The sequence below is a fragment of the Gardnerella rara genome (assembly GCF_055452355.1).
Window position 1 is genome coordinate 1 of sequence record NZ_JBVBJP010000001.1, and the last position, 230,686, is coordinate 230,686.

A 230,686-nucleotide genomic window follows, 5' to 3' on the forward strand; every position below is an offset into this window, starting at 1 on the left:
TGTCTTCACCTTCTGGCGTATAAGTGATTTCCAGAGTATCAGTACCGTCTGCTGGAGTGATCGTGGCTGAGCCTTGATCGTCTCCGCTTGCTGGGACAGTGACGGTTGGAGCGGCTGGCTTCACGGTTATGGTTAGAGTTACGTTGCCGGTTTTTCCTGCCGAGTCGGTTACTGTGAGGGTTAGAGTATGCGTGCCAACTTCCTTCGGCTGCATCTTCGTAACAGTGAGATCCAACACTTGTTCCTGATCAGTGTCAGTGGTTTTTGAAACACTTGCACGACCACCAACGATATCGGTAGATTGAAGCAGATTGGCGCCCATTAGCGCGTCTATATAGTTGATTTTTTCAACCTTCACATCATCTTTAGCAACAATGTGAATCTTCAAATCTTGCCCAACTGTTACAGGCGATGAAGTAGCAGTAATTGTTGGGTCTTGAGCATCCTTAGGCGCAGTAGCTTGTTTTTTCTCACTTTTTTCTGAAGTTAGTTCAAATCCTTTAATTATTACTTTAGGAGTATTTTCATCAGGCTTCTTTACAGTCGTTGTTGCATACACGTCGCCTTCAGGGATTCCATCCTTAACAGTAATCTCCGCTTTACCATCCTTAATCGTTGTAGTAGAGCCGATTTCATTGTTATCTTTATCAAACAGTTTAACTGTTGTAGTAGTGCCTTCAGGAATGCCGCTACCAACAGATACTGTTACTTTCTGCCCTTTCTTTCCAGCAAGATCAGTCAGATTAGTGTCGATAACTGGCTTCTGTGGTTTAACCTTGATGGTTACAGTTGCTGTACTCGTGGAGTCATCGGAGTATGTTCCCTTAATACTATGGGTAAATACGCCAACTGTATTAGTGTTTGGAATAGGTTTGCCGTTCCACTCTAAGGTTGGCTGCTGTTTAAGCTTGTTGCCATTTTTATCAGTCACAAATTCGTTAATTTTTGTCAATGGCGGTAATGGTTCACCAACGGTAGTAGTAATGGTTTTACCGTAAAGAGGGTTTTCTTTAGCAAGTGTAGTAACTTTGACTTTAACTGTGCGTGTGGTAACGTTGCCAGAGCCATCCTCGGAAGTAATGGTTACTGTCTTGTTGTTCATGCCTTTAGTAACAGTGATGTCACCTGATGAAAGTGGATTGTCTTTGCTTCCAGCGCCTTGCTTGGTTATAGGAGTGTCCGTTAAACCAGAAATGCTAAACTTCTCAATATAACCCTTGTTATCGGTGGTAGTGAAGCTTAGTTTTTCGCCTTCCTTGAGTTTAATGGGCTTAGTTTTGTCGGTTATTTCAGTTTTGCCATTGTAATAAATTTTTGGCGCTATGCTGTCAGTTTTATTGCGCTTTAATTTACCATCTTTGTCTTCATCGTTGTTTGGGTCTCTACCAGAAATAACTGTGTATGCAGAATTTGTAGTTGCTCCCCAAGAACCACTATTTGCCCATGTCCATGCGTTTTGAATGTTTGCATACTTTTCGTTATAATTGTCTGCGTTTTTATTAATAGCTCCTGGACGAAGCTTTAATTCTGCATGCATATGATACGCAACATTGTCATACGGTTTAGCAACTGTTATACCCAAACCGTAATTTTTGTTATACTGCGGATTATAAAAAGCATACGTTGTTTGATCTCCAGCCATTCGACTAATAAGAGGGTCATTTCCGTTTTTATGGAAGATTTGATCTAAATCGTCATTAACTTTATTAGGATTAAGTCCTATACCTACCTGATAAAGAGCATAACCTTTTTTCCCAAAATGCGTGTCACTTTGTTTCATGTTAGGCACAGAGAATGATAGGGAATCATCTTTCTCAAAAGCTTCCGGATCTTGCGAAAGAATGTGACCTTCTTTTTTCGGTCTGTACGCATCGTATCTAAGATTAGTAACCGTATCAGATTTATATAGACCATTTGAATCCAAGTCTGCAATCGCATATGGTACCTGCCATAAGTACCATTGCTTGCTAGCTTTAGATATCATTGACTTAGCATTGTTGTTGAAGAAAACATCGAAAATAAGATAATCAGAGTTGTCACGTGTTTCCACATGCGCATACATAGCTGTTTTATCATTAACAGCTTTCCAATTATTATCAGATCCTTCCACGTCTGATTTTATTTCTGTCGCATTGCTGTTTACACCGCGTAATCTTCTAAATTCAAGAATATTTGGATGCTGCAACCAAGGTTTCTTTTCGCCTAGTGGAACATATTCACGATCTTGATACACAGGATCGGCGGCTTTCGTAAGCCTTTCAGCTGTTGTGTTGTACGTTGGTGTAGTAACTTTGTTTGCCGTAACAGCCATGGCAGGTTGGCTGCCTAAGCAGGTTGCTGCTGTCAACAAAGCAGCCATTGTTGCTAACGGAAGTGTGTGCACTTTGTGTGCAGAACGCTTTTTAGAAGATTTTGATGATGATGTATGTTTTGAAGGATTAGTGGTAGCCATAACAATCTCCTTAATTTTCCCTAATCTTTAACGAATTTTTAAACAAATAAATAGAACGAATTCTATGACAAATCTCTCCAAAGCTAGTAATAAAGCTCTCTATTTAAATGAGTCTATTTAAAATTCTATCATTTTTTGCTATTTTTTATAATATTTTTCAGTTTGACATTAGTTTAGACTGTAAAATTTCCTGCGGGGGGGGGGGTGAGCTAAATGAAAATTTCTTGCAAAATGTTATAACGATATAACTTTTAATAAAATTTCTTATTATTTTCGTAATCTGTAATACGTCTTATGGTGTGTCGCAGATTTGTGATTGGGTAATCACTAAACAAATGTTGTAGTTCATTACCTCACTATAATTTTGATACTAAATCGTTTAGTACTTTGTTGAATACAGCGAATATGAATGTGAGAATACAAGAGAATATTAAGCAGCAGGCGGAGCAGATTCTGGAAACGATTGGAGTTCCTAGGGCTACTGCTATTGACATGTTTTACAGTCAAATCATTCTTAATAAGGGTATTCCGTTTTCGCTTACTATTCCAAAGTCTCTTCCAGCACAAGATGATATGGATGAGAAAACGTTTAACGCGTTGATGGCTAAAGGCTATGATCAGGCGGTTCGTGGTGATAGTTATCCGATAGATGATGTTTTTTAGGAGCTTGAACGCTGATTAGCAGCCGTGGTGTGAACTTGGTTTTAGAAAATTAAAATATTTAGTGCTAAAACCAATGCTTTTGCTATGTGTCTTTCTGCGTTTTTATGCTGAGCATTACTCAATACGTATAATTATGTGATTAAAAAACTAAAATACATATAATTATGTGATTAATTAATTATGTGATTAAATGCGTCAGAACATACATAATAGTGTGATAATAGTGCGATATGTCTAAGGCATAATGCGACATATAGCCTAGGGGCATTTAGGCTATTTTTGAGTCCTCTGTCGCTATTATAATCAGCGAAAAGCAAAGTATAATTTTTAAATCTTCTCGCTTATAAAATTTAAAAAATGATGGTAAAAATTGCGTAACATATTTTTCAAGAAAGAGCAATTAATTATGAAAGAAATAAGAGAAAAGTTAACATCACGTTCAATCATCATAGCTTTAATTTTGATAACGTCAGAAGCAATGAAATACTGCTATCTTATTAACGTTTTTGAAAGATTATTATTGCACGCTCAGGTATATCAATCGATAATGTCATTAATCACGCTAATAGTATTTTTAGTATGCATCTGCTATGTTGAGCTAATTTATCATAAAAATAATAATCTTATTTTTAAACCCAGCAGTTACAGAAATAATACTTTTTTCAATAAGATTGTAAAATATAATTTAATAATTCATGTTGTAATGACAGCGGCTCTTTTCTTAATTCCAAATGAAGTGAAATATAACTACACAATATTAGTTATTGCAGTGCTTGTTATTGAATTTTTAAGACCAGATGTTCTGCGCGTTAAAGAAGAAAGAAAAGAAAATCCAGAGAATGTTAACATCGATGTAGACGCCGATATTCAGCAGCTTGCATCTGAAGATATTGAGGATGACATTGATGGTGATGCATATTATGAAATTTCTGGTAATGCATATTACTACAAAATTTTAGAAGAAGCTAAAAAAAGAAACATTGCAGTTTATAGAAAACTGCTAATTAGAAGAGGTCAAATGTGCAGCCCTGAGGAGTATATAGCATGCGCGGAAGATGAAGACTCTTTACCTGAAAGAATGAAAAGGGATCTTGAGAGAGAAAAAATTCATTACGCGAAAATTATTGATTGCGTGGGAAGAGATTATTTAAACTTCGATAAGCTTTTCGGCTCCGATTATGAAGCTTTGCAATTCCTTCACGACATGAACAAGAGTGAGAACCCTGTATGCACTCCTTCTGACGTTGAATATTTCTGGAAGAATTATGAAAAATATTATTATAATCATCCGTCAATAGCTGATAAATAACGCTCTCCGAAGCTTCGTCTTCGGAGCTTTGTACGCTAAATTATAAAAAGCGGCTATTGTTTTATTTTTTAAACGGCCGCTTTTTGCTTTCCCAATTTTTCAGTCAATTTTTCAGTCGTCGTTATTATCATAAAGTTTTGAGAACTTGCCGCTTTTAAGGTCGTAATCCTCTTCTATTTTGCCGTTAAGATAATCTATTCTTCGCTTATAAAACCATTCCACTGTGTCGCGGGGAATTTTATCTTTTAAATCTTCTATTTGAGTGTTGTAGAAATCATCAAACGAAGGGTAACGTGCGTGGTCAAGATAGTATACGTCGATGTAATAAACTAGTTCGGATTTATAGTATAAGTCGCTGCCTCTTTCAAAACGTCCATAAATACATGCATCTTCAATGTCGCAACGGTTAATTAATGTTATTGCATCATCTGTAAGATTCGAGTAAAACATTTTTCTCCCATCTTTAAAAAACTTTCCCTGCTATTTTTCTTTTATCGTATTGTTATCTATATTTGTTACAAACGGACTTTTTTTATATCCATTTGTTGCCACACAAGCAATATAGACTATTTTACCAAGTTGTAGAATACTCTACTTTATTTGGTCGGAGTGCCTAAATTGTGGCACCCCGAATTTTTATTTTATGTTCAAAATTTTATTCTGCTTATGTAATAGCACATTATAATACGATAATCAATAACATATAGTTTACAATTTTGTGATGCTGTATTGTTTGATTACGTAGTACCGCTGCTGTTTTTAAAGTCTCAGCTATGGCGATTTACCAGATTTTCTACTGGAAGAGATGCGTAATCTGCTTGATTTTGCTTTTGTATAGATTATGTTTCGCGATGACTACTATTAAAGTTAAACGGACTATTATGGATTCTAATTTTAATAGAATTGTATTCTTATTAGAATTGCATATTAAGAATAAGAGGAACTTATGAAATTAATTAGACCAGATAGTAAATATATTCAAGGTTATATAGAAGCAAATGAAGAAGATGAAATTCTTAGGCCGAATGCAGAAAGACGTTTTATACACCCTGAGACAATTATAGAGAGTTCTTATAACTATGAGCATGGTATAAATTTGCCTGAAAATTATGTTAGAGCTACTACATTTTGGTTGATAGATAATGAAAAATTTATTGGTGAGATTAATATTAGGCATGAATTAAATTCTTTTTTAATTAACTATGGTGGTCACATAGGGTACGAAGTTAGACAGTCTGAATGTATGAAGGGCTATGGAACAAAAATGCTTTCTATGGCACTTACATATTGTAAAGAGACTCTGAATCTACATAAAATTTTGATTACGTGTGATGATGACAATATTGGCTCGATACGAGTCATAGAAAATAATGGTGGAATTTTAGAAAACAAAGTTAAAAATAGCTTATCAAGAGGAAACGTTACAACAAGAAGGTATTGGATTAATATATAGAGGAAAGATGATGAGTGAGACGAAGGTAAGGCCAGTGCTTTTCAAGCATGCTTTTTGGGATAATGTGGTTACAGAAACTGTTGCTGGCGTTTGCACGCTTATTATTGCGTTGCTTGTGCAGCAGTTCGTAGGGCGCCGCGTACTAGGTTGGGAAACTGTGGTCATACTCGCGTTGAGTATTGTGGTGTTTTCGCTGCTAAGTGCAGCGCATCTGCAGTGGTATAGGCATCGAAGACCAGATGACGGGTATTTGCTTATTGGAATCATCGATTTTGTGCTCAGGCTGCTGGTGACCTCTGGTATTGCTCTATTGCTTGTTTCCAATACTACGCTGCTAAGCATTATTATTGGCGCAGCGATTACTAGTGTGTTGATGTTTGTTTTAGAAAAGCCTTGGCAGCCAGGTATGACGGATGCGCAATTACAGGAAGCTTCAAAGAAATCGGTTGAGCTTGGCGTTCAAATGCTTGAAGAAGAGCGCGTAAAGCGCGCCGAGGTGAGAAACACGATTGCATTACAGAATGCGAGCGAAGGTAAAACAGACACTCCTAGAGGCGTGTCTCTAACATTCTCCTCGTTAATCGTTGCGAATATGCTGATGGAAGCAGTATATGCTGTTGTTACATTTTTGCTTGCATTGATGCTGCAATGGTGGATGCTGGGTACTATCGCTGGCTGGCGAACGCTACTCGTCATATTCTTGGGCAATATGCTATTTTCTTGCGCGGCAGCTGCGGTTATGGTTCTGATGGGCGCATTGAAGGCTGATCAACAGAAATGCCTAACAAAAAGTTGGCCTTTCTTAGTTATTGTTGTACTGCTTAGACTGCTGATTTTCGGTGTTCTCGCTTGGCTGCTTACACCGAGCTTGGCATGGGTGAGTGTAGTCGTTGGTATTGTACTTACCAATATTGTTCTCGTTATCAAGTGGCACCCACGGAGAAGAACCGCAGTAGACGCATAAGATTTTATAAGACTGTTTTCTTCTTCTTTAAGCAAAAGGCTATACGTACGTGGAAAGTGTTTGCTTTTATGCTGATAGTTACGCAATACATAATAATGTGATTAAATACACTAAAATACGTATAATTATGTGATTAAACGCGCCAAAACATACATAATAGTGTGTTATTCGCTAAGGCATAATGCAAATTTTGCTTTCTTTTTAAACGAGAGTATAGTGTTATCAAATTTGTCAAATAAGCTATTGGATTTGTGTAGTTTGTAGTGAATTATTTAAGTTTGGTAGCGATTTGAAGGTAGTTATGTAAGTTTGCATGTAAGCTTGCGTGTAATAGTTATGTAGGTTTGCATGTAAGTTTGCATGTAGGTATGCGTTATTTTGAAAGAGTTTTAGAGGAGAGTTGGTTGTTGTGAAGTCAATTTTTAGCAAAGATAATATCTTTATTCGTATGAGATCTATTAGTCCAGCATTGCGATGGGCGCTGGTTGGATTCTGTTTTTCTATGCTCGGCAATCAGGCGTATGAAGGATCGGTTTTGCCTTCGATTATTATTGTGGGCTTGCCGGCTTGGGTGATTGGTTTTCGTAAGACTTTTATGACGGTTGCCGATTTTCTTTCGCCATGCTCTGGTTGGATTGTTGATAAGCTTGGCGGTTTTCGCGCTCTTGCAATGACCGAAGGCGTAGAAGGCGTGCTCAGTTTACTACCGCTTCTTATGCTTGGCTCTCCAGCATGGAAGTGGTCGCTTGTGGCTCTTTCTTGCGCGTTGTTGATTACTGGGCAAGTGATTGATATTGCTAGCGAAGTTTTCGAGGTTGATGCTGCGGGCGGTGATGACGGCATGATTGTAAACTACAGTGGCATTGTGAGCGTTTTGGCGAGTGTTACAGGAACCTTGCTCGGCTCTCCGCTTGGATCTTGGATTGCAAGCTGGTCAATTCCTGCGGTTTTGATTTTCTCGTCCGTCACTTCTTTTGCGGCTTGCGCTACGCGATTTATTATGAAACAAGACATTGCGCAAGCGTCTAACGAAGTAGAGGGAGCGTCGCAAGATGTAGAGAATGAATCGCAAGAATCGCAAGAAAATCAAGAAAATGACGTTGATTCCAAATCTGCAGCTAAGCAATTTGCGAATCCATTACTCAAGAGTAAAATCATGCTTCTTGCTGGATCTCTTTTGGTCGCTTTTATTCCTGCATGCTCTGTTTCTTATATCCTGCTCGGTTTTGGTAAGCAATATGGCTCTAACTCTTTAACAATACTGTATATTTTCACTGGTGTAGGAAGCGTACTCGCGTCCGTTTTGTATGCGCATTCGTCTCAAAAACTCGGTTTAAGAAAAGTTGCGATTTTAGGTATTGCTGTGAGCTTAGCTGCTTATTGCCTTATGTTTATTAATCTTTTGCCAATGATGTGCTTTGCGTTCTTACTTGAAGCGATTGGCGGAATGCTACTAGTAGAGCCGATTATTGTTGCGCGTCAGATTCTGTTTAAAGGAAGTACGCTCGCTAAGTTTTCTGGTTGGGCGCGCCTCGCATTTGCGATTGGTGCTACTGGCGGATCTTGGATTGGATTTGCATTCTCGTCTATGTTCCAATGGCAGCTTTTGCCTATACTAGCGCTGATTTTTACTGCTGGTTTGATTGTTGTTTTGCCGCAGTTACCAAACACTAGCTACGCTAGAAATTAGGCGCATAGGGGTGAATACTGTCTTTGTTGTAATTTGCGGATCAACATTGAATTCTGTTTGCGGCTGCGTTTTATGAGTATTTGGCTTTGTGCCTCCAGGTGTGCCTGGGGTAGGTGTAGGAGGTTGTGTTATCTTTGTCCAATGCGCAGTTAATGTAACGTCAGACGTTACAGTGTCTTTATCAAAGTTCCACTTGGTAGTTTCATCCTTAAACCAGCCAGCAAACGTGTAGCCAGTTTTTGTTGGATCAGAAGGCTTAGTTACCTTTGCACCATCATCAACCTTAACTGATGTTGTGCCGCTAAAGGTAGCGCCTTCGCCTGGGATGAAGGTTACTGTGTGCTGCGTGGCTTTTTTCCAATGGGCAATTAATTCAGTGGTTTCGTATGCACCTGGCCTATAGCCTTCCAAACTCGTTATAGTCTTCGATAGAAGTGTTGCTCTTTTTTCTAGACATAAGTAGGCCTGCGCCGCCAATCAAAAATAGGAAAGCACTAACAGAGCCAGTATAAAGCGCAAGATATGGCACTAGAACGCTTAAAATCATGCCTAAAATTCCCAGAATAAACACGCTCCATAAAACTATAAGGGTAATGGAAACGTTGTTAAAATGAGGGTTTGGAGCAATAAAGTCGTCTCCATACTCGTCCATTGTTTTATCAACATCCAGCCAGCTCGATTTGGTATTATCTCTTGGACCAGATTTTCTTAAATCAGATTTTCTTAAATCAGATTTTCTTAAATCAGATTTATCGCTCAACGCTATATTTTTTAACGGTTTTGCCGCTTGATTAATGCGTTTTTTAAAGATTTTTGCACTTTTTGACTTTTCTAAATCGTTAAAATCCTCTTTATGCTCGCTAACAAATTGAGACCATGAGTCGTCAAAGTTTTTATCAAGCGAGTTGTTAGCATTACTGTTTTCGCTATTCGGCAAAGGGTTATGGGAGTTGGTATTCTTAGAAGAAGTCATGAATTATACTGTAGCAAGTCTGCTTGATAGTTGGAATGCTGTTTTGCGAATCTTGCTAGAACGGGGTTAGCATGTTGTATTGGTTCTTTGTAAAGGGGTTTGGATTCATTGCACGCTTAAGGATTCATCCTACTGCTCAAGGAGTTAACAACATTCCTAAAACAGGCGGTGCGATTATTGCAGCAAATCATCTTGCTGTTATTGACGACGCACTTTTGCCTCTTACATGCCCGCGCATGATTCATTTTATGGGCAAAGCCGAGTATTTTGAAGGCAAGGGCTTAAAGGGTCGTTTTAAAAAGTGGTGGTTTACGTCTGTTGGTGTGTTCCCTGTGGATCGTTCTGGTGGGTCTAAATCGCTTGGTGCGTTGAATCACGCTAAAGAAATCCTAGAAAAAGGTCAGCTTTTTGGAATTCACATTGAAGGAACAAGAAGCCCAGACGGAAAGCTTTATAAGGGTCATTCTGGCGCTGCAAGATTGGCGCTAGAAACGGGATGTCCGATTATTCCAGTTGCAATTATTGGCACTCGCGAGCTTCAAAAACATGGTCAGATTATGCCTGCAAAGGGCAATACAAAGGCGATTTACGGAAAGCCAATCGAAGTTAGCAAGATGAATCCAGAAGACATTACTCACGACATTCTTCGAGATCTTACCAATAAAGTAACCATGGCAATTCAACAGATGAGCGGTCAAGAGTACGTTGACGAATATGCTCAAACTGTTAAAAAGCGCATGCAAGATGCGCGCGAAGAGCGCTAAATAATCGTTAGCGTTACGGTTGTTGGGTTTCCGTTTTCGTCTAGAACTCTAACTTGAGACCCTGGAGCTGCGGATTGGAACCTAACAGTATGCATAAGATCGCCCAAAGGCGCAGAAATATTAACTTTTAGCCCAAGCGATTCAAGTATTCTTCTAGCTTCGTTAGCGTTCTTATTGCGCACATCTGGCATTGTTATAGTCTTTGGCCCCTTAGAAACAACCACATCGAGTTTATCTCCCCAATGTAGTTGCTCTCCCTTTTGTACGCTAGCGCTAATAATCTTGCCTCTTTCAACTTTGTCGTTAAACTCTTCGCTGTAGTTTGGAACGAGTTTTGCTTCGCCAAAGGCTTTGTCGGCCTCTTCTTTTGTAAGATTAACAACGTCTGGCATAGAAACAGGCATAGGTCCCTTAGAAAGAATCACGGTAATGTTTTTATTGTGATTCATTTGCATTCCAGGGGTTGGTGAAATTTCAACAACGCAACCCTTAGGGATTTCCAAAGAGTAAATGTCATCGCTCGATTTATGCGTAATAGAAGTAAATCCAGCCTTCTTTAAAGCTTTTATAGGATTTTTCCCTGCGCTAGAAGTTGGATCCATAATGTCTTCTGGAATAGTGGACTTGCGTATGCCTTTGGAAACAACAACTTTCAAGCGGCCATTATTGCGCTTAGAAACTTTACCGCCACTAAAATCTGGATTAGTGAAAATAATGTTTCCTTCGGGTATGTTGTCGCTAAAGTCTTTAGAAACGGAATAAGGAATATTAGATACTTTAAGCGTGCGCTCGTAATCTACCCAAGGAATGTTTGTTATTTTGCACGCACTCTGCGATGCGCATTCTTGCGTGCTTGGTTTTGGCAAAGACCAGTAGCTTCCAGGGCCTAAATAGTACCAGTACGCTCCAAATGCAGCTGCTGCCAAAACAATTGCCGCGCAGCTGGAAGATGCAATTACAATGTTTTTGCGCGTGTTTTTGCGCGTTTCTTTGCCGTTGCCGTCTGCATTATTAGACTTATTTCGTTTAGCTTTTAAACGTTCACTAATAAACTGCGGAGCGCGCATTGTAACAGTGAGCATATTATTGTCGTTAAAGTCTTCAAGCGGATTGCTGTTTGTTGAAGTTGTTGAAGTTGAATAGTTTGAAGATTCCTCACCAAAATCGAAGCTCTTTGTTTCTAAGGCTTGAGTGGCATTAATATCGGTTGTTTTATCAATATCTGCAGTCTTATCTATATCTGCAGTTTTATTTAGCACTTCTTCGTTTTCTAAAGAGTTCAGGTTATTAGCAAAGCTAGGAGGAAGTGGTATTTGAGATTTTAGATTAGACTTTTTATCTTCAAATTTGCTGGCGATTATCGAGTCTTCAAGAGGTTGATTTCCATCGTTTGAATTTGCATCAAACTTATATTGCCATTCTTGCTCGCTTAATCCAGCGCAAATGCTTCTTAAAATGTTAAGCGCTTTATTAGCATCGGCTGGTCTTTTTTCCATTTCTCGAGCGGTAATAGCGCTAAGAAAATCAGCAACAGAAGAATTGATATCTTTGCAAACAGTTTTTATAGAAGGAGTATCTTCGTGAACATGCTTAAAAACAAGCGTTACGGGATTATCTGCGTTAAAAGGAACATGCCCAGCAAGCATTTCCCAAGCCATCATTCCTGCAGAATATAAATCTCCCTGCGGAGTTGCAAGATTCTTCTCAATCATTTCTGGTGCAAGGTATGCGGCCGTTCCAAGAAGAAGCCCTGTAGAAGAAAGAGTGGCTTGAGATACCGCTCGCGCAAGTCCAAAATCAGTGATTTGCACGTTTCCGCGGTCGTTAATCAAAATATTTTCTGGCTTAATATCTCTGTGAACAACGCCAGCAAGATGTGCGGATGCAAGACCGTCTAAAGTTTGAGCCAGCACGCGTAAAGTGTCTTTTACGCTAAAAGTGCCGTATTTGTTCATCTCGTATCTAAGATTTACGCCATGAACATATTCCATAACTAAGTAGTCAAGTCCTTCAAATTCGCCAGTATCGTAGACTTGAACAATATGTGGATTTGCGATTGCGGCGGCAGAAGTTGCTTCTCTGCGGAACCTTGCAATAAATTGTTCTCGGTGGATTCCCTGAGCAAGTTGCGTATGCATGATTTTAAGCGCAACAGGGCGATTAAGACGCTCATCTTGCGCTTGATAAACAGTGGCCATGCCACCTTCTGCTATCTTTTTAACTATGCGATAGCGATTTTCAATACACATTCCTGGTTGCGCTTGAACTTCACTCATGTAGTAAATCCCTTATACGCGTATTAAAACCCACTACTTAAAAGTGTACAGGTAATACAGTAAAGAATAGTCTTAATTTATACTTATTGCCATTCTTTAGGTATAAACATGCTAGAAATATTTCTAAGAATGACTTTGCTATTGGCGTTTAGCGTGCTGTTGCTTATTTTTTCTTGCGATTTAACCCAAAGATTATGAATGCGTTCTTTAGACTTACTTATAGCGCCGCTTTTGTTGTAAATATCAATGATTCTTTTAACATCATCTTCATTTCTGCTGCTAGAAGTGTATGCGTTTATAAGGAAGAGCTTATCTTCGGGAGTGCAAAGTTCTAATGCGTCTGCTAAAAGAACAGCACGTTTTCCTTCTTTAATATCTCCTCCAATCGGCTTTCCAGTGTGAGCAGAATCCGAAACAATATCTAAAAGATCGTCTGCAAGTTGGAATGCAATTCCCAAGGGGTCGCCAATCTGGTTTGCTAAGTCTATTGCATAATCTTTTTGCATTCCAGCAGCTAAAAATCCTAGAGAAAGAGGTGCAATAGTTGTGTAGCTTGCGGTTTTCCACCTAAAGACGTTTATAGAAGACTCGGCAAGTTTTTGTGGATTATCTAGGCTCATCATCTCGATTGAAAGATCTAGAATTTGGCCAATTCCAACGTTTTTTTGCATGTTTGCAAACTCGCATAAAACCTCATGTGGATTTTGAAGATTTTCGCACGCTTTTCTAGATATATCGAAGCTTTGAGACGCTAGAATATCTCCGAGCATTAATCCAAGCCCAGTTCCAATATGCTGGCTGTTTGTTGCTTTAGACAATGCGCAATAAGCGCTTGGTTTTCCTCGCCTTAAAGCGGATTCGTCGATTATATCGTCGTGAACAAGCGCTGCCGTTTGAAATACTTCTAAAGCACAAGCAAGGTTTAACATTGCGCTTTTTGAGTCATTGGAAAAGTGGCCATTGTTCTCTTTACTGCTCTCTTTGGCTGCGTCAAAAGCCTTTAAAGCTAATAATGCTCTAAGTCGTTTCCCGCCTTGGCTAGACAAAATAGCCTGAGATACAACGCTTTTAAGTGTTTCGCTGCAATTAGAAATAAGATTTTTACAAGCTAAAGAGTCAAATTGATTATAAATTAATTCGCTTATACGCGTATCAATGCATGACCTTTGAGAATCTAAACTCATATTTACGAGTTATCCACATGCCTTAGACATTATAAATCGAGTATTTTCTAGGATTTATAGCCTTTAACCACATTGCTTAATTTTTATTGCATTATTGCCTGCCTGCTGCAAAACTCTTATTTACAAATTTAAAAACACAAAAAAGGAGGAATTATGGAAACAATAAATGGTGAAATAATAGACAATGAGTTAGAAGATACGCATTTTTTTGAAAACAAAGAGCATGAATATTCAACTCTTAAAGAGATGACAAATCTATATGCTGCTAGCATGATTTGCTGCGATTCCGAAGACTATTTTGCTGTGAGTAATGTTGCTGGAAGAAGTATAGAGAAGGTGAATCTTAGTTATCTTCCAAAAGAGTGCGTAGCAGTTTTAGACATTCCTAAAGATTATGTTAACAATCATCATGGTTACAACGATGATTGGATTAAAAATCTTAGAGTGTTGGCAAAAGACTTTTTTGAAAAATACATTGATTATATAAATAGGGATTTAGATGTTAGAGGGAAATCAGAAGTATTTTCGGCTTTTGATATTTTTGTAAATCAATCAATAAGAAATTGGCATAATATGATTTCCAAAAAAGACGGAAACATTGTAGGCTACGACCTTATAATGCTTCCGATTGCAATGTTTGACAACATTAATGTTCGAGACACGCTGCTTGTATCTTTATTGGATTCTAAAGGCGAATATTACGATATTGATTCTTTGCTTTCTCTAGCCTTAGAGCCTAGAACAAAAGAGATGTCTAAAGCTTTAAGGCATTTTCTAGAAGAAAAGTTTAATGAAGAACACGAGCTTCCCGATATTTGCAAAGCTCTAGACGCGGTAAATCTGTTGAAGGCAGTGGCTTGTGTTGTAGATGGAATTCCAGAGTTAAAAGTGCAAGTTTACGCTTTAATGTGCTATATAAGCTGGTGGTTTAAGCTGGGAGACGTTGAAAAATATGTTGAAATGGCATTAGATATAGATCCAGATTGTTCTATGGCTAGAATTGTTTATAACGCTTATAGCAATCATGTAGAGCCAGCTTGGTGTAAAAACTTTAACGATTTTCAAGAAAAAACAAAGAAAAATCGTACATAAAGAAAGAATCGTCCTTAGAAGATGATTAACTTCTTAAAGAAAAGTTGCCCTTGCCATAACTATGCCTTTGTGGTATAGTAGAGTGCCTTTAGGGTATAGCAAAATTAAATGCCTAATTTGGCAGATTACTTTGTGCTAGCGGGGAATCTACAGGAGGAAAAGTTTGGCGAGCAAAGATAAAGCGATTGTCGATTCCAAGACGAGCAAAGAAGAACAGCAGGACTTTAAGATGGCAGAAGATGTTGATGCTCAAGATGTTGATGTAGACGTTGATGTTGATGCGCCAATGGATCCAGACGAAGACCACATGGATTTAGAAGATGAAGATTTTGATGAAATCCACGATGATCTTGATGTAGACGATGTAGACAACTTGGACGACGTTGACGACATTAATAATCTAGACGATATTTCCGAAGAAGATAGCGAAGATAGCGAAGAAAACAAGCCAGAAGCTCCGCAAGTTCCACAAGCTAAAGGTGCTTTTATTGTTCGAGATGACGACGATGACGATAATCTAACTCCTTCTGGGAATCCAAAGCGTCGCGTAATCGCTACAGGAGCTACTGCAGATCCTGTTAAGGATTATTTAAAGCAGATTGGTCGCGTGAGCCTGCTTAATGCCGAGCAAGAGGTTGATTTGTCGGAGAGAATTGAGGCTGGCTTGTATGCTCAGCATTTGCTCGACACTCAAATCGATCAAATGGAATTTAAGCGCAAGCGTGAGTTAAAGTGGGCTGCAGCAGACGGTAAGAAAGCTAAGGATCATCTTCTTGAAGCAAACCTTCGTCTTGTTGTTTCTCTTGCTAAAAGGTATACAGGCAGGGGCATGCTTTTCCTTGATTTAATTCAGGAAGGCAACCTTGGCTTAATTCGTGCTGTAGAAAAGTTCGATTGGAAGAAGGGCTTTAAGTTCTCAACTTATGCAACGTGGTGGATTCGCCAGGCCATTACTCGCGCTATGGCAGACCAGGCTCGTACAATTCGAGTTCCAGTGCATATGGTGGAAGTTATTAATAAGCTTTCTAGAGTTCAGCGTCAAATGCTCCAAGACTTGGGTCGCGAGCCTACGCCAGACGAGCTTGCGCGCGAGCTTGATATGCCTGTAGAAAAAGTGCAAGAAGTTCAAAAGTATGGTCGTGAGCCTATCTCTTTGCATACTCCTTTGGGTGAAGATGGCGATTCCGAGTTTGGTGATTTAATTGAAGATACCGATGCAATTGCACCTTCGGATGCAGTAGCTTTCTCGCTTCTTCAAGAGCAGTTTAAGCAGGTTTTGGAAACATTGGCTCCTAGAGAAGCTGGTGTTATTAAAATGCGTTACGGCTTGGAAGATGGCCAGCCTAAGACTTTGGACGATATTGGGCGCGTGTATGGAGTTACTCGCGAACGCATTCGCCAGATTGAGTCTAAGACTATGTCTAAGTTGCGTCATCCATCTAGATCGCAGACTTTGCGTGACTTCTTAGATCAGTGATTTGCTGCAGCTGCGCTTTAGTAGCTTTAAGCTTTAATTGTTGTTGAATAAGGGGTAAAAGTGGCTTCTCTTAAAGAGCAAGAGCAATATGATGCCGATAGTTTAACCGTGCTAGAAGGCTTGGACGCTGTTCGTAAGCGCCCAGGTATGTATATTGGCACTACCGACAGCCAGGGATTAATGCATTGCCTTTGGGAGATTATTGATAATGCGGTTGACGAGGCTTTAGCTGGTGCTTGCAATCATATTATTGTTACTCTTCACAACGATGGATCTATTGAAGTTGCAGATAATGGCCGAGGCATTCCAGTAGACGTGGAGCCAAAAACAAAGCTTACAGGCGTTGAAGTTGTTTTAACTAAGCTTCATGCTGGAGCAAAGTTTGGTAACGCTTCGTATAATGCTGCAGGCGGCTTGCATGGCGTTGGCTCTTCTGTTGTAAACGCGTTGAGCTTGCGATTAGATGTAGAAGTAGATAGAGACGGTAAAACGCATCACATGGCGTTCCATCAGGGACATCCTGGTGTGTATAGCGATGCAGATCCAGCAAATCCATCTCCTGCTTCTCCTTTTAAGCGTACGCGTAAAAACAAGCCTACCGAACTTGAGATTATTGGTACTGTTTCTCCAAAAACTACTGGTACTCGAGTTCGATATTGGGCGGATCCCGAGATTTTTAATTCAACGGCTCGCTTTAGTTACGAACAGCTGATTGACAGAGTTCGTCAAACCAGTTTTTTGGTTCCAGGCTTAAAAATTACTGTTATTGATGAGCATGTACCAGAAGGCGAATCTGCAAATATTGAAGAAATTGATTCTCCAGAAGGTATTATTGCGGAAGATAATAGTATTCTTGAGAATCAGTACGAAAATGATGACGAATCTAATACAGAAGAACTCGAGTCTGAGTCCACGTTGGTAAATAATGATGAGTCTGAGACCGATTTTGATGACGACGATGAGTCTGATGAGTCTGATGAGTCTGATGAATCTGATGAATCTGATGAATCTGATGAATCTGATGAATCTGATGAATCCACTGCGCAATCTGTTGCCAATAGCGAATCTGCTAGAGAATTGCAAAATAATCATCACCCTAGAGTTGTTGAATTCTTGCACAATGGTGGAGTAAAAGATTTTGTTGACTTTCTTTCAAAAGGTCAAGCCATCTCCGATATTTGGCGAATTTCTGGCCAAGATACTTATATTGAAGAGACGCAAGCTGTTGATTCTGCTGGCGATTTGCATGCTCAGCAAGTAACGCGTAAGTGTGCTGTAGACATTGCAATGCGCTGGGTAAACGGCTACGATTCAACGATTGTTAGCTTTGTGAACGTTGTTGAAACACCTGGCGGGGGTATGCATGTTGACGGCTTTTTGCAAGGCTTGACTAAGCAAATCCGCAAGGCTGTTGAAGACAATGCTAGAAAACTTAAAGTCAATCTTAAAGATTCAAACACTAAGATTGAGCGAGACGATATTCTAGCTGGAATGGTGGCTGTTGTAACAGTTCGCATAGCAGAGCCTCAATTCCAGGGTCAAACTAAAGACGTGCTTGGAACAGCTCAAGTTAAGCCAATCGTTACAAAAATGACGGATTCTCAATTTGGGGATATGATTAGCGGGTCCAAGCGAGGATTCAAAGAGCAGTCTGCTAGAGTTTTAGAGAAAATTGTTTCCGAGATGCATGCGCGCATTCAAGCGCGTAAAACTAAGGAAGTTACTCGCAGAAAGAACGCTCTTGAGTCTGCTTCTATGCCGCCGAAGCTTTCTGATTGCCAGCCTGGAAACGACGATGTTGCAGAGCTTTTCATCGTGGAGGGCGATTCTGCACTCGGAACTGCAAAAGCTGCAAGAAACTCTGCTTTCCAGGCGCTTTTGCCAATACGCGGTAAGATTTTGAACGTGCAAAAAGCAAGTCTTGCGCAAATGCTTTCCAACAAAGAGTGTGCTGCAATTATTCAGGTTGTTGGAGCAGGGTCGGGAGCAAGTTTTGATATTTCGCAAGCGCGTTATAACAAGATTGTTATGATGACAGATGCAGATGTTGACGGCGCGCATATTCGTATTTTGCTGCTAACTCTGTTCTACCGTTATATGCGCCCACTTATTGAGCACGGCCACGTTTATGCTGCAGTGCCTCCGCTTCACAGGATTGCGCTCGCTGGAAAGCACAAAGGCGAGTATATTTATACGTATTCCGACGACGAATTGGATGGAAAGCTTGATGATTTGCAAGCTAAGGGCATTGATTTTAACAGCGATATTCAGCGCTACAAGGGCTTGGGTGAGATGGATGCAGATCAGCTTGCAGACACCACTATGGACCCTAGAACGCGTATGTTAAGAAGGATTCGTATGGAAGATGCTCAGCAGGCGAGCGAGGTATTTGATTTGCTAATGGGCGATGACGTTCCGCCGCGAAAGCAGTTTATTGTTGATAACGCAGACGACTTTGATCGCTCCAAAATCGATACCTGATTTTTGCTTAAAAACAGTTTGTTGATAGGTGAAACTGGATTTATATTACTTACACATAAATTACTTACACATAAATCCTACTGTTTAGTGAATTGCAGCAGTAGGATTTATGCGTATCTTATGCTATTACGTTATTTTCTTGCAAACATGTTTTTTGAGTATTCGCTTATGTCGTCTGGGTTTATCATATTGTATTTTTCTTTTATTTTTGTAAAATATTCTCCGATTATGTTTTTATTGATTATTTTATTTGATGAATCATTAGTTTTTAGATTTCCGCGAGTAAGTATCCAAGGTTCTTCATGATGTGTGAATCTTTCAAGTTCTTTACCACTGTAGCAGCAAAGATTATCGATAACACTATCACATACTGCTCTTTCGGTGGCAGATAGTGTAGTTGTTAGTTCTGCTGTAAATAGTGTCACATCACTTTTTTGAACATGTTTGTAATCCGCTAATTTTTCTGATGATTTAATTCCTGATATTTCTGTTGTTAGCGAATCTATGGGAGTAAAAGTGTAGTCTTTATAACGCAAATAGACGTCTTTATACACAGGTCCATGAATCCATGCTTGACAATCGTCTGTAAATATAAACGACTTATAAAAAGCAAAATAAAAACCCTGAATGTAGTATAAGGATTTTTGCAAGGCTAAGGGAGTTATATCCTCACACTTTATAAGCAAGTATTGTATTACATTGTTTATTTTGTCACTCGACTTATTGCTATCAAAGTTATTGTTAGCAAAGTTATTTTGTAATTCGCGTATTAGTTTTTGTGTTGCTTTATAGCTTTTTTCGTAGCTAAGTGCGGATTTCAGATTGTTCTTATTGCTGATTAATAATTGCAAGTAATATTCCGGATCATTATAAATGCGTAGCAAAATGTCAGAATATTGTTTTGAAGGAATATCTCCATCTGCAAATCTAGAAAATGTTTGTTCTCCCCAGCCGAGTAGCAGTGAAAGTGGCCGTTTACCTATTGAGTATTTAGTAGGTATTTCGTTGATTTCATCAAGAGGAATAATATTGTTTTCTTTACGATACTCGTCATACAATGCTCGAAGATTCGCGTCGATAATTTCTGGTACATATACGTAAGAACCGCATTCTTTACAGTGTGCTTCTGTGCCAGTGTAGGAATATTGTTTCCCTTTAATAGATGCAGTCATTGGAATGGATTTTGTTGAGTACTCAACATCATTCCTGCACTCTTCGCAAAATGTTTTATTATCTTTCATTATGAGAGCCTTTTATTGAAAATTAGCAGATTTATTATTTTTTGAGTTGTTTATTAGATTATTTAAATAAATAATCTATCTGTTTATTCGCTTTATGGAATGAAATAACAACTGTTCTATTTTGCTGAGAAATAGTAATGATATTAAACTTCGTGTAAATGTTTACCATCTCACATTTACCTACGTGTGATAGTTTTACTCGTGGCGCGAATACGTAAAGCGTTTCATATTCATAGCCTCTTTTTTTGTTTTTTAACGAATGACAAAAATCTTCTACTTCAATGTTGAGAAGTATATTTTTCTGAATATCTGATCGTATGTTGTATTCTCGAATGAAGTTTATGTTTTCCTGACGATTTTCGTTTAACGAGATGGTAAAACGGTCATTTTTTATGCAGTCTTTTATCTTTGCAAGTATTGCTGAAATTTCTTCTTTTGTGTAATTCTGATTATAGTTTCTGTTCATATACCACCTCCACTCTTATGATACAAAAAATAATCGTTTTTATCAAGAAAAATGCATCTATTGATGCATAAATAGTTTTATATAGATTTTGGAATAAAATCTATTAGTGCAGTATTTTTGTTTGATTTGTTTTTATTATTTAAGAATATGTTCAAGAAAATGTAAATTGAAAACTATAATTTAATGCAAAGAATGATGTTGAATTAATTATATGGTTATTTACAGTATTGTTTATGCTGTTGAATATTGTATCATTTTTATTGTTGCTAGTTCTTTCTTTACAACTAACACATACTTGCAGTAGGAGGGTTGAATGACTGATTTAGATGTTATTTCTGATTTATCTACAACAGATTGTGCCCTTTGCAAGAAATATCATATTCCTAATGCTGATACGCTTGCTGCATTTGAGGAAGCTGAACAACTTAAATCTAATCCTAATGTGAAAACATATAGTTCATTTGATGAGTTTTTGAAAGATCTTGAAGATGAATGATATTAAGCAAACGAGCTTTGACAAAGATAAGCTTGATTTTGCAATATTTTGTATTGAAAATGTTGCTAAAAAGCTTAATCAAAACCCTCGTGATACGTATGATGCTTTGACTAAGAAAAGTAATATTCTTATGTCTTATATTGTTCCGTCATATGATGTTTTGCATACTCAAGGCAAAGAGTATATTACAAACGATATTATTTCTTTCATGCGCGAAAAAGGTGTGGCAAAGATTTAGGGGAGTGATGGATTTTGAGGGCGAATCCTATTTTGTTGCAAAAGAAGTATGCTAGGGTTGTAAGTCTTTTAGTTGAGCGTGCTGGCTTGAGTTATGAGCAGGCGCTTGACGTGTTTTACCATTCTGTTACTTACGATTTGATGCGTAATGGTATTTCGGATATGCATTGTATGAGTGACGGATATTTGGTTCAAGATCTGCTTGATGAGATGCACGAAGCCAGTGAGAAAAATAATTTGTAAATGTTATAGTGCTGGCGTTTTTTAATCCTACCTAAATCCTAATGCAAAAACTTATAACTCGTTTTATGAATTGATATGTGAATATGATTAACCTTCTTCTTGCAATTATCTATTTAGCATTTATTAGCTTGGGTTTGCCAGATGCTCTTCTTGGAGCCGCGTGGCCGACTATGAGCCACGATGTTGGTGCGCAAATTTCTTGGGCTGGCGGAATATCAATGGTTATTTCTGCAGGAACAATTGTTTCTGCGCTGTTATCTAATAGGCTTACGCATAAGTTTGGCCCAGGGAAAGTTACGTTTATTTCAGTTGCTTTAACAGCTTTAGCTTTACTGGGTTTTTCTTTTGCTCCGAATTATCTTGTGCTTATTTTTCTAGCTATACCATATGGTTTGGGCGCTGGAGGAGTGGACGCGGCTCTTAATAATTACGTTGCAGTTCACTATGAGAGTTGGCATATGAGCTGGCTTCACTGCATGTGGGGAATTGGAGCTTCGGCAGGCCCTTACGTTATGGGGTTTGCGCTTTCTAACGGTCAGCGCTGGCCTGCAGGATACCAGTATATTGCTGTTATACAAATTGTTTTAACTCTTGTGCTGTTTATAAGTTTGCCGCTGTGGCAAAATAATACAAAAAAAGAAGTGAATATTACTGATTCAAAGCAACAATCTTCTGGAATGCTATCTTATGCGGAAGTTTTGCGCATTCCTGGAGCTAAAAATATTCTTATAATGTTCTTCTGCTACTGCGCTATTGAACAAACTGCAGGATTATGGGCTAGCAGTTACATGGTTTTGCATGGGGGAGTTGGTCGCGTTGTTGCAGCGGGATGGGCAAGTTTATTTTACGTTGGTATTACAGCAGGACGATTTATAAGTGGTTTTTTAACAATGCGTTTTAACGATGCAACAATGATTCGTATTGGTCAGTGCGTGATGCTTGTGGGAATTCTGGTATTGTTATTGCCATTGCCGAATCATATAGCATTAGTTGCAGGTTTTGTGATTATTGGCTTAGGATGCGCTCCAGTTTATCCATGCATTATCCATTCTACGCCGCATTATTTTGGTGCTGATAAATCGCAAGCGATTGTTGGCATGCAAATGGCAAGCGCATATATTGGATCAATGGTAATGCCTGCAATCTTTGGGTTTATTGGTCAAAACGTGTCTATGTCTTTGCTGCCAGCATATTTGATTATTTTGCTATCTGTAATGACTTTTATGCACGTGCGTCTGCTTCGAACTTGCGAAAGTTGAGCGTGAAAGTATTTGTGTAAGATTGCGTAACTACACAGCGTAACTGTACAGCGTAATTAACCAATGTAACTACCCAATGTGCGCAATAGGGGAAACAAGCTCAGTTCCCGAAGCATCCCTTCGCATATCTGGCTTAGGTAGTTCCACATTTGCTCCACGTTGTGTAGTAGCGTAAAGCGGATAGTTTCCAACGTATGCATGCAAAAGCGTGTTCTGCCCCTTAAGGAATCGCTGCGATCGCACGCCTCCCGTGCCGCGGCCCTTTGTAGGGTACATTTCTAGCGGCGTAATCTTTGCAGCTCCGTTTTCTGTTCCAGCAAGTGCGTCGCTATCTCCAGCAAGAGTAAATACTACGCTTCCAGAAGCAGAAAATAGCCCATTTTCGCCCTCTTCGTAGTTCCATTCAACATTGTTTTTAGCAACAACTGCAAAAGCAGAAACGTTGCAACCTTCGTTAAGTCTAATTCCAGCCATTCCAGCGGAGTTTCGACCCTGCGCGCGCACTTGTTTTGCGTCGAATGTAAGTAGGGAAGAGTCGCTGCTTATAAACACAAGTCTGTCTTCGTCTTTTGCAGGAGCGGCACCAATAACCGAATCATCGTCTTTTAAGTCAATAATACTCCAGGAATCCATTGTTGTTGGCGATTCAAAATTCCATCGTTTTACAACGCCATTCTTTGTTCCAATTGCAAGAGAAGTCGAAGTTGTAGAAGTTGTAGAATCTTTAGAATCATCGCTCAACGCAATAGCAGCTACGACTTTTTCTCCTCTAATCGGGTCTGTGCTTTGAGTAGAAGTTAGCAATTCGTTTGCGTTAACGCCATTAGAAAGTGATTCTAAAATGTCTTCGTTCCCTTGATTTAAATGCGGCAAATCTGCAACATGAGCTATTACTAATCGCCCTGCGGATGTTATTAAAGCGTAGTTTGCGCGAGTTGTTGTTTCAAACATGCTTAAGCATGGAGTGTTAAAAACGCTTGAAGAATGTGCTTGCCATTTATTAAACGTTTCAACGCTTGTTCTTGCTATAAGCCCAGACGCACTCAACGCTACTGCGCACGGCTCGTCGCTTAATTGCAAAGCTGCCGCAGCAGCATCGCTGCTTCCAGCCTTTTTAGCGGCCAGTGCGGCTGCTGCAACGTCTGCTTGAGTGCTTGTAATCTTATTTGCTGCAATAACGGCATCCATAGCTAAATCAGCATCTGCAACTTTGGTGTTCTTAGTGCAAACTGGTGTAAAGCTGCCGTCTTCTTGCTCATCTAAAAGAATTGTTCTGCGCGGAGTATCCCACTGTTTTACAGCGTAGTCCATTTCTGCAATCACAACTTTATCTAGTTGGCTAGCGGAGCTTAGAATCTCGTTAAGTTCATCTATTTTTTGCAATAAATCGTTTTTTTCGCCTTCTAGCTCGATTCGACTCATTTTTGTAAGTCTTCTAAGCCTTAGGTCAAGAATGTACTGCGCCTGAATTTCGTCTAAATCAAATACTCTAATAAGCTTTGATTTTGCGGTTTCTGCATCTTCGGAAGACCTAATTACTTGAATCACTTCGTCAATGTCTAGCATTGCAAGAAGAAGGCCTTCTACAAGGTGCAATCGCTCTTTGGCTTTGTTTAGTCTAAATTCACTACGCCTTCTAATAACAGTTCTTCTGTGCAAAATCCACACGTCTAGAAGCTCTCGAAGACCCATTGTGTGCGGCCTGCCGTCTACCAATGCAACGTTGTTAATCGTAAAGCTTTCTTGCAGCGGAGTGTGTTTAAAAAGCTGCGCAAGAACAGCGTTTGGGTCGAATCCTGTTTTTATTTCTATTACGATTCGCGTTCCGTTATGTCTATCTGTTAAGTCGATTGCTCCAGATATTCCGTCTAGTTTGCGAGCTTTTATACCTTGAGATATGCGTTCGAGCACACGCTCTGGGCCAACCATAAACGGCAGCTCGGTAACAATAATCGCCTTTTTGCGTGCTGTAACGTTTTCAATATGTGTTTTCGATCTAGTTGTAAAAGCGCCTCTTCCAGTTTCGTACGCTTCGCGAATTCCGCTGCGGCCAATAATTATGCCGCCTCCTGGCCAATCTGGGCCTGGAACTATTTGCATTAAATCGTCTAGAGTGGCGTTTGGGTGGCGCATAACGTATTTTGCTGCAGCAACAACCTCTCCAAGATTGTGGGTGGCCATGTTTGTAGCCATTCCAACTGCGATTCCAGAAGCTCCGTTTACAAGCAAGTTTGGTATAGCAGAAGGCAAAACCGTTGGCTCTTTTAGCTTATTATCGTAGTTTGGCGCAAAATCAACAGTATCTTCGTTTATGTCTGCATTCATTCCAAGCGCTGCTGGGGCTAATCGCGCTTCTGTGTACCTGGATGCTGCAGGGCCGTCGTCTAGGGAACCAAAGTTTCCATGGCCGTCAACCAAGGGGAGTCTAAGCGAAAACGGCTGAGCTAAACGCACCATTGCTTCGTAAATCGCGGAATCTCCATGCGGATGAAGCTTTCCCATAACTTCGCCCACAACGCGCGCAGACTTCATGTACGCGTGATCTGGCGTAAGATTCATGTTTCCCATTTGGTACACGATTCTGCGCTGTACAGGCTTCATTCCGTCTCTTGCGTCTGGCAATGCGCGCGCGTAAATCACGGAGTACGCGTATTCCAGGAAAGATTTGCTCATCTCTTCGTTAAGCGGCGTTTCAACAATATTTTCCTTAACCTTTCTAGGGTCGAAGGTTGGTTTTGTTGATTTGCTGCGTGAAGGCATGGTTTTAAACTCCTTGAAGTGGTTTACAAGCCTTTATAATACCAATTTATATGCACAAATGTTTATTAAATGCTTATTTTCTTGCCATTTTAGTGGCGACTTTTCTTGTGATTTTTCTTGCTGCTTTAGTGCTAACTTGAATTTTGCTTTAGTGCTAATTTGAATCTCACTTTATATGTATTCTTTTTTAACTACAATGTTGCTTATGACTATTGAGGTTCCACAATTGGATGACTTGTTGAAGTTTGTTGACAATAGCAAAATTCGTGACGCATACAATAATCCTGATTTTGCTCTTCATTTATCTGCAATTCTTCCTGCTCTTAGTGCTTCTATAGGATCGCCAATTTGCACACAAATCCATAAAAACCCTGATTTTTTGCGAGATTCTCTTGGTTTTCCTAAAGCACAAAGTGCTGTTGTTGTTCTTGTAGACGGTCTTGGGTACTGGAATCTTGTTAGTAGAAAAGGTCATGCTCCATATTTGCGCTCTCTTCTTAACAACAGCGCAAACCAGCGGCCTATAACCACTTGTGTTCCAAGCACTACGGTTGCAGCAATGGCCACTTTTGGCACTGGAACTTGCCCTGGCCTTACTGCAATGACTGGGTACACTCAAAAAAATCCTAAAACTGGCGCTTTATCTCAATTAATTCAATTTAGAGATGCTCCAGATCCAAAAGATTTACAGCGTCAGCCTACAATCTTTGAGTCGCTTTCTAACTTGGGTGTTAGAGCAAACCATGTAAGTCTTTCAAAATTTGAAGATTCCCCTTTAACTCAAGCAGCTTTTAGAGGGGCTAAATTTATAAGCGGAACAACTGCTAGAGCGCGAATTATCAATGCTGCAAACAGCACTAAAACGCCTGGATTAACTTATTTATACCTTAGAGATATTGACAAAATAGGGCATAATTACGGCTGGAATTCTAATAATTGGGTTTCTACTTTTGAGCAGATTGATTCACAGCTAAATCTTTTAAGAAAAAATTGCCAAAAAGGTACTTTAATTGTTATTACGGCAGACCATGGAATGGTTGAGTCAAATCCAGATTTATCAATCGATATTGCAAAAGATAGTCGTCTTATTAAAGGAGTTAGGCTTGTTGGGGGAGAGCCACGTTCTGTTATGCTCTATGCGGAATCTGGCGAAAATCCAGAAGACATTGCATTAAGATGGGCTAATGTTTTGCAAGATAAAGCGCTTGTTAGAACTAAAGAGCAGGCTATTAAAGACGGCGTTTTTGGCAAAGTCAGCCCGCTTGCGTTAAGCGTTATTGGAGATGTTCTTGTTCAAGCAAAGTCGTCTGTAACAATCGTTGATTCTAGAATAGAAACAGAAAAAGCCATGAACTTGCCGAGTGTTCATGGCTCTATGAGCGCAATGGAAATGGACATTCCTTGCTTAATTGATATAGCTTAATATAGCTTAATTTATGCTAAATCACCCTTCTCCAAAAAGAATCTCATCCCAGCTAGGAACGGCTGCTCGGCTGCTCTTTTTGGCTTTAGAATGCTCATTTGTGCGCGCTTTAGTAGACTTTTGCGTTTGCGTAGACTTTGGTGTTTCTATTGAAACAGTTTTGTCTGCCTGAACGTGCTTATCTTCTTGCTGCGCTTTTTTGTTGTTCGATTCGTTGTTTGCCTTGTAGCTAGAGTCGTCACTAAAAAGCGTATTTGAATTGTTGCTAGTGTTGCTTAAATCAGAATTTGCTGAGTTTGCAATATTTGCTGCGATTTGTGCAGCATCTACATTTGCATCCGACTGATTCTCGCTATTTGCCACTAAATCGCTTAAATCATTGTTTTTAAGCTGATTATTAGGCTGATTTTGCAACTTGCTCTGATCTTGATTTTGCTCATAGTTTTGATCAAAGCTTTGCATATAATCCGCATTATTTTGGCTTAGAGCTTGATTTTTACTATTCTGTTCTTTTGCACTTTGTGCTTGCACTGCGGTATTTGCGGCATTTGCAACACTTGCAAGGTTTTCGCTATTCCTTGATTCCCATTGAGAAACAGCGCGCTCTATTCTTGCAGAACGAATTGAGTTTCCTGGAAGATCTTCGTTTGCAAATGGAAAGCTAATGCTTACAGTGTCTCTGTACGCTCCACCAAACTGCGATTTTTTGGAAGAATCATTATTCATAACTTCTTCACCGAAAAGCAGTCTAGCCGAAGGATTTGCGCAAGTAACGGAGTTGTCGTGCATATTCCAAGTCCACTCGGCTTTTATTGTGCGAGTAGCGGTGTTGAATTCTGCGGTTATAAGCCATGGCTCAAGACCGCGTCTTGTTGCACGCCACTTTACTGTTTCCATTCCAATATGAGCTTTTGCAAGAGTGCGTTCAATCAAATCTGAAAGAGTTCGCATATTGCTTTGCTTTGGGGCTGGAACAGTTAGGAATTGCTCAATAGCATACTGTTTTTCGGTTTCAACGCCGCTTGAGAATCGTCTAACTTGTGATTCGCTTACGTTGTAGCGCTTTGCAACATGTTCTGGCTCTAAGCCAGCTCGTATTAACGCTTGAATCTGAGATATAGGCAGCGTTGCTGTAGTTACAGCTGGTGAATCGTCAGATTTGCCAAGCGAGCTAACTGTATTTTGATTACTTCCATCAACATTTGTTAGTTTTTTCGACTCTGCGATTGCGTGCTCCAGCGTGTCGTCAACATGAATTTTTAACGGCGTGTCTTCAAAAATAAAAACTAAATCGCCATTATTATCCACATGATCGAAACTCGCCTCTTTTGGCGGATTTTCAAGCATTGTGCACCACTTTCTTCGCTTTTAACGATACTTATAACATACTCTAGTCCATAGTCTGCCTTCTTTGCCATTTTCTATGAATAAAAAAACAAGTATTTTATGCGGGGTATGTTTCATGTATGCTATGCGCGTAGGTAGATTTAGACTAATTGCTATAAATAGTGCTAATTGCTATAAGTAAAGTAGTTTTAAGCAATAAGTAGTGTTAAAACGAAAGGACCATAATGGCACAGGATTATGATTCTCCTCGTAGTAAAGACGAAGACGAGGAGTCGTTGGAAGCGTTAAGCAAAGGCTCGCAGAGTTCTGCAAACGATATAGACGATGATGAAAATGCTATTGCAGAAGATTACGAGTTGCCAGGCGCTGATCTTAGTAACGAAGATGCATCTGTTACGGTAATACCAATGCAGGGTGATGAGTTTATTTGCTCCGAGTGCTTCTTGGTAAAGCATAGAAGTCAGCTTGCTCAAATGTCTCAAGACGGTCAACCGATTTGCAAGGAGTGCGCAGCTTAATGGCTTACGACGAGACCTATACTGGCCCAGAGCAGGTAGAAGTTCTTATTAAATATTTGAACGATGGAACTGATAATACTGATAATAAGGCCAAAGTAGAGCATCTTTCTTACGCTCATGCTGGAGACGCTGGAGCAGATTTGCGCACTACAGAGGACTTTACTTTGCGTCCATTTGAGCGTGCGCTAGTGCCAACTGGCATTGCAATTGCTTTGCCTGCTGGATACGTTGCTCTGGTTCATCCACGTTCTGGTCTCGCTGTAAAACAGGGCGTTACTGTTCTTAATGCTCCAGGAACGGTTGATGCTGGGTATCGTGGTGAAATTAAGGTTCCACTAATCAACATGGATCCTAATAATACTGTGCAATTTAATCGCGGAGATCGTATAGCTCAACTTGTTATTCAACGCTACGTTGAAGCTAACTTTGTTGAGGCGGATCAGCTTCCAGGTTCCGATAGATCTACTAAAGGATTTGGCTCTACTGGAGTACAATAACTCATTAAATCCGACTAGCTAAAATTGGGTTAGTCGGATTTATTTTGTTTTTGTAAATGTTGTATGATTTAGCTGGTTTTACAAGGTAGTATAGGATTTATAAATCGGGAGGTGCATTCGATGGCAGAAGTTCAAGACGACATTAAAGGCGCTAACATGCTCGGATGCGAAATTAGCGAAGATATGCGAGACCCATTGCGCCCTATACTGCAAATGTGCAAATGGCATCATCCCGATGAAAGCATGGATATTCTGCATAAGGCGTATAAAAGAGCCGTAAAGCAGCATACTGGTCAAAGGCGTAAATCGGGAGAGCCGTACATTATTCACCCGCTTGCTGTAGCTCAGATTTTGGCAGATCTTGGAATGGGTTCAATTGTTGTTGCCGCAGGACTTTTGCACGATACGGTAGAAGACACTGATTACACGCTAGAAGAGTGTAGGGCAGATTTTGGAGACACGATTGCTGGCCTTGTAGATGGCGTTACAAAAATATCCAATATGGAGTACGGCGAAAGCGCTCAAGCAGAAACAATCCGAAAAATGGTTGTTGCAATGAGCCGAGATGTGCGAGTGTTGGTAGTAAAACTTGCAGATCGATTGCATAATGCGCGTACGTGGAGGTACGTTAAACCATCTAGTTCGCATAAAAAGGCTCGAGAAACTCTAGACGTTTATGCTCCTCTTGCAAATCGTTTAGGCATGAATGCCATTAAAACAGAGCTTGAAGAGCTAAGCTTTAAGGTTTTATACCCTAAGATTTATAACGAAATCGTAGTGTTAGTGGCTCGAAGAGCTGGCCAGCGAGAAGTATATTTACGTCAAATTCTAGAAGAAATCAACGAAGATTTAAGTGCGCAGCATGTTAAGGCTTCGGTTAAAGGGCGACCAAAAGATTATTTCTCAATCTACCAAAAGATGATTGTTCGTGGCCACGATTTTGAAAATATCTACGACCTTGTAGGCGTGCGAATAATCGTTGATTCTATTCGAGACTGCTACGCAGCTCTTGGTGCCGTGCATGCCAGGTGGAGCCCTGTTCCAGGCCGATTTAAGGACTACATTGCTACTCCTAAGCTAAATATGTATCAAAGCTTGCACACGACTGTTGTAGGCCCTGGTGGAAAGCCTGTTGAGATTCAAATTCGCACATGGGATATGCATAGGCGTGCTGAGTTTGGTATTGCTGCTCACTGGAAGTACAAGGCAAACGGCCAAGCTGGGCGCGCTTTAAGCAAGCCAGATAAGGGTGATGTTAAGCGCGAGCAAGAAGAGAACAAAGAACTTAGCGAATTAGACAATTTAAAGTGGATTCAGCAGCTTGCAGATTGGACTAGCGAAACGCCAGATTCCGACGAATTCTTGGGCTCCTTAAAGCAAGATCTTGGAGCTTCGGAAGTCTACGTGTTTACTCCAAAGGGGAGCATTGTTGCTCTTCCTCAAGATGCAACGCCAGTTGACTTTGCTTATTCTGTGCATACAGAAGTTGGACACAGAATGATGGGCGCTCGCGTAAATGGAAAGCTTGTTCCGCTAGATACAAAGCTTAACAACGGAGACACTGTAGAAGTTCTTACGTCTAAGTCCGATACTGCTGGCCCTTCTAGAGATTGGCTTAGTTTTGTAAAAAGCCCTAGAGCTAGAAATAAGATTAGGCAGTGGTTTAGCAAGGAACGTCGCTCGGAGGCCATTGAAGAGGGTAAAGACGAGCTTACGCGCGCTATGCGTAAACGTAACTTGCCTCTTTCTACTTTGCTCACTCCGCAAGCGTTAATAGGTGTTGCAGAAGAGCTTAATATTACTGCTAATGTAGAGGCTGTTTATGCTGCGATTGGCGAAGGTCAGGTTTCTACACAAAATGTTATTTCTCGTCTTGTTAAAGATGCGGGAAGCGAAGAAGTAGCAGAAGAAGCGCAAGAAGAGGCGCTTCCGCTTAGAAGAGCAGAGCGTAATCGCAAGTCTAACGGCGTTCTTGGCGTTTCGGTAAAGGGCGTTGGAGACGTTTGGGTTAAGCTTGCGCGCTGTTGCATGCCTGTTCCAGGAGACAATATTGTTGGCTTTATAACAAGAAATCAGGGTGTTTCTGTTCATAGAACAGATTGCCAAAATATGATTGATTTGCAAAAGTCGCAATCGGAACGTGTTATTCCTGTTCAATGGACAAGCGACAAAGGCTTGTTCCTTGTTAAAGTTCAAGTAGAAGCTTTGGATCGTCAGCATTTGCTTTCGGATGTTACTAGAGTTCTTTCGGATCATGGAGTAAACATTCTTTCGGGAACGATTGCTACTGGAGACGATCGCGTTGCTACAAGCCAATTTACATTTGAAATGGCAGACCCTCAGCATTTGAATACTCTTCTTGCTGCAATTCGTAAGATTGATGGCGTTTTTGACGTTTATAGAATTACGGGTGCAAAAGATAGTGCGGAACCGCGACTTAGAAAAATGGAACGCGACTAAACTGCGATTAGATTGCGGCTAAACCAATACTAAACCAATACTAAACAATAAAACTTCCAGTCAAAGAGTGTTTTGGCTGGAAGTTTTGTAGTTTGTAGTCTTATAAGCTTTTACTTAATAACCTCAATGGATATAATTCCAACTGGCTCTAGTGGAGCGTCTGCTCTATCTGTTGGAACGGATTCGAGCTTATCTACAACAGCTTTAGACTCATCATCTACCACTTCTCCAAAAATCGTGTGATGGCCATCAAGCCAAGGAGTTGGAACAGTGGTAATAAAGAACTGCGATCCATTCGTGCCGTGCAAGCGGCCGTCTCTACCGCGTTGCTTTCCAGCATTTGCCATTGCAAGCAAATATGGCTTATCGAACTTTAAAGATGGGTCAATCTCATCGTCAAATTCGTAACCTGGGCCGCCCATTCCGTTTCCAAGAGGGCATCCACCTTGAATCATAAAGTCTTTAATAATACGGTGGAACGTCAAGCCATCGTAGAATGGTTGATTAGACTTTTCCCCGCTAAAAGGATCGGTCCATTCTTTTGCACCGGTGGCCAAATCAACGAAATTTTTTACTGTAATAGGCGCTTTATCGTCAAAAAGATTAATCTTTATATCGCCTTCAGACGTATGCATGTTAATAAGTGTCATAATGCGATTTTCCCATACGTTAAAGACGGTTGGAAAAGTCAAGGCGAGCCGAAGTAAAGTGTGTTACTTGCGACTCGCCTTGTGCGCTATATAAAAGCATAGGATTTTATAGGCCAAAATCCATTTAATGTTTTTATAAAGCGTTTAACCAATATACTGAAACTTCTACTTATCTCTTTCAACCCTCGGCAATAGTCTTGCTGCGGGCTTCTTTTCAACAAGTTAATTAGGTTAATTGAATTAAACTTGTTGATCTTGCTGCAAAAATCTTGCAAAACAAGTTGTTTTAAAACCCAATTTTGTAAGATTTTGCAATGGAAAGTGATATTTGCATTTGGATTTAAGCTTGATATAAACTTACCCAAGTAGCCAAGCTCAAAATGAGTTTTGCCTGCAATGTTATCTCTATCCATACCATGTTGATTATGCATAGGTTGATTACGCATAGCAAAACCAGCATGATAACAAGCTTTTTTGTGTTCAATCGCACTATTTTTAACGCGATTATTATGCATCCCCAAATGCATTTTTTCTACAGATAAGCAAAGATTCTCTTTTATGCAAAGATTAGTAAAGTAAGCAACATTTTGTAATAAGATAATTTTTTTCGCTGTAAAATCGCTAGCAAAGCATGCGCCAAGATTAAACTGTTTATGCATTAATGCATATGTGTAATCTGCTGTCATGCTATGCTCCCTACGTTGTATTAACTAACAGGTTCTAAGGGTAAAGCGATGTACTTATCTCAGCCTTCTAAAAATAGAAAGCACCCCCGCAAATGTTGTGACATCTAATATTTTACATTAAAAGGTGATTTTTAAAAACGTGTAGCCATTTTGTGTGTGCTTTAGCGCTCATGATGGTTGATTTTGTTAGAAATTAAATCACCAATGCTTTGCACTAATTGCACAAGAATAATGCACAAAATTACTGCTGCGCTCATAACGTCGTATTGATAACGCTGATATCCGTAGCGAATTGCAATATCTCCAAGACCGCCTGCGCCAACGGCTCCAGCCATTGCAGAGAATCCAAAAAGCGTAATAAACGTTAATGCTGCTCCGCGAATTAGCGAAGGTAAGCTTTCAAAAAGTAGCACTTTAAATACAATTTGAGTGTTGCTTGCTCCAAAGCTTTGTGCAGCTTCTATAAGACTTCCGTCAACTTCTGCTAAAGATTGTTCAACAATTCGCGCTACAAACGGGGCAGCGGTTATAACCAGCGGAACAATAGCTCCTGGAACGCCTAAAGATGTTCCAACAATAAGCCTTGTAAGTGGGATTATGGCAACAAGCAAGATTATAAATGGAATAGAACGAACAACATTTACAATGCTGCTTAAAACAGTGTTAATCAATGCGTTGTGGCAAATTCCTTGCTTTGCGCTTGTTATAAGAAGAACTCCTAATGGAAGTCCAATTACGTAGGCAAATAGTGTAGATATTGAAGTCATAACAATTGTGTCTTTTGTGCCTTCAATAAGTAGTTCGCCGTACTCGTCTATAAATTGTGAAATATTTTCTAGCATCTTATTTCACCTCACTGTTTTCGCTGTTGCTGTTTTCGCTATTGCTGTTATCTTTGTTGTTTCTATGATTTTCAACGTGTTCGTTTGCAATAAGTGTTTTTAAAATATTGCTTTGCGGATTTTTAAAAAGCGTTGTGGTGTCGCCGATTTCTACTATGTTTCCGCCGTCAATCATGGCAACTCTATCGCAAATATTGCGTGCCACTGCAAGAGAGTGAGTAATAATAACCAATGTAACGTTAAGATCTCGGTTAATTCTTCTAAGCAAGTCAAGTATTTGCGCGGTAGTTGTTGAATCCAAGGCGCTTGTGGCCTCGTCGCAAAGCATAATCGAAGGATTGTTAGCAAGCGCGCGCGCAATGGCAACTCTCTGCTGCTGGCCGCCAGAAAGCTGAATAGGGTAGCGGTTTGCCAAATCTTTTAAGCCAACTAAGTCAAGCAAATACTTTGCTCGCTCTTCTCGTTCGTTTTTATTCGTGTGGTTTAGTTCCAAAGGAAAAGTCACATTTTGCAAAACTGTTCGCTGTTGGAAAAGACTAAAGTTTTGAAAAATCATGCCAATATTCGATCTAATATCAGATAAATCGTGATTTTTAGCGTCTGTAATATCTTTTCCGTCTATTACAACTCTTCCGCTTGTAGGTCTTTCTAGAAGATTTATGCAGCGAACTAGCGAAGATTTTCCAGCTCCCGAAGAACCTAAGATTCCAAAGACTTCTCCCGACTCAATAGTCAAATTAATGTCTTTAAGTGCTTCGTGCTTAATTTTGCCGCTTGAATAAGTTTTGTAAAGATGCTCAATCTGAATCATTTTTCCACCGATTTTAAAACGAATTTTTAAACAAATATGAGGCACGTGCCTCTAGCTTTTTAGAGGCACATGTCTCTTTATTTGTGATTAAACGCTGTAATTACTTTAGAATACTGGCAAAACAGCGCCATTATAGTTGTTCTTTATAAAGTCACGAACCTTGCTTGTTTTTAGCGCTTTTACAAGAGCCTTGATTTTAGCAAGCTTTTCGGAACCCTTCTTAACAGCAATAATGTTTTCGTATGTTTTAGCAGCAACGCCTCCAACCTTTTCGCTTGTAAGAGGATCTTTAGTTGGGTTAAATCCAGCTTGAATAGCGTAGTTTCCGTTTAGGGCAGCTAAATCAACGTCTTTAACGACTGTTGGAACCAAAGATGCATCTAATTCCTTAAACTTTAAATTCTTTGGATTAGAAATAATATCCTTCTTGGTTGAGTTAACATCCTTTGGATTCTTTAGCTTAAGAAGTCCTGCGTCTTGCAAAAGAAGAAGAGCGCGAGCTTCGTTGGTTGGGTCGCTAGGAATTGCAACTGTTGCGCCATCTTTTAAGTCCTTAATGCTCTTGGTTTTCCCTGGGTAAAGTCCAAATGGCTCAAAGTGGATTCCAGCAATGGAAATAATATGAGTTCCTCTTTCCTTATTAAAGTTATCTAAGTATGGCAAATGCTGATGGTAGTTTGCGTCAACTTCGCCTTCTTCTACAGCAGTATTTGGCTGAACGTAGTCGGTAAATTCCTTAACAACCAACTTATAACCCTGCTTTTGCAAAATTGGCTTAACAACTTTGTTTAAAATATCGCTGTGAGGAGTTGGGGAAGCAGCAACTTTAATCACTTTATTGTCTTGAGTTGCACCATTCGCCGAAGATCCGCATGCGCTTAGCGACAATCCTAAAATCGCAGTTAGCGCGGTAAGAGCTGCAATGGCCTTTGTGTTCTTTTTTGTGATTTTCATATTTTTCCCCTTGTCCTTTAATGTTTTTGTTAATCGCGCTGTTTTGTAGCAACGGAATATCAATATATGCGATTTTGTAGCAGCTTCGCTACCTATTTTCTATTTGTATAATTTATGACGAGTTACTAAGACTAATTAAATCAAGCAGATAGTCAAGAATTATTTTTTGCATTTAGAGCTTGATTTTTTGTTTTTTCTATTATTTTGGCGTGGCGTTTTGCAATCTTTCTGTTTTAGACGCATTAAAGTGATATGGCTTATGCAACATGGCCTATAATAAAACCATGACTTCTTTGCGTTTAGCTTTAGCTCAAATTGACACTTGCGTTGGAAACATAAGCAAAAATACGGATGAAATATTGCGATTTTGCAAAGACGCACGTAAGGGAAATGCGGATATTGTTGTGTTTCCAGAGATGACACTAACTGGGTACCCAATCGAAGATCTTGCTTTGCGTGCAACTTTTAGAAAAGCAGCTAATAATGCCGTTTATAGTCTTGCAAAAAGCTTGGAAGATAGCGGTTTGGGCGATTTATTTGTTGTTGTTGGAACAGTTGGAGTAGATAGCGAGTCTGGAAAGCCAAGGAATCGCCTGCTTGTTATTAACAATGGCAAAGTGGCGCTTGTTTACGACAAGCATTTCTTGCCAAATTATGGCGTTTTTGACGAATTTAGAATCTTTTCTTCTGGAAATGATTGCGGAATTCTAAACGTTAAAGGTGCAAAATTAGGATTTGCCATTTGCGAAGATATTTGGCAAGATGGCGGCCCAGTTGCGCGTCTTGCTAAAGAGGGGATTGATGTTTTAGTAACAATCAACGGTTCTCCATACGAAGAAGGTAAAACAGATATTCGCTTAAAACTTGCGCAAAAGCGAGCTAAAGAGGTTAATGCTCCGCTTGTTTACGTAAATCAGGTTGGTGCTCAAGACGATCTTGTTTTTGATGGCGGCAGTTTTGTAGTAAACGCAGACGGGTCTTTGATTGAGCGTTCTAAAATGTTTGACCAAGACTTAAGTTTTGTTGATTTTGATACGTCTTTAAAAACGCAAAAATGCTCAACGATTGCTCAAAAATTAGACCCAGACGAAGAAGTTTATTGCGCATGCGTTTTAGGATTAAGGGACTACATGCGCAAAAATGGCTTTAAGGGTGTTTGCTTAGGGCTTTCTGGCGGAATCGACTCTGCGCTAGTTGCAACTATGGCGGCGGATGCTTGCGGAGGGCAAAACGTTTGGGGCGTTTCAATGCCAAGCATGTATTCTTCGCTTGGTTCAAAAGACGATGCTTGCGATTTAGCTAATCGCCTTGGTGCGCATTACGATATTCAGCCTATTGAGCCGCTTTTTAAGTCGTTCCAGAATCAGCTTGATTTACAAGGCGTTGCTGCCGAAAATTTGCAGGCACGCGTTAGAGGCGTGATTGTTATGGCGTACTCCAATTCAAAAGGTTTGCTGGCGTTAGCTACTGGCAATAAGTCGGAGCTTGCATGCGGTTACTCTACTATTTATGGAGATGCGGTAGGTGGGTATGCGCCTATTAAAGATTTGTTTAAGACTCGCGTTTGGGCGCTTTCTAGATGGCGTAATCGCGCTGCTAAAAATGGAGTAGGTCTTGGAATGTTGCATATTGCCGGGAGTGAAGATTTTCCTAAAGACAATAATCCTAAAGAAAATGCTCCAAAAGATGGCATTCTTATACCTGTAAACTCTATTGTTAAGCCTCCTAGCGCAGAGCTTAGGCCTGGGCAAAAAGACTCGGATTCTTTGCCAGAATACGACTTGTTAGATAAAGTGCTAGCGGCTCATATTGAGCTTGCTCACGGGCGAGCGGATTTGCTTGCAGATGGTTTTGATGAGCGCACGGTTGATACTGTTATTGGGCTTGTAGACCGCGCGGAATGGAAGCGTAGGCAGTATCCGTTAGGGCCAAAAGTTAGTGCGATTGCGTTTGGTAGGGATAGGCGAATACCAGTAACAACGGCGTTTAGGGAGTAGACGGAAGGAATAGGCGAAGGCTGGGAGCGGATTAGTGGGCTCAATAAAAGTCGCAAGCAGCCGTTGACTTTCTACGCGTTATATATGTGCTAGTTTGAGGATTCAAACTAGCATTTTTTATTAAAAATAAGCTAAAAAACAGTAAAATGTGAGGTAACTCACGTTAAAAATGCCAAAAATCGACGTGTACTGTTTAAACATTGCTCTAACATAGTAGAGAAGGCGACGTGAAGAAGCGTCGTGGATACGAAAGGAGTCAAATATGGCATCAGTGGATGCATCCGTTCTCAGCGAAGAGGATCTTCGTGCAAAAGCGTGGGATGGATTTACAAGCGGCAATTGGGAAAAAGATATTGACGTTCGTGACTTTATCCTAAAGAATTACACCCCATACGAGGGCGACGAGACGTTCTTGGCAAACGCCACCGAAAAAACGAAGCATATGTGGAAGTACCTCGACGACAACTACTTGGCAGTCGAGCGTGAGCGCCGCGTATACGACGTTGAAACCCATATTCCAGCAGGCATTGATGCAATGCCAGCAGGCTACATTGAAAGCCCAGAAGTAGATAACGTAATCGTTGGTTTGCAAACCGACGAACCTTGCAAGCGCGCTATGATGCCAAACGGCGGTTGGCGAATGGTTGAGCAGGCCATTAAGGAAGCTGGCAAGGAAGTTGACCCAGAAATCAAGAAGATTTTCACCGTTTATCGCAAGACTCATAACGATGGCGTGTTTGGTGTTTACACCAAGAATATTAAGATTGCTCGCCACAACAAGATTTTGACTGGTTTGCCAGACGCTTATGGCCGTGGTCGTATTATCGGTGATTATCGTCGTGTGGCTCTTTACGGCGTTAACATGCTTATTGAGTTTAAGAAGCGCGATAAGGATTCTATTCCATACCGCAACGACTTTACCGAGACCGAGATTGAGCATTGGATTCGCTTCCGCGAAGAGCACGATGAGCAAATCAAGGCTTTGAAGCAGCTTATTAACTTGGGTAACGAGTACGGCTTGGATTTGAGCCGCCCAGCTCAAACTGCTAAGGAAGCTGTTCAGTGGACTTACATGGGCTATCTTGCTTCTGTTAAGAGCCAGGATGGCGCTGCAATGAGCTTCGGCCGTGTTTCCGCATTCTTCGATTGCTACTTTGAGCGCGATTTGAAGGCTGGATTAATCAACGAAACCGACGCTCAGGAAATTATTGATGCTTTGGTTATGAAGCTTCGTATTGTGCGCTTCTTGCGTACTAAGGATTACGACGCAATCTTCTCCGGAGATCCATACTGGGCAACTTGGTCCGATGCAGGCTTCAGCGATGATGGCCGTACCTTTGTTACTAAGACTTCGTTCCGTTTGCTCAACACTTTGACCCTTGAGCATCTTGGGCCAGGTCCAGAGCCAAACATCACTATTTTCTGGGATCCAAAGCTTCCAGAAGCCTACAAGCGTTTCTGCGCACGAATCTCTATCGACACTTCTGCAATTCAGTACGAGTCCGATAAAGATATTCGTGAGCACTGGGGCGATGACGCTGCTATTGCTTGCTGCGTTTCCCCAATGCGTGTTGGTAAGCAAATGCAGTTCTTTGCTGCACGCGTTAACTCCGCAAAGGCTTTGCTCTACGCGATTAACGGTGGCCGCGACGAAATGACTGGCATGCAGGTTATTGATAAGGGTGTTATTGACCCAATCAAGCCAGAAGCTGATGGAACTCTTGACTACGAGAAGGTTAAGGCCAACTACGAGAAGGCTTTGGAATGGCTTTCCGAAACCTACATTGAGGCTTTGAACATCATCCACTACATGCACGATAAGTATGCGTACGAGTCCATTGAGATGGCTTTGCACGATAGGGAAGTCTATCGTACACTCGGTTGCGGTATGTCTGGCTTGTCTATTGCTGCAGATTCCTTGGCTGCTCTAAAGTATGCAAAGGTTTACCCAATCTACAACAAGGATGCTAAGAATACAGAAGGCCACGAGTACGAGTACATCGAAGGCGCAGACGACGACTTAATCGTTGGTTACAAGACGGTTGGCGAGTTCCCAATCTACGGTAACGATGACGATCGTGCTGATGACTTGGCAAAGTGGGTTGTAAGCACTGTTATGGGTCAGGTAAAGCGTTTGCCTGTATATCGTAATGCTGTTCCAACTCAGTCCATCTTGACTATTACTTCTAACGTTGAGTACGGCAAGAACACTGGTTCCTTCCCATCTGGCCACAAGAAGGGCACTCCTTACGCTCCAGGTGCAAACCCAGAAAATGGTATGGATTCTCACGGCATGCTTCCATCCATGTTCTCCGTTGGCAAGATTGACTATGACGATGCTCTCGATGGTATTTCTTTGACCAACACCATTACTCCAGATGGTTTGGGTAGAGACGAAGACGAGCGCGTTAACAACCTTGTTGGTATTTTGGACGCTGGCAACGGCCACGGCTTGTACCACGCAAACATCAACGTTTTGCGCAAGGAACAGCTTGAAGACGCTGTTGAGCACCCAGAAAAGTACCCACATCTTACGGTTCGTGTTTCTGGCTACGCAGTGAACTTTGTAAAGCTCACTAAGGAGCAGCAGCTCGACGTTATTTCTCGTACATTCCACCAGGGTTCAGTTACTGACTGATTCTGATTGATTGCGAATGCCGCCGGGAGTGAGAATGGTTTTGCTCCTGGCGGCTTTTAAAATAAAATAGACTTAAAAGGTATACCAAAGACGGTTATAGGGGGCATATGATGGCTGAAAACACAGCATTTCGCACTACGACTCAGCACATGTTAAAGGAGTCAAAAGAGTATGCCCGACAAACTTTAATGGGTGGTCTTTCTGGTTTTGAATCTCCAATTGGATTAGACAGAAAAGATCGCTTAGTTGCTCTTAAAACTGGCGATATTGGATTTGTGCATTCGTGGGATATTAACACTTCTGTTGATGGCCCTGGCACTCGCATGACTGTGTTTATGAGCGGTTGCCCGCTTCGCTGTCAGTATTGCCAAAATCCTGATACTTGGAAAATGCGCGACGGCAAGCCAGTCTACTTAGATGCAATGATTAAAAAAGTAGACCGTTATCAAAGTCTTTTTAAGGCAACAGGCGGCGGAATCACATTTTCTGGCGGCGAATCCATGATGCAACCAGCTTTTGTATCTAGGGTTTTTCGTGCAGCAAAAGAGATGGGCGTGCATACTTGCTTAGATACTTCGGGCTTTTTGAATCGCAATTATACGGACGAAATGATTGACGACATTGATCTTTGCCTTCTTGACGTTAAATCCGGAACTGAAGAAACGTATAAAAAAGTAACTGGTGGCTTGCTTCAGCCAACTATTGACTTTGGTCAGCGATTGGCGAAAGCTGGTAAGAAGATTTGGGTGCGTTTTGTGCTCGTTCCAGGTTTGACCGACAGCGAAGAAAATGTTGAAAAAGTTGCTGAGATTTGCGATTCGTTTGGAGATGCTGTCGAGCATATCGACGTGCTTGGATTCCATCAACTAGGCCGTCCAAAGTGGCATGAGCTTAGGATTCCGTACCCTCTTGAGAATCAAAAAGGACCTTCTAGGGCGCTTAAAGAGCGAGTTGTAAACCAGTTTAAAGACCACGGTTTTGTTGTGTACTAGACTGAACCTCGATGCGTTTTAGGCAATTTTTGCGTATTGTATTGTTTTTTTTTTAAAGGATTTTGTATAATTATACAAATAACCTTTTTAGAGAAAGGATACGCAATGAAGCGCAGAATAGGTTGTTGGATTGCATTAGCTTTTACATTAGCGTTAGCTATTTTTGTGCGGTGTAACGATCAGTTTGGTTTTGCTACAGCGCTTACTATTTTCGTTATTTTGCCAATAATTTTGTTGCCAATAAATATTGTTGCATCGTTTGATGAGAAACTTCTTATTGAAGTGCCAATAATATCTATTGCGATAACTTTTGTTATAGAACTTGTTACTTTTTCAATATCCAAGTTCTCGGATTTAGGTTTACATGTTGGCTACGTTATTCCAACAGTTTTAGTTTCGGCAGTTGCATTTACTCTTACTAGATTCCTTAAAACTAGGCTTGTTAAGCGCATAACTCAATAAGAATCAAACAATAAAACAGATTGATTATTTGATTGATTATTTAATTGATTACTTATTTTTGATTAGTCGTAGTTGTGTGCGAAAGTTGAAGCCGTGTTACAAGATGCATAATCTTTTAACACGGCTTAAATATATCTTGCGCAATATTCTATAGAATGTTTTACAGATATTTTGCAAAAAATTGCAAAGTAAGATGCAAAAAGCGTAAGAATTTGGCTAAAGCGTACAATCGGGAGGCGTTCTTGAATAAGGAACCAAAGCTTTTAAAAGAGCCTAGAGAAGGAGTTCCAGAAGTCATTGATACGCTTGAAGCATATAAAGAATATTGTAATTTATTAGCAGCAGGGTCGGGGCCTTTGGCTGCAGACGCAGAGCGCGCATCTGGTTTTAGGTATGGTCACGAAGATTGGCTGATTCAGTTTAAGCGCAAAGGTGCAGGAATTGGATTGCTGGACCCAATAGCGCTAGGAAAACTTGGCGTTGATTGGCATGAATTTAATGAGGCAGTAGGGGATGCGCCTTGGATTATTCACGATTCTATGCAAGATTTGCCAGGATTTTTCGATATTGGTTTGCGTCCGCGTGCTTTATTTGATACAGAAATCGCAGCTAAATTGCTTGGTAGAAAGCGCTTTGGCTTAAGCTCTGTAACTGAATATTATTTGGGGTTGACTCTTGCAAAAGAACATTCTGCAGCGGATTGGTCTTATCGCCCACTTCCTAGAGATTGGCGAAATTACGCGGCTTTAGACGTTGAATTGCTAATCGAGCTAGAAGAAGTAATGAGCAGCGAGCTAAAAAAGCAAGGCAAGCTTTTATGGGCAAATCAAGAGTTTGCCCACTTATTAAGTAAAGGTGCGCAAAAGAAGGCTCCTCACCCAAATCCTTGGCTTAGAATATCTCATATAAGCGTTCTTATGCACGATAAAATCGGTTTAATGATTGCAAAAGAGCTTTGGCAAAAACGAGATGAGCTTGCTTGTCAATACGATATTGCGCCAACTTTATTGCTTTCGGATTCTGCGATTATTGAAGCAGGCAAGCGAAAACCAAGTAATTCTAGGGAGTTTCGCTCTATTCGCATTCTTAACGAACGAGTTAGAATTCACACGGGCGGCGAACAAGACAAGATGTTTGAACGTTATGCTCCGATTCAGCGCAAAATCAAGTCAAATGTGTGGAAAGTTGTTATAGAAGACGCTATTAGTCGTGCTAAAAGCGGGGAAGTTGCTATTGTTTCTAAGCTTGATGATTCAAGTAGTAAATATGGCAATTACAGCGATTCTGGCGATACTGGCGATTTTGGCGATGCACAAGAATCGCAAGCAGCTCCACGATCTATGAAGTATTGGCGTGAGCATCATCCCAAAAGATATGAGCTCTTACAAAATGTAAAACAGTCTTTAATTAAGATTGCAGAAGATACACATACGCCTACGGAAATCATTATTAAACCGCAAATTATTCGCAATCTTTGTTGGCAAGACAATATTGAGCATATTGACGTTAAGGAGTTTCTTGTAGAGCAGGGAGCAAGAACGTGGCAAAGCGATTTAATTGCTGAGTCCGTAACTCGCGCTATTATGTAACGGTTGTGCCATATGGCAGAAGCTAGAAAACGTAATTTCAGGAGCGCAAGCGTGAAAATCAGCGTCAGGAATCTTGAGCCAACTAAGGTTAAGCTCACCATTACCGCAGATCTCGAAGATTTTGAGCCATTTTTGGATGAGGCTCGTAAAGAGATTGCAAAGCAAATCAACGTGCCAGGTTTCCGTAAGGGACACGTACCAGGCAAGATTGTAGAACAGCGAGTTGGCTTCGGAGCTGTTGCCGGTGAAGCTGTAAATTCTGCTGTTCCAGAGCTTTATTCTAAGGCTTTGGAAGAAAAGAAGATTCGCCCAATGGATCAGCCAGAATTTGATGTTCAGGAAGTTCCAGAATCTGCTAAAGACGAAGTTAAGCTTAAGTTTGTCGCAACTGTTGAGCGTCGCCCAGAGTTTAAGCTTAACAAGTTCAAGGGTGTAGAAATCGAAGTAGAGAAGCCAGAAGTTAAAGACAGCGATGTTAAGGCTCGTCTTGAGGCTTTGCGCGCACGTTTTGGCACTCTTGTTGGTGTTGATCGCCCAGCTAAGAAGGGTGATTTTGCAAACATCGATTTGGAAGCTAAGATTAACGACGAAGTTGCCGATTCGCAAAATGGCGTAAGCTACGAGCTTGGCTCCAACACTATGCTTGATGGTTTGGATGAGGCTTTGGAAGGTCTTTCCGCTGGAGAAGAAACCACTTTTGAAGGCACTCTCGAAGCTGGAAAGAACCAGGGCAAGAAGGCTCAGGTTAAGGTAAAGGTTAACTCCGTTAAGGCTCAGGAATTGCCAAAGCTTGACGATGAGTTTGCTAAGGAAGCATCTGAGTTCGACACTCTAAAGGAGCTTAAGGAAGACGTTCGTAAGTCTTTGGAGCAGGCAAATGAAGGTCGTCAGGCAACTCTTGCTCGCGATGCTTTTATTGCTAAGATTCAAGAAGAAGTTGAAATTCCTGTGCCAAAGGGTGTTAAAGATAAGGCTGTTGCTGAGCACCTTAAGGGCATGACTCCAGACCCAGAAAAGGCCACTAAGAAGCAAAAGGAAGAGGCTGAAAAGGCTGCAGAAAAGGAGCTTCGTGACCAAATGGTTCTCGACGCTTTGGCAGAAAGCCTCGATGTTTCTGTTTCTCAAGCAGACGTTACCAACTTCTTGGTTTCCGTTGCTCAGCAGTACGGCATGGATCCAAGCCAGTTTATTAACGCTATTGTTCGCAATGGTCAGCTTGGTTCTGCTGTTCAAGAAGTTGCTCGCTCTAAGGGCTTGCTTGCTGGCATGCGTGCTGTAAAGTTCGTTGCTGGCGGAGAAGCTCTTGATTTGAGTGCTTTCTTGTCGGAAGATGAAGAGCCAGAAGATGAAAGCGTTAAGGCTGCTTCTGCTGCTGCAGCTGTTGCCGATGAGCTTTCTGCTGAAAAGTAGTTAGAGTCTTCTAAATTAGAATCTTCTAATAATCTTGTTATTTAAGACCTGGCGGAATTTTTTCTGCCGGGTCTTACTTATATAAGAATTGCGAGACGTTATGGATGATAGTAGTGCTAAAACTGAGCATGAAGCTTGTGGCAGATTTGGCAGATTTAGCAGATTTGTCAAATCTGGCAAATTATTTAGTTTTGCTATTCGACTAGCGCGTTTTGCTGCGTCTTCTGTTGTTCTTGGCGTTCTTGTTGGCTTAGGAGCAACAGTTCTTACGCTTATTTTTTACGCTGTACAATACCTTGCTTTTGGCTCAATTGAATCTGCTAAAAATACTGTATTTTTAGGGCTTCCTTGGTATCGATACGTGCTACCTGGCACAATTGCAATGACTATTGCTGCAATATCTTGGTATTTGTTGCGAAGAAGAAAGAATCCCCCTCGAATCGTTACTATTTCGCAAGCTGTTAGCGGAAGTAAAATGCCAATTTTTTCTACTATTGCACATGTTTTGTTACAAATCGGCATTGTTGGTTCTGGAATTTCAATCGGCAGGGAAGTAGCTCCTAGAGAATTAGCTGCAATGATTGCTCAGCGTTGCAGCAGTATTTTTAATGTGTCTGCTAAAACTCAGCGCATACTTGTTGCCTCTGCTGCAGGTGCTGGCTTGGCTGCAGTGTACCACGCGCCTTTAGCTGGTACCGTGCTTTCTTTAGGTTTGCTTAGTAAAACTCAAGGTTTTGGTTTTTATGCGTGGCTAAATCGCGAAAATGGCTCTGTAATAGTTAATGCACTTAAAAATATTGCGCGCTCGGAGCGTTTGCATTGCTTGCCTTTTGCTCTTGTTATGAATTATGTTGCTGCGTTTGTTGTTGAATTTTTATTGCATCATTCTAGATACTACAATATTTCGCAATTTTCTTGCGTGATTTCTTGGCAAATCTGTGTTTTAGCTGTTGTTGTTGGTGCAGTGTGTGGCTTAGTTGGTTACGTTTTTCGCTTGGGAATTATTTGGTGTAGAACTCATGCTTTGCGTGGCATACAAATGCTGTGTTTTATGCCTGTAGCTGGCTTAGTTATTGGTGTTTCAGCTTGTTGGTTTCCGCATATTTTGGGAAACGGTAGGTCGCTTTCTCAACTTGCTTTTTCTGTATCTACCTTTCCGTATCTGGCAGAAAATTCGCATATTGTGACTATTTTGTTACTTCTTGCGCTAATAAAAATGCTTATGACTGTGCTTGTTTTACGTTACGGTGCCTCTGGAGGAGTGTTGCAGCCTAGTATTTCAACTGGTGCTTGCTTTGGTGTGATTTTATACTCTATTTTTTCAACGTCTGGTTTTTTGCAAGTTTTTGATATTTCGCAAGTTTCCGCAATTTCTGTATCTATTATTGGCGCTGCTTCTTTACTTGCGTCTTCTAGAAAAGCTCCGATTATGGCGTGGCTTTTAGTTGCGGAATTAGTAAACGCACCGTTTGCGTTACTTTGTCTTATGCTATTGGCGGTGATTGTGTCTAATTGCGTGTCTAATTGCGTGTCTAATTTCGTTGAGCGTTTTACTTTGCATTCTTGTTCTGCGGTCACGCGCACACGATAGTCTAGATATATTCAAATATTTGTAAGGAGATAAGGTGACTGAGCTGTTTACGGCTTCTCCCGTTATGCAAGAAGGGGAGCCACAAAATCCAACGGATTCGATTTTTAATCAACTCTTAAAAGATCGTATTATTTGGCTTGGCTCTGAAGTCAAGGATGAAAATGCCAATATTATTTGCGCTCAGATGCTTATGCTAGCTGCGCAAGACCCTAAGAAAGATATTTGGCTTTATATTAATTCGCCAGGTGGTTCTATTACCGCTGGAATGGCCATTTACGACACTATGCAGCTTATTGAGCCAGATGTGGCTACGATTGCTGTTGGCATGGCCGCTTCTATGGGTCAGTTCTTGCTGAGTTCTGGTACCCCTGGTAAGCGTTTTATTACGTCTCACGCTCGCGTGCTAATGCATCAGCCTTCTGGCGGAGTTGGTGGCACTGCTACCGATGTTCGTATTAATGCCGAGCTTATTATGGACATGAAGAAAACTCTCGCTGAACTCACGGCTCAGCAGACTGGTCATACTGTTGAAGAGATTTACAGAGACAACGAGTACGATCATTGGTTTACCGCTCAGCAGGCTTTGGAGTATGGCTTTGTAGATAAGATTGTTACCACTCCAGCTTCTATGCGTGGGGAGGAGTGATTTTAATGGCAAGTGAAGAAGCAAAGTTTGTTGCTCGCGCTAAGCGTTTGGGTGGATTTGGTCAGACCAGTGGTGTGTTTACGAATCGTTACGTTTTGCCACAATTTGGTGAGCAAACGCCATACGGTATGAAAACTCAAGATCCATACACTAAGCTTTTTGAAGACCGCATTATTTTTATGGGTGTTCAGGTAGATGACACTTCTGCGGATGACATTATGGCTCAGCTTTTGGTTCTAGAAAGCATGGATCCAAACAGAGATGTAATGATGTACATTAACTCTCCTGGCGGCTCTATGACGGCTATGACGGCCATTTACGATACCATGCAATACATTAAGCCAGATGTTCAAACGGTGTGCTTGGGTCAAGCTGCTTCGGCTGCTGCGATTTTACTTGCTGCTGGTGCTGCTGGTAAGCGCATGATTTTGCCAAATGCTCGTGTGCTTATTCATCAGCCTGCAATGGGTCAGGATTTTGGCAAGGCCACAGAGATAGAGCTTCAAGCTAAAGAAATGTTGCGTTTGCGCGAATGGTTAGAGGCCACTCTTGCAAAGCACACTGGCCAAAGTGTTGAGCGAATTCGTAAAGATATTGAGGTAGACACTATTCTTACCGCTCCTCAAGCTAAAGAATACGGTATGGTAGATGAGGTTCTTGAACATAGGTCTTAAGGATTTTACTTTTTAGATTCTTATGTTTTAGATTCTTATGTTTTAGATTCAAACCCTGGCGCTGACGACACGCCAGGGTTTGTATTTTTGTAAAGATGGTTGTATATTAGTCAAGTTGCCAAAAACAACGGAAAGTTAAAGTTCCAAGTTTTTGGAGAACATGCGCCAGTAGCCCAACGGATTAGAGCATCTGACTACGGATCAGAAGGTTGCAGGTTCGAATCCTGTCTGGCGCACAGGTGGCGCGGTGATTTTCACCGCGTTTTTTTTTTTATGCAAATCCTGGGGTAAGCGGCTTTAGGCTGTGTCTCGCGGTTTTTGGGTGTGATTTTGTTGTATGAGGGAAGATGTCGACGTTCTAGGGTCGAGTGCACAGGATGTTAACGTGCTTCGCTTGCGTTAAAACCAACCTATTGATGTATGATACTAATATTGCAGTAAGGAGGGGATTTATGCTAACAATTTATCAGCTGATGGAATACTTAAAGAATACGCATCACATTGATATTGATCCAAAATCACAATTGCAATCTTTGCGTAATATTGGTTATTATCATGGATTTAAGGGATACAGATTTGTGCGTGAAGATGCTAATCGAATCATGTTCGCTTCTTTCGATGAGGTTGTTGCGTTAAATGATTTTGATATGAGATTAAAAACTATTTTATATCCTGCTGTTATGTTCATTGAAAATGCGTTAAAAAGCTACGTGATAGAAGCGTTATTGAATGATTGTAAGTCTGAAAATTTCGATGATATTTACAATAAGTCGTTAACAGCTTACAAATCATATAAATCAGGTTCTAGTGCATATAAAAATGCTTATATTAGAAGAATGAATCTTAAGGGCAGAATAAATTCAGCACTAATAAGAGATTATACTAAAAGAAGCGTTGTTGCGCATTTTTTTAATAACGATAAATCTATACCAGTATGGGCAATATTCGAGACTTTGACTTTAGGTGAATTTGGAATGTTGTATGAGTGTGCGAACATTAAGGTCAAAAAATATGTTTCAAATATTATGAGTTTGCCGACCAATTTAGATTCAGATGGCATGATTACAAAATCTCTTATTTATGCTATTAAGGATTTGAGGAATGCTATAGCTCATAACAATGTTATTTTTGATACTCGATTTAAAACTGGAAAAGTAGATAGTAGATTATCAGTACTTCTTGAAACTGAAATGAGCATTAATAATATTGATTTTAAATACATGGATGCTTATGTTGCTGCTATTACTTATTTTCTTAGTAAAATGGGCGCGTCTGAGAAAATGCGCGAGGGTTTTGTTGAACAGTATGATAGTGAAACAGAACGTTTGAGAAAAAAGCTACCTGTGAACATATGTAGTAAGATACTTGGAACTCAGCATAAGTCTAATATGAAATTACTTAAGGATTTTATAAAAAAGTAAAAAATCGTTGCATAATTTTGCTAGTATGATAGCATTGTAGTTGAATTGCGGTGGACGTCTTCGGACTAAACCTGGAAGAATCTGATGCGTCGGGTTCTTCTTTTTTTTTTACGGGGTTATTAGTGTTATTTCCCAAAATGTGGGGTAAGCGGGGGTAAGCGGAAAAAAAGTGTGTCTATTAGTCGGCGTGTCGTTAGGGTAAGCGGCAAAAATAGTATAAAACATTTGGGCTTTATGCGGTTTGTTTAACTTAAATTCATTCCTTAGTCATGTGAATATAGGATTTGAAGAGAATTTCTAGGCGCTCGTCATTATTAGTGCAAGGCTTTGTAGCGTCAAAAGCAACATCTACTATTTTGTCTAGCTCGTCATGCGCTTTGCGCAAATCTGTAGGCATGCACATTGGATCATACAAGTCTGCTAGAGATTGGCCTGGGTGATTCGCGGTTTTGCGTAAGTAGTGAAGGTTATCGTTAAAAGATTTAATGCGAAGTGGCTTTAAGCTTACTTCTCGCGGTTTTTGAGCGTGATTTTGCTGTTTGAGGAAACATGTCGACGGTGTAGGGTTGAGTGCACAGGATGTTAACGTACTTCGCTTGCGTTGAAAGCACACTGTGCTTTCAACTTTGAGCAAGCTCAGCGAATCGAAGTGCATTCGCGAATTATATTATTCCTCACGGCTATTAGTAGCCATTCGGCTGATCTGGCATGTAAAGTCCACTGGACTTTACATTTGAGCCAAATCACGCTTTGAAGGAGCTTGAAATGCGTTATGCAATTTCAAGCTCAGTCAAAGCGCTTTGCAAATCGATTCGCCACTTTGCACCCAGATGTTTATGCTCGGAAATGTTGATTTTAAGAATATTGCAGTTGGATTATCTTTTATTTACATGTTCGACTTAAATTTGAAACCTTTATAGCTGCTTTTGGAAAGATTGAAGGTTATATAATGAAGATTGCAACATACATATAACACATATTAAGTAGATAAAATAAGCGACGCGCTTCTATATTAATATTACACCAATTTGACCACTGCCTATGAGATATCAAGCGATAGCGCAGGATTATAGAAATTCTAACACACAAGGGGTGTTCAGCAAGGGATTAAAAGAAAACCGACTGAAAGCCTTTAAGCGGGAACATAAGAAAGCCTACTTAGTGCATATTGCATGAAGTAGGCTTTCCTTGTTTTTTGTAATTACAGTGGTATTTGCCAAGCCACCTTACTTAAGACATTTTGCCTAAAAATTATTAAAATGGGACTTGCTATATTTCAAACACTGAGCAATATATAGTAGCGGGAGTAAAGGTTCTATTGCAATGAATGATGAACTACTACATATTGTTAAGAAACACATCAGTGCAGTTAAGGTGAGAGGCGATACACAACAGAAAACAATCCCTTACGCTAAGAGAAATATAGACTTAACATTCCACGCTATTGATATTGTCGCAAGAATAGCTAAATTTAGTGTTATAAAAATATTATTCATCGAATCACGTCTCTGGCTAACAGAATTTGCCATTTCTACGCATGTTCGCCATTGAGCTAATATAATTTCACTTTTGTTGCTGTCATGATTCGTATCATCCATTGCGTTATTCACTCCTTTCTATGTGTAAATATATGCGTATTGAGGTGGTCATTTTTGTTATGCCAGCGATTTTCACGTGGATTGATAGAATAGTAGTATACCTGCATTTTTTAACAACAGGAACATCGCAAAAAGGCTGTAACGCGTTTTATACCGCTTTACATTGTGACCGAAATATAATTTTACTTATTGCCTTTAGCTCTATTATGCGTTTTACAAAGCATTTGGCAATTTGACTCGTCTGTCGCACCGCCTTTACTCCAAGCTGTTACATGGTCCGCGTCCATCTCGCTCAATTTATAGATACGTTTGGAATTGTTGTCGCTACCCAAAGCACAAAGCGGACAATTCGATATATCTTTTTCTTTAGCAACTTCCGTTTGACGAGCATACACTTGCTTTTTTATTTTCTCGTCAAATACTCGTATGTTAAGAAGAGTTTTGTTAGATTCACCGCCAAGTACATACTCGATAACACCACGTTTATTTTGAACTTGAGAATCTTCCATAAGTGCAGATACTCGTTCTGCAATCTGTGCTTTACTATAGGCATTTTTATGATACGTAGAGTACAGCCTGCCCCATTCTTGGCCGCACATTTCATTTCCTGTATAGTCAAATATTGAATCTATCCAATCTATTACAGTATCAAAGTGGTTTTTCAACTGTTTAATATCTGCATCGTTTCTATGTTGAGCCATATAATCGTCGATGTTTCCATCACTCACCCAGTCGAGAGCTGTTTCAAGAATTGCTTGACGTTTAGGATCGCCTTTCACATACGTTTGCCACATATTCATCTTAGAATTAGAAGTATTAGAAAATTCTTCCTTAGCAAGCGTTACAAAACTACCATGATAAGCTGCATTTCTTAGTTCCTGTTTTACAAGTGGAACTCCAGCAATGTTAATAGTTTCAAACCATGCTTCAATTTCTGAAGGCGTTCCTTCGCACACATAAATGGTAAGCCTTGTATTACTAATTAAATCTTGCTCATCTTTGGCAAGGCTGTTGAAATATTTTGGTTTGCCATCACGTTCAACAGCAAACTGCCACGATTGATTAACAAAACGTGCGAATGATGTAATACGCTGTTGCCCATCTAGCACTTCATACATGCCGTCATTATTCTTCACAAAGTAAATTAAACCAAGCGGATAACCTTTGAGCAGAGAATCAACAACAGCAACATCTTTCTTACCGTCACCGTAGATATAGTTTCTTTGGTATTCAGGTTGAATTATGAGTTTCCCGTCTAAACCGAATAGACCCTTTTCCTCATTTTTATCGTAGATAAAACCTTTGCAAATATCTCCAACTGTCCAATCAGTTACGAGTGTTGTTTTCATAATTGGTTACCTCTGTTTTTATTTTTCTTTATTAGCATTCTGACGTAGGTTTTCTTTCCGCCAACAGTGCAGTCATTTATAAGTCCATTTTGTAAATTTGTCGCTAGAGGAAAAATAATTTCTACAGGTGTCTTTTGTGGATGATTGTTATTCTCGCGTAAGTAGGATGCCCATTTATCTTTCCTTCTGCGTTCTTTATCATCCCTGGAATCGACGTTGTACAAGGATTCGAAAGTACGGTTGTACTCTCTCTCTCTCTCGTGAAGACTAGGTCTTTGCCGTCTTCACCTTTTCTAAACGCTACGATATCGAACTGATCTGGGTTATATTTGTCCATAAACGTAATAGGAACACCCATCACACCGTCATAATCTGATGGAATACATTCTGTAAACGGAACTTCAATCGCATCATAATTGTCGTAATGAGGGTACTCGAGTTTGCCATAGTCTTTTTCAAGCTTTTTTTGCAATTTTTTGTTGAATTTAAGATTATGCTCCATTGTGTCAAGTATCAAGTTCTCGTGACGCTTTCCGTGATCAATATTGGTAAACCAACATGCAGAAGCTAATCTACCCATAACAATTCCATTTACTATCTTGTAAGCAGATCCTTCCTTCTTGTTATGAGTAAGCCAGTTTTTATAGTCGTCTGTTACATTGAAGTACATGTCTTGATTTAATGATTTATATCCAAGCCATATAGCATTGTCCTGTAAATAAGGAAATACTTCTTTGTATGTTATTGCATTCATATTGCCTAAAATTACAAACTGTTTATCTGCTTCCAAAATCCATGCTAAAAATTCTCTAAAAAGTGAAAAAGGTGGATTTGTAATAATAATATCCGCCTCATCACGAAGCTTCTTTACTTCACTACTTCTAAAATCGCCATCACCTTTAAGATATCCGGTAAATTCAATGTCGTCAGTATCAACTGTTCCATTGCCATCTGTATCACGAGTTAGAGTAAAAAGTTTACCGTGCGTATCATGTTGCTGTGGATTATACAAAGGCGACTCGAGTTCAAATAATGTAGGCTGTTTATTTGCTGCTCCTTGTGCATAAGAAGTTGAAATAAGCTTTTTTATACCAAGCCTTGTGAAATTTGATGCAAAATATTTAGTGAAGTTTGACCATTCTGGATCATCACAGGGGAGAAGAATCGTTTTATCTTTGAATACCTCAGGATTATATTCAATATAGGCATTCATTTCTGCTTCTATATCACTATATTGGGTATAAAACTCATCATTTTTAGCGTTTCTAGCATCGCTTAAACTTGAATTATTCGCCATTACTTTTCATCCTCCGCTGTAAATTCCAAAATATCGTTGGGTGTGCAGTGTAAAGCTGTGCAGATGCCTTCCACTTTTTCTAGTGATATATATTGTCCCGTGCGCAGTTTTGTAATGATGTTTGCGGAAATATTGCTCATTCTCATTAAGTCCTGATTTGAAATATCTTCTTCAATCATGTGATGTAATAGTTTTTTATAGCTAACAGCCATAGTTCCTTCCTTATTTTAATAGTTAAATATTATCACGATTCTGTGAGTATATCAACGATATAAATAACTAATTGCACCAGAATATACCAGATTAAAAAGTCTCCTTTGCTATTCATTCAAGGAAAATGCCTAATGAATGCTTAGGAGATTTTTATTATCAAATTTTTTCTAAAACCGTCAGATTACACCCTCCGCCATGGCTAACAAGTAAAAGGTTAAAAAACTTTTAAGACAGGTTAAAAAGTCGGCCTTTTCTTTTGTCTGTGATTTAGAAGGGGTAAGCCTTCTAGAAAAGGAGGATTAAATATGGATCTAGAAAAACTGACAAAAGCACTAAAGAACAAGAATGCTAAGGACACTAGCAAGAAAATAAAAGCCGTGTTGGGTAAGCGGCAAAAAAGTGTGTCTAAAAACCCGAGTTTTCGTTGAAATACCAAGGGAAACTTGCTGTCGTTAAGCTAAAAAAGCTTAACATTTAGTATTACGTGACATTTTTATAAACATGTACTCGCGTATTCAGGCGTATACAACCGTTTTAGACGTACTATATTTCCATCGTTAACATCATATGTATAAAACTCTTTAACACTCATGATCACGAGAGTTTAGAGCATATTTAACGAGTGGATTGCAGGCGTACGTTTTATTATCACTTCAAACATTTATAAACTATATAGCACATTCCACTTACTGCAATAAAGCGATATTTCACTCAAGACACGCCGACTAATAGACACACTTTTTTGCCGCTTACCCGAAAATTGCGAGGGATCCCCTCGACTAACAATCTGACGTAGACGGCAGCTGCGAGGCCCTCGCGTTACGTTCATTATATCGTTATTTTTTAGAATATCCAATGTAACAGGGGATTCAATAAATACTATTCTTCAAAAACGTTTATCTAGAGAAGATATGAAACTAACTTGCGTTTGCATAATAGAAAACGGGAAAATTAACTATTACAAAAGAGCTGGTCATTCCCCCAAACCAACTCATTACGAGATTAAAGGGTAAGGGGAGCCCCAGCTCTCAATTCGATTCTATCATATGGGTTTTTACATTTTCCGCGTGGTGGATGGTAAATCCCTCAAGAGTTCGAATCCCACAGGGGGCACACTCGCTCACTTTTCACGCATGCGTGTTGATTCTCTAAATCGCGCAGCTTCATTACGCAGTTTTGTCGCGCAGCTCTCTCGCGTAGTTTTGTCACGCAGCTATCTACTTGGCTCTATTTATTACTTGATACCCGTGTTTAATTAGCACAGATTCGAGTTGAGAAAGATACGCGAGCGCTGCAGGAGAAAGATTTGTGCGCTCGTTCTTAATCCAGCCAACAAGCATGGTCTCTTCGCAATCCAGCGGAATAGTCACGATTTTCTCGTTATTCAAGTCGCCATTGTCGATTCCAGTGCAAATCGTAAAACCATTAAGACCAATAATAAAGTTTAAAATGGTTGCGCGGTCGGTAACGTTAATCTTTTTAGGCGGATGTTGAGGCCAAACCGCTTCCTCTGTAAAGAAGAAGCTCCCGTCTTCTCCCTGCTCGTACTGAATAAACGGATATGGTCGCAAATCCTCCAAGGTAAGCTTCTTGCGATTTGCAAGCGGATTATTTCTAGAAATAAAAACGTGCAATTTAGCGCGGAAAAGCGGGTGGAACTCAAGGTGCTTTTCTCTAAGCATTTTTCCAATAACATCTTTGTTGTAATCAGAAAGATAAAGCAAACCAAGGTCTGCTCGCATTGAAGTCACTTGATTAATAATGTTTTTAGTACGAGTCTCCCTTAAAGAAAACTCGTATTCATTAGAATCAATGCTGCGAATCATGTCTACAAAAGCCTCAACAGCAAACATGTAGTGCTGGGTGGCAACGCTGCAAAGCTGTTTTCTAGGTTTAGTGCTGTTGTAGCGCTCTTCAAGCAAATCTGCCTGATCCAAAACTTGGCGCGCGTATGTTAAAAACTCGGCTCCGTCAACCGTTAAGGCAATTCCTTGAGAAGACCTTGTAAAAATCTCGATTCCAAGTTCTCGCTCTAGCTCTTTAACAGAGGAGCTTAACGCTGGCTGCGAAACAAAGAGTTCATGCGAAGCTTCGTTCATAGAGCCACACTCTACGATTTTCACAATGTACTTTAACTGCAGCAGCGTCATTATTAAGAGCCTTCCGATTTTTGAGATTTATACTTGACTATTTTCAACTATTACAACTATAACAACTATAAACTAACGCCTATAATCTAACGATTAACGCCTCATATAGTCTAACGCCTATAATCTTGCGACTTCGGCTTAGTGCTTATAATCTAACGCCTAGCGATGCTAAATCTTCGCGAGCCTGTTGTGCGCTAGTAAAAACAAACCCATGCATTCCAACGTTATGTGCGCCATCAATATTTACTGGCTTATCGTCGAAGAAAACGGTTGTTTGCGGTTTTAACCCAAATCTGCTCATAGCAAGCTCAAAAATCTCGGGCTGTGGCTTATGCAATTTTTCAACGCCAGAAATAACCGTACCTTGTAAAAGCGTGTTCAATTCTGGGAATTTACGCAATGCTAGTGGGAAAGTCTCTTTAGACCAGTTTGTTAATCCCCAAACTCCGTACCCAGCTTTGCGCAAATCGTGCAACAAGTCAACTATTCCAGGCATCATGCGTGTAAGAACTTGATCGTAGTGGGCGCAATACCATTGAAAAGCGTTGCTAAGCTCTTTGCCAAATCGCCTCTCATATTCTGGCAAAAGGTCTTTTAGCAGCTCTCCGCCGTCCATGCGGTCTTCAAACTCATAGAATCCGGCCAAATCGTCTTTTCCAAAAGTGCCATTAGGGCAAATCGTGTCTACTAAATCTGGGAATTGTTTTTGCAAGCAATTCCTGCAATTCCACTCGAGCAAAACTTTGCAATAATCGAACATTACATCGTGAATTTCAACAGATTCTGTATTTGTGCTGATATTTGTGCTTGTCATTTTTCTTCTTTCGTTTTTCTTCTTTTAATCAAGATTAATTAAAGATCCAATAGTATATGGCAGAGCATCAATAATATTGCTTGCAACTATTGGATGCTCAACATCTTCGCAATTTTCGCAATTTTCGCAATTTTCGCAATTTTCGCGATTTTTACAATTACTACAATCTTCGTAAACACTTTTTGATGCCAACTTTGCAGCTAAGCCGTGTATTGTAGCCGCGCTAGCTGCGATTAATGCGTAGTTTGCATTTTGATTTAGTTCGCAATTATTCTGCGCAAGAAGTGCGCCTAAAAGTCCAGAAAGAACATCTCCAGACCCAGCGGTTGCAAGCCAAGAGGGTCCATATTTGCAAGTAAATATTGGCAAGTTTAAATCCTCTGGAGACGCAACAACAGTGGTGGACCCTTTAAGAAGAACAGTTGCTCCAGTAAGATCTGCCGCTTTTTGAGCGAATTCTACAGGATTTTTTGCTATAGTCTGCGCGCTAAAATCAAGGTTATAACGTTTTAATAGCTTGCTTAATTCTAAGGCGTGAGGTGTTAGTACCACTTTTGTGCAAACTTTTTTAGGCAGCAAGTCAAGCGCTCCAGCGTCTACGCATACGGGCGGTAGGTTTGTGTTTTCTTGATTTTCTGCACTTTGTGCGCTATATGGTTTAAGCAAGTCTAAAATATAGTCTCTTTGCGATTTTGTTGAATTATCATTGCAATGATCATAATCTGGGATTCCAGATCCAACAGTTATAGCATTGACTTTTCCTTGCAAGCAATCCGAAACAACAGCTTCTGGGACGGCTTGTAAAACAAGATTTTGCGCTCGCAAAGGCCCAACGTAGCGAACCATGCCAATATTGCTGTATGCTGCCGATTTTGTGCTTAAAACGGCTGCTCCTGGGTATTCGTTTGATCCTGTTACTAATCCAAGAACGCCTCTAGAGTACTTATTGCTTGATTCGTTTGGCTTTTTTAAGCATTGGCTAGCATCTTTTGCGTCTATGTTTAGAAGTGGAGTCATGCTTACGATTCTAGTAAATATGCGCGATTGCCGTTCTTGCAAATCGCCAGAAAAATCGCGATTATATCAAACAAAAAAATCGCGACACGCTGTTTTATAAAAAATCCCGATAATTTTTGTGATTTTATTGACCAAGCTTTTTATTTTTTCTATGCTTAAAACGTTATTGCTAACGATAATCTTTCCTAATTACAAGATTACAAGAAACTAGCGCGGGTAAAACGCTTAATAAATATGAAGATTATGAGAATTGCAATAATAATGAATTCATAGATTCCGGAAAGGAAAATAGTGAAAACTGCACGAATTTTTGCCACCGCAGCCACCGCCGCTTTGTTAACTGTTGGCTTGTGCGCATGTGGGTCTACATCTAAAACAGCGGATCAAAAGACTAGCGGAAATCAAGTAAACGTAGTTGCAACCACCACGCAAATCTGCGATTACGTAACTCAAATCGCATCCACGGCCGATGCAAAATCTGGATTAAGCCTTAATAAAACCGATTCTCAAGGCAAAAAGTCTGTAATCGGCGCGCCTTTAGACAAAGCAAAGTCAACAATTAACCTCACCTGCTTGCTTGCTCCAAACGCATCTGCTCACGAGCACGAGATGACTCCAGCGCAATCCAAGGCGCTTTCTAAGGCAGATTTAATGCTTGTTTCTGGAGTAGATCTTGAGCACTTCTTAGATCAGGCCGTAAAAGCAACTGGATTTAAGGGCACAATGGGCGTAACTTCGGGCATTCTTACTGCCGACGAAATCAAGGATTCAAAGTCGCAAGCTGCTAAAGAAAAGAATCTTCCTTACAAGATTGACCGCGGTATTGAAAAGGTTCACGCAGAAAAGTGGCCATTCCCACCAGAAGAAGGCGAGAAGGAGCCAGAATTCCAGTACGATCCACATATTTGGACCAGCACCAAGAACACAATGATTCAAGTCAAGAATATTGGTAACTTCCTTGGAAAGGCTCTTCCAGAAAGCAAGTCAATCTTCGACGAGCATGTTGAAAAGTTCGTTAAGTCGCTCACTGATTTGGATTCTTGGGCTACCGAGGCTTTGAACAGTGTGCCAAAGGAGCATCGAGTACTCTTTACTTCCCACGATGCATTTGGATACTTCTCTCGCGACTACGGTGTTAAGTTTATTGGCGCCGCGCTTTCCGACTTTAACAGCCAGCAGGATGCAACTGCCGACCATATTAAGGAAGCTGCGGAAGCTGTTAAAAAGTCTGGTGCTGTGGCAATCTTTGCCGAAAACTCCAATAATTCCAAGTCTATTAAGGCTGTGGCTGCTGCTGCAGGCGTAAAGGCGATTATTGGCGACGATGCGCTTTATGGCGATTCTCTTGGGCCTGTTGGCTCTGCTGGAGAAACCTATATTGGTTCCATTGTTCACAATGTTCAGACTCTTGTTAAGGCTTGGGATGGCAAGGTTCCAGACCTTCCAGAATCCGTAAAAACTGCGTTAAAAAAGTAGTTAATAGGTAGCTACACGCGTAGCGGAAAATCATAAATCACTACAAAAGTAGTTACAAGAAGGTTAATTTACAGTGAATAAGAGCGTTCTCGCAATGAAGGATTGCGACCTAGCATACGGATATAAAACTGTTGTTACTGGTCTTAACGGAAGTTTAGAAGCTGGGCAGGCCTTAGCTTTGATAGGGCCTAATGGTTCTGGAAAAACAACGTTTTTGCAGGCGATAATTGGTATTGTGCGCGTAAGTGGCGGCGAATTAACAATGCCAAAAACAGTTTCTATAGGCTATGTTCCTCAACAGGTTGATTTGGATTTAACTTTTCCAATTACCGCTAGGCAAGTGGTTGCAATGGGCTTAAGTAGGCAAACTGGATTCCTTGGTTTGCTTAAAAAAAGCCAGAAAGAAGCTGTTGAGAGCGCTCTTAATCATGTTGGTTTGCTTAATCGTGCAAATGTTAGGTTTGGTGACCTTTCTGGCGGGCAGCGCCAGCGCATTTTGCTTGCACGTGCTATTGTTGCTCGCCCTACGTTGATTCTTTTAGACGAGCCTTTTAATGGATTGGATGAGCCGAATCGTAAAGAGCTACTCAATATTATGAAGTCCGCTAAAAAAGAGGGGATTTCGTTTGTTGTGTCTACTCACGACTTGGTAATCGCGGACGCGATTTGCGAAAAAGCCTTGCTTTTGGCTGGTCGTCAAGTGGCTTTTGGGCCTCTTAGAAAAGTCATGACTAAAGAAAACATATCTTTGGCTTATGGCGGAAGTATGCCAGCTGCAAGCGCGGGTCTTACTTTGAATCAATTAGCAAACAAAGATGATTCGTTGAATGATTCGTTAAACGCATCTTTAGGAGACGAATCCAATGCTAGCTGAATTGGTTGAGTCTTTGCGTAAAATCCTCGAGCCTATACCAGGATTTGACTTTATTGCCTCTGCGCCCTACATTTTTAGGCCTTTCTGTTTGCTTGTTGTTCTTGCGATTGCTAGCGGAATAGTTGGTGTGTTTGTTAATTTAAGATGCGCCGAGTTTAATGCGGAAGCCTTGGTTCACGGGATTTTTCCTGGAATCGTAGTAGGAGCGTTATATGGAGGCATTGAGCAAATTATTCCAGGAGCTTCGATTTGCGCAATCTTTCTAGTCGCAGCTCTTGTGTGGGCATCTAGGTCTCAAAAAATCAACGAGTCAATAATTGCAACAGTTTTAACAACATTTTTTGCGCTTGGAATCGTAATATCTCTTAAAAAGGGAGATATGTCTGGCCAGCTAGAAGCACTTATGTTTGGTCGTTTACTAGATGTTACAGACGATAGAATGACTCAAGCAATGCTTATTTGTTTATTTGCAATCGCAGCGCTTGTTCTAACTTGGAAGAAGCAGATTGTTGTTGCGTTTGACCGCGCTAGCGCACCATTAATGGGTGTTAATACTTTATTTGTAGATATTGTTCTAAACGTTGGTATTGCAGCTGTTGTTGTGTCTGCATCTTCGGCTGTAGGCGTGCTTCTTGTTATTGGTTATCTTGTGATTCCTGGAGCCAGCGCAAGATTGGTTGCGCGTACTGTTGGGCGCATGGTGGCTGTTGGTATTGCTGTTGGTATTGCTGGCGTTTTATTGGGCATGTACGCTATGAACTTGGAGCTTGATCACCCAGTTTCTCCGCAAGCTGCAGTGGCACTAAGTATTTGCGCAATGTTTGTGGTTGTGCTTATATTGCGATGGGCTTTCCGTTTTGTTTCCTCAATAATTGCGTCGCATAAATCGATCTCAAAAAAGCAGGTAGCTTAAATGGTAAGTATTTGGCAGATTATTGCGCTTCCAATTATAGAGGCAATCGCTGTTGGAGCATTATGTGGTTTTGTTGGATCCTTGGCTTTGCTTAATCAGCGTATTTTCTTCACCGAGTCTATAACTCATGCTGCTTTTCCTGGGGCTGTTATTGGCGTTGTAGTTACGTCTGTTTATACGATTGATCAAAACATTTTGTCTATTGGTCTTTTTGTTGGAGCCGCTTTAGCTTGTGTTGTTTTGTCTTTTGTGATGCATGTGCTTTCTAAGCTAAAGGGCATATCTTCTCAGGCGTCTGCTGGAATAACTCTTACTGTTGGTTTTGCGAGCGGATACTTTTTGAACAAGTGGTTTGCGCCTCTTCCATTGCGAATCGAAGGATTTTTAACAGGATCTTTGCTTAATTGCACTCCTGTAGACGTGGTTTCTGCGATTATTGCATTTGCTTTTGCATTAGGATTGTGGAGCTTTAATTGTGCAAATCTTATTCATTGCTCATTTGATCCAACAAACTACAAGGCATCGGGTGGAAAAACTGGATTGATGCAAGGAATTGTTCTTGCGCTAATAATCATTACAGTTTCAGTAATTATTCCAGCCGTTGGAACTGTTGTTTCGGTATCTTTGATTGCAGCGCCCGCCGCAGCATTAAAGGGTAAGATGCGCTCTATTAACAGGTTTGTTTTTGCATGCGTATTGTCTTCTGTTTTTATATCGCTTTTAGGTCTTGCTTTAGCTGTGATTTTAAGGCTTTCTGCTGGTGGAACTATCGCGATTTGCGCTGGTTGCTTCTTCTTGGTTGTAAAGCTTGGTGAAAGCATCTTTTTGAAAATCCATGAGATTTATTCTGGTTTTTGCAAAAAATCGTTGTTAAAAAGTCGCTCTGTTGTTCTAGAGTAACAGAGAATTGCGCGTAAAAATGCGTGCGATTGACGTCGTTTTTTGCGCGTTTGTTTTATATTTAATCGCGTAAGTTTATCGACGCCACACAAGTCCAGGTCTGCACATTAGTAACGCAAGACCCCGATAGAAAAGGACAATTATGGCTGAAAATACCATCTCCATCACTGTAGACGAGGAACGCAAGGAGGTGGATGCAAGCTTCACTGGCGTTGAACTTTTCGCGGAAGATAAGAATATTATTGCCGTGCGTTTAAATGGCGAGTTGCGTGATTTGTACACGCCTCTTCATAACGGCGATACCGTGGAATCAGTAGCACTTGATAGTGAAGATGGCATCGCAATCATGCGTCATTCCGCTACACACGTGATGGCTCAAGCTGTTCAAGAAATTCGACCAGACGCAAAGTTGGGCGTAGGTCCTGTAATTAAAGACGGCTTCTATTACGATTTCGATGTTGATACTCCATTTACGCCAGACGATTTAAAGCAAATCGAAAAGCATATGCAGCGCATTATTAAAGAGTCTCAAAGCTTTAGCCGCCGCGTTGTAACAGAAGATGAGGCGCGCGAAGAAGAAGCAAATCAACCTTATAAGTTGGAGTTGATTGGAGATAAAGAAGCGGCTCTTGATCCAGCTGCAGCTGGCGAAATCAGCAAGCACGAGCTTAGCATGTACGACAATTTGGATCGCGAAGGCAATAAGGTCTGGAGCGATTTGTGCCGTGGCCCGCATTTGCCAAACACTCGCTATATTAAGGCTTTTAAGCTTGAGCGTGTGGCTGCAGCTTACTGGCGTGGTTCGGAGCATAATCCTATGCTTCAGCGCATTTATGGCACTGCATGGCCTAGCAAGGAAGAGCTTAAGGCTTACACAACTCGCATGGAAGAGGCCGCTAAGCGCGATCACCGCAAGCTTGGTCAAGAGATGGATTTGTTCTCATTCCCAGACGAGATTGGCCCAGGCTTGGCAGTGTTCCATCCAAAGGGTGCTGCGATTATTAACGCAATGGAAGATTATTCCCGTGAGCAGCACAGAAAGCATCATTACAGCTTTGTGCAAACTCCGCACATTACCAAGGGCGGATTGTACGAGACTTCTGGCCACTTGCAGTGGTACAAGGATGGCATGTATCCTCCAATGAAGCTTGACGAAGAGCGCGACGAAAACGGTAACGTAACTCGCCAAGGTGCTGACTACTACTTAAAGCCAATGAATTGCCCAATGCATAATTTGATCTTTAAGTCTCGCCAGCGTTCGTACCGCGAGCTTCCTTTGCGCTTGTTTGAGTTTGGTACTGTGTATCGCTACGAAAAGTCTGGCGTTGTGCATGGCTTAACTCGCGTTCGCGGATTGACTCAAGATGATTCGCACATTTATTGCACTCGCGAGCAGATGCGCGATGAATTGAAGAGCTTGCTTAACTTTGTGCTTGGCCTTCTTAAAGATTTTGGTTTGAACGACTTCTACTTGGAGCTTTCCACTAAGGATGAGCACAAGTTTGTTGGTTCCGACGAGATTTGGGAAGAAGCAACAAACACTTTGGCTGAGGTTGCTAAAGATTCTGGTTTGGAACTCGTGGACGATCCAGGTGGAGCTGCATTCTACGGCCCTAAGATTTCTGTGCAGGCGCGAGACGCAATTGGCCGCACTTGGCAGGTTTCTACCATTCAGCTCGACTTCAACTTGCCTGAGCGCTTTAAGTTGGAGTACATTGCGGCCGACGGTAGCCACCAGCGCCCAGTTATGATTCACCGCGCACTCTTTGGCTCTATCGAGCGCTTCTTTGCGATTTTGCTTGAGCATTATGCAGGCGCGTTCCCAGCATGGTTGGCTCCAGTTCAAGTGACTGGCGTTCCTGTTGCAGACGAGTTTGCTCCACACTTGCAAAAGTTTATTAGCGATTTGGAAGAGAATATGGTTCGTTGCGAAATGGACAGCTCCGACGATCGCTTTGGCAAGAAGATTCGTAACGCCTCTAAGTCTAAAGTGCCATTCACTTTGATTGCTGGCGAAGAGGATGTTAAGAACAATGCTGTGAGCTTCCGCTTCCGCGATGGCAGCCAATTGAACGGCGTTCCTGTACAGCAAGCTAAAGAGTGGATTTTGTCCATTATTAAGCAGCGTGTTCAGGTGAATACTGCCGAAGATTTCGAGCGCTACACTAAGTAGCATTCGCGATGTAACTTACGTAGTGTAAATCAACGCAAATCAACGCAAAACAAAACCCGCACTTCTTAATGTTGTGCGGGTTTATTCTTTACATTAAATTTTGGAGAATAGATACCGTTAGATTAATGTTGACTATATTAGATTTATATAGATATAGTTAGATATAATTAGATATACTTAGATACGTTTAGATATACTTAGATTAGATAGAAAAGTTTAGATAATTCTTTTAAAAGGGGTGATTATAGAAATGAATATTAAAGATTTGTCTTTGCATATTAAAAATCCGTTCACTCCAGGTGCAGGATGCAAACCTCCAGAGCTTGCGGGTAGAGAAGATGATATAAGGATTTTTAAAACTCTAGTTGCAAGAACTGTTTTGCAACGTGTTGATAGAGGAATAATATTTAGAGGTTTAAGAGGCGTTGGCAAAACTGCTTTGCTTGTAACTCTCGATGAGTACGCTTCAAACAATGGCATGTTAACTGCTCGTATAGAATCAAGTGGAATTATTGAAGATGATTATGGAAGACTTTTTAGAGCAATTAGTCTTGCTGTTTCTGAATTCGATATGCATAACACGAATCTTAAGTCTCGTATTTCTGAAGTAATTTCATCTGTTAGCAGTGTGTCAGTTAGCGCCTTAGGCGTTTCTGCAAAATTTGAAAGTAAGAAAGTAGAAGAGCAGGAAAATGATTCTTTAAGACTTGAGCTTCTTATTACAAATTTATCAAGAAAACTCAAAGAGCTTAAATCTGGATTCTTCTTGTTTATAGATGAGTTGCAAGAAATGGACTCAGATTTACTTGGAGTTCTTATTTCCATACAGCATAAGTTAGGCCAATTATCTCTTCCTTTTTACCTTATTGGTGCTGGTTTACCTAACCTTCCTGGTGTTTTAAGTAAGTCGAGATCTTATGCAGAAAGATTGTTTGAATACCGTGGAATAGATAAGTTAAATGAGGAATCTACTATTAAAGCTTTTCAGATTCCTGCAGAAAGTGAAGGAGTAACATTTGATTCCAAAGCTTTAAAACGTCTGGTAGAACTTTCTGGCGGCTACCCTTATTTTATACAGTCTTATGGTGAGGCTGCATGGAATGAGTCTGATTCAAATCCTATAACTTTGAATTCTGTTATAGCTGGCCAAGTTAAAGCAAGGCAGAAGCTTGACGATGGTCTTTATGCCGCTAGATGGCAGCGAGCGACTGAATGCGCAAGGAATTATTTGATTGCTATGTCAAATCTTGCTGGAGATGAGCCAGTTCTTACAAGTTCTTTAGCTGAATCAATTGGTAAACCTAGTAAAGAATTATCAGTAATTAGAGAATCTCTTATAAAATTAGGGTTGATTTATTCTTCTAAACGAGGAATGGTTGCGTTTACAGTTCCAGGAATGGGTGATTTTATAGCTCGCACACAGCCTTCTAGTACTCAACCTTATGACTTTAGGTAAGTAGATTAGATAGAAAAGTTTAGATATTATTCAAAAGTAGTTAAACGGATACAAAAAAGAACGGCTTATATACTTTAAGTTTAAGCCGTTCTTTTTTTATTCTTGATTTATTATGAGTGACTTAGTTACTTAAGCAGAGCGCGAATAGCTTCGATTTGCTCGCTATTAACTTGACTTGCAGGCTCGCGAACAAGCGTGCTAATTGGCAATCCCTTAAGATTTACGGCAGCTTTAATCGCAGAAATAAACAGGTCGGTGGTGTTGTAAACTGCCATCAAATGGCTGATTCTTTTAGCGCATTCAATAAGATGCGCAAAGTCGCCAGCCTCATACGCCTTATGCAAAGCTGCAAAAGTTTCTGGCTCCACATTTGTAAGTCCACAAATAACGCCATTTCCGCCTGCAATCCTGTTAGGAGTGTAGTACTCGTCAAATCCAGAGAAAACAATAAAATCTGGGTTTGATTGTCTAGTGGCTTCAATCATTGCTCGAGTGTGGCTTATAGTATCTACCGTGTCTTTAATACCAACAATATTCGGGTATTTTTTAGCAAGACTTGCAACTAAACTTGGCGTTAAATCGCTGCCAGTTCTAGCAGGGAAGTTGTAAAGAATAACAGGCAAGTTGGTTGCGTTTGCAATAGGGCCAAAATAGCGTTCTGCGGTTGGGGCAGTTGGTCCAAAGTAGTAAGGGGATACAGCTACAACAGCGTCTGCGCCGCAACTTTCCGCAAACTTAGTAAAGTCAAGCACCTCGTTAAGGTTAGTGCTTCCAACACCTATAAGAACAGGAACTCTGTGATTAACATGCTCAATAGCAAATTTAGCAGCTTCCTTTTTTACGCTAAGCGGATATGCATAAAATTCGCCAATGCTGCCAAAAATCAGTATGCCATTAATCCCTGCATCAATAAGATGGTCAAGGTGCTTTGCCCATGAGTCGTAGTCAATGCTTCCATCATCTTTGCTTACTGTTATAGAAGGGCAGAACACGCCTTTAAAAGCATGCAAATCAAGCTTTGCACTGTTAGAAGTAGTCATAAAAATCATCCTTAGTTGTTGTTATTGAATTATGGGGCATAAGACTTTAACTGGCAAAATCTTACACCCCATAAGCAATGATTATTCAAATAGATTATTCAAATAACATAATTAATTACAGTTTAATACCATATGCCTTCTTTGCATTGTTCATAAAGAAATCTTCGTCGTCGCCAAAAAGCTCAACCATTAAGTCAAGATGCTGCTTAAGTGAAGAATTCAACTTAACAACTGGCCAATTAGAGCTAAAGAGTAGGCGATCAGGGCTAAATGTGTCTTTAACAAACTTAACAATATCTGGATTTACTGGATTATCTCCAGAAATCTTAATATAGCTGTGTGGAAGCTTTGCAAACGCACGCAAAGCAGCGCAGGAATCCTCGTCTAATCCTGGAACATTGCCCAAATGGTTTAGAACAACAGTCACTTCTGGAACCTGCTCAAAGGCTTTAGCCATATCGCCAAGCTCTTCGCCACGATTGCAAAGCTCAAAAGGCATACCCTTCTTGGCCATTGCCTTAAGACCGCCAATAAACGAAGGCTCTAAGCAGCGGCCGCGTGGCTCGCTTGGAATGTGAAGTGGCTCACGAATGCCAGTTGCATGAATTGGAACGCGCATAAACGGATCGAGTGTAACTCGAAGCATTTTAGCAAGAATCTTAGGATTAGGATTTTCTCCAATAAGCCTATCTTCTAACTCGTGGTCTGCAGCATCAACCTCAACGTATACGCCGCCGAGGAAGTCAACACCCAAGTCTGCATACTCTTTTTCGAGCTGCTCTAACGTAAAGGTGTGGTTTAGCTTGTCTAAGCCATCTAGCCAAGGCAAGACTTGCTTTGTTGGATCCCAAATATGGAAGTGGGAATCTAAAATACGAAGTTGAGACATAATAAACTTTCCTTTCTAAAGACTTTCTAAAGACTTTATAGTTCTTTGCAAATCACTTAGCTTCTACAAGACCAATCTTGGAACCCCACAATGCGTACCAAGCTACATACAAGAATCCTGGAACGGTGAGCAGCACTGCAACCTCAATGCCAGCAAAATCTTGTACAAATCCAAGGAATAGTGGGATTATAGCTGCGCCAACAACGCTCATAATCAAAGCGGAAGAGCCAGTCTTTGCTGCAGAGCCATGAATTCCCTTTAAGGTAAGAGAGAACACGGTTGGGAAGCCAATAGACACAAACAGGTAGGAGATAATGTATGCTACTACAGAAATCTTGCCGAGTCCAAGGAATGCTACAAACATAAGCACTGCGCTCAAAACCATGTAGATTCCAAGAATCTTATCGCTATCAAACTTTGCCATAAGAGGTGTTGTAATAAAGCGACCAAGAGTAAACATTAAGGAAACGATTGCAAGCATAGACGCCGCAATACCAGTTGTTACTCCAGCACCCCAATGCTTAAGAGCAAACGATGAGAACATTGCCATTCCAACAACCTGAAGGCCTACAAATACAAACTCTGCAATAACGCCAAGTGTAAAGTATGGCTTCTTAACAAGATGCAAGAATGAAGAATCGCCCTTATTTTCTTGATCTGCCTCAACATCTCCTGGAGGTGTAGGAAGCTTAAAGCAGAAGAAGATTGCAATAACCGCAATAAGAACAATGCCAATAACAATGTAAATCATGCGAGTATCGCTAAGGAACTTCGACTTAGCAAATTCAAATCCTGGTTCGCCTTGCTTAACGGTTTTACCAATAATGTTGCCAAGAATAAGCGGGCCAACAATGCTGCCAACGCCGTTAAAGCTTTGTGCCATGTTGATTCTAAAGGATTCGCCCTTTTCGTCGCCAAGCTTTGTAATGTATGGGTTGCAGTTTGTTTCCAAAGTTGCAGCACCAAGAGCAATAATAAACATTGCTATAAGGAACATAACATAGCTTGCTGTAGCGGTTGCAGGAATTACAGCAAATGCGCCGATTGCAAAGAGTGCAAGACCGCTAATTACGCCGCCCTTGTACCCAAAGCGCTTTGCTATTAAACCTGCAGGAATAGCCATTACAAAGTATGCGCCAAAGTATGCAACCTGAAGCAGCGCTGCTTCTGTGTTGTTTAGATTTAAGTAATGTCCAAATGGGGAATTAAGAGCATTGACCAAATTCATGGTCAAACCCCATACGAAGAACAAAGATGTTACCAATACAATGGCAATTATAGTTTTTGAGCTACTTTTGTTATTGTTAACAACCACGTTGTCGTTTTCTTTTGTAGTCATCGTCACTCCCGTGTGAGAATAATTCAAAGAGTTTAAGATTTTAATAGTTCTTAATTAATATTGTGCAATGGTGCGCAAGCACACATTTTGCATTGCGCACCATCGACTAGTTAAATTGCACCGAATCTTAAATTTGCATTTGGAATTTAAGACAAAGCGCGATCAAGATGCACGTATCCGCCATCAACGAATACCCACTGACCAGTGGTGTGCGAAGACCTATCCGAAAGCAGGAATGCGGCTTCGTTTCCAATTTCTTCCGTGGTAGTCATGCGGTTTTCCAGAGGAATCTTGTCGGTAATAACCTTCAAACGAGCCTGCTGAGCTGCTTCGTCACCAAAGGTCTTAATCCAATCGGCATACAGTGGGGTCCAGCATTCGGAGACAACAATCGCGTTTACGCGCACGCGGTCATGAACAAGTGCTGCAGCCCATTCGCGAGTCAAGCCCAAGATTCCGCCCTTTGCAGCAGCGTAGGCACTGGTCTTGCCCTGGCCTGTTAGAGCAGTCTTAGAAGAAATGTTCACAACAGCGCCGTGGCTTTCCTTTAAGTACTTTACAGCAGCGTGAACAGTCTCGTAGTAGTGGGTAAGGTTTCCGTGAATCGACTTCTCGAAGTCGCGCCAAGAAGTGGACTCCAAATCCTTGTTGTCGTTAACGCCAGCGTTGTTTACAATGCCGTCAATATGACCATACTTCTTGTATGTTTCTTCAATAATTGGAGCGATTTCGTCTGTATCGTTTAAGTCGAGAAGGTAAACATCGTAGTTCTTTGTGTACTGCTCAATATCCTTGCGGAATGTTTCTTCTGCAGGGTCTGCGCGGTTAATAACTACTGGAATTGCGCCTTCTTGTGCAAGCTGAAGCGTAATGCCCTTACCAATGCCCTTGAATCCACCTGTTACGATGAAAACTTTGCCTTCCAAATGCAAATCCATAATGAACTCCTTTGTTAAATGATGTGGTTTGCTTTTTGATTATTAAATTATGAACTTTGATTGTTTAAAGTGGCTAGCAATTTAAAATAAACAGCTTAATGTAAACTGCTAGCCACAATTGCATAACTATCCGCGATAAAGGTACTTTTCAGCCGTTTCCAGCGTCATTTCAGTGCCATTACCTGGGGCAGTTGGTGCAACATAATTACCATTCTTGATTTGTGTTGGATGCACAAAGTGCTCGTGCTGATTGTCTACGTATTCAATCATGCGACCTTCCTTTGTGCCAGAAACTGCAACGTAATCAAACATTGCAAAGTGGCACACGGCTTCGCACAATCCAACGCCGCCTGCGTGAGGGCAAACTGGCTTATTAAACTTGCGTGCAAGCAAGTATTCGAGAACAACTTCTTGTGGACCTGCAACTCGAGTTGCGTCGATTTGCATAATTCCAAACGCGTTCGCTTGCAAGTACTGCTTAAACATGATTCGGCTTTGCATCTGCTCGCCAGTTGCCACAGGTATTGGGTTAATTGCGCGAGCAATTGTTGCGTGACCAATAACATCGTCTGGGCTTGTTGGCTCTTCTACCCAAGCTAAGTCGAAGTCGTGGAAGCGGTTAATCCAAGTGATTGCTGTTGGAACATCCCACACCTGGTTTGCATCTACTGCAAGACGAACGTCTGGGCCAATTGCCTCGCGAGCAAGGGCGAGTCTTCTTAAATCGTCGTCTACATTTTGACCAACCTTAAGCTTAATTTGCTTAAAGCCCTTAACTTGCGATTCTTCCTTAGCAATTGCAACCATTTTCTCGTCGCTGTAACCGAGCCAGCCTGCAGCAGTGGAGTAGCCTGGGTAGCCGTTTACAAGCAGATCTGCAATTCGCTCTTCCTTGCCTTTTTGACCATCTTGCAAGAATTCGATTGCTTCTTCTGGCCTTAAGGCGTCGGTCATGTAGCGGAAGTCAAGCGTGGAGACTAATTCCTTTGGATCCATCTCGGCAAGCAAGCGCCACAATGGCTTTCCAGCTCGCTTTGCTTTAATATCCCACAATGCGCTCAAAATAGCGCCAATTGCCATGTGCTCTACGCCTTTTTCTGGCCCTAACCAGCGAAGCTGAGAGTCGTGAACAAAAAGATCCCATGCAAGACGCATGTTGTCTAGTAACTCTTCTACGTTTCTGCCAATAAGCACTTGAGACATGGAGTCGATTGCTGCGCAAACAACATCGTTTCCACGGCCAATCGTAAATACAAATCCAACGCCTTTAATGCCATCGTCTAGGCTGGTTTTGATTTCTACGTATGCGGAGGAATAATCTGGGTCTTTGTTCATTGCGTCGGATCCAGAAAGTGTCTGCGAAGTAGGGAATCTAAAATCATAGGTTTTTACTGATGTGATTGTACTCATAACGATTCATGCTCCTTTGCTTTTACATCGTTGTGACCTACATTTGTAATTCTATATCAAAACGACAGAAAAATGTTGTAGTATGGCTAGAAATTTTCGCAAATTGATTTTTGCGAATATTTCTGAATATGCGCAATGTGATAAATGTCATATTTTTGATTTTTCTATGATTGAAAAATTGAGCTTTTTAATAAGGAAAATCGCACATTTGGCCCGTGTTTTGCTTGCGACTGATGGCAAATAATTTTATTATTCGGCGTGTCGTAAGAAATTTTCGCGATTTTTGCTTGTCAAAAGCGAAATAGTGTATTATGGAATTTATAACAACCTTGATAAATCAAGCAATAATGCTATTTTTCAGTTTTTCTGGTAACTTGTATTATTGTAGATAATCTTAAAAGTGGCTACGAATTTTTCTTTAAGATTAGGATTTAGATAAAATGCGTTGAGCATAAAGAGAATAAAGAAAGAGAATAAAGAAAGGAGTAAATATGGCGAATAATATGGATGTAAATCGAGCGGAAGAGTCTGAATCTTCAAAGCCTAAGATTGCTGAATTAGCCAAAGAAGCTGGTGTTTCTCCGTCTACAATATCTAAGGTAATCAATGGTAGATCGGGAGTATCGGAAGAAACCAGAAGGCGTGTAGAAGAAGTTTTGGCTAAAAGTGGTCGCGACTATTCTCTTGTTAGCACTAAAATTTCTCCAACGGTGGAGTTGCTGGTGGATTACGTTGCGAATAATGGAACCATTGAGATGATTACTTATGCATCTCGTTGGGCGCAGCGCGAAGGATTGGCGCTTACAGTTGCTCAAACCGATAATGGCAAAAAGCGCGATGAGTGTTTGCGCGGAATCGTAGACAGAAATCCTTTGGGCGTTATATCGCAAATGTCGGATCTTAGCGAAAAAGATAAAGATTTTTTGCGTATGCGTAATATTCCGCTGATTATTATTGACCCAGTTTCTATTGGAAACGGCAGCGATCACACGATTTCTATTGATAATTGGACTGGCTCTTACGAGCTTACTCGTCATTTGATTAGTTTGGGTCATAAGCGAATTGGCGTTATTACAGGCCCATTAAATGTTCAGTCTGGTGTTGCTCGTTTTGCTGGATACAGTGCGGCTATGGAACAAGCTGGCTTGAGTGTGGATAAAGACTTAGTAAAAGAAGGAGATTATCTTCCTGAGCTTGGATACAAAATGGCTTGCAACCTTTTGGATTTGCCTAAAGACAAGCGTCCAACTGCGATTTTTGCTTGCAACGATATTACTGCAGTAAACGTTTATCGTGCAGCAAGAGAGCGAAAAATAAAATTAGGAACGGAGCTTTCGGTTGCGGGATTTGACGATGTTTATCCTGCACAATATTTAATGCCGTCTTTAACAACTGTTAATCAGCCTTTTGATATTATGGCAAAAAATGCTGTTAGTATGATTCTTGCGATTAGAGAAGGAAGAAAAATCGAAAATCAAATGGTTCTTCCTGCACATGTTGTTATTAGAGAAAGCACTCAGCCAGTTTCTAATTAGGTGATTGTTTTTAATTAGGTAATTTATTAGCGACTTATGCTTATAACCACTATAAATACCATATAAAATGTGGACGCAACTTAAATCAAGAGGTAAATCAAGATAGGTTGCGTCCACAAATTGTTTGTTCTAAATATTGCGTATTTATTTATTATTTTAGAAGACTACGCATAGACTACATCAAGATAGACTACATCAAGCTTGTGTAAATCTTGCGAATATCTTCCAAAGTGGCCTTGCGTGGGTTTCCTGGAGTGCAAACATCTGCCAAAGCGTCGTGGCTCAAGCCTTCAATGTCTGCCTCACTAGCTCCAACTTCGCTAATCTTAGTAGGATTTCCAAGCTTAACCGTTAAGTCGTGAACTGCCTTTACAGCAGCATTACGTACCGTTTCGAGGTCATCGGTGTATGCGTTTGGAACGTCGAATGCGGCAGCAATATCGCGATACTTTTCGCCACTATAATCCTTGTTATATTCCATAACAGGAGCAAGCAAAATTCCGTTTGCAACGCCATGAGCAACGCCAAGGCGACCGCCGAGTGGGTGAGCCATGCCGTGAACCAAGCCCAAACCAACGTTGGAGTATGCCATGCCAGTTATGTAGCTTGCGTAAGCCATTTGTTCGCCTGCTGGAACGTCTCCGTCTGCGCTCTTTGCAAGGTTTTGTGCAATCATGCGAATTGTTTGCAAAGACAGGCAATCCGAAAGGCTCCATGCACCTGGAGTAATGAAACCTTCGATTGCGTGGGTGAGTGCGTCCAAACCAGTTGCAACCTTAAGCGAGCGTGGCATGGAATCGGTGAGATCTGGGTCTACGAATGCAACGATTGGAATATCGTGAGGATCTACTGCAACGAACTTGCGAAGCTTTGCGGTATCGGTAACAACATAGTTGATTGTTGTTTCGGAAGCGGTTCCTGCGGTTGTTGGTACGCCAAAGATTGGTACAGAAGGATTCTTTGTATCTGCAACGCCTTCTAGAGAAAGAACATCGCCAAACTCTGGGTTGGCTACAATAATTCCAATGCCCTTGCAGGTATCTTGTGGAGAGCCGCCGCCGAGGCCAATAAGGAAGTCTGCGCCAGATGCCTTGAACTTTTCTACACCGTCTTGAATGCATTCAACAGGTGGATTTGGCTTTACGTTGTCAAATACTTCGTATGGAAGACCAGCGGATTCTAGAACGTCGGTAACTCTTTTAACGGTTCCCGTCTTTACAAGAACTGGATCTGTTACAACGAATGCTTTTTTAAAGCCATGTGCCTTAGCAACGTTTGGAATCTCTTTGATTGCTCCACGACCGAAGTAAGCAGTCTGATTGAAAATCATTCTATACACCATGCGAAAATCTCCTTTGAGTTTCTTGTTGGCTTATGCCAAATTTTTGGTAGTCGATTAATATTTTACAATATTGCATGACATTTGGCGAGTGTGTTAAATAAGTGTTTTGTTACTAAAATTAACAAATAAATAATTAAAATGAACATAAACTAACTAAATTTACGTATTTTTATTTATTTTAGATATAAATAAGCACATTTATTAAAAATTGCTCGCATGATTTGCATTGCTTATTTTGAAGGAAAAATATTAATCATGTTAAGAAAAATTCTTTAATTAAAGGTGTTGTAGTTGCCAAATTGACTTATTTTGCATTAAATAATCTGTTTGAAACACAAATTTAAGTTTTAATACTGAGTTCTCATACTAAAGTATGACGATTTTATATAAGAGCATTTTTATATCAAAATTTAATAGCAAAATCTTATTATTTCAATGAAAATATCAGCCCTACGCACTATAGAGAATGCGTTTTTAATCACGTAAATTTTAATTGTAAGGTAATCACAGAAGTATGTGAGGTGCAAAATGAGTGTTGAAAATAGTCAAGATACGCGTTTTACGCAAATGAATTATTCCGCTCAAGAAGGTTTGATTGGCGAGACTGCGGTTGCAGCTTTGCATGTTGTTAAAGATTTTGGCAAGGGTGCAGGCATTGTTCACGCTCTGCGAGATGTTAGCGTTAGCTTCGAGCGCGGCAAGTTTACGGCGATTATGGGCCCTTCTGGTTCTGGAAAGTCAACTTTAATGCATTCTTTAGCTGGTCTTGACAGCGTTAATTCTGGAAAAGTTTTGGTAGATGGCCTAGATATTACAGGCATGAGCGATAAGCAGCTTACGCTTATGCGCCGCGAAATGGTTGGATTTATTTTCCAAAGTTTTAATCTTCTTCCAATGTTTAGCGCTGAGCAAAATATTCTTATGCCTCTTACTTTGGCAGGTAAAAAGCCAGATAAGCAATGGTTTAATACTTTGGTTAATACTCTTGGCTTGCAAGATCGCTTAAAGCATAAGCCTGCTGAGCTTTCTGGTGGTCAGCGACAACGCGTTGCAATTGCTAGAGCTTTAATCTCTAAGCCTTCCGTAGTTTTTGCAGACGAGCCTACTGGCAATCTGGATTCTGCTTCCAGCTTGGAAGTTTTGCATTTCTTGAAGAAGTCTGTAACGGAACTTGGTCAAACTGTGATTATGGTTACTCACGACGCTGTTGCAGCCTCTTACGCGGATCGAGCAATTGTGTTTGCAGATGGTCAAATCGTTGAAGACGTGCAAAATCCTACTGCAGAAGGCATGAGCAAGATGCTTATGGAACGCAGCGAAGCTGGTATTAATAATCAGTCTAATCAATTGCAATAAAAGGTGGTGAAGTTAGAATGTGGAAAATCGCACTAAAACTTATGCGCAAAAGCGTACGCATGCTAATCGCCTCTGGAATTGCAATTCTTATAGGCAGCATGTTTATGAGCGCTACTTTGCTTTTTAGCAACAGTGTTGACGACTTGATGGTTCGAAACGCAACCGATGAATTCACTAGCGCAAATTATGCAATATCGTTTAAAAATCCTAACAGTTCTCCTAGTAGTGAAATTCATTATAAAGACCTTCATTTAGACAAAATATCGAAGATGCCTGGTGTCAACGGTATTCGTAGCGATGATGCAACTGCGCTTGTAAGAGTAGAAAAAGGTGATAAATCAGTTACGAGTATCGCTTGGTCTAATGGTTTGTATGGCAATCTTCCTGTGTATAAATCAACAGAAGGTAGAGATCCGCAAGAAATAGGCGAAATCACGCTTATTAAAAGTATTGCTAAATCAATACATGCAAATATTGGCGATACTATAACTTTGGTTAAAGTAGATGACACTGGCGGAGATAAAGAAAAATCGTACGATGTTCGTGTGGTTGGTCTTGTAGACGATGGAGAACATTCTCAAATACCAGTTTCAAATCGCGGCACGTATCTTGGTGGCGTAACGAATGATTTTTGTGCAAAACTCAAAAATCTTAAGAATTTTGACAATCAAGTTGTGCAAAGCAAAGTGTACATGAGTATTGATGAATCTAAAATAAACGATTTATCTCCTAAGATTAACGCTTTGCTTCCAAAGCAATTTTCTCTTATGTCTAGGCACGAAGTTGGTGTAAGAGCTGTTAGAAATGTGTCCAACGGCACTAATTTTGTGACTATGTTTTTGCTATCTTTTGGTATTCTAGCGTTGCTTATTTCTTCGCTTGTTATAGCAAACACATTCCAAGTGCTGGTTGCTCAACGCAGACGAACTCTTGCGCTTTTGCGCGTAATCGGCGCACAATCGCACCAGCTTTATGCAGCAGTTTTGCTTGAAGCAGCAATACTTGGAGTTATTTCCGCGGCTGTTGGCGTGCTTTGCGCAATAGGATTTATGGGCGCAATTAGTAACGTGAATATTAATTCTGGACCGTTATCTAAGATTCCTTTGATTGTTTCGCTTCCAGCGGTTGTCTGGCCAATAGCAATTGGCACGATTGTAACAGTTCTTGCATCTATGACTGCTGCTCGATCTGCTACAAAAGTAACGCCTATGGAAGCGCTACGACCAATGGATTTGATTAAAGATAAGCGTGCAAGCATTATCCGCACTGTTTTTGGCGTTGTGTTTATTGTTGTAGGCATTTTAGCTACGGCTTTAAGTGCTACTTCTTTAGCAAGCATGATTGCGAGGAAGTCGCCTACTGCTGGTTCTGATTCTTGGATGACTTTGCTTGGAGCAATGTTTGGTTGCGCGCTTGTTTTTATTGGTATTGTTATGACAGCCATATTCTGGATGCCGTTTGCTATGAAGGCCACTGGAGCAATCATGGCACTTTGTGGGCCCGCATCTAAGGTTGCTAACGCAAACGTGCAAAGAAACCCTAGAAGAGTTGCGGCAACTGGAACGGCTTTGCTTATTGGCGTAACGCTTGTTTCTACAGTAGTAACGGGCGCAATTTGCGGTAAAGCAACTCTTAAAGGTGTTGTTGATGATCATTACAGTGTTGACATTATTATTCAAGGCAAGAATGTTGATGAATCTCTAGCTGCCGATATTTCAAAGATTAGTGGAATAAAGAATACTGAGTTGCTTCCTGCAGTTCCTATGACTTTTAAGAACGCTAAGGGCGAAACTGAGTATGCTATGGCAGCTGGAGTTGATAATGTAAATCAACTTAAAAATGTAATGCACACTGACCTTGATGGCATTAATATAAACAAAGATTCTGTGCTTTTGCCTAAGTTTAATAACGAAGGCGGCGAACCTTTTGAGCTTAAAAAAGGAAACCTTAATCTGCAAGCTTACGTAGAAAAGTACAGTTCTGATGAAACAGACAGTAATAATATTACGCCATTTACTGGCATGAATACAGACTCGAGTAATAATGATAAGAGCATTACTGTAAAGCAAGTTCAGTTTAAGAAGTATAGAAATGTTAATATATATTCAAGGAATACTGCTTTTGTTAGCAAATCTTACTTCAATAACTACCTTAAGCCTACAACGCATATTTTGCTTATTTCGGTAGACTCTAGCAAAGCTAATCTTGTAGATATTGTTAAGAATATTAGAAATATTACATCTAGCTATGCGGAGGTTATGGCTGGTGGAAGCGTGTTCCAACGAGCGCAGTGGGAGAGTGCTATCGACATAATGATGATGTTGCTTGTTGGCTTAATAGCAGTAGCTGTTGTGATTGCTTTAATAGGCGTTGCAAACACATTAAGCTTGTCTGTTATTGAGCGCACTAAAGAATCTGCAACTTTGCGCGCAATAGGCATGACAAGAGGCCAGGTTAGAAGGTCTCTTGCGTTGGAAGCAACGTTGATTTCCCTAACAAGCACTGTTTCGGGCTTGATTGTTGGAACAGCGTTTGGGTGGATTGGATCCTACATGGTGTTTAGCGTAATTGGCAAAGTTCCGTTTGTAGTTGATTGGACTATTTACGCGGTTCTTGCTCTAATCGCTTTGCTTGCAGCGCTTCTTTCCAGCGTTCTTCCAGCTCGTAGAGCAGTAAAGTCTTCGCCAGTAGTTGCGCTCGCGGAAGACTAATCGCTAGAAACGCAAAATAAAATGCGGTTGCAATTTTAATCATTCAATCAAGAATTGATTAATTTGCAGCCGCATTATTTTTTATTTTTATAAAAATAGTTAAACAAGACTGTTCTCGTAAGCAAACACAACAGCTTGGACTCTGTCTCTTGCGTTGATTTTTCCTAAAATATGCGCAACATGCGTTTTAACTGTTGGCAAGCTGATAAACAGTTTATTAGCAATCTCTTGGTTAGATAGTCCGTGAGCAATCTCTACAAGAACTTCGCGCTCGCGATCTGTTAAATCATTTAAGCAAGTGTTTGCGCTTTGCTCGTTTTTAGTCGCAATCTCTTCTTTTGATTTTTCTTCATCGTTAGGCTTAGAGATCATTGACTCAATTAAGCGCTTTGTAGCAGTTGGAGCAATAATTGCGTTTCCTTGATACACAGTCCGTATTGAATTAAGCAATGTTTCTGGCTCTGTATCTTTAAGCAAGAATCCCGATGCGCCTGTATGAATCGCAGCCATAACATATTCGTCTAAATCAAAAGTAGTTAAAATAATAATGCGCGTATTGGCGTTAGCATCTTCTTGCAATATTTTGCGCGTAGCTTCCAAACCGTCCATGTTAGGCATGCGCACGTCCATCAAAATAACGTCTGGATTTTCCTTTGACGCAATTTCTACAATTTCATTGCCATTTGAAGCTTGCGCAACAACTTGCATGTCTTTTTGCGAGTTGATTACCATAGTAAATCCTGCGCGCACAAGCTCCTGATCGTCTGCAATTGCGACTCGAATTACTCCATTGTTTTCCATGTTTTCCATATTTTCCATACTATCAATTTATTCGTGTTTGTTTGCAAGCCTGTGTTGAATTTGTTCATCAAGCGAAGGAGCGGGGCGAACCGCAATCTCAGTTACATTTGCACCATTATTTGATGAATTAACACTTGAACCTGTTTCTCGCAAAATTCCAAGTAGTTTTCGCATGTACCTAAGTGCTGAGCGACCTTCATCTCCAATGTTTTTAAAAGCTTTACTAATTGCTTCAATTTGCTCTTGCTCTAGTTCTTGTTCTTGCTTTAGTTTTGTTGACTTTAGGTTTTCTGCATTGCTATTTGATTTTTCGTATTCATTTAGCATATCAATTCCACTATTTGCAGCATCAATTACTTTATGCAATGTAACTGCAACTTTTTGCTGAATATTTGCGCTAATACGCTGCCTTTCGGCATTTGCTGCAAGTACTTCTAGCTGTTTTTGCTCTTGCTCGAGTTCTGCTCTGCGTGTTTTTAGAATCAGCAAATTATTATCATCGTTTCTGCGGTAATAAGCAAATGCAATGGCAGTAAAACAAATTAATGCAACTATAAAACCAAAAACTAATCCTACGGACGCCATTTGCATAATGTCATAAAAATTGGTTGTGTACGCATTAGATGCAAAAAATCGTATTGGAGTTTCATTTTGTGGAATATTTTTTGATGCAACACCAATTTTTACAGCAAAAATAGCAGATTCGGCGAGCACTACTGCGCTAACCCATTGCCATGCGTGCTTTTTGCCATAGAGCACAGCCGCATAAACAATGGTTGGTATAAAGAAATTAGCAAATAAAATATTAGGCAAGCATATAAGTTGTATTGCAGAAAATGCTGCTGCAACAATTGCGCATGTTGTTGGAGCTTTTCTACGAAACATAAATGGAATCATAGTAGTAAGCGTAAGTATTCTATAAAGTATTTGTAATGAAAGCGAGCTTGAATACCCAGAAGTCATTCCAGTTCCAACAGTAAAATCGTAAGTTGGTATAAAAAGCATTAGAACAGTCCAAGGTGCTGCATAAATAACATCGCCAATAAGCCAATGTTGTTCAAACCATTGTGATACTTTTTCAATCCTATTTTGTGAATTATTTGCTTCTGGCAAAACTTTTGATGAGGTTTTATCGCTTGTATTTGCTGGTTTTTCTTGCGTTGATAATGGATTATTAGCTTTTACGTTTTTATAAGTAACGTTAGGAATACTATTTAGTGCAGAAGCAGTATTGTTTGATTGGTCTGTGCTGTAAGAGTATGGAATAAAAGCAACAACACTAAATGTTCCATTGTTTTGTATTCCATAATCAAGTGTTCCATGAAGATTTTCAATGCGCTCTTTCATGCCAATCAAACCATAACCGTTTTTATGTTGCGCATCGCCATTTTGTGCTTGATTGGCTTCAATCTTGTGTACTTCATTTGTGATTTTTAGTGTTAAGCCTTGTTCGTTCCACAGTTCGTGAATGTTTATTTTAATGCCATTTCCTGCGTGCTTCCGAATATTAGTAAGAGATTCCTGAACAACTCGGTATGCAACGGTTTGTGCATCTTTGTTGAGTTTATTAGAAGAATTTATGCCATCAACAGTGTGCCAAAAAATATTTTTAGGAGATGCAATTTTTGCTTGCTCAATAAGCGAAGGTATGTGATTGAAATCCAATTGAGCGGATGGAGCGTCTGTTAAAGCTTCTAGAAGTCGGCGCATGTCGTGAACGGCGCGCTCTGCTTCGTTTTTAATAATATGCATTGTTTTTTTAGCAAGAGAAATATCTTGTGTTGCGGCATAACGGCCACCATCTGCTTGAACAATAATAATAGAAAGCGTGTGAGCAACAATATCGTGCATATCCCTAGCGATTCTAGCGCGCTCTGCAGTAACAGCAATATGCTGAGCTTTTTTTCGGTACGCGCGAATAGCGTTATTGTTCTCTTGTAGAAGTTGAATCGTATGCACGTGAGTGCGCTGCCAGTAGCCAATAATAACCGTAATTGTAGTAATAATAATCGCAAAAATTATGGAAGGAATTGCAAAATCAAGTATAATTGAAACGCAGTTTTTTATGTTACTACTATTTATATTTTTTACGCTGCAAGAATAACTAGCTTTTGAATGATTGATGCCATATATTGGCCCAATTACAATATTCCACGATATTGCTGCGCAAGATAATACTGTTGTTACGTAAGCTGCAATAACAAAAGCTTTTGAATGTTCTGGATTTCCGCGAGCAATAGCGTTAACAAGCAGCACAAAACCAAAGAAATCAGCAAAAAGTTGAGCTGGACCAAATACTACTTGCACAATGCAAATAACAATAAAAATAGTAGCCGCTTGTTCAGGCCATAGTTTTCGCACTGAAAGTAATGCTGCAACAACAATATTTATAAGATAGGCTGTAATTAGCGAACTTTGCGTCAAGAATCCGTCAACATTGCTTATAGTATACCGATTGCTTGAAAGTGTAAAAAGAATAAGTGAAATAATGCCCCACAATATATCGTTTAGCGTAAGCTCAGTGTGTAAGCGTTGTATAGCTCTGTTAAACGTGTGAGATATTTTCATAACTACTAGGCTAGTACACGGCACTTTATAGAACAATCGAACTTTAGTATGATTTATATAAGAGTGCGAGTTTGCGTATGTGATTTGTTGTTGCAATGTAGCATGCGAGTGCAGAAAGGAATGTTTACAATGGCACTGCTAGCAAAGTATTACGTACCAGGATTGTATGTAGAAGAGCGCGCAATCGATGTTCCTTTAGATTGGGAGCAAAACACTCCAGGCGATTCTATTAAAGGTGAGACGATTCGTCTATTTTGCAGAGTTATTAGCGCTCCAGAACATGCGCATGACGATTTGCCTTTGCTTGTATTTTTGCAAGGAGGCCCAGGAGGACAGTGCCCTCGTCCACTTTCGCCGTCTAGCGATGGCTGGATTCAAGAGGCAATTAAGCATTTTCGTGTTGTTCTTCCAGACCAGCGTGGCGTTGGGCGCTCTTCTAGAGTAGATGCTTCTACAGTTAAGCGCATGGCAGACGACGGCGTGAGTGTAGAGCGTCAAGCATGGTACTTAAAGCGATTCTTAGCAGATTCTATTGTTCGCGATTTTGAGCATTTGCGCTTAACTGAGTTTAACGCAAAGCCGTGGGTTTCTTTGGGTCAAAGCTATGGCGGATTCTTAACGCTTACGTATTTGTCTCTTTTCCCACAGGGTTTGCTTGCAAGCTTTACAACGGGCGGTATTCCTCACGTTCCAGCCAATGCTCTAGAAGTTTACGAGCACACGTTCCCGCGTATGGCTAGAAAAACTGAGCAATTCTACGAGCGTTATCCGCAGGATGTTGCGCGCGCTGCTGCTATTGCAGATAGGATTTCTCAAGGAGATGTTTTCTTACCTAATGGCGAAAAGCTAACCGTTGAGCGATTCCAAACTCTTGGATCATCTTTTGGCATGAAGCCAAGTTTTGAAAGAGTTCATTGGTTGATTGACTCCGCTTTTTCGGATGGAGATGGCTCTCTTAAGGCGTTTAAGCATGGTGGTGGAACGGCAGACGGCTATTTAAGCGACGAGTTTCTTTATGGTGTTATGGACGCAACGTCTTCTAGTCCGCTATATTGGCCGCTTCAAGAGTTCATTTATGCGGATGGTGAATTAGATCATCCAATTCGTTGGGCAGCTCAGCAAGTTCGAGAAACAATGCCAGAGTTTGCTGGCAGCGCGCGTCCGCTTTTGTTTACTGGTGAAGCTGTGTTCCCGTGGATGTTTGATCAGCAAAAGGCATTGCAGCCGTTCTTGCCAGCGGTTGATTGCATGATGAGTGATATGCAATTTGGCAAGATTTACGATTTAGATCAGCTTGCAAATAACGAAGTTCCTTTGCAAGCAGCGGTTTACTTCGACGACTTGTATGTTGATTCTGGTCTTCAGTTAGACACTTTGTCTCACATTTCTAACTCTCATTATTGGACAACTAACGAGTTTGAGCACGATGGTGTTCATGGCGACTTTGTGTTCCGTCATTTGTTAGAAGAGGCAAAGAATCGTGGAGATTTGGAGTCTATATATAAGTGATATAAGTGATAAGTAATATAAGAGATAAGTAACTTTTGATTAAAGTACCTAACAAATGATTAGATATACAAGTTATATGTACAAATGATTAGATACTTAATAAAAAGTTAGTGTTTATTTATTAAGGGGATTTGTTAATGAGTTCTAACTCAATTGGAACCGTTGGATTTATTGGCTTTGGAAACATGGCTCAAGCAATTGCTCAGGGCTTGATTCGCGCTAATGTTTTGCAAGGCAAAGATATGGTTGCAAGCGCGGCGCACTTTGAAAAACTTGTTAGTAATACAAGCAAATTTGGCGTAAAAGCGTTAAAAAGCGTGCGAGAGGTATGCGATTCTAGCAATGTTTTAATTTTGGCTGTAAAACCAAATCAGATTGAAGAAGTTTTGCAACCTATTGCAAAAACTATTGTGGAGCAAAAAATCGCCGTTATTTCTGTTGCAGCAGGCTGGAGTCTTAAGCGTTACCAGAATTTACTTGGCAAAGATGCTAACGTGCAATGCATTATTCCAAACACGCCAATCGCAGTTTGCCAAGGAGTTACTTTAGCCGAAAGCGAAAATACGCTAACAGATAGTCAACTAGAAGCTTTTAACGCTATTTTTAATCCGATTTCTTTAGTTGAGCGAGTAGATAGCGAGCATATGAATATTGCAATGTGCGTTTCTAGTTGCGCTCCGGCTTTTACTGCTATGTACATGGAAGCTTTAGCGGATGCTGGCGTAAAGTATGGTCTAAAGCGAGATTGCGCATATCGTTTGGCTGCAAAGATGATTGAAGGGGTAGGCGCGTTGTATATGGATACGCGTGTTCACCCAGGCGCTATGAAAGACGCAGTATGCTCTCCTGGTGGCACTACGATTCGAGGTGTTGCAAAGCTAGAATCGTGTGGTTTTAGGGGAGATGTTATTAGCGCGGTTGATGCAATTCAACAAAAATAAAACAATACGAGTATAGTGGTGTAGTCACTTCCGCTAGCTGGTCTAAAGTAGGTAATATGTCTTTAACTATTGGAATCGTAGGTTTGCCTAACGTTGGTAAATCAACTATGTTTAATGCGCTAACACGAAACAACGTTTTAGCGGAAAATTATCCATTTGCAACAATCGAACCAAATACTGGTATTGTGCCTTTGCCAGACAAACGTTTGCCTGTTTTAGCAAAGCTTGTTAACACCGAAAAAATAGTTCCAGCAACAGTTACATTTGTTGATATTGCAGGAATTGTTAAGGGTGCAAGCGAAGGCGAAGGCTTGGGAAACAAGTTCCTTGCTAATATTCGCGAAGCGGATGCCATTTGCGAAGTTGTTCGTGCGTTTAACGATGATGACATTGTGCACGTTAATGGCAAGGTAGATCCTGCAGACGATATTGACACAATCAACACGGAGCTTATTCTTGCAGATTTGCAGACCATTGAGAATGCTTTGCCAAAGTTAGAAAAAGATTTGCGTGGCAAAAAAGTTACTCAAGAATACGTTGGCGCAGTGAACAAAGCTAAAGAAATTCTTGAATCTGGCAAGACAATTGATCAGGCTCATAATGAGAAGTTGATTAATAAAGACGACGTTTACGATTTACACTTGCTTACTGCTAAGCCTTTTATTTATGTGTTTAACGTTGACGATTCGGAGCTTTCGGATGATTCTTTGAAGTCTAAGCTAGCAGCATCTGTGGCTCCTGCAAAGGCGATTTTCCTTAACGCACAATTTGAGTCGGAGCTTACTGAGCTTGATGAGGCGGATGCTAGAGAGATGCTTGCAGATGCTGGTTTAGCAGAATCTGGATTGGATCAGCTTGCGCGAGTGGGCTTTGATATTCTAGGTCTTCAAACCTATTTGACGGCTGGCGTTAAAGAAGTTCGCGCATGGCAGATTCATAAGGGTTGGACGGCTCCGCAAGCTGCAGGCGTTATTCACACGGATTTTGAGCGTGGATTTATTAAAGCCGAAGTTGTTTCTTACAATGATTTTGTTGAAGCTCAAGGCTCTATGGCAAAAATCAAGGAGGAAGGAAAGCTTCGTCTTGAAGGCCGCGATTACGTTATGCAAGATGGAGACATTGTTGAATTTAAATTCAATGTGTGATTAGTTAGACAATAATCATATAAATAATCAAATAACGTGTAATTTGGCGCTGCTCAGGCACTATACTGTAGTATTGAAGTGGCGCCTTTTTATTTTGTTTACTTATGGAGATTTTATGAATATATTTTATGCTTTAAAAAGCGTTTTAAAGTCGCTTCTTGCGCGATTTGTGAAATATATTATTAGCTTAAAATCTCCAAAAAATCGAAAAATTTTTTATAAGCGCGCGCTCGCTGTTCTAATTGTTTTAGTCTTCTTTGGTTTTGTTGGATTGCAAGTATCGCATGTTGTTCAAGAAGCAAATAAGCGTATTTTTGTAAATATTAGAAAGCAATATTTTAAGTCAGATAAGCTTGATTCCACTTTAAATGGTGTAAAGAGTGGGAAAAACAATAATGTTGGCGCAAAGTTTAAAGCAAAAAAGACGCCATTGAAGTCTATAGATAAGTCAAAAGATAACTCCAATGCGCAAAATCAGAATGCAAATGCAATTGATTTTTCTAATCTATGGAAGATTTCTACAGGCGGAGCCTACCCACAAATAGCTGGGGTTGATGCAAGTAATTTACGCATAAACGTTGATATTGCAAAGCAACGCGTTTATTTTTACAAAAATAACAATCTTATATACACAATGATTGTTAGCTCTGGAATAAATAATTCCACACCTAAGGGTGATTTTAAAATAAGACACAGGGGATATCACTTTTACAATAGCACCGAAGGAATGGGCGGAGACTACTGGGTTGGTTTTATAGGCGCAAAGTACTTGTTCCATTCTGTTCCAACTCGCGTTAATTTTGGCGATTATATTGTAGAAGAGGCGCAAAAACTTGGGGTTCCTGCATCGCACGGGTGCGTTCGACTAAGCGTTCCAGATGCAAATTGGGTTTACTCGAATATTCCAGACGGAACACCAGTACACATTGAATAATAGTGGAGTAATTTTGGAATAATCGTGGAATAATCGGTTAAGCTTTATACAAAATAAAAAACAATAAAAACAATAAAAAATAAGAGGATTCCGCAAATGAGAATCCTCTTATTTGTTTTGATTAGCTAAATTGTTTAGCTTAATCGTTTTGTTAGAAGAACAAAACGCTAGCTGCGCAAGCCAACGCTGTTAGAACTATAGAAGCCAAGAAGCTTGCTAAGAATGCTGCTTTTCCTTGCTTAAATATAACTCTAAAGTTTACGTTGATTCCAAGAGCAGCCATAGCCATTCCAAGGAACACGTATCCTGCGTCTACAAGTAGGGATGCGTAAGAGGAAACAAAAGGCACGTAGGTTCCAATAACAGATGCTGCAATAAATCCAAGCATAAACCATGGGAAGTTAATCTTGCGCTTTCCGTTATCTTCTACTTTGCTGTGACGCGCATTCCACCAGATTGCAATAAAGATTGATGTAGGAACAAGCATAAGAACTCTAGTAAGCTTCATGATTGTTGCAACATCAATGCTTCCAAAAGCTCCGCCAGCTGCAACAGCGTGTGCAATTTCGTGGAGAGAGGCTCCAGATGCAATTCCAAGCTGCTGTTTAGTCATTCCAAAATGAGGAAGAATAAAGATTTCTGCCAAAGCGTAGATTGTGCCCATTATTGCAACGGTTGCAACAGCCATAACCTCGTTTTGTTCTTTTTCATCTTCTTCTTGCGGAAGCACTGGCATAGATCCCGAAAGGCCCATAACAGCTGCAGCTCCGCAAATGCTTGTGCCTCCTGCGGTTAGCATTGCAAGTTGTGGGCTAACCTTAAGGAATTTTGCAATGTTGTATGTAATGCATACCATAACGGCAACTAGAACGGCTGCAATAGGTAAGCACTTTAATCCTTGAGTAAATAGAACGTGCAAATTTAGCTTAAAGCCAAGCAAAATAATGCCAAGTCTAAGTAGTTTATTTGCGATTAAGCCAGCAGATGCTTTAACGCCTGCTCGTCTGGAATCATTGTTCAGTTTGTATACGTGTAAAGGCAGCTGCAGAGCCATGCCAATAAGCAACGCAATAATAAGAGCTCCCAAAAGGCTTAGGCCTGGGAACTGCTTGAGCCAGCTGCCAATTAAGGAAGCTAGAAGTGTAAGCACAGCTATAAGAGCCATGTTTGTGGTGCAGATTTTCTTTTTCCATGTATCAAAGAAATTAACCATTTAGCCAATTATTCTCCCATAATCGGACAAAAATGAACAAAAATTCAAAAATATTACACATTTTCTAGCATTTTGTTGCAATGGCAATCGACACGCCTATATTAAAAATCACAGAATAAAACATATTTGATAAAAACATATCGTAGTTTTGTATTAGTCCCATTTAGATTGCGCTTAATTAAATCTTGTTGAAAAAAATCATAATTGTGTAATTATTGTATGTAGTTAAAGAGGTAATTATGTGCAATATTAATATTCAAATTAAACGCGTTTATGAATCATTTGATGAACATGATGGCTTTCGAGTATTGGTAGATAGATTGTGGCCTAGAGGCATAAGTAAAGAAAAGGCAAATCTTGATTTGTGGTGTAAAGATATTGCTCCATCAAGTGATCTGCGAAAATGGTTTGGGCATAAGTCTGAGCGTTTCGAAGAATTTGCCAATCGTTATATTGAAGAGTTGGACGAGAATCAAGATTGTGTAAACCAAATCGTAGATATATGTAGAAAAAGTAAAAAAGTAACGTTTTTATATGGAGCGAAATATCCGCGTATAAATCATGCAATTGTATTAAAAGATTACATTCAAAATGTTTTGCAAAATTAAGATTGTAATAAGCGAATCTAATACATAAGCAAAAGTTTATGTTTATAAACTTTTATAAGTAACGATTAGTGGCATGTGACGAATTTTCGACACACCGATTTTCCTTGATATTTCAATAAAAATAATTTATAAATTTGTTATTTTTAAAATTGTCTCGACACTTTGTGATTAGTACATTAGAATGACCACTTGGCTAGGGGCGGCGGTTGGTATAGCCTCTGCAAAAGCTGCCAAACCTGCGCACAAGTAGTGCTTGTTTTTTTTTTAAGCTGGCGCTCGTTTTGGTGGTTGTTTTTTCAATCACAACATACATATGAACTTGTTTTACACAAGGAGAAAACAATGAAATCGTTGTTTACATGGCAGCTTCATGGCGATGGAAAAACTTTGAAGCCTGGGGAAGTAGTAGAGCCAGACGAGCGTTTAACCTGGACTCGTACTGCTGGTATTGGTGCTCAGCATGTTATTGCTATGTTTGGCGCAACATTCTTAGTGCCGATTCTTACAGGATTTGATCCGTCGACCACTTTAATGTTCACGGCTCTTTCCACAGCATTGTTCTTACTGATTAACGCAAATAAGCTTCCTAGTTATTTAGGAAGCTCTTTTGGTCTTATAGCACCTGTTATGGCTGTAACCGCTGCGCATAAGGGCATTGCTGTAGCAAGCTTTGGCATTATGTGCACAGGTATTCTTCTTGCGCTAATTGGTGTGCTTGTGCATTTTGCTGGAGCAAAGTGGATTGACGTTATTATGCCTCCTGTTGTTAACGGTGCAATCGTTGCAATCATTGGCTTTAACTTGGGTCCAGCTGTTTGGGGCAACTTCCAAAAGGCTCCAGATACCGCTTTGGTTACTTTGATTGCGGTTATGCTTATTGCAGTAGTCTTCCGTGGTCTTCTTGGAAGATTGAACATTTTGCTTGGCGTTCTTGTTGGCTACGCTTATGCATGCTTCCAGGGTCAAGTTGACTTTAGCAAGATTGAGCAGGCAGCTTGGATTGGTTTCCCTAAGTTCCACACTCCGCAAGTTGACTTCTCTGTTTTGCTTATGTTCTTGCCAGTGGTTCTTGTTCTTATTGCAGAAAACGTTGGTCACGTTAAGTCTGTAGCTCAGATGACTGGCCGCGACTACGATTCCAAGATTGGTACGGCTTTGTTTGCAGACGGCTTGGGCACTGCAATCGCTGGCTGCTTTGGTGGTTGCGGTACTACAACCTATGGCGAAAACATTGGCGTTATGGCTGCAACAAAAGTGTATTCTACCGCTGCCTACTGGTGCGCTGCATTCTTTGCATTCGTATTAAGCCTTTGCCCAAAGTTTGGTGCAATTGTAAACTCCATTCCAGCAGGCGTTTTGGGCGGTGTAACCACTTTGCTTTACGGCATGATTGGCATGATTGGCGTGCGCATTTGGGTAGAAAACAAGGTGAACTTCGATAAGCCAGTTAACATTATGATTGCTGCAATCGTTATGATTATTGGTATTGCTAACTTCCAGTTTGCTGTTTCTGGAATTCAGTTTAATGGTATTGCAATCGGCACTGTTGTTGTGTTGGTTGTTTACCACGTAATGAAGGCAATCGGAAAGCTTACTGGAACAATCGCTAAAGACGATCCAGATGTTGCTTAGCTTAAATGCTTTAATCTGATTTAATCTAATCAAATTAGGCGCGTTCGCTACTTTTGCGAGCGCGCTTTTTTGTAATTATTTTTGATTACACAGCAAACACAACAAGTAGATTGGGAATAATTAGTATAGTATTATTAACCTTATGTTGAAAGTCATTATAGAAATACTCATTGGCGTTGCATGGGCTGCTTTTGGCGCTTATATGGCTAAAAAACCTAAAAACACTAAAGTGCATAAGCGTTCCGATTATTCAAGCGATGGAAAGAAAAAGAGCAATCAAAATAATGATTTTGCCGATACTTCTGCAGATGATTCTATTGACCAAGATGTAGTTGTAGAAAGCATTGATGAAGATAATAGCAATGCAAATGTTGTTGCTAAAGATGAGTCTAAAGATGAGTCTAATAGTGAAAACAAAGATAAGACTTCTTCAAAGTTTGCAAAAAAAATAAAAGATTTGGCAGACTATTATAGTGACGATGATGACCTTGGTGACCTCTTTAGCGATATATTAGAAGCTAAGAAAAAACTAGAAAACAAAGACGATTTGCCAAAAAATAGCGATACTAGCAAAGATAGTGAAAGCGATACTAGCAATATCAGTAATAACGCTAAAGGCAATAAAAGCGATAGAAAAAACTCAAATAGTAAGGAGAATAATCACTATATGAGAATAGATTTTGATGTAAATAAATTTGTTGGAAAATCAAGAAAATGGCGTTGGGTTTTTGCTGCAATCGTAGTAGCAATAGCTTTTGTATGCGCAATTGTTTTTGGCCTTGCAAAGTTTATAACCGATTGCATGTGGTATGCGCAACTTGGATTCGAAAGCGTAATCTGGATCCAACTAGCCGCTAAAATCGGCGTTTGGGCTTTGTATGCTCTGCTTATGGCTGCGTTTGGCTATTTATCTGCATTTATTGCGATTAAAAAACGCCCTGGAAGCGAAGACGGTGTGTATGTTAAAGAAAGCGGTAATGTTTTAAACACTAAAAAGGGAATAAGCTCTAAGCTTGCAATGCATGTTGCGGGAGTTGTGTCTTTGATTGTAGGCGCTGTGTTTGGAATGCAATTCTACAGTCATTGGGTGCAGATTCTTCTTATGTTTAATTACCAGCCATTTGGTATTAAAGATCCTCAATTTGGATTTGATAACGGCTTCTATGTGTTTGTGTTGCCAGGATTAAGACTTTTTATTAGAGCGTTTATTGTTCTTCTTGCTGTTTCTTTACTGTTTAGCGTTATAACAAATGTTTTGATGGGAGCTGTAAGAATTACTCTACCTATAGGCGGCAAGGGCATTTTTAGCATAACAAAAAGTGCAAGGCGCCAAATTTCCGCATGGTTTATGCTCGTTATTATTTTCTGGTCTATTTTGCAAATCTTAGATGTGTTTGCGGTTGTAAACCTAGATGGAAGTAGGATTACAGGCGGATTGTACACAGATATGAATGCAGGTGTTCCTTCTAGCATTGCAATGGCAGTAATCACACTTGTAGTTGGTGTAGTTATAACAGCGTGGTTGCTAAAATCTCATGCTCTTAATGGAAGTGTAAAAATTGGCACACGATTTGCTGTAGCTGTTAAAGCTTGGCGCACGCCTGTTATAGCTGTTGCATCTCTTGTTGTATGCGCAATGGTGTTGTCTTTTGCTTGGCCTGCTCTTTTGCAACGTTTTAAGGTAGCGCCGAATGCACAAGAATTAGAAGCCACTTATATTCAACGAAATATTGATGCAACTAAGTTTGCGTATGGATTAAATAATGTTAAAAAAGAATCGTATAACGCTACTTCTAAAGGAAAGTCGGGCGCGCTTGCAAAAGAAGCGGAGTCTACTGCACAAATCAGGCTTTTAGACCCTCAAGTTACTTCTCCAACTTTCCGACAATTGCAGCAATCTAAGCAATACTACACTTTTGCAGATACGCTTTCTGTAGATAAGTACGATATTGACGGCGTGAGCCAAGACACGGTTATTGCTGCAAGAGAGCTTGATTTAGCTGGAAACGATAATCGAAACTGGGTTAACGACCACACTGTTTACACGCACGGATATGGCATTGTTGCGGCCTATGGCAATAAGGTTACTGCAGACGGCCAGCCGCAATTTATGGAGTATGGAATTCCAACTCAAGGAAAGCTTACAAAGTTAAAGAAGTATGAGCCGCGCATCTACTTCTCTCCAAACGCTCCAAAGTATTCGATTGTTGGGTCTAAAGAAGGCACTGCTCCTTGGGAGTTTGATTATCCAACTGGCTCAAATGGTGCTTTAACAACGTTTAAGGGAAATGGCGGACCAAGCGTTGGCAACTTCTTCTCTAAGTTGCTACATGCTATTCGTTTTGAATCCGATCAAATCTTATTCTCGGATAGAGTTACCGCAAATTCCCAGATTTTGTATGATCGCGACCCTAAGACTCGCGTTTCTAAAGTGGCTCCATATTTGACTTTAGACGGGCGCGTTTACCCAGCAGTTGTGGACGGACGAGTTAAGTGGATTGTTGACGGATACACAACGTCCGACTCCTACCCGTATTCGCAAATGACTGATTTTGGAAAAGTAACTCAGGATTCTACAACAACAACATCTCATTCGATTAAGGGTTTGACTAATCAGCGTGCAAATTACATTCGTAATTCCGTTAAAGCAACGGTTGATGCTTATGACGGCTCTGTTGATTTGTATGTGTGGGATAAAAAGGACCCTGTGATTAAAGCTTGGAGATCAATATTCCCAGGGCACTATCACGATATTTCTAAGATTTCTGGTGATTTGATGAGTCATATTAGATACCCAGAAAGCTTGTTTAAGGTACAAAGGCATTTGCTTGCAAAGTACCATGTTGATAGTGCAAGTCAGTTCTTCTCGGGAGAAGACTTCTGGCAGACTCCAGTAGATCCTACAGAATCTCAAAGTCTTCAGCGAGAAGACATTTTGCAACCTCCATATTATTTGACTTTGCAAACCCGAGGGGCAAATAAGCCAGTGTTCTCGCTTGTTTCTACATACATTCCTGCTGGAAAGATTACTCGAGAAATCCTAACTGGATTCTTGTCGGTAGATTCCGATGCTGGAAATGTTGCTGGAAAAGTCAGTGAGAATTACGGCAAGCTAATTCTTCAAGAATTGCCTAAGGTCTCCAATGTTCCAGGCCCTGGCCAGGCTCAAAACAACTTTAACGCTAATGCAAATGTTTCTAAAGAGTTGAATTTGCTTGAATCTGGTTCAACTAAGGTTAAGCGAGGAAACTTGCTTACATTGCCACTTGGCGGTGGATTAGTTTACGTAGAGCCAGTTTACGTTCAGTCTAGCGGATCTACGAGCTACCCATTACTTAAGAAGGTGCTTGTTGCTTTTGGAGATCAAGTTGGATTTGCAGACACTTTGGATGAAGCATTAAACCAAGTGTTTGGAGGAAACTCTGGCGCAAATGCTGGCGACGCTTCCAATAATTCTGGCGCAAACAGTATTGCTTCTAATCCTAAGCAAAAAGATTCGAGTAAGACTAGCGAAAATGGCAATAAAAATGCTAATGCTAAATCTGATTTTAGTGCAAAAGCAAAAATGGCTCTTAAGCGAGCAGCTCAAGCACTAAAAGATTCGGATGCTGCAATGAAATCTGGAGATTGGCAAGCGTATGGCAAAGCTCAAAAAGAGCTAAGCGATGCGATTAGTGATGCTATTAAAGAAGACTCTGGAAAGTAAAAGCAAAAGTCAAAGAAGCGCCTAAAGGCAGCTTTGGATTAATAAACATAATGCCGAGCATAGTTTAGATTATGTTCGGCATTATGTTATGTGTTGGCTTTATGCGTTTTTACATTTGATTATCTGGGTCTTCGTCGTCTTCTACAGGGCCTAGCAATAATCGCTCGCTTATATTAACTACGCCCATCAATATTGCTGTAAACGCAATAATTACGAATGTTGCAGAAAAAATAAGCGGAGTGCGGAAAGAATTATATGCAGCTTGCAGCCAAATACCTAATCCTTGACGTGATCCAAGATACTCTGCAGTAGTAGCTGCGCCAAAAACGTAGGCTGTGCTAATGCGAATTCCACCAAAAATTTGTCGAGCTGCAATCCTTAATTTTACGTGCCAAAGCGTCCAAACTCGTCCCGCTCCGCATGTGAGAGCTACATCGCTATAAAAACTTGGAACTGCATCAAGACCTCTAATTGTTTGAACAGCAATAGGGAACATGCTAAAAATAGCTACGATAACAATTTTTCCAGACATTTCGAAACCGAACCATATAAGAAATAGCGGGGCAATCGAAATAAGTGGTAACGTTTGTGCAGCACAAAGAAGGGGGAACAAAGCTGCGTGAACCAGCTTGCATACGTGAAAAAGTACGCCCAGTAAAATGCCGCTCACAATGGCAAGACTAAAACCAATAACTGTTTCTTCAATAGTTGCAAGGGTTGCAGGCCATAATTGTGGCCATACATCATAAGTTGCTTTAGCAATATCTGTAGGAGTTGGAATAGAATTTTCTGGAATTTTATAGAATTCGCAAGAAAGCTGCCAAAAAATTAGTAATGTAATAGTAGAAATTATTGTTGGCAGATAATTGTGCAGTAGTGTTTTCCAACGCGCACGCGTCATGGAATATCGTTCCTTTCAGTATACAAGCCATAATGCTTGTTGTATCTGCTTGACTGCTGCCCCAATCAAACAATGTAAAATTTTACAAACTTTCTTGTATGAAAATATCACATAGCTAGTATGTAGTTAGCAAGCGTGTATTTTATGCGTATTTGTCTTTCGATTAGTGCATAATTTAGTCGTTTCGTGAGTCAATGTGTGGCAAACCAAAAGTTCTAATTTTTGGGGGCATTGAACGGCGCGGGCTAGGCCCTTGATACCGTTTTCTGCCAAGTTCGTGTTACATTCCCAGAAAGCGGTTATTTATTAAGAAAGCTAGGGAACTTATGATATGCGAATTATGGCGTAATGTGCGAGCTTTTCGTTTGAAATTTAATAAAAATATTATGCGTGCAATAGCAGTTTTTATAAGCTCATGCTGCATTCTGTCTTTGTGCGCGTGTGGGTCAAACAATAGTAAGCAGAATAGTAAATCTGGTCTTCAAAACGTTTCGTTTATGCTTTCGTGGATACCGGATACTAATCATATTGGCATATACGTGGCAAAGCATATGGGATGGTTTAAGCAAGCTGGTTTACACGTGAATATTTTGGCTGTGTCTCAAACTGGTGCAGAGCATGCTGTTGACTCTGGTGCTGCGGATTTTGCTTTAAGTAATATTACTAGTCTTGCAGATTTCAGTACAAAAGGCACTAAATTGAAGGAAGTTTTGCAAGTTCAGCAAAAGCCTAGCGCAATTTGGTGCTCTCTTTATAAAAATACTAAAATTCATTCGCCTAAAGACTTTGATGGTAAAACTTTTGCAACCTTTGGATCTGCAGAAGGTGATGCTGTGATTCGTAGAATGATTCAGCACGATGGTGGCAAAGGTAAGTTCGATAAGGTTACTGTTGGTACTTCTACGTTCCGTACGCTTGAATCCGGAAAAGCTGATTTTGGTGGTTTTTATGGCACTTGGGAAGGTGTGCAGGCGGAAATGTATGGTCCAAAGTTGCGTTGCTTTAAGACAGCAGATTATGGAGTTCCTGGTCAGCCAGATACGATTGGTGTTATTACTAACGCAAACACAGTTAAGCGCAATCCGAAGCTTGTTCGCGCTTTTGTTAAAGCCGTTAAGCGCGGTTATGAATACGCTTACAATCATCCAGATGAAGCTGCAAACATTTTAGTAAAAGAAGCTCCTGAAGCTAATCTTGATGTGAAATTCGTTAAGCGAAGCATGAAGATGATTGTTGACGGGCAATATTGGGGTAATCGTGCAGACATAAAAAGCGGCAAGTTTGTGTTCGGCACAAGTGATGTTAAGGGCGCTCAAGAATACTTCGACTTCCTAAGTAAGGAAGGTGCGTATACGGATTCTAAAGGCAAAGTAACATATAAAACTCCTCAAGCAAAAGAATTAACTACGGACGAATTTTTGAAGTAGTTTACGCAATGACTTGAGTCTTGCTAAAATAAAGTACAGTATATGAGGGCGTATCGGGTAGTTGTATAATCCAACTTCAATCGGTACGCCCGTTTTGTTGTTGAGTTTATAAGATTGGGTGTGAATTATGGCTTCGGATTTTTGGCTTATTGCTGGCCTTGGCAATCCTGGATCTAAGTACGAAGGTACTCGTCATAACATGGGTTTTATGGTTGCGGATTGTCTTGCTGAGCGTTGGTCGGTACAGTTTTCGGATCATAAAGGCCTATCTAAACTTGGCAAGGGTGTTATGAATTTAGACGGTAAGTCGGCAAAGTTTTTCCTTGCAAAACCACTTACTTTTATGAACGATTCTGGAGCTGCAGTATCTTCTATAAGTGCGTATTATCAGATTGAGCCAGATCATATTGTTGTTATTCACGACGATATGGACTTGGATTTTGGACGCATTAAAGTAAAAGCTGGAGGTTCTGCTGGAGGCCATAACGGTATTCGCTCCATTGATCGCAGCCTTGGAACTCCTAATTATGCGCGAGTAAGAATGGGTGTTGGTCATGCTCAGCGTGGTGCTCATTCTCACGATAATACTGTTAATTGGGTTTTGGGCGGATTTGCTGGTGCACAAAAATCTGATCTTCCTAACTTTTTGGCAGATGGCGCAGATGCAGTAGAAAGTGTGATTTTCCGCGGTCTTAGTGCCACTCAGGAGCATTTTAATGGCAGATAAAGCTGATTCTGTTACGCAAAAGTCGCCAGTTTTAAAAGATTCATTAGAACAAAGTTCTTGCTCGCCTAAGTTGTGTCTTGAAAATATAGTTCAAGATATTTGTAACAAAAACGATTCGTTTAAGTCTTTAGCTTTGTTCGAAGAAGATTTTTCTAATCCTCTTAACGTATACTGCCCCAATGGTGCTAGGGCGGCCGTTGCTGCACAAATGGCGGTTAAAAATACAGTTGTTTTAATAGTTCCGTCTAGTAGAGATGCTTTAGAATCACTTGAATCCATACGAGATTTTTACAATGGGAATCCTCAAGATATTGCTCAGCTAGAGGCTTGGGAAACTCTTCCGCATGAGCGTCTTTCTCCTAGAGCAGATACTGTAGCAAGTAGAATGGCGGTTTTTAGGCGATTAAAGCATGCGCAAAGTAGTAAAAATGGCAAAGATGGCGAAGATAACATGTTTGGTCCAATTCGCGTTCTTGTTATGCCTGTTCGTTCCATTATTCAGCCAGTTGTTAAAGATCTTTGTAATGTGGAGCCACTTGTTTTTGAATGTGGTAAAGAAATTCCTATTGATGTTGCTATAAAGCGTCTTGTAGAAAATTCTTATAATCGCGTAGAACTTGTTATGAACCGCGCGGAGTTTGCAGTTAGGGGCGGAATCATAGACGTTTTTCCTCCAACAATGGATCACCCTGTGCGTATTGAGTTCTTTGGAGATGAGATTGATACAATTAAGCAATTCCACGCTTTAGACCAGCGCACGTACGGAAAGAACATTAGTAGAGTATGGGCTACAGCTTGCCGAGAATTGCAGCTTACGGAGGGTATTCAAAAGAGAGCAAAGTCTTTGATTGGTAAAATTCCAAATGCGCAAGACATGCTGGAATCAATCGCAAATGCAATACCTGTAGAGGGTATGGAATCTTTGCTTCCTGCGTTGGTTGACAATATGGAGCCAGTGGAAAATCTTATTGAGAAAAACGCAATAATTTTGGTTTCGGATTTAGAAAAATGCAGACGAGCAGCTAACGATTTAGTTAAAACGGCAAATGAGTTTTTGGCTGCAAGCTGGCATGTTGCTGCATCGGGCAAAGGCGCAGGCGCTCCAATAACCTTTGATAAGGCGAGTTTTCTTGATTTTGACAGTGTTTTAGAAAATCTTGAAAACAACAATCATCAGGTAATTAACTTAAACAGTTTTGCGGCAGATAAGTCGTTAGAAACCGTTGAGGCTAAGGGAGAAATCGAAAGTAAATTCGTAAAAAATAGTTATTTAGACTTGGGTATTAAATCTCCTCAAGAATTTAGAGGAGACAACGAAAAGATTTCTGGCGGAATATCAAGTCTTATTTCTAAAGGATACAAGGTATACATTAGTGCGGCCGCTAGTGGAACATTAGCAAGATTAGTGCGAGCTGTACATGCAACTGGAATATTTGATTTTTCGCAGATTAGTTCGCGTATAGTTGATGGTTTTATAGATACGCAAAGTAAAATTGCAATTCTTAGCGAAAGAGATTTAACGGGAAAGTCTTCTTCTGCAAATGGGATTAAAACGCCAAAGCGCAGAAAAAAAGAGATTGATCTTCTAGACCTTAAGCCAGGAGATTTTGTTGTTCACGAACAGCATGGAATCGGTAAATTTATAGGCATGAGGCAGCGAATTGTAAAAACTTCAAATGGGGAAGCTACTCGCGAATATTTGGAAATTGAGTATGCTCCTAGTAAACGCAATGCTCCTGCAGATAAGCTTTTTATTCCAACAGATCAGCTTGACTTAGTTAGCAAGTATATTGGCGCAGAAATTCCAAAGCTAAATAAGCTTGGAGGCGCGGACTGGGCTGCTACAAAAGAAAAAGCGCGAAAAGCTGTTCAAGAAGTTGCGCAAGACTTGATTAAACTTTATTCTGCAAGGGCGTCTAGCAGTGGATTTGCTTTTAGTGCAGACACTCCATGGCAAAAAGATCTTGAAGACGATTTTCCATACCAAGAAACTCCAGATCAGCTTACGACTATTGACGAAGTTAAACAAGATATGCAAAAGCCAATACCAATGGATAGGCTGATTTGCGGAGACGTTGGTTTTGGTAAAACCGAGATTGCTGTGCGCGCTGCTTTTAAGGCTGTTCAAGACGGCAAGCAGGTGGTTGTTTTAGCGCCAACCACTCTTTTAGTTCAGCAGCATTACGAGACTTTTACTAATCGTTTTTCTGGCTTCCCTGTAACGGTTGCTGCAATGAGCCGATTCCAAAGCACAAAAGAAATTAACGAGGCTATGCAAGGCCTTGAATCGGGCAAAGTTGATGTTGTTATTGGCACACATAAGCTTTTAAATCCAAACATAAAATTCAAGGATTTGGGTTTGGTAATTATAGACGAAGAGCAGCGTTTTGGCGTTGAGCATAAGGAGACTTTAAAGGCTTTGCGCACAAATGTAGATGTTCTTAGTCTTTCGGCAACGCCAATTCCTAGAACGCTAGAAATGGCTGTTACGGGTATTCGCGAAATGTCAACTCTTGCTACGCCTCCAGAAGACCGTTTGCCAGTCTTAACTTATGTTGGAGCTTACGAAGATGCTCAAGTGGCGGCTTGTATTAAGCGCGAGCTGCTTAGAGGCGGCCAAGTGTTTTATGTGCATAATCGAGTGGAGGATATTAGCAAAGTTGCGTCTAATATTCAAAAACTTGTGCCAGAGGCTAGAGTTGCGATTGCGCACGGAAAAATGGGCGAAAAGCAGCTCGACACTATTATTCGCGATTTTTGGCACAGAGATATTGACGTTCTTGTTTGCACTACGATTATTGAAACGGGATTAGATATTTCTAACGCCAATACGCTTATTGTTGACCGTGCAGATAGGTTTGGTTTAAGTCAGCTTCACCAATTGCGCGGGCGAGTTGGCAGAGGTCGCGAGCGTGCATATGCATATTTTTTGTACGATTCAACTAAGCCAATGACTCAGCAGGCGCACGATAGACTTGCAACAATTGCACAATATACAGCTCTTGGATCTGGATTCGATGTTGCTATGAAAGATTTGGAGCTTAGAGGCACTGGAAACTTACTTGGCAATGCTCAAAGTGGCCATATTGAAGGCGTTGGATTTGATCTTTATGTTCGCATGGTTTGTGAAGCTGTTGAAAAATACAAAGAGCCAGAGCATAAGGAAACTGTTTCTACGTCTATTGACTTGCCTATAGAAGCTTCGATTCCAATAAACTATATTGATTCCGACAAATTGCGATTAGAAGCTTATAGAAAGATTGCACAGGCTCAAAATGACGATGATTTGAAGGATATTTTTGACGAGCTAAACGATAGATATGGAAATCCGCCTAAATCTTTGCAAACACTGTTTGATGTTGCTCGACTTAGATTTAAAGCCAGCAAAATGGGAATTAGTCAAATAAGTTTGCAAGGAAAATCCGTACGAGTTATAGGTTTTGACCCTGCGCAATCTGTTTGGATGCGTTTGAGTAGGATTTATAAAGGCGCTCAGTTTAAGCCTGTTACGCATACAATGATTTTTCCTTCTCCTTTTGCGTCTGTTTTAGGAGATTCTTCTTCTGCCAAAGAACAAGATGTTATTGAGTTTACTAAGCAGCTTTTAGAAGATATTGATTGGTAAAATCTTTGTTTGTGCTAGTTTAAGAATTGCATATAAGTGTAAAATGCGGTGCAAATATAAGTGTAAATATTGGCTTTAAAGCTGGGCGACTTACTATGTTAAATAACGTCCATAAAACGCATTAATCTTAAATATGTTACACAACCAACAGATATAAATAAGGAGTAGTTGTGGCAGCTATTGAAAGCGTATACGCACGCGAAATTTTGGATTCTCGTGGAAATCCTACTGTTCAGGTTTATTTGGAGACCGAAGATGGCGCTCAGGGCATTGGTTTAGTGCCTTCTGGTGCTTCAACTGGTGAGGCAGAAGCTTGGGAGCGTCGCGATGGCGACAAGTCCCGCTACCAGGGCAAGGGTACTTTGGAAGCAGTTAAGGCTGTTAACGAAGTAATCGCGCCAAAGGTTATTGGCATGGATGCCAGCGATCAGCGTGCTCTTGATGAAACAATGATTGAGCTTGACGGCACTCCAAACAAGGGCAAGCTTGGCGCAAATGCTATTCTTGGTGTTTCCCTTGCTGCTCTTTATGCAGCTGCCGAGTCTGCTGAGCTTCCTTTGTACCGCTACATTGGCGGCACCAATGGCCACATTCTTCCAGTTCCAAACATGAACATTATGAACGGTGGTGCTCACGCTGATTTTGCAACCGATATTCAGGAATACATGATTTCTCCATACGGTTTTGCAACCTATAGCGATGCTTTGCGCGCCGGTGTTGAGGTTTATCACACCTTAAAGAACGTTTTGAAGAAGGAAGGCTTGGCTACTGGTCTTGGCGACGAAGGTGGCTTCGCTCCAAAGATGAAGTCCAATGAGGATTCCTTAAAGTACATTATGGATGCAATCGAAGCAGCAGGCTACGAGCCAGGCAAGCAGATTGGTATTTCCCTCGACGTTGCTTCCTCCGAGTTCTACAACAAGGAAACTGGCAAGTATCGTTTCGATGGCGAAGAGCGCGAATCTGCTTACATGCTTGATTACTACGAGAAGCTCATCAACGAATACCCAATCGTTTCCATCGAAGATCCATTCCAGGAAGAAGGCTGGGATGATTGGGCAGCAATCACCAAGCGTCTTGGTGATCGTTTGCAGTTTGTTGGCGATGATTTGCTTGTTACAAATCCAAAGCGTTTGGCTAAGGGCATTGAGCTTGGAGCAGCTAACTCCTTGCTTGTAAAGTTGAACCAGATTGGTTCCGTTACCGAGACCCTCGACGCTATTGAACTTGCAACCAAGAATGGCTTCACTTCTATGGTTTCCCACCGTTCTGGCGAGACTCCAGATACCACCATTTCTGATCTTGCTGTTGCTAAGAACACTGGCCAGATTAAGACTGGTGCTCCTGCTCGTGGTGAGCGTATTGCTAAGTACAACCGCTTGCTTGAGATTGAAGAAGAGCTTGGCTCTACTGCTCAGTACGCTGGTTACAGCGCATTCAAGGCGTGCAAGAAGTATATGAAGTAACTATACTGAGGCTTTTATAGATTCTATGTGAGTTTATTTAAGCTTTAAATCTTAGCCTATATTCGGCCAGTCGCATTTGATTGCGATTGGCCGTTTTTCGTATATTTTTGCGATTTTTTTAAAAAAATATATAAATTTTTCTAAAATTACTTTTATTCTCATCAAAATAGTGCTATTTTTTATGGAAAACTAAAAACGGAAGGAGATGTTTCATATGAGAAAAGTCGCAGTTATAGGCATGGGAAACGTTGGTGCAGCAGTAGCGCATCAACTTGTTGTTGGTGGTCATGCAGACGATTTGTATCTTTATGATACAAACGAGGCAAAGGTGAATGCTGACGCATTGGATTTTGAAGATTCAATGGATAATGTGCCATTTAACGTTAATATTACGGTTAATGATTATGAAGCATTAAAAGACGTAGATGTAATCGTAAGTGCTTTAGGAAATATCAAGCTTTTGGATGTTCCTAATCCTGATCGTTTTGCAGAGCTTAATAATAATCGCGTTCAAGTTAAAGAAGTTGGTGCCAAGATTAAGGCTTCTGGATTCCATGGTGTTTTGATTGACGTCACTAATCCTTGCGACGCTATTTGCCAGCTTTACAAAGAGTCAACTGGTCTTGATTACAAGCAGGTTATTGGAACTGGCACATTGCTTGATTCTGCGCGTTTGCATCGAGCTGTTGGCAAGTTCTTTGGCGTGCATCCAAAGGCTGTTAAGGGCTATAGCTTGGGAGAGCATGGTGATTCTCAGTTTGTTGCCTGGTCTACTGTTAAAGTCTTTGAGCAGCCTATAACAGAGCTTATTAAAGAAAAGAACATGGATTTAGACGCAATTGACGAGGAAACTCGCGAAGGCGGATTTACAGTGTTCTACGGCAAAAAGTACACAAACTACGGTATTGCTGCTGCTGCAGTTCGCCTGGTAGATGCAGTTCTTTCGGATTCTAAAGAGCAAATGCCTGTTTCTAACTATCGCGAAGAGTACCATTCTTATCTTTCTTACCCAGCAATTGTTGGTAGAGAAGGAATTGTTAAGCAATGCCAGCTTGATTTGACGCAAGAGGAGTTGCAAAAATTGCAACACTCGGCAGATACTATTTTGAGCAAAGCTCAAATGGATTAGTCTAAAGTATAAAGCTTAATAATAAATTTAAAAGTAATTGCGGTTGGCGGCTTATGCTGCTGGCCGCAATTTTATAAACGCGTGTGCGTCACGTCGAATATTTAAAGTAATTTAGAAGTATGATTTTAAGAAATCGCCGCATGACTTCAAATACAGTTGACGAATCAAATCAGTCAAAGAAAAAGAGGCTGTTTTCTGGTTCAGTTGTATTTGTTTCCATGATAGTTGTTGTATTTCTTTGCTGTATTGGTCTTATATCTACAATTCGTAATTATGCTTTAAGTTTGGCAGAATTGCATGCTTTACAAAGAGATGAAGCTGCTTTAAAAGATAAAAAACAGGCGCTTAATAACGATGTGGAACGCTGGAAAGATAAGGCGTATGTTGCGGCTCAGGCTAGGGAGAGATTGGGATTTATATTTCCAGGAGAGCAGGCCGTTAGAGTAGAACATCCAGAGGCGATTACAGGCTATGTTCCAGAATCGTTTAACAAAGATGATTCTTTGTATGAAGATAGAAAAGCATTGCCGTGGTATAGTGATTTATTCTATGCGCTTCACAAGGCAGATAAGCCAGAAGACATGAGCTTTAAGGCTAAAGAAAATGGCACTAATGGCACTAATGGCACTAGTAATAATGCGAATAGGTCTAATAAATCTAAAACTAATCATGCAAAATCTACAAATAAAAAACCCAATAATAAAAGTAGATAGAATTAAAAGTAGATAGAATTAAAAAAGAATAAAAGTTGTACGTAGAACTTAAGATTATGCAATGCATATGGAGTTGAAAATGGGTTTAAACACAAAGTTGTTGGTGGATCATTTACTAGAAAATCCTGCATCAAAAGCAGATAAAGATATTGTAAAGCGTCAATTGGGAAGATTCCCAAGAGGCATGGTTGCAGTTGGAGCTAGATGTGTTTGTGGCAGGCCTCTTGCTGTTATTACGCGTCCATGCTTAGAAGACGGAACGCCTTTCCCTACAACATGCTATTTAACAAGCCCAGAAGCTGTTAAGGCCGCTTCGCATTTAGAGGCTCAAGGTTTTATGAAGGAATGCAACGATTTGTTAAACAACAACGAGGACGTTGCTAAAAAATATGAGCAGGCTCATAAAACGTATTTGGAATTTCGTAAAGAGTTGGCTAATCGATTAAACGATAGCGAAGAGCATATTAAAAATATGAGCGCGGGAGGAATGCCAGTTCGCGTTAAATGCTTGCATGCTTTGCTGGCTCAAAGTCTTGTAATGGGTAAAGGTGTTAATCCTATTGGAGATATGGTTTTAAACAAAATATCAAGCGAGTTTAGTCCAGATGTTTGTAAGTGCACTACGCCTTGGGGCGATGACGACTATTCGCAAGTTGAAAACGAAAAATATTGCAATCCTGGCCTTAAAAATGACGATTTAAAAGTGCCGTCTGGAAAGTCTGTATGCGTTGCAGCAATTGATTGCGGAACTAATTCAATTCGCTTAAAGATTGCTAAAGTTGATGCAAATGGTATGAAAGATGTTGTTCCTCGAATGCTTAGAGTTGTGCGATTAGGGCAGGGGATTGACGAAACGCATATGTTTGCAAGTGATGCTCTAGAGCGCGTAAAAGACGCTGCTAAAGAGTTTGCTAAAGTTCTTAGTGAGCACAAAGTGGACGCTATTCGTTTTGTTGCAACTTCTGCCACAAGAGATGCCTTAAACAGAGACGTGTTTGAGCAAATGATGTTTGAAGAGCTTGGCGTGCATCCAGAGGTTATTAGTGGAACCGAAGAGGCGGCTTTGAGTTTTTTGGGCGCAACAAGTGTGGTTTCTAGAAAAGATTTGCAAGCTCCGTATCTTGTTATTGATTTAGGCGGAGGCTCTACAGAGCTTGTTCTAGGCGGAGATGGCGTGAATCTTGCTGAAGATAAGGTTGATTCGGCCTATTCTATGAATATTGGTTCTGTGCGCATGACTGAACGTCATTTGCATACGGATCCGCCTACAGAAGAAGAAATATCTTGTGCAGTTAAAGATATTGATAAGAATATAGACGAAGCGTTAAAACATGTTAATGCTGGCAAAGCGCGTACGATTATTGGCGTTTCGGGTACTGTTACAACTATGGCGGCTCTTGCAATTGGCTTAAAGCATTATGATCATAAGGCTGTTGATGGAGTAAAAATTGCTTTGGATCAAGCTTACACGGTTAACGATCGATTCTTGCATATGACGCGAGAGCGTAGACGCACATACGCTACGATTCACCCAGGAAGGGTTGATGTTGTTGGCGGCGGAGCTGTTGTGTTAAGTCGCGTTCTTGAGCGTCTTGCTAAGGCGGCTTATCAAGATCATGGCGGAGTGCTTGAAACTTTTGTTGCGAGTGAGCATGGATTATTAGACGGAATCACTTTAGATTTAGGCCGAAGAACACTCGCCACGCGCTGAGTTGTTTTTATTTGATTTATATGGCATAATTAGTGTCTGTTGCCTCCGTGGCGGAATTGGCATACGCATCAGACTTAAAATCTGACGCCCTTACGGGCTTGTGGGTTCGAGTCCCACCAGAGGCACAAATCTTACGCTGCGAAATTATTTTTTCCATAATTTGTGTTAATTCTTTGTTGCAAATCGTAAATCTTTTGGCTAAATGCTTATTTTTCAACAAAAAATATTTGTATACGGGCTTGCGTTAATTGAGAATCGTACTAATCTATACCATTAATTGCAATAAAAGCAATCAAAAAAAGTACAAGTAATTGCAAATAGGAAAAGAGACATAATGGCCGATTTAGAAGTCGCTCCAGAGTTTAAGGATGCCTACGATTCTTACGATCATAGTGATCCTGCTCTGTTAAACAAATTAGCTGGCAACTTTACCGTTTTGCCTAATGATAATCCAGTTTCTAGCGCTAAGCGAGCTGAGCTTATTGATAAGCCAGCATTTGGCCAAATTTTCTCCGACAATATGGTTCATATGTCTTGGACCAAGGGAGAAGGTTGGTCCGATAGGCGTGTTGAGCCTTACGGCCCGTTAAAAATGGATCCAGGCGCATCTGTTCTTCATTACGCGCAAGAATGCTTTGAAGGTTTAAAGGCATATAAGCGCGCCGATGGTTCTGTTTGGCTTTTCCGCCCAGATATTAACGCTGCACGATTCCAAAATTCTGCTAAGCGCTTGTACTTGCCAGATCTTTCTATTGACGATTTTATTGGTTCTGTTGCTGCTTTAGTTAAGCGCGATAAAGAGTGGGTGCCAAGTAGGCGTGAGTACACTCTTTACATGCGTCCATTTATGTTTGCTTCCGAGCCATTCCTTGGAGTTCGCGAAGCTCACGAGGTTGAATATTGCGTAATTGCTTCTCCTTCTGGCCCATACTTTAAGGGTGGCTTAAAGCCAGTTAGCATTTGGGTGGAAGATCAGTGGTTCCGTACTGGCCCTGGTGGTACTGGTTTTGCTAAGTGTGGCGGAAACTATGCTGCATCTTTGCTTGGCGAATACAAGGGCATTGAGCACGGATGTGAGCAGGTTTGCTTTGTGGATGCTGCAACTAAGACTTATTTGGAAGAGCTTGGCGGCATGAATATGTTTGCTCTGCACAAAGACGGTCATTTGGAAACTCCATCTTTAACTGGCAGCATTCTTCCAGGCGTTACTCGTCGTTCTATTATTCAGCTTGCAAAAGAAAAGGGTCATGATGTTGTTGAAACTATGATTCCGCTTCAAGGCTTGCTTGACGATATTCGCTCTGGCGAGGTTACCGAAGTTCTTGCTTGCGGAACCGCTGCAATCATTACGCCAATTGGCAGATTTAAGTCGGAAGACTTCGATCTTAAGGTTGCAGACGGCGGCGTTGGCTCTCTTACTCAAGAGCTTCGCGATGAGCTTCTTGGAATTCAGCTTGGAGATGTTGAAGACACTCACAACTGGATGTGGAAGGTATGCGACTAGTCGAAAGTGGCTTAAATTAAGCTAACTAAGGTTTAGTTAATTAGCGCGTTACGTTTTGTGTTTAAGTGTGTTTAATCATGCTTAAACATATTGTGTGGCGCGCTAATTGTATGCTTATTAGTTGTATATGGCTATAAACAGTTATAGATTAGACAGTTGTAAATTGCCGCTCAAATGTGTTTAGGCGATTTTGTAGCTTTGGAAAGGAAATATTGTGGAAGGGGCATTAGGAGACAACATTTTCTTCCTTGTTGTTGAATACATAGCTATGGGCTGCTGTGGAATGGTTGGCGGAATGTGGGCTATTCGCAAGAACTACGATATTTTTGCAATAATCACAACGTCTTGGCTTACAGCATTGGGTGGCGGAATTGTTAGAGACGTTTTGCTTGGTGCTTTGCCGCCTGTAGGAATTGCGGATAGGGGATTTGTTTTTACGGGGCTTGCTTCGGGTGTTATTGTTGCTTTTGCTCATCTAGAAATCGATGAGTGGAAGTGGTTTATGCTAACGTTGGACGCTTTGGCGTTGGGACTTTTTGCTGTAAATGGCACTGCCAAAGGTTTGGATTTTCACATGTCTGGAATGACGTCTGTGTTTTTGGGCATGGCTACAGCTCTTGGTGGCGGTTTAATTCGAGATATGGTTTTAAATCAAGTTCCTGTAATTGTTCGAGATAAGCATTGGTATGCGTTTCCTGCGGGCGTTGGGTGTGTTTTAACGGTGTTTGTTGTAAAAGCGCAGCGTGCAGGCTATTTTGACGTTATTACAGAGATGATTCTAGACACGCTTATTGTTGTGCTTGTAGTCACAATGCGATTGATGTCTGTTAAGTTTGATTTAACGCTTTTTGGTGCGGCAAATCGCAAATCACCATTAAAAATAAGTAAATATCGCAGACATAATGCATATAGCCGTAAAATTTCCGATAAATCTATAAAAAATGCAGAAAAAAATAATCAAAATAACTAGAAAATATGGCCTAATCTGAATAAATATCGATTAGTGTTTAGACTTTGTCTTTGCCTATCTTAATAATAAAACACATCGACCAGAGGTCGCGCTCAACAAGAGTAGCAATCATTAGCCAGAAAGAGGCGTTAAGTGATTTGCAAAAGGGGAGAGCGCCGAAGTTTGTAGGTTATTCTTTCTAGCTTACAAGCTGGGACTTGGCTTAATAGGCCAAGGACTGTCGCAGCAATTTTGGCAATTTGCTGCGGAGTGCTATCGACATGCATACTGTTGCTTGTTTGCCTCTGTTTGAATATTGTCAAAAGGAGGAAACAATGAGTAACAACAGTTCATCAACTACTGAATCTCAAACCGTGCATCGCGGTTTAAAAACACGCCACATTTCCATGATTGCTTTGGGTGGAAGCATTGGAACAGGCTTATTTGTAGCTAGCGGCGCAACAATCCACATGGCAGGCCCAGGCGGTGCGCTTTTAGCGTATGCTGCAATCGGCATTATGGTGTATTTTCTTATGACATCTCTAGGCGAGATGGCAACTTATATGCCAATTAGCGGATCTTTTGCATCTTATTCTGGAAAGTTTATTGACCCAGCTTTAGGATTTGCAATGGGTTGGAATTATTGGTTTAACTGGGCAATCACGGTTGCTGTAGATATAAGCACGGCAGCAATTGTTCTGCAATATTGGCTTCCTAAGGTGCCAATCTGGGTATTTTCACTCACGGTTCTTGTTATTATTCTTTTGATTAATATTCTTACTGTTAAGTGCTTTGGAGAAACCGAGTATTGGCTTTCGATTATTAAAGTTGTAACCGTTATTATATTCCTGGCTATTGGTTTGCTTACGATTGTTGGAATTTTAGGCGGAAAAGCACCATTGCTAAGCAACTTTACGCATAAGAATGCTCCATTTGCTGGCGGAATTCCTGCTGTTTTAGGCGCATTTGCTATTGCAGGCTTCTCGTTCCAGGGAACAGAGCTTATTGGCATTACAGCAGGCGAATCTGCAACACCAGATAAGAGCATTCCAAAGGCTGTAAAGCAAGTGTTCTGGCGCATTGTTTTGTTCTACATTCTTGCAATCTTTGTAATCGCATGCATTATTCCATACACAAGCCCAAGCTTGCTTGGATCGGAAGCTAGCGATATTTCTATAAGCCCATTCACTCTTGTGTTCCAGCGCGCAGGACTGGCAGTTGCAGCAACAATTATGAATGCTGTTGTGCTTACATCTGTTATTTCGGCAGCCAACTCTGGAATGTACGCATCTACTAGAATGCTTTACGCTCTTGCAAAAGATAATCACGCTCCAAAGGTGTTTGGAAACGTAGATAGAAGAGGCGTTCCTATGCAATCTTTGGTTGCAACGTTTGTTGTAGCTCTTTTAACATTCTTAATGAGTATTTTTGGAACGCAAATTTACATGTTCTTAGTTGCTGCAAGTGGTTTGACTGGATTTATTGCTTGGGCAGGAATCGCAGCTGCACACTACAGGTTCCGCAAGGCGTATATTGCGCAAGGAAAGTCTTTGGATGATCTTGTTTATAAAGCTAAGTGGTATCCGTTTGGTCCGATTGTGGCTCTTGTGTTGTGCATTTTGGTTATTGTTGGCCAAGATCTTGAATCGTTCCACACACTTAATTGGCAGGCAATTGGCATAACCTATATGTCTGTGCCGCTGTTCATTGTGCTTTATGTGGGATACAAGATTAAGTACCACACCAAGGTTATTCCGTTAGATCAAGTTGATTTAACAAAGTGATTTAGAATATAAAAATGCGCTCAGTGATTTGCTGAGCGCATTTTTTATATTGAATTATCAGAGTTAGTGGGCGTTGCCTTGACCGCCTTGACCGCCTTGACCGCCGTTGCCGCCGTTGCCGCCGTTGCCGCCGTTACCACCGTTACCGTTACCGCCGTTACCGCCGTTACCGTTACCGCCGTTACCGCCGTTACCGCCGTTACCGACGTTGCCTTGACCGCCTGGGTTGCCGTTGCCGCCGTTACCGCCGTTGCCGCCGTTACCGCCGTTGCCTTGGCCGCCGTTGCCTTGGCCGCCTGGGTTGCCGTTTCCACCGTTTTGCTGATTCTGGTTCTTCTTTTTCTCCTCTTCTGCTCTCGCCTTCTCTAGCGCATCCTGAATCATTTTCTTGAGCTTTTTGTTTTGTTCCTCTTCTGCTTTCTTCTTTGCTTCATCGTCTGCTTTCTTCTTAGCAGCAGCGTCCTCTTCTGCTTTCTTCTTAGCAGCAGCGTCCTCTTGAGCCTTCTTCTTTGCTTTTTCTACATCGTCAGGAGGAATGTTAGGAATATTAAGCTTTGGCCTACGGTTTATTCTAGGAGCCTTACGAATAACAGGAGCAGTAATTTTTTGCAGCTGCTTTTGAGCTTCTTCGTCTTTCTTCTTTGCTTCTTGAGAAGCTTCATCGCTTGCAGCTTTGTCTATCATAATAGATGTTATGCTGCGAATGCGTTGAGCGTTATCGGAATACCATTGCGCAGCAGCAATAGCCTGAGCGCTTTGCGAACCTAAAGCTTCTGGAGAATTTGCATTGCAAACAACTGTTTCTGGTATGCGCAGCTTCATAAGCTTGCTCAACAACTTGCCGTTTTCGGAATCTTCTTTAGCAAAAGATACAAGCAGAGAATTTTTAATAAGCTTTTTCCAAGACTGGTTTGCTTTAGTTACTTGTGCAACCTGAACTTCGCACTGCTTGCGAGCCTCTTTTACGCGTGCATTATGCTGAATATTCCAACATACAGCGCCTACGCAAAGAACCAGCGCAAGAACTACAACGCCAGTTATAAGAATTATCATCTTCTTTTTGTTGCCATGGTTAATGGCTTTGGAGATGTTTTCTAACATATTCATCCTCTGTTTTTCAATATTTGCCAAGATTTGCTTTGTGCAAACGACACTTATAGTCTACGCCAAACTAAGTACGTAATGCCTTGGAACTTATAGGTTTTTGAGCGTTTGAGTTAGCTTTAACGCAAAACTTTTGTAAAACAAAAAACCACCAGGATTGCTGGTGGTTTATCTTGCTCCTGCGGCTGGGCTTGAACCAGCGACCATTCGATTAACAGTCGAACGCTCTGCCAACTGAGCTACGCAGGAATATTTTCCATGCTTGGCTTTGTGCCGTGCACAAGACATTTATATTACACGGAATTTGTGGATATGCAAATATGAGTCGATTTGGGCGTGTCGAAAATCGCTAACGCTGAAATATTGGGAAATATTGGGGGAATATCAGGGATTTATAGCCTTTAACCACATTGTTAAAAAAATCTTTACTAAAAAAGAATCGTGTGAAACACTTTTAAAAAAATAATAAATGGAAAGTAAATAAAATCAATAAAACCCTTAAAATACGCCATTTTTATTAGCTATAAACAAAAAGGAGAGTAGTAATGTGGAAAATATTTAACATAAAAGTTATTAATAAAAAACACGCAAAAATCAGAAAACAAATTAAAAAAATAAAAACATATGTTTTTAAGCATAAAATACTTTTTGCGTACTCATTAGCGTTTTTTGCGTTGATTGCGTTTGTTTCAATAATCCAGGTTCTAGAAAATTCAAATGTGACTAAAAAGCTTGAATACGAATATGTTCAATTAAATAAGCCAGATTCTTATAAGCAGCCCGCAAATATATGCACGAATAATAATAAAACGCTTATTTTAGCTGCAAGCAAAATCGAAGAGATAAAAGAGCTAGAGTATTGCAAATCTAGGATGATATATCCAGTAAAAGAAGCGAATATTATTAAAGATTTTGATAAAGATTTTGACGGCCCGACTAAGCCTTGGATTGCTGGACATAGAGGCGTTGATTTACAAGCTTTAGAAGGCACAGAGCTCCGCGCTCCAGCAGATGGGGTAATTGCCTTTGCGGGGCTGGTTGCTGGAAAATCTGTTGTAACAATAAGTCATGGTGTTTTAACATCTACTTTTGAGCCAGCGTATACGGATTTACCTGTTGGGTCAATTGTTAAAAAAGGGCAGAATTTTGCCTATGTAACAGTTGGATCGGATCATTGCGATAATCTTTGCGTTCAATGGGGATTAAAACGAAGAAACAAAACATACGCAAACCCTAGAAAGATGGTTCAAAAGCAAAAAATAGTTTTAAAACCAAAAGAAGATTTAAACGTAAAGTAGTAAAATGCGTATCGTATAGTGTATGTAGATTCTTGAATAAATAATAGAGTCATTAATTAAACGAGTATACGCACTTTAAGGAGCAATTATGCAAAAGTATTCTCGCAGTCTTAATGAGAAGATTGATTACGACGCAAATATTTTTTCGCTTCTTGAAAACCGCGTAGAGCGTAATCCTAATGACTCTTTAATTGAGTATGCTTCGGGTAATGGAAAATGGGGCTCCTACAGCGCTAAAGAGTTTAGAGACTTAGTTATATCGGTTGCAAAAGGGTTTATAGCGCATGGAGTTATGCCAGGGGATTCAATATCTATAATTGCTCATACTTCTTGGCAGTGGACTTTACTAGACATGGCAATAATGTCTATTGGGGCTTTAACTGTTCCAATCTACGAAACAAGCTCGCTAAGCCAAATAGAAAACATTATTAACGATTCCAACGTAAGCATGATTTTTGTTGAAGACCAGGCAATGAAAGAAAACGCTCAGACTGCAAAAAAATCGTGCAAAAGCCTTGAAGAGATTTTTGTATTAAATGCAGACGCAATCGAAGCGTTTATTGAATACGGAAAAACCGTTACAGATGCAGAATTCTACGAAAGAGAAAAAGCCGTTAGAGGCAAAGATTTGGCAACAATTGTTTATACTTCTGGATCTACTGGAGAGCCAAAGGGCATTGAGCTTTCGCACGGTAATTTTGTTTTTATAGCAAAATCTGGAATACTTTCTATGCCAGACATAGCATTAAGAAGCAAGAGTGGTACTCCAAAACTATTGTTATTCCTTCCGCTAGCGCATGTTTTTGCGCGATACATGCAATTTTTCTGCTTTGCTGGAAACGTTACACTTGGATTATCGAGTAATCTTAAAACAATACTAAGTGATTTTGCTAGCTTTAAACCAACATTTGTGCTTGGTGTTCCTAGAATATTTGAAAAGATTTACAATGCGGCAAGTCAAAAGGCTGGTAGAGGATTAAAAGGCGTTATATTTGCTTTAAGCGTAAAAGTTGCTAAGCAATGGTCAAAAGCGCAGCAAAGTGGTGCAATGGTTTCGCCAATGATTGCAATAAGCCATGAATTCTTTAAAAAAACCGTATACAAGTCGATTCTGCAAGTTTTTGGAGGAAATGTTGATTACGGCGTTTCGGGCGGAGCGCCTTTAGACACATCAATATCTCACTTCTTTAATGGAATTGGGCTTCCAATCCTCGAAGGCTACGGAATGACGGAAACATGCGCTCCATCAATGGTAAACCCTACAAAAGGGTACAGAATTGGAACAGTGGGGCTTCCTGTTAAAGGTGTGTCTGTAGCAATAGACAACGAGGGAGAACTTTGTATTAAAAGTCCTGCAGTATGCGTTGGATACCATAATCACCCAGAAATAACAGAAAAGCAAATAGTCAACGGCTGGCTTCACACGGGAGATTTTGCATTACTAGAGCCAGATGGATTTGTTAGGATTACAGGCCGAAAGAAAGATTTAATAATAACAGCAGGCGGTAAAAACGTTTCTCCAGGTATTCTAGAAGCGTGTGTTATGACATGCCCAATTGTTTCTCAATGTGTTGTTTTAGGAGATAGAAAGCCGTTTATCTCGGCAATTATTGCACTTGATTTGGCAGAAGTAAACTCTTGGCTTATATCTAGGGGAGCAGGGCCTGTGCGCTCGCTGGATGAAGCTAGAAAGAATTCAATTGTTAAATCCGAGATTGAACAAAGCGTTGTAAAAGCAAATTCCAAGGTTTCTAGAGCTCAGTCGATTAGAAAGTTTGAGATTGTTCCAGATGCCTTTACTCAAGAAAACGGATTGGTTACCCCAAGTCTTAAAGCAAAGAGAAGCGTTGTTTTAGAGCGTTACAAAGATCTTATTGAAAATAAGATTTATGCTCCAAAATCTAAAAGATAATCGCATTAATCTCTAGCTGTAAGGCGTTAGATTAAGGTGCAAAAGTAATGTGCTAGCCTAAGGCGATTAAAGCCCTGCGTCTGCAAGAGTAACGTAGCCTGGGTCTATTAAAAGCGCCTTAAGATTTGTTGCACTAACTGCAAGAATAGTTTCAGTTGCCACTGGCACGTCTTTTTGAGGCCCATTATTGTTTACAAAAATGGTTACATCTTCTAGCTGTGTAATCTTTCCAGAAGTGTTTAACGAATTGCATTGTTCTGCAACATCTACAGAAATCTTTTGAATGTTTTCTATAGAAGTCATCCATTGTTTTCCGTTTACAAGATTAGGCAAGGCATCTTTATATGCTCCGTAACCAGTAATAATTGGCCATTTTGAATCGTTTACAACAGAGTTTGCAGATTCGCTTTGACTATTCTGGCTGTTATCTTTGTTGCTATCTTGATTATCTTTATTGTTTTTATTATTTTTACCGCTTTTGCCTGTTTTTTGGTTTGAAGAATTGTTATTTTTTGAATTAGAAGGAGCTGGAACTTTCTTTTTGCTTAAATTACGCTTTCCAATAAAGTTTCCAATAATGTCTGGAAGGGTAAACGAAGGATTAATATCTGCAGAACTTCCTTTGTAACCAAGCTCTTCTAAAGCATTTTCTGCTTGCATAACAACTTGATCTTCTAGAGCAATAATGCCATCTACGTGTTTTGTTGAAGTTGCTTGATTGCTATTTTTTTCAATAAGTCTAAATTCAAGTTCTGCTTTAACAGAATCAGAATTATCCGCATCTATAGCAACGTTTTTCCAATCGTTTTCGGTGGAATTTTTGTTAAGCTTTCCAGAAGGAGAAAACATTAGTCCAGATTCATAATATGGTTTTAAAACCTTCCAGATTCCTTCGAAGGCAAGTCTGGAAAATTCGTCATCAAAATCTGGAGTTTTGTACGAAGAATCTTCTGAATTTATTCCTCGTTTATTTATTCCAATGTGAAAATGAACATTTTGCTTTTGATTATGGCAAGGCAAAAGCACTTCTACATTTTTTGGATTATCTTTAGATGCTTGATTTAGAGCCAATTTTTGTACAAGAGTGTGGGCTTGAATCTCTCCGATTCTTTGAGCCGAAGAAAGGTTAAATAGAATATCTGGCTTAAATCCATTGCTTAATCTAGAAAGCATAATAACGTGCATTCCAGCTTTTTTGGCAAGTTCTAAAGCGTTTGAAAGCCTATTTTCTGCTTCTTCTTGATTCTTTAAATCATCGTTCGATTGATTGGTGTTTGAATCTGGCTGTGTTACATAATCGCCATAATTATTATGTCCGTTTTTATTGCTCCAAGGTGCAACAACAATCGTTGTTTTTGAAAGTTGTTTTTTTACGCTATTTTGAAGGTTTTTAACGTTCGTTTTTGCGTTTTTACTTTTGAGCGATTTAGTAGAGTTATTGGAGTTTAGTGAAGTAATAGTGTTTACAACATAGTCTTGAATATCTTGGCTTTGATTGTACAAGCTGTTAGAAGACTTGGTTGTGATTGCGTTGCTAGAAAATCCTCGCTTTTTTAGCGATTTTACTATTTCTGGAACAAGATTATCCCATGTACTTAATGGCGTTTTTCTACTTAAATTTAGCCCATCGGAAGGTGTGAAAATTATAACGTTTCCGTGATTTACTTCAGACTTTGCGCTAGGCGACGCGTTTTGTACGCTAGATCCGCATGCGCAAATTGCAAAAAGCATTGTACTTGCTGCCAGAGCAGCAATAACTTTGCGCAAAATATGCTTATGCGTGCGAATCATAGTTAAAGCCTTTCGTAAATTTAGTTCTGTTTTTGCTTATTTGTTAAAAAGTATTTACTAAAAAGTATTTGTTAAATTATCTAATACAAATTCAGCGATTAAGCAAATCTAAGCACATGTCTCTATACTCGCTAACGTAGCCTCCACCAAAGAAAACACAATGGCCAGCAATAGGGTAGAGTTGCCAAATTGTCATGCGATTTTCAAAACCAGATTTTAGTGGATGAACAGACTGGTAGCCGTCTAGAATCTGCTTAAAATAGCTGATTCCAAATAGGTGAAGCATTGATAAATCTTCCTCGCGGTGACCGCCGTGAGCTGCAGGGTCAATTAAAACAGCTTCTGTGTGTTCACCATCTTCGCTTTTAGTCCAAAGTACGTTCCCGCTCCATAAGTCTCCGTGAACGCGCGCTGGTTTATCTTCAGCGGCTTTTCCAAGTAAATTTGGTAGAGCATCAATAACTTTATTTGTAAGATCTAAATCGCTTTTTGTAAGGCTTCCCCTAGAAATACCAAGGTTTACCATTGGCAAAAGTCTGCCTTCTGCCAAATAGTCAATAACGTTGTTCCAATCGCCGCAATCCATTTTTACTGGGTCACTTAGGGGGCCAAAATAGCATGTTCCATCATAGTCTGCTGGTGGTTCGCCAAAATATTTAGCGCCAAAATCGTGCATATGAGCCAAAGATGCTCCAAATTCAAACGCTGCTAGAGGAGTAGGGCTTGTAGTTTCAATGCGCTCAATGTTTAAATAGTCTTTTCCCCAGTCAAAGACCTTAGCAACTTTAGGCCCGCCGCAAGTATAAGCTTCACTAAGCCAATTAAGACCACGCCCCTCGCATTCAAAGAAGCGGTCTGGCGCATATGACCTGCTTTTTTTGTACACGTTATTACTCATAGCAACCTCTGTGCTTGTATTTATACCAATCACATTATTTTACTTAAGACTTTGCACAATAATCATTTTTGTGTCTGATTTTTTTTATTTTTTATTTTTAACTGTGCAAATATTTTTAACAAACTGATATCCAAAAAGTAATCCTGCTAATGCTAGTGCGGAGCCTAATCCAGTATAAAACACTGCAATAAAGCGTTCTGGAGCAAGATTTGTTGCGCGAATAGTAATACCAAAAGTAATCATAAAAGCCATGATTATAAAGGATTTAACGTCAAAGAATTTAAGGAAAAATTGCTTGTTTTCTTTGTATGAGTTAATTCTGGCGGTATGTTTTTTTACGAGTTTTCCAAAAATAAACACTTGAAATATTGCAAAAACAACTAATGATAAAACAAAATTAATAGCAGATAAAAAGTTTGAGTATGCAATAATGCCAATGCGAAGAATATTGAATCCAGCGAATCCCCATACAAGGCATGCAATTAGCAAAAGCGTGTTTTTTGATACTTTCATAACTCAACCTCTTTAAATCGTTATTTTTTAATCAATTCTTGTGTTGAATGCGTAAAATAATTCTACTAATCATTTTTAAGCAAAACGCTAAATAAGAGTATTTTGTGAATTATGCATTAAAACTTTCAGAAAATCTTTAAAATATATAAAAAAAGTTGTAAAAAGTGTTGCAAATTGACGATATGAGTCGCTATAGTGCTTGTTTATGGAAGACAACGATCAACAATATTCAACAGCTGACAACAACGCTACAATCGCTGCGCCAGCTTTTCGTTACGATGCGCAACTCGCACAAGATATTGAGCAGCGCTGGCAAAAAACCTGGGATGAGCAAGGCACGTTCTGGGCGGCAAATGTTAAGGGCAATTTAAAGGATGGAGAAGGTAGGCTTGCGAATGGCCGCCCTTCTTTCTTTGCAATGGACATGTTCCCGTATCCTTCTGGAAAAGGTTTGCATGTTGGGCATCCTCTTGGATATTTGGCAACAGATGTTGTAAGCCGTTATCACCGCATGAAGGGCGAGAATGTTCTGCATGCTATGGGCTACGACGCTTTTGGACTTCCAGCAGAACAGTACGCTGTGCAAACTGGCCAGCATCCACGCATTACTACCGAGGCGAATATTGCAAATATGCGTAGGCAGTTGCATCGCATGGGCTTGAGTTTTGATGATCGTAGGTCTTTTGCAACTATTGATACAAATTACGTTCGTTGGACACAATGGATTTTCTCAAAGCTTTACGACGCTTGGTACAACCCTGATTTTGTGCGTAAAGATGGCGGCAAAGGTTCTGCTCGACCAATCTGCGAGCTGGTTGATGAGTTTAAGAGCGGCAAACGCGAAATCCCAGGTTTTGCAGGTAAAAAGTGGGAAGATCTTAACAAGGTAGAGCAAGCGGATGTATTAAACGATTTCCGTATTGCATATATTTCTAAGTCTCCTGTAAATTGGTGCCCAGGATTGGGAACTGTGCTTGCAAACGAGGAAGTTACTGCAGAAGGCAAGTCTGAGCGTGGAAACTTCCCAGTATTCCAGCGCAATCTTCGTCAGTGGTCAATGCGAATCACCGCTTACGGTCACCGATTGGTTGAAGATTTAAATACTATTGATTGGCCAGAAAAAGTTAAGCTTATGCAGCGAAACTGGATTGGCGAATCTCACGGTGCTTCTGTGCATTTTGATGTGCCATGTGCAGATGGTAAAACGCGTGATTTGGAAGTATACACAACTCGTCCAGATACGCTTTTTGGCGCTACTTTTGCGGTTGTTTCCGTTGATCACCCAATTCTTGAGCATGTTCCAGAAACTTGGGATTCTAACGTTCCAGAAAGTTGGAAGGGTGGCTACGCAAGTCTTAAAGAAGGCTTAGCTAAGTATCAAGCTCAAGCTAGAGCAAAGACTGCAAAAGATCGCACAGAAGACGCGGGAGCAAAAACTGGTTTGTTTACTGGTCTTTATGCAATTAACCCTGTAACTGGAGCGAAGCTTCCTCTGTTTACTGCAGACTATGTGCTTATGGATTACGGCACGGGCGCAATCATGGCAGTTCCAGGCGGCGACCAGCGCGATTATGATTTTGCTAAGGCGTTTGGTTTGCCTGTAATCTACACGGTTGAACCACTTGCTGAGTCTGGCGAAAAGTTGGCAGATTACGAAGGTAATGCTCCGTTTGTTTCGCATGACGGAATTGTTATTAACTCTTCTGTAGAAAAGACTTACAAGGGTGGAGATGCCTTATCTATCAACGGTTTGCGCGTAGATGAAGCTATTAAAAAAGTTACAACTTGGCTTGAAGCAGCTGGTGTAGGCAAAGGTAGAGTTTCTTACAGACTTCGCGACTGGCTGTTTTCTAGGCAGCGCTACTGGGGAGAGCCTTTCCCAATTGTTTACGATGAGGATGGTGTTGCTCACTTAGTTCCAGATAGCGAGCTTCCGATTGCTTTGCCAGATGTTCCAGACTACCAGCCAAAGACTTATTCTCCAGATGACGCAAATTCCGAGCCAGAAGCGCCATTGAGTAGAAATGAGGATTGGGTTAAAGTTCAGCTTGATCTTGGAGATGGCGTAAAAACCTACTATCGAGATACAAACACTATGCCAAACTGGGCTGGATCTTGCTGGTACTACATGCGCTACTTGGATCCAAACGACGCTGAGCACATGGTTGACAGCGACGAATATGACTACTGGATGGGCACTAACCGTCCAGGTAAAGAGCATGTTTCTGGCGGTGTTGACCTTTATGTTGGTGGTGTAGAGCATGCAGTTTTGCATTTGCTTTATTCTAGATTCTGGCACAAAGCGCTTTATGACTTGGGTTACGTGGATTCTGCTGAGCCATTCCATCGCCTATTTAACCAGGGTATGATTCAGGCTTATGCGTACACGGACGAGCGTGGACAGTACGTTCCAGCAGACGAAGTTGAAGAAGGCGCTAATAACGGCGCTGGTGAGCCAACATTTACTTGGCATGGCGAGCCTGTTAATCGCGAGTTTGGCAAGATGGGCAAGAGCCTAAAGAATATTGTGACTCCAGACTACATGTACGAAAACTACGGTGCAGATACATTCCGCCTGTACGAAATGAGCATGGGTCCGCTTTCTGAATCTCGCCCTTGGAATACGCGTAATGTTGTTGGCGGCATGCGATTCTTGCAGCGCTTGTGGCGTAACGTTGTTAACGAGGAAACTGGAGCTTGTGTAGTAACAGAAGATGCGTTGGACGAGAAGACGTTAAAGCTTCTTAACAATACAATTGCAGAAGTGACTGTAGAGATGGAAGCAATGCGACCAAACACTGCAATCGCTAAGCTGATTGTGTTAAACAACCACTTGACTTCTCTGCCACACGTACCTCGAGCTGCAGTTGAGCCGCTGGTTCTTATGCTTTCTCCTATTGCTCCGCATATTTGCGAAGAGATGTGGAGCAAGCTTGGGCATACTAAGTCGATTGCTCATGCAGATTGGCCAGTTGCAGATTCTCGCTACGTTGGCGCAGATACTGTTACGGCTGTTGTGCAGATTAAGGGCAAAGTTCGCGCAAAGCTTGAGGTTGATCCAAATATTGAGGCTAGCGAGCTAGAAAAACTCGCGTTGGAAGCTGTAGCTGACCGCTTGGGTGGTAAAGCTCCGCGCAAGGTGATTGTTAAGGCTCCAAAGATTGTGTCTATTGTGCCAGACGAAAGCTGAAATCTAATGTTTTCTAGGCAAAATAGCCTTTAACCACATTGGTTAATTTTACTTGAAAGATGCTTATCTTCATTTAATAGTGGAGGTAAGCATCTTTTTTATTAATGATTATTTAAACAATAAAAGGGGGTGATTAAAGATGCATAAAACTAGTCGTAGCGTTCTAAGCAGGTTTGAGGCGATTGATGGATTGAGTCATAAAATTAACCAAGAAATTAAAGAGAATACGTTGGTTAAAGAGAACGTACCTGTTGAAGAGAATGCGTTGGATTTTAATAATCTTGCCACTAATGCCAATAAATCTTCACTAGATTTTAATGATTTTAATAAACGAAACGAAGCGAGAATAAAAAATAGCGTAAGGCTGGCTATAAAACCTGTTCATATTCTTGCAATAATGCTGATTTTAGTTGTTTGCTTAGCTTGTAGTTTAACAATGCTAATAGGTCAATATGCAACGTATAGCAAGTTTTATGCTTATAACGCTAGTAAAGTCGCAAGCAAAACTGGCAGCAAATCTGTTAGCAAAACCGACGATAAAGTCGAAAATAAATCCTCCAAAATTCAATCTTCTAGAAAGAATTTTAAAGAGAGCAGTGTGAATGGCAAAAATAGCTCTAATGCGATTATTAAAGATAATGAGAGCAATGATTATAAAAAGCGCGATTCTAAAAGTGCTAATTCTAACAAAGATTATGCAGCGAACAGCGAGAACAAAGATTTTGCTAATAATGCTTTAAATAAAAAAACTTGCATAAACATAAACACGGCTGGGATAGAAGAATTACAAGAAATAAAAGGAGTGGGGCCAAAAATGGCTCAAAGAATATTAGATATGCGTAAAAAAGTTCGTGTTTTTAAACGCGTTGAAGATTTGTTGCAAGTTAATGGGATTGGCCCTAAAACCTTTGCAAAAATTAAACCAATGACTTGTGTTGGCTAAAAATCGCCTATTTATAGGTTTGTTTTATAACTTTGTTCTTTAAGGTTTAAGATGGAAGAATTTTATTGGAATTGTGAAACTGGTAACAAGGATTTTAGACTTGTTCCAATTGCTTTTGCAGTGTGGTTTGGCTGCTTATATGCAAGATTTGTATGCGAAGTAAATCATATTTTAGTGCATACAATAATTGCCACTTTTGCTTTTGCTTTTATATGTTTTTGCTGCGTATTTGCTAATGGCATGTTTAAAGTTAAATGTTTAGAACGATTGAAAATAATCAAATATAAACAAACTTTTTACGCGATTGTATGTGCGTTTTTAGCTTCCTTTATTATTTGCTCAATTACGCAATGTTTAGAAGGGATGGATCCTGTTTTTTCTGTTATTAAAAGCAATGGCGTTAAAAATGAGCAAAATTATAATGTAAATAATGGCGCTAAAAATGGCGCTAAAAATGGCGATTTTAAAAACGTTAAAGTGGTTATGAAAATAACATCTCCTTTAAGAACGTCTCCTTCTTTTAGAGGAGATTGTGTATCGAGTGTTAGGGTTAAAAGTGTTGAGGCAAAAGATAAAAACAATGCTGTGCAAAAATATGCGAGTTTTGTAGATGCAAAACTTTACGCTTTTAATCCAGTTTGCAAAGCAATAAATTATGGGTATACGATTAGCAGTTTTGCGAGGATTGGTATTTCTAAATTCGGCGCAAATGCTGTAGAGATTCAAATCCCTAAAGTTGGTAAAGAAGATAAATCAAGCAAAAATAAAGTCAATTCGTTAAAAGTGATTGAAAAAGCTGGGTTTTTAACAAGCGCTCTAAACAATCTTTATAAAGAATTTTACAATGTTACAAACAATTTGAGCGAGCAAGGTAAAATGCTAGTTCCTGGTCTTACTGTAGGACTTTTAGGTCAAGAGCGTTTAAGTGATGATAGCGAAAATAAAAGTAGTCAAATTGACAGCACGTACGCAAATACAATGAAGCAAAGATTTAAGATTTCGGGAATAATGCATTTAATGGCAGTATCTGGAGGCCACTTTTTGCTTATTGCTGCAATGATTCGTAAAGTTTGCTTATATTTTCTTGCTCCAAAATGGCTATGTGCTGTTCTTGAAACAGTTGGAAATATTTCTTTGGCGCTTATTGTTTACCCGTCGGCGTCTGTTTTGAGAGCGCTTATAATGGGCATTATTTGCTCAATTGCGTTTTTCCTTTCTAGAGCATATCAGTCTGCTAGTGCATTGAGTTTAACTGTTATAGGCGTTCTTTTTGTTTGCCCAAAATACGCATGGGATTATGCTTTTGCTCTTTCGGTTTGTGCAACTTTTGGAATAATCGTTTGCGCAATGCCGTTGAAAAGAATCTTTTTAAGATACATGCCATCTTGTATTGCGAGCGCATTAAGTATTACATTGTGTGCGCAATGTTTTACACTTCCTGTTCAAATATTAATGCAACCTCAAGTGTCTTTTATATCTATTTTAACTAATTTGATTGTTACTCCTTTTGTTGACTTTGCAACGATTTTTGGACTTTTGTCTCTTGTTTTTGCGTGTTGGAATTATTCGATTTCGTTGTTTTTTGCTAGTTTTTCTTCGATTGGAACAAACATTATGGCATTTTGCGCTTGGAACCTTGGAGACTTGCAAATTGGCGTTTTTCCTTGGATTGCGGGGCCATTAGGTGCTTGGTTGGCGTGCATTGCTGAATTTAGTATATTTTTCGCTATTCTTTTTGCAAATAAGTATCTTAAAAATAAAGAGTTTTACAACACGTTTAAGATTTATGCTCAAGCAAAGTCAAATCGTTTTAAGCATCTTATAGACGATTCAGTTAAGCTTTTTGAATAATTTGTCTAATTTTTTATCTAGGAATGTTTTAAGTTTTGCATAGTTTGTACAATTAATAAGGTGTTAAAAAGCTAAAATTAATCCTATTAATAGTAAATTCGATTGGTTAAGTTACAAAACATTGGCATTAAGGGGTACGCATGCAAACGTTAAAAAACTTTGCGCCAGTTACAATTGTGGTTGGCGGCGATGCGTATTTAAATGATTTAAACGCTCGCGATTTAAAAGCGCGCATAATAAGCGCGTATCCAGATGCGGATGTTGTAAATTTAGATGCTTTGATTGCCGATAAATACGCTTTTATAACAGCTACAGGCCCGTCTTTGTTCTCTAGCGGAACGATTGTTGTTATTAGCAATCTTGAGCAGGCAGATGAAGACTTTGTGCAAGCGCTAGTTGATTTTTGTGCTAATAATTCCAAGTCTAATGGCACTGATTGCTGGGTTATTGCCCGCCACGAAGGTGGTGTTAAAGGAAAATCAATAGTTACCAAGCTTGAAAAAGCTGGAGCAAACAAAATAACTGTTCCAGATCTTAAAAAAGACGATGCAAGGCTGAATTTTGTTATAAGTCTTTTTGAAAGACAAAATCGCAGCATAGAGCCTATGGCAGCTGGGCGTATTGTAGAAGTCTTAGGTGGAAAGACCGATCAGTTGGCGGCACTGTGCTCTCAGCTGTGTTTTGATTTTGACAATAATCCAATCACTTTAAAAATAGTTGACCAATATTTAACATCGGATCCTCAAGTTACTGGATTTTTTGTGGCAGATAAAGCTGCACAAGGAAACGCGCCTCAAGCAATTCTTGCTGCAAGAACTGCGATTTTGCAAGGCGTTGATCCTATAGCATTAATTGGCGCACTGGCTGTAAAAATGCGCATAATTACAAAAGCTATAGCAGTTAAAAACGGTCAGATTTCCACTCCTCAAGCAAAAGTGAACCCTTGGGCGCTAAAAATGGCTATGAGAGATTTAGGTGGATGGAATGAAAATGGAATTCGTAGGTGTTTTAAGTGTTTAGCATGGGCAGACGAACAGTGTAAAGGTGGAGCAAGCAACGCTGATTATGCTTTAGAAAAATGTATTAGCATGATTGCTTGCCGTGGACGTTATTAAATTAAGACGAAAGTGTGTGATTTTGGAAAATCAGAATAGCAAAAAGCTTGTAATTCCAACGGATTTGTGCATGCAGGAGCTTGGAAAATCCATTGCAAAAATAGTGCGTGAAACAGACGTTATTTTGCTTTCTGGTCCTCTTGGTGCTGGAAAAACAACGTTTGCAAAAGGATTTGGGCAAGGTCTAGGAATAAAAGAGCCGATTGTTTCCCCAACCTTTACTATTGCAAGAGAACTTAAAGGCACGTTTTCTAACGGAAAAGCGGCAAATCTAATTCACGTAGACGCATACAGGCTTGGTGGAAAAGATTACGCTCCAGGCCAAGATACGGTTTCTAGGCTTCTAGACGAGCTTGAATCGCTTGGATTAGATGAGGCTTTGGAAGAACCAGGTGATGGAACTGTTGTGCTTATGGAGTGGGGAGAGCAGATGGCGGGCGTTCTTGCGGATGTTCGTCTTGAAGTTCATATTGATAGGCCGATTGAACAGTCTGGCAAAGATTCTAATTCAAACCAGCTAACAAGCGAAGGGAATCGCGTTGTAACACTTGTTCCAGTTGGAGGAGATTGGTGCGATCGACTAAAAATTCTTGATTAAGAGTAAGCTAAGTTGGTTGGTTAATTTAAGGAACAAAAATGAGCAATACGCTGATTATAGATACGTCATACGGTTCAACAGTTGGAGTTGTAGGCTATAAGCCAATAGTGGAAACGGATTCGCGTACGCATGTTGAAAAGCTGCAAGTAAACATTGATTCTGCAGTAAAAAATGCTGGTCTAGAGCTTAATCAAATAGACGAAATCGTAGTTGGAGTAGGCCCTGCTCCTTTTACAGGTTTACGAGCTGGATTAGTGGCAGCTAAGGCGATTGCTTTTGCAAATAACGCTAAGATTTTAGGTTGCAACAGTTTGATTGCGCAAAGCCTAATGATTCGTTCTGGAGCTTTTGAAGAATCGCTTGAAAATGGCGTTATTTCTAAAGATTTAATAGTCGAAAATAATGAATCCTGCAATACTGAACGCAAATATGTTCTTTCGCTTAATGACGCTAGAAGACGCCAAGTTTATATGAGTTTATACGACGATAGTGGTTGCGAAGTAATAAAAATGGATATTGATTATCCTGCAAATATTGTTGAAAGAGTTAACCAATATTTTGAATCAAATAAAATTTGCGACTACTGTGTTTGTGTTGCGGGTCATGGCACTAAAAAATATGTTGAAGATTGGAAGAAAATCAAAAGCATACGCTTAATTGCCGAAGTGAGCGCTCTTGATTTAGGCGTAAAAGGATTGGAAATATTTAAGCTTTGCGCAAGTCAAAAAGATGTTATTGAACCGCTTTATTTAAGAAGGCCAGATGTATCGGTTCCAAATCCGTTGAAGCACGTTTTGGGTTCTGGGGCTGCTACAAAAGTGGCGGAAAAATAGGATTCAAGTAAAGTACGCATATGATTGTAGACATAACTTGCTCAAAATATCCAGCTTGTGCATCAAATAGTAAAAGCTGCGCTATAGAGAAAATTGATTATTCAAAATGCGAAGCAATAGTTTCTCAAATTGCAAAAATCGAAGCAGACTTGTTTGGACCAGGCTGTTGGAACAAGAACATGATTTTGCAGGAATTGCAAGCGCCAATGCGTGCATATTATGCAGATATTGATTTAAACACAAATACGGTAGCAGGGTATGCAGGATTTTGGTTTGATGGCGATGATGCGCAAATAATGACAATAGGCGTTGCAAAAGAATATCAAAAGCAAGGAATTGCAAGCAATCTTCTAAAGACAATGATTGAAAATGCAAAATCAATAGGCGCAAAACGAATGCTTTTGGAAGTTAGAGTAAACAACAATCCTGCGCTAAAACTGTATGAAAAATTCGGTTTTACAAAAATGGGATTGCGAAAAAGATACTACATGCCAGAAGGAATAGACGCATATACAATGTGCGCGCAAATAGAAGACTTAGAAGGCATAGAAGGCCTAGAAAACTTAGAAGAATCTAGCGAAGCTTATAACAGTAACAGCGCTAAAAGTGAGGATAACAATGAGCGAAACAATGAATAAAACAAGCGAGCCAATAGTTTTAGGCATTGAATCAACTTGCGACGAAACAGCAGCAGCAATCGTTAAGGGAAGAACATTAGTTTCTAACGTTGTAGCATCCTCAATGCAAGAACACGCGCGCTACGGTGGCGTTATACCAGAAATCGCCTCGCGCGCACACGCAGAAGCATTCGTGCCAGTGGTTTCAAAAGCGTTAGCAGATGCAAATATGGATTTAAGCGATATTGACGCTATAGCAGTGAGCGCAGGTCCAGGCTTAGCGGGTTGCTTAGCTGTTGGCGTATCTGGAGCTAAAGCACTAGCAAGTGCTGCAAAAAAGCCGATTTATGGAATAAATCACGTTATTGGCCACATTGCTGTAACGCAATTGCAATTTGGCGATGTGCCTAAAGACGTTCTTGCTTTAATTGTTTCTGGCGGACATACTTCGCTTCTTCACGTGAACGATATTGCGCGCAGCATAGACGTTGTTGGAACAACATTAGACGATGCTGCTGGCGAATGCTTTGACAAAGTAGCTAGATTGCTGGGATTCCCTTACCCAGGAGGTCCGCATATTGATAGGCATGGGCGCCTTGGAGATCCAAATACGTTGAAAGTTCCACAAGGACTTACGCAAGGCAAATCTGGCAAAGAGCACCCTTACGACTTTAGTTTTTCGGGAGTAAAAACAGCTGTTGCGCGTTGGGTAGAAGCTCGCCAAGCACAAGGCTTAGAAGTACCAATTGACGACGTTTGCGCATCTTTAGCAAACTCGGTTGCAGATGTTCTTTCGCGCAAAGCCATGATGGGTTGCGAACAGTATGGTTCTAAAACGCTGCTGATTGGTGGCGGATTCTCCGCAAACTCGCAACTGAGAGAGCATCTTTTAGAGCAAGGCAAAGAGCATGGAATCGAAGTTCGTTTGCCGGAATTGAAGCTTTGCACAGATAATGGAGCAATGGTGGCAATGCTTGGCGTGAATTTGGTGGAAGCAGGCGTTCGTCCATCTGCTCCAGATTTTGCAATCGATTCAGCAATGCCACTTACAACCGTTAGCTTATAATATAAAAGTCATATTAAAAACAAGCGAGGTGTTTTGTGTACGAAAGCTATACGCGTAGAGGAGCTTTGCAAGTTGGTGAAAAAATCCAATTCACCGATAGAAAAGGCAAGCGAATCACAGCGCAGCTTACTAAAGGCGGAGTTACACAAACTGAGCATGGCATTATTTTGCACGATGATGTTATTGGCAAAACTCAAGGCGTTGTAGTAACAACAGTTAGCACAAAACGAGATTTTGAGCAGAGCAATAAGCCAGTTGATGCATCTAAAGAATCAAACAAGCCATGGATGGCAGCGCGCGCAATAGGCGGATGGGATTATGTAGTTATGCGTCCGCGATTGACGGATTACGTTTTATCCATGCCAAGAGGCGCTCAAATCATGTATCCAAAAGATATTGCACAAGTGATTTCTTTAGGAGATATTCGCTCTGGAATGCGCGTTTTAGAGTCGGGAGCAGGCTCTGGGGCAATGAGCTTAAGTCTTTTAGATGCGGTTGGGCAAAGTGGTGAGCTTACAACAATAGAGCTTAGGCCTGATTTTGCTAGAATCGCGCAGTTAAACGCAACGATTTACTATGGTGAAAAACCAAAATGGTGGAATCTTTTAACTGGAGATTTTGATTCAGTAGCAAAATCACTTCCAGAAGGCTATTTTGACCGCATTATGTTAGATATGCTTGATCCTTGGAACAGGCTTGAACAGGCTTATAGAGTTATTGCTCCAGGTGGCGTATTGGTTGCGTACGTAACAACTACAACGCAAATGTCTAGAATGGCACAAAGTTTGCGTGCTTCGGGAGTTTGGACAGAGCCAGAGATTCAAGAAACGTTAGAAAGAACTTGGAAAGCTCAAGATTTAGCAGTTAGACCAGATCATGCAATGATAGGTCATACTGGTTTTTTGGTTATTTCGCGCGCAATGGCACAAGGATTTAATGCGCTAAAAAAGCGCGAGCGTGCTACAAAAGATACTGTTAGCGATATTGATGCTTTAACACCCGAAGAGCGCGCAGAACAGTTAGAAGACTTATCTCTTAGAGATATATCCGATAGAAAACTTAGAAAAGTTTTAAAAGATTTAGACTCGCAAATAGCACAGTTACCTAACCAAAATCCAAAGTCCAACAAGGCTTAACCGAAGACTGTAGGAGATTAAAATGGCGGCGTCAATCAAGAAAATTGCTAAAAAAGTAAAGCACGCAAAATATGTGTTGTTACTAATGCGCCACGCAAAAGCACATCCGCCAACAATGGGAGACGATTGGGGAAGAGACCTTAGCGATAAAGGCTTAAAACAAGCAAAAATAATGGCAAAAGGCTTGCAATCTTTAAAGCTTGTTCCAGATTATATTGTTTGTTCAAGCGCGAATCGCAGCGAACAAACAATGCAAAAAATGCTTAAAAAATTTGGAGATTCGCCAATAGTCGCATCAAGAAAAAGCTTATATGATGGCGGAATGCAATCCGTAATGGATGAGCTTTGTGCTATTAGGAGTGAATCTAGAATAACAATGATTATAGGCCATGAGCCAACAATGTCGATGGCTGCACAATGGCTTTCTTCCGCCGATTCAGACCCAGATGTTTTAGGAACAATGCGACTTGGACTTTCCAATGCTTCGATTGTTGTTCTAGTATCTGAAACGCCTTTTACAACCTGCGGACTTCGAGGAGCAAAAGCCCTGGGCGTTATAAGTCCAAAAGATTTTGAGTAAAATACGCGGAAATCTGTATAAAATCTGTATAAAATCCGCATAAAATACGCATATAAATTCAGGTTATAACGACACCCCCAAATAGTTGATGACCCCATTAGGCCAAATGTTTGCTAGGCTGAATCAGGTTATTGATTTTTTTTGGAGGATATATGCATACCGTTCTAACGTCCGTACAGGGTTTCCCAAGGATTGGCGCCAATCGCGAGCTTAAAAAAGTTATTGAACGCTATTGGAAAAAAGACGCAACGCTAGAAGAAGTAAGACAAGTTGCAAAAGACTTGCGCAAAAAGCATTGGAAGATTCAGGCAGAAGCTGGAATAGAACTCATACCAAGCAATGATTTTAGCTACTACGATCAAATGTTAGATACGGCAATCCTGCTTGGCGCAGTGCCAGAAAGATACAAAAAGCTAGAGTTTGAAAATGCAGAAGATACACTGTTTGCAATAGCGCGCGGGTATCAAGGGAGCTTTGGAGACGTTACGGCTCTTCCAATGAAGAAGTGGTTTACAACCAACTATCACTACATTGTTCCAGAAGTTGAAAATCCACAAGATTTGCGTTTAGTTGGTACAAAGCCATTTGACGAGTTTAATGAAGCAAAAGATCTTGGAATTGAAACAAAGCCAGTGTTGATTGGCCCATACACCTTCTTAAAGCTTGCTCGCAATCCACAAGCTCAGGAATTAGAGCCAAACAAAGAAACGATTGAAGCATTAGCAGAAGCATATTGCAATATTGTAAAACGATTTGCAAGTCTTGGAGCAAAGTGGTTGCAATTTGACGAACCATACTTGTGTTTAGATAAAGAAGATGGCGATTTAAAGATTTTTAGCGATTTATATAAGCCGATTCTAGAAAGCAGGCTTGAAAACGCTGAAAACGCAAGCAGCGTTAAGATTTTGCTTAATACATACTTTGGCAATATTTTAGACTCCTATAAAACTGTAAACGATTTAGCGTTTGACGCAATTGGCTTGGATTTTGTAGAAGGCAAAGAGGAAAACCTTGAAGCTTTGCAAGAATATGGAGTGAACGAGAAAACCACTATTTTTGCAGGAATTGTTAATGGTAGAAACATTTGGAAAAATGATTACGCACAAAGTCTTGGCTTATTAGACGCTTTGCAAAAAAATGTTACTAATCGCATAGCTGTTTCTACTGCATGCTCTCTTTTGCACGTTCCATTTAGCACGAATGGAGAAGAGCTTGGTGAAGACGTATTAAAGCATTTTGCGTTTGCTGTAGAAAAATTGAAGGAAGTAAGCGAAATTGCTAAACTTTGCGTTTTGAATGATGATGAGCTTAAAAATAGCGAGGAATTAGCGCAAAATCAAGCATTATTCGACGGATCTAGAGTAAAGACAGACGAAAGTGTTAAAGCGCGAATCTCAAGCCTTAAGCCAGAAGATTTTGAGCGAAAGCCAGCTCGCGCTGAGCGTCAAAAATTGCAAAAAGAAGCATTGGGATTGCCTGATTTGCCTACAACAACTATCGGATCCTTCCCTCAAACAAAAGAGATAAGGTCGATTCGAGCGCTTTTTAGAAAAGGCGAAATTAGTAAAGAAGAATACAACGCATTTATTGGCAAGCAAATAGACGAGTGCATAGAACACCAGGAGAGCATTGGCCTAGACGTTCTTGTGCATGGCGAATTTGAGCGAAACGACATGGTGGAATACTTTGGCCAGCATTTGCACGGATTTAAGTTTACCAAGAATGCTTGGGTGCAGTCTTATGGAACTCGCTGCGTAAAGCCTCCAATTGTTTGGAGTGATGTTTCTAGAGCACAGCCAATCACGGTAGAGTGGAGCGCGTATGCCCAAAGCCGCACAAATCATGTTATGAAAGGCATGCTAACGGGGCCTGTAACGATTCTTAACTGGTCTTGGCCTCGCGAAGATATTACCCACGAGCAGCAAACGCAGCAGCTGGCTCTTGCTATACGAGATGAAGTTTTAGACTTAGAGCGTGCTGGAATTCGCGTAATTCAAATCGATGAGGCTGCTTTGCGTGAAAAGTTGCCGCTTAGGCGTTCGGATTGGCATAAGAAGTATTTGGACTGGGCTATTGCGGCTTTCCGTCTTGTACATTCTGCTGTGGCTGCTACTACGCAGATTCACACACATATGTGCTATTCGGAGTTTAACGACATTATTCAAGACATTGACGCAATGGACGCAGACGTAATATCGTTTGAGGCTTCGCGTGGAGATTTAGTTGTTTTGGACGCTATTCATGACGCAAACTTTGAAACAGAAGCTGGCCCTGGTGTTTACGACATTCACTCTCCTCGTGTTCCTAGCGAAGAGGAGATTGTTAACAGAATTCACGAGATTTTGCGCAAAATGCCAGCTAATAAACTGTGGATTAACCCAGATTGCGGCTTGAAAACACGAGGCAATGCAGAAACGTGGGTTAGCTTGCAAAATCTTGTTTCTGCAGCCAAAAAGGTTAGAAGCGAATTGGGTGGCGGTTTGAAATGACCTATAAACCAAAGTTTTCGCTAGAAGTGTTTCCACCTAAAAGAACATCTCCAATAGGTACGATTTACGACACTTTAGATGGCTTAAGGGGATTGGATCCAGATTTTATATCTGTAACTTATGGAACTGGAAAATCTTCGGATCGAACTGCTACTGCTAGAATTGCCAACACAATTCAATCGGAATACGGTATTAAAGCTGTTGCACATTTAACAGCAAGATACCTAAATTATGATGATGTTGACGAAGCATTAGAGTTGTTCGACAAGGCAGGTGTTAGTGGCATTTTGGCTTTGCGTGGAGACGTTATTGAAGGTCAGGATGCTGCTGGCGTGTTTAACCATGCCAGCGATTTAGTTGCTTATATTCGCACGCAGCGCCCTGATTTGCCTATTTTTGGCGCATGCTACCCCGAAAAGCACCCCGAATCTGCTACTTTGCAAGAAGACATCGATAATCTAAAGAAAAAAGTTGATGCAGGAGTCACTCATTTGATTTCGCAACTTTTTTACAATAACGATGACTTCTTGCGATTTAGGGATTTAGCTAGAAAATCTGGAATTAACGTTCCGATTGAAGCTGGAGTAATGCCTGTTGTAAACGCAAATCAGGTTAAGAGAATGACAAAAATGTGTTCTTCTGCAATAACCGAGCCTGTTTTAGCAATGATGGAACGCTGGGGAAGCAACCCAGAAGTTTTGCAAGACGCTGGAAGCATATTTGCGTCTCAGCAGATTAACGATTTAGTTGCGCAAGGAGTAGACGGAATACACTTGTATACAATGAATCGTCCTGGTGTTACTAGAAGCATTTGGTCAAACGTTAAGCCGCTTTTTACCAAAATTGTGTAATTTGTGCGTGTGGTGCTGTGCAAAATCTTATTGGACGGCACCACAATGTACAGTGGCGTTATGAGCAATCAAACGGGCAATAGTGGCGCTGTGAGTGGAAACTTGATTGGTAGGTTTTCTGGCGCTTTAGCTGGCGATTCTACACAAAGTGAAAATCAAGATTCTAGTGACGATAAAAACTGCGATTTATCGTATAGAAGCTTAGTTAAAGCTGGATTTGCGCGCCCAGAATCTGCTCGTAAAACTATAGAAGATGTTTGCAAAAATTGTGAAGACAACTCGCTAAATGCTCTAAAAATTTTAGAAAGCATAAAAAGAGTAGAAGATCCAGATTATGCAATTTTGGCTTTTAAAGACATTTGCCAAGACCAGCAAAAAGTTGTTCAAAAAATTGCTCAAAGCTCTAATAATTCGCTAATAACAAGCCCGCTTGCGTCTTTAATGCAGGTTATTGGAGCGTCTAAAGCATTTGCAATGCTAATGCGAACGCATCCTTGCTTAATAAACGCGGCAGCAAACGATCCAAATCATCTATTGCACATGACTTTAGAAGAGCGTGTTTTAGACTTGCTAGAGGCTATTCAAGCTTATAGGGCAACTGTTGTTAGTGCTAAAGATGCCGATATTAAAGTAGCTGAATCTAATGGGAATGATACAGCTAATGGGAAGGCTACAGCTGATGAGGAAGATGCTGTAGAAAATGCTGATAAAAGCGGTGACTCGTGCAGTGTTCCTATAAGCTCAATGGGATTTGCGCAGGCAGTTTATGCTCTTAGAGAAAGATATCGTCAGCATGTTGCTGCGATTATGGCATACGATTTAGCGAGCGCAGATCCTGTAGAATTGCAGCCAGATATAAGTCGCAAGCTGTCCGATGCGGCTGATGCTGCTTTAGAGGCAGCGCTTGCTATTGCGCGCGGGCAGGTTTCGGGATCGTGTTGCTGCAGATTTGCAATAATCGCAATGGGAAAATTGGGAGCGCAAGAAATAAACTACGTTTCCGATATTGATCTAATTTACGTTGCTGAGCCATCTAAAGGTGTTAGCCAAGATGAGGCGATTAGAACAGCCTGCTCGATTGCAATGGTTTTACAAAAAGTTTGCCAATCTATTGTTATTGGTTGCACGGAGCCGCCATTGTGGCAGATTGATACTGCACTTAGGCCAGAAGGTAAAGACGGTCCACTTGTTAGGCGGTTAGAATCTCATAGAGAATACTACGAAAAGTGGGCAAGTAGCTGGGAATTTCAGGCGCTTTTAAAATCAAGACCAGCGGCTGGAGATGTGCAACTTGGAAACGAATACAGAAAAATGGCGGATTCTTTTATTTGGAAGGCGTCTGGCCGCGAACATTTTGTTGCAGATTGCCAGCATATGCGTCAGCGTGTAGAATCCTTGATTCCAGCATCGCAGCGAGACCTGGATATGAAGCTTGGGCGAGGTGGCTTGCGCGATGTTGAATTTACTGTGCAAATGCTGCAACTTGTGCATGGAAGTGAAGACCAGTCTCTTCGAGTTAAAGATACGCTTAGTGCGCTTAATGCTTTGTCTGCTGGAGGATACGTTTCTAGATCGCAAGCTGCAATTTTGGCAGAACATTACCGTTTTGAGCGTGTACTAGAACACCGCCAGCAAATGTGGAATATGCAGCGAACGCATTTATTCCCTGATTTAGGCGCTCATGGCAATGGTGGTTTAGACCGCGCAAGAAGTATTAGTGCAGAAGAACTTAACGATAATAGTCAAATAAGGCGTCTTGCTAGAGCCGTTAGGCTTACGCCAGAAGAGCTTGTTGCGCGATTTGATAAAGCACGTAGGGAAATTAGGCACTTGCATAAAGATATTTACTACCGTCCAATGCTGCCTATTAATGCACAAACAGATGCGGATCCTATTGTTCTTTCTGCAAATGCTGCTAGAGCGCGTTTTGCGTCAATCGGTTTTGCAGACTCAAAGGCTGCACAAATGCATGTTGAGGCGCTTACAGAAGGGCTTTCGCGTGCGGCTAAAATTCACAGGATTCTTCTTCCAGCAGTCTTAAAATGGCTTGGAGAGGGCCAAAACCCAGATATGGGTTTGCTTGCTTTTAGGCGACTTTCCGAACGCTTTGGCGGAAAAAACACGTACTTAGGATTTTTGCGTGATTCTCCTAGTGCAGCTCGTAGGCTTTGCCACGTTTTGTCTGATTCACGTTATTTAGGCGACGCAATGATGCAATCAATGCAGTCGATTACGTGGCTTGGAGACGATTCTGCGCTTTCTGCACGAGATAGAGGAAGCTTAGATATGCAAACGCACGCAATGGTTGCAAGATATTCAAGCAGTATTGCGGATTTTGCTCAGTCTCTGCGCGCTTTAAGACGGCAAGAAATCGAGCGAGTAGCTCTTGCTTGGATGTGTGGGCTTATTGATGATGATACTTCGATGCAAGCGATGAGCGATGTGTTTGATGCCGTGCTTGATGCTGCTTTGCAGTGGTCTATGAAAGATTCTGCTTATAAAATGGGCTTAGGCAGCAGTAAAGCTTCGATTGCAATTATTGCTTTGGGTCGTTACGGGGGCAGAGAAGTTAACTTCTGTTCGGACGCAGACATGATGGTTGTTTATAAGCCTACAGAAGATGATTGCAGTAGCGAAGTTGCCTCTGATTCTAGTTCTGATTTGTCTCATCGTTTTGCGCAGACAACCGTAGATGTATTGCGAAATATTTTGCAAGGTCCTCTTACTTTAGAGCCAAAAATCATGGTTGATCTAGATTTGCGCCCAGAAGGCAAAGATGGTCCTCTTGTGCGCTCGCTAGAATCTTGCGAGCATTATTACAAAAAGTGGGCTAGTACGTGGGAGAATCAAGCGCTTTTACGTGCGCGTTTTGCTGCAGGATCCAAAGAGTTGGCGGATTCTTTGCTAAGTGGAGTGGTAAACGATTTGCGTTATTCGGCAGAGCCGCTTAGTGAATCGCAAGTGGCGGAAATTCGTAAGCTTAAAGCTCGTATGGAAGCAGAGCGTTTGCCAAGAGGTGTTAGTAGAGATAGGCATTTAAAGCTTGGCCGCGGCGGTTTAAGCGATGTTGAGTGGACTGTTCAGCTTTTGCAATTGCAATACGCTGGAAAATACGAGTCTTTGCGTACAGTTGGCACAATGCAAGCGTTGAAAGCGCTTAAAGAATCACATTTGATTGATTTAGAAGATGCTGATGTGTTGGAACGCTGCTGGCATATGTGTTCTGCGGTGCGAAATGCAAACTTCTTGTGGTCTGGTTCCTTAGAGCGCGCCGATGTTATTCCAACGGACTCGTATTCTTTGGGTGGAATCGCAACTTATCTTGGCTACGATCCAAACCAGGGTAGGGTATTTGAAAACGATTTAATGGCGGTTATGCGTCAATGCCGAGATGTAATGTCTCGTATTTTCTATGGCCGATGAATAAAATGATTTTTAATTTGATTTACTAATTTTTTGTTCAATTTTTGCATTTAATTGTTGCATTTTGTGGTAACGAATATACGCCACTCCGAATCGCATATTCGTCAATGATAATCAGTAAAATCGTGGAGGTCGCGCACAATCGCGGCCGTTTGCCAACTAGCGAAAGGTAAGCGGTTCTATTATGACGAACGCATTTTCTGATTCTTCCAATCAAGTTTTTTCTCGTTGCGCAATTGCTCAATCGTTAGCAGGCAAAAGCGTGGTTACTTTAGACGATATTTCCACAGCACAAATACGAATGCTTTTAGATAAAGCGCGATACATTGATTCGCACAGAAAAGAAGTGGCCCACACTTGCGATGGCAGAGTGTTGGCCACTCTTTTTTATGAGCCGAGTACGCGCACACGATTAAGCTTTGAAACAGCAATGCTTCGCTTAGGCGGCAAGGTGATTGGCTTTGCAGGCGCTCAGCTTTCTAGCGCAAGCAAGGGAGAAACAGTTAGCGACACGTTAAGAGTGGTGTCAAACTATGTAGACGTTGTAGCAATGCGTCACCCTAAGGAAGGCGCCGCTTTTGTAGCAACGCAAGCTGTGAGCACGCCAGTAATTAATGCTGGAGACGGCGGCCACATGCATCCTACACAAACCCTTGCAGATTTGGCAACTATTCTTGCGCGATTTGGCAGGCTTAACAATTTAACAGTTGGGCTTTGCGGAGACTTAACGTACGGCCGCACAGTTCACTCGCTTATTGAAACTTTGTGCCGTTTTGGAAACGTTCATTTTGTGCTGATTAGTCCAGACGAGCTTAAAACTCCGCAATATGTTATTGATCGCATAAATGCAACCGAATCGTGCTCTTACGAAGAAACTCGCGACTTAATGGAAGTGATTGGCAGCTTGGACGTGCTTTACATGACTCGCGTGCAAGAAGAGCGTTTTACAGACAGAGATCAATATTTGCGACTTAGAGATACTTACATTTTGACGGAAGAAAAATTGCAAAAAGCAAAGCCTAATACGGCTGTTCTTCACCCACTTCCTAGAATTAATGAGATTGCGGTTGACGTTGACGCGGATCCTCGTGCGGCATACTTTGAGCAGGTTAAAAATGGTATGCTTATGCGAATGGCGTTAGAAAGCTCGGTTCTTGGAGATGAGCTTTTGGGCTATGAGCCAACAGATTTTGTGAACGTTCCTAAAGACGAATCGCAAGCTTACGATGCCAGTGGAATTTCGCTGGCTAATCCTCGTGTTCATAAAGAAGATAAGAATGCGCCTAAAGATCTTAAATGCCCTAATATTCGTTGCATAACAAATAGCGAATTAACATTAGTCAAAAAGTTCTATAAGGATGATTCTGGCTCAAATGTGTATCGCTGCTTGTATTGTGACGAAGCGGCATAAGCTGATTAGAATTTGGCATAAAATAATCTAAAATAATTTAAAATAACTTAAAACCTTGAGCGAACTAGGAGTAACATGAATAACTCTCGAACCTTAACTTTGCAAAATATTGCAGTTTGGGATACTAGCGAGCGCATCGATTTAATCGTAGATGGTGTGCGTCAAGATGCTTTAATAGAGCCAAATGCGCGGATTGATGGCGAAATTGATGCAAGCGATTGGATTGTTGCTCCTGGTTTTGCCGATCCACACGTGCATTTTAGGGATCCTGGGCAAACAGATAAGGAGACGATGACAACTGGCGGCAATGCGGCTGCTGCAGGTGGCTACACGCAGGTTTTGATTATGCCAAATACGATTCCTGCAGTTGACGGCGAGCCTTGGAATGATGCTCCTTTTGATGTAGAAAATGTGATTGATTACTTGCAAAGATACGGTTGTATCTACGGCGTAAAACTGCCAGTTCGCTACGATTTAAGCGTTTGTGCATCTGTTGGCAGAAGTGGACTTGAGCCTAGCAATGTTAATCTGTGGAAAAAGTATGTTCCTGGAGTCGAAGATAGTCAAAAAACGTCTCCAATGAAGAAGCATCCTGTAACTGCTATTAGCGACGATGGTGCTGCGGTTCCAGAGCCGATTTTGCAAGACGTTCTAAAAATCGCAAAGCAAACGGGCTTGCCTTTTGTTGAACATTGCGAGCATCATGATTCTGGTTCTGTAAACGAAGGGCCAGTGGCTAAAATTTTAGGCGTTGGCGGAATTCCTGCTTCTACGGAACTTGCGATTGTTAAGCGAGATATTGATGCTGCAAGAGTTAGCGGCGTTCATGTTCACTTCCAGCATGTGAGTACTGCGGCTGCGTTTGAGGCAATTCGCAAAGCAAAGAAGGAAGGTTTGCCCATTACTTGCGAAACAGCTCCGCACTATGTTGCTCTTTGTGATGAAGATGTTTTAAAGTATGGCGCTAATGCAAAAATGAATCCTCCGCTTAGATCTAAAGCAGATAGGCAGGCGACTCTTGCTGCAATCGCAGATGGAACTATAGACATGATTGCAACGGATCATGCTCCGCACACAGCTGCAGATAAGGCTGGCGATTTTGCGAGCGCACCTAATGGCATTATTGGCCTAGAATGTGCTTATGCGGTTTGTAGAAAAGTTCTTGTGGAGGCAGGTTATACAGACGATAAGCATTTAATTGAACTCATGTCTGTTAATCCTAGACAATTAATGAGTAGGCGTTCTACAGATATTTCGGCTTTGCTAAATGTTTCTTCCAAATGTGCAATTAGGCGCACGTTGCGATTAAGCAACACGGAGCACCCAGAAAACGTTGACTTAGTGCTGATTAACATGAGTGAAAAGTGGAGTGTAGATTCGAACTTGTTCCATTCGAAAGCTAGAAATACGCCATTTGATGGATGGCAATTAAAGGGCAGGCCAGTGGCAACTATTATTGGATCGCAAATTGCGTTTTCTAGAATGTAGTTACGTATTTAATCAAGCATATTTGTAAGTTGTAGTTGTAAAAATATAGATAATGGGAGCAAAATGGACGAGTTAGTAGAGGCGATTGGCGCAAAGCAAAATCCTACGGTTGTTGGCTTAGACCCAAAGCCTGGTATTTTGCCTGCGCAAATTTTAAGCGGCTTAGCAGATGAAGTTTTGCAAGAGGTGGAAAGTGAAGAGGCTTTGCCAACTTTGCTTGCTGCTGCCTATTTTGAGTTTAATCGTGCAATTATTGATGCGATTTGCGATATTGTTCCAGCTGTTAAGCCACAAATTGCAATGTACGAGGCACTTGGTCCTGCTGGAATCGACACGTACACAATGACTTGCGATTATGCTAAATCCAAAGGTTTAATCGTTATTGGAGATGCAAAGCGTGGAGATATTGGCTCTACTGCAGGCCAGTATGCGGCACATTTGCGAGGTTTTGCTAATCTTGATTCGTATTTTAAAGATGATTCTTATAATTTTGACGAGTCTTTGGTTAATCTTCTAAAAACTGCTAGCGCCAAGGATTTTTGGCATGAGGATTCGCTTACCGTAAATCCATATATGGGTTCGGATGGCGTTGAGCCTTTTATAAACGAAGCAATTGCGCGCAATAAAAGCATTTTTGTGCTTTTGCGCACATCTAATCCTTCTAGCAAAGAGTTGCAAGAGCTTGTTGTGGAAGACAATAGGCCACTTTACGAGCATGTTGCTGAGTTGATTGAAAACTGGGGTGCTTCAAACGTTGGAAATCACGGATATTCTAGAGTTGGAGCAGTGGTCGGAGCAACGCATCCGCAAGAAGGCCAGCATTTGCGCGAAATTATGCCACATACTTTCTTTTTGGTCCCAGGCTACGGAGCGCAAGGCGGAACAGCTCAAGATGTTGCTGGAATGTTTGATAAAGATGGAAGTGGTGCTATAGTAAACTCTTCTCGCGGGATTATTGGCTCTTGGAAGAATTGCGAATCGTATAAAAAGCATGAATCTTCGATTTCTTTAGATGACATTCTAGATATTGTTGCAGATTCTTCTGCTCGCGCGGCTATTAATATGCGAGATGATTTACGTCAGGCGGTTTATAGGTGAATATAGCTAAATAAATGTGAATATAATCTATAAATAATAACAAGTTACAAATTACAAGCGAAAATACATAAATAAAGCTAAACAAATAAAGTTACACACTAAACAAGATAGGGCAAATACATGAGAGATGGCATGTTTATTCAAACTCAAAAATCTTCCAGAAGCGTTACAACTACGCTGAGTGAAAGCTCTTTTGACTATTCGAATGAGGAGTCCAGCAAGCCCAAATATAGCCGTCTTTTAGGAAGGCGCCCAATAGAAGTGCTTGATAATCAAAAGCTTGACGAAGGTGTGTACCGCTTAGTTTTACGCGATGATGCTATTGCTAAAACGGCAACTCCTGCGCAATTTGTTAACTTGTATTCCCCAGATTCTACAACTATGCTTCCTCGGCCATTTGGCGTTGCAAGCGTTGATGGAGATACATTTACTCTTATTTTTGCTGTGATTGGTAAGGGCACTGCCGAGTTTGCGCAGCTTAAAGCAGGAGATACTGTAGACGCTTTAGGACCATTAGGATTGGGCTTTGATATTTCTAAGCCGGCTCACTATGTTCTTGTAAGCGGAGGATTAGGTGTTCCTCCTTTGATTTGTGCGGCGCAGGCTATTTCAAAGAATAAGAATTGCAAGGTTACGGCAGTTCTTGGATACAGAGATAATCATTTTGCTGACTCATTTATGAAGGAATACGTTGATAACGTTTATAGCATTAGCAATACGCAAGGTACGGTTATTACTTTGCTTAATGAGCTAGAGCAAGAAAATCATTTTGATTTTAATGGCGATTTGCCTACTGTTATTCTTTCTTGCGGGCCAATGCCAATGATGAAAGCTGTAGCTCATTGGGCACATAAGCGTAATGTTAAATGTCAGCTAAGCTTAGAAGCCAGAATGGGTTGCGGATATGGCACTTGTGTTGCTTGTGTTGTAGACACATTAGAAGGAAGACTTAAGGTTTGCAACGAAGGCCCAGTATTTGACTCACAGAGATTGGGATGGGAATAAAGGAAAGAATATGAGCAACGAAACAAATAACGCTTTAGAAAACGCGAAAAATAATGCGCAAAATCTTGGATTTGACACAAGCCACGTTTGGAAGCATTCAACTAAAGTTGCAGGCGTTGAGTGGAAAAACATGGTTGGAACAGCTTCTGGAACGTTCCAGCTTGCAGCTTGCGCGCACTTTTACGATGTAAGCCAGCTTGGAGCAATTTGCACTAAGGGAGTTTCTCCAGTTCCGTGGCAAGGAAATCCTGCTCCGCGCACTGCGGAATCGCCTTCTGGAATGGTAAATGCTGTTGGCTTGCAAAATCCTGGAGTTGACCACTATTTGGTAGACGAGTTGCCGAAGTTAAAAAAGCTTGGAGCGCTTGTGATTACTAACGTTGCTGGCCACAGTGACGATGATTATGCTCAAGTTGTTGAAAAGCTTGCGGATTCCTCGGCAGACATGCTGGAGATTAATGTTAGCTGCCCGAATGTAACTCATGGTGGCATGAGTGTGGGAACAGACCCTGTGGCTCTTCATCGCTTAATTAAGCGACTTCGCGCAATGACAAACAAGCCAATGATTGTAAAAATGACGCCAAATGTTACAGATATTGTATCGATTTGCAAGGCTGCTGTTGATGCTGGTGCAGACGCTCTTAGCATGATTAATACTTTGGTTGGTTTGCGTATTGATATTAAAACGGGCGAGCCGATTATTGCAAACCGAACGGGCGGTGTTTCTGGCCCTGCAATCTTCCCAATTGGGCTTGGATTTGTTTGGCGAGTTCGTCAAGCTATGCCAGATATTCCAATCATTGGTATTGGAGGCATTGATTCTGGAGAGAAAGCTTTGGAATACTTGTATGCTGGCGCTAATGCTGTAGAGGTAGGGGCTGCGGCTCTTGTGGATCCTACTGCTCCAATTCGCATTGCGCGCGAGTTGGATGATTTGCTTGATTCTAGGCCAAAGCTTGCGTCTTTGCTTAAAGAAGGCAAAACTTGGCGCTAATAACTTGGCGCTAATAAGTAAAAATAAGTAAATAGGATTTGCTAATAAGGTTTTACTAAATTTAATAAGGAGAATATTATGGCACAATTACACGAGGATTTTACAAAGTTTTTGCTTGATTCAGGCGCACTTAAATTTGGTGATTTTACGCTTAAGTCTGGTCGCCAATCGCCTTACTTTATTAACGCTGGAGCTTTTGATGACGGCAGTAAAATCGCTTCTCTTGGCGATTATTACGCTCAAAGAATTGTTGCTGCAATCAAAGATGGTGTTCTTTCTAGCAATATCGACACGGTTTTTGGTCCTGCATATAAAGGTATTCCTTTGGCTGTTTCTACGTCTATTGCTTTAACTAATAATTACAATATGCCAGTTGGTTTTACTTTTGATAGAAAAGAAAGAAAAGACCATGGTGACGGCGGAATGATGGTTGGAAAGCCGCTAAAAGACGGTATGAAAGTGCTGCTAGTTGACGACGTTATGACTGCTGGAACCGCAGTTCGAGAAGTCTTGCCAAAGCTTAAAGCAGAAGCAGATGTGGAAGTTGTTGGCTTGATTTTGGCAGTGGATAGAATGGAGCGCACTAAAGATAGTGAGCTTTCTGCAGTAAAAGCTGTAGAGCAAGAGTTTGGATTCCCAGTGCTTCCAATTGCAAACGTTCGTGAGATTTTTGATGCTGCTAAGAGCATTAGTAATTCAAACGGCGAAGCTGTAATGAATCAGCAGTTGGCAGATCGCGCTGCTAAATATCTTCTTCAATATGGCGCTTAAGTATGGCGCTTAATAAAAAATCTTAAAATTTTCCGCAAAATGTTGCAAAACACGGTGTGTAGTACAACATTTTGCGGAAAATTATTGCAAATGTTTTAGTTTTTCTTTAAAACAAAGGTTGCAATTCCAGCAATTGCAACAACAAATACAGCTAATGCACCAATCATTAGTACATTCGTATTCTTATTTGAAGAAGCTGGTTTTGCACTAGAGCTGTTATTTTTTAGTGCGCTCTTCTTTTTGTTTACGCTTTTGCTTGAATCTTCATCTTTAGAATTGTCTTCCTTAGAATCATTTTCTTTAGAATCATTGCTTTGCAAATCTTTGGAATCAGCCTTATTGCTGCTTGAGTTGCTGCTTGGCTCGGTCTGCTTCTTATTTTCTGCAGTTTTATTGGCGATTTCTGCTTTGTAAGAAGTATCCTGATTTTCTTGTTGCGATTGAGCTGATTCTGCAACCTTAGTTTCTTCAGCCTTAGGTTCTGCAACATTAGATTCTACAACCTTCTGTGGTTGTGCAGCGTATGTTTTTGCAGCAGCACTAGCTTGATAATAACTGCTATAACTGTAGTCATTTTGATTGAACGCAGCTAATAATCTATATAACCTGAGCAAACTGTAACCAGAATCAGAATCCAAATTAGATTCAGAATCCGAATTAGAATCCGAATTAGAGTCTAAAGATTCATCTGCACTAGGCTCAACAACGCTTGGATCTTCTGTTTGAGTGCTTTGAGTTTTAACAGTTGTTTTAACAGTCAAATTAAAATCTTTACTTAAATCAAGATTTTTTAAATCTGAGCCAAAATCAGAGTCACCATTGTTCCAAGCCGTAACTATTTCATCTTGTAAGCCAAGTAGTGTAGCTAATTTTTTGTTTGCATTTTCTTTATCTAGATTTCGGAAATCAACTATTTTGCTGTCTTTATCTTGGCAATTAACAATTGCATCAACAAAATTATTCTTTCCATTTGTATTAACCAAGCAACTAATACTAGCATCGCCGTGCTTTATTGCAGCCATAAAGTATCCGCGCAAGAATCTTCTAGGGGTCTTTTCTTTGTCTGCTTTTGCGTTATTTTCTATTAATTCTTTTGCACTATTTGAGAATCCATCTTGTTTAATGCGAAGATTTCCATCTTGTGCGCTTGCTTCTTTCCAAATATCAGTAAGTGCCGAAAGATTTGTTTGCTTAAGATCCACTCCAGATGGAATAGTAATATCATCGATTTTGCTGCCGCCAAACATGTTCCTAACGCCGTTATTTGATGAACCAGTTTGACCATTAAGAGCCTGCGTTAAATCCCAATTAGAAATATCTAGCGAAGTTACCGAAGACTTTGCAAACATATCGTTCATATCTGTTGCGCTAGAAGTGTTCCATTTTTCGATTCCTGGTATTTGCGTTAAATTAGTAGTATTTGAAAATGCTTTTCCCATATTCCAAACATTTTTTGTATCCCAATTTTCTAAGCCAGTTATCTTTTTAACGCCACTGTTTTCAAAAAGGCCAATAATGTTTCCAACATAAGAAGTTTTCCATTTTCCAAGATTAGCTTCTTTAAGTGAGGTTGTTCCAGTAAACATTCTGCCAATGTCGTTAGTGTTGCTAATATCCCAATTTTCAAGCGCTTTAATGTCTTCTAGCTTGTTGGCGTTCATAAACATTCTTCCCATTGAAGCAAGATGGTCGTTTGTAAACACTTCTAGGCCTTCGGTAGTTGTTAATCCGCTTTCTGCAAACATTCCAGTTGCTTCATCGCAGTAGGTGTTGTCCCAAGTAATTCCCTTAACGTTTGAAAGATTCTTTGCTTGGTAGAACATGTTGCTCATATGATGAACATTGCGAGTTTTAAAGTTTCTAATGCCGTCTGCAGATTCAATTGCGCCGCCTTCAAACATGCTAGTCATGTCTGTAGCGTTGCTAGTGTTCCACTTTTCGTCTAGTCCGTGAACTGTGCGCAAATTTTTTGTGTTTCTAAACATTAGCTGCATGTTTTCAACGTGGCTAACATCCCAGTTAGATATTGGATTTATGCTGCTTATTCCGCTATCTTCAAACAGGCTGCTCATATCTGTTACGCGGCTTGTATCCCAGTCTTTAGTGCCATTAATGTTTTTTAACTTAGGTGTTGAAGAAAACATTCCAGACATATCTTCTACATTAGAAGTGTCAAATAAATCCAAATTGTTTATTGTTTCTAGATTTGCAAAGTTTGAAAACAGCTTGCTAGCACCGTTTCCTAGTTGGATTTTTCCAGCATTTTCAGTTTGATCGCCTGATTGAACAATATTTATGACTTTGACTTTAGATGTATCAAGATTTACGCCATCTGGATTGTTATTATTAGACGAAATAATCTTTTCAATTGAGCCAGATGCAAAATCTGTTCCGTTAATTTTTGATATTTCAAGAGTATTAGTGGATTCGTCAAACTTCCACTTTAGCCCAGTAGGAGTTGGGTCAAAGAATCCCCGATATTTTGCTTCATGCCAAGTGTTTAGTGTGTTTTCTTTGTTTTCTTTGTTTTCTGGATTAGTCGCAACAGATTCCTTTTGCTGCGTTGACCCTGTGTTTAATTCTTCGCTAGCAATGGCTTGCTGAGCTGGTATTAATGAGCAAATCATTGCTGCACATGCGCAAGATGCGAATATATGTTTCTTCATGGTTTTCCTCTGGGTTAATCATGTGTATGTTCGTTCTTGTTCGAACGTGTTCAGCATATCAACGCATATGAACAAAGAAAAGAAGTTATGTTAATTTATGTTCTTTTTTTGTAAATATAATTATAAATTGATGTTTTGTAATTATGCTTTTATATGTAGCTAAAAAATATCAAAAGTTTGTAATAATCTTCATAATATGGAAGACAATGATGATAGATATCAAACGACTAGCGATTTGGATTCTTTTAGCAATCCTGCGCAATACGAGCAAGAAAATATTTTTGGATCATCTGACAATGATTTAAATAGCTCGTTGCTAAGTGACAAAAAAGCTATTGTTGCTATTATCTGCGCATCTCTTATATCAATTGGGGTTATTTTTGGATTATGGTTCTTCTTATTTGCAAACAACGCTAAACCTAAGCTGAGCATAAGTGAGCCATCTAAAAATTGTGTGCAATTGCGCAAAAAAGTAATCTCCGCCAAAGAAAGTCTTAAAAAAGTTATATCTAGCCAAATTGTTAAAAACGCTTCCAACATAAAATCTTCCGACTTTGACGACGATTTTGACATTGCCAAAGATGCGGTAGACGATTTTGAGTCTTCGTTAAATTACGCCAATGACGACTTAAATGAAGATATTCCACAATGCCCAGTTGGTGCGGATTCTTACGATTCTCCAACTGTTGAAAATAAGCTTTCAGACAAATTGGATTCCTTGCGTAAAGATTCTAAATCTGTTAAGCAATCTGCCGAACATTTGATAAAAACTAGTAGAACTGCTTTTAGTGATCAATTGTTGAATCTTGTTAAAAAAGCTAGAGAGCTTGTAGAGAAAGCTAAAAAGTCGCCTATTTTAGCTGTTGCTTCTCAAAGTCTAGAAAATGCTATTAATGATGCTGGTAATGCTCTTGCTAAAAGCAGCAATAATTATAAAGAGTTAAAGCAGTCTTATCAAAAAATAAAAGCTGTTATAGGCCAGTGCGAAGAAAAAATTAAGAAAATAGCTGATAGTCTTTTAAATAGAGATGCAAATAAGAACGAGAATATAGATACAAGTAGAGATGGCAATGGATACCCATTAGATGCGCCTCATAATCAAGATGAAGATGGTGGATATGAGCCTATGGGCAGGGGAGAAAATCCAGAGTCATCGCAACAAAACAATCAACAGTAATTGACTAATTGCATTAAATAAGCATCTATATTTTAATTAGTTGACGCTTTGTGGCATAATAGGCAAGGTTTATTTCTTAGCTGCATTGCAGCTTTAATTAGCGAAAGAAACGGATAACTCGTGGCACAGACTACCAATGATATTAAGAATGGATCGGTTTTGAACCTTGACGGTCAGCTTTGGACCGTTGTTAAGTTCCAGCACGTAAAGCCAGGCAAGGGTCCTGCTTTCGTTCGTACCACCATTAAAAACGTGCTCTCGGGCAAGATTGTCGACAAGACTTTTAACGCCGGCATGAAGATGGAGTTCGAGACCGTTGATAACCGCACTTTGCAGTATTCCTACGAAGACGGCGATAACTTCGTGTTTATGGATATGACCACCTACGATCAGGTGTATATTCCTAAGGTTTTGGTTGGCGAACAGAGCAAGTATCTTCTTGAAGGAACTGACTGCATTGTTAGCTTCCATGATGGCACTCCTTTGAGCGTAGAACTTCCAGCTTCCGTAATTTTGACCATTACTCACACTGAGCCAGGCTTGCAGGGCAACCGCTCTAATGCTGGTACTAAGCCTGCAACAGTTGAAACTGGTGCTGAAATTCAGGTTCCACTCTTTGTTGGCGAAGGCGAAAAAGTTAAGGTCGATACTCGTGACGGCTCTTACCTTGGTCGCGAAAACTAATAGAAACTTATAAAAAGAAGGACGTTACTATGGCACGCTCCACTGCTCGAAAGAGGGCATTGAACACCCTTTATGAGGCAGACGAGAAAAGTCAGAATATTCTTTCTTTACTCGACGAACGTTTGAAAGAGCCAGGCGCGCAAACTCCTCTTCCAGATTATGCAGTTGACATTATTCGAGGAGTAGGTGAGCGTAGAAACAGAATTGATAAAACCTTAAATCGCTATTCAACAGGCTGGAAAGTTGGAAGAATGGCGGTTATTGATCGCAATATTTTGCGCATTGCTGTTTGGGAGATTCTTCTAAACGATGAAGTGCCAGATAAAGTTGCGATTGATGAGGCGCTTGCTCTTTCTAAGATATATAGTGACGATGAAGCAATCACCTTTATTCATGGTCTTTTGAGCGCAATTGTTTTAGACAAAGACGCTTGCTTGGCTAAGTTTAATGGTGAATCTGGGGAATCTGACGATTCTAGTGATTCTAGTGAATCGCAAGAAAGTGATTCTTCTAGTTCTAACTAAAACTTAGATTTGGCTTCTAGTTCTACAAAGTAGTCGTAAAATACGTTAATCCGCTTGCTTAAAAAGTAGGCGGATTTTTGTTTTGCAATCTATCGGCGCGTCGCCGTCCGACAATCTGAGTAGACTTGCCACGAATAACCTAAAGCCATAAGGGGGTTAAGGTGGGCTATAACGACACCTTCGCCGGATTCGGCACTGATGATGCAGTATTAGTATTGGAAGACGGGCAGGTTTACGTTGGTAAACCATTTGGCGCAAAAGGTTCTACACGCGCTGAAATCGTGTTTTCTACTGGAATGACTGGTTACCAAGAAACACTTACCGATCCAAGCTATGATCAACAAATAGTGGTTCAAACGTTCCCACACATAGGAAACACTGGAATAAACAACGAAGACCCAGAATCTTCAAAAATATGGGTTGCGGGGTACGTGGTAAAAGCTCCAAGCCCTAATGTTAGCAATTGGAGAGCCACTGGTTCATTGGAAGATGATTTAGAAAAACAAGGTATTGTAGGAATCAGTGGTATTGATACAAGAATGCTGGTACGACATTTACGCTCAGTTGGCGTTATGCGTGCTGGCATTTTTTCTAATGATGCACTTATAGATAAAACCACCGGCGCAATTCGTACGGTTGCATCTTTTGTAAATGAGATTAAACAGACTCCTCAAATGCAAGGCTTGCGACTAACCGACGAAGTTAGCACAAAAGAGACGTATACAATTGAGCCTTGTGGAGATTATGAAGGCAAAGAGCCGCTTTACACCGTTGTAGCAGTGGACTTTGGTATAAAAGCAATGACTCCTCATCGCTTGGCTCAGCGTGGCTGCCGAGTACACGTTGTAAGCTCCTCAATAAGCTTTGAGTCGCTTCAAGCGCTTAACGCAGATGGCGTGTTCTTCTCGAATGGCCCTGGAGACCCTGCTCAGGCAAATCGCGAAGTGGAATTATTGCGTAATGTGCTAGACGCGGGCTACCCGTTCTTTGGAATATGCTTTGGAAACCAGTTGCTTGGCCGAGCGCTTGGATTTGGAACGTACAAGCTTAAGTTTGGTCACCGTGGCGTAAATCAGCCTGTAAAAGACGTGACCACTGGAAAAGTGGAAGTTACGGCTCACAATCATGGTTTTGCTGTAGATGCTCCTATTGGCGAGACTGTTGAATCGCCTTACGAAAATGGCCATTTTGGTCGCGTAATAGTGTCTCACGTAGATCTTAACGACAATGTTGTAGAAGGTTTGCAATGCCTTGATATTCCAGCTTTCTCTGTGCAATATCACCCAGAAGCAGCCGCAGGACCTCACGATGCATCGTACTTGTTTGACCGCTTTGTAGAACTTATGCAAAATCACAAGAATAAGAGCGAAAAATAGTAGGTATAAAGGGATAAAAGGAATTTATAATGCCAAAACGTGCTGATATTAAGTCTGTAATGGTGATTGGTTCTGGCCCAATTGTAATTGGTCAGGCTGCAGAATTCGATTATTCGGGAACGCAGGCTTGCCGAGTGCTTCACGAAGAGGGAATCCGCGTAATCCTTGTAAACTCTAATCCAGCTACGATTATGACGGATCCAGAACTTGCGGATGCAACATACATTGAGCCAATAGACACAGCAATCTTAGAGCGCATTATTGCTAAAGAGAAGCCAGATGCGCTTCTTCCAACATTGGGCGGCCAGACGGCATTAAATGCTGCAATGGATTTAGGCAAAGCAGGAATACTAAAAAAGTACAATGTGGAGCTTATTGGCGCATCTCTTGAAGCAATTGACCGTGGCGAAGATCGTGAGCTTTTTAAGAAAGTCGTAGAAAAAGCTGGAGCAGAAAGCGCAAAATCTTTTATTGCTCACTCAATCGAAGAAGTAGATAAAATCGTTGAATCGCTTGGATATCCAGTAGTAGTACGCCCAAGCTTTACAATGGGCGGCTTAGGCTCTGGAATTGCTCACAATAAGGAAGAATTACACCGAATTGCGGGAGCTGGAATCCATTATTCTCCAACAGACGAAGTGCTTATTGAAGAAGGCATTGAAGGCTGGAAGGAATTTGAGCTGGAGCTTATGCGAGACTCCAAAGACAACGTTGTTGTTGTTTGCCCAATCGAAAATGTTGACCCTGTAGGCGTTCACACGGGCGACTCGATTACAGTTGCACCTTGCTTTACGCTAACAGATCGCGAGTATCAAAAGATGCGCGATATTGGCATTGCGATTATTCGAGGCGTAGGCGTTGATACAGGCGGATGCAATATTCAGTTTGCAATCAACCCTAAGACTGGTCGCATAATCGTAATCGAAATGAATCCTAGAGTTTCGCGCTCTTCGGCTCTGGCATCTAAAGCAACTGGATTCCCGATTGCAAAAATCGCTACAAAACTTGCGCTCGGCTACACTTTGGATGAAATTCAAAACGATATTACGCGTTCAACTCCTGCAAGCTTTGAGCCAACAATCGACTACGTTGTAACTAAGATTCCACGTTTTGCATTTGAAAAATTCCCTGGAGCAGATACTACGCTTACAACTTCTATGAAGTCAGTTGGCGAGGCGATGGCTTTGGCTGGAAACTTCCAGGAGTCTCTTGGAAAAGCAATGCGCTCAATCGACAAGCGCCACGCGTGCTTTAACTGGGATGGCGAGCGCCCGAGCAAAGAAGAAGTTAATAGACTTCTTGAAGAAATGCATACGCCAACAGAGCATCGCTACTTGCAAATTCAGCGAGCTCTTTGGGGTGGAGCAACTCCAGAGCAGATTTTTGCGGCAACAAAGATTGACCCGTGGTTTGTTGAGCAGCTTTCGTTAATTAACAAAACGGCATTAGAGGTTCGTGAAGCAGAAAATTTGACACCAAAAGTCTTGAAGAGCGCTAAGCTTGCAGGCCTTTCGGATGTTCAGATTGCGCATTTGCGTAACCTTGGCGACGAAGGCGAGAACATGGTTCGCGAGCTTCGTTGGGCGTATGGATTGCATCCTGTTTACAAAACGGTTGACACTTGCGCTGCAGAGTTCGATGCTGTAACGCCTTACTACTATTCTTGCTACGCTCAAGAAAGTGAACTTAAGCCGCGCAATCGCGAAGCTGTGATTATTCTTGGATCTGGTCCAAACAGAATTGGCCAGGGTATTGAGTTTGACTACACGTGCGTGCACGCTGTGCAGGAATTGGGCAAGGATTACGACACCATTATGGTTAATTGCAATCCTGAAACGGTTTCTACAGACTACGATATGTCGGATCGTCTTTACTTTGAGCCTCTTACTTTCGAAGACGTGCTTGAGATTTATCAAGCAGAAAAGAAGCTTGGCCCAGTTAAAGGTGTGATTGTGCAGCTTGGTGGTCAAACTCCACTTTCGCTTGCGGCTCGTCTTAAAGCTGCCGGAGTTCCAATTTTGGGCACTACTCCTGAGGCCATTGATTTGGCGGAAAATCGTGAGCTTTTTGGCGAGGTTCTTCGTCAAGAAGGCATGAACGCTCCGCGATACGGCACGGCTTTAAGCCTTGAAGAAGCTAAAGATGCTGCTCACGCAATCGGTTACCCTGTTCTTGTGCGACCAAGCTACGTGCTTGGTGGGCGAGGAATGGAAATCGTGTATGACGATGCTCAGCTTGCAAAATACGTGGATCGCGCTTTGCAAGAAGCTCGAGCAGATACCGTTGTGTCTGGCCGCTTGCCTTCGCCTCTTTTGATTGATAAGTTCCTGCAAGACGCTATTGAGATTGACGTTGATGCTCTTTACGACGGCAATGAGCTTTATATTGGCGGCATTATGGAGCATGTTGAAGAGGCTGGTGTGCACTCTGGCGATGCTGCTTGCACGCTTCCTCCAAGCACGCTTTCCGACGATCAAATTCGCCGTCTTAGGGAGGGCACGCTTTCGATTGCTCAAGGCTGCTCGGTTCGCGGTCTTATTAACGTGCAATACGCTTTTATGGCAAACACTTTGTATGTAATTGAGGCAAATCCTAGAGCGTCTAGAACTGTTCCGTTTGCTTCTAAAGCTACAGGTGTTGCTCTTGCTAAAGCTGCTGCTCGAATTATGGCTGGAGAGACAATTGCACAGCAGCGAAAGCGCGGGCTGCTTCTTCCAAAGGGAGATGGTGGAGATATTCACCCAGGCCAGCAAGTTGCGATTAAGGCTTCTGTACTTCCATTTAAGCGTTTCCGCACGCCTGTTGGTCGCACAGTTGACATTTTGCTTGGCCCAGAAATGCGCTCTACTGGAGAAGTTATGGGCTTTGACCGTGACTTCCCGCATGCTTTTGCCAAGAGTCAGCTTGCTGCATACAAGGGCGGTTTGCCTACAAGCGGCAACGTGTTTGTGTCGGTAAGCGATGCGGATAAAAGGCAATTGCCTCTTCTTGCAGTGCGTCTTGTGGAGCTTGGATTTACAATTTGGGCTACAGAAGGTACAGCATCTGTGCTTCGCCGCTACGGCATTGATTCCGTGATTGTTGACAAGCTTTCAAGCCAAGGCGACACGGCGAAGGATGTACGAAATGCTGAGACTGCTCACGAAAGAATCGGCAAAAACGTGGTTGAGCTGATTGAAAATGGTAAGATTGACATGGTGTTAAACACGCCGAATTCCAGAGGGTCGCGTACGGATGGTTATGCTATTCGTGCAGCTGCTGTTGCAGCAGACCTTCCGCAGTTCACTACGATTACGGAGTTTGCACCAGTTCTTATGGCTATAGAAGCCGTTAAGAACAACGATTACCAGGTGATGAGCATTCAGGAGCATGCCAAGCAACTGTTTGCAATCGAAAAGGCAGAAAACGAAGAAAGTCGGGCTTAATACATGACCGAAAGCATACGAGAGCAGGAACTGCAGGCGCAAAGATCTGATTTTGGATTGCGTCTAAAAAACGCTATGGCAAAGTATGGGCCATTATGCGTTGGCATAGATCCACACCGCAAAATGCTGCTTAATTGGGGATACAATATGGACGCTCAAGGAGCAGAATTGTTCTCCATGCGTATGCTTCAAGCCATGAACGGCAGGGCTGCTGCCGTAAAATTCCAATCAAGCATGTTCGAGCGCTACGGGTCTAAGGGATTTGCGGCGCTCGAGCGAGTGCTTTATGCTGCAAGGCAAATGGACGTAATCACTATTGTTGATTGCGGTCACGGCGGGTTGTCTACAACAATTTCTGCTCTAGCAGACGCTTATTTTAAGCCTGGAGCACCTCTTCTTACAGATGCAATTACACTTCTTCCGTATTACGGCGCTAGGTCTATGGGCGGGCTTATTAATGAAGCTCTTAATAATGGCAAGGGCGTATTTATTGCTTCTTTAACGTCTAATCGAGAAGGCGCAAGCTTGCAAACAGCAATTCGCCAAACGGGTTCCTATCGAGGCACAACTGTTGCTCACGGTATTGCTCAAACTGCGCAAACTTTTAACAACAATACAAAAGGCATGGGTTCTGTTGGATTGATTGTTGGAGCAACTATTGGCGATTGGATGAATGGCGGTGGAATAGACTTAACAAGTTTTACTGGCCCTATTCTTTCGCCAGGCTACGGCTGGCAAGGTGCGGAGGCTAACGACTTAAAAACCGTTTTTGCAGGCACTCACGGAAACGTTTTGGTAACAGTTTCTAGGTCCATTGCTTCGCATGGGCCAGATATTGGAGCATTATCTGCTGCAACCGAACGAATTGCGTGGGATATTCGTCAAGCTTTGATGGATTCTTAAACTGTTAAAACTGTTTATGGGTATCTTATAATGCTTTTATAAAGTTTTTTCGATGTTAAAGTATTGTTAGAGCTTTAATAAAAATTGTAAGAACGATTTAAGTGAGTCAGATATGATTAGTACAGACGAGAATCAGGGTGTAACCGCCAAAAAAAGGCGATTAATTGTTCTTACCGGCCCTACTGCTGCTGGAAAAGGAACAGTCGAGGGGTTTTTGCGCGAAAAACACCCTAATATCTGGCTTTCTGTTTCTGCAACTACTCGTAAGCCTCGCTATGACGAGTTTAATGGCATTCATTATTGGTTTATTGACGAAGAAGAGTTTGCTAGAAGGCAAAAGAACGGTGAATTCTTAGAGACGGCTCTTGTTCATGGAATGGCTCATTATGGCACTCTTCTTAAGCCTGTTTTAGATCACCTTGCGCAGAATGTTCCAACTCTTCTAGAGATTGATCTTCAGGGAGCTAGACGAGTAAAGCAGGAATCTTCTAGACTCGGCCTAGAAGTGGTATATGTATTTATTGCGCCTCCTAGCTTCGAGGAGCTTAAGCGCCGTCTTATTGGCAGGGGAACAGAAACACCACAGCAGCAAGCTAAGCGATTGCAAACCGCAAAAGTAGAAATGGCTGCTGCAAGTGAGTTTGATTTTGTTATTGTTAATGATGATGCTCAAAGAGCAGCGGATGAACTTTGGAAGATAATCGCTAAAGAATACGATTTAGATTAATTTAGATTAATTTCGGTTAATTTAGATTTGCGTTTTAAATATCCGCGCAATGGCTTATAATAGGCTTTTTGGAAACTATTGTGGCACCATAGAATATGGAGAACATTATGGCATTGGGCACTAAGCCAACACCTACTGGACTTGCAAATCCGCCTATTGATGATTTAATGCAGCATGCGGATTCCAAGTATGCGCTTGCCTTGTTTGCCGCAAAACGAGCACGGCAGATTAATTCTTATTTCACACAGCTTAACGAGGGATTGTTGCAAAACGTTGGTCCTCTTGTTGAGTACAGAAACCAAGAAAAGCCTCTTTCTATTGCATTCCGTGAGATTAACAAAGGTTTGTTGGTAGAAAATCTTGGTGAAGATGATGTGAACGAAGGAAACTAAGTTTTCTTTCTGTTTGATTGCAGCCGTATTATCCGTGCGCTTACGATTGCGTGTTGGGTATGCGGCTGCGATTGTTTTAATGCACTTGATTTATTAAAGGGGAATTATGGAAGAGTCTAAACTTATTTCTGCAGAATCAGTTACGGAAGGTCATCCAGATAAGCTTTGCGATCAGATTGCAGATGCAATTTTAGACGATATGCTTCGTCAAGATTCTCATGCACATGTTGCGGTGGAAGTATGTGCCTGCGTAGGTCAATTTGTTGTTTTTGGTGAGGTTAGGGGAGAAGTCTACACAGATATTCCTGGAATCGTAAGAAAAGTTGTGCGCGAAGTTGGTTACAACAGTTCTTCGGTTGGCCTAGATGCTGATTCTTGCGGTGTAATGGTTTCGCTAACTGAGCAAAGCGCAGAGATAAATCAGGGTGTTTCTAGATTAGATTTAGAATCCGAAAGCTTAGCGTCTAAAGAAGAACGCTATAAGAGCCAAGGAGCAGGCGACCAAGGCGTTATGTTTGGCTACGCTAGCGACGAGACAAACACTTATATGCCTCTTCCAATCTATCTTGCTCATCAGCTTGCTCAGCGATTGGCGTATGTTAGAAAATCTGGGATTGTGCCAAATCTTAGGCCAGATGGTAAAACGCAGGTAACAATCGAATATAACGAAAATCTAGAGCCTACTCGATTAGATACTGTTTTGATTTCCACTCAGCACAATCCAAGCGTAAGCGTTGATTGGCTTAGAGAACAGCTTGTTAAAAATGTTGTAGAGCCTGTTCTTAGTAAAGTCTTAGAAAATCGCGTTGATTATAGCGATTACAGAATGCTTGTAAATCCTACCGGGTCGTTTGTTTTAGGTGGGCCTGCTGCAGATTCTGGTTTAACTGGCAGAAAGATTATTGTAGACACTTATGGCGGAGCTGCTCATCATGGCGGTGGAGCGTTTTCTGGAAAAGACCCAAGCAAGGTAGATAGATCTGCAGCATACGCTGCGCGCTGGGTTGCTAAAAATCTTGTCGCTGCAGGTTTGGCTCATAAAGTAGAAGTGCAGGTCGCATACGCGATTGGAATGGCGGATCCTGTTAGCATAAACGTAGAAACATTTGGAACCGAAGCCAATGGAATCACACGTTCGGATATTTCTAAAATCGTTCGCAAAGTCTTTGATTTGCGCCCAGCTGCAATTATAGACGAGCTTGATTTGCTTCGCCCAATCTACTCAAAAACTTCTGCATATGGTCATTTTGGTAGAACCGATGTTGAGTTTCCTTGGGAAGCGTTGAATCGCGTTGAACAGATTAAAAATGAGGTAAAATCGTTAAAAAACTGATTGAAAAGGTGTGTTAATGCTTGATCAGCCAACACTTCAGCCATCTTTAGATGGATTAGCGCAAAAGCCGCGTAGAAAAAAGAAAGCTGGCATAACGCCAACTCCAGCGGATAATTGTGCTATTGCACATGTTGTGTTAGACGTTCAAGCATTGCATCTAGGTAAAACATTCGACTACATTGTTAGCCAATCGCAAGACGAAGACGCAAAGCCTGGTGTTATGGTTCGCGTAAAGTTTGGGGCAAGACGCGTTAATGGAATCATTTGGAGTAGAAGCGATTCAAGCGAAACGCCAAAATCTTCCCTAAAATTTATTGAAAAGATTATATCGGGCGAAAAAGTTGCGTCTAAATCTTTTATGCAAGATATTTCATCAATTGCAGAAGCTTATGGCGGAACTAGGGCAAATATTATTCGTCTGGCATTGCCAAAAAGAATTGCTGGCGTAGATAAAGAGAATTTTTTAGACGATATTCACATGTCTAAAAGGCAAAAATGGACTAACGATTTTTGTAAAAGCCTAAAATCTACAGATGACTACAAAGCTATGCAATATAGCGGATCGGAAAATCTTACAAAAACAACCGATGACCGTATGCTTGCGTCTTACAAAAACGCGGATTTATTAAAGCAAGCGCTAGAAAACGTTCAAAAACCTTATTATTTACATTCTAAAGATGATTTTACGCTAAATACAACGAATAATTGCAAAGCTTTTCTTGTAGATGCTTTACCAGGCGCGTTTCGCTGGGCTCAAGATTTAGCGTGGATTATTGCAACCGCTATAAGCGCAGGTCGTCAAGTTGCTGTTGTTTTGCCTACTATTCGAGAAGTAAGCGATGTTATGCGCTCGCTTATGGCTTATGGTCTTAAACCTTATAAAAAGTCACAAAATTCTAATGGCGCTTTAAGTGGTGATGTTGCTAGGCTTTGTGCTTATGATTCTCCAGCAGATAGGTATAGAGCGTGGAGAGCTATAGAAAAGGGCATTGTTCCGTGCGTTTTAGGAACAAGATCTGCAATGTATGCGCCAGTTGAGCGGCAAGCGCTTTTTGTGATTGTAGAAGATAGCGCATATCAGTATGCAGACGGCATGATGCCTTATGCGCAAGCTAGAGGCGTTATGCGTTTGCGTGCAAAAAATCATGGTGGCGTATTTGTTTCAATGTCTTTTGCAAGAAGCGTTATTAGTCAAAGCGAAGTTGAAAACAAAAAATTAGCGCCTACTGTTAGCGGATCTTTGGTAGAAGTTACGCCTTTTAAGTCTGTTGTTCAAAATGCAAGTCCGTGGGTTCGTCTTTTGAATTCAGATAATTTAACTAAAATAAACGACCCAAGTGTTGGCTCTAGAATTCCATACACAGCTTTAGCTGCCATAAGACGAGCATTAGACGCTAAAATGCCTGTTTTGCTTGCCACTTGCCAAGACAGCGCTATTCAAAAAGCTGCGTGTAAAAAGTGCCATTGCATTGCACGCTGTAGTCGTTGCACTGGCCCGCTTGACTTACCTTTAGATGGTTCAGCTCCTAAATGCGCTTGGTGTGGAAGCGTTGCAATAGGCTGGAAATGCCCAAATTGCTCGAGTGCTTCTGGCGCAATTGAAGCTGTTCGAATAGGCGTTAATTTTACAGCTAAAGAAGTGTTTAAGCATTTTAACAATGTTCCGATTATTGTTTCTTCCGCAAAGCAAAAAAGTGGTGTTGTTGAGTGGATTGAGCAAAAGCCAATGATTGTTATTAGCGCTCTTGGCTCGCAACCGCGTGTTTTAAGCAATTCTAAAGATTCTTGCGGGGAATATGGTCTGGTTGTAATTTTAGATGCTTGGGCAAGCCTTTACAGCACGGGATTAGATGCTCGAATAGACACTTTAAACGCATGGATGAAAGCGGCTGCTATGTGCGCTCCAAAAATGAGAGGTGGAAGCGTGCTTATTTTGGGAGAAACTTACGATGTTCTTGCTAAATCGCTAGACGAATGGGATTCTTCTATTCTTTCAAAACAAGAGCTTAAAGAAAGATCGGATGCACTTTTGCCTCCTTGCGTTTGCGTTGCAAGAATATGGGGTTTTAGGAAGGCTGTTGTAGATACTCTTAATGCTATTGGAGCAATGGGTGATTATGCGGGTGAAGATATTGCAAAAGTCGAAAGCAAAAATGGCGATTTATTGGGCGAAAGTCTTCCAATGTTAAAAGTCGAAACTAAATCTAGTGAAGCTGTGGTTTCTAGCGATTCTAGCGAATCCGAATATCTTCCACCTTTGCTTGGCATTGTTCCAATCAAGCCTCCATCAACATTGCACGAGCAGAATTCACAGCGTTTTGAAGAACTAAACGATAGAGTTAAAGCAGTTGTAAGAGTGCCACTAGAATACAGAGGTGAATTAGTTAATCGTTTAAAAAAAGAATGTGCAAAGCATTTTGCAATGAGAAAAAGCGGTGAACTAAAATTTAGCGTAGATCCTAAGGATTTGTAAAATCGCATAAACTTATAAAAGACTTATAAATAAAGAGGTTAAAATGGTTGAAAAATGCTACAATTGCGCGGTTTTGGGCAATCCCATATCGCACTCTTTGTCTCCAGTTTTGCACAACGCTGCCTACAAGGCGTTGGGCTTAAATAATTGGCATTATAGTAAAGAAAAAGTTAGCGAAGAAGACTTAAAAGATTTTATTGCGAATCTTGACGATTCTTGGAAAGGCTTAAGCCTTACAATGCCTCTTAAAAAAACGATTATGAGTCTAGGCGTAGCTTGCGATTATTGGGCAAAAACGCTTGGCGTTGCAAATACTGCTGTGTTTAGTAAAAAGCCATGCTTAGAAAACCCTGAGTCGATTGAGCTTTGCAACACAGACGTAAATGGAATTGTAGTGGCGTTAATACGCTCTTTAAAATCTAAAATATCAAATGCTAAAAGTGCGGTTATTATTGGCAGCGGAAACACTGCGTCTTCTGCAATGGCAGCTTTAATAGAAATTGCGCAAGGCTCAAAATTGAGCAAAGTTAGTGTTATTGCAAGATTACACAGCGATGGTAAAACCGTTAAAGGCGTTAGCAGGTTTAACGATTTAGTAGATAGATATAACTCGGATTTTCCAAATAGCAGAAGAATAGAGCCAGAGAATTTAGAGCTTAAAAATAAAAGCGACTACAAGCCTGTTTGCGGTATAGAATTCCCTGCGATTAATCTTTTGAGTATTGACAATTCACAAGATATAGAAAAATGTGATAAATCTCACATTCTAGAATCTATTCCTTCATTGGATGCAATTGAAGCAATTGCAAACGCAGATATTGTTATAAGCACTGTTCCAGCTCATGTAGCAGACGGATTGGCGCTCGCTTTGTGTGAATATTGCAAAGAAAAGTCAATAAACCATTTAGGAGCTTTGCTAGACGTTGTTTACAGTCCTCGACCAAGCCAGATGCTTAAAGTCTGGAGAAAATACGGCATTGGCATTGGCGGGGAAGAAATGCTTTTGTATCAGGCATTAGATCAAGTAAAACTCATGACTTTTGAGTATAGACATTCAAGTGATTATTCAAGTGATGATTCGAGTGAAGATCTATGCTTAAGCAAACAGCAATCTGACAAGGCTACAGATTACGATTACATATGTAGTTGCATGAAAAAAGCATTGCAGGAGGCATTATGAGCTCTGAGAATGATCTAGAAAAGATGGAATCTCATAATTCCGTTTTTAATTTGCACTCAAAAAATGCTTCATCAATTAATCAAGATACACAAGTTTCAAGTGATTTTGAAGTAATGCTTATTACAGGTATGAGCGGTGCTGGCAGGTCTCATGCTGCAAATGCTTTGGAAGATATGGGTTGGTACGTTATTGATAATCTTCCTCCAAAGCTGCTGATTCCGCTTGTAGATATGATGACATCTTCTGGCTCTAAAGTGCATAAGCTTGCAGCAGTGATTGATGTTCGTTCTAGAGGGTATTTTGACGACCTCTTTGCTGTTTTAGGTCATATAGATGATTTAGGCGTAAAAACTAGAATACTATTTTTAGATGCATCTGATTCTGTGCTTATTAAGCGATATGAGTCTGTACGAAGGCCTCATCCTTTGCAACGTGGCGGAAGACTTATTGATGGCATTTTAGAAGAGCGCGAGCTTTTAAGTCATCTAAAGGATTGTGCAGATATTATTATAGATACTTCTACTCTTAGCATTCATCAGCTTTCAACAAAACTTTACGAAGGCTTGCTTGGAAAAGGCTCTTCTACTGTATCTGTTCACATTTTTAGCTTTGGATTTAAGTACGGAATGCCTATGGATGCCGACTTTGTGGCAGATATGCGATTTTTGCCAAATCCATTTTGGGTTCCAGAACTTAGAGATTTAACCGGCAAAGATAAAGCCGTTAGTGATTATGTTCTTAAAAATCCAGCTGCAATAGAATTCCTGGATTCCTACGAAAAAGCTCTTCTTACAGCAATCGATGGTTTTGCAAAAGAAGATAAGCATTATGTAACAATTGCAGTTGGATGCACGGGTGGTCAACATAGATCTGTTGCCATTAGCATAGAGCTTGCAAGACGATTGAGATTAAGAGGATTGCAGGTTACTGTTTCTGCTAGAGAGATGAGACCTAGAACATAAAATCCATGACTTAATATAATTTCTCTTATAGGCTTATGTAATATAAGAGAAGCGTTAAAAGGTAAAATGTCCAAGTCATTGGGTATCACAGAAAGCCGAGCATGTAGATGTTTTTAGCATCGTGCAATGGCATCGTGCAAGAATCCCAACGCATACTTTAAGAAGAACAAAATAGGAGGTTTCCCTTGGCTCTTCTTGACGACGTAAAGAACGAACTCGTCGCAAATAATAGTGACCAACCAGCGGTTGTTATGGCTCAAGCGGCTGCGATGATGCGTTTTGCTGGCGGTTTAAGGCCAGTTAATAATCAAGCTGTAATTAGAGCGCAGTTTGACTCTCAAAACGCAGCACAGTGGCTTGTAGATACACTTGGGACTTATTTTCAAAGAGAAGCAAAGATTTCTCAAATTTCTCGCCAAACGCCTACTGGTGTTGCTACTCGTTATGAGGTTCTTGTTGATCGAGGAGCCGCAGCTTTAGCGCTGCAATCTGGTTTGCTAGATCGTCGTATGCATATTGTTGCAGGCTTAGCTCCAGAGATTGTTGGAGGAAGCATTGCCCAAATCAAAGCTGCATGGAGGGGAGCGTTTATAGCTCATGGTGCTATATCGGATCCTGGAAAGGCAAGTTATCTAGAGATTGTTTGCCCAACGCACGAAGCTGCAACCGCTTTACAGACTATGGCCGCTCGTTTGGGTGTTGGTGCAAAGGCTCGCAAGGTTAAAAGCTCTGAGCGCGTTACTTTGCGTGATTCAGACGCTATTGAGCGTATGCTTAATCTGATTGGTGCTCCTAGGTCTTCTAGAGAGTGGACAGGCAAGCGTTCAGACGGTGAAGCGCGCGGTAAGGCAAATCGTTTAGCAAACTTCGACGATGCAAATATGCGTAGAAGCGCTAAGGCTGCTGCAGAAGCTTGCGAAAAGGTTCGTCACGCTTTCGACGTTCTTGGAGAAGATATTCCAGAAAATCTTTTGATGGCTGGCAAGTTGCGACTTAAGCACAGCGACGCAAGCTTAGAAGAGCTTGGTCACTTGGCAGATCCTCCAATCACAAAGGATGCTGTTGCTGGCCGTATTCGTAGACTTTTGCAGCTCTGCGCTAAAGTAGAAAAATCTAGAATGTGAATTAACTTTAGTAGCGTCTAATTTTAATCGTAAATGCCGTATACACAAAGTATGCGGCATTTTTGTATCGTGCGATTTTTTGTTGATTTTGTTATTGATTTTGTTATTGATTTTGTTATTGATTTTGTTGTCGATTTTGTTGTCGATTTTGTTGTCGATTTTTTTGAGCATCTTTCTGTTGATTTTGTGCGTGCTTGTTGCACATATGCGGTATAATCGTTGATGGAATTTATAGACGTTTTAGCTTTGCTTTCGTCTTTTTTCTTGTTAAATTCGCCATCATGATTGGTTGAATCATGGTTTGGAAAGGATACCAATGAAGACACTTAAAGATTTGGGAGATTTGAGCGGCAAGCGCGTACTAGTTCGTGCTGATTTTAATGTTCCTCTCAAGGGCACGACTATCACAGACGACGGTCGTATTAAGGCTGCGTTGCCAACGATTAAAGCTTTGCGCGAGCAGGGTGCCAAGGTTATTTTAATGGCACATCTTGGTCGCCCAAAGGGTCAAGTTGTTCCAGAGCTTTCTTTGGCTCCAGTGGCGGCTCGTTTAGGTGAACTTCTTGGTGTAAATGTTGCTTTGGCTGCAGATACATATGGCGAAGATGCTCAAGCTAAGGTTGCTTCCATGAATAATGGTGACGTTGTTTTGCTTGAAAACGTTCGCTTTAATGCTGCAGAAACCAGCAAAGATGCTGCTGAACGTGCTGAATATGCTAAGAAGATTGCAGCTCTTGGAGAGGTTTTTGTTTCCGACGGCTTCGGTGTTGTTCACCGCGCTCAGGGCTCTAACTACGATGTTGCTGCAGATCTTCCAGCTGCTGCTGGCTTGCTTGTTGAGAAGGAAGTTAAGGCACTTTCTCGCGCAACCGAAAATCCAGAGCGTCCTTTGACTGTTGTTCTTGGTGGCTCTAAGGTTTCCGATAAGCTCGGCGTTATTGAAAACTTGCTTTCTAAGGCAGATCGTCTTGTTATTGGCGGTGGAATGGTATTCACATTCCTTAAGGCTTTGGGTCACGAAGTCGGTACTTCTTTGCTTGAGGAAGATCAGCTCGAGAAGGTTAAGGGCTACATTGAAACCGCTAAGAAGAATGGCGTTGAGCTTGTTCTTCCAACCGATATTGTTGTTAACGCTGGCTTCCCAGCGGGAGATACTCCTGTTGCTCCAGAAGTTGTTCCTGCGGATGCTATTCCAGCAGACAAGATGGGCTTAGATATTGGCCCTGATTCTCAGAAGCTGTTCCACGATAAGATTGTTGATTCCAAGACTGTTGTGTGGAATGGCCCTATGGGCGTATTTGAGGTTCCAGAGTTTGCTGCTGGCACTCGTGCTGTGGCTCAGGGCTTGGTTGACGCCACTAAGAACGGCACTTTCACTATTGTTGGCGGTGGTGATTCCGCTTCTGCAGTTCGTAATCTTGGATTTGCGGAAGATGGCTTCTCTCACATCTCCACTGGTGGTGGTGCTTCTCTCGAGTTCTTGGAAGGTAAGACTCTTCCAGGCTTGAGTGTGCTTGAGTAAATATCTTTAAAGTAATATTGTGCCGGCTTTCGATTTTATAAATTTATTTTGTAAATCGAAGTCGGCATAATTCTAGTTTTTATCTTTATTCTTAATTTTTAATTCTTAAGGGTGATTATGGGCGTGAATAGAAAACCGCTAGTTGCAGGCAATTGGAAGATGAATTTCAATCACCTCGAAGCCACTCATTTTATTCAAAAATTCTGGTGGCAGCTTTGCGATTCTCACTTCGATTGCAAAAAATGCGATATTGCGCTTATGCCATCGTTTACGTCCTTAAGAAGCGTACAAGTTTTAGTTGAATCCAGCAATATTCCTATTCTTTACGGAGCTCAAGCGGTTTCTGTTACAACTCAAGGCGCGTTTACTGGAGATGTTTCGGCAGATATGCTAGCAAGCCTTGGCTGCTCAATGGTGATTGTTGGTCATTCCGAGCGTCGAAAGTATCACCCAGAAGATGATGCGAATATTGTTGACCAAGTGCGTGCTGTTCTTGCAGCTGGAATGCAGCCGATTTTATGCGTTGGAGAGAGCTTCGAGGAGCGCAAGCAGGGTATAGAGCTTGATTTTGCGGTTGGGCAAGTTCACGACGTTACTCGCGACTTAGATTCTAAGCAGGCAGAGCGTTTGATTATTGCGTATGAACCAGTTTGGGCTATTGGAACTGGCATGGTTGCTACAGCGCAATCGGCTCAAGAAGCAGCTTTTGCTATTAGGGACGATTTGCGCAGCACTTTTGACAATAATGTTGCAAATTCCGTGCGTATTCTTTACGGAGGCTCTGTAACGTCTTCTAATGCGTCAAGCTTAATTAGCGAGCCAGATGTAGATGGATTCCTTATTGGAGGCGCGTCTTTAGACGTTGATGAGCTTGCTTCTATTGTTAAACTTGCGTCTTATAAAAATCGCGAATAATTTAGCCTGATTTAACGCATAGGTCAATGGCTTTTATTATGCTTTACAGAGTACTAAAAACAGGAGGTTACTTGTGTCCGCTGTGAAAATTGTTTTGCAAGTGTTGCTTGTGCTCACCAGCATTTTGTTAACATTGTTGATTTTGATGCACAAGGGCAAGGGCGGCGGCCTTTCCGACATGTTCGGCGGCGGTTTAACGAAGAACGCTGGTAGCTCTGGTGTTGCAGAAAAGAACTTGAATCGTTGGACTGTTATCATAGCTTTGATTTGGGTGGCTGTTATTGTTGCCTTGAATCTTATGACTAAGTTCTCACTTATCTAAGTATTCTTTTAAGCGCGTAGTCGAAAGATTGCGCGCTTTTATTTTATAAGCAGAGCAGGTGTACATTTTGCTATGCTTTTTAAGATGTTAGAAGATGTTAGGCTAATTAAAATACATTAGGTGATTGTTATGCTTCGTTTTTCTCCATCGCTTGTTATTGCCGATCTTGATGGCACTATGCTTCATGATTCACAAACTTTTGAAGGCAGATATTTAAGCCAAGAAACTGTTAGCGCTGCTAAGCGTTTGAGCGAACGCGGAATACCGCTTGCGATTATTACGGCCCGACCTGTTGGTAGTGCTTTTGATTTTATCCACGATTTGCAAGCTCAAGTTTGCGCATATCTTAATGGCGCTCTTATTGATTTTGATTGCGCGCATAGTACTATTAGCGATCTTACTTCGCAAAGAAGCATTGATACTCTTACGCGCTTTGGCTTTGATTCTAAGCTTGCGTGTAGCGTGTGTTTGCGCTTGCTTAATGAGATTCCTACGCTTCGCATTGGCATTGTTATGAACGATGTTCGTTACACTAATTTTGATGTTCGTATGCTTTGGAACGAGCAGGATTTTATTATTACCGATTTTTCTAATGTTCCAAGTGGCATTGCAGACAAGATTATTATTGTTCCGCGAGATGGCGAGAAGGAGCAGCTTCAGCGTATTCTTCCGGATGATTTTTCCTTGCATATTAGCGAAGATGTGTTGTGGATGCTTACGAATCCTCTTGCAAATAAGGGGCATGCTTTGAACGTTATTTGCAATCGTTTGGATGTGAAGCCTAGTCGCACAGTCGTTTTTGGAGACGATATTATAGATATCGACATGTTCCGCGCAGGGGGATACGGTGTAGCGGTAGCGAATAGTAATCCTCGGTTGCTTGCGATTGCAGATGAGGTTTGCGACTCCAACAACAACGATGGCGTTGCCAGCTGGCTTAATTCAAACCTTTTTACTAGATTGTGATAACCCACCTTTTTCGTTACTGGCGAAGTTGTGTGACGAATTCTTTCGTAGAGAGTCAAACGGAAAGCTTGGTGGCATTACTGGTACTAATAGATTATCAGATTACTTATTCACTTTGCTTTATTCTATCAAACAAGAATTTAAGTTAAAGTTCTTCTTGGGAAGAGGGTTAAAGCATTTACAAAAACCACTACTCAAAAATTGCCCCATTTATATTCCAAATGAGATTGAACTTAGGGCTTTAATAGCATTGCTATGCCTGATTATACGACTATATCGTCTAATCAACGCGAAAATAGAGCTTTGATAGCTCTCCGTGATTGTCTTTTACCTATGATCATGAACAGACAGGCTACATTCGAAGAATAGGCAGTTAAATTATCATTTCTCTATCCATTAATTTCTTCTCCTTAATCTATAAATTTCAATTAACAAAGCGACTGAATTTATATTTCAATCGCTAAAAGTCTTATATATTAAATTGTTTTAAGTGGGGATTCTTATCCTTATCATTTTTACATCCTAATTTTGAGTATAAAAAAGACGATAGAGTTTTAACTGTCTATCGTCTAATACCTTTACTATGATATTTTTAAATCTTTTTTGACCAATATACTTTTAATAATTTAGAAAATATTATTTGTACAAATGCAACTATTATTAACGCTAAAAAGGCTTCATAACTTACATATGCTACAATTAAAGAAACTATTACAATAACCATTGAAAATATAGGTATTATATTTGATCCTGACTTCATCTTTATTAATATCATTCTTTCATCTGTTTCTTTAGTATGCATCTTCTCCAATATATCTTTATTTCTATATGCTCTACCAAGCATTGACATGTAGAATACAGATACAAGTTCAACTCCAATAAAAAATACTGCTACATAATATGTCACATCTTCTTTTAATGGAAATTTATATTTTAAGTAAAAATTTCCAATAATAACTGCGAGTAAGGCAACCATACATAATAAGACTAAAATACTAATTCTAAATCCTATTTCTTTTTTATATTTTTCTAATTTGTTCATATTAATCATCCTCTTCTATACTAAATATTTCTTCAATATTCATATCAAAAAACTTAGCAATTTTAAAAGCCAACGGCAGTGACGCTATATATTTCCCAGTTTCAATGGAAGTTATGGTCTGTCTTGTTACTCCAACTTCATTTGCCAATTCTTCTTGAGTTATTTTATGCTGTTTTCTTAATTGAGAAATTGCATTTTTCATTTTCCTCCTCCAACAGCAAGCTCACTTTACATATAATGTATAGCTCGCTTTGCTTTTTTTGTCAAGCGTACTTTGCTTTTTTATAATTTCTTAAACTAAAAAGACGATAGATTTTGTCAACCATGTTCGTATAAAAAATGATGGAACAGAACCACAGTATTATGTAAAAGATAGCCACACGCCTATTATTCCAAGAGATATTTTCTTTAAAGTTCAAGAAGAAATGTTAAGACGAGCCAACATGTTTAGCGGTGAGGAGAACAAAAAAAAAAGGAGAGTTTATTCCAGTAAGTACGCTTTATCCAGCCTATGTGTTTGTTCTAAATGTGGTGATGTTTACAGAAGAATTGCTTGGAACAACCGAGGAGTGCATTCTGTTGTCTGGCGTTGTTGTACCAGATGGGAAAATGGTCCTAGTGCTTGCGATGCTCCGACAGTAAAAGAGGAAGAGCTGCAGTCTGCCATAGTGAAAGCCATAAACAAGGTGTTTAGTATATCGGATGAAGTATTAGACATGTTGAAGAATAATATTAGAGAAATTATCGCGGGCAACAACTTAAGCGAGATTGAAACGGTTGATAAAAAAATTGCAGACAAACAAGCGACACTACTAACCTTGCTTAAAGCTAAAAAAGACTACACGAAAATAGCTGATGATATTGATGAGCTTAAAGGTAAGAAACAGCAGCTTCTTATAGAAAAAGCAGGTCAAGAAGATGCTAAAAGACGAATCAGAGAAATGGAAGATTTTCTGAAAAGTGAGCGTCACGATATTAGTGAGTATGACGAGAAGCTGGTAAGAAAGTACATCAAGAAAATAAAAGTTTACGAAGACAAGTTCAGCGTAACTTTTAAATCAGAGATTAGTGTGGATGTTGAAAGGGCATCGTAAAAGTCAAAAGAATGTGAGCGTTTGAAATGTTACAAAAGTCAGCCTAGGGGAATCATCTCTAGGCTGTTTTTTGTTTTTATGCTCAGAAATCAAGCTATTAAGCCAATCTTAAACTTTTTAACGATAGCTTTTTCTATCGTTAAAAAGTGCACCCACTATCAATAGTGTGCACTCAAAAAAGTGTAGCTATACTCGGAGTTATCTCAATCCATACAGAATCAGTGGCGCTCCTTTACAAATTGTACTGAATTGGAATAGCGTTTTTCTGATACCTACTATGCGTGCATTCTAGTTGTAGCGTTTTCGTTCTGACATTTGTTTGTGTTTGTGAATGTGATTGTAAGACTAAATAATCTTGTTAGAAAGAAAAATTTGTGTTAGTTTGCTAAAATACTCACTTTGGTGTAGCATGTGCAGACAACAGTACCCGACGTGCATCTTAACAATGCGGATCAATTCTGGTCTTTTGATTTTGGCCTATAATCCGATATTTAACAAGGGAGTTGTTCAAGTGGCGAATAGTAGGAAGTTTGTAGAAAAAACGAAAGATGTTAGCTTAAAGGTGAGAAGGGCTGAGTCTTTTTAGTATTAGTTATGTTAATTGTGAGAAAGAAAAGTATGGATATAAGAGAAGTGAGGAATGGATACTATGGCAAAAAAGAAGAGAAAAACAAAGAAAAAATCAGTGGTTGATAGTGGTGTGCGTAACGCAGGTCTGCTGTCTGATGGTTGCAATCCAGAACTTGTTAAAGATGCTGAGTTTGATGGTATTTTTGAAATTCCAATAATTAAAAAACCCAAGAATCTTATTATCCCGGATAAACTTGTGCCATTCAGCAAGATTGGCAAGACTGACAGAAAAACGTTTGCTGTCTGTGAATATGAGAATGATACGGAATTCAGTGATTTGCTTGCTCATCCAAATGAATATGTTGAAATTTTAAAGCAGTATGAGGGATTTATTTCTCCTGATTGTTCTATATATCGAGATATGCCTTTATCGCTTCAGATTACTAATATTTATAGAAACAGAGCAATTGGATATTGCTTTCAAAAGCATGGTGTTTATGTAATACCATGTGTTAGATGGGGTGATGATAGGACATATACTACAAAATTTTTGCCTGAAAAGATTGCGTTCTTAGGTGTTGAGAGGCACTCAATTGTTTCTGTTGGTAGTTATGGTCAATTGAAGAACAGAGTTAACAGATACTATTTTGAAGCTGGTATGGACTCTATGATGGAAGAATTGGAGCCTGAAGTAGTTCTTGTGTATAGTAAAATGCCAGATGAAATTAAAGAGAAATATTTGAAAACTCAATTTGTTGAATATGAAGATTGGACTAGCATAGTGAGAAAAAACTAATGGGGGCAGGACAGAGCGATTTATATAAGGGAACGTATGGCGATAATCCTGATAATATTCCAGATGAATTTAAGGGAAGGATAAAGTTGCCTGAGAATGATTCCCAGATAAAGCATATCTTTGAAGAAAGAGAAGGACACCTACCAGATACGCCAGAAAATAGGAAGATGCTAACTGAATTGGCAAACGATGAGCATTTTCATGTTGGTAAAGACATGTATGGTAACGATTGGCATACTAGGATTAACGTAGATGGTACTCAGGATTGGGTTCGACATCAGAACCAAGTGATAAATGAGGGTGGGAAAAATAGTATTCCAAGGCAATGGCATGATAGGACGGGATTAAATAATGATCCGTGGGAGGAATAGTTGTGAATAAGTTTGAATTGTTTTCTATGATTTATTACGCGTTAAATCATTATTGGAAAGAAAATAAAAGTGAAGAATTGGCTTCATTTTTAAGTGATATGAATCCTTTTTTATTTGATGATATTGGCTCTGCTGTTCCTTCTGTGTATGCAAAGTATAGTTTGCTGGTAAATGAAGAGATTAGCATTGATAATAGTTTTAGTGTTGCTTGTAAGTATGTTAAAAGTTTAGGTTTGCAGGCTGTAACGGATGCATTTGCTTGCGTTCATGAGGACGATTGGAAAGCACGGTGCGTGAAATACATGTCATCAACTCATAAAGGGCAAGATATTTAGTGTGCTGTGATAGTTTGCGTTTTCGGTCTGACGTTTGTTTGTGTTCATAAAGGTGAGTGTAAGACTAAATAATCTTGTTAGAAGAAAAAATTTGTGCTAGTTTGAAAGATTTAATAAAATACTCTCATTGGTGTAGCATATGTAAATAACAGTACCCGACGCGCCTCTTAACAATGCGGACCAAGTCGGGTCTTTTGATTTTTGAGGAGAGAAATATGAAGAAATCCTATCAACCTCCTATAAGTATTGATAAGCAAATAGAAAATTTAGTGTCTTTGGGATTAGAGATAAAAGATATAAGTTATGCTAAAGATGTACTTAATAGGGTTTCTTACTATCGCCTCATTAAAGCATATAGTATAACTCTAAAAGAAAATGGTAGATACGTAGAAGGTACTACTTTTGAGAATATAGTCGAGTTATATCTATTTGATATGGAGTTTCGTCATATTTTATTTTCGTTGATAGAGCATATAGAAGTTTATTTAAGAGCTGTAATCACAAATTATTATTCTTTAGAATATGGGAATTTTGGTTATAAGAATCTTAATAATTATGCGAAAAATAATTATCAGAAGAATACTTTAGATGAATTAGAAAGAGAAATTAATAGGAATAGGAAATCGCCTTTTATACGTAATTTTAAGGATAATTATGAGGGAGGGGAAATTCCTTTATATGCTGCTATTGAAGTAGCGAGTTTTGGTACTCTTTCTAAAATGTATAAGAATATGAAGAATGATGATAAAAAAGCAATTGCAACGACGTTTGGCGTTGATTACGTTTATTTAGAGTCATGGATTGAAAATTTAGCTTATGTTAGAAATATTTGTGCTCACTATGGTAGATTATATGGTTCAAAATTAACTAAGACACCAAAATTATATAAAGAGTATTTAAAGAAAGGCGTATCGAATAATACTATTTTTGCTAGTATTCTTAATCTTAAAGTATTAGCTGAAAATGAACATTACAAGGAATTTTCTAGTAAGTTATCAAAGATAATTGATAAATATCCGTTAGTGGATTTGAAGCATTTGGGATTTGTTAATAATTGGCAAACTTTTTAACGATAGCTTTTCATATCGTTAAAAAGTGCACCCACCTTGTGAAGTGGGAAATTGAAGTCATAAAACAAAAATAAGGTAAGATTTCACATATAAGGTGTGGTCGTACCTTATTTTTGGTCTATAACCCGATAATTGAGAAAAATGAGCAATCGTAATAGAGGATAGTCTGCATATTTTCATGTGAATTTTATCTTCAAAATCATACATAATTCGCGATAATTACATGAATTCCATGATGAAAGTTGGTGGAAATATCTGGTATATATGTGTTATAACATTTTCGTTACAGTGTATTAACAAGACATCATAAATGCTTTACAATTATGGTGAGAGTTGAGAATGCAACATTCGTTTATGATGTTGCGGATTTAGCTCTATAGGAGGTTTTACTTGAAAGAGAGGAGATGATTATTATGAAGAAGCTAACACTAGAAGAATCTCGCTCGATTAGAGCTGGATGGATGTGCGTTGTCTGGGGTTTCATCTGCTGGGGATGATTCTCTAGTTCTGCATATGATTATATTACCAGATTTCATTACAACAGTAGATTAGGTTAGTCTCATTGTAGTGTTCTAATTGTAATCTATTTGCGTAATTTAGTATTTGAGAAAATTGATTTGATTGTATGATGCTTTTTAACATTTGTGATTAAATCTGTAGCGTGGAGGCTATGATAGCCTACACGCCTTGAAACTTTGAGGAGCTCAATAGATGGTGGCTTATCCTCATAATATGCAAAATTTGACTTCAGATTGCGGTATTGCAGTTATCAAATCATTGCTAGAAAATTATCATAGATTTAATGAAAGAAGTTTTAAATCGGTTGTTTCTAGTTTAGATATTGAGCAAGGTTTATCTTTGTTTAATATTGAAGAGGTTTTGAAACAATGAAGATTTTTATAGACAAAGTCTTGGAGTTAAAAAAGACTGCGATGATTTTTATTGTTACTCATGATGCAATGTTCGATAAAATTGCTGATGAAATAATAGATTTGGATGTGATTAAGAAATGAAAAGCAAAAAATGGATATTTGCAGCTACCATAGTAATCCTAGGTCTTGTCAGTCTGCTGTATGTAGGGTATAAGACAAATAATGTTCGTTTTGGTATGGTTCGTGATGATTTGCCAACACTAGTTTCAGGAGATTATAAGAATAACGATAACTTATCGTTAAAGCCAGGAGTGTATGCTATTTATGCAAAGAGAGGCAAAGGAGAGATACGCTTTGCTGGAAAGCTGTACAAGCTTGATGATGCTCTTTTTGTGCGTGCTCAGAAACAGCCAGGAAATGTTAAAAATGCTGTTATCTACGAAGAGAGTCCTAAAATTTTTATTGGTGAAGATAGTAAGATTTCTGTAAAAGGAGATCGGAAATTTTTAGTTTCATTTGTTAAGAGGTAGTCTTATGAAGATATCTCATTTGAAAAAATCATATGGGGGAAAAGTCGTTTTAGATGACATTTCTTTGGAAAGCAGTGCTGGGCAAATTATTGCGTTAGTAGGCAATAATGGTTCAGGAAAAACCACGTTAATGAAGTGCATTGCAAATTTGATAGTTGATTATCAAGGCAATATTGAATTGGACGGTTCACTTTCATTTGCTATTGAGAATCCATCTTTTTATGACGAATTTTCTGTACAGGATAATCTTAGAGTGTTTGCTGCTTTGATGGGGAGAAAAGACTTTAATTGTGATAAATTATTGCATCAGGTGAGTCTCGACGAAGCAAAAAATAAAAAGTTTAAACAATTGTCGCTAGGTATGAAGCAAAAATTAAATATTGCTAGAATATTGCTCTCAAATAGTGAAATTATTCTTCTTGATGAACCTTTCAATGGATTAGATGTTCTTACTATAAAGCAGTTAAAAGACACTATCTTGTCATTGCGCTCACAAGGTAAAAGCCTTGTAATTTCAAGTCATATATTAGATGAGTTAGGTGAAATTGCTGATATTGTATGGTATTTAAAAAAAGGGAAAATTCAAAAAATTGTTAATTTTAATGATAATCTAAGAATTTATAATGTGATTGTTGTAAATGGTGTGGATATTAGTGAATTGCTTTCTAACAGATATGAGGTTTTTTGTCGTAGCAAAGATAACAAAGAATCAACTTTTAGAATTAAATTGCCTAGAGAGGATATTGCCAAGGTTCTTAAATTGCTGATTGAGCATGGGGTACAAATCGTGGAATACAGTGATATTACGCATGATATTAAAGATTTTATGTTGGAGGAAGATGATAATGAAGTACTATATAAAATCAGAAATTATTAAGTTTAGTCATCAGAAGCTTTTCTTATTGTCTTTTGTTTTGTATTTGGCATGTTGCGTGTTTATAGTATTTCAGGCTAAAAGAGGTGCATTTTTATCACAATATAAATTCTTTTCAACGATAACTATACTATTTTTAAGCCTATATCAGATATTATCAATTGGTGAATGGCAAGAGAAGAAAATTATTCATCATTATCTAGAGTATATTCCTAATAGGATTAAATTATTGTGTTTTATATATGGTGAATACGTAAGCATTTATCTAGTCGTAAATTTGGTATTTTTGTCACTAAAATACTCGTCTCTAGGGATAGTTATGCATCAACTGCTCGTATATCCGATAATTTTCCTTTTGTATATTGCTATAAATATGAATCTGTTGATATATTTTGAAAAAGTTGGTGTTACAATGATTCTTTCCTTTATATTATTATGGATATTGCCGAATTTAATAAACATAATATTGTCTCAAACATCCGTGTATTCTTTTCAGATATTTTATTATTTATCACCAGACTCGTTCACCGCTCTTACGTCTGCAACTTGTATTATTGCTCTAATGTATATTGTTATGTTTTTCCTATTGTCGTTATTCCAATTTATGAAAAAAGAGTACTGAGTTATGAAAAGTGTAGTATCTCGTATACTTCCAGCTATTGTCATAATGTTATTCGTTGGTTTTATTGCATATATTCATTTGAGTGGCTTAAGACCCTCATTTTCAGTATTACAGGAGAATAATATCTCAAATCTTAAAACTGGAGAAGTGCTCTATTTTGGTAGTTCAGGCTGTGGAGCATGTCAGGAATTCAATAAAGTTCTAAAAGAATATCAAGATGAAACGCATACTAAAATTTATTATTGGGATGCCACAGACACGAAAATTGTGAGAAAGGCAGCTGAAATAAAGCTTTACAAAGCAAATTGGCACATTTGGTTTATTAATCATCTATCCCAGCCCCATATAAAAGTAACTCTCATTTAAATCTCATCATATTTCTTTTTTAATTTATCCATATTATCAAGGTCAATCCACTCCTCGCTAAAACCACAGGCAGTGCAAATATACCTATCAACAGGTACTGCCGACATAATTGTATGGCCAGTCATAACATTATTTCCAGTCCCATAAGCCCCAGCAGATCCAGGCACAAATATAATTTCACTTCCCCCACACTTTGGGCATTTTTTCGTATTTTTCATAGATCCTCCTTATTAATCTAATAATGTTCTTTTTATTGTTTTGAAAAATTGCATAAAAATAGGCAGGAACACATACCTATCCATCAGGTATATATTTCTGCCAATTAAAAAATTCTAAGTGAAAAGAGACAGAACTACACTGTTTGTCTTTCTCAATTAATTAGCTTAGAAAATAACACTGGGTAGCTTTTTATTGCGATTGATAAAAACGCAAAACAACAAAAACCGCACATGTGTGGAAATTAATCCACGTGCATGTGCGGTTTATGTTTATTTATTAATGATTAATCAAATCAGGCGTTTACGCGATCGATGCCAGACTGTACGTCTGCAATCACGGAATCCCAAGACTTGATGAAGGCGGCAACACCGTCAGCCTCAAGCTTGTCGGTAACGTCCTTGATGTTGATGCCAAGCTCAGCAAGCTTGTTCATAACAGCATGGCTCTCTTCGTAAGTGCCCTTAATGGAAGCAGCACCGTTGCCGTGATCAGCAAGAGCGTTCAAAGTCTTCTCTGGCATGGTGTTAACAACATGCTCAGCAACCAACTCGTCAACGTACTTGCAATCGGAGTAAGCTGCGTTCTTGGTGCCAGTAGAAGCCCAAAGTGGACGCTGCTTCTTAGCACCCTTGGCCTCAAGCTCAGCCCAACGTGGGTCGGCAGCGAACTTCTTCTCGAAGAGTTCGTAAGCCAAGCGAGCGTTAGCAACAGCAGCCTTGCCTTCAAGAGCCTTAGCTTCAGCAGAACCGTTAGCTTCGAGGAGCTTGTCAACAGCGCTATCAACGCGGGAGACGAAGAAGGAAGCTACGGAACCAATGTGCTTCAAGTCGTGTCCGTTAGCAGCAGCCTGAGCAATACCTTCGATGAAGGCGTCGATAACCTGCTCGTAGCGCTCGAGGGAGAAGATCAAGGTTACGTTCACGGAGATACCCTTAGCGAGGGTAGCGGTGATAGCTGGAAGACCTTCCAAAGTTGCAGGAATCTTGATCATAACGTTTGGACGATCAACCTTTGCCCAAAGCTCTTCCGCCTGCTTCTCGGTGTTAGCAGTATCGTGAGCCAAGCGTGGATCAACTTCGATGGAAACGCGGCCGTCAACGAAATCGGTCTTTTCTGCAATCTCACGGAAGATATCGGTTGCGTTACGAACGTCGGTGGTGGTCAACTCGCGAATAGCGGTCTCAACGTCAACCTTGCCGAGTTCCTTAAGCTGTGCGTCGTATGGGCCAACCTGGCTCAAAGCCTTCTGGAAGATAGATGGGTTGGTAGTAACACCAACAACATTCTTGTTAGCAATAAGATCCTGCAAAGAGCCAGACTCAATGCGGGTACGGGACAAATCGTCCAACCAAATAGAAACGCCGGAATCGCTAGTGCGCTGCGTTGCTTCAGTCATGTTATCTCCTTAACACTGTGCTCCACCAATTGGAACACGTTGGTAGTGTTGGCGTTTTACAGGAAACAGCGGTTGATGCTAAACCAACTGTAGCTTAGCATCAACACGCCTTTGCTGTTTCCAGTGAAGTGTTAAACACTTCGAGTTTTATGATTCATATCTTTTTGTGATTGCAAAAAGATATTTGAACCAAGTTTTTTTTTATTGTTACTTAAGCGCGTGCTTCTTCGATAGAAGCCTTAGCAGCTTCTACTACGTGCTCAGCAGTAATGCCCAAGTCGATCATGTTCTGACCGCCATCGCCCTGCAAGCCGTACTGTTCGATAGAAACAGCCTTGCCGCAATCGCCAAGATACTTGTACCAAGGCAATGCCAAGCCAGCTTCGATGGAAACGCGAGCCTTAACAGACTTTGGAAGGATTGCTTCCTTGTACTCTTCGTCTTGCTCTTCGAACCATTCGAGAGATGGCATAGAAAGAACACGAGCCTTAATGCCTTCGCCAGCCAAAGTCTTGGCAGCAGCAACAGCCCACTGAACTTCGGAGCCAGTAGCCATAATGATTACGTCTGGAGTGCCTTCGCAATCAACCAAAACGTAAGCGCCATGCTTTACGCCTTCGCGAGCCTTCTTAGCAGTTTCTGCAAGAGTTGGAACGCCCTGGCGAGTCAAAATCATAGCGGTTGGGTAGTTGTTCTTCTTCTCGAAGAAGTAACGGTAAGCTTCAGCAGTCTCGTACTCATCTGCAGGGCGCACAACCTCAAGCTGAGGAATAGCGCGGAAAGCAGCCAAGTGTTCGATTGGCTGGTGAGTTGGACCATCTTCGCCCAAGGCTACGGAATCGTGAGTCCAAACGTAGAGGTTTGGAATCTCCATCAAAGCAGCCAAGCGAACTGCTGGGCGCTCGTAGTCGGAGAACTGGAAGAAGGTGCCGTTGAATGGGCGAGTGTTAGAACCAAGCAAAATGCCATTGGTAATTGCACCCATTGCAAACTCACGCACACCAAAGTGAAGCTGGCGACCGTACTCGGAAACGTTTGGCCAAGTGCGGGTTGCATCCTCGGATGGACCGAAGGAGTCAGCGCCCTTAATGTTGGTGTTGTTGGAGCCGCCCAAATCAGCGGAACCGCCCCAAAGTTCTGGCATAACAGCAGCAATTGCGTTAAGAACTGCGCCAGAAGCCTTACGGGTAGCAACCTTAGATCCAACTTCGAAGCCAGCAACCAAGTCGTCAATGGCCTTGTCGAAGCCTTCTGGAAGCTTGCCAGCCTTAAGACGATCGTAGAGAGCAGCCTTATCTGGGTTTGCAGCAGCCCACTTTGCAAGAGCTTCATCCCAAGCCTTGTGAGCAGCCAAACCGCGCTCGGCAACCTTGCGAGCGTGAGCCAAAGCTTCTTCGTCGATTGGGAAGGAAACTTCTGGATCGAAACCGCAAAGTTCCTTCAAGCCCTTAACAGCTTCTTCGCCAAGCTTAGAGCCGTGGGAAGCTTCGTTGTCGGTTTTACCTGGGGTTGGCCAAGCAATCAAAGTATTAACCTTAATGAAGTGAGGCTTATCGGTAACTTCCTGAGCCTTTTCAATAGCAGCAGCCAAAGCCTGAACGTCTTCCTTGTAGGAGCCGTCTGGCTGAATGAAGCTAACTTCATCGGTGTACCAACCGTATGCACGGTAGCGAGCAAGAATATCTTCAGAGAAGGTAAGCTTTGTATCGCCTTCAATCTGAATGTGGTTTGCATCGAAAATAACAGTCAAATTGCCAAGCTTCTGGTTTCCAGCCAAAGAAGCAGCTTCGGAAGAAACGCCTTCCTCAACGTCGCCTTCACCGCAAATAACCCAAACCTTGTGGTCAAATGGGGAAGTGCCAGCTGGAGCTTCTGGGTCAAGAAGACCGCGCTCAAAGCGCTGACCATAAGCAAAGCCAACAGCAGAAGCAAGACCCTGACCAAGTGGGCCAGTAGTCATTTCGATGCCTGGAGTTAAGCCATATTCTGGGTGGCCTGGAGTACGCGTGTCTGCACCGCCACGGAAATACTTGAGATCGTCAAGAGTCAAGCCGTAACCAGAGAAGAACAATTGCACGTATTGCGTAAGCGAAGCGTGACCGCCAGAAAGAATAAAGCGATCGCGGCCAGCCCACTTTGGGTCGGCAGGATCGTGCTTAATAAAGTGCTGGTACAAGGTGTACGCAATTGGTGCCAATGAAACAGGGGAGCCAGGATGTCCGTGTCCTGCTCGCTCAACAGCATCAGCCGAGAGAACCTTCGCCATCTTTACGGCGCGCTCGTCTAATGCAGACCAGTTGAAATCGGTCATGTGATCTACTTTCCTTCCAATAATTCGGGTTTTTGCGCACAGCTTGCGCTGGCCATTACCCTCACATTGCCCTTTAATCCTATCTTTTATATCAGACGAACTTTTAACAAAGTGTGTCAAAAGTTAACAAAAGTTTATATTTATAGTTAGCTGTTGTTCTGTAAAAGTGACTTATTAAAAGTGACTGATTAAAAAATACTTAATAATACTTAATCACATATTATTTTGACATATATAATGGTTAGCAGTGAATTAATAAACGATTAGTGTTGTTTAATCGGGTTTAAAGGTTTTAATAAAGGAGAATCAATGCAATCACGGCGCATGATGATACTGCGTGCGGTTGTTGAAGATTATATTCGTTCACATGAGCCTGTTGGTTCTGCGTCTTTGGCTAAAAATCACAAATTGGGCGTCAGCTCTGCAACGATTCGCAACGATATGTCTCTTCTAGAAGAAGAAGGTTACTTGATTCAGCCGCATACTTCTGCTGGCAGGATTCCTACAGAAAAAGGATACAGGTATTTTGTTGATGGCCTAGCCGCACTAATTCCACTTTCTAATGCGCAAAGACGAGGGATTCGCACGTTTTTAAGTGGATCTGTAAGTTTACAAGACACTCTGCAACGCTCAGCGCGACTTCTTGCAAGCATAACTGGTCAGGTTGCGCTAGTGGCGTCTCCTGCGTTGTCGAAGTCAAAAGTAAAAAGAATTGAGATTGTTCAAGTATCGTCTTCAACCCTTCTAGTTGTTGTAATTACAGACGCTGGAGGCGTTGCGCAACATATAATTCAAGCGTCAAACATAAATTCAGATGATTTATTGCATCTAACTAATATGGTTAACGATGCTTGCATTGGATTATCTCTTCTTGATGCTGCAAAACGTGTTTATTCTCTAGCAAATCGCCAGGATTTGGCTTCTGCTTTGCAAATTATTAGTCAACTTGCTAACGCGTTAGAAGATATGCATAATGGCGAGCATTCTCACGATTTGTACATGGCTGGAGCTTCTCAACTTGCGCATAGACAAAATATTGGCGATTTTGCGTCTCTTTTCGATGCTCTAGAAGAGCAAGCTGTTATTATGCGACTTATGACTTCGCTAAGTGAGGAAGCAAACGATTGCGCAAGCGGCGTTAGTGTTGCAATAGGCTCGGAAACCCACACGCCTGGTCTTTTAAATGCTTCTGTTGTAACAAGCGCTTATGGCTATAATTCGGATTCCGATTCTGCGTTTATTGGGTCAATCGGCCCTACTCACATGGATTACGCGGCAACAATGACGGCTGTTAAAGCTGTAGCAAAGTATCTTAATGCGTTTATATCTGAAAATTCATAAAAACAAATTCATAAAAATTGGCTGGCTGTGCCTTATGCAAAAATGATTTTAGAACGTAAAAGGGGAGTTAAGTGACTGACTATTACAAGATTTTAGGTGTTGATTCTAACGCTAGCGACGATGAGATTCGCAAGGCCTATAGAAAGTTAAGTAGAAAATATCATCCAGATATTGCAGGACCTGAGTTTGAAGACAAGTTTAAGGAAGTTAATGCTGCCTACGACGTTTTATCTAATCCAGAAAAACGCAAAATGGTAGATATGGGCGTGGATCCAAACAATCTATCGGCATCGGGCGCGGGTGCTGGCGCTGGCGCGTACGCCAATATGAATATGGATATGGGAGATATTCTAAACCAGTTCTTCTCTGGGTCTTTTGGTGCTAATGCTGGATCTCCTATTCCGCGCGTTAATCGTGGCGAAGACTCACTAACAGAAGTTAAGGTTGATCTTAAAACTGTTGTTTTTGGCGGAAATGCTAAGGTTCATGTTGTTACTTTTGGTCTTTGCCAAGATTGTGCAGGAAAAGGTTCGGCAGATAAAACAGATCCTACGCCTTGCCCAGAGTGTAAGGGCGCTGGCTTTGTACAGCGAGTTACGCACACAATGTTTGGTCAAATGATGTCTTCGGAGCCTTGCCGCGCGTGCGAAGGGCACGGAACAATCATTAAAAATGTTTGCCCAAATTGCCACGGTCACGGTCGCGTTCGTACTTCTAGAGAAGTTGGTATTAATATTCCTGCTGGAATTAAAGACAATTCTCGCTTGCGACTTGCGTCTCAAGGAGCAATAGGCGAATGTGGCGGCCCTGCTGGCGATTTATATGTTGACGTTCGAGTTCGAAAAGATGAGCAATTTACCAGGGATCTGAACGATTTACACTGCTGGATTAATGTTCCTATGAGCTGGGCTTGCCTTGGCCACAATGTGGATATTGATACTTTTGACGGAAAAAAGAGCGTTGAAATTCCTGCTGGAACTCAAAACGAAGACACGATTCCTCTTTACGATTTGGGTGTTACTGTTTTTGGAAGCAAAGATCGCGGTAATCTTATTGTTCACGTTCTTGTTGATATTCCAACAAAGCTTAGCGAAGAAGAGCGTAGTTTGATTGAAAAGTTTGCAAACTTGCACGATGGAAAAGTTAGTGAAGTAAAGCAACATGCTATTGCAGAGTCAGCTAGTAATAAAAAAGGATTCTTTAGCAAACTAAAAGATGCTTTTTGCTAGGATTTTAAAGGTTGCTAGATTTTAGGATTTTAGGATTTTAAGGGGTTAGCTTATGGTATTGCCTATTTTATTTGCTGGAACTCCAGATGTTGCTGTTGCTCCGTTGCGCGCTTTGGCTCAAGACAAAGAGCATTTTGATGTTCGAGCTGTTTTAACGCGTCCAGACGCTCCAACTGGTAGAGGCAGAAATCTTGTTCCTAGTGCTGTTAAAAAAGCTGCGATTGAGCTTGGTATTCCTGTTTTAGAGGTTAATCCTAGTAACGAGCAAGAATGCATTAGTGCTTTAAAAGCTACTGGCGCAAGGGTTGCGGCCGTTGTTGCTTATGGAAAGATTCTTCGCCAATCTGTTTTAGATGCTCTTGATCTTGGATGGTACAATTTGCATTTTTCGATTCTTCCGCAGTGGCGAGGGGCTGCTCCTGTTCAGCGCGCAATATGGGCTGGAGATGACATTACTGGTGCTACGGTTTTTAAGATTACGCGCGGAATGGATGAAGGTCCTATTCTTGCACAAATGACTACCGAGATTGGCGAGCGCGAAACTGCTGGCGATTTGCTAACTAGATTAAGCAATGATGGTGCAAATCTTCTTTGTTCTGCCCTTATTGGAATGGAATCTGGCCAAATCGTTCCTGTTGAGCAAGATCCTACACCTTGCCAAATAGCGCAAAAAATCACCGTTGAAGATGCTCATATTCGTTTTGATATTCCAGCATTTGCAATCGATAGGCAGATTCGTGCTTGCACGCCAAATCCTGGAGCTTGGTGCAATCTTCATGTTGATTCTGGCGATTTAAAAACAAGCAGTTTGCACGTTCTTTCTTGCGCATTAGCAAAAGATGAAGATATTGAATTGCATAGTCTAAATGAGCTTAAACCTGGGCAGATTCTTGCAAAAAAGCACAATGTTTGGGTTGGATGTTTAAGCGGAGCTATTGAGCTTTTAGAAGTTAAAGCGCAAGGTAAAAAAGCTATGAAGGCGGCGGATTGGGCAAGAGGAGCGCATTTAAATAGCGAATCCTACTTAGACTAAATGTTAGTGACTAAATGCTAGTTTAGTAAATCTAAAACAAGGCTTAGGTCTCGCGTATCTATACTAGCTTTAGCTTGACTTTTTAATAACTGTTTTGCGCAAAATGCAACACCTAGCCTTGCCGTTTTAATCATGTCAATGTCGTTAGCGCCGTCTCCGATTGCAACGCTTTGGCTAATGTCAATATTGTTTTTGTGCGCCCAACTAATCAATGCTTTTGCTTTATATTGACGATTTACTATTGGATTAATAACTTTCCCGCTTAGTTTAGAGTCCACGATTTCTAGATTGTTTGCAACCCAAAAGTCTATGTTTAATTTTGGCAAAAAATCGTCTAAAACTTGCTTAAATCCGCCACTAACAGCTCCTACTTTCCACCCAAAAGAATGTAGTGTATCTATAAGTTTTTTAGCTCCATTTGTTGTGTGAATATTTTGCGCAACTTGTTTAACGCAAGAATAGTCAAGACCTTTAAGCATAGAAACTCTTAGCTTTAGGGAAGTGTTAAAGTCCATTTTTCCTTGCATTGCTCTAGACGTTATGTATGCTAAATCAGAGCCGACGCCAGCAATATCTCCTAATAAATCTATAACCTCTTCTTCTATAAGAGTTGCGTCTACATCTAAAACAAGAATCCCTGGTTTTTTTAGCAAAGGAGCGTTAATTGAGTTTTGTGTTTTTAAGTCTGGTACTTTAGTCATGTTATAGTCTTTTATGAGAGATGTTAGGTTTATTAATTAATTTTAAGGCTGGTTTAAGAATTTAGAAATTTGTTTTGCTATGCGTTTTTGCATGTGAATCTTTTCTATAAGACTTATATTAAATATTAAATGTGAAAGTTTATTGATTTTATTGGAATATTTCGTGTAGAAGTTTGGTTTAATTTGATTAGTTGAGTAAAATAGTTGCAGATTTTATGAATATGTTAAAGAACGTAAATACTGTGGAAAAAGCAAAGAGGTGAGAAAAGTATGGCAGGTATGAATTTACGCGATGTTGCTCTTGAAGTCGCTAGAATTTTGGAAGATGTTGGCAAGCACGCGTATCAAGACCAATTAAATCCTAGAGATATGGCAAGCATGATTGTTTTGGGGGATCCTAATCAGGTTGATTCAGGTTTTGGAGATAAACTTGTGCGATTCATTGAAAATCGTCTTACTTACATAAACCCATTCCAAGGATTCTGGCGTAATCGTCCAGATGAATGTAATGTGGGAGATCGTTTTTGGTGTGTTGGCAGTATTGACGGCGCTCTTAACTTTAATCGAGATATGGCAGAGTGGACTCTAACTGTTTCGCTTTTTGAGTTTAACGATCAAGGCTCTGCAAGGCCAATTCTTGGAGTTGTTCATGCTCCTGCTCTTGGTCTTACCTATTTGGCTGCTAAGGGTCAGGGTGCTATTCGAATTCGCAAAACTCTTAATGGAGAAAAGCGTGAGAAAATCACACCTTCTACAACATCAACTTTGCACGGTTCGGTTGTTTGCTACGGAATGTCTTATATTCCAGGCGAGTCTAAAAGAGCTTTGGATGTTGTTTCTTCGCTTGAAGAAGAATGTCCAGCAGATATTAAGCGCATTGGACCAGCTTCTCTTGACTTATGCAAGGTTGCGGATGGCACTTATGACGCCTATTTTGAGCCGCATCTTCATAGCTGGGATATTCCAGGCGTTTCTGCTGGTGCTGTTGTTGTTAAAGAGGCTCAAGGTCATGTTCGACAATGGAATGGTGACTCAATCCACTGGAGACGCGAAAACGACGTTATTGCCTCAAACGGTTTAATAAATAAAGAACTTCAAAACTATTTGCGATAGATTAGAGTTAAAAATTTTAGCAATTGTTTGCATGATTTTTAATATTAAAGCTTTAATTTTGAGAAAAACATTTATGCAATCGTTATCATTAAATAGTTAATATATAAGCGTGTCGCTTTAACAATATTGTAGAATGAACGTGATATCCCATTGTCCGACATTCAGAGGGGAGTGTTAACGATGATTGACACTGCACAAGCATTTGGCGTAGATATTGGTGGTTCTGGCATTAAAGCTGCACCAGTAAATTTGGAAAAAGGCGAATTTGCAGAACCTCGTTACAAGATTCTCACTCCAGCAGTTTCCACACCTCAAGCTGTTGCAGATATTGTTCGTCAGCAGCTCGAGCATTTTGAAGTGCCTGCAGATGTTCCTGTTGGCATTGCTTTCCCAGCTCCTATTAAGCCTGGCAAGAAGCTTGAGTTTATGGCAAATCTTGATCAGTCTTGGATTGGTGTGGATGTTACAGAAGTATTCAGCGAAGCTTGCGGTCGCCCTGTTACCGTTGTTAACGATGCTGATGCTGCTGGTCTTGCGGAACAGCATTTTGGAGCCGCAAAAGATAAAGATGGTTTAGTTATTGCTACCACTCTTGGTACTGGAATTGGCACCGCGTTAATTTACAATGGCGTTCTTATTCCAAACACAGAACTTGGTCATATTCAGCTAGAAAAAGGCAAGGGAGACGCAGAAAAGTATGCTGCTTCTTCTGTGCGTGAAAAGTTGGATATGGGCTATAAAAAGTGGGCTAAGCGCTTAACTAAGTATTATGGCTTAATGGAAAAGTACTTTAACCCAGACTTGTTTGTTGTTGGCGGTGGCGTTAGCCGCGTTAGCGAGAAGTTCTTGCCGCATATCGACATTAAGACTCCTATTGTTGTTGCATCTTTGCATAACGAAGCTGGCATTATTGGTGCAGCATATTATGCAATGCAGCAAAAAAACAAGTAAGATTTTCTTCTGATTTGCGCTGGATGCTTTATTTGTATCCAGCGCTTTTCTATATTTGTTGCGAATTTTGTTCATATTTATACGACTATTGATTTATTGCTTTAGTTGGTTTATGCAATGAGTTAGTGTAGTCAAGTGCGATTTTCTTCTAGAGTTGATGTAAGTGAGCCAAATCCGATTATTCTGGCTCAGCGTGCCGCCGCATCTAAAGGCATTAAACTAACAAAACTTAACGATTCAAATCCAACGGTTCATGGGCTTGCTCCAAAATGTTTAAGCTCCAAATATACTGCGGATCCTAGAGGGCCAATCGAAGTTAGACGCATTCTTGCAAACTTTATAAATACTAGAGATAATCGAGTAAGTCAAAATATTGAAAGCCAGAATATAGCAAGCCAAAAATGCAATTCGGCTAATGCTCTTAATCCAAATAATCTATACGTATTATCGTCCACTTCTCAAGCATATGCATGGCTTATGATGCTAATGTGCGATTGTGGTGATTCTGTTTTAGCGCCTACTCCTGGGTATCCTCTTATTGAATCTATTTCAAGGCTTCAGGGCGTAAAATCAATACCTTATCCGCTTGTTTACGACGGTTCTTGGACTATAGATGTTGCAAAGGTTAAAGAACTTTTAGAGAATGCAGATAATCGCATTCGTGCTCTTGTTTTAATAAACCCAAATAATCCCACAGGCTCTTATATTAAGCCAGAAGAAAGAGTGCAATTGTTGAGTTTATGCAATAAAAACAACGTTGCGATTATTGCGGATGAGGTTTTCTACGACTACTCTTTAGAGCCTTTTAATGGAAATTCAAGGCTTGCTGGTGATTGCTCCACGCTTATTTTTGCTTTAGATGGATTCTCCAAAATGCTTGCAGCTCCACATGCAAAAGTTGGTTGGATTGAGGTTTCTGGACCAATCGAAGATGTGCAAGAAGCAATGAAACGACTTGACGTTATTGCAGATGATTTTCTTCCGATTGGTGCAACTGTTTCGGAAAGAATTCCAGAATTATTGCAATGCGCTAAAGAGCAAACTGCGATTGTTCAAAATAGAGTTAGGTCTAATCTTAAAACGCTTAGAAAAATGTTGGAAAACTATCCAAATTGTTGCGTTAGCGCATTGCGCGCAGAAGGCGGGTGGAATATTTTATTGCGCGTTCCGTCTTGCCTAGATGATGACTTGTTAGCTTTGCGCTTAATTAAAGACTATAAGCTTGTTTCGCAGCCTGGTTACTACTTTGATATGCCAAATAATGGCTATTTAGCGCTGTCTTTGCTTCCTAAAGAAGATCAGTTTAAAAATGGTGTTACTTTATTGCTTAACACTGTTCATAAGATGTTGGGTGAGATTTAACAATCTAACAATCTAACAATTAACAGTTAACAGTATCAAGAGGCTTAAAGCTAAATTAGATTAGCGTAAACCAGCATCTAACGTAATGCCACAGCCCCGGGTTGAATCGCAAAACTGAGTCTTCTCTTCCAGGAACGAACCATCCTAAGAATGCTATTGCAATAGAGAACAGTAGTAGAGCAAAGATTATAAATCGCAGTAAGTAACATATTGTTTTGGTTTTCCAAGAATCACAATTTGATATTATAGAGCATTTTTCTATCAAAACATTAAGTCCAACTATTGCACTTAGCGAAAATGCCCAACCAAAGTCAGCAATATAACGCCATCCAATCCCTGCTTTTAAGCTGTTAAAAACAACAACAATCATTGCAAGAATAAAGGCAAATAGTGCGAATCTTGCGGCGAATTTGCTCAGTTTTTTAAGCATTAGCAGAGAGCAAACTACACCAACAAATGCCAATGGAGAAAGAGTAAACATTCCTCCAATCATTGGCTCTGCGTATTGCCATTTGTCAAAAGCAATAGGCGTAATCGAAATCCAAGGGAAAACGTGTGTAAAACGTAGTGGAAGAGCTAAATAGCTTAAAATCGAAGGAATAATGTTTTGCAAAGGAAGACGCATAGTGGTCATGTCTGTAATCGTAATTTGATATTCATTACCAAAGTTAAAAGGAGACCCAAATCTTAGAGCGTTATACAATCCAATTGGTATTGCAACGATTACAAACGGAATAATCACACTTAAAACCAGTTTTATTATGTGCTTTAAGTCTTCTAATGGAATTTTTTTGCTAATGATTAAATACTTAAAATAAAAGTAAATGTAGTCATAAAAAAGTGGTATTGCAAATAAAAATGCGATTATAAATGTTGGTCTGCATCCAAGATTTAGCGATATAAACAAGGACCCTAAAGCAATATGCTTGGCAGATATTTTATGAATGGAATTGCAAGATTTATTGGATTCTTGCTCTGAATTTTCATCTTGCGCAATACCATCTTTAACAGCGCCGAGATAAAACCATAATCCTAAAGACGTAAAGAACAGAGAAGCCGCCATTGGAACACTATAGAATGATGTTCTAAACCACAGGTAAACGGTGTTAGATGTAATAAAGAACAACGCTAAGCAAATCGATGCAAACGCAACAGATGCGCGTTTGTTTATTCGCTCAATAAGTCTAATCACTAAAAGAGAGCCAGAAATCAAAAATCCAACTAAACATATAAGAGTGGCAATTGTTGTTGGAAGCATTGCTCCGCCGTCAACCCATAAATTCGATATAATCCTATATGGAATAAAGAATAAAACAGCTGGAATTACGCCAAAATATGAGTACCAATGACCGTTGTAGTACGCGTGATCCCAATAAATATTGCGTACATAATTAGAAAGAAGCTTGTTTCTTGCAATTGGGTCATACGGATTAGGTAGATTTTGCAGTTGCTTAGGCACTGGCAAGTCAAGATATGTTTTGCCCTTAAGAAGAGCGTCTGCAGTACGCGCATATTGATCAAAATCGTACGTGTAGTTTCCTGCAACATCAAAATGCATTGGAATAGCGTTAAAAACGTTCCAGATAATTGCAAAAACAGCAATTGCAATAAATGGAGTCCAAGATAAAACGAGTAAAAGCCTTTGACTTGTACTCTTTGAATTAAGCCTGATTTTCCACAGCTTAGACCAAGGATTCCATAATGCAATCAAAATCGAAACGATTATAAGAAGAAGAACTCGCCCCCAATTCCAGCTAAAAGGCGCTCTAACATTTGCTTTTGCGTCTTCAACATCTACAACATCTCCCTTGGGGTGCTGTATCCATAATCTAAGCGTGCTTTTAACACCAATTGCTTGATCTGGAACAGGAAGCATAGCAAAACTAATGGCTCTTGGGTTTGTGTTTAAAGGCTTTCCAGCGATTTTATTAACATCAATGCGAACATGCACATCTGATTTAATAGGGTGTTTGCTAATTTTTTTTGGCTTAATTAGTGAAGGCTGGAGTTGAATGTATGGGGAAGACCCGTCGGAGTTAACTTCTAAGTAAGACTCTGAAGGATCCGTGATTAATAGGCCTCCAGAAGGAAGTCTTTTAATGCCAGGGCCCGTAATGTTATGAGCGAACATGCTATCTGTACTACCTGTAACACTATTCCAAAAAGGCATGTTACCAATAGTGCATTCAAACAATGTGATTAACAGCAAAATTGCTAAAGGTGCGCGAAGAATGCAAAAAATGCGTTGCAACGCGCTATTGGCAAAATTAGCTGGTTTTCTCATAGCAAACTAAAATCCTATTCTTCCGCAACCAAGTCAAGGTAGTCGTCGCTCCACAAGTCTTCGTCACCGTCTGGCATAAGAAGAACTCGTTCTGGGTTTAAAGCAAGAACTGCTCCTTCGTCGTGAGTAACCAGCACTATTGCACCTTCGTACTTAGAAATGGCCTTAAGAATTTCTTCGCGAGAGGCTGGATCCAAGTTGTTAGTAGGCTCGTCGAGTAAAAGAACATTTGCTTTAGATGTAACAAGAGTTGCCAATGCTAGACGAGTTTTTTCGCCGCCAGAAAGAACTTTAGCGGGCTTCATTGCGTCGTCTCCAGAAAACAGAAAGCTTCCAAGCATTGATCTTGCTTGAGTGTCGTTTAATTCTGGCGCAACGTGTTGAAGATTTTCCAACACAGTTGCGTCTAAATCTAGGGTATCGTGTTCCTGAGCAAAATAGCCTATTTTGCAACCATGACCGTATTCAACAACTCCAGTGTCTGCGCTTTCTTCGCCAGCAAGAATACGCAAAGTTGTGGTTTTTCCAGCGCCGTTGTACCCAAGAATAACAACTCTCGAACCTTTATCTATTGCTAAATTTATTCCAGCAAATACAATGTTTGACCCATATGCTTTTGAAATATCTTTAGCCATAATAGGTGTTCTGCCGCAAGGAGCAGGTTCTGGGAAGCGAATGTCTGCAACCTTTTCGCGGCTTTGAGCTTCGCTCGTTTCGCTCAATAGGCGTTCAGCTCTACGCATCATGTTTTGAGCTGCTACCGCCTTAGTTGCTTTTGCGTGAAGTCGAATTCCTTGCTTCATAAGGCGTTCGGCCTTTTTCTCGGCAACTTCGCGCTCTCTTCGCCTACGTTCTTCGTCTACAACGCGCTGATGTAAGTATGCTTTCCAGCCCATTGAATACATGTCTATTTGAGCAAGCTGAGCATCTAAGTGCCACACTTTATTAACAACTTCGTCTAGTAGCTCTGTTGAGTGTGATATAACAAGGAATCCGCCTTCAAAGCGTTTTAAGTAATTGCGCAACCAGATTATAGAATCAGCGTCTAAGTGGTTTGTAGGCTCATCCAAAATAAGAGTATCTGCATTTGAAAAAAGTATTCTTGCAAGCTCGATTCGCCTGCGTTGGCCGCCAGAAAGTGTTCCTAATGCCTGCCTCATAACTTCTTGGGGGAGACCCAGGCTGTTTGCCATTGATATTGCTTCAGACTGAACAGCGTATCCACCAGCTTTTTCAAAGTCTTCAATCGCTTTATCGTAGCGATTCATGGCTTTTGTCATAATGTCTGGATTAGGATCTGTCATCTCTTTTTCTGCTTTTCGTATTCTAGATACGATTGACGAGATATCGCGAGCGCTCATAATTCTATCTAATGCAGTTTGCTCTGGGTCTGCTGCATGAGTGTCTTGTGGAAGGTATCCTAAAAAGCCGCTGACTTTTACATTTCCACCAGCTGGCAGTGTTTCTCCAGTGATTACGCGCGTAAGCGTGGTTTTTCCAGCGCCATTCCTTCCAACTAAGCCAATTTTGTCGCCTTTTGTAACATGAAAATCTGTTGGGTTTAATAGCGTGCGCGCACCAATTTGTATAGTAAGTCCTTGTGCGTCAATGGCCATTTTTTACCCACCCCTTAAGTTCTTTTCTTTTAAAATCGTAATTAAAGTATTAATTAAAATATGTTAACCAAACTCCCGATTATACCGTTAGGCTTGCATAGGATTAGCAACACGCAGCAAGTTACATATTTCGAACATGTGTTCTATAATAAATACTATTATAAGACAAGTAAGTAATCAAGATAAGTTTGTTAAAATTTTGATTCATAAAGTTGTTATTAAGCATAAAGTCATTATTGAGCATAATAGGGAGGCAGAATGCAAAAGCAATTGGATTCTTTGCGGGCTACAAATAATAATGGCAATTTAATATACGACTTATCTAACATTCCTTCCGACTTAAAAATAACTGTTCAAGGAGCAAGAGAGCATAATCTAAAGAACGTTAATATACAGCTTCCTAGAAATCGCATGATTGTTTTTACCGGGCTATCTGGTTCGGGTAAATCCTCTCTTGCATTCGACACTCTTTTTGCAGAAGGTCAAAGACGCTACGTTGAATCTTTAAGTTCTTATGCACGCCAATTCCTTGGAAGAATGGATAAGCCAGACGTAGATTTTATTGAAGGATTAAGCCCAGCAGTTTCGATTGACCAAAAAACCACTAATAGAAATCCTCGTTCTACTGTTGGCACAATTACAGAGGTTTATGATTACTTAAGACTTCTTTTTGCTCGAGTTGGAGTCCCTCATTGCCCACAATGCGGAATGCTTGTTAGTGCACAAACACCGCAGCAGATTACAGATTCTTTACTTTCTTTGCCAGAACGAACAAGACTACAAATTCTAGCTCCCATTATTAGCGGAAGAAAAGGCGAGTTTAAAGACACTATTACTCTTCTTAGGTCAGATGGCTATTCTAGAGCGCTTATAGATGGCCAAATGCGCGAACTTTCCGAAGATATTGTTTTAGAAAAACAAAAGAAACATACTATAGAAGTTATTGTAGATAGATTAGTTATAAAAGATGGTATACGTACTCGTATTACAGATTCTATAGAAACTGCATTAAAACTTTCTAAAGGCATTGTTATAGCTGATTTTGTAGATAGAGATAAAGATGCAAAAGATAGGCGTCAAAGTTTTTCAGCGCACAGGGCTTGTCCTAATAACCATCAGCTTAATCTAACAGAAATAGAGCCTAGAACATTTTCGTTTAATGCACCTTATGGCGCATGCCCAAGTTGTTCTGGAATTGGGTACAATCTAGAAATTGACCCAGCTCTTGTTGTTCCAAATACAGAAAAATCACTTAACGAAGGTGCTATCGAACCTTGGGCATTAAATAAAGCGGCTGGAGAATACTACAGGCATGTTCTAAAAGGCTTAAGCGTAGAACTTGGATTTAGTATGGATACGCCTTGGGAAAATCTTCCAAAAGATGTTCAAGATTCAATACTCTACGGGCACGATTTTGAAGTAAAAGTTTCTTATAAAAACCGTTGGGGTAGGCAGCGCGAATATTCAACTGGATTCGAAGGCGTCGTGCGCACACTTATGCGAAAGCATAACGAAACAGACTCAGATCAAATGCGCCAATACTACGAGTCGTATATGCGCGAAGTGCCTTGCCAAACTTGCAAGGGTAAACGATTGCGCCCAGAAGTATTAGCTGTTACAGTTTCACAATGCTCAATCGCAGATGTATGCGATATGCCGATTGAAAAAAGTCTTGAATGGATTAATGCTTTAAAGCTAGAAGGTTCAAGCAAAATAATTGCAAAAGAAATCGTAAAAGAAATCAAGTCAAGACTAGAATTTTTAAATGATGTTGGATTAAGCTACTTAACTCTTTCTAGAGCAGCAAAAACACTTTCTGGCGGCGAAGCGCAAAGAATTAGACTTGCAACGCAAATTGGATCAGGGTTAGTTGGAGTTATGTATGTTCTTGACGAACCATCTATTGGCTTGCATCAAAGAGACAACGAAAAGCTTATAGCAACATTGCATAATCTTAGAGACCTTGGAAATACTCTTATTGTTGTTGAACACGATGAAGAAACAATACGCAAATCCGATTGGCTTGTAGACATTGGCCCCGAGGCTGGAGAAAACGGCGGAGAAGTTGTGTATTGCGGCCCTGCAAAAAATATAACAGAGGCAAGGCGTTCGATTACTGGAGACTATATTGCAAAAAGACGTACAATAGATGTTCCTAAAAAGCGTCGTAAAATCAACAAAAAACATGTTCTAACTATTGTTGGAGCAAAAGAACATAATCTAAAAAACATAAATGTAGAAATACCGCTAGGAGTTTTTACATGCATAACAGGAGTATCTGGCTCTGGAAAATCAAGCCTCATCAACTCAATACTTTACCCCGTATTAGCCGATAAGCTAAACGGCGCTCGCATTGTTCCAGGTTTACATAAGCGCGTAGACGGTTTGGAAAATTGCGATAAGGTTGTTCATGTTGATCAAAATCCTATTGGAAGAACACCAAGGTCAAATCCTGCAACCTACACTGGAGTTTGGGATAAAATTCGTACTCTTTTTGCGCAAACTCCAGAGGCAAAAGTTAGGGGATATGGTCCTGGACGATTTTCCTTTAACGTAAAAGGAGGCAGATGTGAAGCATGTAGCGGAGATGGAACGCTTAAAATCGAGATGAATTTTTTGCCAGATGTTTACGTTCAGTGCGAAGAATGCCACGGAAAAAGGTATAATCGAGACACGCTAGAAGTAACTTATAATGGCAAAACTGTTTCAGACGTATTAGATATGCCAATTTCCGAAGCAGCAGTATTCTTTAAAGCATATCCGTCTATTTCTAGATATTTGGACACCTTGGTTAAAGTTGGATTGGGTTATATTAGGCTTGGCCAAAGTGCACCAACATTATCTGGCGGAGAGTCGCAAAGAGTAAAGCTTGCTACGGAACTACAAAAACGTTCTACTGGAAAAACCGTTTATATTCTAGATGAACCTACTACAGGCTTGCATTTTGAAGATGTTCGTAAGCTTTTAAGTGTTCTTCAATCTTTGGTAGATAAAGGCAACAGCGTAATAGTTATCGAGCATAATCTTGATGTTATAAAGTGCGCGGATTGGATAATAGATTTAGGTCCAGAAGGAGGAAGCAAAGGTGGCGAAATCGTAGCAACCGGAGTTCCAGAAGACGTTGCAAATCAGCCAGAAAGCTGGACTGGAAGATTCCTAAAGCCAATGCTTAAATAGTAATAAAACGAGCAGTATCAAGCAAGAATTTTATGAAAAATTATCAAAAGATTTATGAAAATATCTATGAAAGGAGGTGAGATAATGAATATTTTAAATTCTAAAGACTCAAATATTGGAAAATCTAAAGAAAATAGAGATAATGAAGAAGTCAAAGAAGTCGAAGAAACTAGTAGGGGTGAATGGAAAAAAACTAGATTAAGTAAATCTAGCAAAAATAATTTTGGAGCTCCGCTTTTAGGAGATAGTCGTGATTTATTTAGACCAAAAACTTCCGATATTCCAAATCAGCCTGGAGTATACAAGTGGAGAGACGAACGCGGAAAAGTAATATACGTTGGAAAAGCTAAGAGCTTAAGAGATAGGCTAGTAAACTATTTTCAGCCTTTAAACCAGTTACATCCTAGAACTCAGTCAATGGTGTTAACTGCTAGAAGTTTAGAATGGACTGTTGTAAACACAGAGCTTGAGGCTTTAACACTTGAATATACGTGGATTAAAGAGTTTAATCCACGCTTTAATGTTGTTTTTAAAGACGATAAAACATACCCATACATTGCCGTGTCAGTAAATGACGATTTTCCAAGGGTGTGGATTACTAGAAATCGAAATTCAAAGTCAACGCGCTATTTTGGTCCATATGCAAAGGTGTGGCAGCTAAAACATAGTTTAGATTCCTTGCTTAAAACTTTTCCAGTTAGAACGTGCAGACAATCTGTTTTCAATAAAGCACATAAAACAGGAAGGCCTTGCTTACTTGCCTCTATAGGAAAATGCTCAGCACCTTGCGTGCAAAAAATAGATAGTAAAACACACAGAGATAACGTTGAGCAATTAGTTGGTATTTTAACTGGCGCCATCGGGGATTCTTATATTAACGATTTAACAAAGCAAATGAAGGATTTAAGCAATAATCTAGATTTTGAAGGTGCTGCAAAAATACGCGATAAAATCAACATTTTTAAAACTGTTATTCAACAAAATTCCGTTGTTTTTAACGATCAAGTAGAAGCAGATGTTTTTGGTTTTAGTGCGGATTCTCTAGAAGCATGCGTTCATGCATTTTTTGTTAGAGAAGGTTTACTTCGCGGAGAAAAAAACTGGCAAGTCGAAAGAAGCGAAGACATTAGTGATGCGGATATAATCGCAAATCTACTTGTTAAGGTTTATTGCGAATACAATCCTGCGGAGTCAAAAATAAGCTTTAGCAAATCCGAAGATGTTGAAAAATCTAATAGTTTGCAAATACAGCAATCAAGAAACGCTTTGCAAATAGATTATTCTAGTTATTCTAGCGGCTCAAATATAGACTCCTCATACCGAGCTAGAGAAACAAAAGAGCGCAAAAAGCGTCAAGAAACAACTGGAAGGGGAGATTTGCTTGACCCCATTTGCCCAATACCTAGGGAGATTATTGTTCCTATTGAACTAGAAAGAGTTCAGAAAGAAAATCTTGAAAACTGGCTTAGCGATTTAAGAGGCTCAAAAGTAACTATTAGAGTTGCAGAACGTGGTGATAAGCGTTCACTTATGGATAAGGCCAACTTGAATGCAGCGCAATCTTTAAAGCAGATGAAAATAAGTAGGATTTCTACTTTAGAATCTAGAACTAATGCTATGAATCAGGTTGCTGCAGCACTTTCAATGAGCGAGGCTCCTTTACGAATTGAGTGTTACGATATCTCAAATTCTGCCGACGGAAAATATCAAGTGGCATCAATGGTTGTTTTTGAAGATGGTGTTGCAAATCCTAGTGAATATAGAAGATTCTCTATAAAAGGTAAAGATGGACTTGGCAAGCTCGACGATTTAAGTGCCTTGTATGAAACAATTTCTAGACGTTTTAAGCATAAGGATGACTCTATTAATCCTGGTGAAAATAATTCTGATGAAAACAATAAAAAAGCTGGTGTTAAAAAATTTGCTTATAAGCCAAATCTTGTTATTGTTGATGGCGGCATTGAGCAGGCAAAAGCCGCTAAAAAAGCAATGATTGATAGCAATGTTAAAGGCATAACAGTATGCGGATTGTCTAAAAAATTGGAAGAAGTTTGGCTTCCAGATAATCAATATCCGATTATTCTAAAAAGAAGCTCCGAAGGCTTATATTTGCTGCAAAGAGCTAGGGATGAATCTCATCGTTTTGCTATTACATACCATAGGCAAAAACGCGCAAAAGCAATGCTGCACTCGTCTATTGACTCAATTCCTGGAGTTGGTGAATCTTATAAAAAACGCTTAATATCAAAGTTTGGCAGCGTTAAGAATATAAAAGAGGCTAGTGTAGAGGATTTGCAAAAAGTTCCAGGAATTGGCTTGTTAAAAGCTAAGACCATCTATAAGTTTTTGCACTCGCAATCAAGCTAAACAATTTTATGGCATGTTGATTAGTCATGATAAGCAACTAGCCTTATAAGTATGTCTCAAGAAATTGAAATAGGTTTGGGCAAAAAAGCCCGAGTTGCATACTCACTAGACGATATTGCTATACTTCCTTCTCGTCGTTCTCGCGACCCGCAAGCTGTTTCTACATCATGGCAAGTCGATGCTTATAGTTTTGACGTACCAATTATTGCCGCTCCAATGGATTCTGTTACAAGTCCAGATACGGCTATTGCAATGGGTCAAATGGGCGCTTTAGGCGTGTTGGATTTGGAAGGCGTGTGGACTAGATACGAAGACCCAGAGCCTCTTCTTAAAGAGATTGCTCAGCTTCCAAGCGAAAAAGCTACCAAGCGCATACAAGAGATTTATTCGGAGCCAATTAAACCAGAACTTATTGTTAAGCGTTTGCGTACAATTCGAGACGCTGGAGTTACAGTAGCTGGTGCTCTTTCTCCGCAGCGCACTCAAGAGTTTTACTCAACGGTTCTAGAGGCAGGCGTTGATTTATTTGTGATTCGAGGAACTGCTGTTAGCGCAGAACACGTTTCTAAAGATCATGAGCCGCTTGATTTAAAGAAGTTTATTTACGATTTAGACGTTCCAGTTATTGTTGGCGGTTGCGCAGATTACACTTCCGCATTGCATTTAATGCGAACTGGTGCTGCTGGAATCCTTGTTGGATTTGGCGGCGGAGCTGTTTCTGCAACAATGAACACTCTAGGAGTTCAAGCTCCAATGGCAACTGCTATTGCAGACGTTGCAGAAGCTCGCAGAGATTATATGGATGAATCTGGTGGCCGATACGTTCAAATTATTGCAGACGGCGGAATGGGAACTTCTGGTAACTTTATTAAAGCGCTCGCCATGGGAGCAGATGCTGTAATGCTTGGCACTCCTTTGGCTCGAGCTACAGAAGCGCCAGGACGCGGAATGCATTGGGGAGCGGAGGCTCGTCATCCTTCTCTTCCAAGAGGCATACGTACAGATGTTGGAACTGTTGCTCCTTTGGAGAATATTTTATTTGGACCAAGCCATATGGCAGATGGAAAAACTAACTTTATCGGTGCTTTAAGGCGCACAATGGCATCTACAGGCTATGTTGATGTTAAAAGCTTCCAGCGCTGCAGTGTTGTTTTTAATCCATTCCATCAAGATATAAGATAATTATTAAATACTGTTAAGTTAGATTAGATTGCGCGCTCGAGTTAAAAATTTGAGCGCGCAATTCATTTTTGCAATGTGCATAACTTTAATCTAAATAATCCTTTATTTTTCAATAAAAATTTAGAGATCATCTATATTTTATCCACATATTAAATCAGCTCTTTTATTTTTTGAAATTAGCTGTATGCTTTATTTAAACCTCGAAAAACAAGGTCTAAAACAAAAAAATAAATAAATAAAACAAAATAAGGAATTAAACAATAAATGACTTAAACAATTAACTAGAGAAGAAGGAAAACATGAGAAATTTTTCTAATACCATGTTATTGGCAAACGATGATGATAATGAAACATTTTGGGAGGTTGTTAACAGCAACTTTCCAAATGAAAACATCCCTACACAATTCCAGCATGGCGAAAGAAAAACTTTGCCAGTATTTGAAGGATTAATACCCGTAGGCTCGTCTCGATCTATGGCAAGTTACCATGTCTCTTCGTGCTTTAATAGTAAGCACGGCGAAAAGATGTATTTGTATCTTGCAATGCAAATATGCAAAGTAGCATGCATAATTGGCGATATTTCTCATGGTAGGCCAATATCGCCAGAAATGAAAAATGCTCTAACAAAAGATTGCTTATATAAACTTGAAAATATGTGGTATTTAATTAATGAATGCTACAAAGATAAGCATAATAAATCTAAAATTTCTGATTTAAGATCCAGCCCAACAATACCCAAGATGATAAATGGAATATTGGTATCTCCATCATGCTTAGAAGCAGTTGTGCTACTTTACATTGGTCCTAATGAATATTGGGCATCTTTAAAGCTTCAATTTAAAATGGGAAGGTGGATTTGCACATTAGCCGATATTGGGTAAGTCTGCTCTAAACTATAAAAATTTGTTTTATAAGTCATGCTTTAAACGCCACTAGATTCAAATATTAGGGTGTTAAATTATTGGTATTAAGCCCTGGAGAATAACTTGCATTGCCTTGTTTGCATCCAGGGTCTTTTGTAAAAAACGCCAATTTTTTATAAAGATTTTTGTATCACTCTTGTTTTGAGTTGGCTTGCATATACCGTACAATTAAAAGCATGCTGCGAGAATTTTCTGTAGAAGACATTCACCCAACTAACGACGGTGACACAATTTATTCATTGCTTGCAAATAGAGCAATGCGAGATCCCCAAGGCGTAATTGCACAAGTGCAAGATGATAACACTCGCCAATGGCACGACGTTACTGCATCAGAAATGCTATCTAAAGTTCGTTCTACTGCAAGAGGCTTAATTGCTCTTGGCGTTAAGCAAGGAGATAAAGTCGTTATTTATTCTCCAACTTGCTACGAGTGGGGTGTAGTAGACTTTGCTTGCGCTTGCATTGGAGCAGTAACTATTCCTATTTACGAAACTGATTCTGCTTTGCAGGCTGCAGATATTATCTCGGAAGTAAAGCCAGTAATTGCTTTTGCTGGAGATGACGAGCATGCACAATGCTTGGAAAGAGTTCGCCAAGATAATAAGCGTATTTCTTTAAAAACAATTTTCAACTTTAAAGCAAATGGTATTGGAGCAGTTATTGACTTTGGAAAGTCAATAAGCGACGATGAGCTAAACAACGCTATTAATAAAATAAAAGCAGATGATTTAGCAACAATTGTTTACACATCTGGGTCTACTGGCAGGCCAAAGGGGGCAATGCTTTCTAACAGAAACTTTACTCATATTGTTTATGCAGCATACGATGTTTTAAACGATATGCTCTACAAGCCTAGTAGGATTTTATTGTTCCTTCCTTTAGCCCATTGCTTTGCAAGGTATATTCAGTATGTTGCAATTGGGGCAAATGGCGTTATTGGCTATGTTCCAAACGCTAAACACTTGTTGGCAGATTTGCGCAGCTTTAAGCCTACGTATTTGCTTGGTGTTCCTAGAGTCTTTGAAAAAGTTTATAACGCAGCGTCTCAAAAGGCTGGTGCTGGAATTCGCGGTAGAATCTTCGCTAAAGCTGTTCAGCATTTTGTTCAATGGTCTAAAGACGAAGTTAAAGGTAAATCGCATTCTGTTTACGCAAAATTGCAGCATGATTTGTATATGAAGACTGTTGGATCTTCTATTAGGTCGGCTTTAGGCCCTAATTTAGCATGGCTTGCATGCGGCGGAGCTCCAATAAACGCAGAGCTTGCTCATTTCTTTAATGGCTTTGATGGAATAACCTTTATTCAAGGCTATGGAATGACAGAAACCGCAGCTCCATGTGTTGTTAATTTTGAGCATGCAAATCAGGTTGGATCTGTTGGAAAGCCTGGTCCTGGAATCACTATTCGCATTGCACAAGATGGAGAAGTTCTTGTTAAAGGTCCTAACGTTTTTGTTGGATATTACGGAAAACCAGAGCTTACTGCAGAAGTTATTGATCAAGATGGTTGGCTTCATTCTGGCGATTTAGGCGAGATTGACGATGAAGGCTTCTTAACAATTACTGGTAGAAAGAAAGATATTATTATTACTGCTGGTGGAAAAAACATAAGCCCAGCTCCTCTTGAAACCATTATTTCAAAGTGTCCTCTTGTTTCGCACGCTGTTGTTGTTGGAGACGGAAAGCCATTTGTTTCTGCTCTTATTGAACTTGAGCCAGACATGGTTCATTCATGGCTTAAGAGTCAAGGCATGGACGAGAATCTTCCAATGAAGTCTATTGCAGAAAATGACGCAATAAGATCTGTTGTTCAGCAATTTATTGATCAGGCAAACAGCACTGTATCTAGAGCAGAATCTATTCGTAAGTTTGTTATTTTAGACGAAGAATTCTCTCAAGATGCTGGTACGTTAACACCAAGCATGAAGGTTGTGCGTCCAAAGGTTTTGAAGAGATATAGCGATATTATAGAAACTCATCTTTATGCTCCAAAACCTAATAGCAAGCCGCTTCCTGCAACAGTTAAGATTCTAGATAAAACAACGGAAACTGTTAAGCAAGCTCAAGAAACTGTTAAGCAGGCTCAAGAGGTTGTTACACCTAAAGTTAAGCAGGCAATTGATCAAGCTGCAACGCATCTAAAGCGTTTTGGCGAAGATTTGCCTTCGCAAGCTGAGTCTAAGGAATCTTATTCTACGGTTGAAGAAGGCAACAATACCGCTAACGAATAACGGTTTTACAAATAAACATAAAGGCTAGTTATATTGCAAATAGATTGCGCAAGTTGGTATTACGCTACGGCTTGTATAATTACTATTTGCGATTTTAATTAGCCTTTATTGTTTAAGGAGTGCTGTGACTATTAGACAAATCCGCGTTGTTCCAGACCCTGTTCTTAGAACGCCTTGCGATGAGATTCGTGAAATTACCCCATCTGTTAAAAGTCTCGTAGAAGATTTGTTGGAAACAGTAAATGACCCAGGGCGTGCAGGACTTAGTGCAAACCAAATTGGCGTTAGTCTTCGGGCATTTTCTTATAACATTGATGGAACAATAGGCTATATTCTAAACCCTGTTATTGAAGAGCTTAGTGGAGATCAATACGGTGATGAGGGCTGCTTATCGGTTCCAGGATTGTGGTACAAGACCCGCAGAGCGGATTACGCTAGAGCAAGAGGCATAGATTTAGACGGCAAAACTGTTGTTTTAGAGGGCAAAGGTTTAATGGCCCGCATGATTCAACATGAATGCGATCATCTTGATGGTCATGTATATCTTGATCGTCTAGAAAAAGATGTTAGAAAACAAGCTTTGCGTCAACTTCGCAATAGTTCTTCTAAGTAGATAATTCTAAGCAGATAATTCAATAAATGATTGCGATTTTTTGTAGCAATTTTTGTAGCAATTATTTGCAAAATTAGTATAAAGCTTCTGTTATAATTTGATTTTGCGTGTTCGCTTTGAGCATGAATATTGTCGCGTTATATGATTGCTCGCTTTTTTATTGTCTATAGAATGCGCATATACGCGCCATGTACGCGTCCGTTCGTGTCGGTCGGCTTGGATTTAGTCATATGCTAGCCAAGTTGCATGCGAACTGACATGGCCAGGCAAGAACCGACAAGAAAGGTATATAGATATGGCACAGATTACCATGAGCGAAATGCTGAAGGCTGGTTTGCACTTCGGCCACCAAACTCGCCGCTGGAACCCAAAGATGAAGCAGTTCATTCTTACTCAGCGCAATGGTATTCATATCATCAATTTGTTCAAGTCGCTCGACATGATCGACAAGGCTTATGACTTCATCAAGCAGACTGTTGCTCACAATGGTACTGTTTTGTTCGTGGGTACTAAGAAGCAGGCTCAAGAAGCTGTGCAGAATCAGGCTACTCGCGTAAACATGCCTTACGTAAGCGAGCGCTGGCTCGGCGGTATGCTCACCAACTTCCAGACTGTTTCTACTCGCGTTAAGCGCTTGAAGGAACTTGAGGAAATGGACTTTACCGATGTTCGCGGCTCTGGTTTAACCAAGAAGGAGCTTTTGCTTCTTGAGCGCGAAAAGGATAAGCTTTCCAAGCAGCTCGGCGGTATTCGTAACATGAACCGCACTCCTTCTGCAATGTTTGTTGTAGACGTTAACAAGGAAGCTTTGGCTGTTGAAGAAGCACACAAGCTCGGCATTCCAGTTGTGGCAATCGTTGACACCAACACCGATCCAGAATCTGTTGAGTATCCAATTCCAGCAAACGATGATGCAATCCGCGGCGTAGAGCTTCTTACAAGCTTGATGGCAGATGCTGTAGCCGAAGGCTTGCTCGACCATGCTGGCAAGGGCGCTAAGTCTGAAGACGCTGACGCTCAGCCAATGGCCGCATGGGAAAAGGAACTACTTACTAAGGAATCTGAACAGTCCGAAGACGAAGCCAAGGCTGAATAAGCCTGTTTGTCTGTTAATGAGGAGAACAAAATGGCAGCAATTACTGCAGCGTTGATTAAGCAGGTGCGCGAAGAAACTGGCGCAGGCATGATGGACGTTAAGAAGGCTCTTACCGAGGCCGAAGGCGATGTAGCCCGCGCTAAGGAAATTATCCGCGCCAAGGGCATTCAGGCCGCTGGCAAGCGCGAGGGTCGCAAGGCTCAAGAAGGAACCGTTGCTTCGAAGGTTGTTAAAACTGCAGAAGGTGAAACTGGTTACGCAGTTGAGTTGAATTCCGAAACCGACTTTGTTGCTAAGACTCCAAAGTTTGTTGAATTCTCCGAAACTGTGTTGAACAATGCTATTGAGGCCAATGCTTCTAACGCAGAAGAGCTTCTTGCAGCTAAGGCTGGAGATGCTACTGTTAAGGAAGAGGTTGAAGAAGCAGCAGCTTTGTTTGGCGAGCACGTTAAGGTTGGTCAGATTGCCAAGGTTAGCGGTCCTCACGTTGAGGTTTATGCTCACAAGAAGTCTGTTGAATTGCCTCCAAGCATTGTTTCTATGATTGCTACCGACGAAGCTGGTGCCAAGGTTGCTCACGAAGCTGCTTTGCAGATTTCTGCTATGGGTGCTCAGTGGCTCCGTCGCGAAGATGTTCCAGCAGATGTGTTGGACTCCGAGCGTCGTGTTGCTACCGAAAAGTCCTTGGCAGAAGGAAAGCCAGAAAAGATTGTTCCAAAGATTGTTGAAGGCCGTTTGAACGCCTTCTTTAAGGAAACCGTTCTTCTTGAGCAGTCTTATGTTAAGGATCCTTCCAAGACTATTGGCGATTTGTTCAAGGAAATCGGCGGTACTGCTTTGGCTTTCGCTCGTGTTGAGGTAGGCAAAGGCTCTGCTGAGTAATTTTCGCTGAGTTTCGTTAATTTTCTATTGCTGAAAATTATTTGAAACGTAAAAATGGACTTGCGTGTTTAACGCGTGAGTCCATTTTTGTTTGCAACATATTGTTTAAGCGGATAAACTAATAACCGTAATGCATACAGAAAGGCTGCGTTAAATGGACGACACTTTTGAATTGTCCGCCGCAAAGATGCGCGAACAAGGTATGAGCGAGGTTGCAATTAGTCAATTCGAGCGTCTTTACAAGGTTTGGAATGAAGATAAATCTGGGGGATTTATTCACGAAAACACAGTAGAGCCAATTAAAACTGTGCCTAATTTCCATGAGATTTATGAAACGATTGACCATGATAAAGCTGTTAATGCGTTTTCAAAAACAGCATTTATTAAGCTAAATGGCGGTCTTGGAACATCAATGGGCTTGTCTTGTGCAAAGTCGCTTTTGCCAGTTAGAAGGCATAAAGCTCGTCAGATGAGATTTATTGATATTATAATTGGCCAAGTTCTTACAGCCCGTCAGCGCTTAGGTGTGGATCTTCCGCTGATTTTTATGAACTCTTTCCGCACATCTAAAGATACTTTGCAAGTTTTAAAGCGCACAAAAAAGTTTTCTCAAGAAAATATTCCTGTTGAGATTATTCAGCATCAGGAGCCAAAGCTTTTAGAAGAAACGGGGGAGCCTGTTTCTTATGCAAAAGATAGTGATTTAGAATGGTGCCCTCCAGGCCATGGTGACATTTTCTCTACTATTTGGGAATCTGGATTATTGGATGTTCTAAAGAAAAATGGCATTAAGTATTTGTTTATTTCTAATTCCGACAATTTAGGCGCAAGACCATCTAGAACTCTTGCTCAGCACTTTGAAAATACTGGCGCTTCAATAATGATTGAGGTTGCTAAGCGTACTCAGGCAGACCGCAAAGGTGGTCATATTGTTAGAAGCCTTGAAACTGGCAGAATGATGCTTCGAGAAATGACACAGGTTGCCCCAGAAGATAGGCGAAGTGCACAGAGCATTAATAAACACCCATATTTTAACACCAACAATATTTGGATTCGAGTTGACGCTTTGCAGAAAATTCTTAAAAAATATAATGGTGTTCTTCCTCTTCCAGTTATTTGTAATCATAAGACTGTTGATCCAACTGATGAATCAAGTCAAAAAGTTGTTCAGCTTGAAACTGCTATGGGTTCTGCCGTCTCACTTTTTGATGACGCAATTTGCGTTGAAGTTGACAGAATGCGATTTTTGCCAGTAAAAACAACTAACGATTTGTTTATAATGCGTTCGGATCGCTTCCATCTTACAGACTCGTACGAGATGGAAGATGGAAATTACATATTCCCAGATATTGATTTAGACCCGCGTTATTACAAAAATATCAATGATTTTAATGAAAGATTCCCGTATTCTGTTCCTGCATTGGCTGCTGCAAAATCTGTTACAATACGAGGCGACTGGACTTTTGGAAACCAAGTTTCTATGTTTGCGGATGCAGTTTTAGAAGATACAGGCGAACCTAGCTATGTTCCAAATGGCGAATTTGTGGGACCTCAGGGGATTGAACCCGATGAATGGGTGTGATTCTTAGAAAATCTTAGAAAATCTACGATATTCTGCGAAAACATAAGAAAAATGCGCATAAAATAAATTAACTCGGCGTGTCGTGTGGAAAATGGCATTATTTCAACGTTTTTATAGTGTTGTCTAATGTCATTTTAAGAAAATTAATGACTTTTTTTAAAAATGTCCACACGTATAGCAAAACACCATTAAAATAGTTAAGGTGTGTGTTGAAGATTTAGCAATTTTCTTGCAAATTTTCTTCGCACAAAAGGAAACTACAAACGAAACGATACGTGAGGATCAATGGCAGAAGGAAGCAACGGAAGACGTCGTTTTTCTGATAAGTGGGGCAAACACGAGCTTGATGTGCTCGCCGTGTTGTCTTCCGCATTCCCACAATGGCTGACTTCGCGTCAGATTGCACAAAGAGTTAAGGCATATGCCGATTCTTATGGAGAGCTTGCTGATCAGGCTGCAAAGGCTGCTTTTGCAAAGCAGTTCCAAAGAGACCGCGCAAAGCTTGCAGCTATGGGTATTGCAATTGAATCTCGCCAGCCTGAATATTCTTCTAAGTCTGAAGGCCAAGATTTTGCATCTTACAGATTGCAGCTTGGGGATGAACCTCGCGTGCGTATTCGTTTTGAGCAAGAAGAGCTTCCAGTGCTTGCCGCAGCTAATTATTTGGCTCGCTCTATGTCGATTTCTTCTTCTGAATCTCATAAAGTAAATCAGCAACATTCTTCTGCGTCTCGTACTGCTCCTCGAGTTCCACAAACTCCTATTCCAGGCCTTGGATTAGATTCAATTGCTCCTGGTCTTGGAACACAAACCATTCCAGATGCTTTAGTCAAGGTTATTGATTCTAGAAGGTTTGCCGCAACAGTTGACGTTGACGGAGAACATTTAAACGTTGCATACACCGATTCAGACGATTTAGCAATGTTTGTTCTTGAACATCCTGGCTCTTGTGTTGTTAGCCCTCAAGAAGCTGTTGATGCTTTCCACCGTAGGCTTAATGCTGCAACAGAATTTATTGCTTGCGATGAGAATTATGTTGATCAAAGCGATAAGTCTGTAGCAACTGGCGAAGAAGATAATCAAGATAGTGCAGAAAATGATTCAGACAAGTCTCGTCAAAAAAAGACTTCTTTCCAAACTGGAAGCGAAGTTGATCGTAGGCTTAGGCTAATGCTTTTCCTTTCTGCTCATCTTGGCGAAGAATTCCCTCTAAATGAGCTTGCTATGAGGTTTATTGGCAAGCCTAAGAACGACGACGAGCTTCGCAGATTTGTTGCGATTTTACATAAAGATATCAATACGCTTACTACGGTTTCCGACGATGGCGAAATGGCTGGCAGTCAGTTCTTTGACATCGATTGGTCTCTTTTGGAAGCAGAAAGCATTGTTTCCGCCACAAATTCCTTGGGTCTTGAGCGTTTAGCTGGCGTATCTCAACAGTATATGAGCATGCTCACTGCTTCTGTTAATTATCTTGCACATTCTCCGCTTTTGCCTCTTGAGCAAAGAGACCAAGCGAAGACCTTGTATATGCGTTTGCGTAGGCATGTTAGCCCTGGAGATACTCCTTGGCTAAGTCTTACAGGCTACGAGGTGGAGCCTAGAAATTGCTCTATTGTTCGCAGTGCAATCAACTCTGGTTCCTTAATCGATATGGAATATACGGATGGCGCTGGTAGGACTCGTAGAAAAGTTGTTGCTCCTTCTAAGATTTTTGTTGATGAAGGCGTGTACTACGTTGCTGTTTGGACGGATGTTGAAAATCAAACTCCAGAAGATAAGCGCAGCCTTGTTGCAAAAGACACTTCGATTAACAAAGCAAATGGTTTGCCTAGAATTTGGCAGGTTTTGCGCGTTGCCAGAATTGAGCATGCAGAGGTTATTGCCCCTATTTGCCCTGTTGAAATTCCAGATGTTCCTGTAAGCGAACTTAGAAAGTGGAGCTTCGACAATGGCACGCAAACATGCTTTATTACAGATGAGCCAGATTTGAACTTCTTAAAGAGTCTTTCTGGAGCCACTGTTGAGCCTTGTGGAGCTGGTGTTAAGGTTCACTTAACGGTTTCTTCCGACTCTTGGTTTGTGGCATTTTGCATTGCTCATGCTCGTCATATTAAGGCTGTTTCTCCAGAAACTTTGCGCACTATGATTATTGCTAGAGCTCAAAGGGAGTTAAGTGTAAATCATAGCGATTCCCAGAACGCGGAGGCTTAAAATGCCATCGTGGATTTGGATTCCTATAACTCTTTTTTCGCTTAGCATGATTGCCCTTGGCTTATTTGTCATAATTAAGGGTGCATTGCGTATTTTTACCAATGTTTCCAATCTTTCCAGCAGCGTTATTAAGTGTTTTGACAAGCTGCAAAGCAGTGAAAATTCAGTAAAAAAGAATACCGATCCATTTTTTACGCGTCCTATTAGTGATGCTGCGCAAAGTGTGGAAGATGCTCGTGTTCAAGTTTTAAAGCGCCGCGAACAAGTGGGGGACTTGCACAGAACTGTTTGGCAGCATTGGAACGATATGTCACTGCGCAAAGAAGATATTGACAATCCTAATTTTACGGAATCTAAAGAATAGTTTATGACCACGCTCCCTTTATCTCCCGCGCAACGATTTAGTGCGTTTCGCAAGACTTTGCAACACTCTAAGTCGATGGCAGCTAAATTTGAAAGTTCTTTAAGTTTTGACTTAGATGATTTTCAGGTTGAAGCTATTGATGCTCTAGAAAATGGGGACAATGTTCTTGTTGCAGCTCCTACAGGCGCTGGTAAAACGGTTGTAGCAGATTTTGCTGTTTTTTTGGGCGTTAATCGTGGTGTTAAAACGTTTTATACAACTCCAATCAAGGCTCTTAGCAACCAAAAATATCACGATTTTTGCGAAGTTTATGGATCTAATAGAGTTGGTCTTTTAACTGGAGATACATCTGTTAACAGCGAAGCAGATATTGTTGTTATGACAACAGAAGTCTTACGCAATATGCTTTATGAGCGTTCAATAACGCTTAATTCACTTGGATTTGTTGTTTTAGACGAAGTGCACTATTTAGCAGATAAATTCCGAGGCGCAGTTTGGGAAGAAGTTATTATTCATCTTCCACAAAACGTTAAAATTATTGGCCTTTCGGCTACGGTTTCTAATGTTGAAGATTTTAGTGCATGGATTTCTTCTGTTCGCGGAAATACGCATTTGATTGTTGATGAGCATAGACCTGTTCCTCTTGAACGCCATGTTATTATTCAAAAAGATGCTAGAACAGAGCCAGAGCTTATTAATCTTTACGATACAGACAAAAATGGCAATGTAACAAATCGCGTGAATCTTGCTTTAACTAGAAAATTAAGCCAGTGGGAAAACACTGCTTTACGCAAAAAATCTTCGTATTTAAGTAAAGACAAACGATTTTCTAAAAGTAGATTCTCTAGAAGAAAATCGCGCGAGCATTCTAGCGATTTGCCAAAAAACTCCAAGTCTTCTTTAGCTGTTCGCCACACTCCTAAAAGGTGGGCTGTTATTGACGAGCTTGATTATCTTAATATGCTTCCTGGGATTTACTTTATTTTCTCCCGTTCGGGCTGCGATCAGGCTGTTCAGCAATGTTTAAACGCTGGATTAGCTCTTACAAGTGACGAAGAAATGTACGAGATTCGTAGAATAGTCGATTCAATGATCTCGCAAAATAAGCTTTCTAAAAGTGACTTAAAAGCGCTTAGATTTGAACGCTTTAGATATGCTCTAGAACAAGGATTTGCAGCTCACCACGCTGGTATGATTGCAATTTTTAGGCATATTGTTGAAACTCTTTTTGAGCGCGGACTTATTAAGATTATTTTTGCTACAGAAACTCTTGCTTTGGGCTTAAATATGCCAGCAAGGAGCGTTGTTGTAGAAAAGCTAGTTAAGTATGATGGCACAGGCCATGTTCCTCTTACTCCTGGCGAGTTTACTCAGCTTACTGGCAGAGCTGGAAGGCGTGGAATTGACGATATTGGCCATGCGGTTTTAATAGATAATCCTGATTTTGACCCAGCCAAAGCGGCTTCTCTTTCTAGTAAACGAGTTTATCCTCTTCACTCTAGCTTTGTTCCAACCTTTAACATGGCTGTTAATCTTCTTAATAACAGCGATGCTAAAACAGCTCGCATAACGCTTAGTAGTTCTTTTGCTCAGTGGGAAGCAAATGCTTCTGCAACGCGCCTTTTAAGCCGCATTAAAGAGCTGCAAGAGGCGATTAGTGGCTATGAGCAGGCTTTTAAATGCTCTAGTGGCGATTTTGCTGAATTTATGACGCTTAGAATGCGCCTTAAAGACGCTCAGCACGACCAGCGTAGAAAACTTAAGCACATGCTGTTTGCTAGCGATTTAGAGCGTTCTAATGCCTTTAAAGAGCTGGATAACACTATTGCTAGCTTGCGCAGCCAAGAAAGAAATCATCCTTGCGCAAATTGCCCAGATATTCAAAGTCACTTGCACTGGGGCTATTATTGGGCAAGGGAAACAAAAGAGCTAAATCAAGTTAAAGAACGTTATAACTCTAGAACTGGCTCTGTTGCAAGATGTTTTGACCGTATTTGCAACGTTCTCTGCAGCTTGGACTACTTAAAAGAAGCCGATAATACGTTTATTTTAACCAATAAAGGCCAGCTTCTTAGACGACTTTATAACGAACTCGATGTTGTTTTTGCGCAAGCCATTTGCGAAGGCATTTTTAATAATTTAACGCCTATTGAACTTTTGAGTTGCGTATCGTCTTTGGTCTATGAATCTAGAGGACCTGTGGGGTCTGAGCCAAGAAGATATCCTGGGGGATTGAACGGCGCTGTATTTAACACCGTTTCTAAAATGAAGGAATTGTTTATGCGCATAAGTTATATGTGTATAAACAATCATCTTGACGCATTGCGTCCGCTTGATTTTGGTGCTGTAGATCTTATCTACGATTGGGCGCAAGGAGCGGATTTGCTAGATATTTTGCAAAATACAGATATTACTGGCGGCGATTTTGTTCGTTTTGCTAAAAGACTTATAGACTTGCTTAATCAGCTTGCTGTTCTTGGTGATTATCTAAAGATTTTGCCTAATGTAGATGATTCTTTAGCTCATAATGCGTATGAGGCAGTTCAGATAATTAATCGTGGGGTAGTAGCCTATTGCGATGTTTAGTCTTTTGCACGTTTAGTCTTTATAGTCCGTGCAATTCGCTAGCTTTATAATGGAAACTAAAAGGAGAATATAATATGGCAGAACGCAGTTTACGAGGTATGAGCATTGGTGCTAAGTCGCTAGAATCCGACGATAATGTTGATTTTGCGGCTCGTAACGATGTTACCTATGTTTGCCCTAAAGGGCATAGGACTATTCTCCCGTTTGCTCAAGGTGCGGAAATTCCAGAAGAATGGGAATGCCGTTGCGGTGCATTAGCGCATAAAGAGGGCGATGCAGATAGGCCAGACGACGATTTTAATAAGCCTACTCGCACTCATTGGGATATGCTTTTAGAGCGTAGAAGCGAAGATGAGCTTAAGGCTTTGCTGGATAAGCGCCTAAAGATGCATCACGAAGGTTGGATTCCTGATTACGAGTAATCTAATCTTTAGTTAGTTTTGCGTGATTTAATTAAATTCTTAAATCATTTTTAGGGAAACGCCATGAAAGTTGTTTTGCTTGATTTAGATGGCACTTTAACTCAATCGCATGCTGGAATTATTGCATGTGCTAAAAAGGCCATGAGTGATTTGGGTATGCAAATTCCAGACGAAGAAGAAATGCTTCGTTTTGTAGGCCCGTCTATTCTTGAATCTTTTCAAAGAAATGGCATGCCAAAAGATTTGCAATCCGAAGGTGTAAAGCTATATAGAAAGTATTATTCCGAAGTTGCAACTTTTGTAGATCCGCAAAATCCCAACGGTAGTAAAATTACGGGAAGTCTTTTAAACAAGGTTTATGAAGGAATCCCAGAACAATTAAAGAAACTACGTGAATCTGGATATTATCTTGCTACGGCGTCTTGCAAGCCAGAATATCAGGTTAAGCCTATTTGTGATTATTTTGGTTTAACAGATTTGATTGATGGAATTTATGGTGCAAGTACCGACATGTCTAGGATTAAAAAAGACCAAGTTATTCGCTACGTTTTAAAAAATATTGGTTTTGACTATTCGCTAGATAAGGCTTTAATGGTTGGCGATCGTTGGACAGATGTTGACGGCGCTTTAGCATGCTATATTGATTGTCTTGGTTGCGCTTGGGGTTATGCAGAGCCTGGTGAGCTTAAAAAGCATGGCGCTTATAGAATAATCGATAATGTTTGTGATTTAAGCAGTGCCGTAGACGAGTATTTTGAAGATACTTGCAATAGATAATCAATAGATAATATAGATAATATTTACCCGATAATGTACGTTATGTCAGATTAGGTATAAAACACACAAATCAAAAATCCTTGACTACACGCACTACTTCGATTACTTTATCTATTTAAATGTGCTACTTGAAAAAGATTCTAATCGAAGATTCTTTAGATTGAAGATTCTTTAGTTAAATCAGCTCGTACCTGCTTAACAATACATCCAACCGCAATTGCAAAAACCGCTGAGCCGCCTTCAAGCATGTTAAACATGTCTTCTTGATTATTGTTGCATTCCATAACAGATTGACCGTTACAAATTATAGTCATATTTTCCAGATGACTAATGCTATAACAATTTAAAAAGACTATAGCGGTTGTAACGTTTGTAAGATTCACGCCAGCGTCCAAAAGACGCTTAGCTACCGCCATAATAGAAATGTCTTTAAAGGAATATAAACGCCTAGAGCCAGATCCATGAGAAGGATTAATCGAAGGCTCAATAATGTTCTTTCTAGCCCAATAATCAAGCTGCCTGTAGGTTATACCAGCAATCTTCATTGCAACGCTTCCGCGGTATCCTACAGACTCCTCTCCATCGCTAGAAAAAGCAAACAACTCCCCTTGCACTGGCCGATTATTTTGAGGCGAATCAACCAGCGCATTCTTTTTAGAAGAGTTTTTTAACACCATTATTGTTTATTGATTGTTTATTGTTCGCTTACCGTTTACTAACAGCGCCTTGTGTAAAGAACATTAAGCGGTACTTGCCAATCATAATCTCATCGCCATTATTAAGAATTGCTTCATCAACTCGATTGCGATTAACATAAGTTCCGTTTAGGCTACCAGCATCTGCAATGCTAAAAACGTTCCCATTCCTTCTAAATACCGCATGCGCTCTAGAAACTGTAGAATCGTCAAGCATAATGTCTGCTCTAGAATCGCGCCCAACCGACACAACATCCTCATCTAACAAATAACGAGACCCCGAAACTGCTCCACGCGTAGAAATAAGCAATGCAGTACCAGGAAGCAGCTTAGATATTGTATCTAAATCGTCCTTTTTTAGTGGGCGATCTGCACTAGAGTTTACAGGAATAGTTATTGCTGGCATGCCAATAATGGTTGTTTCTCCAGCTGTAGGAATCGGTTCAGTCATAATTGCTATTCTACCTTCTTATTCGACTGGTTTTGCATATTGATATTGTTTTGGTTCGCGTGTTGAACGAATCTCAACCTCTTCAGGCGTTGAAACATATACGGAAGCGCCGAATTTAACCTTTAATCTAGATCCAACTCCCCCAGCAATATTTACGGCGTTTTGCAAATTCTGAGCGTCACCAATTGCCTTAACAATATAAGGCGGATTAATATCAATCCCATCGCAAAGTAATCCATGCTTAGTGTCGGAAATATAAGTGGAGGTAACAATACGAATGTCGTTAATAGACATAACCTCCACTCCAGCGTTGCGAAGCTCCTCTATAAGCTGGAACATTGTTGCAGCATCTACGCGTTCCTTTTCTCCAGCGGTAATATGAATAATCACACCTTTTCCAACAGCTGGCAAACGCCCAGAAATCAAGCCATTTGTTTGTGAATTTTGCTTAGCAATTCTAGCAGCCTCTTCTTGTTTATTAACGGATGCTTTTAACGAATTAAGCTGACTTGTTAATTCAAACTTTCGCTGCTCAAGATTTTGGATTTGAGAATTAGTTTCCGTAATTAAACGAGTAAGCTCATCTTCGCTCATAGTTTGATAAACTAGAGTGCTTCGATTTACTTGAATCATATAAGCAAAACTAAGTAGTGCACAAAGAAGCATAACAAGCAAGCCTGTTAGAATGCGCGTTCGAGTAACATGACCTTGCAAAGAAGGCTTATTCTTTCGTTTAACAATTGGGAAAGAGCCTGTTTGAGTGCGGTCGCTTTCTCGATCCCTAGCATGCTGGCGATGCAATTTTTTAACAATATTATCTACATTCTTATCAATGTTTTTATTGTTTAATAAATCATCGTCCATATTGTTTTTTGAAGTATTTGCAAATGGATGTTTCATATTATCCCCTGAATATAAAACGACGAATTGCAGAAACGTTAGAGAAGATTCGTATTCCCAGAACAACAATAACAGCAGTCTGCAGCTGAGCACCAACTCCAAGCTGGTTACCAAGCAAAACTAAGAGCGTTGCAGCAATAACATTCGAGAAGAACGAAATAACAAACACTTTATCGGAGAAGCTGCGCTCAAAATAAGCTCGAGCAGCGCCAAGAAGTGCATCTAGTGCAGCAAGCACCATGATTGGCAAATATGGTTGAATAATCACTGGAATATCAGGATGCACCACAATGCCAATAAGCGCTCCTAGAATCAAACCGAGAATAGCTGTCATAACCTATTTCCTATCTTTCCTATCTTCTACTCGATAATTCTTTTGCAAAATTGACTTCTCCCGTACCTGCTGCAGACAATTTTAAGTTGTTAGCAGACGAAATTTGCGGATTAATACCAGCATTGCTAAGAGACGTAAACCACGAGGAACGTCTTTGAGAATTTAGCTTTTCTATAAGACTTGAACTGTCCCCTATTGCCTCAATTGTATACGGACTTTGAGTTTGATTAACGCCAACAAGAATTGTTGATCCTGCAGTACGAATTGATGTTTGCGAGCCAATTCTGTAACCGTTAACCGATATTGCTTCTGCTCCAGCATCCCACAGAATTGAAACAAAAATCTGAATATCTCGGTCGCTAACAACCTTAATTCTAGCTCCTTTAGACATTTCTCTAGGAAGAGAGCCATTTGAAACATCATTGCTAGCGGAAATAGGATTTGCAATAGTTAAAACAACACCAGGCCCATATACAGCGTGAGTGCCGTTAGTCATGTTATCGGATTTATCTACCTGATTTTCGTACGGAGTGTTAATTCTTTTAGACTCTCGATCTACGTTAGCTCGAAGCTTTGCTACTTCTTTAACAAGACTGTCAAACCTGTTTGCATGAGCAGTAAGCTCATTTGCAAGCGATACGCGTATAGCTTTACGAGAATCTGCATGTAGTTTACGCACAAATTGGCTTCCAACAGTGCCAACAGCAATACAAATAATAAAAACAATTATTCTTGTAATCCAAATGCTAAGCTTGCTAACATTTTGTTTGTTTAGCCTAGAATCCATAAAAAGCGGATCAACTGGCCTATTGCTTAAATCATCGATTAGTCTAAGAGAATAATCCTCAAGCCGCCTACGCCTATCTCTATGCGATGAAAAAGTGTCTGACGAATTAGTTACATGATGAGTGCCAAGCGAAAACACAGATTTTGAAAATACAGCTCTGCGTTTTGAAAACAGAACAACCGTTGGCGCAGGAAAAGACTTTGGAATAGTGCCATTGGAGGCAGAATCCCCATTTTGTTTTAGATTAGAAGTCTTTTGCACCATTATAAATCCGTTTTATTTAACCGCTTCTCAATAATTATAAGCTTATTTGCTCTTTTTTATTAGTAGCTTATACGCTTGTATGCAATATAATATTCCAGCAAACCAATAAAGCGTTATTCCCCAAATTGCGCATGCAATTGCCGCAGCATACAATATGAACATTGGCTCTGTTGCAATAGCGTAAACAATCATAAACAGTACAATAGTTACCATTAACAGTGCTGTTCCAGTTTTGCCCATAAAGTTTACAGGCAAAGGACCATAATCATATTGCGCAAGAATCACAATTAAAATGGCCATTATTACGTCGCGCAAAACAACTAAGCCCAAAGCCCACCACGGAATAATCTTTGCAAATGCGAGGGCTAATGTGCTGCAAACAATAAGAAGCCTATCTGCAATAGGATCCAAAATTTGCCCTAATTTGCTAACTTGATTAAAAGTTCTAGCAATATAACCGTCGGCACAATCCGAAAACGCAGATATTGCAAGAACAATTAGCGCAAGCCACATTTTGTTTTGTGCAATTAAAATAGCAAGATACGGTATTGAGCATATTCTTAAAAAGCTAATAACATTTGGCACGGTAAGAACACGATTAAGTGCTTCAGGGCTGTATTCTTTGCTAGAAACGAATTTAACCATACCAAATTCCCTTAAAAATCTTACTAAAATCTAAAGCTTTATGCGTTGAAATGTTGCCAATAATAAAACATTGGGGCATTTATATGCCCCAATAAAAACAACTTTTCTATGCGCGCCAAGCTTCTTGAGCAATATTACGAATAGAATCAATTGCTTGAGCTGGGCTACTTGCTCCGTAAACTGCAGAGCCAGCAACAAGAACATCTGCTCCAGCTTGTGCAACTGTGGCAGCAGTAGATGGGCTAACTCCACCATCAACCTGAATATGGGTGTTTAAGCCACGACGAGTAATCTCATCGCGTAAGCGGCGAACCTTGTTCATTTGATTGCTTAAGAACTTTTGACCGCCAAAACCAGGCTCTACAGTCATAATAAGAACCATGTCAAACTCATCTAAAATATCGAAAATAGGTTCAACTGGTTCAGCTGGACGAACAGCAAAGCAAGCTTTGCAGCCCATGTCTCTAAGCTGACGAGCCAAGCGCACAGGAGCATGCGTTGCGCCCATGTGGAAGCTAACAGAACTTGCTCCAAGCTTTGCGTACTCTGGTGCCCAACGATCTGGATCTTCAATCATCAAATGAACATCAACTGGAAGATTTGTAACTTCGCAAATGCGTTTTACAATCGGCTCCCCCAAAGTTAGATTAGGTACAAAATGATGATCCATAACATCAACATGAACAAGATCAGCGTTGGAAATTGCTACAAGATCTCTTTCAAGATTGCAAAAATCCGCAGAAAGAATGCTAGGTGCTATTTGTATATTCATGTGTTCCATTCTAGGAAAAGCAAGCGACTAGAAAGCAAAAAATTAACGATTCTGCTTAGAATCTTCTTTGCCTTCATTTCTTGCATTTACTTTTGCTTTGGATTGTAATTCGCGCTCGCGCTCGTCTGCAGTAATGTCAATTAAACGATTTACAAGATTTGTTCGCGATTTTTTACTGTTTTGCAAAATAACAAAAACAATAATCGAAGCAATAAAAATAGCAATCGATACCCAAACGTTAATTCTCACTCCAAGGAAAGTGTGTGAAAAATCAATGCGCAAAGCTTCAATCCACATTCTTCCAGCCGTGTACCACATTACGTAAAGAACGAACTGCGATCCAGACTTAAGCTTGCTTTTAAGAACTTTGCTAAAGCATATGAGTAAAGCTGCACCTGCAAAATTCCAAAGCATTTCGTACAAAAACGTTGGGTGGAAAAGTGTACCTTCTGGACACGTAAGGCCATCGTAGCATCTTTCGCTATGACCAATTGCATTGGATGCAGAATAATTAAGTTTTAATCCCCACGGAAGCGTTGTAGGAGCGCCATAAAGTTCTTGATTAAACCAATTGCCCAAGCGCCCTATACCTTGTGCAATAAGCAGAGCAGGAGCTACAGCATCGGCGAGTAGGCTTATTGGATATTTTCTGTACGCGCACAGTGCACTAGCAGCCAAGGAACCAAGTATTACTCCTCCCCAAATCCCAAGTCCACCATTCCAAATCCTAAATATTTCTAGAAAATCGCCATTTGCGCCAAAAAACTTTTCGGGAGTAGTAATAACATGATAAAGACGCGCGCCAATTATTCCAAAAGGAAGACTTACAAGAGCAAGGTCTAAAATTTGGTTAAAATCTCCGCCTTCTCGCTTCCAGCGCTTGTTAGTAATCCAAATTGCAACTAACGCTCCAGCAAGAATTGAAAGTGCATAAAATCTTAATGTAATCGGTCCAAATGTAATTTGAGAAATACTTGGACTAGGAATAGAGCAAATCGTCATATTCTTTACTTTCCTTTATTTAACCAAAACGTGACTGCTATTTTGCTAAGCATGTTCTAATAAATAATTAAGACCAAAAAGTACAGATAAAGATTAGAATCCAACCGCTTTAATTAGTGCCATTAAAACAGGCGCACACAGCAATATTGAATCTACTCTATCTAAAACACCGCCATGACCTTTAAGCAAATGACCCATGTCTTTGATTCCAATATCTCGCTTAAGCATTGAAGCGCATAAATCACCAAACGTTCCGACTATTCCAGACAAAACACCCATAACAGCAGGCATCCACCAGAATTTAATCCAGGATTGACCGTAGAAGCCGGCAACAATCGCATAAGCGCCAATCAAAGCAAAAAGCATAGACCCTACAAGGCCTTCAACTGACTTTTTTGGAGATATGCGTGGAGAAAGTTTATGCTTGCCTAGCCAAGCTCCAGAAAACAGCCCGCCAGTATCGCTTAATGCTGGCAAGAATATAAGCAACATTGCATGTGCTACAGCTTGCTTAGAATCTGCAATAGATAAAATAATGCAAGAAGCAAGCAAAGGAATGTACAAAACCACAAACAACGAAACAGCTGTATTGGTAAAATTATTCGCCTTTGTGTTTTGAGAAGTTGGGTGTTGCAGCTTTTTTTCAACTGCGCGCAAAGTTCTTTTTGAAACAGTGCTATTTAAAGTTGCAAAAATAACAGTTAGCAACAAAGAGGCAGTTATTCCGCTTGCCATTGCAACTGCATGCCATTTTGCATAAAAAGTTGAAAAAATTGTAATAACTGAGCAAATAGACAGCACTGCAAAAGGAATTCTAAAACCTGCCGTTGCAAAATCAACATGCAATTCCCACAATGCAAGAAGCATAAAAACAGTTAGAAGAACCACAAAAGCATCTATGCTTACAAGAAGGCATGCCACAATTATTGCAATCAGAATAACTGCTGTTGCAATAGCTTGTGGCATGTTTCTGCCAGTTCTTTTGTTTATATCTGTTAAAGCTTCGTGGGTGTCGCTTGCAGCATTAGAATCCAAAGAATCAGACCTCCATAATTTCCTTCTGCTTGCCTTCCAGCAAGGTATCTAAGGAATCGGTAACCTGCTTAGTTACCTTATCTAGCTCTTTTTGCAAGCGATCGCCTTCGTCTTCGCCAATTTCGCCATCTTTTACAGACTTGTCAATGGTCTCCTTAGCTTTACGGCGAATGTTTCTAACAGCAACCTTGCCTTCTTCGGCCTTAGTCTTAGCAAGCTTTACGTATTCTTTGCGACGATCTTCTGTAAGCTCTGGCATTGTAATGCGAATAACATTGCCATCTCTATTAGGGCTAACACCTAAATCAGAATCGCGGATAGCCTTTTCTACTGCGTTTGCTTGCGATGCGTCAAAAGGAGTAACAGAAAGAGTTCTAGGCTCTGGAACACCAATGGATGCTACGGCCTTAATAGGAGTAGGAGCGCCATAGTAATCAACCATAATGCCATTAAGAAGAGCAGGATTAGCTCGACCAGTCCTAATGCCCATAAAGTTTTCTTTTGTAGCTTCAACAGACTTGTTCATTTGTTCAAGAGCCTGATCAATAATAGCTGGCATATGTTCTCCTTTATTGGTATTAGTTTTGCCAATTAAAATTCTATTTATAAATTTTGTGTTTGTTAAATTATTACCTAATTTGCATTTTTTATTTATTATGTTTGATTAATTAAGCAAATGTAGGCTCTTCGTTGGAAACCAAAGTTCCTATTTGATCTCCCACTAATGCGCGAGTAACGTTTCCTTCTCCTTCGAGACCAAACACGCGAATCTTTTGGTTGTTATCTCGAGCCATAGAAAGCGCAGAAGCGTCCATAACTGCAAGACCATCAACAATCGCGCGATTGTAATTAAGAGTTAAGAATTTTTTAGCATTAGGGTCTTTACGAGGATCTGCGCTATAAACGCCATCAACGCCATTCTTTCCCATTAAAACTTCGTTACAATGAATCTCTAGAGAACGCTGAATAGAAACGGTATCGGTTGAGAAATAAGGCATTCCAGCACCAGCGCCAAAAATAACAACTCGGCCTTTTTCTAAATGGCGAATCGCCTTAAGCGGAATATAAGGCTCAGCCACCTGACCCATGGTAATAGCAGTTTGAACGCGAGTTGCCTGACCTGCTTGCTCAAGAAAATCTTGAAGAGCCAAGCAATTCATAACAGTTCCGAGCATTCCCATATAATCGCCGCGGCTACGGTCAATGCCTGCTTGCTGAAGTTCTGCCCCGCGGAAGAAGTTTCCACCACCAACAACAATTGCAACCTGCACCCCATTTTGTACAGCTTTTACAATTTCTCCAGCAATTCTACGAATAACATGAGTATCTATACCAACGGCGCCACCGCCAAATGCTTCTCCCGAGAGCTTTAACAAAACTCTACGAGACTTGCTTTCCTCCGCTTGTGCGATAGTCATAAAACTTTCCTCCAGTCATAACGGCGAACGCAAGCATATCTTTGTTATAATATCTTTCAATAACGACACAGCAAAACACGATTTTGCTAAGATTTTGTGCGATTTTTGTCTTGCAACGATTTGCAACGATTTATATACGATTTTCATACGTTTTATGTATGCTAAGTCATATTTTGTTTAAAAGAATAAAAAATAGCGCAATAGGAGGAATCAACCTATTGCGCTATAGATTCATGAATTAATCTAAAAATTAAGATTAATCATGCTTTTTAATTGTTTTATCTTGGTTAGTATTTTGACTATCATCTAGATTCTCATCACCAGTTTCTAAATGATGCTCATCGTATCCTTGCAAGTAACGAGTACGACGCCAATGATGAATAGAAGCGTTTGTACCGCGGTGATGCACGTGGTACTTTCTAGGAGTTCCGCCATGTGGCAGCTCCTTAACTTCTTTTGCAACAGCAATCTGATTCACGTTAGAAGGATCCATAATTGCAATTGGCGCAACAGGTTCTGGCTCAGTCGGAGCTGCAGTTCTGCTACTAAGCTTTGATGGAAGCCACTCGGCAAACCAAGAAAGCGCCCAGCAAATCAAAAAGTATACAACTGCCGCAACAGTCAAAGTTTGCAAAATGTTAAAGTACATTGATCCAAGTCGTCTAGACTCTTGAAGCAAATCAGTGTACATAATTATGGAACCTAATGCCGTATCTTTTAACACAACTACAAGCTGAGTTACAGCTGCTGGAAGCATTGCGATTATTGCCTGCGGCATTTCGATTTGAGTTAAGGACTGATATTGCGAAAGTCCAAGAGCTAAAGATGCTTCGCGCTGACCGTTAGGAAGATTTCCAACGCCAGAACGAACCAACTCTGCAACAACAGAACCGTTGTACAAAATCAAAGATAAAACAACAGCCCAATAAGAAGCTCCGCTTATTCCAGCAAATGCAAATCCTCGCCAAAGGAAAATCATAAGCAAAAGCACTGGAACAGCTCTACAAAACTCAACAACTATTGCAGATATGCTGCGAAGAATAAGGCTAGGCAACAACCTTAAAAGACCAAACAAAAGTCCAAAAAGTATTGAGCCAACAACAGCAAGAAGTGATGCTTTAAGAGTCATCCATAATCCTGGAAGATAAAAATCACTCCAGGCTTCCGATTCAACTGCAGGATTCCACAAAGCCCACGAAAGCTGATTCTCGCCTTCTGGCGGATTACTAAGTCTTAAAAGCAAAGCCACAACAAAAAGCGCAAACACAACGCATGCAACAATATTTGCAATACGAATCTTCTTTAAAGCCTTTGGCCCAGGAGCGTCAAATAACAGAGATTTTTCTTGTTCTTTTGCCATTTTTATCACCTTCTAACCGCAAGCTTATTAGACAAATAAGTAGTGAAAATACCGATTGGAATAATCAGCACAATGTATCCACACGCAAAAATCAAAAAGATTGGAACAATTAAATCTGCATGCCTCTCAATCATCTCACTCATAAGAGTAGATGTTTCGGTAGCAACAGATGCAGCTGCGGCAACAGTGGAATTTTTAAGCAAAGCAATAAAAGTGTTTCCAAGAGGAGCCACAGATCCGCAGAAAGTTTGCGGCAAAATAACATTAAAAGCCGATTGGAAGAAGTTAAGACCAAGTGCCCTACAAGCTTCCGCTTGACCCAAAGGTACTGTATTTAAACCAGATCTTAACGATTCGCAAACAAATGCAGCAGTGTAAAAACTCAAGCCAGCGATTGCAAGCCAGAAGAAGTTTACGCTAAAAATCGGCGAAAAACCAAGTTTTAGCTGAGCGTACACGCCTAGAACCATAAACACCATGATTATAGTTAGAGGCATATTCTTAAAGAACTCAACGTATGCCGTTGCAACAAATCGAAGCGAGTGTATTGGGCAAATCCTCATCATAACTAAAATCACGCCAAGAACTGTGGAGAATAGAATGCTCCACAAGGTGATTTCAATATTTACCAAGAACGCTCCTGGAATATTGTATGAGGTAAATAATTGCACAAAGTCTTGCATTTTACTCCTCCCCTTCATTTGGTACTGGCGGATTATACTTTGCGTTTGGCTTAAAGCCAGTTCCGCGCATATTATCGTCTAAAGCCCTTTTCCATGAACCGTTTTTAATCATGTCTTTAAGAGCAGCATTAATTCGCTTAGCAAGCTTAGTATTGCCTTTTTTAATGCCAATACCATAGTGCTCTTCGGTAAATGGTTTGCTAACAAGCTTTAGCCTTCCGCGCGAAGCCGTAGCAAGACCAGCAAGAATAATGTCGTCTGTAGTAACAGCGTCTACAATTCCCGAGAATAATGCGGTTGCGCACTCTGCGTAGCCTGGCTGCTGCATAAGTTGTACCTTTGAAGAGAACTTCTCTTTAACAACTATTGCAGATGTTGAACCAGTTACTGAGCATAAACGCTTTCCATCTAAATCATTTGGACCAGTTACCCTATGCTCATCTTTGCGAACCAATAAATCTTGACCTGCAATAAAGTATGGTCCTGCAAAAGAAACAGTGTTCTTTCTTGCGTCTGTTATGGAATACGTTGCAACAATCATATCTACGTCGCCATTTTGAAGCATTGCCTCGCGCTGTTTTGAAGGCGATTCCTTCCAAACAATTCTATCTTCGGAGTAACCAAGCTTTTTGGCAACGTACTTTGCAACATCTACATCAAAACCAACGTAGGTTCCAGACTTTTTAAAGCCAAGACCAGGCTGATCAAACTTAATACCAATGCGTATTACATCGTTGCGACTATTTTGACTGCAAGCGCTAAGAGGGAGAACGCAACACAATGCGCAAATCATAGATAAAATTGCGCGATATATATGCCTTAATCCCAGCTTGCAACGCTTACACTTAAGCGCAATATTGTGTAAATATTTCATAGCTACCTCTTAAAGATTTAAAAATCGATATTAATAATCTAAATTAATGAGTCAAAATCTTTGAAAGGAAGTCTTTTGCCCTGTCTGTCTTTGGATTTTCAAAGAACTCTTCTGGCGTATTTTGCTCAAGAATTCGGCCATCTGCCATAAACACGATTTTATCTGCTGCTTTACGAGCAAATCCCATTTCGTGCGTTACGCAAATCATGGTCATTCCCTCTTTAGCAAGCTCCACCATAACGTCTAGAACTTCGTTAACCATTTCTGGGTCTAGTGCAGATGTAGGCTCATCAAAAAGCATAACCTTTGGATGCATTGCAAGCGCGCGAGCAATTGCCACGCGCTGTTGCTGGCCGCCAGAAAGTTGAGATGGCATTTTATTTGCCTGATTATCAACGCCTACTCTAGCCAGAAGATCCATTGCTAAGCTTTCTGCTTCTTGCTGTTCCATATGGCGAACCTTAATAGGAGCAAGCGTAACGTTTTCTAGAATCGTTTTGTTTGCAAAAAGATTAAAGGACTGGAACACCATTCCAACTTCTGCACGCAATGCTGCAAGTTCTTTTCCCTCTTGAGGAAGCGGCTTGCCGTCAATGCGAATATCTCCAGAATCGATTGTTTCAAGACGATTAATCGTCCTGCACATTGTTGATTTACCAGAGCCAGAAGGCCCAATAATAACAAGCACTTCGCCTTTATTAACCGTTAAGTTAATATCTTTCAAAACGTGAAGCTTGCCATAATGTTTTTCAACATGGCTAAGTTCCACTAAAGGCTGTGCTGATTTTTTTGTATTGTTTACTTTAGTATCCATAAAAAGGATTCTAATGTTCTTGTGTTACATGCGTTTATCGTAATAGTTACTTTTAAACACCTCTAAAGTTACGAAAAACATTAAAAATGATACAAAAATGTTAATTTTACTTAAAAAAATGCCGTTAAGCCTTGATTTTGGTTTAATTAACCAAATTGCTTAACGGCATGTATGAATATTAATTCTTTTTTAACGTTTTAAACTACTCGTCTTCTTCTGGATCGTAGTCAACGCCAGTTTCCGCGCGCTGCTCAGCGGAGATTGGCGCTGGAGCACCCGTTAGAGGATCGCGACCGCCGCCAGCCTTAGGGAATGCGATTACGTCGCGAATCGAGCTTGCGCCTGCCAAAATTGCAGCAGTACGATCCCAGCCCAAAGCAATACCAGCGTGAGGTGGGGCGCCGTACTTAAAGGCCTCAAGCAAGAATCCAAACTTTTCTTCTGCTTCCGCTTTGTCGATTCCAAGAACGTCAAGCACGCGGTCTTGAATATCGTCGCGATGAATACGAACGGAGCCACCGCCCATCTCGTTACCGTTGCAAACAATGTCGTAAGAATCGCTCATTGCATGCTCTGGGTCTTTATCGAACTTGTCAATCCAATCAGCGGAAGGCATTGTAAATGGATGATGCATAGAAGTCCACTTAGAATGACCAACTGCAACATCATCATCGTCTGGATCATCTGTGCGCTTAAACAATGGGAAGTCAACAACCCAAGTAAAAGCAAACTCGTCTGGGTGAAGCAATCCTGCGCGGCTTGCAAGTTCTACGCGAACAGCACCGAGCAAAAGCTGGGAAGATTCACGGCCTCCTGCTGCAAAGAACACAGCGTCGCCATCTTGCGCTCCAACAGCTTCCTTAAGACCTGCGCGTTCTTCTTCGCTAAGATTCTTAGCAACAGGGCCTTTAAGCTCACCATCTTCACCAAAGACTACATAAGCCAATCCCTTAGCTCCGCGCTGCTTAGCCCAATCCTGCCAAGCGTCAAACTGACGACGAGGTGTATCTGCGCCGCCCTTAAAGAGCACAGCACCAACATAAGGAGCTTGGAACACGCGGAATGGAGTGTTCTTAAAGAAGTCAGTCAACTCAATAAGTGGGTTGCCAAAACGCAAATCTGGCTTATCGGAACCGTACTTATCCATAGCTTCTTGCCAAGTGATTCGAGGCAAAGGAAGAGTGATTTCGTGGCCTGCTTCCTTCCAAATAGCAGCAATAACGCGCTCTGCCATAGCCATAACATCTTCTTGGCTTGCAAAGCTCATTTCCATATCTAGCTGAGTGAACTCAGGCTGACGATCTGCGCGGAAGTCTTCATCGCGGTAGCAGCGAGCAAGCTGATAGTAGCGCTCAACACCAGAAACCATAAGCAACTGCTTTAAGAGCTGAGGAGACTGTGGAAGTGCGTACCAAGAGCCTGGAACCAAGCGTGCTGGAACAACAAAATCGCGAGCGCCTTCTGGAGTGGACTTAATAAATGTTGGTGTTTCTACCTCTGTAAAGTCCATATCTTCCAAAGCGTGACGAGCTGCCTTAGCCATGTTAGAACGAAGCTTTAGATTGTGCTGCATAGATGGACGGCGCAAATCAAGGTAACGATACTTTAAACGAACGTCTTCGCTAGGTAGCTTATTTTCGGACTCGTTTTCCAAAGCTGTAGAAACCTGGAATGGAAGAGCATCGGACTTAGCGAGAATCGTTACATTATTTGCAACAATTTCGATTTTTCCAGTTGCAAGATGGTCATTTTCGTTGCCATCTGGGCGAAGACGAACCTCTCCACTAACTTGCACAACAAATTCGCTACGCAATGGTCGCGCAACTTCTTCGTCGTAAATAACAACCTGCACTAAGCCTGTGTTGTCGCGAACGTCTACGAAGGCAACGCCGCCGTGATCACGACGACGATCAACCCAACCAGCAATGGTTACGTTTTGTCCAACTAAGGTCTCAGTCACTTCAACGGCATGGTGTGTGCGATACGCCGTCTGGCTCATAAGTCCACTTCCTCTGTTTTGAATAATTGTATTAATTTTTGTTTTGACTTTAATAGTTTACCGCATGAATCGCGCGTTCAAATATTTAAATTGCAAAAAGTAAATTGAAAAATTTAAATTGCAATTATTGAGCGCAAGAAACAGTCTGACGGGCATAAACAGTATCTGGTTGCCAAGACGTGGAGTCTGCAATCTCTTGATTGCCCGTAATTATGTTCTTTACTTCATCATGCGAAGAGCTGGAATCTGTACTATCTGCTGGGAACCAAACATAAGGAATACCCAACTTGTCTGCATACTTGATTTGCTTTCCAAGCTTTGCGGCAGTTGGAGAAACATCTGCTGCGATTCCTCTGGAGCGAAGATTTTGAGCAATTTGGTTGCATGCTGGTCTATCTTGCTCATTCCAAACTGCAACAAGCACGGCCGCAGGCGAAACGCGCGAAACCGTAGCGCCAGCCGTGTGAAGCATATAAGAAAGTAAGCGCGAAAGTCCTATAGAAAGACCTACGCCTGGATATTTTTTGTTTCCCTGAGAAACAAGATTGTCGTAGCGACCGCCAGAGCAGATTGATCCAAGGGATTCAGCACCGTCTAAGAACGTTTCATAAACGGAGCCAGTGTAGTAATCCAAGCCACGCGCAATCTTTAAATCTGCAACAACAGAGCCTGGTCGAATTTTTGCAGCATCGTCCACAATCATCGCAAGCGTTTCTACGCCTTCGATTGCTAGAGAGTAAGAGTCATTGCTGCTTTCCATAGAAATATTGTGTTTTTCGCACAAATCGTTGAATCGAGCCTTTAACTCTTCGCCAGTATTTGCGCTAAGTTCCGCCAACTCTAGGCATGCTGCAGCTTGAGAATCTGTAGCTTTGCATTCCTTTACAAGAAGCTTTGCAACCTCTTGAGCGCCAATTTTGTCTAATTTATCGATTTCTCGAAGAACACCTTCAATATCGCTTAGGCCAATGCCCCTGTAAAAACCTTCGGAAAGCTTGCGATTATTCGCATGAACGGTGGCTTTAGGAAGACCAAATTCACGCAAACGCTCAAGGGCTTCTACCATAACAAGCGGAAGCTCTACCTCATAGTGGGATGGCAAGTCGCCATTTCCTACAACGTCAATATCTGCTTGAACAAACTCACGGAATCTGCCTTCTTGTGGGCGCTCGCCACGCCAAACTTTTTGCATCTGCCAACGCTTGAATGGAAATGCTAAGTCGCCAGTATGTTCAACAACATATCTGCTAAGAGGAACTGTTAAATCAAAGTGCAGCCCAATGCGATTTTCAACTGGAGTGTCGCTTTCGTGACCAACTTCTTGCAGCCTAGACAAAAGATATATTTCTTTGCTAGTTTCGCCTTTTTTCAACAGGCTTGATCCCTGCTCAACAGCACGAGTTTCAATGCCTATAAAACCGTTTAATTCAAATACTTCCCTTAATGTGTCCATAACACGCTGCTCAACAGCGCGCTCACTTGGAAGCCACTCTGGAAAACCAGATATTGATGAGCCTTGTACCATGTCCACTATAATAGGTTATGTTACGGAAAAATCATGGCATACCGTCATACTTATTCGTAACACTATTACCGTGCATATGCTCTAAGGAGTCGTCCCGTGACCGAACAGACTAAACCTGTAGAAACTACTAAACAAACTACCCCAAAGCCGCATGCGCCGTCGCCTGCAAGTTTTGCAAATAAAGCTCGCGTTGTTGCTGCCGTGCCTGCTATTTCGTATAGCGAAGAAGATGTTAAAACCGCTAAAACCTTTGGGCGTGTTGATGAAAATGGAAATGTGTATGTTCGCACAGAAGAAGGCGAGCGAGAAGTAGGACAATACTCCACTGGCACTCAAGAAGACGCTTTGACTTTCTACGTTCATCGTTATCTTGACTTAAAAATTAAGCTTGATCTTTTTGAAAAAAGACTTGACTCTTCTAACGTTAGACCAAAGGAAATTGATGAGACTTTGGCTACTTTAGACGCAGAACTTAAGGAGCCATCAGTTGTTGGCGATCTTGCTGCTTTGAATGCACGACACGCCGAGCTGAAGACTAAGGCTGCTGCTAAGAAAGAAGAACTTGCTAAGGCTCGTAAAGATGAGCTTGAGAAGGCTCTTAAGGATCGTACAGCTATTGTTGAGCAGGCAGAAGCACTTGTTGCACAAATGGGCGATTCTACAAATTGGCGCTCGCTTTCCGATAAGCTCCGCTCCTTGTTCGATAAGTGGCAGCAGCATCAGCGCACAACAATTCATTTAAATAAGGCAGATGCCGATGCTCTTTGGCAGCGTTTTTCTAAGGCTCGCTCCGCATTCTCGCAGGCTCGCTCCGCTTGGGTAAAGGCACGAGATAATGAGCGAAATAGCGCTAAAGAGATTAAGGAAGAAATTATAAAAGAAGCGGAAAGCCTAAAGGAATCTACTCAATGGCGCGAAACTTCAATGAAGTTTAACGCTTTGATGGATCGTTGGAAGAAGGCTGGAAACGCTGGACGTCAGCACGACGACGAGTTGTGGGCTAAGTTCCGCGAGGCTGCAGATGCGTTCTATCATGCTCGTCAAGAAGATAGAGAAAAGATGAACGCTGGCGAAAAAGAGAATCTTAGCAAGAAGGAAGCTTTGCTCGCTAAGGCAGAAGCTCTTCTTCCTGTTAAAGATGAAGAAGCTGCTAAGAGCGCTAGGGCTGCACTTTCTGCAATTCAAGAAGAATGGGACAAAATCGGCTTTGTTCCGCGCGAAGATATGCGCAGAATTGAAGCTCGCCTAAACGATGTAGATAAAAAGATTAAGGCTGTTGAAGATGCTGCTTGGAAGGATGCAGACCCAGAAGCAGATGCACGTAAGTCTAGTTTTGCTACACAATTAAAGGCTCAGCTCGAAGAGCTTGACTATAAGATTGCAAGCGAAAAAGATGCAAAGCGCAAGGCTAAGCTCCAGGCAGAAAAGGCCACTAAGGAACAGTGGCTTAATGCTATTAAATAATCAGCAATTTAACTGATTTAGCAATTTAACTGATTCAGCAATTTAACTGATTTGAGGCCGCTTGATAAAAAGTCAAGTGGCCTCATTTTTATGGATTCTACGCTTATTTAATCAAATCTTTAGCGAGCTTAACAAAAGTGCTAGCAAGTTGAGTTTTAGATAATTTACCATCTTCATCTAAAACAGCTGGCCTTCCACTTTCACCTATCTCCCTAATGCTTGTATCTAATGGAATTTGAGCTAGAAGAGGAATATTTGCGTTTAATGCTTTGCAAAGCTGATTACTCACGCGTTTACCGCCGCCTGAACCAAAGATTTCTAAGCGTGTTCCGTTGTTTTCAAACCAACTCATGTTTTCTACAACACCACGCACATTAACTGGAATTTGTAACGCCATAAGCCCAGCCCTAACTGCAACATCTGAAGCACTAGGTTGAGGGGTTGTAACAACAACAAGCTCCACATTTGGCAATGATTGCGCAACAGCTAAGGCCATATCTCCTGTTCCTGGAGCCAAATCTAAAAGAAGAACATCGGGGTCTGCCCACCAAACGTCGCAAAGAAATTGTTCCAAAGAACGCTGCAAACGAGGCCCTCTCCACAAAATCGCACGATCTGTTCCAGCAAACATGCCAATGGAAATTAGTTTTACTCCCCATGCCTCAACAGGCATAAGCATGCCGTTTAAATTAGTAGGCTGAGTTGTAACGCCAAACATTTTGGGTATTGAAAACCCATAAACGTCTGCATCGATTACGGCTGTTTTGTAGCCTAGAGAAGCAAAAGTCGCAGCTAAATTAGCGGTTATAGAAGATTTTCCAACTCCGCCCTTTCCCGATGCAATAGCAAAAATCCTTGTTTTAACGCCATTTTTGTTAAATGGATTTTCTTTACGCTCTTCTTTTAAATCCGAAACAAGCTTTGCGAGCTTATCTTTACTCATTGCTTTTACGTTTACGGTTGGAATAAGCTTTGCGTTTGGATATTTTTCTACAGCATTCTGAACTCTTTGCGTAATAACCTGGGCTAATGGGCAGTCTGGAACAGTAAGCTCAATATCAATAGAAACATTGTAAATTTGGTTACTATTTGATTTGATTTCTTGCTTAACTGCGTGCACTCCAGTTACCATGTTTAGTTCGGTAACAGATTTGCCCAATTCTGGGTCAATCACACTCCCCAATAAATCGTAAATACGTGTTTCGAGTTCAGTAACGTTACACATTTTATGATTCACTTTAAATCAAGCTGAGTTTTACTGTTTAAAGCTGCATCAACGCTACCAGTATTTAGCAAAATCTTAAATTGATTTTCATCTAGCATAGGCAACCCCAAATCCTTGGCTTTAGTTGCTTTAGATCCAGCGTTTAATCCAACAACAACGCAATACGTATTCTTGCTAACAGAAGAAGCTGCTTTCCCTCCTCTAGATATTATTGCTTCTTTAGCGGAATCTCTTGTAAAGTCTTCTAAAGATCCCGTAACAACAACGGTTTTCCCTACAAGCGTTTGCTCAAGATTGATTGTAGAAGAATTAGAATTGCCAACAACTCCAGCTTCTTTCCATTTTCTTAAAACCTCACTACGCCAATCTTGAGGATCTTTTGATTTTTTAAACCAATCGTAAACAGCTTGAGCAATCTCTGGTCCAACTCCGTCAATCATAGTTAAATCTTCAATAGTCGCGTTTGAAATATTCTCAATAGAACCAAAGCTTGATGCTATTGCGCGCGCAGTTGGAGGGCCGAGCCTGCGAATAGAAAGAGCAACTAGAACACGCCAGAGCTCTGCCGATTTACCTTTTTGAGATATCTCTTCTAGCATGCTTCTAGTTGTTTCACTTGGACGCGTATATTCGGGAACACTTATTGTTGCAAAAACGTCATTCTTATGAATTTTCTTTTCGACTAACTTTGTTACACAAGCATCTATTGGAACCTCAAACATTGGGTAGTCAGGATTTAAAGACTCATTAAGCTCTTTGCTGTTAGATTCATCATTTGACTTTCGCTTAGTAGCTTCTAAAGGTCTAGTCCAAAACGCGGAAACTTGTTTCCAAAGTCCGCTCCCGCCAATCTTTTTAGTTTTTTTCTTTAATTTACCGTCTTTGCCTTTTTCTTTCCATTCTTCAACAAGAGGAATTTCCTTCCAAACTTTAACGTTTTGCAAATCTTTAGCACTAATGCTAAAAATATCCGCTTCGCTTGTAAGAACAGGCGTTTGAGGTTGAGGAAGATTGTAATTGGGCTCTGAAACAATCTCTGGAATTGAACACCCTTTCTCAACAACAATCTTATCGGTATATGGTCTATACACTTTAGATGTTACTGGCCTAGAATCTTCTGGGTTTGTAAGAGCTAGAGCAGATGCTTCTCCAAGATTTTCAATGTCGAAAGCATGCCTTGAAGCCAAGTTAATTATGCGCTCAGTTAGCTGAGCTGGGCAATTTTCTACATTAGGGCATCGAATGTCTTTATCGCCTTCTTTTGCTGGAGCTAGCTTCGTTCCGCACGACGGGCAATATTCTGGCATAACAAACTTGCGCAATTGCTGCTCTTTACCGCTTCTAGCTTTAATAACTGGGCCTACCAATTCTGGAATAACATCTCCAGCTTTTCTAACAACTACAGTGTCTCCTATTAGAACGCCTTTATGTTCAACTTCGTAAGGATTGTGTAGCGTTGTACGAGATATTGTGGAACCAGCAACTGTTACGGGTTCCAATACGGCCACAGGAGTAACTCTACCCGTTCTTCCAACTTGAACAACAATATCTTTTAGAAGAGTGTTAACTTCTTCTGGAGGATATTTGTAGGCAATCGCCCAGCGAGGAGCTCTAGAAGTTGCTCCTAGTTTTCTTTGCAAAGCGCGATCGTCTACTTTTACTACAATTCCATCTAATGCGTGAATAATATCGTTTCTATGCTCGCCATAATAGTCAATCATCTCTTGTATTTGATTAAAAGACTCGACTTTACGCGTGTATGGAGAAACAGGTATTCCCCATTTTTTGTATAGATTATATGCGTCGGACTGGTTGAAGGACGTTTGATCATGCAGGTTAGATTCGTCATTGCTTTTGGCTACATCCTTCCACCTTAGTTCTCCCAACCCATGCGCTATAAAACTCAAACGCCTTGTAGCTGTAATTCTAGGATCTTTTTGCCTTAAAGAGCCAGCAGCTGCGTTTCTTGGGTTTGCAAAAGGTGCTTTACCTAAATCTTCTTGCTCAATGTTTAGTTTTCTAAAATCCGCCCACTTCATAAACACTTCGCCGCGGATTTCAACAAATTCTGGAATGTCATCCAAATTTTCGCACGTAAGCTGAGTTGGAATTTCGTCAATCGTTCTTACGTTTAGCGATATATCTTCTCCAGTAACGCCGTCTCCCCTAGTTAAGCCTTGTTCAAGAGTGCCATTTCGGTAAATAAGGTTTAGTGCAAGACCGTCGATTTTTACTTCGCAAGTCATTGGTAACGGCTTATTTTCTGGCCATTGTAAATCGCGAATAATTCCTTCGTACCAAGATTTTAATTCATCAATTGAAAAAACATCATCCAAGCTCATCATTCTTGAAGGATGACGAACTGGCGCAAAATCGTTAGAGAAAGTGCCGCCAACTCTGTGCGTTGGCGATTGCGGAGTATCTAAAACTGGAAACGCTGCTTCAAGAGCGCTTAGAACCCGCATTCTTGCGTCATAAGCCGCATCGGAGCTTGTTGGAGAATCGTCAACATAATATGCAATTTGATCGGATTGAGCCCATGCTGCCAATTTAGCCCATAATCTTGCAGCTTGTTCGGTTGTTAAAAGCGAAGGATCTAGTTTAGACAATTGTATTGCATCTGCATCGGAAGGCTCTAGTTTAGTAATCCAATTGTTAAAATCTGTGTTTGAATTGAAGCCAGCTAAAACGCTAGTTTTACTAGTGTTGACGGTGTTGCTAGTGTTATTTAATTGATCTTCACTTGAACTTGAACTTGAATTGCTTGAATTGTTCAAATTGTCAAAATCGTCAAAAAGAGACAGTTGAGCGCCATTTGAGCCTTGTGTCAAATCGCTACTAGATGCAGTCATTAGTGTTCCCTTCAAAGCGTTTTAATCCATTTTATAGTCTATTTAGCAAGAATCTAATCAAGCGTTAAGAGATCGCAAAAATTGCATTTGAACAACACTTTCGGCAGAACCATTTCTAAACAACATTCTTGCTCTAGCTACAGAAAGCGTTCGAGCAATAACAAACATTCCCTCATTAACCGTAATTTTTGCAGCATCATCAATAATTCCATAAGCCTTAATATCTGGCCATTTTGCCACATTGTTGATTCTTAGCACTTCTTCTACCTGTTGCATATCTTTTGGCACAGCAATGCACTGAGATTGCATACGACTTAGAAGCTCTGAAAGTTCAAATTCAAGCGATTCATTTTTTTCGCTAAACAGACTATCCGCAATTTTGTACGCCGCAACAGCAAGAGGAAAATTGTCTTGCATCCACTCGGCGTAAGCCAGCTTGTAGTAGATAAATGCAGCGTCTTCCCTATCAAAACACACTTGTAAAGCGTTTAAGCATACAGCCTCTACCGAAGGCCAATCTTCTTGATTAGATAATTGAGAAGCCAGCTTTAAATGA

At 40.5% G+C, this 230,686-nt stretch carries 185 protein-coding genes, 3 tRNA genes, 3 pseudogenes and 1 riboswitch (1 of these 192 cut by a window edge); of the genes and pseudogenes, 124 read left to right on the forward strand and 67 right to left on the reverse strand.

Going from position 1 to position 230,686, the window contains the following annotated elements; genetic code table 11:
- Positions 1 to 2,452, reverse strand: a pseudogene (locus ACZ0NX_RS00005) (hypothetical protein); the annotation flags it as partial.
- Positions 2,453 to 2,857: 405 nt separating this feature from the next.
- On the opposite strand from ACZ0NX_RS00005, the gene ACZ0NX_RS00010 reads away from it, so the two are divergent.
- Together ACZ0NX_RS00010 and ACZ0NX_RS00015 are read left to right on the forward strand one after the other, a co-directional pair.
- Positions 2,858 to 3,115 (forward strand): type II toxin-antitoxin system RelB/DinJ family antitoxin, encoded by a 258-nt coding sequence (locus ACZ0NX_RS00010; protein WP_464404813.1) that lies wholly within the window; start codon positions 2,858 to 2,860, stop codon positions 3,113 to 3,115.
- Between the two features lie 406 nt (positions 3,116 to 3,521).
- Positions 3,522 to 4,424: a hypothetical protein gene (locus ACZ0NX_RS00015; RefSeq protein ID WP_464404815.1), complete on the forward strand. Its 903-nt coding sequence runs from the start codon at positions 3,522 to 3,524 to the stop codon at positions 4,422 to 4,424.
- A 111-nt stretch (positions 4,425 to 4,535) separates the two neighbouring features.
- Here ACZ0NX_RS00015 and ACZ0NX_RS00020 read toward each other — a convergent pair whose 3' ends face one another.
- Entirely contained in the window at positions 4,536 to 4,874 is a 339-nt protein-coding gene (locus tag ACZ0NX_RS00020) for a hypothetical protein (protein WP_060786383.1), read from the reverse strand.
- Positions 4,875 to 5,370: 496 nt separating this feature from the next.
- Between ACZ0NX_RS00020 and ACZ0NX_RS00025 the strand changes: the two genes are divergently transcribed.
- The 3 genes from ACZ0NX_RS00025 (at position 5,371) to ACZ0NX_RS00035 (ending at position 8,531) form a co-directional block, all read left to right on the forward strand.
- Positions 5,371 to 5,877, forward strand: coding sequence for a GNAT family N-acetyltransferase (locus ACZ0NX_RS00025; protein WP_060786384.1), 507 nt, complete (start codon positions 5,371 to 5,373; stop codon positions 5,875 to 5,877).
- 10 nt (positions 5,878 to 5,887) lie between these two features.
- Complete coding sequence (locus tag ACZ0NX_RS00030) at positions 5,888 to 6,841, forward strand: hypothetical protein (RefSeq protein ID WP_464404817.1); 954 nt, start codon at positions 5,888 to 5,890, stop codon at positions 6,839 to 6,841.
- A gap of 409 nt (positions 6,842 to 7,250) precedes the next feature.
- Positions 7,251 to 8,531: an MFS transporter gene (locus ACZ0NX_RS00035; protein ID WP_464404819.1), complete on the forward strand. Its 1,281-nt coding sequence runs from the start codon at positions 7,251 to 7,253 to the stop codon at positions 8,529 to 8,531.
- Here the strand turns inward: ACZ0NX_RS00035 and ACZ0NX_RS00040 are convergent.
- The gene (locus ACZ0NX_RS00040; protein ID WP_464404820.1) at positions 8,502 to 8,942 is read right to left on the reverse strand and encodes an InlB B-repeat-containing protein; all 441 of its coding nucleotides are present in this window, start codon (positions 8,940 to 8,942) and stop codon (positions 8,502 to 8,504) included. The two genes, ACZ0NX_RS00035 and ACZ0NX_RS00040, sit on opposite strands and share 30 nt — an antisense overlap.
- The gene (locus tag ACZ0NX_RS00045) at positions 8,929 to 9,504 is read right to left on the reverse strand and encodes a hypothetical protein (RefSeq protein ID WP_464404822.1); all 576 of its coding nucleotides are present in this window, start codon (positions 9,502 to 9,504) and stop codon (positions 8,929 to 8,931) included. The genes ACZ0NX_RS00040 and ACZ0NX_RS00045 overlap by 14 nt, the downstream gene beginning before the upstream one ends.
- A 71-nt stretch (positions 9,505 to 9,575) precedes the next feature.
- Between ACZ0NX_RS00045 and ACZ0NX_RS00050 the strand changes: the two genes are divergently transcribed.
- Positions 9,576 to 10,268: a lysophospholipid acyltransferase family protein gene (locus ACZ0NX_RS00050; RefSeq protein WP_464404824.1), complete on the forward strand. Its 693-nt coding sequence runs from the start codon at positions 9,576 to 9,578 to the stop codon at positions 10,266 to 10,268.
- Here ACZ0NX_RS00050 and ACZ0NX_RS00055 read toward each other — a convergent pair.
- Positions 10,265 to 12,544 carry a protein kinase domain-containing protein gene (locus ACZ0NX_RS00055; protein WP_464404826.1) on the reverse strand — a complete coding sequence of 760 codons (2,280 nt, stop codon included), beginning with the start codon at positions 12,542 to 12,544 and terminating at the stop codon, positions 10,265 to 10,267. The two genes, ACZ0NX_RS00050 and ACZ0NX_RS00055, sit on opposite strands and share 4 nt — an antisense overlap.
- An 83-nt stretch (positions 12,545 to 12,627) precedes the next feature.
- Entirely contained in the window at positions 12,628 to 13,728 is a 1,101-nt protein-coding gene (locus tag ACZ0NX_RS00060) for a polyprenyl synthetase family protein (protein WP_415688713.1), read from the reverse strand.
- A 153-nt stretch (positions 13,729 to 13,881) separates the two neighbouring features.
- On the opposite strand from ACZ0NX_RS00060, the gene ACZ0NX_RS00065 reads away from it, so the two are divergent.
- The 3 genes from ACZ0NX_RS00065 to ACZ0NX_RS00075 all read left to right on the forward strand — a co-directional run bounded on the left by ACZ0NX_RS00065 (position 13,882) and on the right by ACZ0NX_RS00075 (position 18,778).
- Entirely contained in the window at positions 13,882 to 14,820 is a 939-nt protein-coding gene (locus ACZ0NX_RS00065; RefSeq protein ID WP_415688714.1) for a hypothetical protein, read from the forward strand.
- Positions 14,821 to 14,983: 163 nt separating this feature from the next.
- The gene (locus ACZ0NX_RS00070; protein WP_081090861.1) at positions 14,984 to 16,297 is read left to right on the forward strand and encodes an RNA polymerase sigma factor; all 1,314 of its coding nucleotides are present in this window, start codon (positions 14,984 to 14,986) and stop codon (positions 16,295 to 16,297) included.
- Between the two features lie 60 nt (positions 16,298 to 16,357).
- Positions 16,358 to 18,778 (forward strand): DNA gyrase/topoisomerase IV subunit B, encoded by a 2,421-nt coding sequence (locus ACZ0NX_RS00075; protein WP_464404829.1) that lies wholly within the window; start codon positions 16,358 to 16,360, stop codon positions 18,776 to 18,778.
- A 131-nt stretch (positions 18,779 to 18,909) separates the two neighbouring features.
- Here ACZ0NX_RS00075 and ACZ0NX_RS00080 read toward each other — a convergent pair whose 3' ends face one another.
- Entirely contained in the window at positions 18,910 to 20,019 is a 1,110-nt protein-coding gene (locus tag ACZ0NX_RS00080; protein WP_464404831.1) for a type II TA system antitoxin MqsA family protein, read from the reverse strand.
- Positions 20,020 to 20,077: 58 nt separating this feature from the next.
- A complete protein-coding gene (locus ACZ0NX_RS00085; RefSeq protein ID WP_060786393.1) occupies positions 20,078 to 20,485 on the reverse strand; it encodes a hypothetical protein in 408 nt (135 codons plus the stop codon).
- A gap of 313 nt (positions 20,486 to 20,798) precedes the next feature.
- On the opposite strand from ACZ0NX_RS00085, the gene ACZ0NX_RS00090 reads away from it, so the two are divergent.
- From ACZ0NX_RS00090 to ACZ0NX_RS00105, 4 genes are all read left to right on the forward strand, one after another.
- Positions 20,799 to 20,981 (forward strand): hypothetical protein, encoded by a 183-nt coding sequence (locus ACZ0NX_RS00090; protein WP_415688719.1) that lies wholly within the window; start codon positions 20,799 to 20,801, stop codon positions 20,979 to 20,981.
- Positions 20,974 to 21,219 carry a DUF3791 domain-containing protein gene (locus ACZ0NX_RS00095; RefSeq protein ID WP_464404833.1) on the forward strand — a complete coding sequence of 82 codons (246 nt, stop codon included), beginning with the start codon at positions 20,974 to 20,976 and terminating at the stop codon, positions 21,217 to 21,219. Before ACZ0NX_RS00090 ends, ACZ0NX_RS00095 begins: the two co-directional genes overlap by 8 nt.
- A gap of 14 nt (positions 21,220 to 21,233) precedes the next feature.
- The gene (locus ACZ0NX_RS00100; protein ID WP_060786395.1) at positions 21,234 to 21,461 is read left to right on the forward strand and encodes a DUF3791 domain-containing protein; all 228 of its coding nucleotides are present in this window, start codon (positions 21,234 to 21,236) and stop codon (positions 21,459 to 21,461) included.
- Between the two features lie 83 nt (positions 21,462 to 21,544).
- The gene (locus ACZ0NX_RS00105; RefSeq protein WP_464405141.1) at positions 21,545 to 22,720 is read left to right on the forward strand and encodes an MFS transporter; all 1,176 of its coding nucleotides are present in this window, start codon (positions 21,545 to 21,547) and stop codon (positions 22,718 to 22,720) included.
- Positions 22,721 to 22,789: 69 nt separating this feature from the next.
- Here ACZ0NX_RS00105 and ACZ0NX_RS00110 read toward each other — a convergent pair whose 3' ends face one another.
- On the reverse strand, positions 22,790 to 25,480 hold the full coding sequence (locus ACZ0NX_RS00110) for a DNA gyrase/topoisomerase IV subunit A (RefSeq protein ID WP_464404835.1): 2,691 nt from the start codon (positions 25,478 to 25,480) through the stop codon (positions 22,790 to 22,792).
- A 205-nt stretch (positions 25,481 to 25,685) separates the two neighbouring features.
- On the opposite strand from ACZ0NX_RS00110, the gene ACZ0NX_RS00115 reads away from it, so the two are divergent.
- Entirely contained in the window at positions 25,686 to 26,903 is a 1,218-nt protein-coding gene (locus ACZ0NX_RS00115; protein WP_415688738.1) for an alkaline phosphatase family protein, read from the forward strand.
- Positions 26,904 to 26,924: 21 nt separating this feature from the next.
- Here the strand turns inward: ACZ0NX_RS00115 and sepH are convergent, their stop codons facing one another.
- Positions 26,925 to 28,250: a septation protein SepH gene (gene sepH / locus ACZ0NX_RS00120; protein ID WP_415688724.1), complete on the reverse strand. Its 1,326-nt coding sequence runs from the start codon at positions 28,248 to 28,250 to the stop codon at positions 26,925 to 26,927.
- Positions 28,251 to 28,474: 224 nt separating this feature from the next.
- Between sepH and ACZ0NX_RS00125 the strand changes: the two genes are divergently transcribed.
- The 3 genes from ACZ0NX_RS00125 to ACZ0NX_RS00135 all read left to right on the forward strand — a co-directional run bounded on the left by ACZ0NX_RS00125 (position 28,475) and on the right by ACZ0NX_RS00135 (position 31,725).
- The gene (locus tag ACZ0NX_RS00125; RefSeq protein WP_004574584.1) at positions 28,475 to 28,768 is read left to right on the forward strand and encodes a DUF4193 domain-containing protein; all 294 of its coding nucleotides are present in this window, start codon (positions 28,475 to 28,477) and stop codon (positions 28,766 to 28,768) included.
- Positions 28,768 to 29,265: a dUTP diphosphatase gene (dut, locus tag ACZ0NX_RS00130; protein WP_060786398.1), complete on the forward strand. Its 498-nt coding sequence runs from the start codon at positions 28,768 to 28,770 to the stop codon at positions 29,263 to 29,265. Before ACZ0NX_RS00125 ends, dut begins: the two co-directional genes overlap by 1 nt.
- 120 nt (positions 29,266 to 29,385) lie before the next feature.
- Positions 29,386 to 31,725: a RelA/SpoT family protein gene (locus tag ACZ0NX_RS00135; RefSeq protein WP_464404839.1), complete on the forward strand. Its 2,340-nt coding sequence runs from the start codon at positions 29,386 to 29,388 to the stop codon at positions 31,723 to 31,725.
- 110 nt (positions 31,726 to 31,835) lie between these two features.
- Here the strand turns inward: ACZ0NX_RS00135 and ACZ0NX_RS00140 are convergent, their stop codons facing one another.
- From ACZ0NX_RS00140 to ACZ0NX_RS00160, 5 genes are all read right to left on the reverse strand, one after another.
- Positions 31,836 to 32,375, reverse strand: coding sequence for a peptidylprolyl isomerase (locus tag ACZ0NX_RS00140; protein WP_060786400.1), 540 nt, complete (start codon positions 32,373 to 32,375; stop codon positions 31,836 to 31,838).
- A gap of 86 nt (positions 32,376 to 32,461) precedes the next feature.
- Complete coding sequence (locus ACZ0NX_RS00145) at positions 32,462 to 33,061, reverse strand: hypothetical protein (RefSeq protein ID WP_464404841.1); 600 nt, start codon at positions 33,059 to 33,061, stop codon at positions 32,462 to 32,464.
- 161 nt (positions 33,062 to 33,222) lie between these two features.
- Positions 33,223 to 33,903: a methionine ABC transporter permease gene (locus tag ACZ0NX_RS00150; protein WP_060786402.1), complete on the reverse strand. Its 681-nt coding sequence runs from the start codon at positions 33,901 to 33,903 to the stop codon at positions 33,223 to 33,225.
- 1 nt (position 33,904) lies between these two features.
- Positions 33,905 to 34,714: a methionine ABC transporter ATP-binding protein gene (locus ACZ0NX_RS00155; protein WP_464404843.1), complete on the reverse strand. Its 810-nt coding sequence runs from the start codon at positions 34,712 to 34,714 to the stop codon at positions 33,905 to 33,907.
- A gap of 105 nt (positions 34,715 to 34,819) precedes the next feature.
- Complete coding sequence (locus ACZ0NX_RS00160; protein ID WP_464404845.1) at positions 34,820 to 35,668, reverse strand: MetQ/NlpA family ABC transporter substrate-binding protein; 849 nt, start codon at positions 35,666 to 35,668, stop codon at positions 34,820 to 34,822.
- Between the two features lie 284 nt (positions 35,669 to 35,952).
- Here ACZ0NX_RS00160 and ACZ0NX_RS00165 point away from each other — a divergent pair, with 284 nt between their 5' ends.
- The 11 genes from ACZ0NX_RS00165 (at position 35,953) to ACZ0NX_RS00215 (ending at position 49,088) form a co-directional block, all read left to right on the forward strand.
- Positions 35,953 to 37,665 (forward strand): NAD+ synthase, encoded by a 1,713-nt coding sequence (locus ACZ0NX_RS00165; protein ID WP_415695566.1) that lies wholly within the window; start codon positions 35,953 to 35,955, stop codon positions 37,663 to 37,665.
- Between the two features lie 262 nt (positions 37,666 to 37,927).
- The gene (pflB, locus tag ACZ0NX_RS00170; RefSeq protein ID WP_060786406.1) at positions 37,928 to 40,303 is read left to right on the forward strand and encodes a formate C-acetyltransferase; all 2,376 of its coding nucleotides are present in this window, start codon (positions 37,928 to 37,930) and stop codon (positions 40,301 to 40,303) included.
- A 110-nt stretch (positions 40,304 to 40,413) separates the two neighbouring features.
- On the forward strand, positions 40,414 to 41,295 hold the full coding sequence (gene pflA, locus ACZ0NX_RS00175) for a pyruvate formate-lyase-activating protein (protein WP_016635604.1): 882 nt from the start codon (positions 40,414 to 40,416) through the stop codon (positions 41,293 to 41,295).
- A 105-nt stretch (positions 41,296 to 41,400) separates the two neighbouring features.
- A complete protein-coding gene (locus ACZ0NX_RS00180) occupies positions 41,401 to 41,757 on the forward strand; it encodes a hypothetical protein (protein ID WP_415688729.1) in 357 nt (118 codons plus the stop codon).
- A gap of 242 nt (positions 41,758 to 41,999) precedes the next feature.
- Positions 42,000 to 43,346 carry an HRDC domain-containing protein gene (locus tag ACZ0NX_RS00185; RefSeq protein ID WP_464404847.1) on the forward strand — a complete coding sequence of 449 codons (1,347 nt, stop codon included), beginning with the start codon at positions 42,000 to 42,002 and terminating at the stop codon, positions 43,344 to 43,346.
- Positions 43,347 to 43,397: 51 nt separating this feature from the next.
- Positions 43,398 to 44,756, forward strand: a complete 1,359-nt coding sequence (tig, locus tag ACZ0NX_RS00190; RefSeq protein WP_060786432.1) for a trigger factor — start codon at positions 43,398 to 43,400, stop codon at positions 44,754 to 44,756.
- A 100-nt stretch (positions 44,757 to 44,856) separates the two neighbouring features.
- Positions 44,857 to 46,347, forward strand: coding sequence for a chloride channel protein (locus tag ACZ0NX_RS00195; RefSeq protein WP_464404850.1), 1,491 nt, complete (start codon positions 44,857 to 44,859; stop codon positions 46,345 to 46,347).
- 34 nt (positions 46,348 to 46,381) lie between these two features.
- Complete coding sequence (locus ACZ0NX_RS00200) at positions 46,382 to 46,993, forward strand: ATP-dependent Clp protease proteolytic subunit (RefSeq protein ID WP_032816729.1); 612 nt, start codon at positions 46,382 to 46,384, stop codon at positions 46,991 to 46,993.
- A 5-nt stretch (positions 46,994 to 46,998) separates the two neighbouring features.
- Positions 46,999 to 47,667 carry an ATP-dependent Clp protease proteolytic subunit gene (locus ACZ0NX_RS00205; protein ID WP_115794217.1) on the forward strand — a complete coding sequence of 223 codons (669 nt, stop codon included), beginning with the start codon at positions 46,999 to 47,001 and terminating at the stop codon, positions 47,665 to 47,667.
- 162 nt (positions 47,668 to 47,829) lie between these two features.
- Positions 47,830 to 47,903, forward strand: a tRNA-Arg gene (locus ACZ0NX_RS00210).
- A 216-nt stretch (positions 47,904 to 48,119) separates the two neighbouring features.
- The gene (locus ACZ0NX_RS00215; RefSeq protein WP_464404852.1) at positions 48,120 to 49,088 is read left to right on the forward strand and encodes an Abi family protein; all 969 of its coding nucleotides are present in this window, start codon (positions 48,120 to 48,122) and stop codon (positions 49,086 to 49,088) included.
- Between the two features lie 256 nt (positions 49,089 to 49,344).
- Here the strand turns inward: ACZ0NX_RS00215 and ACZ0NX_RS00220 are convergent.
- From ACZ0NX_RS00220 to ACZ0NX_RS00255, 8 genes and pseudogenes are all read right to left on the reverse strand, one after another.
- A pseudogene (locus tag ACZ0NX_RS00220) lies at positions 49,345 to 49,545 on the reverse strand (type IIL restriction-modification enzyme MmeI); the annotation flags it as partial.
- Positions 49,546 to 50,494: 949 nt separating this feature from the next.
- Positions 50,495 to 50,686 (reverse strand): RipA family octameric membrane protein, encoded by a 192-nt coding sequence (locus ACZ0NX_RS00225; protein WP_464404853.1) that lies wholly within the window; start codon positions 50,684 to 50,686, stop codon positions 50,495 to 50,497.
- Positions 50,687 to 50,868: 182 nt separating this feature from the next.
- The gene (locus ACZ0NX_RS00230; protein ID WP_464404855.1) at positions 50,869 to 52,035 is read right to left on the reverse strand and encodes an HNH endonuclease family protein; all 1,167 of its coding nucleotides are present in this window, start codon (positions 52,033 to 52,035) and stop codon (positions 50,869 to 50,871) included.
- A gap of 121 nt (positions 52,036 to 52,156) precedes the next feature.
- Positions 52,157 to 53,332: an adenine-specific methyltransferase EcoRI family protein gene (locus ACZ0NX_RS00235; RefSeq protein ID WP_464404857.1), complete on the reverse strand. Its 1,176-nt coding sequence runs from the start codon at positions 53,330 to 53,332 to the stop codon at positions 52,157 to 52,159.
- On the reverse strand, positions 53,332 to 53,544 hold the full coding sequence (locus ACZ0NX_RS00240) for a helix-turn-helix domain-containing protein (RefSeq protein WP_464404859.1): 213 nt from the start codon (positions 53,542 to 53,544) through the stop codon (positions 53,332 to 53,334). The genes ACZ0NX_RS00235 and ACZ0NX_RS00240 overlap by 1 nt, the downstream gene beginning before the upstream one ends.
- 1,218 nt (positions 53,545 to 54,762) lie before the next feature.
- The gene (locus tag ACZ0NX_RS00245) at positions 54,763 to 55,695 is read right to left on the reverse strand and encodes a LysR family transcriptional regulator (RefSeq protein ID WP_060786419.1); all 933 of its coding nucleotides are present in this window, start codon (positions 55,693 to 55,695) and stop codon (positions 54,763 to 54,765) included.
- Positions 55,696 to 55,840: 145 nt separating this feature from the next.
- Positions 55,841 to 56,509, reverse strand: coding sequence for an HAD family hydrolase (locus ACZ0NX_RS00250; RefSeq protein ID WP_464404861.1), 669 nt, complete (start codon positions 56,507 to 56,509; stop codon positions 55,841 to 55,843).
- Positions 56,510 to 56,533: 24 nt separating this feature from the next.
- Positions 56,534 to 57,526: an ADP-dependent NAD(P)H-hydrate dehydratase gene (locus ACZ0NX_RS00255; protein WP_464404862.1), complete on the reverse strand. Its 993-nt coding sequence runs from the start codon at positions 57,524 to 57,526 to the stop codon at positions 56,534 to 56,536.
- A 291-nt stretch (positions 57,527 to 57,817) separates the two neighbouring features.
- On the opposite strand from ACZ0NX_RS00255, the gene ACZ0NX_RS00260 reads away from it, so the two are divergent.
- The 6 genes from ACZ0NX_RS00260 to ACZ0NX_RS00285 all read left to right on the forward strand — a co-directional run bounded on the left by ACZ0NX_RS00260 (position 57,818) and on the right by ACZ0NX_RS00285 (position 65,318).
- Positions 57,818 to 59,002 carry a metal ABC transporter solute-binding protein, Zn/Mn family gene (locus ACZ0NX_RS00260; protein WP_415695560.1) on the forward strand — a complete coding sequence of 395 codons (1,185 nt, stop codon included), beginning with the start codon at positions 57,818 to 57,820 and terminating at the stop codon, positions 59,000 to 59,002.
- Between the two features lie 94 nt (positions 59,003 to 59,096).
- The gene (locus ACZ0NX_RS00265) at positions 59,097 to 59,876 is read left to right on the forward strand and encodes a metal ABC transporter ATP-binding protein (protein WP_415688763.1); all 780 of its coding nucleotides are present in this window, start codon (positions 59,097 to 59,099) and stop codon (positions 59,874 to 59,876) included.
- Positions 59,866 to 60,789 (forward strand): metal ABC transporter permease, encoded by a 924-nt coding sequence (locus ACZ0NX_RS00270; protein ID WP_464404865.1) that lies wholly within the window; start codon positions 59,866 to 59,868, stop codon positions 60,787 to 60,789. The genes ACZ0NX_RS00265 and ACZ0NX_RS00270 overlap by 11 nt, the downstream gene beginning before the upstream one ends.
- Positions 60,790 to 61,689, forward strand: a complete 900-nt coding sequence (locus ACZ0NX_RS00275; RefSeq protein ID WP_464404867.1) for a metal ABC transporter permease — start codon at positions 60,790 to 60,792, stop codon at positions 61,687 to 61,689. It abuts the gene before it with no gap.
- A 142-nt stretch (positions 61,690 to 61,831) separates the two neighbouring features.
- On the forward strand, positions 61,832 to 63,862 hold the full coding sequence (thrS, locus tag ACZ0NX_RS00280; RefSeq protein WP_060786426.1) for a threonine--tRNA ligase: 2,031 nt from the start codon (positions 61,832 to 61,834) through the stop codon (positions 63,860 to 63,862).
- Between the two features lie 250 nt (positions 63,863 to 64,112).
- The gene (locus tag ACZ0NX_RS00285; RefSeq protein WP_464404869.1) at positions 64,113 to 65,318 is read left to right on the forward strand and encodes an ATP-binding protein; all 1,206 of its coding nucleotides are present in this window, start codon (positions 64,113 to 64,115) and stop codon (positions 65,316 to 65,318) included.
- 125 nt (positions 65,319 to 65,443) lie between these two features.
- On the opposite strand, the gene ACZ0NX_RS00290 is transcribed toward ACZ0NX_RS00285, so the two are convergent.
- The 5 genes from ACZ0NX_RS00290 to ACZ0NX_RS00310 form a co-directional block, all read right to left on the reverse strand.
- A complete protein-coding gene (locus tag ACZ0NX_RS00290) occupies positions 65,444 to 66,358 on the reverse strand; it encodes a dihydrodipicolinate synthase family protein (RefSeq protein ID WP_464404871.1) in 915 nt (304 codons plus the stop codon).
- Positions 66,359 to 66,473: 115 nt separating this feature from the next.
- Positions 66,474 to 67,247, reverse strand: a complete 774-nt coding sequence (locus ACZ0NX_RS00295) for an amidohydrolase family protein (protein ID WP_016829550.1) — start codon at positions 67,245 to 67,247, stop codon at positions 66,474 to 66,476.
- A gap of 52 nt (positions 67,248 to 67,299) precedes the next feature.
- Positions 67,300 to 68,586 (reverse strand): MFS transporter, encoded by a 1,287-nt coding sequence (locus ACZ0NX_RS00300; protein WP_464404873.1) that lies wholly within the window; start codon positions 68,584 to 68,586, stop codon positions 67,300 to 67,302.
- 146 nt (positions 68,587 to 68,732) lie between these two features.
- Positions 68,733 to 69,524 carry an SDR family oxidoreductase gene (locus tag ACZ0NX_RS00305; RefSeq protein ID WP_004130434.1) on the reverse strand — a complete coding sequence of 264 codons (792 nt, stop codon included), beginning with the start codon at positions 69,522 to 69,524 and terminating at the stop codon, positions 68,733 to 68,735.
- Between the two features lie 126 nt (positions 69,525 to 69,650).
- Positions 69,651 to 70,934 carry an enolase C-terminal domain-like protein gene (locus ACZ0NX_RS00310; RefSeq protein ID WP_004130435.1) on the reverse strand — a complete coding sequence of 428 codons (1,284 nt, stop codon included), beginning with the start codon at positions 70,932 to 70,934 and terminating at the stop codon, positions 69,651 to 69,653.
- 491 nt (positions 70,935 to 71,425) lie between these two features.
- Between ACZ0NX_RS00310 and ACZ0NX_RS00315 the strand changes: the two genes are divergently transcribed.
- Entirely contained in the window at positions 71,426 to 72,469 is a 1,044-nt protein-coding gene (locus ACZ0NX_RS00315; protein ID WP_464404875.1) for a LacI family DNA-binding transcriptional regulator, read from the forward strand.
- A 190-nt stretch (positions 72,470 to 72,659) separates the two neighbouring features.
- Here the strand turns inward: ACZ0NX_RS00315 and fucO are convergent, their stop codons facing one another.
- Positions 72,660 to 73,811 (reverse strand): lactaldehyde reductase, encoded by a 1,152-nt coding sequence (fucO, locus tag ACZ0NX_RS00320; protein ID WP_029600499.1) that lies wholly within the window; start codon positions 73,809 to 73,811, stop codon positions 72,660 to 72,662.
- A gap of 528 nt (positions 73,812 to 74,339) precedes the next feature.
- Here fucO and ACZ0NX_RS00325 point away from each other — a divergent pair.
- The gene (locus tag ACZ0NX_RS00325; RefSeq protein ID WP_464404877.1) at positions 74,340 to 75,167 is read left to right on the forward strand and encodes an ABC transporter ATP-binding protein; all 828 of its coding nucleotides are present in this window, start codon (positions 74,340 to 74,342) and stop codon (positions 75,165 to 75,167) included.
- A gap of 17 nt (positions 75,168 to 75,184) precedes the next feature.
- A complete protein-coding gene (locus tag ACZ0NX_RS00330; RefSeq protein WP_464404879.1) occupies positions 75,185 to 77,878 on the forward strand; it encodes an ABC transporter permease in 2,694 nt (897 codons plus the stop codon).
- A gap of 99 nt (positions 77,879 to 77,977) precedes the next feature.
- Here ACZ0NX_RS00330 and ACZ0NX_RS00335 read toward each other — a convergent pair whose 3' ends face one another.
- The gene (locus ACZ0NX_RS00335; RefSeq protein WP_464405144.1) at positions 77,978 to 78,688 is read right to left on the reverse strand and encodes a response regulator; all 711 of its coding nucleotides are present in this window, start codon (positions 78,686 to 78,688) and stop codon (positions 77,978 to 77,980) included.
- An 18-nt stretch (positions 78,689 to 78,706) separates the two neighbouring features.
- The gene (locus ACZ0NX_RS00340; RefSeq protein ID WP_464404881.1) at positions 78,707 to 81,247 is read right to left on the reverse strand and encodes a sensor histidine kinase; all 2,541 of its coding nucleotides are present in this window, start codon (positions 81,245 to 81,247) and stop codon (positions 78,707 to 78,709) included.
- A 129-nt stretch (positions 81,248 to 81,376) separates the two neighbouring features.
- Between ACZ0NX_RS00340 and ACZ0NX_RS00345 the strand changes: the two genes are divergently transcribed.
- From ACZ0NX_RS00345 to ACZ0NX_RS00360, 4 genes are all read left to right on the forward strand, one after another.
- Positions 81,377 to 82,756 carry an alpha/beta fold hydrolase gene (locus ACZ0NX_RS00345; protein WP_464404883.1) on the forward strand — a complete coding sequence of 460 codons (1,380 nt, stop codon included), beginning with the start codon at positions 81,377 to 81,379 and terminating at the stop codon, positions 82,754 to 82,756.
- Between the two features lie 137 nt (positions 82,757 to 82,893).
- Positions 82,894 to 83,697 (forward strand): pyrroline-5-carboxylate reductase, encoded by an 804-nt coding sequence (gene proC / locus ACZ0NX_RS00350; protein ID WP_060786530.1) that lies wholly within the window; start codon positions 82,894 to 82,896, stop codon positions 83,695 to 83,697.
- A gap of 56 nt (positions 83,698 to 83,753) precedes the next feature.
- Complete coding sequence (gene ychF / locus ACZ0NX_RS00355) at positions 83,754 to 84,842, forward strand: redox-regulated ATPase YchF (protein WP_060786531.1); 1,089 nt, start codon at positions 83,754 to 83,756, stop codon at positions 84,840 to 84,842.
- 115 nt (positions 84,843 to 84,957) lie between these two features.
- Complete coding sequence (locus tag ACZ0NX_RS00360) at positions 84,958 to 85,776, forward strand: L,D-transpeptidase (protein WP_464404885.1); 819 nt, start codon at positions 84,958 to 84,960, stop codon at positions 85,774 to 85,776.
- A gap of 151 nt (positions 85,777 to 85,927) precedes the next feature.
- Here ACZ0NX_RS00360 and ACZ0NX_RS00365 read toward each other — a convergent pair whose 3' ends face one another.
- Positions 85,928 to 86,989, reverse strand: a complete 1,062-nt coding sequence (locus ACZ0NX_RS00365) for a YeiH family protein (RefSeq protein ID WP_464404887.1) — start codon at positions 86,987 to 86,989, stop codon at positions 85,928 to 85,930.
- Positions 86,990 to 87,228: 239 nt separating this feature from the next.
- On the opposite strand from ACZ0NX_RS00365, the gene ACZ0NX_RS00370 reads away from it, so the two are divergent.
- The 3 genes from ACZ0NX_RS00370 to ACZ0NX_RS00380 all read left to right on the forward strand — a co-directional run bounded on the left by ACZ0NX_RS00370 (position 87,229) and on the right by ACZ0NX_RS00380 (position 92,935).
- On the forward strand, positions 87,229 to 87,597 hold the full coding sequence (locus ACZ0NX_RS00370; protein ID WP_464404889.1) for a DUF488 domain-containing protein: 369 nt from the start codon (positions 87,229 to 87,231) through the stop codon (positions 87,595 to 87,597).
- Between the two features lie 342 nt (positions 87,598 to 87,939).
- On the forward strand, positions 87,940 to 89,229 hold the full coding sequence (locus tag ACZ0NX_RS00375) for a uracil-xanthine permease family protein (RefSeq protein WP_060786535.1): 1,290 nt from the start codon (positions 87,940 to 87,942) through the stop codon (positions 89,227 to 89,229).
- A 142-nt stretch (positions 89,230 to 89,371) separates the two neighbouring features.
- Positions 89,372 to 92,935, forward strand: coding sequence for a UPF0182 family membrane protein (locus tag ACZ0NX_RS00380; RefSeq protein ID WP_464404891.1), 3,564 nt, complete (start codon positions 89,372 to 89,374; stop codon positions 92,933 to 92,935).
- A gap of 109 nt (positions 92,936 to 93,044) precedes the next feature.
- On the opposite strand, the gene ACZ0NX_RS00385 is transcribed toward ACZ0NX_RS00380, so the two are convergent.
- Positions 93,045 to 93,836 (reverse strand): ABC transporter permease, encoded by a 792-nt coding sequence (locus ACZ0NX_RS00385; RefSeq protein WP_060786537.1) that lies wholly within the window; start codon positions 93,834 to 93,836, stop codon positions 93,045 to 93,047.
- A 386-nt stretch (positions 93,837 to 94,222) separates the two neighbouring features.
- On the opposite strand from ACZ0NX_RS00385, the gene ACZ0NX_RS00390 reads away from it, so the two are divergent.
- The 11 genes from ACZ0NX_RS00390 (at position 94,223) to ACZ0NX_RS00440 (ending at position 108,871) form a co-directional block, all read left to right on the forward strand.
- A complete protein-coding gene (locus ACZ0NX_RS00390; protein ID WP_415688743.1) occupies positions 94,223 to 95,263 on the forward strand; it encodes an ABC transporter substrate-binding protein in 1,041 nt (346 codons plus the stop codon).
- A gap of 127 nt (positions 95,264 to 95,390) precedes the next feature.
- Entirely contained in the window at positions 95,391 to 95,990 is a 600-nt protein-coding gene (gene pth / locus ACZ0NX_RS00395) for an aminoacyl-tRNA hydrolase (protein WP_060786538.1), read from the forward strand.
- Positions 95,980 to 99,615: a transcription-repair coupling factor gene (gene mfd, locus ACZ0NX_RS00400; protein WP_464404893.1), complete on the forward strand. Its 3,636-nt coding sequence runs from the start codon at positions 95,980 to 95,982 to the stop codon at positions 99,613 to 99,615. Before pth ends, mfd begins: the two co-directional genes overlap by 11 nt.
- A gap of 170 nt (positions 99,616 to 99,785) precedes the next feature.
- Positions 99,786 to 101,081: a phosphopyruvate hydratase gene (gene eno, locus ACZ0NX_RS00405; protein ID WP_004111823.1), complete on the forward strand. Its 1,296-nt coding sequence runs from the start codon at positions 99,786 to 99,788 to the stop codon at positions 101,079 to 101,081.
- A gap of 214 nt (positions 101,082 to 101,295) precedes the next feature.
- Positions 101,296 to 102,210, forward strand: a complete 915-nt coding sequence (locus ACZ0NX_RS00410; protein ID WP_060786540.1) for an L-lactate dehydrogenase — start codon at positions 101,296 to 101,298, stop codon at positions 102,208 to 102,210.
- Positions 102,211 to 102,329: 119 nt separating this feature from the next.
- Entirely contained in the window at positions 102,330 to 102,923 is a 594-nt protein-coding gene (locus ACZ0NX_RS00415; protein WP_060786541.1) for an FtsB family cell division protein, read from the forward strand.
- Between the two features lie 79 nt (positions 102,924 to 103,002).
- Positions 103,003 to 104,634 carry a DUF501 domain-containing protein gene (locus ACZ0NX_RS00420; RefSeq protein WP_060786542.1) on the forward strand — a complete coding sequence of 544 codons (1,632 nt, stop codon included), beginning with the start codon at positions 103,003 to 103,005 and terminating at the stop codon, positions 104,632 to 104,634.
- A gap of 41 nt (positions 104,635 to 104,675) precedes the next feature.
- A tRNA-Leu gene (locus ACZ0NX_RS00425) sits at positions 104,676 to 104,759 on the forward strand.
- Between the two features lie 209 nt (positions 104,760 to 104,968).
- Complete coding sequence (locus tag ACZ0NX_RS00430) at positions 104,969 to 106,138, forward strand: branched-chain amino acid aminotransferase (RefSeq protein WP_060786543.1); 1,170 nt, start codon at positions 104,969 to 104,971, stop codon at positions 106,136 to 106,138.
- 214 nt (positions 106,139 to 106,352) lie between these two features.
- On the forward strand, positions 106,353 to 107,108 hold the full coding sequence (locus ACZ0NX_RS00435; protein WP_464404895.1) for a trimeric intracellular cation channel family protein: 756 nt from the start codon (positions 106,353 to 106,355) through the stop codon (positions 107,106 to 107,108).
- Between the two features lie 71 nt (positions 107,109 to 107,179).
- Positions 107,180 to 107,371: riboswitch (Lysine riboswitch) on the forward strand.
- A 51-nt stretch (positions 107,372 to 107,422) separates the two neighbouring features.
- Positions 107,423 to 108,871: an amino acid permease gene (locus tag ACZ0NX_RS00440; RefSeq protein ID WP_415688740.1), complete on the forward strand. Its 1,449-nt coding sequence runs from the start codon at positions 107,423 to 107,425 to the stop codon at positions 108,869 to 108,871.
- A 63-nt stretch (positions 108,872 to 108,934) separates the two neighbouring features.
- Here ACZ0NX_RS00440 and ACZ0NX_RS00445 read toward each other — a convergent pair whose 3' ends face one another.
- Entirely contained in the window at positions 108,935 to 109,972 is a 1,038-nt protein-coding gene (locus ACZ0NX_RS00445) for a hypothetical protein (RefSeq protein WP_464404897.1), read from the reverse strand.
- Between the two features lie 179 nt (positions 109,973 to 110,151).
- A tRNA-Asn gene (locus ACZ0NX_RS00450) sits at positions 110,152 to 110,224 on the reverse strand.
- Between the two features lie 296 nt (positions 110,225 to 110,520).
- On the opposite strand from ACZ0NX_RS00450, the gene ACZ0NX_RS00455 reads away from it, so the two are divergent.
- Both ACZ0NX_RS00455 and ACZ0NX_RS00460 read left to right on the forward strand, forming a co-directional pair.
- Positions 110,521 to 111,273 carry a M23 family metallopeptidase gene (locus tag ACZ0NX_RS00455; RefSeq protein ID WP_060786629.1) on the forward strand — a complete coding sequence of 251 codons (753 nt, stop codon included), beginning with the start codon at positions 110,521 to 110,523 and terminating at the stop codon, positions 111,271 to 111,273.
- Positions 111,274 to 111,361: 88 nt separating this feature from the next.
- A complete protein-coding gene (locus tag ACZ0NX_RS00460; RefSeq protein ID WP_464404899.1) occupies positions 111,362 to 113,185 on the forward strand; it encodes an AMP-dependent synthetase/ligase in 1,824 nt (607 codons plus the stop codon).
- A gap of 66 nt (positions 113,186 to 113,251) precedes the next feature.
- Here the strand turns inward: ACZ0NX_RS00460 and ACZ0NX_RS00465 are convergent, their stop codons facing one another.
- The 3 genes from ACZ0NX_RS00465 to ACZ0NX_RS00475 form a co-directional block, all read right to left on the reverse strand.
- Positions 113,252 to 114,976 carry a substrate-binding domain-containing protein gene (locus ACZ0NX_RS00465; RefSeq protein ID WP_464404900.1) on the reverse strand — a complete coding sequence of 575 codons (1,725 nt, stop codon included), beginning with the start codon at positions 114,974 to 114,976 and terminating at the stop codon, positions 113,252 to 113,254.
- 91 nt (positions 114,977 to 115,067) lie between these two features.
- A complete protein-coding gene (locus ACZ0NX_RS00470; RefSeq protein ID WP_060786794.1) occupies positions 115,068 to 115,874 on the reverse strand; it encodes a fructosamine kinase family protein in 807 nt (268 codons plus the stop codon).
- An 84-nt stretch (positions 115,875 to 115,958) separates the two neighbouring features.
- Positions 115,959 to 116,387 carry a hypothetical protein gene (locus tag ACZ0NX_RS00475; RefSeq protein ID WP_464404902.1) on the reverse strand — a complete coding sequence of 143 codons (429 nt, stop codon included), beginning with the start codon at positions 116,385 to 116,387 and terminating at the stop codon, positions 115,959 to 115,961.
- Between the two features lie 205 nt (positions 116,388 to 116,592).
- Here ACZ0NX_RS00475 and leuS point away from each other — a divergent pair, with 205 nt between their 5' ends.
- The 19 genes and pseudogenes from leuS (at position 116,593) to pyrE (ending at position 141,846) form a co-directional block, all read left to right on the forward strand.
- Entirely contained in the window at positions 116,593 to 119,577 is a 2,985-nt protein-coding gene (leuS, locus tag ACZ0NX_RS00480) for a leucine--tRNA ligase (protein WP_464404904.1), read from the forward strand.
- Between the two features lie 139 nt (positions 119,578 to 119,716).
- Complete coding sequence (locus tag ACZ0NX_RS00485; RefSeq protein ID WP_464404905.1) at positions 119,717 to 120,520, forward strand: ComEA family DNA-binding protein; 804 nt, start codon at positions 119,717 to 119,719, stop codon at positions 120,518 to 120,520.
- A gap of 363 nt (positions 120,521 to 120,883) precedes the next feature.
- Positions 120,884 to 122,371 carry a ComEC/Rec2 family competence protein gene (locus ACZ0NX_RS00490; protein ID WP_464404907.1) on the forward strand — a complete coding sequence of 496 codons (1,488 nt, stop codon included), beginning with the start codon at positions 120,884 to 120,886 and terminating at the stop codon, positions 122,369 to 122,371.
- Between the two features lie 140 nt (positions 122,372 to 122,511).
- A complete protein-coding gene (gene holA / locus ACZ0NX_RS00495; RefSeq protein WP_060786636.1) occupies positions 122,512 to 123,486 on the forward strand; it encodes a DNA polymerase III subunit delta in 975 nt (324 codons plus the stop codon).
- A 70-nt stretch (positions 123,487 to 123,556) separates the two neighbouring features.
- A complete protein-coding gene (gene tsaE / locus ACZ0NX_RS00500) occupies positions 123,557 to 124,084 on the forward strand; it encodes a tRNA (adenosine(37)-N6)-threonylcarbamoyltransferase complex ATPase subunit type 1 TsaE (protein WP_060786795.1) in 528 nt (175 codons plus the stop codon).
- 38 nt (positions 124,085 to 124,122) lie between these two features.
- Entirely contained in the window at positions 124,123 to 124,917 is a 795-nt protein-coding gene (gene tsaB / locus ACZ0NX_RS00505) for a tRNA (adenosine(37)-N6)-threonylcarbamoyltransferase complex dimerization subunit type 1 TsaB (protein ID WP_464404909.1), read from the forward strand.
- Positions 124,918 to 124,937: 20 nt separating this feature from the next.
- Positions 124,938 to 125,555 (forward strand): ribosomal protein S18-alanine N-acetyltransferase, encoded by a 618-nt coding sequence (gene rimI, locus ACZ0NX_RS00510; protein ID WP_464404911.1) that lies wholly within the window; start codon positions 124,938 to 124,940, stop codon positions 125,553 to 125,555.
- Positions 125,536 to 126,600, forward strand: a complete 1,065-nt coding sequence (gene tsaD / locus ACZ0NX_RS00515; protein ID WP_464404912.1) for a tRNA (adenosine(37)-N6)-threonylcarbamoyltransferase complex transferase subunit TsaD — start codon at positions 125,536 to 125,538, stop codon at positions 126,598 to 126,600. Before rimI ends, tsaD begins: the two co-directional genes overlap by 20 nt.
- Positions 126,601 to 126,635: 35 nt before the next feature.
- A complete protein-coding gene (locus ACZ0NX_RS00520) occupies positions 126,636 to 127,736 on the forward strand; it encodes a tRNA (adenine-N1)-methyltransferase (protein ID WP_415695701.1) in 1,101 nt (366 codons plus the stop codon).
- A 22-nt stretch (positions 127,737 to 127,758) separates the two neighbouring features.
- A complete protein-coding gene (locus ACZ0NX_RS00525) occupies positions 127,759 to 128,316 on the forward strand; it encodes a SixA phosphatase family protein (RefSeq protein ID WP_464404914.1) in 558 nt (185 codons plus the stop codon).
- Between the two features lie 152 nt (positions 128,317 to 128,468).
- The gene (gene metE, locus ACZ0NX_RS00530) at positions 128,469 to 130,805 is read left to right on the forward strand and encodes a 5-methyltetrahydropteroyltriglutamate--homocysteine S-methyltransferase (protein WP_060786642.1); all 2,337 of its coding nucleotides are present in this window, start codon (positions 128,469 to 128,471) and stop codon (positions 130,803 to 130,805) included.
- Positions 130,802 to 131,656 carry a methylenetetrahydrofolate reductase [NAD(P)H] gene (gene metF, locus ACZ0NX_RS00535; RefSeq protein ID WP_060786643.1) on the forward strand — a complete coding sequence of 285 codons (855 nt, stop codon included), beginning with the start codon at positions 130,802 to 130,804 and terminating at the stop codon, positions 131,654 to 131,656. Before metE ends, metF begins: the two co-directional genes overlap by 4 nt.
- Before the next feature lie 180 nt (positions 131,657 to 131,836).
- Positions 131,837 to 135,079: pseudogene (locus ACZ0NX_RS00540) on the forward strand (bifunctional [glutamine synthetase] adenylyltransferase/[glutamine synthetase]-adenylyl-L-tyrosine phosphorylase); the annotation flags it as partial.
- A 184-nt stretch (positions 135,080 to 135,263) separates the two neighbouring features.
- On the forward strand, positions 135,264 to 136,490 hold the full coding sequence (pyrB, locus tag ACZ0NX_RS00545; protein WP_060786645.1) for an aspartate carbamoyltransferase: 1,227 nt from the start codon (positions 135,264 to 135,266) through the stop codon (positions 136,488 to 136,490).
- A gap of 75 nt (positions 136,491 to 136,565) precedes the next feature.
- Entirely contained in the window at positions 136,566 to 137,978 is a 1,413-nt protein-coding gene (locus tag ACZ0NX_RS00550) for a dihydroorotase (protein WP_464404917.1), read from the forward strand.
- A 63-nt stretch (positions 137,979 to 138,041) separates the two neighbouring features.
- On the forward strand, positions 138,042 to 139,076 hold the full coding sequence (gene pyrF / locus ACZ0NX_RS00555) for an orotidine-5'-phosphate decarboxylase (RefSeq protein WP_464404919.1): 1,035 nt from the start codon (positions 138,042 to 138,044) through the stop codon (positions 139,074 to 139,076).
- Positions 139,077 to 139,196: 120 nt separating this feature from the next.
- Positions 139,197 to 140,081: a dihydroorotate dehydrogenase electron transfer subunit gene (locus ACZ0NX_RS00560; RefSeq protein ID WP_464404921.1), complete on the forward strand. Its 885-nt coding sequence runs from the start codon at positions 139,197 to 139,199 to the stop codon at positions 140,079 to 140,081.
- A 10-nt stretch (positions 140,082 to 140,091) separates the two neighbouring features.
- Positions 140,092 to 141,075, forward strand: a complete 984-nt coding sequence (locus ACZ0NX_RS00565) for a dihydroorotate dehydrogenase (protein WP_060786649.1) — start codon at positions 140,092 to 140,094, stop codon at positions 141,073 to 141,075.
- Between the two features lie 78 nt (positions 141,076 to 141,153).
- Positions 141,154 to 141,846, forward strand: a complete 693-nt coding sequence (gene pyrE, locus ACZ0NX_RS00570; protein WP_464404923.1) for an orotate phosphoribosyltransferase — start codon at positions 141,154 to 141,156, stop codon at positions 141,844 to 141,846.
- 95 nt (positions 141,847 to 141,941) lie between these two features.
- Here the strand turns inward: pyrE and ACZ0NX_RS00575 are convergent, their stop codons facing one another.
- On the reverse strand, positions 141,942 to 144,512 hold the full coding sequence (locus tag ACZ0NX_RS00575; protein ID WP_464404925.1) for a BspA family leucine-rich repeat surface protein: 2,571 nt from the start codon (positions 144,510 to 144,512) through the stop codon (positions 141,942 to 141,944).
- A 196-nt stretch (positions 144,513 to 144,708) separates the two neighbouring features.
- Here ACZ0NX_RS00575 and ACZ0NX_RS00580 point away from each other — a divergent pair, with 196 nt between their 5' ends.
- From ACZ0NX_RS00580 to ACZ0NX_RS00660, 17 genes are all read left to right on the forward strand, one after another.
- Entirely contained in the window at positions 144,709 to 145,689 is a 981-nt protein-coding gene (locus ACZ0NX_RS00580) for a hypothetical protein (protein ID WP_464404927.1), read from the forward strand.
- Between the two features lie 120 nt (positions 145,690 to 145,809).
- Positions 145,810 to 146,373, forward strand: coding sequence for an elongation factor P (efp, locus tag ACZ0NX_RS00585; protein WP_004111770.1), 564 nt, complete (start codon positions 145,810 to 145,812; stop codon positions 146,371 to 146,373).
- A gap of 29 nt (positions 146,374 to 146,402) precedes the next feature.
- Entirely contained in the window at positions 146,403 to 146,897 is a 495-nt protein-coding gene (gene nusB, locus ACZ0NX_RS00590; protein WP_415695691.1) for a transcription antitermination factor NusB, read from the forward strand.
- Between the two features lie 161 nt (positions 146,898 to 147,058).
- The gene (carA, locus tag ACZ0NX_RS00595) at positions 147,059 to 148,273 is read left to right on the forward strand and encodes a glutamine-hydrolyzing carbamoyl-phosphate synthase small subunit (RefSeq protein ID WP_060786654.1); all 1,215 of its coding nucleotides are present in this window, start codon (positions 147,059 to 147,061) and stop codon (positions 148,271 to 148,273) included.
- 29 nt (positions 148,274 to 148,302) lie between these two features.
- Positions 148,303 to 151,698, forward strand: coding sequence for a carbamoyl-phosphate synthase large subunit (carB, locus tag ACZ0NX_RS00600; protein WP_464404929.1), 3,396 nt, complete (start codon positions 148,303 to 148,305; stop codon positions 151,696 to 151,698).
- A gap of 3 nt (positions 151,699 to 151,701) precedes the next feature.
- Positions 151,702 to 152,601 carry an orotidine-5'-phosphate decarboxylase gene (gene pyrF / locus ACZ0NX_RS00605; RefSeq protein WP_060786656.1) on the forward strand — a complete coding sequence of 300 codons (900 nt, stop codon included), beginning with the start codon at positions 151,702 to 151,704 and terminating at the stop codon, positions 152,599 to 152,601.
- Between the two features lie 112 nt (positions 152,602 to 152,713).
- A complete protein-coding gene (gene gmk / locus ACZ0NX_RS00610) occupies positions 152,714 to 153,328 on the forward strand; it encodes a guanylate kinase (protein ID WP_060786657.1) in 615 nt (204 codons plus the stop codon).
- A gap of 107 nt (positions 153,329 to 153,435) precedes the next feature.
- Positions 153,436 to 153,720: a DNA-directed RNA polymerase subunit omega gene (rpoZ, locus tag ACZ0NX_RS00615; protein ID WP_060786658.1), complete on the forward strand. Its 285-nt coding sequence runs from the start codon at positions 153,436 to 153,438 to the stop codon at positions 153,718 to 153,720.
- 106 nt (positions 153,721 to 153,826) lie between these two features.
- A complete protein-coding gene (gene metK / locus ACZ0NX_RS00620) occupies positions 153,827 to 155,053 on the forward strand; it encodes a methionine adenosyltransferase (protein ID WP_464404932.1) in 1,227 nt (408 codons plus the stop codon).
- A 16-nt stretch (positions 155,054 to 155,069) separates the two neighbouring features.
- Positions 155,070 to 157,526 carry a primosomal protein N' family DNA-binding protein gene (locus tag ACZ0NX_RS00625; RefSeq protein ID WP_464404934.1) on the forward strand — a complete coding sequence of 819 codons (2,457 nt, stop codon included), beginning with the start codon at positions 155,070 to 155,072 and terminating at the stop codon, positions 157,524 to 157,526.
- Between the two features lie 43 nt (positions 157,527 to 157,569).
- On the forward strand, positions 157,570 to 158,706 hold the full coding sequence (locus tag ACZ0NX_RS00630) for a shikimate dehydrogenase family protein (protein ID WP_464404936.1): 1,137 nt from the start codon (positions 157,570 to 157,572) through the stop codon (positions 158,704 to 158,706).
- Between the two features lie 113 nt (positions 158,707 to 158,819).
- Positions 158,820 to 159,668 carry an RNase adapter RapZ gene (gene rapZ / locus ACZ0NX_RS00635; protein ID WP_464405146.1) on the forward strand — a complete coding sequence of 283 codons (849 nt, stop codon included), beginning with the start codon at positions 158,820 to 158,822 and terminating at the stop codon, positions 159,666 to 159,668.
- Positions 159,669 to 159,853: 185 nt separating this feature from the next.
- Positions 159,854 to 160,792 carry a DNA-binding protein WhiA gene (gene whiA / locus ACZ0NX_RS00640; protein ID WP_464404938.1) on the forward strand — a complete coding sequence of 313 codons (939 nt, stop codon included), beginning with the start codon at positions 159,854 to 159,856 and terminating at the stop codon, positions 160,790 to 160,792.
- Positions 160,793 to 161,108: 316 nt separating this feature from the next.
- The gene (locus tag ACZ0NX_RS00645) at positions 161,109 to 162,314 is read left to right on the forward strand and encodes a phosphoglycerate kinase (RefSeq protein ID WP_464404940.1); all 1,206 of its coding nucleotides are present in this window, start codon (positions 161,109 to 161,111) and stop codon (positions 162,312 to 162,314) included.
- Between the two features lie 117 nt (positions 162,315 to 162,431).
- Entirely contained in the window at positions 162,432 to 163,229 is a 798-nt protein-coding gene (tpiA, locus tag ACZ0NX_RS00650) for a triose-phosphate isomerase (RefSeq protein ID WP_060786664.1), read from the forward strand.
- A gap of 73 nt (positions 163,230 to 163,302) precedes the next feature.
- On the forward strand, positions 163,303 to 163,551 hold the full coding sequence (secG, locus tag ACZ0NX_RS00655) for a preprotein translocase subunit SecG (RefSeq protein ID WP_004115170.1): 249 nt from the start codon (positions 163,303 to 163,305) through the stop codon (positions 163,549 to 163,551).
- 129 nt (positions 163,552 to 163,680) lie between these two features.
- Positions 163,681 to 164,517, forward strand: a complete 837-nt coding sequence (locus ACZ0NX_RS00660; RefSeq protein WP_464404942.1) for an HAD hydrolase family protein — start codon at positions 163,681 to 163,683, stop codon at positions 164,515 to 164,517.
- A 592-nt stretch (positions 164,518 to 165,109) separates the two neighbouring features.
- On the opposite strand, the gene ACZ0NX_RS00665 is transcribed toward ACZ0NX_RS00660, so the two are convergent.
- Complete coding sequence (locus ACZ0NX_RS00665) at positions 165,110 to 165,559, reverse strand: hypothetical protein (protein WP_464404944.1); 450 nt, start codon at positions 165,557 to 165,559, stop codon at positions 165,110 to 165,112.
- 1 nt (position 165,560) lies between these two features.
- Positions 165,561 to 165,761, reverse strand: coding sequence for a helix-turn-helix transcriptional regulator (locus ACZ0NX_RS00670; RefSeq protein WP_464404946.1), 201 nt, complete (start codon positions 165,759 to 165,761; stop codon positions 165,561 to 165,563).
- Between the two features lie 241 nt (positions 165,762 to 166,002).
- On the opposite strand from ACZ0NX_RS00670, the gene ACZ0NX_RS00675 reads away from it, so the two are divergent.
- From ACZ0NX_RS00675 to ACZ0NX_RS00720, 10 genes are all read left to right on the forward strand, one after another.
- Positions 166,003 to 166,653, forward strand: coding sequence for a recombinase zinc ribbon domain-containing protein (locus ACZ0NX_RS00675; RefSeq protein WP_464404948.1), 651 nt, complete (start codon positions 166,003 to 166,005; stop codon positions 166,651 to 166,653).
- Positions 166,654 to 167,302: 649 nt separating this feature from the next.
- Positions 167,303 to 168,019 carry a DUF4417 domain-containing protein gene (locus ACZ0NX_RS00680; protein WP_464404950.1) on the forward strand — a complete coding sequence of 239 codons (717 nt, stop codon included), beginning with the start codon at positions 167,303 to 167,305 and terminating at the stop codon, positions 168,017 to 168,019.
- Positions 168,019 to 168,390 carry a hypothetical protein gene (locus ACZ0NX_RS00685; protein ID WP_004130966.1) on the forward strand — a complete coding sequence of 124 codons (372 nt, stop codon included), beginning with the start codon at positions 168,019 to 168,021 and terminating at the stop codon, positions 168,388 to 168,390. The genes ACZ0NX_RS00680 and ACZ0NX_RS00685 overlap by 1 nt, the downstream gene beginning before the upstream one ends.
- Entirely contained in the window at positions 168,378 to 168,725 is a 348-nt protein-coding gene (locus ACZ0NX_RS00690) for a hypothetical protein (protein ID WP_464404952.1), read from the forward strand. Before ACZ0NX_RS00685 ends, ACZ0NX_RS00690 begins: the two co-directional genes overlap by 13 nt.
- Positions 168,726 to 168,940: 215 nt before the next feature.
- Positions 168,941 to 169,795, forward strand: a complete 855-nt coding sequence (locus ACZ0NX_RS00695; protein WP_415695936.1) for an Abi family protein — start codon at positions 168,941 to 168,943, stop codon at positions 169,793 to 169,795.
- Between the two features lie 711 nt (positions 169,796 to 170,506).
- On the forward strand, positions 170,507 to 170,686 hold the full coding sequence (locus ACZ0NX_RS00700; protein ID WP_205411975.1) for a hypothetical protein: 180 nt from the start codon (positions 170,507 to 170,509) through the stop codon (positions 170,684 to 170,686).
- Positions 170,687 to 170,804: 118 nt separating this feature from the next.
- Positions 170,805 to 171,197 carry a hypothetical protein gene (locus ACZ0NX_RS00705; RefSeq protein WP_016828761.1) on the forward strand — a complete coding sequence of 131 codons (393 nt, stop codon included), beginning with the start codon at positions 170,805 to 170,807 and terminating at the stop codon, positions 171,195 to 171,197.
- Between the two features lie 4 nt (positions 171,198 to 171,201).
- On the forward strand, positions 171,202 to 172,074 hold the full coding sequence (locus ACZ0NX_RS00710) for an ABC transporter ATP-binding protein (protein WP_020760725.1): 873 nt from the start codon (positions 171,202 to 171,204) through the stop codon (positions 172,072 to 172,074).
- On the forward strand, positions 172,043 to 172,693 hold the full coding sequence (locus ACZ0NX_RS00715) for a hypothetical protein (RefSeq protein ID WP_464404954.1): 651 nt from the start codon (positions 172,043 to 172,045) through the stop codon (positions 172,691 to 172,693). The genes ACZ0NX_RS00710 and ACZ0NX_RS00715 overlap by 32 nt, the downstream gene beginning before the upstream one ends.
- Before the next feature lie 3 nt (positions 172,694 to 172,696).
- Positions 172,697 to 173,059: a thioredoxin family protein gene (locus tag ACZ0NX_RS00720; protein ID WP_464404956.1), complete on the forward strand. Its 363-nt coding sequence runs from the start codon at positions 172,697 to 172,699 to the stop codon at positions 173,057 to 173,059.
- On the opposite strand, the gene ACZ0NX_RS00725 is transcribed toward ACZ0NX_RS00720, so the two are convergent.
- The 3 genes from ACZ0NX_RS00725 to tkt all read right to left on the reverse strand — a co-directional run bounded on the left by ACZ0NX_RS00725 (position 173,056) and on the right by tkt (position 176,985).
- The gene (locus ACZ0NX_RS00725) at positions 173,056 to 173,277 is read right to left on the reverse strand and encodes a hypothetical protein (RefSeq protein WP_004111696.1); all 222 of its coding nucleotides are present in this window, start codon (positions 173,275 to 173,277) and stop codon (positions 173,056 to 173,058) included. The two genes, ACZ0NX_RS00720 and ACZ0NX_RS00725, sit on opposite strands and share 4 nt — an antisense overlap.
- A gap of 293 nt (positions 173,278 to 173,570) precedes the next feature.
- Positions 173,571 to 174,674 carry a transaldolase gene (gene tal / locus ACZ0NX_RS00730; RefSeq protein ID WP_016798447.1) on the reverse strand — a complete coding sequence of 368 codons (1,104 nt, stop codon included), beginning with the start codon at positions 174,672 to 174,674 and terminating at the stop codon, positions 173,571 to 173,573.
- 211 nt (positions 174,675 to 174,885) lie between these two features.
- On the reverse strand, positions 174,886 to 176,985 hold the full coding sequence (gene tkt / locus ACZ0NX_RS00735; RefSeq protein ID WP_060786666.1) for a transketolase: 2,100 nt from the start codon (positions 176,983 to 176,985) through the stop codon (positions 174,886 to 174,888).
- A 324-nt stretch (positions 176,986 to 177,309) separates the two neighbouring features.
- Here tkt and hrcA point away from each other — a divergent pair, with 324 nt between their 5' ends.
- From hrcA to fmt, 3 genes are all read left to right on the forward strand, one after another.
- Positions 177,310 to 178,326 carry a heat-inducible transcriptional repressor HrcA gene (gene hrcA / locus ACZ0NX_RS00740; protein WP_060786667.1) on the forward strand — a complete coding sequence of 339 codons (1,017 nt, stop codon included), beginning with the start codon at positions 177,310 to 177,312 and terminating at the stop codon, positions 178,324 to 178,326.
- Between the two features lie 71 nt (positions 178,327 to 178,397).
- Positions 178,398 to 179,555 (forward strand): DnaJ C-terminal domain-containing protein, encoded by a 1,158-nt coding sequence (locus tag ACZ0NX_RS00745; RefSeq protein WP_060786668.1) that lies wholly within the window; start codon positions 178,398 to 178,400, stop codon positions 179,553 to 179,555.
- 52 nt (positions 179,556 to 179,607) lie between these two features.
- On the forward strand, positions 179,608 to 180,588 hold the full coding sequence (gene fmt / locus ACZ0NX_RS00750) for a methionyl-tRNA formyltransferase (RefSeq protein WP_464404958.1): 981 nt from the start codon (positions 179,608 to 179,610) through the stop codon (positions 180,586 to 180,588).
- 17 nt (positions 180,589 to 180,605) lie between these two features.
- Here fmt and serB read toward each other — a convergent pair whose 3' ends face one another.
- The gene (gene serB, locus ACZ0NX_RS00755) at positions 180,606 to 181,289 is read right to left on the reverse strand and encodes a phosphoserine phosphatase SerB (RefSeq protein WP_464404960.1); all 684 of its coding nucleotides are present in this window, start codon (positions 181,287 to 181,289) and stop codon (positions 180,606 to 180,608) included.
- 270 nt (positions 181,290 to 181,559) lie between these two features.
- On the opposite strand from serB, the gene ACZ0NX_RS00760 reads away from it, so the two are divergent.
- The 3 genes from ACZ0NX_RS00760 (at position 181,560) to ACZ0NX_RS00770 (ending at position 184,715) form a co-directional block, all read left to right on the forward strand.
- The gene (locus tag ACZ0NX_RS00760) at positions 181,560 to 182,402 is read left to right on the forward strand and encodes an inositol monophosphatase family protein (RefSeq protein ID WP_415688524.1); all 843 of its coding nucleotides are present in this window, start codon (positions 181,560 to 181,562) and stop codon (positions 182,400 to 182,402) included.
- 180 nt (positions 182,403 to 182,582) lie between these two features.
- The gene (gene ppgK, locus ACZ0NX_RS00765) at positions 182,583 to 183,353 is read left to right on the forward strand and encodes a polyphosphate--glucose phosphotransferase (protein ID WP_464404962.1); all 771 of its coding nucleotides are present in this window, start codon (positions 182,583 to 182,585) and stop codon (positions 183,351 to 183,353) included.
- 135 nt (positions 183,354 to 183,488) lie between these two features.
- Positions 183,489 to 184,715 (forward strand): pyridoxal phosphate-dependent aminotransferase, encoded by a 1,227-nt coding sequence (locus tag ACZ0NX_RS00770; RefSeq protein ID WP_464404964.1) that lies wholly within the window; start codon positions 183,489 to 183,491, stop codon positions 184,713 to 184,715.
- A 55-nt stretch (positions 184,716 to 184,770) separates the two neighbouring features.
- Here the strand turns inward: ACZ0NX_RS00770 and ACZ0NX_RS00775 are convergent, their stop codons facing one another.
- Positions 184,771 to 186,999 (reverse strand): beta-carotene 15,15'-monooxygenase, encoded by a 2,229-nt coding sequence (locus ACZ0NX_RS00775; protein WP_464404966.1) that lies wholly within the window; start codon positions 186,997 to 186,999, stop codon positions 184,771 to 184,773.
- Between the two features lie 14 nt (positions 187,000 to 187,013).
- Positions 187,014 to 188,615, reverse strand: coding sequence for an ABC-F family ATP-binding cassette domain-containing protein (locus tag ACZ0NX_RS00780; RefSeq protein WP_464404968.1), 1,602 nt, complete (start codon positions 188,613 to 188,615; stop codon positions 187,014 to 187,016).
- A gap of 258 nt (positions 188,616 to 188,873) precedes the next feature.
- On the opposite strand from ACZ0NX_RS00780, the gene uvrA reads away from it, so the two are divergent.
- The 14 genes from uvrA (at position 188,874) to ACZ0NX_RS00850 (ending at position 209,031) form a co-directional block, all read left to right on the forward strand.
- A complete protein-coding gene (gene uvrA, locus ACZ0NX_RS00785) occupies positions 188,874 to 191,792 on the forward strand; it encodes an excinuclease ABC subunit UvrA (protein ID WP_464404970.1) in 2,919 nt (972 codons plus the stop codon).
- Positions 191,793 to 191,876: 84 nt separating this feature from the next.
- A complete protein-coding gene (gene uvrC, locus ACZ0NX_RS00790) occupies positions 191,877 to 194,159 on the forward strand; it encodes an excinuclease ABC subunit UvrC (RefSeq protein ID WP_464404972.1) in 2,283 nt (760 codons plus the stop codon).
- A 51-nt stretch (positions 194,160 to 194,210) separates the two neighbouring features.
- Positions 194,211 to 195,341 carry a GuaB3 family IMP dehydrogenase-related protein gene (locus ACZ0NX_RS00795; RefSeq protein WP_415688529.1) on the forward strand — a complete coding sequence of 377 codons (1,131 nt, stop codon included), beginning with the start codon at positions 194,211 to 194,213 and terminating at the stop codon, positions 195,339 to 195,341.
- A gap of 299 nt (positions 195,342 to 195,640) precedes the next feature.
- A complete protein-coding gene (locus ACZ0NX_RS00800) occupies positions 195,641 to 196,222 on the forward strand; it encodes a hypothetical protein (RefSeq protein ID WP_415688530.1) in 582 nt (193 codons plus the stop codon).
- 218 nt (positions 196,223 to 196,440) lie between these two features.
- Positions 196,441 to 198,495 (forward strand): AMP-dependent synthetase/ligase, encoded by a 2,055-nt coding sequence (locus ACZ0NX_RS00805; protein ID WP_415695923.1) that lies wholly within the window; start codon positions 196,441 to 196,443, stop codon positions 198,493 to 198,495.
- Positions 198,496 to 198,619: 124 nt separating this feature from the next.
- A complete protein-coding gene (locus ACZ0NX_RS00810; protein WP_060786680.1) occupies positions 198,620 to 199,108 on the forward strand; it encodes a peptide deformylase in 489 nt (162 codons plus the stop codon).
- A 295-nt stretch (positions 199,109 to 199,403) separates the two neighbouring features.
- Entirely contained in the window at positions 199,404 to 200,204 is an 801-nt protein-coding gene (rpsB, locus tag ACZ0NX_RS00815) for a 30S ribosomal protein S2 (RefSeq protein ID WP_060786681.1), read from the forward strand.
- Positions 200,205 to 200,234: 30 nt separating this feature from the next.
- On the forward strand, positions 200,235 to 201,086 hold the full coding sequence (tsf, locus tag ACZ0NX_RS00820) for a translation elongation factor Ts (protein WP_060786682.1): 852 nt from the start codon (positions 200,235 to 200,237) through the stop codon (positions 201,084 to 201,086).
- A gap of 154 nt (positions 201,087 to 201,240) precedes the next feature.
- Positions 201,241 to 202,668 (forward strand): UTP--glucose-1-phosphate uridylyltransferase, encoded by a 1,428-nt coding sequence (locus ACZ0NX_RS00825; protein ID WP_060786683.1) that lies wholly within the window; start codon positions 201,241 to 201,243, stop codon positions 202,666 to 202,668.
- Positions 202,669 to 202,953: 285 nt separating this feature from the next.
- Complete coding sequence (locus ACZ0NX_RS00830) at positions 202,954 to 204,882, forward strand: helix-turn-helix transcriptional regulator (RefSeq protein ID WP_464404975.1); 1,929 nt, start codon at positions 202,954 to 202,956, stop codon at positions 204,880 to 204,882.
- Between the two features lies 1 nt (position 204,883).
- Positions 204,884 to 205,246, forward strand: coding sequence for a hypothetical protein (locus ACZ0NX_RS00835; protein WP_415688534.1), 363 nt, complete (start codon positions 204,884 to 204,886; stop codon positions 205,244 to 205,246).
- A gap of 3 nt (positions 205,247 to 205,249) precedes the next feature.
- The gene (locus tag ACZ0NX_RS00840) at positions 205,250 to 207,832 is read left to right on the forward strand and encodes a DEAD/DEAH box helicase (protein ID WP_464404977.1); all 2,583 of its coding nucleotides are present in this window, start codon (positions 205,250 to 205,252) and stop codon (positions 207,830 to 207,832) included.
- Positions 207,833 to 207,906: 74 nt separating this feature from the next.
- Positions 207,907 to 208,254 (forward strand): RNA polymerase-binding protein RbpA, encoded by a 348-nt coding sequence (locus ACZ0NX_RS00845; protein WP_060786687.1) that lies wholly within the window; start codon positions 207,907 to 207,909, stop codon positions 208,252 to 208,254.
- A gap of 63 nt (positions 208,255 to 208,317) precedes the next feature.
- The gene (locus ACZ0NX_RS00850) at positions 208,318 to 209,031 is read left to right on the forward strand and encodes an HAD hydrolase-like protein (RefSeq protein WP_464404979.1); all 714 of its coding nucleotides are present in this window, start codon (positions 208,318 to 208,320) and stop codon (positions 209,029 to 209,031) included.
- Between the two features lie 155 nt (positions 209,032 to 209,186).
- Here ACZ0NX_RS00850 and ACZ0NX_RS00855 read toward each other — a convergent pair whose 3' ends face one another.
- From ACZ0NX_RS00855 to hisS, 17 genes are all read right to left on the reverse strand, one after another.
- The gene (locus ACZ0NX_RS00855) at positions 209,187 to 209,708 is read right to left on the reverse strand and encodes a MerR family transcriptional regulator (RefSeq protein WP_415688536.1); all 522 of its coding nucleotides are present in this window, start codon (positions 209,706 to 209,708) and stop codon (positions 209,187 to 209,189) included.
- 28 nt (positions 209,709 to 209,736) lie between these two features.
- Complete coding sequence (locus tag ACZ0NX_RS00860) at positions 209,737 to 210,177, reverse strand: FHA domain-containing protein (protein WP_060786690.1); 441 nt, start codon at positions 210,175 to 210,177, stop codon at positions 209,737 to 209,739.
- Between the two features lie 18 nt (positions 210,178 to 210,195).
- Positions 210,196 to 211,077, reverse strand: coding sequence for a DUF881 domain-containing protein (locus ACZ0NX_RS00865; protein ID WP_081090908.1), 882 nt, complete (start codon positions 211,075 to 211,077; stop codon positions 210,196 to 210,198).
- A gap of 1 nt (position 211,078) precedes the next feature.
- Positions 211,079 to 211,411 carry a small basic family protein gene (locus tag ACZ0NX_RS00870; protein ID WP_060786691.1) on the reverse strand — a complete coding sequence of 111 codons (333 nt, stop codon included), beginning with the start codon at positions 211,409 to 211,411 and terminating at the stop codon, positions 211,079 to 211,081.
- 19 nt (positions 211,412 to 211,430) lie between these two features.
- A complete protein-coding gene (locus ACZ0NX_RS00875) occupies positions 211,431 to 212,462 on the reverse strand; it encodes a DUF881 domain-containing protein (RefSeq protein ID WP_464404981.1) in 1,032 nt (343 codons plus the stop codon).
- A 42-nt stretch (positions 212,463 to 212,504) separates the two neighbouring features.
- The gene (locus tag ACZ0NX_RS00880; protein ID WP_060786693.1) at positions 212,505 to 213,107 is read right to left on the reverse strand and encodes a CDP-alcohol phosphatidyltransferase family protein; all 603 of its coding nucleotides are present in this window, start codon (positions 213,105 to 213,107) and stop codon (positions 212,505 to 212,507) included.
- Between the two features lie 106 nt (positions 213,108 to 213,213).
- On the reverse strand, positions 213,214 to 213,879 hold the full coding sequence (gene rpe / locus ACZ0NX_RS00885) for a ribulose-phosphate 3-epimerase (RefSeq protein ID WP_060786694.1): 666 nt from the start codon (positions 213,877 to 213,879) through the stop codon (positions 213,214 to 213,216).
- 42 nt (positions 213,880 to 213,921) lie between these two features.
- Entirely contained in the window at positions 213,922 to 214,881 is a 960-nt protein-coding gene (lgt, locus tag ACZ0NX_RS00890) for a prolipoprotein diacylglyceryl transferase (RefSeq protein ID WP_464404983.1), read from the reverse strand.
- Positions 214,882 to 214,974: 93 nt separating this feature from the next.
- A complete protein-coding gene (locus ACZ0NX_RS00895) occupies positions 214,975 to 215,916 on the reverse strand; it encodes a phosphatidate cytidylyltransferase (RefSeq protein ID WP_464404985.1) in 942 nt (313 codons plus the stop codon).
- Between the two features lie 4 nt (positions 215,917 to 215,920).
- Positions 215,921 to 216,475: a ribosome recycling factor gene (gene frr, locus ACZ0NX_RS00900; RefSeq protein WP_060786697.1), complete on the reverse strand. Its 555-nt coding sequence runs from the start codon at positions 216,473 to 216,475 to the stop codon at positions 215,921 to 215,923.
- A gap of 109 nt (positions 216,476 to 216,584) precedes the next feature.
- Positions 216,585 to 217,334, reverse strand: coding sequence for a UMP kinase (pyrH, locus tag ACZ0NX_RS00905; RefSeq protein ID WP_060786698.1), 750 nt, complete (start codon positions 217,332 to 217,334; stop codon positions 216,585 to 216,587).
- Between the two features lie 256 nt (positions 217,335 to 217,590).
- A complete protein-coding gene (locus tag ACZ0NX_RS00910; RefSeq protein ID WP_464404987.1) occupies positions 217,591 to 218,694 on the reverse strand; it encodes an amino acid ABC transporter permease in 1,104 nt (367 codons plus the stop codon).
- Positions 218,695 to 218,699: 5 nt separating this feature from the next.
- On the reverse strand, positions 218,700 to 219,377 hold the full coding sequence (locus ACZ0NX_RS00915) for an amino acid ABC transporter permease (RefSeq protein ID WP_464404990.1): 678 nt from the start codon (positions 219,375 to 219,377) through the stop codon (positions 218,700 to 218,702).
- 1 nt (position 219,378) lies between these two features.
- The gene (locus ACZ0NX_RS00920) at positions 219,379 to 220,251 is read right to left on the reverse strand and encodes a glutamate ABC transporter substrate-binding protein (protein WP_464404992.1); all 873 of its coding nucleotides are present in this window, start codon (positions 220,249 to 220,251) and stop codon (positions 219,379 to 219,381) included.
- A gap of 43 nt (positions 220,252 to 220,294) precedes the next feature.
- Positions 220,295 to 221,065, reverse strand: a complete 771-nt coding sequence (locus ACZ0NX_RS00925; RefSeq protein ID WP_060786702.1) for an amino acid ABC transporter ATP-binding protein — start codon at positions 221,063 to 221,065, stop codon at positions 220,295 to 220,297.
- A gap of 202 nt (positions 221,066 to 221,267) precedes the next feature.
- Positions 221,268 to 223,064, reverse strand: a complete 1,797-nt coding sequence (gene aspS / locus ACZ0NX_RS00930) for an aspartate--tRNA ligase (protein ID WP_415688544.1) — start codon at positions 223,062 to 223,064, stop codon at positions 221,268 to 221,270.
- Between the two features lie 124 nt (positions 223,065 to 223,188).
- Positions 223,189 to 224,589 carry a histidine--tRNA ligase gene (hisS, locus tag ACZ0NX_RS00935; protein WP_415688546.1) on the reverse strand — a complete coding sequence of 467 codons (1,401 nt, stop codon included), beginning with the start codon at positions 224,587 to 224,589 and terminating at the stop codon, positions 223,189 to 223,191.
- A gap of 96 nt (positions 224,590 to 224,685) precedes the next feature.
- Here hisS and ACZ0NX_RS00940 point away from each other — a divergent pair, with 96 nt between their 5' ends.
- Positions 224,686 to 226,053 (forward strand): DUF349 domain-containing protein, encoded by a 1,368-nt coding sequence (locus ACZ0NX_RS00940; protein WP_464404994.1) that lies wholly within the window; start codon positions 224,686 to 224,688, stop codon positions 226,051 to 226,053.
- Positions 226,054 to 226,156: 103 nt separating this feature from the next.
- On the opposite strand, the gene ACZ0NX_RS00945 is transcribed toward ACZ0NX_RS00940, so the two are convergent.
- The 3 genes in view from ACZ0NX_RS00945 to ACZ0NX_RS00955 are tightly spaced (at most 57 nt apart) and all read right to left on the reverse strand, a layout consistent with a single transcriptional unit that may run on beyond the window.
- Positions 226,157 to 227,278 (reverse strand): Mrp/NBP35 family ATP-binding protein, encoded by a 1,122-nt coding sequence (locus ACZ0NX_RS00945; protein ID WP_464404996.1) that lies wholly within the window; start codon positions 227,276 to 227,278, stop codon positions 226,157 to 226,159.
- Positions 227,279 to 227,286: 8 nt separating this feature from the next.
- Positions 227,287 to 230,130: an NAD-dependent DNA ligase LigA gene (gene ligA / locus ACZ0NX_RS00950; protein ID WP_464404998.1), complete on the reverse strand. Its 2,844-nt coding sequence runs from the start codon at positions 230,128 to 230,130 to the stop codon at positions 227,287 to 227,289.
- Between the two features lie 57 nt (positions 230,131 to 230,187).
- Positions 230,188 to 230,686, reverse strand: the end of a protein-coding gene (locus ACZ0NX_RS00955; RefSeq protein ID WP_464405000.1) for a tetratricopeptide repeat protein. 2,765 nt of this gene lie beyond the right edge of the window; 499 of the gene's 3,264 nt are visible here — the last part of the coding sequence; its start codon lies beyond the right edge, outside the window; the stop codon is at positions 230,188 to 230,190.

What these genes read in the sequence shown, in the direction of transcription:
- ACZ0NX_RS00010 (WP_464404813.1), top strand. Translation starts at nt 2,858, where the DNA reads ATGAATGTGAGAATACAAGAGAATATTAAGCAGCAGGCGGAGCAGATT.
- ACZ0NX_RS00015 (WP_464404815.1), top strand. Translation starts at nt 3,522, where the DNA reads ATGAAAGAAATAAGAGAAAAGTTAACATCACGTTCAATCATCATAGCT.
- ACZ0NX_RS00020 (WP_060786383.1), bottom strand. Translation starts at nt 4,874, where the DNA reads ATGTTTTACTCGAATCTTACAGATGATGCAATAACATTAATTAACCGT.
- ACZ0NX_RS00025 (WP_060786384.1), top strand. Translation starts at nt 5,371, where the DNA reads ATGAAATTAATTAGACCAGATAGTAAATATATTCAAGGTTATATAGAA.
- ACZ0NX_RS00030 (WP_464404817.1), top strand. Translation starts at nt 5,888, where the DNA reads ATGAGTGAGACGAAGGTAAGGCCAGTGCTTTTCAAGCATGCTTTTTGG.
- ACZ0NX_RS00045 (WP_464404822.1), bottom strand. Translation starts at nt 9,504, where the DNA reads ATGACTTCTTCTAAGAATACCAACTCCCATAACCCTTTGCCGAATAGC.
- ACZ0NX_RS00050 (WP_464404824.1), top strand. Translation starts at nt 9,576, where the DNA reads ATGTTGTATTGGTTCTTTGTAAAGGGGTTTGGATTCATTGCACGCTTA.
- ACZ0NX_RS00055 (WP_464404826.1), bottom strand. Translation starts at nt 12,544, where the DNA reads ATGAGTGAAGTTCAAGCGCAACCAGGAATGTGTATTGAAAATCGCTAT.
- ACZ0NX_RS00060 (WP_415688713.1), bottom strand. Translation starts at nt 13,728, where the DNA reads ATGAGTTTAGATTCTCAAAGGTCATGCATTGATACGCGTATAAGCGAA.
- ACZ0NX_RS00065 (WP_415688714.1), top strand. Translation starts at nt 13,882, where the DNA reads ATGGAAACAATAAATGGTGAAATAATAGACAATGAGTTAGAAGATACG.
- ACZ0NX_RS00080 (WP_464404831.1), bottom strand. Translation starts at nt 20,019, where the DNA reads ATGAAAGATAATAAAACATTTTGCGAAGAGTGCAGGAATGATGTTGAG.
- ACZ0NX_RS00085 (WP_060786393.1), bottom strand. Translation starts at nt 20,485, where the DNA reads ATGAACAGAAACTATAATCAGAATTACACAAAAGAAGAAATTTCAGCA.
- ACZ0NX_RS00090 (WP_415688719.1), top strand. Translation starts at nt 20,799, where the DNA reads ATGACTGATTTAGATGTTATTTCTGATTTATCTACAACAGATTGTGCC.
- ACZ0NX_RS00095 (WP_464404833.1), top strand. Translation starts at nt 20,974, where the DNA reads ATGAATGATATTAAGCAAACGAGCTTTGACAAAGATAAGCTTGATTTT.
- ACZ0NX_RS00105 (WP_464405141.1), top strand. Translation starts at nt 21,545, where the DNA reads ATGATTAACCTTCTTCTTGCAATTATCTATTTAGCATTTATTAGCTTG.
- ACZ0NX_RS00110 (WP_464404835.1), bottom strand. Translation starts at nt 25,480, where the DNA reads ATGCCTTCACGCAGCAAATCAACAAAACCAACCTTCGACCCTAGAAAG.
- ACZ0NX_RS00115 (WP_415688738.1), top strand. Translation starts at nt 25,686, where the DNA reads ATGACTATTGAGGTTCCACAATTGGATGACTTGTTGAAGTTTGTTGAC.
- sepH (WP_415688724.1), bottom strand. Translation starts at nt 28,250, where the DNA reads ATGCTTGAAAATCCGCCAAAAGAGGCGAGTTTCGATCATGTGGATAAT.
- ACZ0NX_RS00125 (WP_004574584.1), top strand. Translation starts at nt 28,475, where the DNA reads ATGGCACAGGATTATGATTCTCCTCGTAGTAAAGACGAAGACGAGGAG.
- dut (WP_060786398.1), top strand. Translation starts at nt 28,768, where the DNA reads ATGGCTTACGACGAGACCTATACTGGCCCAGAGCAGGTAGAAGTTCTT.
- ACZ0NX_RS00135 (WP_464404839.1), top strand. Translation starts at nt 29,386, where the DNA reads ATGGCAGAAGTTCAAGACGACATTAAAGGCGCTAACATGCTCGGATGC.
- ACZ0NX_RS00140 (WP_060786400.1), bottom strand. Translation starts at nt 32,375, where the DNA reads ATGACACTTATTAACATGCATACGTCTGAAGGCGATATAAAGATTAAT.
- ACZ0NX_RS00145 (WP_464404841.1), bottom strand. Translation starts at nt 33,061, where the DNA reads ATGACAGCAGATTACACATATGCATTAATGCATAAACAGTTTAATCTT.
- ACZ0NX_RS00150 (WP_060786402.1), bottom strand. Translation starts at nt 33,903, where the DNA reads ATGCTAGAAAATATTTCACAATTTATAGACGAGTACGGCGAACTACTT.
- ACZ0NX_RS00155 (WP_464404843.1), bottom strand. Translation starts at nt 34,714, where the DNA reads ATGATTCAGATTGAGCATCTTTACAAAACTTATTCAAGCGGCAAAATT.
- ACZ0NX_RS00160 (WP_464404845.1), bottom strand. Translation starts at nt 35,668, where the DNA reads ATGAAAATCACAAAAAAGAACACAAAGGCCATTGCAGCTCTTACCGCG.
- ACZ0NX_RS00165 (WP_415695566.1), top strand. Translation starts at nt 35,953, where the DNA reads ATGACTTCTTTGCGTTTAGCTTTAGCTCAAATTGACACTTGCGTTGGA.
- pflB (WP_060786406.1), top strand. Translation starts at nt 37,928, where the DNA reads ATGGCATCAGTGGATGCATCCGTTCTCAGCGAAGAGGATCTTCGTGCA.
- pflA (WP_016635604.1), top strand. Translation starts at nt 40,414, where the DNA reads ATGGCTGAAAACACAGCATTTCGCACTACGACTCAGCACATGTTAAAG.
- ACZ0NX_RS00180 (WP_415688729.1), top strand. Translation starts at nt 41,401, where the DNA reads ATGAAGCGCAGAATAGGTTGTTGGATTGCATTAGCTTTTACATTAGCG.
- ACZ0NX_RS00195 (WP_464404850.1), top strand. Translation starts at nt 44,857, where the DNA reads ATGGATGATAGTAGTGCTAAAACTGAGCATGAAGCTTGTGGCAGATTT.
- ACZ0NX_RS00205 (WP_115794217.1), top strand. Translation starts at nt 46,999, where the DNA reads ATGGCAAGTGAAGAAGCAAAGTTTGTTGCTCGCGCTAAGCGTTTGGGT.
- ACZ0NX_RS00215 (WP_464404852.1), top strand. Translation starts at nt 48,120, where the DNA reads ATGCTAACAATTTATCAGCTGATGGAATACTTAAAGAATACGCATCAC.
- ACZ0NX_RS00225 (WP_464404853.1), bottom strand. Translation starts at nt 50,686, where the DNA reads ATGGATGATACGAATCATGACAGCAACAAAAGTGAAATTATATTAGCT.
- ACZ0NX_RS00230 (WP_464404855.1), bottom strand. Translation starts at nt 52,035, where the DNA reads ATGAAAACAACACTCGTAACTGATTGGACAGTTGGAGATATTTGCAAA.
- ACZ0NX_RS00235 (WP_464404857.1), bottom strand. Translation starts at nt 53,332, where the DNA reads ATGGCGAATAATTCAAGTTTAAGCGATGCTAGAAACGCTAAAAATGAT.
- ACZ0NX_RS00240 (WP_464404859.1), bottom strand. Translation starts at nt 53,544, where the DNA reads ATGGCTGTTAGCTATAAAAAACTATTACATCACATGATTGAAGAAGAT.
- ACZ0NX_RS00245 (WP_060786419.1), bottom strand. Translation starts at nt 55,695, where the DNA reads ATGACGCTGCTGCAGTTAAAGTACATTGTGAAAATCGTAGAGTGTGGC.
- ACZ0NX_RS00250 (WP_464404861.1), bottom strand. Translation starts at nt 56,509, where the DNA reads ATGACAAGCACAAATATCAGCACAAATACAGAATCTGTTGAAATTCAC.
- ACZ0NX_RS00255 (WP_464404862.1), bottom strand. Translation starts at nt 57,526, where the DNA reads ATGACTCCACTTCTAAACATAGACGCAAAAGATGCTAGCCAATGCTTA.
- ACZ0NX_RS00265 (WP_415688763.1), top strand. Translation starts at nt 59,097, where the DNA reads ATGAAGGATTGCGACCTAGCATACGGATATAAAACTGTTGTTACTGGT.
- ACZ0NX_RS00270 (WP_464404865.1), top strand. Translation starts at nt 59,866, where the DNA reads ATGCTAGCTGAATTGGTTGAGTCTTTGCGTAAAATCCTCGAGCCTATA.
- ACZ0NX_RS00275 (WP_464404867.1), top strand. Translation starts at nt 60,790, where the DNA reads ATGGTAAGTATTTGGCAGATTATTGCGCTTCCAATTATAGAGGCAATC.
- thrS (WP_060786426.1), top strand. Translation starts at nt 61,832, where the DNA reads ATGGCTGAAAATACCATCTCCATCACTGTAGACGAGGAACGCAAGGAG.
- ACZ0NX_RS00285 (WP_464404869.1), top strand. Translation starts at nt 64,113, where the DNA reads ATGAATATTAAAGATTTGTCTTTGCATATTAAAAATCCGTTCACTCCA.
- ACZ0NX_RS00290 (WP_464404871.1), bottom strand. Translation starts at nt 66,358, where the DNA reads ATGACTACTTCTAACAGTGCAAAGCTTGATTTGCATGCTTTTAAAGGC.
- ACZ0NX_RS00295 (WP_016829550.1), bottom strand. Translation starts at nt 67,247, where the DNA reads ATGTCTCAACTTCGTATTTTAGATTCCCACTTCCATATTTGGGATCCA.
- ACZ0NX_RS00300 (WP_464404873.1), bottom strand. Translation starts at nt 68,586, where the DNA reads ATGACTACAAAAGAAAACGACAACGTGGTTGTTAACAATAACAAAAGT.
- ACZ0NX_RS00305 (WP_004130434.1), bottom strand. Translation starts at nt 69,524, where the DNA reads ATGGATTTGCATTTGGAAGGCAAAGTTTTCATCGTAACAGGTGGATTC.
- ACZ0NX_RS00310 (WP_004130435.1), bottom strand. Translation starts at nt 70,934, where the DNA reads ATGAGTACAATCACATCAGTAAAAACCTATGATTTTAGATTCCCTACT.
- ACZ0NX_RS00315 (WP_464404875.1), top strand. Translation starts at nt 71,426, where the DNA reads ATGGCGAATAATATGGATGTAAATCGAGCGGAAGAGTCTGAATCTTCA.
- fucO (WP_029600499.1), bottom strand. Translation starts at nt 73,811, where the DNA reads ATGGTGTATAGAATGATTTTCAATCAGACTGCTTACTTCGGTCGTGGA.
- ACZ0NX_RS00325 (WP_464404877.1), top strand. Translation starts at nt 74,340, where the DNA reads ATGAGTGTTGAAAATAGTCAAGATACGCGTTTTACGCAAATGAATTAT.
- ACZ0NX_RS00330 (WP_464404879.1), top strand. Translation starts at nt 75,185, where the DNA reads ATGTGGAAAATCGCACTAAAACTTATGCGCAAAAGCGTACGCATGCTA.
- ACZ0NX_RS00335 (WP_464405144.1), bottom strand. Translation starts at nt 78,688, where the DNA reads ATGGAAAACATGGAAAACAATGGAGTAATTCGAGTCGCAATTGCAGAC.
- ACZ0NX_RS00340 (WP_464404881.1), bottom strand. Translation starts at nt 81,247, where the DNA reads ATGAAAATATCTCACACGTTTAACAGAGCTATACAACGCTTACACACT.
- ACZ0NX_RS00345 (WP_464404883.1), top strand. Translation starts at nt 81,377, where the DNA reads ATGGCACTGCTAGCAAAGTATTACGTACCAGGATTGTATGTAGAAGAG.
- proC (WP_060786530.1), top strand. Translation starts at nt 82,894, where the DNA reads ATGAGTTCTAACTCAATTGGAACCGTTGGATTTATTGGCTTTGGAAAC.
- ychF (WP_060786531.1), top strand. Translation starts at nt 83,754, where the DNA reads ATGTCTTTAACTATTGGAATCGTAGGTTTGCCTAACGTTGGTAAATCA.
- ACZ0NX_RS00360 (WP_464404885.1), top strand. Translation starts at nt 84,958, where the DNA reads ATGAATATATTTTATGCTTTAAAAAGCGTTTTAAAGTCGCTTCTTGCG.
- ACZ0NX_RS00365 (WP_464404887.1), bottom strand. Translation starts at nt 86,989, where the DNA reads ATGGTTAATTTCTTTGATACATGGAAAAAGAAAATCTGCACCACAAAC.
- ACZ0NX_RS00370 (WP_464404889.1), top strand. Translation starts at nt 87,229, where the DNA reads ATGTGCAATATTAATATTCAAATTAAACGCGTTTATGAATCATTTGAT.
- ACZ0NX_RS00375 (WP_060786535.1), top strand. Translation starts at nt 87,940, where the DNA reads ATGAAATCGTTGTTTACATGGCAGCTTCATGGCGATGGAAAAACTTTG.
- ACZ0NX_RS00380 (WP_464404891.1), top strand. Translation starts at nt 89,372, where the DNA reads ATGTTGAAAGTCATTATAGAAATACTCATTGGCGTTGCATGGGCTGCT.
- ACZ0NX_RS00385 (WP_060786537.1), bottom strand. Translation starts at nt 93,836, where the DNA reads ATGACGCGTGCGCGTTGGAAAACACTACTGCACAATTATCTGCCAACA.
- ACZ0NX_RS00390 (WP_415688743.1), top strand. Translation starts at nt 94,223, where the DNA reads ATGCGTGCAATAGCAGTTTTTATAAGCTCATGCTGCATTCTGTCTTTG.
- pth (WP_060786538.1), top strand. Translation starts at nt 95,391, where the DNA reads ATGGCTTCGGATTTTTGGCTTATTGCTGGCCTTGGCAATCCTGGATCT.
- mfd (WP_464404893.1), top strand. Translation starts at nt 95,980, where the DNA reads ATGGCAGATAAAGCTGATTCTGTTACGCAAAAGTCGCCAGTTTTAAAA.
- ACZ0NX_RS00410 (WP_060786540.1), top strand. Translation starts at nt 101,296, where the DNA reads ATGAGAAAAGTCGCAGTTATAGGCATGGGAAACGTTGGTGCAGCAGTA.
- ACZ0NX_RS00415 (WP_060786541.1), top strand. Translation starts at nt 102,330, where the DNA reads ATGATTTTAAGAAATCGCCGCATGACTTCAAATACAGTTGACGAATCA.
- ACZ0NX_RS00420 (WP_060786542.1), top strand. Translation starts at nt 103,003, where the DNA reads ATGGGTTTAAACACAAAGTTGTTGGTGGATCATTTACTAGAAAATCCT.
- ACZ0NX_RS00430 (WP_060786543.1), top strand. Translation starts at nt 104,969, where the DNA reads ATGGCCGATTTAGAAGTCGCTCCAGAGTTTAAGGATGCCTACGATTCT.
- ACZ0NX_RS00440 (WP_415688740.1), top strand. Translation starts at nt 107,423, where the DNA reads ATGAGTAACAACAGTTCATCAACTACTGAATCTCAAACCGTGCATCGC.
- ACZ0NX_RS00445 (WP_464404897.1), bottom strand. Translation starts at nt 109,972, where the DNA reads ATGTTAGAAAACATCTCCAAAGCCATTAACCATGGCAACAAAAAGAAG.
- ACZ0NX_RS00455 (WP_060786629.1), top strand. Translation starts at nt 110,521, where the DNA reads ATGTGGAAAATATTTAACATAAAAGTTATTAATAAAAAACACGCAAAA.
- ACZ0NX_RS00460 (WP_464404899.1), top strand. Translation starts at nt 111,362, where the DNA reads ATGCAAAAGTATTCTCGCAGTCTTAATGAGAAGATTGATTACGACGCA.
- ACZ0NX_RS00465 (WP_464404900.1), bottom strand. Translation starts at nt 114,976, where the DNA reads ATGATTCGCACGCATAAGCATATTTTGCGCAAAGTTATTGCTGCTCTG.
- ACZ0NX_RS00470 (WP_060786794.1), bottom strand. Translation starts at nt 115,874, where the DNA reads ATGAGTAATAACGTGTACAAAAAAAGCAGGTCATATGCGCCAGACCGC.
- ACZ0NX_RS00475 (WP_464404902.1), bottom strand. Translation starts at nt 116,387, where the DNA reads ATGAAAGTATCAAAAAACACGCTTTTGCTAATTGCATGCCTTGTATGG.
- leuS (WP_464404904.1), top strand. Translation starts at nt 116,593, where the DNA reads ATGGAAGACAACGATCAACAATATTCAACAGCTGACAACAACGCTACA.
- ACZ0NX_RS00485 (WP_464404905.1), top strand. Translation starts at nt 119,717, where the DNA reads ATGCATAAAACTAGTCGTAGCGTTCTAAGCAGGTTTGAGGCGATTGAT.
- ACZ0NX_RS00490 (WP_464404907.1), top strand. Translation starts at nt 120,884, where the DNA reads ATGGATCCTGTTTTTTCTGTTATTAAAAGCAATGGCGTTAAAAATGAG.
- holA (WP_060786636.1), top strand. Translation starts at nt 122,512, where the DNA reads ATGCAAACGTTAAAAAACTTTGCGCCAGTTACAATTGTGGTTGGCGGC.
- tsaE (WP_060786795.1), top strand. Translation starts at nt 123,557, where the DNA reads ATGCAGGAGCTTGGAAAATCCATTGCAAAAATAGTGCGTGAAACAGAC.
- tsaB (WP_464404909.1), top strand. Translation starts at nt 124,123, where the DNA reads ATGAGCAATACGCTGATTATAGATACGTCATACGGTTCAACAGTTGGA.
- rimI (WP_464404911.1), top strand. Translation starts at nt 124,938, where the DNA reads ATGATTGTAGACATAACTTGCTCAAAATATCCAGCTTGTGCATCAAAT.
- tsaD (WP_464404912.1), top strand. Translation starts at nt 125,536, where the DNA reads ATGAGCGAAACAATGAATAAAACAAGCGAGCCAATAGTTTTAGGCATT.
- ACZ0NX_RS00525 (WP_464404914.1), top strand. Translation starts at nt 127,759, where the DNA reads ATGGCGGCGTCAATCAAGAAAATTGCTAAAAAAGTAAAGCACGCAAAA.
- metE (WP_060786642.1), top strand. Translation starts at nt 128,469, where the DNA reads ATGCATACCGTTCTAACGTCCGTACAGGGTTTCCCAAGGATTGGCGCC.
- metF (WP_060786643.1), top strand. Translation starts at nt 130,802, where the DNA reads ATGACCTATAAACCAAAGTTTTCGCTAGAAGTGTTTCCACCTAAAAGA.
- pyrB (WP_060786645.1), top strand. Translation starts at nt 135,264, where the DNA reads ATGACGAACGCATTTTCTGATTCTTCCAATCAAGTTTTTTCTCGTTGC.
- ACZ0NX_RS00550 (WP_464404917.1), top strand. Translation starts at nt 136,566, where the DNA reads ATGAATAACTCTCGAACCTTAACTTTGCAAAATATTGCAGTTTGGGAT.
- pyrF (WP_464404919.1), top strand. Translation starts at nt 138,042, where the DNA reads ATGGACGAGTTAGTAGAGGCGATTGGCGCAAAGCAAAATCCTACGGTT.
- ACZ0NX_RS00560 (WP_464404921.1), top strand. Translation starts at nt 139,197, where the DNA reads ATGAGAGATGGCATGTTTATTCAAACTCAAAAATCTTCCAGAAGCGTT.
- ACZ0NX_RS00565 (WP_060786649.1), top strand. Translation starts at nt 140,092, where the DNA reads ATGAGCAACGAAACAAATAACGCTTTAGAAAACGCGAAAAATAATGCG.
- pyrE (WP_464404923.1), top strand. Translation starts at nt 141,154, where the DNA reads ATGGCACAATTACACGAGGATTTTACAAAGTTTTTGCTTGATTCAGGC.
- ACZ0NX_RS00575 (WP_464404925.1), bottom strand. Translation starts at nt 144,512, where the DNA reads ATGAAGAAACATATATTCGCATCTTGCGCATGTGCAGCAATGATTTGC.
- ACZ0NX_RS00580 (WP_464404927.1), top strand. Translation starts at nt 144,709, where the DNA reads ATGGAAGACAATGATGATAGATATCAAACGACTAGCGATTTGGATTCT.
- nusB (WP_415695691.1), top strand. Translation starts at nt 146,403, where the DNA reads ATGGCACGCTCCACTGCTCGAAAGAGGGCATTGAACACCCTTTATGAG.
- carB (WP_464404929.1), top strand. Translation starts at nt 148,303, where the DNA reads ATGCCAAAACGTGCTGATATTAAGTCTGTAATGGTGATTGGTTCTGGC.
- pyrF (WP_060786656.1), top strand. Translation starts at nt 151,702, where the DNA reads ATGACCGAAAGCATACGAGAGCAGGAACTGCAGGCGCAAAGATCTGAT.
- gmk (WP_060786657.1), top strand. Translation starts at nt 152,714, where the DNA reads ATGATTAGTACAGACGAGAATCAGGGTGTAACCGCCAAAAAAAGGCGA.
- rpoZ (WP_060786658.1), top strand. Translation starts at nt 153,436, where the DNA reads ATGGCATTGGGCACTAAGCCAACACCTACTGGACTTGCAAATCCGCCT.
- metK (WP_464404932.1), top strand. Translation starts at nt 153,827, where the DNA reads ATGGAAGAGTCTAAACTTATTTCTGCAGAATCAGTTACGGAAGGTCAT.
- ACZ0NX_RS00625 (WP_464404934.1), top strand. Translation starts at nt 155,070, where the DNA reads ATGCTTGATCAGCCAACACTTCAGCCATCTTTAGATGGATTAGCGCAA.
- ACZ0NX_RS00630 (WP_464404936.1), top strand. Translation starts at nt 157,570, where the DNA reads ATGGTTGAAAAATGCTACAATTGCGCGGTTTTGGGCAATCCCATATCG.
- rapZ (WP_464405146.1), top strand. Translation starts at nt 158,820, where the DNA reads ATGCTTATTACAGGTATGAGCGGTGCTGGCAGGTCTCATGCTGCAAAT.
- ACZ0NX_RS00645 (WP_464404940.1), top strand. Translation starts at nt 161,109, where the DNA reads ATGAAGACACTTAAAGATTTGGGAGATTTGAGCGGCAAGCGCGTACTA.
- tpiA (WP_060786664.1), top strand. Translation starts at nt 162,432, where the DNA reads ATGGGCGTGAATAGAAAACCGCTAGTTGCAGGCAATTGGAAGATGAAT.
- ACZ0NX_RS00660 (WP_464404942.1), top strand. Translation starts at nt 163,681, where the DNA reads ATGCTTCGTTTTTCTCCATCGCTTGTTATTGCCGATCTTGATGGCACT.
- ACZ0NX_RS00665 (WP_464404944.1), bottom strand. Translation starts at nt 165,559, where the DNA reads ATGAACAAATTAGAAAAATATAAAAAAGAAATAGGATTTAGAATTAGT.
- ACZ0NX_RS00670 (WP_464404946.1), bottom strand. Translation starts at nt 165,761, where the DNA reads ATGAAAAATGCAATTTCTCAATTAAGAAAACAGCATAAAATAACTCAA.
- ACZ0NX_RS00675 (WP_464404948.1), top strand. Translation starts at nt 166,003, where the DNA reads ATGTTTAGCGGTGAGGAGAACAAAAAAAAAAGGAGAGTTTATTCCAGT.
- ACZ0NX_RS00680 (WP_464404950.1), top strand. Translation starts at nt 167,303, where the DNA reads ATGGCAAAAAAGAAGAGAAAAACAAAGAAAAAATCAGTGGTTGATAGT.
- ACZ0NX_RS00685 (WP_004130966.1), top strand. Translation starts at nt 168,019, where the DNA reads ATGGGGGCAGGACAGAGCGATTTATATAAGGGAACGTATGGCGATAAT.
- ACZ0NX_RS00695 (WP_415695936.1), top strand. Translation starts at nt 168,941, where the DNA reads ATGAAGAAATCCTATCAACCTCCTATAAGTATTGATAAGCAAATAGAA.
- ACZ0NX_RS00700 (WP_205411975.1), top strand. Translation starts at nt 170,507, where the DNA reads ATGGTGGCTTATCCTCATAATATGCAAAATTTGACTTCAGATTGCGGT.
- ACZ0NX_RS00705 (WP_016828761.1), top strand. Translation starts at nt 170,805, where the DNA reads ATGAAAAGCAAAAAATGGATATTTGCAGCTACCATAGTAATCCTAGGT.
- ACZ0NX_RS00710 (WP_020760725.1), top strand. Translation starts at nt 171,202, where the DNA reads ATGAAGATATCTCATTTGAAAAAATCATATGGGGGAAAAGTCGTTTTA.
- ACZ0NX_RS00715 (WP_464404954.1), top strand. Translation starts at nt 172,043, where the DNA reads ATGAAGTACTATATAAAATCAGAAATTATTAAGTTTAGTCATCAGAAG.
- ACZ0NX_RS00720 (WP_464404956.1), top strand. Translation starts at nt 172,697, where the DNA reads ATGAAAAGTGTAGTATCTCGTATACTTCCAGCTATTGTCATAATGTTA.
- ACZ0NX_RS00725 (WP_004111696.1), bottom strand. Translation starts at nt 173,277, where the DNA reads ATGAAAAATACGAAAAAATGCCCAAAGTGTGGGGGAAGTGAAATTATA.
- tal (WP_016798447.1), bottom strand. Translation starts at nt 174,674, where the DNA reads ATGACTGAAGCAACGCAGCGCACTAGCGATTCCGGCGTTTCTATTTGG.
- tkt (WP_060786666.1), bottom strand. Translation starts at nt 176,985, where the DNA reads ATGACCGATTTCAACTGGTCTGCATTAGACGAGCGCGCCGTAAAGATG.
- hrcA (WP_060786667.1), top strand. Translation starts at nt 177,310, where the DNA reads ATGATGATACTGCGTGCGGTTGTTGAAGATTATATTCGTTCACATGAG.
- fmt (WP_464404958.1), top strand. Translation starts at nt 179,608, where the DNA reads ATGGTATTGCCTATTTTATTTGCTGGAACTCCAGATGTTGCTGTTGCT.
- serB (WP_464404960.1), bottom strand. Translation starts at nt 181,289, where the DNA reads ATGACTAAAGTACCAGACTTAAAAACACAAAACTCAATTAACGCTCCT.
- ACZ0NX_RS00760 (WP_415688524.1), top strand. Translation starts at nt 181,560, where the DNA reads ATGGCAGGTATGAATTTACGCGATGTTGCTCTTGAAGTCGCTAGAATT.
- ppgK (WP_464404962.1), top strand. Translation starts at nt 182,583, where the DNA reads ATGATTGACACTGCACAAGCATTTGGCGTAGATATTGGTGGTTCTGGC.
- ACZ0NX_RS00775 (WP_464404966.1), bottom strand. Translation starts at nt 186,999, where the DNA reads ATGAGAAAACCAGCTAATTTTGCCAATAGCGCGTTGCAACGCATTTTT.
- ACZ0NX_RS00780 (WP_464404968.1), bottom strand. Translation starts at nt 188,615, where the DNA reads ATGGCCATTGACGCACAAGGACTTACTATACAAATTGGTGCGCGCACG.
- uvrA (WP_464404970.1), top strand. Translation starts at nt 188,874, where the DNA reads ATGCAAAAGCAATTGGATTCTTTGCGGGCTACAAATAATAATGGCAAT.
- uvrC (WP_464404972.1), top strand. Translation starts at nt 191,877, where the DNA reads ATGAATATTTTAAATTCTAAAGACTCAAATATTGGAAAATCTAAAGAA.
- ACZ0NX_RS00795 (WP_415688529.1), top strand. Translation starts at nt 194,211, where the DNA reads ATGTCTCAAGAAATTGAAATAGGTTTGGGCAAAAAAGCCCGAGTTGCA.
- ACZ0NX_RS00800 (WP_415688530.1), top strand. Translation starts at nt 195,641, where the DNA reads ATGAGAAATTTTTCTAATACCATGTTATTGGCAAACGATGATGATAAT.
- ACZ0NX_RS00805 (WP_415695923.1), top strand. Translation starts at nt 196,441, where the DNA reads ATGCTGCGAGAATTTTCTGTAGAAGACATTCACCCAACTAACGACGGT.
- rpsB (WP_060786681.1), top strand. Translation starts at nt 199,404, where the DNA reads ATGGCACAGATTACCATGAGCGAAATGCTGAAGGCTGGTTTGCACTTC.
- tsf (WP_060786682.1), top strand. Translation starts at nt 200,235, where the DNA reads ATGGCAGCAATTACTGCAGCGTTGATTAAGCAGGTGCGCGAAGAAACT.
- ACZ0NX_RS00825 (WP_060786683.1), top strand. Translation starts at nt 201,241, where the DNA reads ATGGACGACACTTTTGAATTGTCCGCCGCAAAGATGCGCGAACAAGGT.
- ACZ0NX_RS00830 (WP_464404975.1), top strand. Translation starts at nt 202,954, where the DNA reads ATGGCAGAAGGAAGCAACGGAAGACGTCGTTTTTCTGATAAGTGGGGC.
- ACZ0NX_RS00835 (WP_415688534.1), top strand. Translation starts at nt 204,884, where the DNA reads ATGCCATCGTGGATTTGGATTCCTATAACTCTTTTTTCGCTTAGCATG.
- ACZ0NX_RS00840 (WP_464404977.1), top strand. Translation starts at nt 205,250, where the DNA reads ATGACCACGCTCCCTTTATCTCCCGCGCAACGATTTAGTGCGTTTCGC.
- ACZ0NX_RS00845 (WP_060786687.1), top strand. Translation starts at nt 207,907, where the DNA reads ATGGCAGAACGCAGTTTACGAGGTATGAGCATTGGTGCTAAGTCGCTA.
- ACZ0NX_RS00850 (WP_464404979.1), top strand. Translation starts at nt 208,318, where the DNA reads ATGAAAGTTGTTTTGCTTGATTTAGATGGCACTTTAACTCAATCGCAT.
- ACZ0NX_RS00855 (WP_415688536.1), bottom strand. Translation starts at nt 209,708, where the DNA reads ATGGTGTTAAAAAACTCTTCTAAAAAGAATGCGCTGGTTGATTCGCCT.
- ACZ0NX_RS00860 (WP_060786690.1), bottom strand. Translation starts at nt 210,177, where the DNA reads ATGACTGAACCGATTCCTACAGCTGGAGAAACAACCATTATTGGCATG.
- ACZ0NX_RS00865 (WP_081090908.1), bottom strand. Translation starts at nt 211,077, where the DNA reads ATGAAACATCCATTTGCAAATACTTCAAAAAACAATATGGACGATGAT.
- ACZ0NX_RS00870 (WP_060786691.1), bottom strand. Translation starts at nt 211,411, where the DNA reads ATGACAGCTATTCTCGGTTTGATTCTAGGAGCGCTTATTGGCATTGTG.
- ACZ0NX_RS00875 (WP_464404981.1), bottom strand. Translation starts at nt 212,462, where the DNA reads ATGGTGCAAAAGACTTCTAATCTAAAACAAAATGGGGATTCTGCCTCC.
- ACZ0NX_RS00880 (WP_060786693.1), bottom strand. Translation starts at nt 213,107, where the DNA reads ATGGTTAAATTCGTTTCTAGCAAAGAATACAGCCCTGAAGCACTTAAT.
- rpe (WP_060786694.1), bottom strand. Translation starts at nt 213,879, where the DNA reads ATGAATATACAAATAGCACCTAGCATTCTTTCTGCGGATTTTTGCAAT.
- lgt (WP_464404983.1), bottom strand. Translation starts at nt 214,881, where the DNA reads ATGACGATTTGCTCTATTCCTAGTCCAAGTATTTCTCAAATTACATTT.
- frr (WP_060786697.1), bottom strand. Translation starts at nt 216,475, where the DNA reads ATGCCAGCTATTATTGATCAGGCTCTTGAACAAATGAACAAGTCTGTT.
- pyrH (WP_060786698.1), bottom strand. Translation starts at nt 217,334, where the DNA reads ATGACTATCGCACAAGCGGAGGAAAGCAAGTCTCGTAGAGTTTTGTTA.
- ACZ0NX_RS00910 (WP_464404987.1), bottom strand. Translation starts at nt 218,694, where the DNA reads ATGGCAAAAGAACAAGAAAAATCTCTGTTATTTGACGCTCCTGGGCCA.
- ACZ0NX_RS00915 (WP_464404990.1), bottom strand. Translation starts at nt 219,377, where the DNA reads ATGCAAGACTTTGTGCAATTATTTACCTCATACAATATTCCAGGAGCG.
- ACZ0NX_RS00920 (WP_464404992.1), bottom strand. Translation starts at nt 220,251, where the DNA reads ATGAAATATTTACACAATATTGCGCTTAAGTGTAAGCGTTGCAAGCTG.
- ACZ0NX_RS00925 (WP_060786702.1), bottom strand. Translation starts at nt 221,065, where the DNA reads ATGGATACTAAAGTAAACAATACAAAAAAATCAGCACAGCCTTTAGTG.
- aspS (WP_415688544.1), bottom strand. Translation starts at nt 223,064, where the DNA reads ATGAGCCAGACGGCGTATCGCACACACCATGCCGTTGAAGTGACTGAG.
- hisS (WP_415688546.1), bottom strand. Translation starts at nt 224,589, where the DNA reads ATGGTACAAGGCTCATCAATATCTGGTTTTCCAGAGTGGCTTCCAAGT.
- ACZ0NX_RS00945 (WP_464404996.1), bottom strand. Translation starts at nt 227,278, where the DNA reads ATGTGTAACGTTACTGAACTCGAAACACGTATTTACGATTTATTGGGG.
- ligA (WP_464404998.1), bottom strand. Translation starts at nt 230,130, where the DNA reads ATGACTGCATCTAGTAGCGATTTGACACAAGGCTCAAATGGCGCTCAA.